The organism is Comamonas sp. 26 (assembly GCF_002754475.1).
GTDB lineage: Bacteria > Pseudomonadota > Gammaproteobacteria > Burkholderiales > Burkholderiaceae_C > Comamonas.
The window spans coordinates 1,370,500-1,597,545 of the sequence record NZ_PEFL01000001.1 but is presented as its reverse complement, the minus strand read 5'-3'; the positions used below and the strand labels follow the sequence as shown (position 1 = coordinate 1,597,545).

The following is a 227,046-nucleotide window of genomic DNA, read 5'->3' as shown; positions in this document are numbered from 1 at the left end:
CAATTGGTTGATGAACTTGACGACATAGCCCACCTTGTAGCCACCGAAATAGGCCAGGACGAGCAAGCCGAGATAAGCGGAAATCAGCATCAGCCGACCCTCCCCTGCCGATAGCCAAGCACGAATGCAAAGAAGGTCGTGCCAGCAACAAATAGCTCTATCAAGTTTTGGGAATCCATCACCAGAAACTCCCTCTCACTGCCTGAACCCACTCAGGCTCAGGCGCCAAAGATGCACAGCCGGTAACGGCTGCAGAAAGCAAAAGCCACAGGAGCAAATCACGCATGAGCTACCCCCGGCTTGTCCGATAGCCAGCTAAAGGGGCCACCGGTGTTTTCAATGCTTCTGGGGGTGGTGCGCACGCGCACAAATCGCGTAAAACCGCCGCCTGTTGGCACGAACTCAGACCGTAGGAGTTCCCCGGTCTTAGCATTGAGATAGCCGCCTCCCGGCGCAGGTCTGAATCTGTCCTTGATGGAAGCATTGCCCTGCACATACGCAGGCCACAGAACCCAGCGACGGCAACCACGGCCAATTTCATCAAGCCCACCAACACCACTGATTCGAGCGCCATGCGGAAATTTCCCTTCTGATGTGCCTTTGCTGGCGTACTTCATGAGGTAGGCAACGGGATGCGTTGCGCGTACCCGGTTTGACATGCCATGCGTCCACATGGGGGCCTGAAATGCGCCCTTCTTTTTCCATGCGCTATCGGGCTTTGGCGGGGTCAGGCCATGGTTGAGCCACACGCACACGTGGTAGTGGATGACGCCGCGTTTTTGCAGCTCAGCAACCCACACGTAGCGGACTTTTTTGATGCCTGTGCGGCTGTAGTGCCACTTGCGCAGGCCATCCAAATAACGGCTGATGTGCTCAGGACGCCAGTTGCGGTTTGTGCCAGCATAGGTCAGCGTGAGCATCCAAACGCGTTGGTTTTTTTCGCCCAGGTGGTGCAAGGCTTTGGCAGAGATACCAACGCTTTTTTGCATGCGGGTAATGCGGGCCTTTTGGTGGTCAATTTCGATGGTGTTTTCAGCCATGAAATCAACTACCGAAAGACCAGAACCATCAGCCTTGCAAGTTGTTGATAGTGAGACAAGCCCGCGCGCTTCGCGCGCTGCCTGAGCCTCGCCCACAAGCGACACCATGCGAGCATGAGACACGCGCGCATTGGCCTCAGAACGGGCCACGTAGCGGGCACGAGCGGCCTTCATACGCGGGGTTACATGCTGGTTTGCGATCGTTGCCCAAGGCTTGTGCTTTTCTGGGTCAAAACGGAACTCAGGCTGTGGCGCAGCCGCAATCTTTGCCAGCCGATCCAAGAAGCCTTGACCGAAAACGGGTTTCATGCGCGAACCCCCACTTCGATCAAATACTCAGCGTGCTGACGCAAAGAACACTGCGCCACATAGCATTGACGGTCGTAGTCGGGGGGGAGCTTTTTCCAAGCTGGAGGAGCGTCAAGCTCTTCAGCGCGGGCAAGCAGGAAATCAAGGTACAGCGCCCCATTGCTGGGGGCGTACTTGAGCCTGTCAGGCACGGGGGCAATGCGGCCGACTTCAGACATAGCTCAGCCACAAAAGAACGAGCGACAAGCCAAGCAACAAGCCCAGCGTAGTGCTCTGAATCAAGCAGCAAAGCGCATCACCCACACGAGTGAGCCAGTTAGCGCGGAAGTCTTCAGCATCAGCCTGCATTGCTGCTTTGAAGCTGGCGGTTCTTTCCTGAGGAGTCATTTAGAAGCCCTCCCCACCAATCGCGTGATCACCGGCCCAGTACGTCACTTCGCTGTACGTCACGCCGTCGTCAATGTGCAGAGTGACCGTCACGCGGTCAGCTTTGATGCCCGGAGGCTGGTGTTCATTCCATGCAAAAAGGAGCGCCAAAAGCGCCCCTTGAGCCATGGCCTCGCGTGCTGCGGTTTCCATGGCAGCCACTCAGACCTGAGCAGGTTTAGGAGTGACTTGAGGCTTGACCAAGCGCGGGCGGACTGTGATGTCGCCGTTGCGGGAAACCTCGATAGAGCTGGGAGCAAGGATGTAATCACCAGCCGGATAGACCAGAGGGTTACCTTGCTCATCCTTGTCCAGGATGATTTCAGTCTTTTCTGGGTAAGGATTCAGCTTTCCATTGCGGTCAAACGTATGCACGTATGCCGTCTGGAAATACAGGTCGTATGGCTTGCCAGAAGTTTTTCCATTGCCGCGCATGTTGCGCGTATCGGTCGACGTCACCGAAACTTTGATCATGATTGCTCCTAAGACCCATTTGGAGGAACGCCCCGACATGGGGCAAACTATCCAAAATGTGAACGTTATCAATTTCTGATAACGGTCGGAGCATATCAACGTGTTTACAAATTTGCAACACTATGAGCGCAAAAATCCTAATAGACCTAGCAGCCGAAAAGGCTGGAAGCCTGAGAAAACTTGGTGAACTACTGGAAGTCCCAGCAGGAAACCTTACCCAAATGAAGCAGGGAAAACGGCCATGCAAAGCACCCATGCGAGCACGAATTGCAGAGATAGCGGGTATCGACCCGACATGGGCAGTAATTGAAGGCCTGAAAGACGAGCTGGACGACTCAGATGAAGTACAGAAGGGAGCGCAAGCGATGCTTCAAGCTATGCTTGACGCGTTTCCCAACCGTTCGTAATTCATTCGGAGACCTTGTATGTCCATGTTGAAAGGCAAAACCGCTCTCGTGACAGGATCGACCAGCGGAATCGGCCTCGGTATCGCAGTCGCACTGGCTCGTCAGGGCGCCCATATTGTTCTCAATGGCTTTGGCGATGTCGAAGCCCCTCGCGCACAGGTGCTGGAGGCCGGCAAGGCCGCAGGCATCAAGGTCGGCTATCACGGTGCCGACATGAGCAAGGCCGCAGAGATTGAAGCCATGATGAAATACGCCGCAGCCGAGTTCGGCCGCGTCGACATTCTGGTCAACAACGCTGGGATCCAGCATGTGGCCAAGATTCAAGACTTCCCAGCCGAAAAATGGGATGCCATCATGGCCATCAACCTCAGCAGCGCCTTCCACACCACCCGACTTGCACTGCCTGCCATGCAGCAGGCCAACTGGGGCCGCATCATCAACGTGGGATCGGTGCATGGGCTGGTGGGTTCGGCGGAAAAATCAGCCTACGTCGCCGCCAAGCACGGCGTCGTGGGCCTGACCAAGGTGACAGCGCTGGAAAACGCCACCACCGGCGTGACCTGCAACGCCATCTGCCCCGGCTGGGTGCTGACACCGCTGGTGCAAAAACAGGTGGATGCCAAGGCCGCCACCCAAGGCATCAGCAACGAAGCGGCCACCAAACAGCTGCTGGGCGAGAAGGAGCCTTCGCAGCAATTCACCACCCCCGAAGAGCTGGGTGAACTGGCTGTCTTCTTCTGCTCTGCCGCAGCCGGCAATGTGCGCGGCGTGGCCTGGAACATGGATGGCGGCTGGGCAGCGCAATAAAACGGTAAGCAGCAACACCGTCGAAGATTATCAAATCAATAGCAGCTACCGCTTGATTTGATTGATATTTAATGTAGTTCGCTGATGAAAATCAAAAAGGAGCAGCGCAAGCTGCTCCTTTTTTCATATCAATGATCAAAACCGATCACTGCATCTGAATCGAACCGCCGACGCTGACAGTCACCTCGGCACGATCGGCCTCCACCGGCACGGGCGCCGCATCGGCATAGCTGGCCTTGGCCATGCTCATCATGCGCGGGCTGGGCATGGGTCGCACGCCGCCGCCATTGCTGTTCACACTCACCTCGCGCAGACTATAGCCCGCAAAGCCAAAGCTCTTGGAGATAGCCGCAGCACGCTGACGGAAGTTCTCAATCGCCTTGGCCTGGGCTTCGCCCTCCACTTTTTCACGGGCTTCACGCGACAAGCCAAAGCCCATGCTGGCCAGCGTCATGTCCTGCACCTTGGCTGCGGCTTGCGTAATGCGCACAAAGTCCCGGCCCTGCAGCACGATTTCTGCCTGCCCCTGCCAGCCTTCGACCTTGCTGTTGTTTCCATAACGCGGAGAGATTGAGAAGCTGCCCGTGCTCAGTTCCATTTCGCCATTTTTAGCCTCGTGGCGCAGCTTGGTCATTGCAGCCTCCACCAGCTTTTGCAGCTGAGCCTGCACCGTGGCCGCGTCCCGCCCATCCTTGGTGGCAGACAAAGTGGCCGTCATCCAGTCCTGGCGCACTTCAACCGTGCCCTGTGCCGACAGCTGGGCCACATTCACAGGTTTTTCAGCTGTCGCAGCGCTCTGTGCCCAGACATTGCCTCCGGCGCAAGCTGCTGCCAGCAGCACAGCGGCTGCGGTGAATCGGGACGAAGACAATGGTTTGGAAATCTGATTCATACGGTTCACCCTTGGAAATAAATCAAGCCACGAAGATACACATGAAATTTGCGGCATCCCTGAATTGCGACTTTTACCGCCTGTCAGCAATTGGTGCGACTTCTTGTACGAGCATTACCAACTAACATCACCAACAGAACGATGATTGATACATAGTTCGAAATTTCATTGAAAAGTTCAATAAGAAACATTTATTGTGCTAATTACAAACGCAACATTCGTAACAACCGGCAAGAGTCAGCCTCTTTTCACTGGATTTTTTGCGGCAAGCGATAACAATGCCACTGTTACAAATAAATCTCTAAGGAAGATCATGGCAACGACAAACAACCGCACTGACAAGATCCTCGTGGTGGATGACGATGCCCGTATCCGCGACCTGCTGCGCCGCTACCTGACACAGGAAGGTTTCGAGATCATGATTGCCGAGGACGGCAAGGCGCTCAACCGCATCCTGCTGCGAGAAACTGTCGATCTGATCGTGCTTGATCTGATGATGCCCGGCGAAGACGGCCTGTCCATCTGCCGCCGCCTGCGCGCCGCAAACGACCGCACGCCCATCATCATGCTGACCGCCAAGGGCGAAGACGTTGACCGCATCGTGGGTCTTGAAGTGGGTGCCGATGACTATCTGGGCAAGCCCTTCAACCCCCGCGAATTGCTGGCCCGCATTCACGCCGTGCTGCGCCGCCGCCCTCCTCAAGAAGCGCCCGGTGCGCCTTCTGGAGATAACGAAGTAGCAACTTTTGGCCCCTTCACCTTTGATCTGGGCACCCGCGTGCTGCAAAAGAATGGCGAAGAGCTGCCACTGACCACGGGCGAATTCGCCATGCTCAAGGCGCTGGTACGCCACCCACGCCAGCCGCTGTCGCGTGAAAAGCTGGCCCTGCTGGCCCGCGGCCGCGAATTTGAGCCCTTTGACCGCAGCTTGGATGTGCAAGTCTCCCGCCTGCGCAAGCTGATTGAGGAAGACGCTGCTGCGCCGCGCTATATCCAGACCGTCTGGGGTGTTGGCTATGTGTTCGTACCCGATGGCATGAACTAATCGACGCTGCCCGGCGCAAATTGACCATGCGCAACAAGCCGCCAAGATAGGCGGCTTGTTGCATTGAGAACCGCCAAAGAGCTCGTTTCGTTAAATATCTGAAACAAGAACCGCTCTTTTTGGACAACCCGTAACCCTTGCTCTGCCGTTTGCGCGTACGCTTGGGTTCAGTTTATTTTCAGCTTTGCTGCCCATGAGTGCTTTCAACGACACGCCATCCGATGCCACCAGCCCCGTACCTCTGGAGTACGAGCGACGCACCACGGCGCGTTCCCCACTGGGCCTGAATCTCTTCTGGCGCACCTTCTGCCTGCTGGCCCTGCTGCTGGTCGGCAGCATTCTGGCCTGGCTGCAAACGCTGAGAGCGCTGGACTTTGAGCCCCGCACCCTGCAAACAGCAAAGCAAGTCGCCTCTATGGTCAACCTCAGCCGCGCGGCGCTGGAGCATTCGGACGCCATCAACCGCGTCTCGCTCATCAAAACCATGGCTGATCAGGAAGGCGTGCGTATCTTGCCGCGCGAGCCCGGTGACACCTTTGAACTGCTGGAGCAAAACTCGCTGGGCCAGAAGCTGACCGAAGAACTCACCACCCGCCTGGGCTACGGCACGGTGGTGGCACGCAGCGTGAATGGAGAGCAAGGCCTGTGGGTGGGCTTCACCATCAACGGGGACCGCAACTGGATGCTGATGGACCAGTCGCGCTTCACCCCCGCCAGCGGGCAGACATGGCTGATCTGGCTGATAACAGCGGCACTGCTCTCGCTCACGGGGGCGGCCGCCATTGCGCGGCTGATCAACCGACCGCTCAAACAACTGTCCTATGCCGCCAATCGTGTGCGCGAAGGTGACTTCGACGCCAGCCATCTCGACGAAGAAGCCGTGACCAGCGAAATCCGCGAAGTCAATATTGGCTTCAACCGCATGGCCAAAAAACTGGCCAAGCTGGAGCAAGACCGCGCCGTAATGCTGGCTGGCATCTCTCACGACCTGCGCACGCCGCTGGCACGCCTGCGCCTTGAAACGGAAATGAGCGTGTACGACGACGTGGCACGCGAACACATGGTGGCCGACATCGTGCAGCTGGATGCCACCATCGACAAATTTCTGGACTACGCCCGCCCCGACCATCGCGTCATGCTCAGCCCAGTGGATTTGAATGCAGTGGTCGCATCCTGCGTCTATGCCGTGCAGGATCACCGCGAGCTGCAGATCACCATGAACGTGCCCGATGACCTCTACGTTCTGGCCGACGAAGTGGAGCTGGCCCGCGTGATCTCCAACCTGTTTGAGAATGCCCGCCGCTACGGCAAAACGCCATCGACCGACATCACCGAGGTGGATGTGATTGCCAAAGAAAGCGAAAAATGGGTGGTCATACGCATACGCGACCACGGCAAGGGCGTGCCGCCCGAGCAAATTTCCAACCTGACGCAGCCCTTCTTCCGGGGCGACACTGCCCGCACAGCTGCCGCTGGCGCGGGTCTAGGCCTGTCTATCGTCGATAAAACGGTGCAGCGCATGGGCGGCATGTTTGCGCTTTCCAACTCATCCACCGGCGGGCTGGTTGCCCACCTACAGTTACAGCGCGCCATGGGGGTAACGCCCAGCGCAGCCCCCGAGCAGCGCCTGCAGCGCCCTCAGGTCAAACGCAATCTGCCGCGTGACAAAAAGGATGAAGACGGCCTTTACGAGGCTTGAGCCTGCAAGGCCGCCACGGGCTCAAGCCTTGTAAAGCAAGACCACCGCCCGCGCTTCCATGGCCTGCTGTAGGCCTACCGGACCCATCTTCTCAGCCGTCTTGGCCTTCACATTGACCTGCTCTACATCCAGCGCCAGCACCTGCGCAATGCGCTCACGCATCTTTTCGATATGCGGTGCCAGCTTGGGAGCCTGCGCCACGATGGTGCTGTCGACATTGCCAATCTCAAAACCCTTGGCACGCACGCGGCGCACGGCCTCGGCCAGCAGCACGGCGGAATCTGCACCCTTGAACTGAGCATCGGTATCCGAAAAATGACGGCCAATATCGCCCAGCGCCGCAGCGCCGAACAAGGCGTCGGTAATCGCGTGCAGCAGCACGTCGGCATCGGAATGGCCCAACAGGCCCAGGGTGTGCGGCACTTCCACGCCACCCAGAATCAGCTTGCGCCCCGGCACCAGCGCATGCACATCCCAGCCTTCACCAATACGAAAATTCATACAAAATCCTTTTCTAGCGCTTATCAATAAAGCGCTATCAGCTATCAATTTGATATTAATTAGTGCTTAGCACCGCTTTTAGCGAGCCACCCGGCGCTGCATCAGCACAGCCTCAGCCAGCGCAAAATCATCGGGATAGGTGACCTTGAAGTTCTGCGCGCCGCCGGGCACCAGCAGCGGTGCGTGGCCTGCGAGCTCCATAGCGCTGGCCTCGTCCGTCACAGCATCACCCGCCGCCAGCAAGGCTGCCAGCAGCGCGCCGATGCGAAACATCTGCGGCGTCTGCGCCAGCCATTTGTCACTTCGGTCTATGGTCTGCGCCACGCGGGCTGCACCTTGGCCTGTCGAATGCTGTTTCAGGGTATCGGGCAATTTCAGCGCCAGCAGGCCGCCCACCGCATCGGGCAAGCAAGCATCCATCAGCGTGTTGACCTGTGCACCCGTCACCAGACAGCGCGCCGCATCATGCACCAGCACCCAGTCAGCAGCGCTTGCGCCCATGCGCAGCAGCTCTTGCAGGCCGTTGGTCACCGTTTCGGCACGGGTTGCGCCGCCGCAAGAAGCCACGGCAAGTCGGCTTTCAAGGCTGCGCGCCTGCCAGAAGCTGTCGGCTGCCGAAACAACCACCAGCACCTGGTGCATGCGCGCCACCTGCAGCATGGCCGCCAGCGTGTGCATGACCATGGGCTGGCCCGCCACGCTCTGGTATTGCTTTGGCAGCTCAGGCGCTGGAGCATCGGCCGCAATGGCACGTGAGCCCACGCCAGCGCAGGGAATCAGCGCCCAGCAGCGCGGCGCGGCAGCCTGTTCAGCCAGAGATGAAGACGCTGCAGCAGCGTTTGCCTTGGCGTCCGGCATGGACTCAGGCGAAAAAAACCGATCTGTCATGCGCTCTATTTTAAAATTACTGTTTCGCCCGAAAGCGGGTTCGCCAAATCTTTGGCACTGCTTTCGGCTTGCATCACCGAGAGGTGCCCCCATTTTGAGTGAATGTGTCGCCAATCGTCAGCCCGGTGCTGACTGGCCTGTGAGCCAAGCCCTTAAGGGGCAAACTCGCCCTCACTCAATCTGTCCCCGTTTTAACGCATGCAGCCAGCGCCTGTGCCCGGCTGCATCTGCTCGTCTGTGAAAACCATGCAACTGCCCAAGCTCACTCCTGGTAAACGCTTTCACCTGCCCCGCCCCACCGGCAGCGCCGATGCACTGCTGCTGGCCAAGCTGGGCGAACGCGAGAAGGGCGATGGCCGCGTGACCGCCATCGTCACGGCCGATGCATCCGATGCACGCCGACTGATGGAAGAGATGGCATTCTTCGCACCAGATCTGCGCTGCGCCCTGTTCCCCGACTGGGAGACTCTGCCTTACGACGGTTTCTCGCCGCACCAGGACTTGATCAGCGAGCGACTGGCCGCCCTGTGGCGCATCAACCAGCGCGATAAGGAGCATGGGGCCGATGTGGTCATCGTGCCCGCTACCACGGCGCTGTACCGACTGGCGCCCCCGTCTTTTCTGGCGGGCTACACCTTTGAATTCAAAAGCGGGCAAAAGCTCGATGAAGCCAAGCTCAAGGCCCAACTGACGCTGGCGGGCTATCAACATGTGTCGCAAGTGGTCAGCCACGGTGAATATGCGGTGCGGGGTGGCCTGATCGACCTGTTCCCCATGGGCTCGCAAGTGCCGTATCGCGTTGATCTGTTTGATAACGAGATTGACTCCATCCGCACTTTTGACCCCGACAGCCAGCGCAGCCTCTACCCCGTACCCGAAGTGCGCCTGCTGCCCGGCCGCGAATTCCCCATGGACGAGGACGCGCGCGCCAAGTTCCGCAGCCGCTGGCGCGAGATGCTGGAAGGCGACCCCACGCGCAGCCGCGTCTACAAAGACATGGGCCTGGGCATTGCCACGGCCGGCATCGAGTACTACCTGCCGCTGTTCTTTGACGAAACCGCGACGGTGTTTGACTATCTGGGCGACGAAGCTACGGTGGTGCTGCATGGCGATCTGGAGCCCGCCTTTCAGCGCTTTTGGCAAGACACCAAGGACCGCTACCGTCTGGTGCAGGGCGACCCCGATCACCCGGCCCTGCCACCTGAGACGCTGTTCCTGACCTCAGAGCAGTTCTATACCCGCAGCAAAGAGCACGCCCAACTGGCCCTGCGCCCTGGCACCGAAGACGTGGCCGACAGCGCCATTTTTCAGAAACTCACGGACTTGTCCGTGGTTCGCGGCGCCGAAGATCCGCTGGCCAAGCTGCAAAAACATATAGCAGCTTCTGCAAGCCGGGTGCTGCTTCTGGCCGAATCGGATGGCAGACGCGAAAGCCTGCTGGACTTCTTCCGTGCCTCGGGCGTCAACCCGCCGGTGTTCGACTCGCTGGCCGAGTTCCAGGCCGATACGACGGAAAAAATCGGCATTGCCACCTCAAGCTTGATGAATGGCTTTGCCTGGGTGGAAGAAGGTCTGGACTTCGTCACCGAAACCGAACTATTCGCCACCAGTCCCACGGGCCGCCGCCGCCGCAGGCAGGAGCAAGTCAGCGATGTAGAAGCGCTGATCAAGGACTTGTCTGAACTGAAAGTGGGCGACCCCATCGTTCACTCCGACCATGGCATTGGCCGCTACCGTGGCCTCATCAATATGGACATGGGCCAGAAAAACCCCGACGGCACCCCCGCGCTACAGGAGTTTCTGCACCTGGAGTACGCCGCCAGCGCCGTGCTCTATGTGCCTGTCAGCCAGTTGCACTACATCAGCCGCTACACCGGCGTATCGCCTGACGATGCGCCGCTGCACAAGCTGGGCGGCTCGCAATGGGAAAAAGCCAAACGCAAGGCCGCCGAGCAGGTGCGCGACTCGGCTGCCGAGCTGCTCAACATCTACGCCCGCCGCGCGGCGCGTCAAGGCCATGCCTTCCGTTTCCCAACAGCGGACTACGAGCAGTTTGTGGCCGACTTCGGCTTTGAAGAAACCGCCGACCAGAACGCCGCCATTCATGCCGTGATTCAGGACATGATTTCGCCCCAGCCCATGGACCGCTTGGTCTGCGGCGATGTGGGCTTTGGCAAGACAGAAGTCGCCCTGCGCGCGGCCTTTGTGGCGGCCATGGGCGGCAAGCAAGTGGCGTTTCTGGCACCCACCACCCTGCTGGCAGAGCAGCATTACCAGACGCTGGTCGATCGCTTTTCCAAGTGGCCCATCAAGGTGGCCGAGGTTTCGCGCTTTCGCTCTGGCAAAGAGATTACCGCTGCCATCAAGGGCATTGCCGATGGCACGGTGGACATCGTGGTCGGCACGCACAAGCTGCTGTCGGAATCGACCCAGTTCAAAAATCTGGGTCTGCTCATCATCGACGAGGAACACCGCTTTGGCGTACGCCACAAGGAAGCCATGAAGGCCATGCGTGCCGAGGTGGACATCTTGACGCTGACGGCAACACCCATCCCCCGCACCATGGGCATGGCGCTGGAAGGTTTGCGCGATCTGTCGGTGATTGCTACCGCCCCGCAGCGCCGTCTTGCCATCAAGACCTTTGTGCGCAACGAAGGCACTGGCGTCATCCGTGAAGCCGTGCTGCGTGAACTCAAGCGCGGCGGACAGGTTTACTTTCTGCACAACGAAGTCGACACCATCGAGAACCGCAAGCAAAAGCTGGAAGAAATCCTGCCCGAGGCCCGCATTGCCGTAGCCCACGGCCAGATGCCCGAGCGTGAGCTGGAGCGCGTGATGCGCGACTTTGTGGCCCAGCGCTACAACATTCTGCTGTGCTCGACCATCATCGAAACCGGTATCGACGTTCCTAGCGCCAATACCATCCTCATCAGCCGCGCTGACAAATTTGGTCTGGCCCAGCTGCATCAGCTGCGCGGCCGTGTGGGCCGCAGCCACCACCAAGCTTATGCATATCTCATGGTGCCGGACTTGGACAGCCTGACCAAGCAGGCCCAACAGCGACTGGAAGCCATTCAGCAGATGGAAGAACTGGGCAGCGGCTTTTACCTGGCCATGCACGACCTGGAAATTCGCGGTGCGGGCGAGGTACTGGGCGAAAACCAGAGCGGCAATATGCTGGAAGTGGGCTTTCAGCTCTACAACGAAATGCTGTCTGAAGCCGTGCGCAGCCTGAAGGCTGGCAAAGAGCCCGACCTGCTGTCGCCGCTGTCAGCATCGACCGATATCAATCTGCACGCGCCTGCGCTGTTGCCCAACGATTACTGCGGCGATGTGCATCTGCGCCTGTCGTTCTACAAGAAGCTGGCCACGGCCAAGACTGCAGATCAGATCGACACTCTGCTCGAAGAAATCGTGGATCGCTTTGGCAAGCTGCCGCCCCAAGCTCAGACGCTGATCGACGTGCACCGCCTGCGCGTGCTGTCCCAGCCCTATGGCGTGGTCAAGGTGGATGCAGCGCCCGGCGTCATCAACATCACCTTCAAGCCCCAGCCGCCGATTGACCCGATGAACATCATTCATCTGATCCAGAAGAACAAGCACATCAAGCTGGCGGGCAACGAGAAGCTGCGCATCGAAAAAGAGCTAGAAAACCCCAAGGACCGCGCGCAAATGGTGCGTGATGTGCTGCGCAGCCTGGGCCAGCCGCTCAAGACCGAAGCCGAGGTGCTCGCTTAAACCTTGCAGTGCTCAGCGCAGATCAGCCACTTTTCAGGCGTTTGCGCAAACAGCATCTTTCCCATCAGGCTAAACGCCAAAGCAATTGGCACAGCATTTGCTCATCATCCAGATGTCGCACCGGCACATTCACCAGACTGGTGCATATCTTGATGATGAGAGGGATCGCATGCTGTTCAACCCCATCCGTGCCGCTGCGCACACCACGCTGGCCTGCGCACTGGCTGCAGGATTTGCCATCACGGCGCAGGCGCAGAATGCTTACCCCGAGCGCTCTGTCAAAGTCATCGTCGCCCTGCCCGCTGGCGGCAGCGCAGACATGATTGCCCGTGTCGTGGGGCAGAAACTGGCAGCAGAGCTCAAGCAACCCTTTGTGGTGGACAACCGCGCAGGCGCATCAGGCCAGATCGGCACGCCCGCTGTGGCGCGCTCTGCCGCTGATGGCTACACGCTCATGGTCTCGCCCGCCTCGTTTCTGACCACCAACAAGAGCATTTTCAAATCTCTGCCCTATGACCCCGAGGCCGACTTCGCCCCCATCAGCAAGCTGGTGAACCAGCCCATGGTGCTGGTGGTCAAAGACAAGCAGAAATTCCCCAGCGTGGCAGCGGTTGTGAGCGCCGCCAAGACAGCGCCCGGCAAGCTGACCTTTGCCTCTTCCGGCGACGGCAGCCCCCAGCACCTTGCCGCGCTGATGTTTGAAACCCGCACCCACGCAGAAATGCTGCATGTGCCCTACAAGGGCGGAGCACCGGCCGTGAATGACACGCTGGCCGGCAATGTAGACATGCTGTTTGCCGTACTGCCCGAGGTGCTGCCACATATTCAGGCAGGTAAGCTACACGCACTGGGCCTGCTAGCTCCCAAGCGCACAGCCACGCTACCCAATACACCCACCATGGTTGAAAGCGGCTTTGCCGATCTGAACCTGTCTGCATGGGTGGGCCTGTTTGCCCCGGCCAAAACACCCCAGCCCATCATCGACAAGCTCAATCGCGCCGTGCGCTATGCTCTGGACAGCGATATCAAGACCAAGCTGAGCGAAAACGGCATGGAGGTTGCACCGTCAACGCCCGAGCAGCTCAAGCAGACCGTGTCGCAAGACATCAAGCTGCATGCAGAACTGGTGAAAGCAGCAGGCATTCAGCCGCAATAACGCAGCATCATGCGGATGAGCCCCGCAAGGCCCGCCCGCATCAGCGGATAATGGCAGCCATATCCGGCCGAGACGGCAACACGCTGCCCCGGCCACTGTTTTTGCCCTTTCTGCATTCGCACCTACACGCAATGACTGACGCCACAGAATTCGCTCCCGGCCTGATGATTCGCGGCATTACCGCGCCGCAAAAGCTCAGCGACTACAAGCTCATCGCTTTTGACATGGACTCGACACTAATCACCATCGAGTGCATTGACGAGATTGCCGACGCCACGGGCAAGAAGGAAGAAGTCGCAGCGATCACCGAAGCCACCATGCGCGGCGAAATCACCGACTTCAAGGACAGTCTGCGCCAACGCGTAGGCAAGCTGGTGGGTGTGACCGAAGCCGACATGGCCCGCGTGCAGGCCGAACGCCTCAAGCTCACCCCAGGCGCCGAAACGCTGGTGAAGGCGGCCAAGGCCGCCGGCCTGAAGGTTCTGCTGGTCTCCGGCGGCTTTACCTACTTTGCCGAGCATGTGCGCGCCCTGCTGGACATCGACTTTGTGCGCGCCAATGTGCTGGAATCCAAGAACGGCGTGCTGACTGGCGGTCTGATCGAGCAGGCCTGGGGCGATATCTGCGACGGCGCCGAAAAACGCCGTACCTTGCTGGAAGTCGCTTCGTTGATCGGCATCGACGCCAGCCAGTGCATCGCCGTGGGCGATGGCAGTAACGACATTCCCATGATGCAGGCGGCCGGCCTGTCCGTGGCCTACCACGCCAAGCCCCGCGTGCGCAATGAAGCCAAGGTTTCCATCAACGAAGGGGGTCTGGACCGCCTGCTGGAAGTGCTGAAGTAAGCAGCAAGCTCACCGATCAAGCCGCCGCAGCATTTGTGGCGGCTTTTTTGTTTCTGCATCAACGGCGCGCTCTGACGCGGAGCAAGCAGCCGGCTTTGCTACAGTGGTTTGCATCTCTCCCAACCCGTAATCCGAAAGGTCAGTGAATGAGCCAACTCAAAATCGCCGTAATCGTGGGCAGCCTCAGCAAGCAATCCATCAACCGCAAGTTAGGCGAAGGTCTGGCCAGACTCATGCAAGATCAGGCTGATTTCGAATTCATCGACATCAGCCGCCTGCCGGTCTACAACCGCGACTTTGACAACACGCCAGACTTCAAGCCCTTCGAAGACCTCAAGCCACAGATTCGCAGCTGCAATGGCGTGCTGTTCATCACTCCCGAGTACAACCGCTCCATCCCCGCTTCGCTCAAAAACGTGCTGGATGGCTTGAGCCGCCCCCATGGCCAGACCGTCTGGGCCGGTATCCCCGCAGCCATCATCGGCAGCTCCCCGGGCGCTGCTGCCTCTGCCATGGCCCAGCAGCACCTGCGCAATGTGCTGGTCTCGCTGGACATGCCCACCATGGCCCAGCCCGAAGGATTTGTGCGCTGGTCCGACACGCTGCTTGATGCAGACGGCAATATCGGCGCAGCCAGCCACGACTTTCTGACCAAGTACATGAGCAAGTTTCTGGCCTGGGTACAACTGCACCCAAAGAAATAATCCCGCTATTTCTTGATTTGATAGCAAGCCCCGCAAGTGCTTCAAGCGCTACGGGGCTTTTTTATACGTATTTTGTTTTCACTATTTCTCACTTTTGATGACAGCAGGAACTTTTCTTTGCTCAGACTATTCCTACAATGGTAACGCAGCCCTATACACATCACAACAGTCGGCTGCCAAGGTATGAGCGCTGTCCTTTTTACGGACAGTTTCAGCCCAGCACCTTGATATCTCTCCCCTGACCACCAAATACCATAGCAAGCAAGCCATATGAGACATTCGTCTCACGGCATGCAGGCTGGCTATCGCCTTGAGCGAAGACAGCCATCTATGACAACCATGATTGGAATTAATCTGTGAAGACTTCGTACCGTGCTGCCGCCTCCGTGATCGCTATCGCTATTGCATCGCTGTCTGTGCCATCGCTGGCTCAGGCCAAGCGCATGGGCAGCAGCAAGTCCGTGCGTCCTGCCAGCATCGGCAACAAGGCTCCTGCTCAGCCCGCAGCCGTGGCCCCTAAGGCTGCAGCACCTGCTGCAGCGGCCCCGGCAGCCGCCGCTGCTCCTGCAGCAGCTCCCGCTGCAGCAGCAACGCCTGCCCGTGGCTCGGGCATGATGGGCACCATGGCTGGTGCAGCCGTCGGCGCTGTGGCCGGCACCATGGCAGGCAGCGCTCTGGCTGGTGCCATGGGCGGCGACAAGGAAGCCGAAACCAAGAAGGCCAAGGAAGAAGAAGCCAAAAAGGCTGAAGCCGAAGCCGCTGATCTGCAAAAGAAGCTCAACGAAGCCAAGGCCAAGGCTGAAGCCGCTCGCGCTGCCGCCAAGTAATCTGCACTGCAGATGCCAAAAGGGCCGCTTTTGCGGCCCTTTTCCATTCTGCTTGATTCAGGTAATTATTCCTGCGCTCTGGGCCTGAGCCCTGCCGCCTTGCGAATCGGCTCCAGCAGCTCGCTCAGCCCGTTGTGGTCCAGCTCATGCATTAACGCAATCAAGCGACCCAGGTCGCCCTTGGGAAAGCCCTCGCGGGCAAACCAGTTGAGATAGTTGCCGGGCAGATCCGCAATCAGACGACCCTTGTATTTGCCATAAGGCATTTGCACACGCACCAGGCGCTCCAGCGTTTCGGGGTTCATGACAGGTGGACTCAGTTCAGAAATGCAAAACTTTGAATAAAAAACGACGTTCTTATAACCAAATAAGAAAAATGTACTTCCGGCCTCGGCGCGCCGCACTAGACTATGCACCTTACTTCACCGCGGCCTGCAAAAGGCCAAGGGATTTGTTGCAACTTGCTGAAGAAGGTCTGAACCCATGTTGAAGAAAGCTCTCTCTGCTATCGCTATTGCCACTCTGGCACTGTCGGCTCAGGCCGCTGATGTGCTCAAGATCGGTGCCACGGCAGTGCCTCACGCAGAAATCCTGAACCACATCAAGCCCGCACTGAAGGCTCAGGGCATTGATCTGGAAATCAAGGAGTTCAGCGACTACGTGCAGCCCAACGCCGCCGTGGAAGACAAGCAGCTGGACGCCAACTTCTTCCAGCACCAGCCCTATCTGGATACCTACAACAAAGACCGCAAGACCTCGCTGGTGGCCGTACCCAATGGCAAGGTACATGTGGAGCCCTTTGGCGCCTACTCCAGCAAGATCAAGAACATCAAGGATCTGAAGAATGGCGCAACAGTCGCCATCCCCAACGACCCCTCCAACGGCGGCCGCGCTCTGATTTTGCTGGCCAAGCATGGCCTGATCGAGCTCAAGGACCCAAAGAGCCTGACGCCTACCCCGCTGGAAATCGTCAAGAACCCCAAGAAGCTGAAGTTCAAGGAACTGGAAGCCCCTCTGCTGCCCCGCTCACTGGCTGACGTCGACCTGGCTCTGATCAACACCAACTATGCCATCGAAGCCAAGCTGAACCCCACCAAGGATGCGCTGTTCATCGAAGGTGCTGATTCGCCCTACACCAACATCGTGGTAGCCCGTAAGGATCGCGCAGGCGGTGCTGACATCGCCAAGCTGATGAGCGTTCTGCACTCTGCTGACACCAAGAAGTTCATTCAGGAAAAGTACAAGGGTGCGGTCGTTCCTGCCTTCTGATTGATGCCTCTTGTGCGCTACTAATGCGCATGCCCCATCAAAAAGCGCTGCAGATGCAGCGCTTTTTGCTTTCTGGCGAATAGCTCTTTATTTGATAGCTTCTATCGATTTATACATAAGCGCCACAAGCACTTTTCGCTTGAAATTTCAGGCCGACGGACCGGGCACCGAGTGCAGCAACACGGCCGTCTCGCCATCACCGTTGACGCTTTCCAGCTGCACGCCAAAGCCCCACAGGCGGGCCACGTGTTTCAGCACTTCCTGCGTATCGTCCGCAAGCGGCCGCCCTTGGTACTGGGTGTGGCGCAGCGTCAGGCAGCGGTCGCCGCGCAGGTTTACGTTCCAGACCTGAATATTGGGCTCGCGCGTACCCAGATCGTATTGCTGTGACAGCAGCTGGCGCAGTTGCCGGTAGCCGTCTTCATCATGGATGGCACTGACCAGCACTTCACGCTCATCAGGGTCGTCGTGCAGGGAAAACATGCGCATCTCGCGCATCAGATGCGGGCTCAGAAACTGGCCGACAAAGCTTTCATCCTTGTAATTGCGCATGGCGTGGTGCAGCGCAGGCAGCCAGGGCGTCCCCGCCAGATCGGGGAACCAGCGGCGGTCTTCCTCCGTCGGGTTTTCGCAGATGCGCCGAATGTCGCGGTACATCGCAAAGCCCAGCGCATAGGGGTTGATGCCGCTAAAGGCTCTGTGCCCGGCTGGCGGCTGATAGATCACATTGGTGTGCGATGACAGCCATTCAATCATCACACCATCGGTCAGCCAGCCCTCGTCATACAGGGTGTTGAGCAAGGTGTAGTGCCAGAAAGTGGCCCAGCCCTCATTCATCACCTGGGTCTGGCGCTGCGGGTAAAAGTACTGTGCAATCTTGCGCACGATGCGCAAAATCTCGCGCTGCCAGGGTTCGAGCAATGGAGCATTCTTCTCGATGAAGTAGAGAATATTTTCCTCGGGCTCCTTGGGGAAGCGCTCATTGTTCTGGGCCGCACTGTCCTTGTCTTTGCGCGTCGGCAGGGTCCGCCACAGCACGTTGACTTGCTGCTGCACATAGGCCTCGCGCTCCTCGCGCTCGGCGCGTTCGCGGGCGAGACTTTTGTTAGAGGGGCGGCAATAGCGGTCCACCCCGAAGTTGGACAGGGCGTGGCAAGAGTCGAGCAACTGCTCGACGGTATCCAGCCCGTAACGTTCCTCGCACTGGCTTACGTAGTCGCGTGCATAGACCAGGTAATCGATGATGCTGCCCGCGTCAGACCACATGCGAAACAGGTAGTTGTTCTTGAAAAAGCTGTTGTGTCCGTAGGCTGCATGCGCAATCACCAGCGCCTGCATGGCCGTACTGTTTTCCTCCATCAAATAGCTGATGCAGGGGTTGGCGTTGATGACGATCTCGTATGCTAGGCCCATATTGCCGCGGCGATAGCGGCGCTCTGTTGCCAGAAACTCCTTGCCATAGCTCCAGTGCCGGTAGTTGACGGGCATACCCACGCTGGCATAGGCATCCATCATCTGCTCGGCCGTGATGATCTCCAGCTGGTTGGGATACGTGTCCAGCCCATAACGCTGGGCTGCCGCTGCAATGGCTGCGTGGTATTGCTCAATCAGCTCAAACGTCCAGTCGCTTGGGTCAGGCAGCGGACTGGCCGGGCGCTTCGCCGCCATCAACGGAGCCTGCGGCACATCGCGCGGCCGCTCACCCTGAGTGGCCTGATTCCAGGCTTTTCTGCTGGCACTGGGGTCCAGTGCCGGGTAGAGAGTGAGGTTCATACCGATACCCCATCCTTCTTGAAAAGATCACGAAACACTGGGTAGATCTCACTGGCTTCAGAAACCTTGCGCATGGCGAAATGCGGGAACAGCGGCAGCAGGCGGCTGTATTCTTCCCACAAACTTTGCTCGTCCCGCACCACTTGCAGGTACGCAAAGTAGCGCACTTGCGGCAAGATTTTGTCGGCCAGAATGGTGCGGCAGTTGCCGCCGTCATCGCTGAAGTTGTCACCATCGCTGGCTTGCGCCACGTAGATGTTCCAGTCGTTAACCGGGTAGCGAGCCTTGATGATCTGGTCAAGCAACACCAGCGCGCTGCTGACCACCGTGCCGCCGCTTTCGGTGGAGTGAAAAAACTCTTCTTCACTCACCTCGGCCGCCTTAGTGTGGTGACGGATAAAGACGATTTCAATTTTCTCGTAATGCCGCGTGAGAAACAGGTACAGCAGAATGAAGAAGCGTTTTGACAGTTCTTTGCGCTCCTGATCCATGGATCCAGACACATCCATCACGCAAAACATCACGGCCTGGCTATTAGGCACCGGCACCTTGGTGCGGTTGCGAAAGCGCAGATCAAGCTGCTCCAGAAACGGCACCTTGCTCACCCGCTCACGCAGGGCATCAATACGCTGCTGCAACTCGGCCACGGCCTCGCTGGTGCCATCGTCCTGATCAAGCAGGGCTTCCAGCTCTGCCTCCAGCGCCTTGATTTCACGATGCGGGGCCTTGGTCAAGGCAATGCGCCGCCCCAGGGCACCGCGCATGGTGCGCACCAAAGCCAGATTGCTGGGCGTTCCGTCATGGCTGTAGCCAGCGCGGCGCGACTTGTATTGAAGGGTGTTGCCGATGTGGTTGCGCAACAGGCGCGGCAGGGCCAAGTCTTCAAAAAAGAGTTCCATGAACTCTTCCTTGGTCAGGGTGAAAGTGAAATCGTCCTGGCCCTCACCGCTATCGCTGGCCTGCGAGCCAGAGCCGCCCTCGCCACTGGGCGGCCGCGCAATACGGTCGCCGCGCACATGCTCGCGGTTACCAGGCAGCACTACATCCCGGACACCACCCTGACCGTGGTGGAAAACAGGCTCCTTGATATCTTTTTTAGGGATGGTGATGTTTTCCGCCTGATCGATATGACGGATGTCACGTGAGGACACGGCTTTACGCACCGCCTCCGCGATCTGCTCCTTGAAACGCCGCACAAAACGCTCGCGGTTGCCCACCGATTTGTTCTTGCCTGCGAGCCTGCGGTCGATGATATGCAGTGCCATCTATGCTCCCATCTTCAGGGGCTGAACTCAACCCTTTTGCCGGCGGCCGTGGGGCAACAAGCGTCCACGGGCCACCGGCACCTATGTCAGCTGCTCTTGCGTACGCGCAGATACCACTCGCACAGCAGGCGCACCTGCTTGGGCGTGTAGCCCTTGGCTTCCATGCGAGTGACAAAGTCTTCATGCTTGCGCGCATCTTCAGCGCTGGCCTTGGCGTTGAAGCTGATGACGGGCAGCAGCTCCTCGGTGTTGGAGAACATTTTTTTCTCGATCACCACACGCAGCTTTTCGTAGCTGGTCCAGCTCGGGTTCTTGCCTTGATTGTTGGCACGCGCCCGCAGCACGAAGTTGACGATCTCGTTGCGGAAGTCCTTGGGGTTGGCGATGCCAGCGGGCTTTTCCACCTTCTCCAGTTCCGCATTGAGCGCGCTGCGGTCAAACACCTCACCGGTATCCGTGTCGCGGTATTCGCTGTCCTGAATCCAGTAATCAGCGTAGGTGACGTAGCGGTCAAAAATATTCTGGCCGTACTCGCTGTAGCTCTCCAGATACGCGGTCTGGATTTCTTTGCCAATAAATTCGGCATAGCGCTGAGACAGAAACTCCTTGATGAAGCCTATGTATTTGGTCTCCAGCTCGGCAGAGAACTGCTCGCGCTCAATCTGCCGCTCCAGCACATACATCAGGTGTACGGGGTTGGCCGCGACTTCTGTGCTGTCGTAGTTGAAGACCTTGGCCAGAATCTTGAAGGCAAAGCGCGTGGAGATGCCTTCCATGCCCTCATCCACCCCGGCGTAATCGCGGTATTCCTGATAGCTCTTGGCGCGCGGGTCGGTGTCCTTCAAGCTGTCGCCGTCATAAACCTGCATCTTGCTGAAAATGCTGGAATTCTCAGGCTCCTTCAGCCGCGTGAGCACGGAGAACTGCGCCATCATCTTGAGCGTGCCGGGCGCGCAGATCGCATTGGCCAGCGACGACTCACGAATCAGCTTTTCGTAGATCCTGACCTCTTCGCTCACGCGCAGGCAATAAGGCACCTTGACTATGTAGATACGGTCAAGAAACGCTTCGTTGTTCTTGTTGTTGCGAAAGGCCTTCCACTCGCTTTCATTGCTGTGCGCCAGAACCACGCCATCAAACGGAATCGCGCCAAAACCTTCTGTGCCTTTGTAATTGCCTTCCTGCGTGGCCGTCAGCAAAGGGTGCAGCACCTTGATGGGGGCTTTGAACATTTCCACAAACTCCAGCAAGCCTTGGTTAGCCAGGCACAGGCCGCCCGAGTAGCTGTAGGCGTCGGTATCGTCCTGCGAGAAATTTTCAAGCTTGCGAATATCGACCTTGCCCACAAGACTTGAGATGTCCTGATTGTTCTCATCGCCCGGCTCGGTTTTGGCAATGCCGATCTGCTTGAGGATGCTGGGGTAGCGCTTGACGACGCGGAACTGGCGAATATCGCCGCCAAACTCTTCGAGTCGCTTGACCGCCCAGGGAGAGAGCACATGCTGCAGGCTGCGCCGGGGGATGCCGAATTCTTCTTCCAGCACCGGCCCGTCTTCCACCATGTCAAACAGGCCCAGTGGCGACTCGTTCACAGGCGAGCCCTTGAGCGCGAAAAACGGCCCTTTTTGCATCAGGTATTTGAGGCGCTCTGCAATCGAGCTTTTACCGCCGCCGACCGGGCCCAGCAGATAGAGAATTTGCTTGCGCTCTTCCAGACCTTGCGCGGCGTGACGGAAGAAGCTGACCACCTGCTCGATGGCGTCTTCCATGCCGTAGAACTCTGAGAACGCGGGGTAGCGGCGGATGACCTTGTTGGCAAACAGGCGGGACAGTAGTGGATCGTTGCGAGTGTCTACCATCTCGGGCTCGCCGATGACCATCAACATGCGTTGCGCAGCGCTTGCATAAGCCATCGGATCGCGCTGGCAAAGAGCCAGATACTCATCCAGAGACATTTCTTCTTCACGCATGCGGACATAGCGTGCTGCGGAATTGCTGATGACATCCATATGACCTCCCGTGGCGACACCAGGGCTCGAATTAGTGCCGCTGAGTTGCAAGGCATTCGTTACCGTGTGATCTCGTTGTAGCACCTCGCTACGGTTTTGAACAGACCAAGAATCCTACAAATACGCAGTCCCCACGACAGCAAATACCGCAAAGCGGATAGCGCAAAAATCGCTCAAGAAATGCGTCTGAATTGCGTGCAAAAAACGTCTGCCGGCTACTGCCTTTTTGCACCCTATCTGCGCGTCAGACTTCACAAATTTGATGCGTCAAAGGACATCTAAAAGCAAGCTTCTCAAGTCGCTTTTGACGCCCAGGAAAAACGCTGCCAAGGAAGCCTTTTGAATCATTGCAGCTACTGAAAAATGAGCTTTCAGCGCAAGTAATGAGGGTTTTTCACTATGAAAATTTATGCAAAGCCTTGGTTAGCAAGCGCTTGCAGCATCTCTTTTCATAGCGCGCTCACTCGGCTTTCATTCAATTTGAAGTGATAGCAACGACGTCAGGCTCAGGCGTTTTGCTGGCCGGGCGCGTCATCGCGCTACCCATGGCAGCGGCCATGATGCAACCGATGGCAGACCACTGCGTGAGTGTCAAATTTTCGCTAAGTAGCAGCATGCCCATGAATGCGGCAATGGCGGGCTCAGTCGCAAGTGCAATGCCAAAAGTTGCTGGAGGCAAGCGGCGCAAGGCCAGCATCTCCAGCGTGTAAGGCAAGGCGCTTGAGATGGCAGCCACCATCAACCCAAAAAGCAAGATGGATGGTGTGAGCAGCTTGGTACCGGCCTCCGCCACACCAAACGGCACCACGACCAATGCTGCGCACAGCAGGCCCAGCGATACGGCCTGCCCACTGGGGATGCTGCCCAGACGACGGCCCAGCACAATGTAAAGCGCCCAGCACACCGCAGCCCCCAAAGCGCAGGCGATACCCACGGGAGACAGGTTCAGGCCAGCGGTCTTGCCACCCAGGGGCAGAATCAATGCCAGGCCCACAATCGCCAGCGCCAGCCAGACAAAATCAACCGCTCGGCGCGAGTAGTAAATGGCGACGGCCAGCGGGCCGGAGAACTCTATGGCCACCGCTATGCCAAACGGAATATCGCGCAGCGCCATGTAGAACAGAAGATTCATGCAGCCCAGCGCCACGCCAAAAGCCAGCAGAGACTTGGCTTGCTGGCGGTTCAGCGGCCAGCGCCATGGCCGCCAGATGCACACCAGCATCAGCGCCGCAAAACCTACGCGCAGCGCCGAGGTGCCCTGCGCGCCAATGACAGGAAACAGCTGCTTTGCCAGCGACGTACCCAAGCCTAGCGCGGTGACCGAGCCCAACACGGCCAGCACAGGCCACCAATGATTCCAGCTGTTTTTTGACATAGGTGCGTACGATATTGCATAGCCCTCGCGAAATTCGCTCGTTTTGCCACTGCAATTTGCAAGTTTCACTCTCATCTCGACCAACGCCATGCCCGCTGCCGACCTCGACTCTTTTGACCGCGCCATTCTGGCCCTGCTGCAGCAAGATAACCTCATGCCCCAGCGCATGATTGCCGAGCACATCAGCCTGTCGGCACCCGCCGTGCAGCGGCGCATCAAGCGCCTGCAAGAGACGGGCGTAATTGCCGCCAACGTTGCCGTGCTGGAACCCATCAAGACTGGCCGCACGCTGACTGCCATCATCACCGTGCAACTGGTCAACGACAGACCCGATCTGTCGCGCGACTTCAGGGCGCGTATTGCCCACGAAGCGGCTGTGCAGCAATGCTTTTATGTGACAGGCGAGACCGACTACATCCTCGTTGTGACGGCAACCGATATGGATGACTATCAAGCCATCTGCAAGCGGCTGTTTGAGGGCGACGAAAACATTCGTCGCTTCAGCACCTCCATTGCGCTGGAGCGCATCAAAACAGGATTGCAGCTACCCATATGAGCACCCGGCGATTGAGCAGGTTTGATGCAAAACACTGCTACGCAACAGCCTCCGCATGAGCACTGGCAGTTTATGAAACAAAATGCAACAATCATCAGCAACAGACTCGCTGCCTGCGAGCTGTCCCTGAAAGCCCATGCCCAAGGAGAAACGATGAATACCTCTACCGCGACATCGCCTGAAATGGCGACTCTGGTTGCAGACCGCACGCTGGACAAATACGCCAAGGATTACTTTCCCCGGCGCGAGCAGGTGACGATTTCGTTTCGCGGAGATATTGCTGAAAAGCACAGCTACGACAAGATTCGCCCCCTATCTGAAGCCCAGCGCCACGACAAGCACATTGTGGTGATTGAAGGACTGAGCCAGAAAAAAGGCACGACTGCGCTGTACCGCATCGAGTGCAACAGCTGGAACCTGATTGAAGCCGTGGGTCTGTGGGAACAGCCGGCCTGAAATTTGAGCTGTAGAGCCTTTAAACGGCGCTATCAGACTTGCATCGCCAGAGCGCTGCCTGCCACCCACCACGCCAGGCTCAGCATCATCAAAGCCGTCACCCCATCCATGATGCGCCAGGCCTTGGGGTTCGCAAACAAATGCTTCATGCGGCGGCCCGCAAAGGCCAGCATCACAAACCAGCTCAAGCTGGCGCAGGCCGCACCCAGCACGTAGGACCATCGGTCCACCCCTTCCTGGCGTGCGCCGATGGAGCCTGCGAGCAGCACCGTATCAAGGTAGACATGCGGGTTGAGCAAGGTCAACGCGACCAGCACGGCCAGCACATTTCTCAGGCTACGCGACTCTGCCTTGCCTGACGGGCTTTGCAAATTCACATCTGGCGCGGCATACATGCGCCACAGCGCAAACAGGCCATACAGCAGCAAAAATGCTGCCCCGCCCAGCGTGAGGTAACGCGACAGCTCAGGGTAGCTTTGCAGCATTTGCGACATGCCAGCCACACCCAGCACAACCAGCAGAACATCGCTGGTCACACACCATGCCACGCAGGCGCGTACATGCTCGCCCTGCACTGCCTGGCGCAGCACATAGAGATTCTGGGCCCCGATGGAGATGATGAGCGAGGCCAGAACGGTGAACCCGGCCAGCCATGATGATGAGAAATTGGCAGCAAACATGGCGCGAATTATCGATAGCACCATCAATTAAGTAAAATTACATTTCTTCAGCCATATTAAGAATATCTAATGCTTGATTACGCCGGATTGGAAGCCTTGTCAGCCGTGGTGCGCGAAGGCAGCTTTGAGCGGGCTGCGCACAAGCTGCACATCTCGCCATCGGCTGTTTCTCAGCGCATCAAGCTGCTGGAAGAGCGCGTGGGTCAGGCACTGGTACTGCGCGGCCAGCCCTGCACAGGCACCGAGGCGGGACGACGCCTGTGCCTGCATGTGGAGCAGGTGGCTTTGCTTGAAAACGATTTGCGCCGCAAAAACCCGGCACTGATTCCCGAAGGGCAGGCATCTCTGCCCTCCATCAAGCTGGCGGTGAATGCCGATTCGCTCTCCACCTGGTTCATGGATGCCATGGCTGCCTTCACGCAGAACGGCAACGAGCTGCTGGACATCAGCATTGATGATCAGGACCACACGGCCAAGCGTCTCAAGGAAGGCGAAGTCATGGCCGCCGTGACCGCGACGGCTGCCCCTATCACCGGCTGCAACACCTGGCCGCTGGGCAGCATGCGCTATATCGCGGTAGCCAGCCCAGGCTTTGTGCGCGAGCACCTGCAAGGCAGCATCACACCCCAAGAGATAGCCCGCACACCTATCATGTGCTACGACCGCAAAGACAGCCTGCAAGACCAGTGGTTGCATAGTGTGGGCGTTGATGGGCGGCGCAACAGTGCCCGCCACTTTCTACCCTCCAACCAGGGCTATACGCGCGCCTGCCAGCTGGGCATGGGCTGGGGCATACACCCCGCTGCACTTATTGAAGCACAGCTGGCCGATGGCAGTCTGGTCGAGCTGCTGCCCGGCAACGACCTCTATATTCCCATGTACTGGTGCCATACCCGCAGCGCCCAGAACAGTCTTCAGCGGCTGACGGACTGCGTGATTCAGGCAGCTGCGACTTACCTGGAGCCGGTGAAGAATTCTCTAAAACAATAGCAGCCTGCGCTTGCCTGATGAGCGCTAGAGGCCTTTTCTACGCAAATCAGGACTTCTGATCGCCGGTCACCTTACGGGCCGCAGCCTTGGCCTGACTGAGCACGTGAAAGTCCAGAATACGGGTGGCCATGATGGTTTCCCACAGGAAACAGCACAGCGCCAGCACAAACGCCAGCACGCCCAGCAAAAAGCTGAGCACGGCATAGCTTTGGCCGCTGAAGCCATAAGCCTGACCCACAAACAGCAACACAATGGTCAGCCCAATGCACATGCCGCACATAGTCAGCAGCGCAATAGACACATTGGCCAGTCGGCCGCGCTCGCGCAGGTAATGCAGCTCGGTCAGGCTGCGGGCAATCAGCTCATGATCGGTAGCAGTGCGCAAGCTCTCTTCGAGCTTGCGCGCGCGGTCAATGATGCGGGCCAGCCGCCCTGCAACAGAGCCGATCATGCCGGCCACGGCGGTCAAAAAGAATACCGGCGCCACAGCAAGCTGAATGCTGTGGGTAACGGTCTGGGCGTCGATGGACCAGATGCTCATGGCGTCCTCAAAATCAGGGCATGAAAAAAGCTTGATGACGCTATTTTCCACGCTAAAAGTCAGCATTGCTTTGACTTTCGCCGCAATAAATTACACGATCCGGCGATCACATCCAAGCGCCTGAAGCGCCCTCTTTGACCTGGCGCAGCCCGCTGGTGCCGCCACTTTGACCCAGCACAAAGCCGCCAGCACGCATAGCCGCCATAGTCCCTACAACGTTTAACGCATCCATTCAGGAGGGCCGCATGAAGCTGATGATCGACCTATTTTCCACCGACTATGGGCTGATGAGCCTTGCCGTGATTGTGCTGATCCTCGTCATGGCGGTTTTCTTCATCCGGCTCTTTATGGGGAAGATGAAAACCATTGCTGCTGAAGCGCTTGAATAATCAAATTTCATAGCTTTTCACGCAATACCTGCCTGCGGTTATCGGCGATAAGGCATAAAAAAGGCCAGATCATTGATCTGGCCTTTTTGCTTGAAGCTCTCGCTACTCCTCTCGCGACTCAATAGTGCGGGGGCAACTCATCGCGCAGGTTGTGCGAGGGGCCTGCGCCGCCTTCTGGTGCCTGACGCTTGAGCTCGCGCACCTCGTTGATCAGCGCATCAATTTGCTGCTGCTGACGATAGATCGTCATATTGAGCTGCTCCAGCAAATCTTCGGAATAGCTGGCCTTGATCTCCAGCTCCATGATTCGCTCTTGCATCGCTGCTTGCATGGCTTCGTTGACGTCGCTCATGCCTTCAGCGCCTTGGCCAGGCGGGCAACGCCCTCAAGAATTTTGTCTTCATCTGCTGTGGCAAACGAGAGGCGGAAGGTGGCGTTATCGGCATTCTGCGCAAAGAATGGTGCGCCCGGCACAAAGGCCACGCCTTCGGCAATCGCCTTCTTGGCCAGCACGCCGGCATCGGCCAGTTGACCGCGCGCGCCTGTCAGTCGCACCCACATGAACAAACCGCCCTCGGGCTGAACAAACGAGACGGCATCACCCAGTTGCTCGCACAACGCATCGCCCATGGCCTTGGCCCGCTTGGCATAAACCTCGCGCACATGGGCCAGGGTCTTGGGCATGACACCACTCTTGAGGTATTGGGCGGCTGTGGCCTGCGCAAAGGTGCTGGTGTGGGCATCACTGAACTGCTTGCACATGACGGCGCGGGCCAGCAGCTCTGGATGGGCAATCAGCCAGCCAATGCGCAGACCGGGGCTGAGCACCTTGGAAAGTGAGCCGCAATGGGCTAGCAATTCACGGCTTCCGGGCACTTCGCGGCTCAGCGATATCAGGCTAGCGGGAGGCGCTTTGTCAAAGTACAGATCGCCATAGGGGTCGTCTTCCACCACCAGAGTCTGGTACTTGACGGCCAGCTCCAGCACCTTTTTGCGGCGCTCAAGGCTCAGCATGGCACCGCTGGGGTTGCCAAAGGTAGGGATCAAATAGACCAGCTTGGGCTTGTGCTCGGCAATCAGCGCTTCCAGCTCATCGGTCTTGACGCCATGCTCGTCCACAGGGGCAGAGATCACTTCTGCGCCATAGAGGCGAAAACACTGAATAGTGGCCAGAAAGGTCGGGCCTTCAACGATGACCTTGTCACCCTCATCCAGCATGGTCTTGCCCAGCAAGTCCAGCGCCTGCTGGCTGCCGGTGGTGACGATGAGCTGCTCAGGGGCCACATCCGCCACGCCCTTGCTGGTCATGAATGCAGACAACTGCTCACGCAGCGGCTGGTAGCCCTCAGTCGCACCGTACTGCAACGCAGCGCCCGCTTCTTCCTGCAGCGCCTTGGCCGAAGCGGCGCTGATGCCCGCCACATCAAACATGGCGCTATCCGGAAAACCGCCCGCAAAACTGATGATGCCGGGCTTGCCCAGCAGCTTGAACAGTTCACGGATCGCAGAGGTTTCTACGTTATCGAGTCGTTTGGCAAATTGCATACGGTTTTTTGGTTAAAGCGCTGAAGAAATAACGTCGCTGCTTGAGCGGCAGGCACCCATTGTGGCGCGGCAAACGCTTCAGAGGGGAGAAGTGGCTTTTTGTAGGAGGTATTCCTAGTGCTTAGTAATCAACATCCTACCAATAATTGAATATTGATAGTAAATGTTAATTATGCATAACTTGGTGTCTCAAACTTTGAATTGGACAGTGCCCGAGCACTGCAAAGAACATACGCCTACCGGCCAACGAGTTGCAGAGTCAACGGACTTTTTAATTTTTTCGAGATGGAGGATTTATGCGTACCACTACCTTTACCAGTAAGGCCTTGTATGCCTCGATCACTGGCAAGACCCCAACAGCCCTGCGCAGCCTGTGCGCAGTGGCATTGGTTGCCAGCCTGGCGGCCTGCAGCTCCAGTGGCTCGCTGCGCAGCGACCTTAGCCCTGATGGCACCGGTGGCGGCGACGTCGTCGCCGGTGGAGGCACAGGTGGTGGTACCGGCGGAGGCACAGGTGGCGGGACTGGTGGCGGGACTGGTGGAGGCACAGGTGGCGGTACCGGCGGAGGCACAGGCACAGGTGGTGGAAACAACGGCGGCGGTGGAACAGTCAATCCTCCCGTCGCTGGCGGCCCTCTCGCCCCGGTTCGTGACACAGTGGCTGATGTGACTGGCGCTGTCTCCGGCACCACGGGAGTCATCAGTGACGTCAACACCATCGTGACTTCTGCCCTGGGCACCGCCACCAACGGCACACCGCTGAGCGGCATTGCACAGCCTGCCAGCGGCATCCTTGGCAACGTCAACAACGCGCTCAACAGCGTGAACGGCGGCGTGAGCGCAGGTCTTGGTCAGATCGGCAAAACGACCAACCCCATCGGAGACACCTTGAAAGGCGTGGCTCCAGCAGTGGGCTTTCTCGGCGCCGCCGTCGGCTCAGCAGGCAAGACCGTCAGCGCACTGGACAAGCCTCAACTCGGTTTGGTCGGTGATGTCGCAGGTCTGGCAGGCGGCGCCGTACAGGTTCTGGGTGTAACCGTCTCCGGCGTCGAGGGTACGGTGGCCAACCTGACCAACAGCCAACTGGTCTCGGGTCTGACCTCTCAAGTCAGCCAGGTCGCGACACCCGTGCTGAGCACTCTTATTGGAACCACGCAGAATCTGGTTCAGACCACCGGCCTTGCCCAGCCTGTGAACAGCTTGCTTGGCACCGTGGGGGGCGTAGTCAACCATGTAGGGGCTAGCGTCGCCAGTACAGGCGTTCCCGTGGTGATGCCTCTGGGCGGTGTTGTTTCAGGTGTCGGCCAGACAGTGGCAAGTCTGGGAGGCGTCGTGTCAGGCACGCCAAACGGCTCCACAGCCAACGGCGGCCTGCTGGGCGGTGTGCTTGGCAACGTCACAGGAGGCACCGGCGGATCAGGCAACCCTGTCGGAGGACTGCTTGGTACAGTCACTGGCGTGGTCGGCGGAGTCACCGGTGGAGTGGGCGGTGGCACGCATGGCGGGGCCGGAGGCCCTATCGCCGGCGCTGGCAACCTGGTAGGCGGGGTACTGGGCACAGTCACCGGGGTGGTGGGCGGTGTCGCGGGAGGAGTCACTGGTGGTGCCAACGGTAGCCCTGGTGGGCCCGTCGCGGGTGCAGGCAACTTGGTCGGCGGCGTAGTGAGTGGCGTCACAGGTCTGGTCGGTGGCGTCCTTGGCGGCGTCACGAATGCGGCTGGCGGTACCAGCGCCGGTGTAGCAGGCGGAGCCGCTGCGGCAGGATCGGGCGGCCTGCTGGGTGGTCTGCTCGGCGGCAATCTGGCCCTAGGCCTGGGCGGTGGCGCTGTCGCCAGCAACAAGTAAAAAACCGATGGTGGTGTCAGCGCTTCACCACTTCGCTTTCTGAATCAAGCCCGCCTTTCGGCGGGTTTTTTAACGACAACCCTCATACCCAATTTCAGGTATGCAGGGAACAATAAACACCATTAAAACTACCAGCACGCCCGTGCAAACCAGAGGTTTGCACTTGATACGAGACTTGATACGAGGTGCGAAGCCGCAGCAGTACAACAGTACGACCAAGCCAAGCAGCAACGCATCAAAGGCAGCGTTGGCAGATCCAGAAAAAGAACAGGAGGGACTTTTGCACTCAAGAACAATGAAGCCGCGCCATCTCGGCCACTTAATTCCGGCTTTCGCCTTTGTCGCGTGGGCACCTCTGGCCTCGGCACAGCTGAGCGGCAACCCACTCAACAGCCTGCCCCAGACCCCAGAATCCGCAAAGCATCTGCAGGCTGCACCCAAGCCGGTACAAGTACAGCTTGAAAAGCCTCAGCCCAGTCCGCAAGACATCACCAGCGTTCAGGTCGCTGTACGCGGAGTGAATGTTCAGGGCAGCACCGCCATCCCGTTTGAAGAGGTCAGCGCGCTTTTCACGCCCTTCATCAACGGCACACATACGGTGGGCGAGCTGAACACGGCTACCCAGAAAGTCAGTGAGCTCTATCAGCGCCACGGCTATGCGCTGTCCTTCGCCTACCTGCCACCGCAAGACTTCGCCAACGGCGCAGTGCAGGTGATGGTGGTGGAAGGCTTTGTGCAAAGCCTGAATCTGGAAGGCAACTTTGGCCGCTCCGAAGAGTTGATTCGTGAACTCGCCCAGCCCCTGCTCAATGAGCGGCCACTGACGACCAAGACCTTTCAGCACCAGACCCAGTTGATGGCGCGCCTGCCAGGCGTGCAGATCACCGCCTCGGCAAGCCTACCCTCCACCACGGATGGAGCCGTGCCTCTGATCATCAAGTCCAAGCACAAACCCATAGCCGTCACCATCGGCGGCGAGGCGCGCAAACCTACCCCACGCCTTATCGCATCGGTCACTCTCAATGACCCTTTGTGGGCTGGCAGCCAGCTTCAGGCTTCGGCCATGCTGCAAAACCCCGACAAGGAGCGGTTCGGCTCCATTGGCTTTACCCAGCAATTGACGCCCCAAGGGACTCAGGCACGCGTCAGCTATTCCGACTATCGCAGCTTCAATCCGCCGGCCACACGAATTCCGGGCATTGATGATCTGACACAGCAGCGCAAGCTCGACTTCAATATCAGCCACCCCTGGATATTGAGCAACACCACTCAGCTGAGCACCACCGCAGGTCTGTATGCCATCAACTACAGCCGCGAGCTAGCCGACAGCCAGGCATCGCTGCTGCGAGAGGAAAAGGTTCGCACGCTCTATGCACAAATGGCCTGGGCATCTTTTGGGAAGAGCATGACACGCTCGGCATCCATATTGCTGGCCCACGGGCTGGACAGCATGGGAGCCTATAAAAATACCGACCTGCTCGTCGGCAGCCAGATTTACCAAGTCACCAACCCCGCCAAGCTGGACTTCACCCGCGTGAGCGCTGACTACGCCCAGCGCCACCGCTTTGCCAACAAGATGGGAGCAGCCTTTGCAGTCGGCGGCCAATACAGCGCTGATGTACTTCCAATCCCTGAAAAAATCTCCTTCGGCTCCACCCGCTTTGGCCGTGGCTATCAGGCCGGTGAGTTCTCGGGTGATTCGGGCCTGGGTGCCAGTGCCGAGCTGAACTACCAGCTCCCCATCAACCAGCCCTGGATCAAATCTGCCGAGCCATACCTGCTTTATGAATGGGCTCGCACGCACCAGCAAACCAGTGGCATCAGCGGCAACACGCTGCGCTCGGTCAGCCTGGGGCTGCGGGTGTCCGACAACCGTTATTACGCCCTGGATGTCGCCATGAGCAAGCCGCAGGGCGACAGCTCCATTAACAACCCCAGCCGCAAGCTGCGCTACAGCCTGGTGCTGAGCTACAACCTCGACCCGTAAGCCGCTCTGCAAGATGCATTCAAGCCAGGCCGCTGCCCGCCGCAGCGGCTTTTCTTTTTCAAGCTCCGCCCACGGCAAGCCACAATAGCGCCATGAAAAAAAGCGATATCGAGCCGTTTTTTGCCGTGCTCAAGGCCGCCAACCCCACGCCGCAAACCGAGCTGGAATACACCACGGTGTTTGAACTGCTGACTGCCGTGCTGCTCTCCGCACAGGCCACCGATGTGGGCGTGAATAAAGCCACGCGCAAGCTCTTTCCCGTTGCCAACACACCGCAGGCTATTTTGGATCTAGGGCTGGAAGGGCTTGAGAGCTATATCAAGACCATCGGCCTGTACCGCAGCAAGGCCAAGCACTTGATGGAAACCTGCCGCATGCTGGTCGAGTTGCATGACAGCAAGGTTCCGGACAACCGCGAAGCGCTGGAAGCTCTGCCCGGCGTGGGCCGCAAGACGGCCAATGTGGTGCTCAACGTGGCCTTTGGCCAGCCCACCATGGCGGTGGACACGCATATCTTTCGCGTGAGCAACCGCACAGGGCTGGCACCCGGCAAGAACCCGCTGGAAGTAGAAAAGCAGTTGCTCAAGCGCGTGCCCGACGACTACGCCGTCGACTCGCACCACTGGCTGATTTTGCTAGGCCGCTACGTCTGCCAGGCCCGCAAGCCGCGCTGCTGGGAATGTGTGGCATCGCCCTACTGCGACTTCTCACCCAAGACGCCTGCACCCACGGCAGGAAAAAATAGCTAAAAATGCCGATAGCGCTTACAGATAAAGCGCTAGCAGCTATTCTTTTTAAAGTACCAGTCAGCTCTTGGTACTGACGCCAGCCGACTCAAAGCTGGCCATTTCATTAAGCATGGTGCAGGCCGACATCAGCAGCGGCCAAGCCAGCGCCGCGCCTGAACCCTCACCCAAGCGCAGTTGCCAGTCCAGCATGGGCTGGGCCTGCAAATGGGCCAGCATGCGGGTGTGGCCCGGCTCGCCCGAGCGATGGGCATACACACAGCGCTGCAGCACATGGGGTTGCAGACGACTGGCCACCAGCACGGCGGCGGTGGTGATAAAGCCATCCACCACAATCACGCGGCGCTCAGCGGCGGCCTGCAGCACGGCGCCAGTCATGGTGGCAATTTCCAGCCCACCCATGGCCGCCAGCACAGCCAAAGGCTCCTGCACACCCGCATGAAAGTCCAGTACCTGCTTGAGCACGGCAATCTTGCGCAGCAATCCCTCGCTGGAGAGGCCCGTGCCCACGCCCGTCACCGTCTCAATCGATTCGCCGCACAAGCGCGCTAACAAAAGCGATGCGCTGGAGGTATTGGCAATGCCCATCTCACCCAGCAGCAATGCATTGCCGGGCAGTTTTTTGACCAGCTCAGTGCCATTGCGCAAAGCCATGGCGCATTGCAGCTCTGTCATGGCCGGGCCTTGGCTGCAGTCAGCCGTGCCATAGGCCACTTTGCGCCGCCACAGGCGCGGCTCATCGGCCTTGGGCAATTTGTGCTCCGGGTCTTGCTCGCGCACTTCAAAGTCGCGGGCCACACCGCAGTCCACCACATTGAGCGCCACTCCGTTCTGGCGCGAAAGCACGCTCACGGCTGCGCCGCCTGACAGAAAGTTCTCCACCATCTGCCAGGTCACATCGACGGGATAGGCCGACACGCCCTGCGCCGCCAGACCATGATCGGCGGCGAACACCACCATCTGCGGGGCCAACAGCTGTGGCGACTCATTGCCCACAATGCTGGCGATGCGCAGCGCCTGCTGCTCCAGCATGCCCAGCGATCCTTGCGGCTTGGTCTTGAAGTCGAGCTTGTGCTGAACACGCTCGGCCAGCGCTGCGTCGTGAATATCGGCAACCTGCGGGCAGGACCAGAGGGTAGACAGGGAGGAATCAGAGAATTGAGCGGAACTCATGCATAGCAGTCATCCCCGGTGCATCAAAGCCCTGTGCCATCCGCCACCGGGATGCAGACAGCACGTTATTCAAGCCCGCAAGTATCGCGCTTTCGCGGCTCCTTCAAGAGCAAGCACGGGCATCCCACACTTTTCCCAAGAAAAAAGGCCCCGAAGGGCCTTTGTTGCATATGCAATCACCAGCATTCATTGACTGGCTATCAGCGAATCACTTCCTCGACCGTCACTTCACGCAAGATGCCGCCGTCCTTGACGGAGCCACTGACCGCACCCGCTTTCACGCGCTCTACGCAGGCCAGACGATCCACATCGGTCTTGAACACCTGACAGCGCGCCACAGCATTGCGCTCATACTGATTAACACCCTGGCCATCGCCGAGCTGACCTTTTTTCATCTCTGCATTGGCAGCAGCAGCTTCACGCGAAGAGTTGTCACCATATTTGTGATGATGCTTGTGGTGGCCTTTATGGTGATTGTGCTTTTTCATAGCAGGCTTTGGAGCCTGCATTGCTGCTGCAGCCGAATCTGTAGCCGGTTTGGCTTGGTCCATCTGAGCGCTGGCCAGACCCGCCAGCGACAAAACGGCAGCGCCCAAGGCCACTTGAAGGGTACGAACCTTGAAAAAAGTCATAGGTAACTCCATTCCTGAACAGTGAATAGCTTTATCAGCTTGCACGCACTCAGGGTTACGGATAATCGGTTTAGCGCACATAGGCTTGCAGGATAAATCCCACAAACCCATGCACATTGCGCCTATTCGCTACAGAGATCCGGCCTCAAACCATTGGCCTACGCCCTGCGCCAGCCGCGCAAAAACTTGCTCCAGACTGGGTGCATCGTGACCAAACAAGGCGTGAATCACCTCGGCGTTTTCAAACAGCCCATGCAGATAGGTGCCAACCACCGCCGGGTTGCTGCCTTGCCACAACATGCCAGGCAATAGCTCTTGCGCGGGCTGCTCAGCGCCAGCCTGCATATCCGCACGCAGCTCGGTCTGACCGTGGTGGATTTCATAGCCCCGCGCCTGCACGCTGCTCAGTCCATTCCACGGCGCTTGCAGCACGGGCAAGGTCAGTGTGGTGGGTTGCACCGTCTTTTCTTGCGCAAACAGCGTTGCCAGCGGCAGCAAGCCCAGACCTGCGGCGTTGCCATCCACGCCATGCAGATCAATCAGCGCCTCGCCCAGCATTTGCAGGCCGCCACAAATGCCCAGCACGCGCCGGCCTTCGCTGGCATGGGCCACGATTGCCGCATCCAGCCCTTGCGTGCGCATCCACGCCAAGTCAGCCGCTGTGGCCTTGCTGCCGGGCAGGATGACCCAGTCGGCATCGGCAATCTGCGCGGGTGAGCGCGCCCAGACCACGCGCACGCCGGGCACCTGCATCAGCGGCTGAAATTCGTCCAGATTGCTGATGCGCGGGTAGGCAATGATGGCGATGGTGGTGTGAATGGCCTGCCCTGCACCCGTGCTGCCACGGTCGTCGAACACGCCATCTTCTTCCGGCAGGCCGTGGGCGAACTGCATGGGGATGCACGCCACGGTGGGGATGCCGGTTTTCTCTTCAAGCATCTGCGGCGCAGGCGCCAGCAGCGATGCATCGCCACGAAACTTGTTGAGCACAAAGCCTTTGATCAGCTTTTGCTCGTCTTCAGGCAGCAGCGCCCAGGTGCCATACAGGTGGGCAAAAGCGCCGCCCCGGTCAATATCAGACACCAGCAGGCAGTGCGCGTTGCAATGCTTGGCCACGCGCATGTTCACCACATCGCTGGCGTGCAGATTGATCTCGGCGGGCGAACCTGCGCCTTCGATCACCACCACATCGTTCTCGGCACACAGCTCGTCCAGCGCCTGAGCAATCTGCGGCCACACTTTCAGGCTGCGGCCACGCCATGGCATGGCACTCAGCTCGTCGTTGACCTGACCAAAAAGCACGACCTGGCTGCGCGTATCCGCCTCAGGCTTGAGCAGCAAGGGGTTCATACGCACATCGGGCACCGCGCCTGCGGCCAGGGCCTGCAGGTACTGGGCTGTGCCGATCTCGCCCCATTGACCGTCGGACGTGGAGACGACACGGGCGTTATTGCTCATGTTCTGCGCCTTGAACGGCGCGACCTTCAGGCCCTGGCTGCGGTAGTAGGCGCACAGCGCCGTGGCCACCCAGCTTTTGCCTGCGCCACTGCTGGTGCCCAGCACCATGATGCAACGTGCTGTCATGTCTTTAAGTTTCAGATTGGATGGGCAGCACCATGCGTTGCATGATGCGGGCCAGTGCCTCGCCGGGCTGCATGCACAGCCCCATGTGCGAGGGCGATGTCTGGATGATGCTGCTGCGCTTGGCCGTCAGCCAGTGGTAGCGCGCACGCATGGGCAACTGGGCGATGGGGCCGCCATGGGCAGCACCTTCGCAGATGGCCACAATCGCTCCCAGGTGGCGGTGCACGGCTTCCATGTCCACATTCGGATCCAGCGCCAGCAGGCGTGCCTCATCCAGGGCAATGGCAGCCTGCAGATGACCGGTGCGCTGGCAGGAGATGATCACGCCCGCATTCACAAATTCTTCACGCTCCACGCGCGGCATTACCCGCACGACTGCGTAGTCGTACACCTCATGCGCGGGCATCGATCACTCCTTGCAACCAACGGCCACGCTCCGCAAGGCGGGCCACAAAATAATTCACATAGGCTGCGCGGTGGGCCTGCACACCGCTCAAGACATCGCCGTCTTTGTCTGCGACGGCCTGCTCCAGAAAGCAGTCAGGCACCTCCGCCAAAATGGCGGTCAGCACCTCGGGCGTCAGCCGCGCAGCCAGTTCAGCATCCACCTCAGCGATATGGCTGGCCAGCGGCAGCAGCACATGCTCAGAGCTGGGGCCGAAAGGCTTGGCCGGGTCGGCCACTGTGCCATTCCACGCATGGTGAAACGTCAGGCTTGCGCCATGGTCAATCAGCCAAGGCTGCTTTTTGCACATCAGCATATTGGTGTTGCGCGCCGTGCGGTCCACATTGCTGACCAGGGTGTCAAACCACACCAGACGCGAGGCAAAGTCGCTGTCCACCACATCGACAGCCGGGTCAAAGTTGATGGCGCCGGGCAGATAGTCCAAGCCCACGTTCAGCCCGTCGCTGGCGCGAATCAGGTCTTGAATTTCAGGATCGGACTCTGTACGAGACAAATCACCGTTCAGCTGCGTCAGCACGATTTCTGGCACGGGCAGGCCCAGCGCACGTGCCATGCCGCCAGAAATGATTTCGGCCATCAGTGCCCGCACGCCCTGCCCGGCCCCGCGGAACTTGAGCACATAGGTGCCCAGGTCGTCGGCCTCGACAATCGCGGGCATGGAGCCGCCTTCACGCAGCGGCGTGACGTAGCGCTCCACCAGCACAGAGCGCAGCTTGAGGGTTTCAGTGTCCATGGGAAATGGTAGCGTCTCAGGCATGCGGGGTCGGCGTTGCAAGGTCATTGGGTGCGTTCTTCAAGGAGCCCTGAATACTCAGCCACGCCCGCTCCAGTGCGGCCTGCGACACTGGGGGCAGCACGCCCAGCCGTGCATGGCCGGGCAGGCCAAAACTGGCACAGTCCCGCAGCTTGACGCCCTGGGCACGCATTGCAGCCAGTGGCGCAGCAATATCGTCCAGAGGCAAGCGCACCACAAAGTAGTTGGCCTGATGGCCTGCCACCACCTGCCAGCCCAGCTTGGCACACAGCGCCAGTTGCTGCGCCTTCCAGCGACGCAAGGTCACCAGGCTTTGGGCCAGCCATTGCTGCACCTCATCGCTGACCCAGGCCTGCAGCATGGCCACACCATGCGAGCCCACCACCCACGATGCAGCCAGGTCACGCAAGGCTTTGAGTTCAGCGGCAGCCGCATGCACAGGCGCAATCGCATAGGCAGCTCGTATGCCTGTCATGCCCAGCGCTTTATTCGGCGTCCACAGCTGCCAGACGCCATCAAGCGATCGCTGTGGTGCCTCACCCTCCAGCCACAGCGGGCGATAGGCGCAGTCCAGCCCGCGCCACTCCTGCGGCGACGGTGCCTTGCTCCACGCTGGCCAGATATCCTCTTGCACGCCCAGCGGACTGGATGGCTCACAGGCCCAGCTCAGCGCAGGCAGCGTGCTCACTTCAGCGCGGCGACACAGCGCCAGCCGCCAGACGCGGGCAGCCTGCAGGTAGTCGCCATAGTGGTGCGGCGGAAAAAAGACGTTCTTGGCACCACTGCGAACGGCATGCAGGGTGATGCGGTGAATCAGCTCGCTGCTGCTGCCACCAATGACGATGCGCTCTACCGCTACGCCATGAAAGGCGGCCAGTTGTGCCAGCAACTGCGTGTAATGGGGATCAGGGTACTGCGCCACATGGGCAGCCTGCAGCGCCTTGACCGCCATCGGGCAGGGCCCGCAGGCATTGCGATTGGTCGAAAAATCATGCGCAGGCACGCCCAGCGCATCGGTGCCGCCATGCATGGCAGCCACATTCATATCAAACATTCCCAACCAACTTCCACATCCAGAGCGCAATAAAAATCATAGCTATCAGCGCAAGCAGTACCTGCGCTGCAATCACTTTAGACGCTAATTTTACGGACTTATGCAAGTCCTCAGACTCCGGTCCCCGACCCTGCGGGTTGAGCTGATACACACCGGGCTTGGAAAGATGCACACCCAGCGCCAGCGCCATGGCACTCATGGGCCAGCCGCCGTTGGGCGATGGCGTCACGCGCGCATCGCGCCGCAAGCCGCTCCACGACACGCCGCCCGCCACCAGCGCCAACCAGAATGCGGTGATACGCGCCGGAATCCAGTTAAGCACATCGTCCGCCCGCGCCGCCCATTTGCCAGCCCATTGCCAGTGGCGGCGTTTGTCCCCCTGGCCGCGCCAGCTGGGGTAGCCCCACATGGCGTCTGCGGTATTGGCCAGCCGATAGACGGCTGCACCGGGCAAACCAGCCACGGCAAACCAGAACAGCGGGGCGATCACCGAATCACTCAAATTCTCGGCCAGCGTCTCAATCGCGCTTTCGCGCACGGTGGCAGCATCGAGCTGCGCGGTGTCGCGGCTCACCAGCCAGGACAAGCGCTCACGCCCAGCGGGCAGCGATTGCTGCAAGGCCGCTTCTACTGCCAGCACTTCATCTTTGAGCATGCGCCAGGACAGCAGGGGCTTGAGCAGCACGCCCACCGCCAGCCCCCACACCCACCAAGGCGCAAAACCCAGCAGGAACTGGGCCAGCCAATAAACTATAAAAAACAGAGCAGCCAGCGCGCACCACGCAAGCGCTGCAAGGCAAAAACGTCCAAAGTCATTGTTCACCTCGTGGCGTGGCGCAATGGCCTGCCCGGCCCAGCCCAGCAGCTTGCCCATCAGAACCACGGGGTGCAGCCAGACCGGCGGCTCGCCCCAAAGTCTGTCCATCAGCAAGGCGACCAGCACCGCCAGCAAAGCGGCCTGCACATTCCCCGCCCAATGCCACGCGGCCTGATCGCTGGAAGTGAAGGTTTGGTACAACCACACCACGGGGCTGAGGGGAAGACCGATCAGCTCAGCCCAGGTCATTGCCGTCATGTGCCCGTTTTACCCTTGGTCGCAGTCGCCGCAGCGTTATTCGGAACGACGCGCGTGGTATCCCATACATCGTCCATCAGCATGTCTTCGAGTGGCGCACGACAGGCCCATTTTTCTTGCTGCAGCATGGGCGCGGCGTAATACGCATCGACAGGGCCCAGACACAGCACACCCAGCGGGTGGGCTCCATCGGGCATTTGCAGCAGCTTTGCCAGTTGCAGCGGGTCAAAAATCGACACCCAGCCCATGCCCAGCCCTTCGGCACGCGCAGCCAGCCACAGGTTTTGAATGGCGCAGGCGGTGCTGGCAATGTCCATTTCGGGCAACGTGCGGCGGCCAAAGATATGCGCCTCGCGCCCCGGTGGCATGGCGACGACCAGCACCTCGGCCGCATCCAGCACGCCCTGCACCTTGAGCTTCATGAAGTCTTCTTCACGCTCGCCCATGGCGTGGGCGGTGCGCACGCGCTCTTCTTCGACCAGTGCGTGGATTTGCTTGCGCAGGTCCAGACTCTTGACGCGGATGAAGCGCCAGGGCTGCATGAAGCCCACGCTAGGTGCGTGGTGCGCCGCACGCAGCAAGCGCAGCAAAACGTCATCCGCGACCTGCCCGCCCGCAAAGTGGCGCATGTCGCGGCGCTCATAAATGGCGCGGTAGACGGCAGCACGCTCAGCCTCGGTAAAAGGCGTGGCAGGGATGGTGGGTAATGGGTGTGCTTCAGACATGGCGCAATTGTGTCCCTTTGGCACAGGCGCGGATACCTCGTATCTGCCTGCAAGCAGCGAAAAACGGCAAAACGGGCGCGATCCAGGTCAGGGCAGCCAGGCAAGGGCCGCCCCGCCGCGAGGGCGGTTCCCCTCCCTCAGCGCCACAGGGACTGATTAGTCTTCAATCCCTCGCTGAGCGGGAATTCCCGCCTGAAACGCGTGTTTGATCATCGTCATTTCGGTGACGGTGTCGGCCATGTCGATGATCTCCTGCGGGCAGCGGCGACCTGTCAGGCAGACATGCACATCCTTGGGGCGTGCCTTGAGCATGTCCAGCACGTCTTGCAGTGGCAGCCAGCCGTAGATCAGCGGGTAAGTGATTTCGTCCAGCACGACGAGGAAAAACTCACCCGACAAAATATCAGCCTTGGCTTTTTCCCAGCCATCGCGCGCCAGCTGAGCGGAGTGGTCCAGGTCCTTGCTCTTCCAGCTAAAGCCGTCGCCCAGCCCTTCAATGGGCAGACCCACCTGCTCGGCCAGACGGTGCTCGCCAAAGCGGGCTGTCGGCACTTTCATGAACTGATAGACCTTGACGGCCTTACCCCGGCCCGTGGCGCGAAAGGCCAGACCAAAAGCTGCCGTGCTTTTGCCCTTGCCGTTGCCGGTGTTGACGATGATCAGGCCGCGGCGCTCGCCCTCGGGTTTTTCATAGGGCTTTTCGGTGGGAGGCGTTTCAATATGCATAGCTGCTCTCGCTTATCTATCAAGGGCTAAAGGGTAAAAAGACTTAAAAATTTTCAGCGCAGGCGTGGCAGGGCCAGCCACAGGCCATCCAGCTCTCGCACCTGTATGCGGTGCTCGAACACTGCCTCCAGCGCGGCATGGCTGGCCGGGTCGCTGCATGCGCCCTGACGGGTAATCCGCCCGGCCTGCATAACGATGATTTCATCCGCCAGCAACGCAAACGACAGCTCGTGCAGCACGCTGACCACGGTCATGCCCTGCTGCACCAGGCTGCGCGCGGTCAGCATCCAGTCGGTCTGGTGCGGTGGGTCGAGATTGGCCAGCGGCTCATCCATCAGCAAGGTCTGGGCCTGCACGGCCAGTGCGCGGGCCAGCAGCACGCGCTGGCGCTCTCCGCCCGAGAGTTGACCAATGCTGCGCTGGCGCCAGTCCCACGCATGGGTGCGCTTCAGCGCCTGCTCTACCGCCTGCTGGTCAGCACTAGACGCTGGAGCCAGCCAGCCCTGATGCGGCAAGCGGCCCAGCATGACCACGTCATACACCGCCATATCGGCGGACACCTGCTGGTTTTGCCCCAGCCATGCCAGCGCCTTGGCGCGCTCGCGGCCATTCCAGTCGGCCAGCTTGCGGCCTTGCAAAAATACATCGCCGCTTTGCTGCTGGTTGCTGGCACGCATGCCCGCCATGGCGCGCAGCAAGGTGGATTTGCCCGCGCCATTGGGGCCGACGATGGCCGTCCAGCGACCCTTGGGGATTTGCACACTGAGCTGGCGCAGCACTTCGCGCTCGCCCAATTGCACATTCAAGGCTTGCACCGTCAATGCGTTCGTAGCCAGCGCGGCTTGAGTGGCCTGATTGCTCATGCGCCCTCTCCTGCCGACAGCGTGCCGCGCCTGTGCATCAGCCACAGCAAATAGCTACCGCCCAGCACGGCGGTGAGCACGCCCACAGGCAGCTCCTGAGGCGCAATCAGCCAGCGCGCCAGCAAATCAGCGGCCAGCAGCAGCACCGCGCCCATCAGGCTGCTAAGCACCAGCAACCAGCGGTGCAGCGCCCGTACCATGGATCGCACCAGGTGCGGAGCCGCCAGCCCCACAAAAGCAATCAGCCCGGTCTGCGCTACGGCGGTGCCGGTGGCCAGCGCCAGCAGCACAATCAGCAGCAGGCGCAGCGGGCCCAGCGGCAGGCCAAGGCTATGGGCGGTCGATTCACCCAGCGCCAGCCCATCCAGCACGCGGCTCAGGCACCAGGACAGGGCCAGCGTGGGCAGCAGCACCCACAGCATCAGCGCGCAGGCATTCCAGCCCGCAAACGCGGTGCTGCCCAGCATGAAGGATTGCATGGCCTGCATGATGTCGGGGTTCATCAAGAGCACCAGCGATGCGGCTGCGCCCAGCACCACCCCCACCACCACGCCAGCCAGCAACAAGCGCATGGTGTTTTGCACGCCCTTGGCCAGCACCAGCGTCAGCACCACGGCAACCACAGCTCCGGCAAAGGCCGCGCCCGTCACGCCCCAGCGGGCCAGCCCGGCCAACGCAAAGGGCGACACGCCCAGCGCCGCCATGGCCAGCGCCACGCCCAGCGATGCGCCCGATGCACTGCCCAGCAAATACGGGTCCGCCAGCGGATTGCGAAACACGCCCTGCGCAATCGCACCCGCCAGCCCCAGCAAGCCACCGGCCAGCAAGGCCGCGGCCGTGCGCGGCAGGCGAATGTCCAGCACGATTTGCCAGGCCAGCGGGTCATGGCGGGCGTTCAGCACGCTCTCAAAGCCCGTGCTGCCAATGCCTGCACCCAGCAGCGCCAGCAAGCTGCCAGCCAGCGCCAGCCACAGCAATAGCCAGGGGGCGGCCAGCCCGGTCTGCAGTGATTGATTGCGCTTGATTAAGCTCATTGGCTCTTGCCCTGAGCACCGGTGACCGAAACCGCCAGTCGCTGCAGGCAGCGAGCGATGATCTGCGCGCCTTCTGCCATGCGCGGGCCGGGGCGCACCAGTATGTCGGATTGCTCAGGCGTAAAAGCACATATCGCCCCCTGCTTGACGGCACGCATCTGCAACCAGCCCGGATATTCGGGCACGCCAGTTTTCCAGGCACGCTCGCCCGCCATCAAGATGTCGGGGTCAAGCTTGACCACGTATTCGGGGTTGATGCGCGGAAATGGCCCGAGCTTTGCTTCAATCACATTGCGCAGGTGCAGCTGCGTCAAGGTCTCGCCAATAAAAGAGTTTTCACCGGCCGCAAAGGGGCCGCGGCTAGCTTCAAAGTACACGCGCTGGCCGCGTATTTTCTCGGGCACGCTGGCAGCAGCTTTGGCCATATCGGCTTCAATGCCGGACCAGACGCGGTCCGCGCCTTGCGCGGGTGGCAGATTCAGCAGCACACCCAGTTTTTGCAGCACCACACGCGCTTCGGCATGGGTACGCGGCTCAAGCGCCACGACTTTAAGGCCCAGTGCTTCCATGCGCCCTATGGAGCGCGAAGCCATGGATGCCAGCACCAGATCAGGCTTGAGCGCCACAATGCTTTCGATATTCGGATCCAGCCCCCCGCCCACGATGGGCAGGGTCTTGGTGTGCGCCGGCCAGTTGGAGTAGCGGTCCACCCCCACCAGTCGCTCACAGCCGCCCAGTGCGCAAAGGCTTTCAGTGAGCGACGGCAGTAAGCTGACAATGCGCTGCGGCGATTTGGCCAGCTGCACCTTGCTGCCACGCGCATCGGTGATCTGCACGGATTGAGCGGCCACCGGCAACGCAGCGCCCAGCAACCAACCCGCCAGTGCGCCGCCAGCCATGAATTTCGCCATCGCCTTCATGCTTGCGGCCCTTTCAGCGCCAGCGGCAGGCCCGCACACATCAGCGTGGCACTTTCGCAATGCGCTGCGACTTGCTGGTTAAGCACACCCAGCGCATCGACAAAGGCACGCACCTCGCGGCCCATGGGAATCACGCCCAGCCCAATCTCGTTGCCCACCAAAATGATGGGACCAGCCGCGTCATCCAATGCTTTCAAAAACATAGCTAGCTGTGCTTGCCAAGCTTGCGCTGAAGGCATTTTCTCTTCAGAATTTTCAGCCTCTACCGGCATCAGCCAGTTGGTCAGCCACAGCGTCAGGCAGTCAATCACCAGCAGGCGCTCGGGGTGGCTGTGCTGTGCAATCACCTGGGCCAGTTCACGCGGCTCCTCCAGCGTCTGCATGCCGGGCACACGCTCGGCGCGGTCACGCTGGTGGCGCACAATGCGCTCAGTCATCTCGGCATCCCAGGCCTGGCCGGTTGCCACCAGTACCGCTTGATGCTGCACCCCGCTTTGCAGCCACTGGCGTGCCAGCAGCTCCGCACGGCGGGACTTACCGCTTTTTTGACCGCCCAGAATGAACTGCGTACGCGGCATGACGATGGAGAGAGTGCTTGCAACGCTCATGATGAAAACAAAAAAAATCAGGCCTGAATTGTTGCGCCAAAAAGCCCGGCCACGGCGGCGGGGTTGGAAGGAAACCACGCATGAAAGTAGCTGGCCCGTACGCTGCCATGCGCATACAGCGCCTCGCCCCGGTCGGGCTGCACCGCTGCGCCCGGGCGGCTGCTGCGCGTGTGCACCTGCATCGTGGTTTCAAGCCTTGTGTAGTGGAACGTGTGGCCGCGCAGCAAGCCCGTATCCAGCACCAGTTGCTGCATGCCCAGCCCGCCCAGCCGGTTCTGCATGATGACCTGCCCGGGCAGCAGCCCCCACATGGCTTGAATGTGGCCATCCAGACCCGTCACGCCATCGCACAGTGCCAACATGCCGCCGCACTCCGCCCAGACGGGCTTGCCTAGGGCCACATGCTCGCCAATGCCCGCGCGCAGCACCTGATTGGCGTGCAGAGCCTGCGCATGCAGCTCTGGGTAGCCACCGGGCAACCACAGCGCATCGCAAGGCGGCAGCGCATCGCCCGCCAGCGGCGAGAAAAAGCACAGCTCGGCCCCCATGGAGCGCAGACAGTCCAGATTGGCGGGGTAGATAAACGAGAAAGCCGCATCCCGTGCAATGGCGATGCGACGACCAGCCAGCCAGGACTGAGCCTTGGACTGATCGATTGGAGAATCCGTTGAGATGTCTGGCGGCGAAAAGTCCACGCACCAGTCTTGCCAGCTGGGCGCATCTTCTGCGGCAGTCCACAAGCGCTGGCCGAGCGGCGTCTGTGCCAGCGCATCCGCAGCGGCATCAAGTCGCTGCATGGCATCGCTCAGTTCATGGGCCGCAATCAGGCCCAGGTGCCGTTCAGGCAGCAGTGCGGCCGTGCGCGCCTTGGGTGCGTTATCACCCAGTTGCACGCCGGGCATGGCACCCAGCCACAGCGCCGGGTCACGTAAACCTTGCTTGAGCAAGTCAGCATGATGGGCCGTGGCCACGCGATTGGCCAGCATGCCCGCCCAGCGCAGGCCGCTTTGGTAATGCTGCAGGCCATAGGCCAGTGCACCAAACGTACCCGCCATGGCCGATGCATCGACCACTGCCAGCACTGGCAGACCCAGCAGTTGCGCCAGATCAGCCGCGCTGAAGTTGCCGTCAAACAGGCCCATAACGCCCTCGACCAGCATGAGATCGGCCTCCTGGGCTGCCTCATGCAGGCGCTGGCGCACATCCGCCTCGCCGGTCATCCACAAATCCACCGAATGCACGGGCTCCCCACTGGCCAGCTCATGCCAGTACGGGTCCAGAAAATCAGGACCGCACTTGAACACGCGCACCTTGCGGCCCTGCCGCGCATGTAGCCGCGCCAGCGCCGCCGTCACAGTCGTCTTGCCCTGGCCGGAGGCCGGAGCACTGATCAGGATGGCGGGGCAGCGAGTGGTTTTTTCCGGCATTGCGATGGATGTCATGGCTGGCCTGCTTAGTTAGCTTCCCACTTCACGCCGATATAGCCGCTGCGGCCTTCGGTGGCGTAAGTGCGAGCCAGTTCATAACGCTTGTCAGCCAGATTGTTGACGCGGGCCACCAGGCTCCAGTCGCGGCTCAGCTGCTTTTGCGCGCTCAGGTTCCAGAGCGTGTAGCCGCCCAGCACGTTTTTGTTGGCGGCATCATCAAAGCGTTTGCCTGCGGTCTGCATCTCGGCACCCAGCTTCCAGCCTGCGACCTTGGTGTCCGCAGACAGGCTGGCATAGCGCTTGGAGCGGCGGGCCAGTTGCAAGTCCTTGTCCGTATCACGCGGATTCTGGAAGTCCACCGAGCCTTGCAGGTTCACCATTCCCACGCGGGTGCTGGCAGCAAAGGTAATGCCTTCGTAACGGGCATTGGCCACGTTGGCATAGCAGCCGCCGAAAGTTCCGATATTGCCAGGGCAGGTACCTGTCTTGCCCACATAGTTGATGAGGTTCGAAAGGTTGTTGCGATAAACCGTGGCCGAGAAGCTATCGCTGCCCTTGCCCCACTTCAGGCCCAGCTCCACATTGCGGCCTTCTTCAGGCACCAGCGATGAATCGCCATACTGGCTGAAGCGCTGGTACAGCGTGGGTGCACGGAAGGATGTGCCAGCCGATGCCGTGGCACGCCAGTTAGGAATGAACTCGTAGCCATAGGCAGCACTGCCTGTAGTGTGGCCACCAAACTCACTATCGCGGTCATGGCGGGCATTGAGCTGCAACGTGTGCTTGCCCAGATTCAGGCCGTAACCTAGCGCCAGCGCATTCTGCGAGCGCTCGCGACTGCCGATATCCAGGCCGCTGTTGACCAGCTTGTCTTCACGGCGTTCCAGTGCGGCGGTCACGGTCTGCGCGCCCAGCTTCCATTCGTTCTGGAACAGATAGCTGTGCAAGCGTGTATCGGTTTCATAAACGCTGGGCTTGGTCTGATAGAAGTCACGCGACTGCGTGTACTGCAGGCGTGTGCTGTAAATATCACTCCATTTGGCCTGCCAGTTCAAACCCACGGCGCTCATCTTGTAGATGCTGCGGTCATCGTCCTTGCTGACGTCGTAGCCAGAGTTCATGTAGCTGGTCAGCGCAGTGGCTTCTACGCGCTGATTCGCCGACAGCTGATAGCCAATACGGCCGTTGAAGGCATTGCTGCGATAGCCGTCGGCATCAGGATTGGCACCCGCAGACGTTCTTGAATTAAAGCCGTTGCTGCTGGCGTGCGAGACACCCAGGTTGTAGTCCCAGCCAGCCACACCACCGCTGACACCCGCTTGTGCCTTTACCGTGCCACGGCTGCCCCAGCCCAGACCCACGTAAGGCTTGGCCTTGCCTTCGCCCTTCTTGGTAAAGATCTGAACCACACCACCAATTGCGTCCGAGCCATAGACGGCGGCAGCCGGGCCACGCAGCACTTCAATGCGGTCAATGGACTCAAGCGGAATGTCTTGCCAGGAAGCACCGCCGGTAGATTGGGAGTCGAGACGCACGCCGTCGACATAGACAGCCGTAAAGCGCGTATCAGCGCCGCGCAGATAAACGCTGGTTGAAGCACCAGCACCACCATTGCGCACCATCTGAATGCCGGGCAAGCGAGAAAGCACATCGGCCACACCGGCGGCGCCAGCAGCTTCAATGGTTTCACGGTCCACAATGGACATATCGGCCACCAGGTCCGACAAAGGTTGTTCGATGCGGTTAGCCGTGACCACCATCTCCTTCATGCTCACGGTATCAGCCAGCGCAACCTGCTGGGCCTGTGCAGCAGATGCCATGACCAGCAGCGAAGCCAGCAAAGTGGGACGAAGAACAAATGTGGCGCGTACGCGCGATGCCGCCTGTGCAGTGCACAGGGTCGAATATTGCGAACTCATGGAAAGCAGACAAGAAAGACGCTCACGCCAGCCTACCCGCCGACAATGAGCAATACATGCCTGCACACAATGCAGACACACCGTCGTTGGCCGGTATCCGGGCTAGGCGAATCGTCCTTTAGCCAGCCTTCCCAGCGCGCAAGCGCCAGTGGCTTTGATGGAAAAGGTGGAATGCAAAGGCATTCCATTCGCCGACCGTTGCGGGGGCAGCGCAGGCCCGGTGTGCCAGTATTTCTGACCAGCACCTCCCTGCTTCCCGTTGAACTGAGGCCACAGAAAAGCCGCCTCGAGCACCAACAGCTGCGTATTGTAATGAGCGCTGCACTGCGCAAATCCCTCATCTGAACGAGTTGTGTGACGATTGTTTACGTTAAAAATGTCTTTGAGGCACACAGATCCTGCGAAGCGCGCTACTATTTTTGAGAGAAATTTGCAGGTTCCTGACTAGTGCGCTCAAGCAGATGCCTGCCATGGAGCAAACGACTCAATTTGCCCGCACATTAATGCCCATCTAAAGACTGCAAGACCTACAATGGCAGTGTCTATGACCACCCAGCCTTCTCTTGATCTCATTGCCGAGCGTGTAGAGCGTCTGCTGGTGCGCCACGAGGAACTGCAGCGCACCAACACTCTGCTCACCGATCAGGTCTCCGCTCTTACGCAAGAGCGCGATTTGCTGCGTCTGCGCCTGCAGGCAGCACGCGCACGCGTCGATGCCCTGATCGAACGCCTGCCCGCCAACCAGGGAGAGTGACCTTCCGTCACCCCCATCACCAGACCCGCCACTGACGCCCATGAAGCAGATCGATGTGCAAATCATGCAGCAAAGCTACGTGCTGACCTGCCCCGATGGTCAAGAAGAACGCGTACAAGAGGCCGCTCGTCGAGTCGACGATGCCATGACCCGCATTCGCGACAGCGGCAAGGTTCGCTCCCGCGATCGCGTGGCGGTCTTAGCCGCTCTGAACATGGCTTTTGACGTACTGGACCGCGATGCCCAACAGGCTCACATGGTAAATGTGCATGCTGAAATGCAGTCTCTGGCGCAAGAGCAAGCCCCCCCGCCTGAAGTCAGCGAAGCCGCTCAGGCCGAGTTGGAGCGCCAGCAGACGCTTGCAGAGCAACTGGTGCTGAAGCTTGATCAGGCACTTGAGAGCGACACCAGACTACTTTGAACTTTTCAGTCGTCTTGCAAACTCTGAAACAAAGCTGTCATGACTTATGCATGGCACCTAATTCCCGTTAAAATAGAATCGTCTGCAAATCTGCCGGTTTTTATATTTCCTTGAACCAATGCTCAACGAGCACGGGCTTGGTACATCACCTATTGAGCGTGATCGTCTCGCGTCAGATGAACCCAACGATAGGTTGCCCTTGCCCACCTGAACCCCCGGTTCAGGATGACGAACCGGTGGCGTTTGCAGACACCTGATACTTCAAGCAGCTGTTGATCAAAACAGTTGCAAGCTCCACAAGACAGGCCCGCACCATGCGGGCCTTTTCTTTTTTAGCGCCTCAATGATTGCCCAGCCAGGCCACGCTATTGAGAAAGAGTCGAACCAGCTCGGTCTGCCTGCGCACGCCCGTTTTGGAAAAAATAGAGCGCAGATGGGCACGCGCCGTGTTGGGCTTGATGCCAAGCGCTTCTGCAGCCTCTTCCAGCGACATGCCATTACTCAGATGCGTGGCGACGGCGGTTTCTGCGGGGGTCAGATGAAAGAGCTGCTGCGTCAGTTTGGCGGGTGGCTCAGCCTTGCCAGTTGTATCGCGCAAAAAGACCGCCACGCTGGGGCGCTGCTTTCCTTCAGTCCACTCATCCGGTGAAACGCTTTGCACCACCACACCCCAGTTCAGCTGACCCGACTGACGGGTGATAGACATGCCTTCGGTCATGGAAACTCTCGACAACTTCGGGGAAAGCAAAGCATCCCGAATCAAACGCTGGAGCTTGCGATTGTCATTGGCATACACGGCCTCTAGCGAACCGTTATTGACGCGAATGCCATCACCCACATTCAGAATGGAAGTTGCTGCAGGATTGGCTTCAATCATTCGCCCAGTCTGATCAAGGATGACAACCCCCATCATCAACTGAGCCGTGGCACGTCCATAAAGCGAGATGACTTGGCGATCTCTATGCAAGTTCAACTGCATATTCAGCACGCGTTTGAAGTGCGGCACCAGCATGCGCACCAAGTCCAGCTCACCAGCCTCAAAAACCCCGGCCTTCTTTGATCGCGTAATGCGCAGACCATAGGCACAGCCATTGTCAGTCACCACATCAACCGCAAGAATGTGCTCAATATCAATGTCTTTGCACCAGTCGGTGTAGTAACGGCAAGCTTTCCACTCAGACTCCGTCATGACATCTTGCAAGGTGAGCACTTTGTCTTTAGCCACCCCTAGAAATGGGCTCCAGTGTGCGTACGGGTCGTGAGAAATCACATCCACGCGCCCGCCTGAAGCGGAGATCACCCAGCCCACATTGTCACCATGAGGATCGCGAACGATAAGCGAGGCATAGTTGCCGCACGCACTGGAGCGCAACAGCTCAAGAAAGGCTTTCCAGCTCTCTGGCGCTGACGCCGCCTCGTACAGCGCGGCAATCAGATTGCTGATTAATTCAGTCTCAATACCAAGGGCTATACCCCGCGAAGGAGCTACAGCCACGCCAGAACCACCCGGCACGGCAAAGCCTGTGAGCGCCCCTTGGCCAGAAGAAACGCAGTTATAGAAATCGAATGTGACGTAATCGCTCTTGGGCATTTGATATCTCGAAAAATTCGGCCCATCAAGCAAAGCGCAGCTGCTCAACTCTGTGCGCGGTTTTTATTGATTCATAGTGACTCAACCCCGTACGCCAAGAAGTCGGCCCATGGAAATAGAGGAATTGTGCTCACGCCAAGCAAGGCATGCATCGTCAAATCAGACGATAGATAAGTTATCAAAAAAGCGAGTTGATTTGACTACTGCAGGCCTGGCGTCTGAAGACTACACCCATCGTTATCTGGAAGGAAAGAAACGGCGTCAGGACTTTCTTCAGCCACACCTAGGGTCAGTCGCAGCCTGAACTGCTCAGCAGGCACGGCTGGCGAGCACAGATAACCTTGAAAGTAGTCGCCCTGCAATTGCGCAATCGCTTCGCACTGCGCCTGTGTTTCCACGCCCTCTGCCACCAGCTCAACACCCAGCGCCCGGCCCATGCTGATGATGGCGCCGACGATGGCCTTATCCCCCGCATCGTGCGGCAGGCCACGTACAAAGCTCTGGTCAATCTTGATCTTGGAAATGGGCAGTTTCTTCAGATAAGCCAGGCTGGAATAACCTGTACCGAAATCGTCGATAACCAGCCCTACACCCAGTTGCGCAATCTGGTGCACGCGCAATGCCATTTCATGCGCATCTTGCAGCAAGATGCTTTCGGTCAGTTCCAGCTCCAGCCACTGCGCTGGCAAAGCGCTGCTCTCAAGCACTTGGGTCAAGCGATCAACAAAATCTGGCTGTCTGAACTCCAGCGCCGAGACATTGACAGAAACTCTGACTGGCGAGCCCATAGCCAGCCAGTGCGCAGCCTCGCGCACCGATTGCTCTAGCACCCAGGCATCCAATGCCACCACATAGCCGGACTCTTCGGCCAGAGGAATAAAGGCCCCCGGAGAAATCACTCCCAGCTCTGGATCTGTCCAGCGCAGCAATGCCTCAGCGGCAACAATGCGCCCCGAGCGAATATGCACCTGCGGCTGAAAATGCACCGCCATATGGCCCTTGTCCAGGGCTTGACGCATGGCATGCTCCAGCCTCATGCGCGACAACAAGCCAGCACTCATCTGCGGCTGATAAAAACTGAAGTTGCCGCGACCACGTTCTTTGACGCGATACATGGCAATGTCAGCCTGGCGAATCAGCTCATCCAGCGTCAATCCATCTGCAGGAAACTGCGCCGCGCCGATACTGCACTGCACCGTAAAGCCAAGGCCGTCGAGCATGAAGGGCTGGCGCATTTCTTCCAGAATGCGCCCGGCCACTGCCGATGCGCCCTCACCCGTACAGTCGTGCAAATAAAGCACAAACTCATCGCCGCCCTGGCGGCACAGCACATCTGCGGGGCGTAGCAGTCCACTGAGTTTCTGGGCAACTTGCTGAAGAACCCGGTCGCCAAAATCATGACCAAGAGAGTCATTGATGATCTTAAAACGATCCAGATCAAGAAACAGAATGCTGAAAGGCTGCTGGGTAAAGCGCGCTGCCGTAATGGCCGTCTGCACATGGCGGCTCAGACTCAAGCGATTGGGCAAACCCGTCAGCGCATCGTTATAGGCCAGTTGCTCAATCTGCTGTTGAGCACTGCGCTGCATGGTCATGTCGCGCATAAAGCCAATGCTTTGGACCAAACGGCCATAGCCATCACGCAGCGCGACCCATGACAACCAGACCGCACAGCGCTGGCCGTCGCTTTGCTTGAGCCACAGATTACCTTCCCAGAAACTGCCCACATCCCAGCGTGCTGTCGCCAGCTCAAGCAGGTCAGCAACCGGACCACTGTCGGCCTCAAACAAGGTCCAGGCAGCAAGACCTAGAACCGGCTTGTTATGCAGCAAATCCACCCCTGCAGGGTTGACCTGAACAATGGCGCCATGAGAGTCGGCAATAAAAATGCCATCCATACTGGACTCAAACACCCGCGCAGCCAGCCGCAACTCTGTGGCGGAACAAGACTCCACCGTAATATCTCGATAGGAGTAGATGCGGCCGATGGCGACACCGCGGCTGAGCTGAGGCACAGAGCGGCGCTCAAGCACCCGCCCGCCGTAAAGCATGAGCACCTCAGAGGTCTCAGGCGCTGACAAGTCTGAGGTCTCTTGCAGCAAGGTGAACTGACTCTCGCTGCTCACTGTCTGGGCCTGCATATGCTCGAAGATGGCAGTGTCATCTCTTTGCACAAGCAGCGATTCAGGCAATTGCCACAAATCCGCAAAGCGGTGATTGAAGGCGCGAATTCCGCCCCGCAAATCACACACCAGCATGCCATCGGCCGCAGACTCCAGCGTCGCTCGCAGCTCTGCCAGCAGCATGTCGAGCTTACTTTCGTGCTGCAGCTGCTCGCTTCGATCCAGCATCGTGAGCATCAGCAAATGCGATGTCTGATCAACGCTGCGCACGCCCATTTCCACGGCAATCAAAGAGCCATCAGCACGGCAAATTTCGGAGAGAAATTTCGCACCACCCGCCCAGTTCGTCGAATCTTGCCAGAACGCTTTTTGCACCAGCGATGCACACAGCACATCGACATACTGATCCTGTGCCTGCTGAGGCGTATAGCCAGTGAGCGGAACGCTTGCGGCGTTGGCATGCACAACCTTGAGTGTTTGTGCATCCAGCAACCAGACGGACTCCTGCAGACCATCCAGCATGGATGTAAGCAGAGGACCGAAATGCATGCTCTGCTGCGAAATCACGAAGAATCTTTCTCGGCAGGTTTGACTGCTGAACTATCGAAAAAGTAGCACAAGCGCCTTTGCGGCTGCAGGACTTCCAAGGTTTTACGGGGAACTTGATTACGTGTCAGGCCACGACGAATGCCCAGCCCGACATGCACTAGCAGATCAACATGCTGCATTTTTTGCGGGGCAAGCGCGTCATACGTCAACACCTGGGGTTTGAGCGACTGACTGGTGTTCACCGAGGCGACAACACCCAATCGTCCATCGCTAAGTTCCACCAACGAGCCCGGCGGATACACGCCCAGCGTCTGCACAAAAGCCTTGAGCACATTAGGCGCATAGCGCTGGCGGTACTGCCCATAAAGCGCTGCGATGGCTTCATGCGGAGTCATTTCATTGCCCAACTCAGGCAGATTGCACAGACGTTCAAAATTATTGGTCAGTGCCAGTATCTGCCCTGCTATATCCATATCGGCTTCAAGCAAGCCCAAGGGAAAACCTGAGCCATCGGCCCATTCATGGTGCTGCGCAATCGCCGTAGTGACCGATGGCGTATAGCCCATAGTCATCGCCAAAGCGACCGACTCACCCACATGTCGTGCGTATGTGGTGTCTCGCAGGGGGGCGGCAACTGAGCCCTGATTGAGTGCACAGGCTGAGGCCGAAATATTCAACGATGGCTTGCCAATGTCGTGCAGCAGCGCCGCAGTCCCCAAGTCCTGCAAGACCTCATTGCACAAACCCAGAGTCTTGCCCAGCAACAGACTGAGCACGGCGACATTAACGCCATGAATGCCAAAAGTGGCACCGCCCGCGTCGGCCAGCAAATGCAGACTGATGTCGCGCTCCTGCGCCAGCTTGACGACTTGCTGCACCACCAGCGCATCTGCAAGAACTCTCGCAGACTGAGGGCTTGCGGGCAGTTGCGCCTGTACTTCATCAAAAACAGAGACCGCGCCCAGGAACTGGGACTGTACGGCCAAGACTCTGTCGCGCCAGACTTCTGTATCGCTGCGAGACGACTCTGCAGGTACCGGGGAGTTGGCGGGAGAGCCATCGCTTTGTGCAGATTCAGCATCCTGCACATCGCTTTTGGAGAGATCGACCTGCACGGCCTTGAGCTTGAGTCCAGCGAGTGCAGCCAATTGCTCTGCAGTCGTAATCTTGAAACTATTAACGGGAAATGGATGACGCAACCAACCGGTTTCCAATTGAACATACATGCCTATACGCAGTTGTCCTATATCAATAGCGACGAAACGATTCACTTTAAATGCTGAACACAAGATGACACATTATTCCGCAGTTCTGTGACTACAGAAACATCACTAGGGTCTGTTGGGATGCAAATACCGCCCAACAGAGCTGCTTACGTTACTTATCGGCACCAAAGGCTGGGTTTGTAGACCAAATCCATCCACAAGGCCCAACTGGCTACGCCAATCAACATTAAGCCCGCAATTCTGGTGCCCCACTGGGCTCGCAATGCATTGACATGCGAATGCCCAAGTCGCCACAGCCAAGGGCCAGCCAAAAGCCACACTGCCCCGCCAACAGCAAACGCGCTCATAGACATAGCACCCTGCCAGGCACCGCCGCTCAAAGCTGCGACCAGAACGGCCGAATAAAGCAGACCGCAAGGCATTAGCGCCCAAGCAAAGCCTGCAGCAAGACTTCCGCCAGGTCCAGTCACCAGCGGCTGGACTCTGGCCCACACAGAACGTCCCGCCCGCTCTAGCCATACGGGCTGGCGCGCCTGCACCAGCATGGCAAGGCCCCAGGCCATGACGGCCACATGCATCAGCGCCCACAACTGCTGCAGCGCTGTCGCCTGATTCGTCAGCCAAGCCAGGCTTTCCATGGCGACAGCGGCAATGCTGCCCAGCAAGGCGTAGCCCGCAATGCGTCCCAGATGGAACATGCCGGTGCGCAGCCATTGCCACTTTTGCAAACCGTGCACCGAAATGACTTGCTCGGCATTTGCGGCACCAGAAGGGCGAGCACCCGTCACCACGCTGCAAGGTGCAGCACACATAACAAGACAATGGGGCCCACCTACGAGCCCCATGATCAAAGCAGTCCAGACCAGCGAAAACAGCATGCGCTAGATGATGCGTGAAAACCGTGCACGGGTCCTGTCAGCTTGCAAATAGCGGTCAAACAGCATGGCTACTCCGCGCACAAAAAACCAACCCAGCCCCGTGACCTTGAAACCTTCGTCAGACAACTCAATCAGCCCATTGACCTGCATCTCCTTGAGCTCAGCCAGCTCGCTTCCAAAATACTCGCGAAAGTTGATCAACCAGGCCTGCTCCATGGGCTCAAACAGTACCGCCCCCTGGCACATGATGGACATGATGACGGCGCGGCGCACCAGGTCGTCACGCGACAGCGCCAGCCCACGCTGCACAGGCAGCACACCAGCATCAATCGCGTCGTAATACTCTTCCAGCGTCTTGACGTTCTGGCTATAAGTCGCGCCTACCTTGCCGATAGCCGAGACACCCAGTGCAATCAGATCGCAGTCTGGCTGCGTGCTATAGCCCTGAAAGTTGCGATGCAAGCGGCCCTGACGTTTTGCAATAGCCAGTGAATCGGTGGGCAGCGCAAAGTGATCCATGCCCACATAAACATAGCCGCCGCCCATAAAAGCATCAATCGCGCCCGAGAGCATGTTCAGCTTATCCTGCCCCATGGGCAGGTCCGCCGATTCGATGCGGCGCTGCGGCTTGAAGCGCTCTGGCAGGTGGGCGTAGGCATATAGCGCAATGCGATCAGGCCTCAGCTCATTGACCTGAGCCAGCGTGCGCGCAAACGACTCCGGCGTCTGTTTAGGCAGGCCGTAGATCAGGTCTACATTGATGGAGACAAAGCCCAGCCGACGTGCTTCGGCCACCAAGGCAAAGACCTGCTCGGCAGGCTGCTCTCGGTGCACGGCTTTTTGTACGGCAGAGTCAAAGTCCTGCACGCCAAAGCTCATGCGGTTAAAGCCCATATCCTTGAGCACTTTCAGGCGCTCATTGCTGACGGTTCGTGGGTCGACCTCAATCGAGTACTCGCCCACCGCATCGAGCTTGAAATGCTCACGCATCAGCGCCATCAGTTGCTGCAACTCGGCATCGCTGAAGAACGTGGGCGTGCCGCCGCCCAGATGCAGCTGACTCACAACCTGACCCTTGCCGCAATGCGCCGTGTGCATGGTCAGTTCACGCGCCAGGTAGTCCAAGTATTCGGCGGCCTTTTCGTGGTGCTTGGTGACGATTTTGTTGCAGGCGCAGTAATAGCAAAGCGACTCACAAAATGGCACATGCACATAGACAGACAAAGGCAAGGCGCGCGCACCTGTGTGCGCTTTGCGTTGCTCCAGCGCCAGGATGTAGTCTTCTGCGCCGAAAGCCTCAACAAATCGGTCGGCTGTTGGGAACGATGTGTAGCGAGGCCCAGGAATATCAAAGCGGCTCAGCAACTCGGGCGTGACAGCGGTCATAACTACTCGTCAGTGTGCGCCCGCACCTCTCAAAAGTATTTATTAACAAAGGCATCTAGCCCTGAAAACATCACTATAAAGAAGCAGAGGCGCATATTTTTGAATGAATATGAGCAATGTGCCTCAAGCCATTCACCCTGTCCTTGATGAAAATCAAGAGACAGCAAGGCAAGTGCTGCGACAATTTGATCCATCTCATTACCAAACACGAGGTCAATGACCGGCACGACTCTCTTATTGAAGTCTGTCTGTGCCGTTGCTAAAAGCCCATGAATCTTCAGACCATCAAAGCATCCTGCTCCAACTGCAATCTGCGTGAACTGTGCATGCCCATGGGCCTGGACGATGAACAAATGGAGCGCATTGACGAAATTGTGGCCACACGCCGCAAGATCAAGCGTGGCGGGCTGCTGTTTCGCAACGGTGAAGACTTCACCTCGCTGTACGCGATTCGCACAGGCTTCTTCAAGACCAGCGTCGCCACCGAAGACGGTCGCGATCAGGTTACGGGCTTTCAGATGGCGGGCGAAATCATTGGACTGGATGGCATCGTCAACGACCACCACACCTGCGATGCTGTGGCGCTGGAAGATGCCGAAGTCTGCGTCATGCCGTTTGACAAGCTTGAGCAGCTCTCGCGCGAAGTCACGGCCCTGCAAAACCACGTGCATAAGGTCATGAGCCGTGAAATCGTGCGCGAGCATGGCGTGATGCTGCTACTGGGCAGCATGCGCGCTGAAGAGCGTCTGGCCGCTTTTGTGCTGAACCTGGTGCAGCGCCTGGCGGCCCGTGGTTTTTCCAAGTCAGAGCTGGTGCTGCGTATGACGCGCGAAGAAATTGGCAGCTACCTGGGCCTCAAGCTTGAGACCGTGAGCCGCACTTTCTCCAAGTTTGCCGAAGAAGGCATTGTGGAAGTCAAGCAGCGCCACCTGCGCATTCTGGATACCGAGGCGCTCAAGCGCATCGTCAATAGCCAGCAATGCAGAGCTGATTGAGCATTAACTCCAGAAACAAGGCCCGCATCAGCGGGCTTTTTGTTTTTGCAGCGCGCCTTAATCAGGCTGCGGAGAAGAGACAATACCGCCGTTCAAATCACTGGCTGAGCGCCCCAGCGCGACCGTCATCAGGGCGCCGATGATAGAAACCGCCCAGAAGGCAAAAAAGGCCACGGTATAGATGGCGCTGCGCGACCATTCCATTGGTGAGCCTAGCCAGTGCACATCCAGCGGGTCCACAAAGGCAAATACCACCAGCTCCATGATTGCTGCCGCCAGAAAGGCAGGCCAGACAATCCATATCCAGCGTCGAGCTTCCATCGCGAATCTCCTTGGATCGTGGGTTTGATCGTATTTTGCACAAGTGTTGTGACTTCAAACACCACCTCACGGGCATGCACCAAGGCGGAAAACCCTGAATCACTATGATTTCAAGAGCATCTAGCGCCTTCTGCTAATTGATATCAAGATCTTTCATATCTATAAGCCAAGTAGATCAAGCGCTAAACGCTCCTATTTTCAAGGCAGCAACAACAAAGGCCGCAAAGCGGCCTTGAGATGGAAGTCTTGCGACGACTTCAGCGGTCGGTCGGGTGATCCTTGGCAGGCGTTGCCGCATGGTTGCGACCGGTGACGGCCGGGGCCAGACTTTTCTCGTTCTCGGACAGGCGCTGGTTGATCTCCAGACCATGGCGGTAGTAGTCAGGGTCGATCACGGGATCAGGCCTGCTCATTGCAATATAAGCCGTCACCACACCCGCAATCACCACCACTAAGGGGCCGGAAATCACGAGCCAGACATGGGCAAATTTCCACCAGGGTTTGCCATCCTCGGGGTGAATAATCTTGACCGCTTTCGTGGCCTTGGCTTGTGCTGCCGACATGATGAAACCTCTTATTCAGTGATTCTGCAGTGCACGCCAGATCATGGCTGGCACGCACTGCAAATTGTTGCCGATTGGCGATGTCCTTGCGTGATCTCAGAGATGCATTTCTGAGATCACGCACGCTTTAGCGTGGCACCAGGAAGACGGTCTTTTCAGAGACCTTTCCAGACCCAGCCTTCACCGCATCCAGATTGAAGTAAACCGGGTGCGAGCCAGGCGCTGCCGAGCCATACGGAATCTGCAGACGCACCGCAATACCGCGTGTTTCGGCCGGGCCGACAACGACTTCCTGCTCAGACGCCACTTCCAGATGATCCAGCCCGGTTGCGCTGATGCGGTAGCGCTGCTCGGACTCGGTGGCGTTCATGATCTGCAGGCGATAGACGTTCTCCAGCTTGCCGCCGGCCACAATGCGCGACAGCGCCGCACGGTCACGAATCACGTCGACCTTCAGCGGCTCTCGCATGACCAGACTGGCAATCATGGCCGTGCTGAGCACTACCAGCACCGCTGTGTAAATAAGTACACGCGGGCGGAAGATGCGGCGAATCACCTGGGCATGTTTCCACGCACGGGTAATGGCGTTTTGCGTGGTCAGGCGAATCAGCCCGCGCGGGTACTCCATCTTGTCCATGACGGAGTTACAGGCATCAATGCACAAACCGCAGCCAATGCACTCGTACTGCAAGCCTTTGCGGATGTCGATCCCCACAGGGCAGACCTGCACGCACATATTGCAGTCAATGCAGTCGCCCAGACCCAGGGCCTTGGCGTCGTCTTTCTTGGTGCGCGGGGCTCGCGGTTCTCCGCGCTCACCGTCGTAGCTGACAACCATGGTGTCGTTGTCAAACATGGCGCTCTGAAAGCGTGCATAGGGGCACATGTATTTGCAGACCTGCTCGCGCATATAGCCTGCGTTGCCATAGGTCGCAAACGCGTAGAACAGCACCCAGAACATCTGCCAGTTGCCTTGCAGGGCCAGCAGTTGCACGGCCAGCTCGCGGATCGGTACAAAGTAGCCGACAAAGGTGAAACCGGTCCACAGCGCCACCGCAATCCAGAGGAATTGCTTGAGCGACTTCTTCCAGATTTTTTCAAACGTCCAGCCGTTCTTGTCCAGGCGTATGCGCGCGCTGCGCTCGCCTTCGACCTTGCTCTCAATCCAGACAAAGATCTCGGTATAGACCGTCTGCGGGCAGGAGAAGCCGCACCACAGGCGCCCTGCGACTGCCGTAAACAAAAACAGAGCCAGTGCCGAGATGATCAGCAGGCCCGTCAAATAGATAAAGTCCTGCGGATACAGAACCAGTCCAAAGATGTAAAAACGCCGTGCTTCCAGATCGAACAGCAGCATCTGACGCTCGCCCCATTGCAGCCAGGGCATGCCATAGAAGAACAGCTGCGTCAGAATCACCATCGCCCAGCGCCAGCGGGCAAACAAGCCGGAGATGGAGCGCGAGTACACCTTCTTCTCCGACACAAACATCGGCACCTTATCGGTGCCACTTTCAGGCTCTGCGGGTGCAATGGGAATGATCTTGCGATGCTTCCCTTTATCGGATTGCATGGAGCTTCCTTAATACTTCTGAAACTTCTGAAAATTCAAACGGCAAAAAGCGGCGCTCGAAGCGCCGCTTTCAATGGCCATTACTTTTGTACGGCGCCGTCTTTGTGAGACAGACCCCAGACATAAGAAGCCAGCACAGCAATTTGTGCTTCCGTCAATTTTTCCTTCTGGGCAGGCATTTCATTGTGCTTGCCGTTGTTGACGATATTGACGATAGCTGCTTCGCCCCAGCCATGCAGCCAGATGTCATCGCTCAGGTTCGGCGCGCCCAGAGCGGGGTTGCCCTTGCCATCCATGCCGTGGCAAGCCGCGCAGGCCACAAACTTGGATTTACCCAGCGACGCCTTGACAGCATCGTGAGGGCTGCCCGACAGGCTCAGCACATAGTTGGCAACATTGCGCACATCATCGGCCGTACCCACGGCAGCTGCCATGGGAGGCATCATGCCGATGCGGCCGTTGCTGATGGTCTCCTTGATTTTTTCAGGAGAGCCGCCGTGCAGCCAGTCGCCATCCGCCAGATTGGGGAAGCTCTTGCTGCCGCGGGCATCAGAGCCGTGACATTGCGCGCAGTTGTTCATGAACAGACGCTCGCCGATGGCCATGGCTTGGGGGTCCTTGGCCATTTCCTCGGTGGGCATGCTGGTGAACTTGGCGTACATGGGCTCCAGATCTGCTTTGGCCTTGGCCATTTCACGCTCATAGGCGCCGTTCTGGCTCCAGTCCAGCTTGCCATTGAAGGCACCCAGACCGGGGTAGGCAACCAGGTAGCCCAGACCAAAGATCACGGTGATCACAAACAGACCCATCCACCACTTGGGCATGGGGTTGTTGAGTTCGCGCAGGTCTTCGTCCCAGACATGGCCTGTGGTGTTGTCTCCAGCGGAGTCAACCTTCTTGCGCGCCACCAGAATCAGCAGCAGCAAGCAGCCAAAGATGCCGATCAGCGTAATCGCCGCGACATACACCGACCAGAAATTGTTTACGAAATCGCTCATGGAATGTTCTCGTTATGGTGGACCGGCTCAGTCTTCCTGCAGGAAGGGCAACTGAGCTGCTTCGTCAAAACGGGCCTGGTTGCGGTGGGCATATGCCCACCACCAGATGCCGATGAAGCAAGCCATCGATGCCAGCGTGGCAAGGATGCGCATGGTGGTGATATCCATTTCCAGCCCTTCCTCTGTTACTTGACGGCGCGGCCCAGGACCTGCAGATAGGAGATCACAGCCTCCATCTCGGTCTTGTCCTTGACTTCAGCCTGTGCACCTGCGATTTCCGCGTCGGTGTAAGGCACGCCCACCTTGCGCAGAGCGCTCATGCGCTGAGCGACTACGGTGTCGTCAACCTTGCTGGTCTCAAGCCAGGGGTAAGCCGGCATGTTCGACTCAGGCACCACGTCACGGGGGTTGTTCAGGTGAATGCGATGCCATTCGTCGCTGTACTTGCCGCCCACGCGGTGCAGGTCGGGACCGGTACGCTTGGAACCCCACTGGAAGGGGTGGTCGTAGACGAACTCACCCGCCACCGAGTAGTGGCCGTAGCGCATGGTCTCGGCGCGGAAGGGGCGAATCATCTGCGAGTGGCAGTTGTAGCAACCTTCGCGCAGATAGACGTCGCGGCCCATCAGCTGCATGGGGGTGTAGGGCTTGAGGCCCGCCACGGCTTCCGTGGTGGACTTCTGGAAGAACAGAGGAACAATTTCCACCAGACCACCAATGGCCAGCACGAACAGAGTCAGCGCGATCAGCAAAAAGTTGCTGGTCTCGATCTTCTCGTGGGAAAAGCTCTTGGGAGCTGCGTTATTTTGATCAGACATTGCTATTGCTCCTCAATGCTCAGGCGTGGGCCACCAAGGCAGGCACCGCCACCTTCACGGGACGGCCAGCCATGGCGGTCTTAAAGGTGTTCCAGGCCATCACCAGCATGCCGCCCAGATACAGCAGACCACCGGTGACGCGAATCACGTAGAAGGGATAGGTCGCCTTCACGCTTTCCACGAAGGTGTAAGTCAGCGTGCCATCGGGGTTGACTGCGCGCCACATCAGGCCCTGCATCACACCGGCAATCCACATGGCAGCGATGTACAGCACGATGCCGATGGTGGCCATCCAGAAGTGCAGCTCAATCGCGGGCACGGAGTGCATTTTTTCGCGGCCGAACAGACGGGGAATCAGGTAGTAGAGCGAACCCATGGTGATCAGACCCACCCAGCCCAGAGCGCCGGAGTGAACGTGACCCACGGTCCAGTCGGTGTAGTGCGACAGCGCGTTGACGGTCTTGATGGCCATCATTGGGCCTTCGAAAGTGGACATGCCGTAGAACGACAGGGACACGATCAGGAAGCGCAGGATAGGATCGTCGCGCAGTTTGTGCCATGCACCCGACAGCGTCATGATGCCGTTGATCATGCCGCCCCAGCTGGGAGCCAGCAGAATCAGCGAGAACACCATGCCCACGGACTGTGTCCAGTCAGGCAGCGCGGTGTAGTGCAGGTGGTGAGGACCCGCCCACATGTACGTGAAGATCAGCGCCCAGAAGTGCACGATCGACAGGCGATACGAGTACACGGGACGACCGGCCTGCTTGGGGATGAAGTAATACATCATGCCCAGGAAGCCAGCGGTCAGGAAGAAGCCCACGGCGTTGTGCCCGTACCACCACTGAACCATCGCGTCCTGCACACCGGCGTAAGCCGAGTAGCTCTTCATCCAGCCCGCAGGCACGGAGATGTTGTTGACGATGTGCAGCAGGGCCACGGCCAGAATGAAGGCACCGAAGAACCAGTTAGCCACGTAGATGTGCTTGACCTTGCGGATACCGATGGTGCCGAAGAACACGATGGCGTAGGACACCCAGGTCACTGCGATCAGCAGGTCCAGAGGCCATTCCAGCTCAGCATATTCCTTGCCCTGTGTGTAGCCCATGGGCAGGCTGATAGCCGCACCCACGATGACCAGTTGCCAGGCCCAGAACGTGACGCTGGCCAGCTTGGGCATGAACAGCTTGGTCTGGCAGGTGCGTTGCACCACGTAGTAGCTGGTCGCAAACAGCGCCGAGCCACCAAAGGCAAAGATGACGGCATTGGTATGCAGCGGACGCAGACGCCCGTAGCTCAGCCAGGGAATGCCGAAGTTGAGTTCCGGCCAGGCCAGCTGGGACGCGATAAACACGCCCACAGCCATACCAACCACCCCCCACACCACGGCCATGATAGAGAACTGCCTTACGACGGTATCGTCGTAATAGACAGCTTTGTTATTTGTTGCTTCCATCGGGCACCTCTTAGATTTCTTGCAAAGTGTTCATTGGTTTCTCATCTGGCTCGTTGAGCCACATCAATCGTCGCGAAGAATGCGCTCACCTTCTTGTTCCACACTCTCGAACTGACCCCGGTAAACCGCCCACCACAGAGCGGCCACGATGGCTAGCACCAGCACGACCGAAAGCGGTATCAATACATAGAGAATGTCCATCAGCGGCCTCCTTGGGTCAGTGGCATGACGGTGCCCGGCGCAAGATGCGCGGGGTCAGACGCGTGGCTATTTGCAACCTGCAGCGGCAACGCACGTGCAAGACGGGCTGCGTTCGCGACGACCAGCAAAGAGCTCAGCGCCATGCCAAGCCCTGCCAGCCAGGCAGGCATCCAGCCCATCAGGGCCAGAGGAATAGAGATCGCGTTATAGGCTGCTGCCCAACCCAGGTTCTGGCGCACCACGGACAAGGTCCGTCGGGCCAGCAACAGGCTTTGCAGCACTAACTCCAGGCTGTCTCCCAGTACCACGAAGTCTGATCGTGATTGTGCCAGCGGCACTGCTCTACCAAAAGCAAAAGAGACATGCGCTCCAGCTAAAACTGGGCCGTCATTCAGACCATCGCCCACCATCGCAACCTTGTGGCCTGCGGCCTGTTCCGCCTGCATGGCGGCCAGCTTGTCCTGTGGCTTGCAGTCGCCCTTGGCCTGCTCGATACCAAGCTTGGCGGCCACTGCTTTTACAGCTGCAGATCGATCCCCGGAGAGCAGGTGCACACTGACACCCTGCTGCTTGAGCTCTGCAATCACCTGCGCCGCTTCGGGGCGTACATCCTCGCTGAGGTGAAACTCGGCCAGCGCAACCCAGCGCCCTTGCAATTCTTCGGCCAGCATCACGCTCTGGCCCGGCTCTTGAGGTGCCAGCTCCGCTACCTGCACATGCGCAGCAGAGCCCAGGCGCAGATGACGGCGGCGACCTGCAGTGCCCAACACTTCATCACGGGCCTGAACCCAGGCGTCCAGTCCGCTGCCGGCTACTTCCTGCACAGAATCCAGCAACCAGTCGCTGGCAGGCAGCTCAGCCACCACCGCAGCCTGCGCCAGCGCTTTCGATGCCGGGTGCATGGACTGGCGGGCCAGCAAGGCAGCCAGCGTCAGCGCATCATCTGTACTCTGGCCTGCGGCTGGCGTAAAAGCCCGCAGTATCATGCCATCCCGGGTCAGCGTGCCTGTTTTGTCGAACACCAGCGTGTCCACCGCAGCCAGCGCTTCAAGGCCTTGCAGATTACGCACTAGCACGCCGCTGCGCGCCAAGGTGCCAGCAGCTGTCAGCATGGCCACGGGTGTGGCCAGAGACAGCGCGCAAGGGCAAGTCACGATGAGCACGGCCACTGCCACCATCAGTGCCTTGCCGGGGTCGGTAGGCCACCACCAGACGGCAGCAGCCAGCGCAGCCAACAGCACCACAATGAGGAAGGGGCGCGCCACTTTGTCGGCCAGCTGGGCCAGCGTGGGTTTTTGCAGCGAGGCGCTTTCCATCAAATTGACGATTTGCGCAAAGCGGGTGCCCTCTCCCACGCTATCCACGCGCACATCCACCACGCTATCCAAGTTATAGCTACCAGCGGTGATTGCATCGCCCTCAGTGCGCAAAACGGGGGTGGATTCACCGGTCAGCAGCGCTTCATCTGCATGGGTGGTGCCGCGCACAATATGGCCGTCCGCCGGGAAGGCTTCGCCGGTCAGCACACGCACCACATCGCCCACGCGCAGGCGGCGTGTGGCCACGCGCTCAAACTCGTCCGAATCGGCCTGCTGGCGCAGCACCGAATCGGGCAGGCGGTTCATTACCGCTTCCAATGCGCCAGCCGTGCGGTCGCGCAGGCGCAGCTCCAGCCAGCGACCAGTGAGCAGGAAGAAGACGAACATGGTCAGCGAGTCAAAAAAGACTTCCTGACCAAAAGGCCCCGTCGGGTCAAACGTGCCCAGGGTGCTGATGATGAAGGTGATCAGCATGCCAATGGCCACGGGCAAATCCATGCTCACGCGGCGCTGGGTAATGTCTTTGAGCGCGCTCTTGAAAAACGGGCCGCAGCAAAACAGCACCACGGGCAAAGAAATCACCCACGATGCCCAGCGCAGCAGCGTCTCCATTTCCAGCGACAAATCGCCAGGGATGGCCGTGTACGCAGGCCATGCATACATCATCACCTGCATCATGCACAGGCCGGCCACCAGCCAGCGCCACAGCGCGCGGCGTGTTTCGGCTTGGCGCAGCTCACGCGCGAAGGCGTCACGTGCAGGCAGGGCGCGGTAACCGGCGCGCGCAACGGCCTCCATCCACTGGGATGGAAGCACATCGGCGGGACGCCACTCGACACGGGCTCGGCGCGTTGCAGCACTGACTTCGGCAGCCTGAACCCCGGGAACGGCGCGAAGCGCCTCCTCGATGGTTAGCGCGCACGCAGCACAGTGCATGCCCTCCAAAACTACAAAAGAGTCCCACACCGGAGACTCGGTTGTATTTTCGGAGATTGGAGCCTTGGAGCTTTGGCCGGCGGGGCGGCCAAATGAGCTCCATTCTTGCGGGTCGTCCAGCAGATGCGTAAGCGTCTGTGGCGAGTTCAGAAAACCAGTGTCAGCAACAGCTTGCTCCGCCGTGGTGGGCTGGATATTCGGGTGTTGGGACATGTTTCAAGCGTAACGACGTCAGATGATAACGACCTTGACATTAATCAACCGTTAACTGCCCAATCTACTTATGCTTGTATTCAACAAGGCTATCAACCAACAAGGAGAGCACTATGTACAACCGAATCCTGATTGCAACCGACGGCACTGAACTCTCGGACAAGGCCGTGCATGCTGGCCTTGATCTGGCCGCTTTGTGTGGCGCCAGCGTGCTTGCGCTGAAGGTCGTCTCGCACTATCCGCGCAGCTACCTGGAAGGCACCGACCTGCTGGACATCAAGGAAGCCAAGCGCATCGAAGAGCAGTGGACGCAGCAAGCTCAGACACTGCTGGACGGCATCAAAGCCTTTGGCCACGAGCGAAAAGTCACTGTCACCACCCAAATCGCTCACTCCGATCTGGTGGCCGAATCGATTGTGGAAGCTGCCAAAAAGCACGACTGCGATCTGATCGTCATGGCATCGCACGGCCGCAAGGGCCTGCAGCGCCTGCTGCTGGGCAGCGAAACTCAGCATGTGCTGACGCACTCGCATGTGCCCGTTCTGGTGCTGCGTTAAGTACCCCGGGGTTAATGAGGTAACGCTCATAAAACAAAAGCAGCTTGCGTACAAGCTGCTTTATTTTTTGAGCGATTGCTCACTGATTTTGATTAAATACAGGCGCCAGCAGCTCACTTTTCAGGAGTCAAGTCAAAAGACAAGCACCTGCAAAGGATTCAATCCTGAGGCGTAAAGCCAACATTTGACACGCACCCGGGGCAGTGAATCGCCTTTCCCTGCCTGCGCTCACGCCCAAGTCGATCAGGAAAACTCTTTCTGATACTGATCGCGCAGCAGCTTTTTTTGCACCTTGCCCATGGTGTTGCGCGGCAGGCTTTCCACCACATAGCAGCGCTTTGGCACCTTGAAATTGGCGAGCCGGGTTTTGAGAGACTCCAGAATTTTCTGCCCATCCACCTGCGCGCCCTTGCGCGGCACGATGACGGCTACGCCCACCTCGCCAAAGTCCGGGTGCGGCACACCCACCAGCGCGCTTTCATCTACCCCAGCCAGGTCATTGATAAAGGCTTCCACCTCAGCCGGGTAAACGTTGTAGCCGCCCGAGATGATCAAGTCCTTGCTGCGCCCGACGATGCTGAAGTAGCCCCGAGCATCCTGCATGCCCACGTCGCCGGTCTTGAACCAGCCGTCACGAGTGAACTCTTCGGCCGTTTTCTCTGGCATACGCCAGTAGCCTGCAAAGACGTTCGGACCCTGCACTTCAATATTGCCAATCTCGCCCGCCGCCAGCGGCTTGCCGTCATCCCCATGAACCCGCACGCCCACACCGGGAAGCGGAAATCCCACGGTGCCGCCACGGCGCTCGGACTCGTTGCCATAGCGGGCATCGGGCTGGCAGGGGTTGGAGGTCAGCATGATCGTCTCGCTCATACCATAGCGCTCCAGAATGGTGTGACCGGTGCGCGTCTTCCAGGCACGGAAGGTCTCGATCAGCATTGGGGCCGAGCCCGAGATAAACAGACGCATGTGGGCAGCCATGTCGCGGTCCAGCCTTGCATCGGCCAGCATGCGCACATACAGCGTGGGCACCCCCATGAAAACGGTCGCATCCTTGAAGCGAGCCATCACCGCCTCAGGCTCGAACTTAGCAAACCAGATCATGGGGCTGCCATTGAGCAGCGCCCCGTGAATGGCCACAAACAGGCCGTGCACGTGAAAGATGGGCAAGGCATGAATCAGCACATCATCGGCCTGCCAATCCCAGTACACCTTGAGCATCGCCGCATTGCTGAGCAGATTGCCGTGGCTGAGCATGGCACCCTTGCTACGCCCGGTGGTGCCACTGGTGTAGAGAATGGCCGCCAGATCATCCACCTTGCGGGCTACCACCTGATGCTCATCACTGTGGTGCGCAGCGCGGTCCAGCAGCGTGCCCGTACGGTCTGTGCCCAGCGTGTAGACATGGCCCACGCCGCTAGTGAACGCAATCTTGGACACCCAGCCAAAGCAACCAGGCGCGCACACCACCACCGCTGGCTCGGCATTGGTGATGAAGTACTCCATCTCGGCACTTTGATAAGCGGTGTTCAGCGGCAAAAACACATGACCGCTGCGCAGCGTGGCGAGGTAAAGCATCATGGCTTCAACCGATTTTTCCACCTGCACCGCAATGCGGCTGCCTTCTGGCAGATTGAGCGATGCCAGCAAATTGGCCATGCGCGCGCTGCCATGCTCCAGATCGGCCCAGCTGTAATACAGACTCTGGCCGTCTGGCTCAATGGCCTCTACCGCCGTTTTTTGAAGATCCGCAGGAAACGCAGCGCGCAGCGCGCTGTAAAGATTGGCTTGGTGCATGTCGGTCAACGTGATTCAGTCAGACTCAAAAACAGTAAAAGCAAAAACAGTGCAAGTCCATCATAGGACCTGGATTGAGGCACTCCGCCCGGAAGCGAGGGAGTCATCCCCTTCCACCAGGCGAGAAGGGGGACGCCGGGAGTTAAGAATCTATCTTCACCCCCGCCGCCTTGACCACATGTGCCCAACGCTGTATCTCGCTTTGCACCATGCTGGCAAATTGCGACTGGCTCAGCTGCCCATAGTCAGCGCCGTTCTTGGCCCAGGCCGACTTGATATCGTCGGCCGCGCCAATCTTGCGCACCTCTTCCAGCATCTGCTGCTGTACGGCCGCTGGCGTGGCCTTGGGCGCCCACAGGCCGTACCAAGTGGTCACGGTGAAATCAGGCAAACCGCACTCGGTCGCACAAGGCACATCGGGGAAGGCCGGGTTGCGCTGCGCACCCGCCACCATCAGCGCCTTGATACGCCCGCCCTTGATATGCTGGGCCGATGAGCCCAGGCCGTCAAACAGCATATCCACATTACCGGCTATCAAATCTTGTAGCGCCGGCCCTGCGCCCTTGTAAGGAATGTGGGTGATCTGGGTCTTGGTCTGCAGCTTGAACAGCTCACCCGCCAAGTGGTGGGATGAGCCCGGCCCTGCGGACGCATAGTTGTATTTGCCGGGGTTGGCACGCAAATCATTCACCAGCGCCTGCAAAGTGGTGTGCTGCACCTTCTTGGGGTTGACCACCACCACCTGCGGCACGCTGGCCAGTAGTGCCAGCGGAATGAAATCGCGCTCCAGATCGTATTCGAGCTTGGGGTAGACCGAGGGCGCAATCACATGATGGGTGCCGCCCATGAAGAAGTTGTAGCCATCCGCCGCAGCTTTGGCCGCAATGCTGGCACCCAGCGTGCCACCCGCACCACCGCGGTTATCAATCACCAGCGTCTTGCCAGAGATCTTGGCAAATTGGGCCGAAAACGGACGGGCAAAAGTGTCAGTTCCGCCGCCAGCCGGAAACGGCACGATCAGGTTTACCGGTCTGGCGGGCCAGTCAGCGGCGCGAGCAAGCCCTGCCCAGCCCGCAGCACTGGCTGCCGACAGCGCCCCAGCCGTTTGAAGCAGCGAACGGCGCTGCAAACCCAAGCTCTTTGTCGAAAAGTCCTGCATGCTCTGTCTCCTTGGCGTGCCCGGTCGGCAGCAAAGCTGCAGCCGGGCTTGTGGTTAGGCGACGCAGGGCGGCAAAGGCAGGCACAACAAAACGCTATGCACTCATCCCTTGCACAGCGATTCAATCTCCGAGGAAACGGGAATCTTGCCCTGCGCCAGCAGGCTGCGGTGCTTGTCCAGGCGCTTCAGGTCATAGAGATAGTTGACCATCAGTCCCATGGATTGCTTGAGGCCTTTGGTCGACAGATCTGCCGCCCAGTTCAGACGCTCCACGCGTGCACCGTTGCCCAAATGGAAGCGTGCCACGGCATCGAGCGGGCGCCCCTTGGCAGTTTCCCGCCCCAGATAGCGGGCTACGCAAAACATGACGGCCCCACGCACCACCGACTTCTCAGGCAGCGACCCCGGATCATCCAGCGCGCCCAGCAATTGCGCAGCGCTCACTCCGCCAGCGACCTTTTCCAGCGCTGCCTTCTGCTTGTCGTCCAGCTCAGCCAGCACGGCATCGCCATTCTTGGCCAACCAGCTGCGCAGACCCGGAATGGGCGACAGCGTGGCGAATTGCTTGAGCTTTGGAAATTCCTGCGTCAGCGTCTCCACCACATGCTTGATGAGCGAATCGCCAAAGCTCACGCCCTTGAGACCCGTCTGCGTGTTGCTGATGGAATAGAAAATGGCGGTGTTGGCTTTGGAGAGATCAGCGGCAGCCGCCGACTCATCCAGCAGCGGTGCCATGCTGCCCGCCATCTTGTCCAGCAGCGCGACTTCCACAAAGATCAGCGGCACGTTGGGCATGCGCGGGTGGAAAAAGCCGTAGCAGCGACGGTCGCTGTCGAGCCGGTTCTTCAGATCGGCCCAGCTCCGAATATCGTGCACAGCTTCGTACTGAATCAGCTTTTCCAGCAGCGATGCGGGCGAGTCCCAGTTGATACTTTTGAGCTCCAGCAGCGCCACATCGAACCAGCTGGAGAACAAATGCTCCAGCTCCGCATCCAGCGCCACATAACGCTGCTCGGCCTTGGGCAAGGCCAGCAGATCGGCACGCATATTGACGAGAAAGCCCATCCCCCCTTGCGGCTGAGCAAAGCGCTGCAGCAGCCGCGTGCGCGACGAGATCAGCGCGCGGCGCAAAGCCATTTCGGCTTCGCTGCGCTCGACATCGCTGCTGGCCTTGTCATAACGGTCGCGGGCAGCCTGCAAGGCTTTGGCATCAGGGCCGAATTTTTCAATGGCCAGCAGCCAAAAGTCCTTGCGCGCTGGCAGCTCGGCCTTGGCATACCAGTCCATCAGCACCTGGGCGTAACGGCCACCTTCTACATCGCTGAGCGAGGCATCAGCCACCTGCTGCATGTCTTGCAGCAAACGGCGAAGCTCACGCGGAGACAGCGATTCCTGCCCGCGCCGCAAGGTGGCCTCCAGCCGCAGCGCCAGCGGGCGGTGCAGGGCATCTCCCTTATCGCCTTCGGCACCGCGCGCCCACAGTTTGGTTTGCTCAATCCAGTCTGCTGCCCAACCCATATTGCTCTCCTTGTCCTTGCGCTTTGTTGCTCTCATTGACGAAGCAAGTACCGCTGATGCAGTAACGCTTTTCAGCATTATGAGCAGAGTTTTTGAAGGAATCAGCGCCGAAATAAAAAACGCAGACCGAAGTCTGCGTTGGGTGAAAAATGCGCAAGAGCCTGTTCAGGCAACAGTTCGCTGCACATCGTATGCAGGGCGCTTGCCGCACACAGCCCACATGAAAATACCGGCCGCAATCATGGGGATGCACAGCCACTGGCCCATGCTCATGCCCAGCGACAGAATGCCCAGAAAATCATCAGGCTGGCGGAAGTACTCGGCAATAAAGCGGAAGGCGCCATAGCCCACGAGGAAGACGGCGGCTACCTGACCGGGCTTGTGCTCTTTGCGGGCATACAACCAGAGAATGATGAACAGCAGCAGACCTTCCATCAAGAACTGATAAATCTGCGAAGGATGGCGCGGCAGCGTGGAGCCGCTTTGCGGGAACACCATGGCCCAAGGCAAGTCTGCGCTGGCAAAACGGCCCCAGAGTTCACCATTGATGAAATTGCCAATGCGGCCTGCAGCCAGCCCGGTAGGCACGCAGGGTGCTACAAAATCTGCAACTTCAAGCCAGTTGCGCTTGCGCGAGCGCGCAAACCAGATCATGGAGACGATTACACCCAGAAGCCCGCCGTGAAATGCCATGCCGCCTTGCCAGACCGCAAAAATCTCCAGGGGGTGCGAGAGGTAGTAGCCAGGCTTGTAGAACAGGCAGTAGCCAATACGTCCCCCTACCACCACGCCCACCACGCCAAGAAAGAGGATGTCCTCTACATCTCTGCGCGACCAGGCTCTATCACCCGTCATGTATTTGAACGGCGGATGGAGCAGGCGTCTTGTTCCGAGAAACAGGAACAGGCCAAACGCCATCAGATAAGTCAGGCCATACCAGTGCACGGCCAGTGGGCCAACTTGCAAGGCAACGGGATCGATTTGCGGATACATCAGCATGACAGGCATTGTGCCGCAGGCCGGTGACTTTTCGGCGAAACCGCTCAGGCAGATAGCGCGTCAGAAGCAGTTTGAAGCAAAATCAGCCCCTAGGCCTTATTCATTAAGCGCAAGCAGCTATCTTTTTGCGAGTTCAACCCTCTCAAGGGCTGATCATTCAACGCGCCGCAGCAGGCTGCAAGCCCTGCTCTCGAACCGTCTGACGCACGGTAAGACTGGTCTCGTCGATCAGGCTACTGAGTCGCTGCGGCGCACCACCCAAGGCCTGTACACCCATGCTCTGCAGCCGCTCCTGCACCGCAGCATCCTGCAAGGCGGCGTTAGCGGCGCTGTTGAGTTTGTTCACCACGACAGGCGGCGTGCCCGCTGGCGCGACGATGCCAAACCAGGTAATCGCCAGATCATTGAGCGCGGGATAGCCCAGTTCCTTGAAAGTAGGCACCTGCGGCAAGGCCGGCAAGCGTTCTTGGGCGGCCACCGCAAATGGCGTCAGTCGACCCGCAGCCACATGCGGGGCCGATGAGGGGTATTGATCGCTGAGCACATGGGTCTCGCCCGAGAGCGCACTGCTGACGACCGGGCCTTGACCTTTGTAAGGGATGTGGTGCAGCTTGATCTTGAGGTCGGCATTGATGCGTTCGGCAATCAAATGACCAATGGAGCCCACACCGGCCGAGCCAATATTGAGCTGCCCCGGCTTGCTGCGTGCCAGCGCGATGACCTGCCCATAGTGGTGCACACCCAGATTGGGATGCACAGAAAACACCGAGGGGATGGACGCCAGCGCCACCACGGGGACAAGGGCTTTGGCCTGATCAAGCCTTGCAGACTGCGGCAGCATGACCGGATTCACAACCAGCGTGCTGATGGTGCCAAGGCCAATGGTGTAGCCATCCGGCGCGGCATTGGCCACGGCTTCTGCGCCGATCAGGCCACTGGCACCCGAGCGGTTGTCGACCACCACGGGCTGACCGAGACTGGCGTGCATGGTATCTGCAATGACGCGCGCCACGAGATCGGTGGAGCCCCCGGCCGTGAAAGGCACCACCAGCCTGACGGGCCGCTGCGGGTAGCGCGCATCAGCAGCCTGCACCGCGCCAGCACTCATCAGCGCCAGCAAGCCCCAACCGCAGACTTTGCACCCCAGACCAGCGGTCTTCATGATGAAGGAACGACGGGATGGAGCAGGCATGGAGATCACTTTCTGGCGAGACAATAAAAACAGCCGCGCGATTTGCATCGAGCGGCTGTGTGATTGTCCGTCAGCACGGATGCCCGTACTGCGGTCGATGACGAAACACTCGTAACCGAGCGTCGTTTAGTCGAGCAAAGTCAGGTCACGCACGGCACCGGTATCGGCACTTGTCACCAGCATGGCATAGGCCTTGAGTGCTGCGGAGATCTTGCGAGGACGAGCCTCCACAGGCTTCCAGCCCTTGGCATCCTGCACTTCGCGGCGCTTTGCCAGCTCTTCGTCGCTAACCAGCATGTTGATGGTGCGATTGGGAATGTCGATGCGAATGATGTCGCCGTTCTGCACCAGACCAATCGCGCCGCCAGCGGCCGCTTCGGGCGAGCAGTGGCCGATGGACAGGCCCGAGGTGCCGCCCGAGAAGCGACCATCAGTCAGCAACGCGCAGGCCTTGCCCAGACCCTTGGATTTGATGTAGCTGGTGGGGTAGAGCATTTCCTGCATGCCGGGGCCGCCCTTGGGGCCTTCGTAGCGCACGATGACCACATCACCTGCCTTGACCTTGTCGGCCAGAATATTGGCCACGGCTTCGTCCTGCGACTCGACCACGTGGGCCGGGCCTTCAAACACCAAAATGGATTCGTCCACACCGGCGGACTTCACCACGCAACCGTCCAGCGCAATATTGCCGCGCAGCACAGCCAGGCCGCCTTCTTTGCTGAAGGCGTGCTCATAGCTGCGGATGCAGCCTTCGGCACGGTCCAGGTCCAGGCTGGGCCAGCGAGTGTTCTGGCTGAATGCCACCTGCGTGGGAATGCCAGCGGGGCCTGCCATGTAGAAGTGGCGCACGGCTTCGTCTTGGGTGACGGTGATGTCCCACTGGGCCAACGCGTCGGCCATGGTCTTGGCATGCACGGTGGGCACATCGGTGTGCAGCTTACCGGCGCGTGCCAGCTCACCCAGGATGGCCATGATGCCGCCTGCGCGGTGCACATCTTCGATGTGGTACTTGGGCGTATTGGGCGCGACCTTGCACAGCTGGGGCACGACGCGCGAGAGGCGGTCGATATCGGCCATGGTGAAGTCGATTTCGGCTTCCTTGGCAATGGCCAGCAGGTGCAGGATGGTGTTGGTGGAGCCGCCCATGGCGATGTCCAGCGTGATGCAGTTCTCAAACGCCTTGAAACCCACGGAGCGTGGCAACACGCTGTAGTCGTCCTGCTCGTAGTGCTGGCGAGCCAGCTCGACGATGCGGCGACCGGCGCGCAGGAACAGCTCTTCGCGATCAGCGTGCGTGGCCACCACAGTGCCATTACCCGGCAAGGACAGACCCAGCGCCTCGGTCAGGCAGTTCATGGAGTTGGCGGTGAACATGCCCGAGCAGGAACCACAAGTGGGGCAGGCAGAACGCTCGACTTGCGCCACTTCCTCGTCGGAATAGCGGTCATCCGCCGCAATCACCATGGCATCGACCAGGTCGAGCTTCTTGAACTCGATGACTTTGGTGTCGGGGTTGGCCAGCTTGGTCTTGCCCGCTTCCATGGGGCCGCCGGAGACAAAAATCACCGGAATGTTCAGGCGCATGGCGGCCATCAGCATGCCGGGGGTGATCTTGTCGCAATTCGAAATGCACACCAGCGCATCAGCGCAATGGGCGTTCACCATGTACTCGACCGAGTCAGCGATCAAATCACGGCTGGGCAGCGAATACAGCATGCCGTCGTGACCCATGGCGATACCATCGTCCACGGCGATGGTGTTGAATTCCTTGGCCACGCCGCCAGCCTTTTCAATCTCGCGGGCCACCAGCTGACCCAGGTCCTTCAGGTGCACGTGGCCGGGCACGAACTGGGTGAAGGAGTTGGCAATGGCGATGATGGGCTTTTCAAAGTCGCCGTCCTTCATGCCGGTGGCACGCCACAGGGCGCGCGCACCGGCCATGTTGCGGCCGCCAGTGGAGGTTTTGGAACGGTATGCGGGCATGGGGATTCGCTATAAGACGTTATCGAGGAATGAGCCTCAGATTATGGCCCAGCACCGCGGCAAGACCTAAGGCTGCCCATGACGGGCTATTGGGCAAAACACCCGCAAGACATCGTCAATCACGACACCTAAGCATTCACTCAGCGACGGCGCTGACCGGGTGCCATCGCCTGCTTCTGACGTTCAAGGCGATCTTTCTTGCGTTGATCCATTTTTTCCATGGCTTTGCGCTTGGTATAGCCAGAAGCATCTGCCCACGCCCACCAGGCAATGGCAGCCCCGTAAACGCCCAAGATGATCCACCAGCTCCAGCTCGCCACAGGGCCGATCTCAGCCACTTTCAGCAAAGACAAAATAATTGCCAAACCTAACAAATACATACGTCTTCCCCTCTCAAATTGTCAAAATAGCGTGCATACCAAAGAGTACACAATGCAAGCTCTACAATGCGCTAAAACTTGAACTTTAAATCCCCCCGGAAACTCATGATGAAGCAAACACTGATCGCTATCGCTCTGTCCGCAGCGGCTATCGCTCCTGCAATGGCTGACCAGGCTTTGGCCCAGTCCAAGAACTGCATGGCCTGCCACGCCGTCGACAAGAAGCTGGTTGGCCCCGCATTCAAGGATGTTGCAGCCAAGTATGCAGGTCAAAAGGATGCTGCTGACAAGCTGGCAGCCAAGATCATCAAGGGTGGCTCCGGCGTGTGGGGTCCTATCCCCATGCCTGCTAATGCTCAGGTCAACGATGCCGAAGCCAAAAAGCTGGCCGCATGGGTGCTGGCACAGAAGTAATCTGCTGCTACCCAAGGGCCTGACAAGCGCCCCATCAAAAAAACCGCATCGGCTTACCATGCGGTTTTTTGTTTTATTGAATGCATCCTGAGCGCGCCCTACTTCAAGCTGCCAGAAAGGAACTTGGCCAGCCGCTCACTTTGCGGGTTGCGCAGCACCTCACGCGGATCACCCTGCTCTTCCACCAGTCCTTGGTGCAAAAAGATCACGTGATTGGAGACTTCACGGGCAAAGGCAATTTCATGGGTCACGACCACCATGGTTCGCCCCTCCTCTGCCAGCAATCGCATGACGCGAAGCACTTCACCGACCAGCTCCGGGTCCAGCGCGCTGGTGGGCTCATCAAACAACATCACTTCAGGCTCTACTGCCAGCGCCCGCGCAATGGCAACGCGCTGTTGCTGGCCACCGCTCATATGGTTGGGCCAGGTATCTTCGCGCCCCTCCAGCCCCACCAGCTTGAGATATTTGCGCGCCCGCTCAACGGCCTCATCCTTGCCAAGGCCCAGAACATGCACAGGCGCCTCAATGATGTTCTGCAGCACTGTCTTGTGCGCCCACAGGTTGAAATGCTGAAACACCATGGCAAGCTTGGTGCGCATTTGCTGCAGTTGTCTGGGGTCCACCGGCTCCAGCTCTCCACTGCGCCCTGCTTTGAGCTTCAGCTCTTCGCCCGCCACCAGAATTCGCCCTTGTTGAGGCTTTTCCAGCAAGTTGATGCAACGCAGCAACGTGGATTTACCAGACCCCGAGCTACCGATCAGGCTGACCACATCACCCGCTTTGGCGGTCAGCGTGACGCCTTTGAGCACATGGTTGCTGCCATAGCTCTTGTGAATGCCTTCTGCTTGCAGTTTGTATGCGGTGGATGTCATAGATTTGAAACCGGTACTCAGTTATTGCGCGCGCGGTGCCAGATAGGCCAGAAAACGCTTTTCCAGCAGACGAAAGGTACCAATCAGCGCAAACGTCACGCAGAGATAAATCACTGCAGCGGCAAGGTAGGCCTCAAACGGCAGATAAAAATCAGAGTAGATGCGGCTGGCAACGGCCGTCACATCGGTGAGGGTTGGTACCACGCTGGCGAGACTGGTGGAGTGAAGCATCTGCACCACCTCGTTGCTATAGGGAGGCAACGTGCGCCGCATGGCACTGGGCAGCACGATGCGGTGCATGATCTGAAAGCGGCTCATGCCCATGGCCCGCGCCGCCTCTACTTCGCCAGGAGATGTCTCGCGAATGGCGCCAGCCAGCATCTCGGCGGTATAGCCTGCATTGTTGAGCGCAAACGCCAGCAAGGCACAAAAGAACGGTTGCTTGAAATAGGTCCAGGGCCAGACCTCATCCCAGCGCGCCTGAATCCACTCCAGCTGCCCCAGCCCGTAATAAATCAGATAGACCTGAATGAGCAGCGGCGTTCCGCGAACAAAATAGGTAAAGGAGCCTGCCAGCTTAACCAACAGCCAGCTGCGACTGGTGAGTGCCAGAGCCGTGAGTATGGCCAGCACAAAACCAATCAGGAGGCAGGACAGCAGCAGCCACAGGGTTGTGATCAGCCCCTGCCCGTACATGGCCAGATGCTCTGACTGAAAGATGATCTCCCAGCTCATAACTGCACCTTTTCAGTGCCCAGGCTGTAGCGTGCGTTCAGGCGCTTGAGCACCCATAAGGACATGCTGGTGAACACCAGATACAGAGCCGCTGCAAACAGTAAAAAAACAAAGGGTTGGCGCGTCGCTGCACTGGCCTGCTTGGCAAGATAGGTCATATCGTGCAAGCCGATCAGGCTGACCAAAGCCGTTGCCTTGATGAGCACCAACCAGTTGTTGGTATAGCCCGGCAAGGCATAACGCACCATTTGCGGTAGCGTAATGCGCAAAAATGTCTGCAGCGGGCCCATGCCAAACGCCCACGCCGCTTCCATCTGCCCACGCGGAATGGCGAGAATGGCGGCGCGAAATGTCTCGGTCATATACGCGCCATAAATAAAGCCCAATGTGGCAACGCCGGCGACAAAGGGGTTCAGGTCCAGCACAAAGTCGGAGCCCATGGCCTCGAACAGGCTGTTGAGCCCAATCGCAGCCCCATAAAAAACCAGCAGCATAAGCACCAGCTCGGGAATGCCGCGAATCACCGTCGTATAAAGCGTCGCCACCCAGACCAGAGGCCGCTTATTCGAGAGCTTGGCTGTCGCTCCCAGCAAACCCAGCACCGTAGAAACGCACAAGGAGGCGATAGATACCGCCACCGTCAACAAGGCTCCGTGCAGGATGGATAAATAGTAGTCACTCATGCGCGCAAAAGCTTGATGAAACAGAGCCCGCAGTCGTTAAAACGCACTGCGGGCAGCCAGGCTTCAGGGCTTAGTTGCCGTACGGATCAAAGTCAAAGTACTTCTTGGCAATCTGGTTGTAGGTGCCGTTGCTGCGAATCGTCTTGATGGCCTTGTTAATCTGATCTTTCAGGTCTTTTTGCCCCTTGCGCATGCCAATGCCAATGCCATCGCCGTAGTACTTGGTCTCGTACTGATCAGGACCCACATAGCCGTAGTCCTTGCCTTCAGGCTTGCGCAAAAAGCCACCATGCACTTCGACCTTATCGGCCACCGTGCCATCCAGACGTCCCGCCTTGATATCCAGATAGACCTGATCTTGCGCCTCATACGGCACGACCGTCACGCCTGCAGGCTTGAGTTCACCCATGGCCCATTTCTCTTGTGTACTACCCTTCAACACGCCAATGCGTTTGCCCTTGAGCGATGCTGGGTTGGCATATGCCGTACCCTTTTTCACGACAATCGCGCTTGGGGTCTTGTAATAGCGATCCGAAAAGTCAATCACGCGCTTGCGCTCTTCAGTGATCGACAAGGAGCTGACGACCACATCGTATTTTCGCGCCTGCAGACCGGGAATCATGCTGTCCCAGACCTGCTCCACAAACACGCAATTGCGCTTCATTTCCGCACAGATGGCATTGGCAATGTCTACATCAAACCCCGTGGGCTTACCGTCGGCCGTCTTATAGGTAAAGGGTTCGTAGGTGGGGTCGATGGCCACCTTCAAATCCGCGGCTTGGGCAGTCAACGCCAGTGCGCTGCCAACAGCAATCAGGGCCATGTTCAACATTTTTGGTGTCATACCGCTCCTAGAGTTAATGCAAACCTGCTGAAACGCAGGATGCGTGCCACTTTGTGACGATGATTCTAGAAACCACCCCCCACAGAACAAGGCCGATTACCCTTGGTCTGCCAGTCATGTGGCACATCAGACAATATGACCCACGGCTGCAACAGGCAATAAAAAAGGCCCCGAAGGGCCTTTTTTATTGCACTGAGCAAATCAATCACGCGAAGCACGCTTGCGGTCATGCTCCTTCAGGTGACGCTTGCGCACGCGCAGGCTCACAGGAGTGATTTCCAGCAGTTCGTCGTCTTCGATGAATTCCACACCGTATTCCAGCGACAACTCGATAGGAGGTGTGATCTTGATCGCGTCTTCCTTACCGCTGACGCGGAAGTTGGTCAGCTGCTTGGTACGCGTAGCGTTCACAACCAAGTCGTTGTCACGGCTGTGGATACCCACAATCATGCCTTCGTACACAGGGTCGTTAGGCTTGACGAACATACGGCCACGGTCATCCAGCTTACCCAGGGCGTAGGTGAAGATTTCACCATCGTCCATGGAGATCAGCACGCCGTTCTTGCGGCCACCGATGTCACCCTTATGGGGTTCGTAGCTGTCAAAGATGTTGGCGATCAGACCGGAACCACGTGTCAGGTTCAGGAATTCATTGGTGAAACCGATCAGGCCACGGGCAGGAATACGGTATTCCAGACGGACGCGACCGCGGCCATCGGGTTCCATGTTGACCAGCTCACCCTTGCGCTCGCCCAGGGCTTGCATCACGCCGCCTTGATGGGCTTCTTCGATGTCGGCAGTCACCAGTTCGATAGGCTCGTGCTTCACACCGTCGATCATCTGCATCACCACGCGGGGCTTGGACACAGCCAGCTCGTAGCCTTCGCGGCGCATTTCTTCCAGCAGAATGGTCAGGTGCAGTTCACCACGGCCAGCCACTTCAAAGATACCGTCTTCGTCGGTTTCCTTGACGCGCAGAGCCACGTTGGAGCGCAGTTCCTTTTGCAGACGGTCCCAGATTTGACGGCTGGTCACGAACTTGCCTTCACGACCTGCCAGAGGCGAAGTGTTCACGCAGAAGTTCATGGTCAGTGTAGGCTCATCAATCTTCAGCATCGGCAGAGGCTGGGGATTGGCCACGTCAGTGACGGTTTCACCGATACCAATATTTTCGATACCGCTGACCAGCACGATTTCCGAAGGACCGGCTTCGGTGGCTTGCACGCGATCGATACCCTGGAAGGTGTGAACCTGGTTGATCTTGCCTGTGTAAGGCTTGCCGTCAGGGCCAGCCATCACGGCGACTTGCTGACCGGGCTTCAACGTACCTTGCGTGATACGGCCCACGGCAATACGACCCACGAACGTGGAGTAGTCCAGTGCGGAGACTTGCATCTGCAAAGGAGCAGTCGCGTCGCCTTCAACGGCTGGCACATGTTCCAGAATGGTATTGAACAGGGCCGACATGTCAGGACCCCATTGCGCACCGGCCTCGCCCTCTTCCTTGGAAGACCAGCCGTTGATACCCGAGGCATACACCACAGGGAAATCCAGCTGCTCGTCAGTAGCGCCCAGCTTGTCGAACAGGTCGAAAGCAGCGTTGATGACCTTGTCGGGGTTGGCACCAGGCTTGTCCACCTTGTTCACAACCACGATAGGACGCAGGCCCAGAGCCAGTGCCTTCTTGGTCACGAAACGCGTTTGAGGCATGGGGCCTTCTTGCGCATCGATCAGCAGCACCACGCCGTCAACCATGGACAGCGCACGTTCCACTTCACCACCGAAGTCCGCGTGACCAGGTGTGTCGAGAATGTTGATGTGAGTGTCATTCCAAGACACAGCACAGTTCTTGGCCAGAATGGTAATGCCACGTTCACGTTCGATGGCATGGTTGTCCATCACGGTGTCCACGACTTTTTCGTGTTCTGCGAAAGTACCCGACTGGCGCAGCAGCTGGTCAACCATGGTGGTCTTGCCATGGTCAACGTGCGCGATGATCGCAATGTTGCGGATTTGTTTGCTCATAAAGTTTCCAAACTGCCGCTTACTTGTGGACGCGGCTTTCCTTCCAAAATTTGTTGAATTTCTAGCGGACTGAGCAGACGCTCGGGAATCAACTCCCCGCTCATCACACGGCCAACCCCCAAAAGGGCATGCGGGCGCTCACCATACACCGCGACAGCCGGGGCATCAGCCCATGACCCTCGACGGCGCAAGCCTGATAAATAGCGTCCTGCATCCTCTTCACCCAAGGTGATGACGGCATGACGATGCAGTAAGGCATCCACAGGCTCAACCTGCGCAACGCGCTCTTCATCATTCATGGCCTCAAGCGCCTCCAGCGTCACGCAGCGCGAGACATCAAGACCACCCGTTTCCACCCGGCGCAGAAAACGCAAATGGGCGCCACAGCCAAAGGCCTCGCCCACGTCTTCACCCAATGTACGGATATAAGTGCCCTTGCTGCAGGTCACTCTCATCTTGATAGCTGGATACCCTTGCTCGTCCTGCGTTAGAGACAAATTCAATGCATGAATTGTGACATCGCGTGCTGGACGTTCCACTTCAATGCCCGCACGGGCATATTCATAGAGAGCCTTACCGTCTTTTTTCAAAGCACTGTGCATGGGCGGCACTTGCTTGATCTCGCCTGTGAATTGAGCCTGCACCTCGGCCAGTCTCTCTGGCGTGATAGAGGCCAGATCCACTGCACGCTCCAGCACCACATCACCTTCGGCGTCCGCCGTGGTTGTGGTCTGTCCCAGACGGGCGATGGCTTCATAGGTCTTTTCAGCTTCCAGTTGAAGCTGACTGAATTTGGTTGCAGCACCAAAGCACAGCGGCAAGACGCCACTGGCCAGCGGATCAAGCGTGCCTGTATGCCCGGCCTTTTCGGCGCGCAGCAGCCACTTGACCTTCTGCAAGATATCGTTGCTGGACCATCCCAGCGGTTTGTCGAGCAGCAACACCCCATGCACGGGGCGCCGCTGCACCCGTGTGCGAGGGGCGTTCATTGCTTACTCTTCTTCAGGACCGCGCGAAGCCACCGCCTTGGCGATCAAGGCGTTCATGTCGGATGCGCGCTCGGTTGTGCGGTCATAGACGAAATGCAGCGTAGGCACGGTATGAATGTGCAAACGCTTGAACAGGCCGTTACGCAGAAAACCTGCGGCCTGATTGAGTGCAGTCAACGTCACTTCCGGATCGCCTACCAGCACGCTGAAGAACACCTTCGCATGGGCATAGTCTGGAGTCACCTCCACGCCTTGCAGCGTGACCATACCAATGCGCGGATCCTTCAACTCGCGGGCGATCAGCTCCGACAGATCACGCTGGATCTGGTCAGAGACTTTGAAGCTGCGGTTTGGCGCAGCAGTTTTCTTACGAGTTGCCATTGAAAATTACAGCGCTCACAGAGTGCGGGCGATTTCCTTGATCTCGAAGACTTCCAGCATGTCGCCTTCTTTGATGTCGTTGTAGTTGCGCAGCTTGATACCGCACTCGAAGCCTTCCTTGACTTCCTTAACGTCATCCTTCATGCGACGCAGGGACTCGATTTCACCCGTGTAGATAACCACGTTGTCGCGCAGCAGACGGAAGTGTGCGTTGCGAGTGACGTTACCCTGAGTGATGTACGAACCAGCAATCGTACCGATCTTCGTTGCCACGAACACGGTACGGATTTCAGCCATACCAATGATCTCCTCACGCTTCTCGGGAGCCAGCATGCCGGACATCGCAGCCTTCACTTCATCTACGGCGTCGTAAATGATGTTGTAGTAGCGAAGATCCACGCCATTGCCTTCGGCTGTCTTACGAGCCTGGGCGTCTGCACGCACGTTGAAGCCGATGATGATGGCCTTGGAAGCCAGCGCCAGGTTGACGTCGGATTCGGAGATACCACCCACGCCGGAGTACACCAGCTGGACCTTGATTTCGTCGGTCGAAAGCTTAAGCAGCGATGCTGCCAGAGCTTCCTGCGAGCCTTGCATGTCGGCCTTGATGATGATGGGCAGAGTCTGCACATCGCCAGCGGACATTTCGGCGAACATGTTTTCCAGCTTGGCGGCTTGTTGCTTGGCCAGCTTGGTATGACGGAACTTGCCTGCGCGGTAAGTAGCGATTTCACGGGCACGACGTTCGTCGCTCAACACCATGAAGTCGTCACCAGCCATAGGCACTTCGTTCAGACCCTGTATTTCCACAGGAATGGAAGGACCAGCCGTCTTGGTTTGCTTGCCGTCTTCGTCCAGCATGGCACGAACGCGGCCGTAGGTCTGGCCAGCCAGAACCACATCACCCACCTTCAGCGTACCGGACTGCACCAGCACCGTAGCCACGGTACCGCGACCCTTGTCCAGCTGAGCTTCGATCACGATACCCTTGGCAGCTGCATCCACAGGCGCCTTGAGTTCCAGCACTTCGGCCTGCAGCAGCACTTGTTCCAGCAGCTCGTCGATGCCTTGACCAGTCTTGGAAGACACTGCCACGAAGGGCGAATCACCGCCGTACTCTTCAGGCAACACCTCTTCCACCACCAGCTCTTGCTTGACGCGATCTGGGTTGGCATCGGGCTTGTCAGCCTTGGTGATAGCCACAACGATAGGAACACCAGCAGCCTTGGCGTGCTTGATAGCTTCCTTGGTCTGAGGCATCACGCCGTCGTCGGCAGCAGCCACCAGAATCACGATATCGGTCGACTTGGCACCGCGAGCACGCATGGCCGTGAAGGCCTCGTGACCGGGGGTATCCAGGAAGGTAACGATGCCGCGAGGCGTCTTCACATGGTAGGCACCAATGTGCTGAGTAATACCACCGGCTTCACCCGACGCAACCTTGGTGCGACGGATGTAGTCCAGCAGCGAAGTCTTACCGTGGTCAACGTGACCCATCACGGTCACCACAGGTGCACGCGACAGCAGCTCGGCTTCAGCACTGGAGACTTCTTCGTCCGTAAAGGCTTCGAGGTCGTCGAGTGCCGCCACCTTGGCGGTGTGGCCCATTTCTTCCACCACGATCATGGCGGTGTCTTGGTCCAGCGGCTGGTTGATGGTGACCATCTGGCCCATCTTCATCAGAACCTTGATCAGCTCAGATGCCTTGATGGCCATCTTGTGTGCCAGTTCGGCCACGGTGATGGTCTCGGGTACCGAGATCTCAAGCTGACGGAACTCAGGAGCCTGTTGCTGCTGGTGCTGTTCGTTACGATCACTACCGCGACGACCACCACGAGGACCACCGCGCCAGTTGGAACGGCCCACGCCACCCGAGCTGTCGCCACGGGTTTTGATTTCCTTCTTCTTGCCTGCGTCGTTAGACCAGCTTGAAGACAGCTTCGCAGACTTGACTTCCTTGCCTGGACGGGCAGCGGCGTTAGCGCCAGCACCGGCAGTACCTGCGGGCTTGGCACCATCTTTGGCAGCAGGCTTCTTGGCATCCGTAGCGGCAGGAGCAACCTTCTTAGGCTCTTCCGGCTTCTTGGCGACCAGCACCTTCTTGGGCGCAGCCATCATGGCGCGAATAGCTTCAGCTTCTGCCAGAGCCTTGCGACGGCGTTCGTCCAGATCCTTGGCACGAGAGGCTTCCTCGTCAGCCTTGGCCTTTGATTCAGCTTCTGCCTTGACTCGGGCTTCGACTTGCGCAGCTGCACGAGCAGCAGCACCGGCCACATGCCCACGCTTTTCTTCTTCCTTTGCCGCCTTGGCTTCAGCTACCTTGGCAGCTTCGGCTGCTGCATAAGCAACAGCGCGTTCCTCGGCTTCACGCTCACGGCGCTCGCGCTCTTCGCGCTCTAGACGTTCCTTGGCCAATTCTTCTTCCTGGTGACTCAACTGCTCAACCTCGCGGCGAGCGTCTTCTTCACGGCGCACCAACTCTTGAGTAGCAGCACGCACCTGCACGGCCTTGGCCATGCTTTCCGCATTGGCCTGAACCTCTGCGGGTGTATCTTCACGCTTCACAAAAGTGCGCTTTTTGCGCACTTCTACTTGAATCGTACGAGCGCGGCCCGAGGAGTCCGCCTGCTTGATTTCGCTGGTGGATTTCTTCGTTAGCGTAATTTTCTTGGCTCCGCTGCCATGGCTAACCTGGAGGTGACTCAGCAAACGCTGCTTGTCACCCTCGGTCAACACATCAGCCGCGTTCACCTTATCAACCCCGGCTGCCTTGAGCTGCTGCAGCAAGGAATCAGGGGTCGTGTTGCGCTCTTCCGCAAATTCTGCAACCGTATTACTCGACATAAATGCTCTGAACCTCCCTGACCTTACTCTTGCCCATCGGTAAACCAGTGCTCACGCGCCTTCATGATCAAAGCCTTGGCTTCTTCAGCGGTCTGACCGGTAATTTCGGTCAGCTCGTCGATTGCCAGATCGGCCAGTTCATCACGGGTGTGCACATCAGCTTGCGCCAGCTTGTCCAGCAGCTCGGACGTAATACCGTCCAGGGACAGCAGATCCTCAGATGCCTTGCTCACATTTTCTTCGCGAGCGATTTCTTGACTAAGAAGTGCATCTTTAGCGCGGCTACGCAGCTCGTTTACCGTCTCTTCGTCGAAGGATTCAATTTCGAGCATTTCCTGCAGAGGCACATAGGCCACTTCTTCCAGAGTCTCGAAACCTTCTTCGATCAGGATGTTGGCGATTTCCTCGTCGACATCCAGCTTTTCCATGAACAGCTTGCGCGAGCCAGCTGACTCGTCAGCCTGCTTTTGAGCAGACTCGACAGCGTCCATGATGTTGATTTTCCAGCCAGTCAGCTCGGAGGCCAGACGTACGTTCTGACCGCCACGACCAATGGCGATGGCGAGATTTTCTTCATCCACCACCACGTCCATGGCATGCTTTTCCTCATCCACCACGATGGAAGAGACATTGGCAGGAGCCAGAGCGCCGATCACGAACTGGGCGGGGTCTTCAGACCAAAGCACGATATCCACGCGCTCGCCAGCCAGTTCATTGGTCACGGCATTCACACGCGTACCACGAACACCTACGCAAGTGCCGATAGGATCCACGCGCTTGTCATGACTCAACACGGCAATTTTCGCACGGCTGCCAGGATCACGAGCGCAGCTCTTGATTTCCAGCAAACCTTGCTCGATTTCGGGGACTTCATTGCGGAACAGTTCCACCATGAACTCAGGGGCCGAACGCGACAGAATGATGGGAGCGCCGCGCAGAGTGGCATCCACTTCCATGATCATGGCTCGCACACGGTCACCGTTGCGCAGATTTTCCTTAGGGATCATCTCACCGCGCTTAAGGCGGCCTTCCACGCGACCGGATTCGACAATGATGTCGCCCTTGTCCATGCGCTTGACAGTACCTGTGAAAATCTTGTCGCCACGAGCCAAGAACTCGTTGAGCAGCATTTCACGCTCGGCGTCACGGATTTTCTGCAGAATGACCTGCTTGGCAGCCATGGCGCCAATACGGCCAATCGGCACAGACTCAATCTGCTCTTCGATGAACTCACCGACTTCAATACCGGGGACGCGGTCTTCCGCATCCATCAGCATTTCTTCGGCTTCAGGGTTTTGCAGACCGGCATCGTCAGCCACCACCACCCAGCGGCGGAAGGTGTCGTAGTCGCCGCTTTCGCGATCGATGGACACGCGGATGTCTACTTCACCTGGGTACAGCTTCTTGGTGGCTTGTGCCAGTGCGGATTCCACTGCACCAAAAACCAGATCGCGCTCAACGTTCTTCTCGCGCGAAATGGCTTCAACCAACATCAACAGTTCGCGATTCATGCGACGACTCTCCTATTTCAATCACACAAAGAGGAAATTGCTTGCAGCCTCTTTGCCCCAAAAAATTCAACGCTCCAGCCGTCTTATTAGGACTTGGCGGCGCGCCCTTTGAAATTCACAATCGGTGCCAGACGCACGTCACGCAGCTCATCCAGTGTGAAGCCCATCACATTCATCGGCGCAGGCTCACGCTTTTTGCTAACGCGCACGCCCGGCTTGGGAGGAGGCTCATCACTCCAGACGAGCTGCCAGCCACCTTCTTCAGAACGCTCCAGCGTGCCACGAAATTTCTTGCGGTTTGCATTGATCTTTTCACCGCCAGCCGCCCCAATGGGAGCCTTGAGCGTCAAGTCCACTTCAGAGCCTTCAAAACGAATGAAGTCCTGCTCATGGCGCAATAAACGATCAATCCCTGGAGACGAGACCTCCAGACGGGCGTAATCCGCGCCATCGACTTCCAGAGCGAACTGGAGCTGACGCGTGACCTTTTCGCAGTCTTCCACTGTCACGAACTGATCGGGCAGCTCAGGCGCACCTTCCTCCGGCGCCTGCCAAGGCAAATCAATCGTGATGCGCAGCAAGCCACCTGCTGTGCGTTCAATTTCGACCAAGTCATAACCTAGACCTGTCACGGTTTGTTCAACGATTTGCTGTAGTGCCACGTGTATTCAGTTCAATCCCGAAAAAATTCGTCAAATCATGGACTTAGCTCTGTTTTAAACAGGTCCAGCCATGAATTGCCCAAAAAAAACGGGCGGTATGTACCCGCCCGTTTGGTCGTGAAGCCGCAATTGTAGCCGCAAACCATTGTTTTCGCACAAACTAGCTCGCATAAAACAGCTGTCAGCGCAAGACTTCCTGCAAGTCATCAGCGCGTAACAAGCGCTGCAGCAAATCTTGCGCCTCCTGTACATCGGCAGGCCTAGCTGCTGCATCCTGCGGCAGCGACTGCAACATGCGAGCCAGCACGCCCGCCTGAGGTAGCACAGGCCCCATAAACTTGGCCTGACTTCCCTGCCCCACCAGAATGGATGGGAAAGTCTCTATATCCAAATCACCGGCCACATCTTCGCGGTCTTCCACATCGAGCCAGACAAAGCGCATTTCCGGAAACTGCGCGGCCAGCGCCTCAAAGGACTGCTGGTATTGCTTGCAGGTGCCGCACCAGGCGGCGCAGAGGCAGACCACCAACCATTCGTCGGCTTTTATATTTTTTTGTGTCATTTCAACAAACTCTGGGCCAGCGTTGGCTCACCCCTTTAATCAGTCACCGTAATGTTAGCGGCTTATCAATCACTTGATAGCTGCATCAGGCATCGCTGCAGCCTTGCAAACAGGCTTACTCTTGAATCCATTGCGCTCAGCCCCTATGATTTTTAACAACTGATAAATGGCGCACCGCCCAAGTCGTGGCTTTGCGCCCATTCGATCTTTATTTAGAGGATTGGTGACTCCATGGATTACAAGGACTATTACAAGATACTTGGCGTGGACAAAAAAGCCTCCGCCGACGAAATCAAAAAGGCCTACCGAAAGCTCGCACGCAAATACCACCCCGACATCAGCAAAGAAAAAGATGCAGCTGCACGCATGGCAGAAGTAAACGAAGCCAATACCGTGCTCTCTGACCCCGAGAAACGCGCCGCCTATGACGCCATGGGGGACGAGATGCAGTTTGCTCAAAGCTCAAGAGCTCAAGGCGGCGGCGGTTTTCGCCCACCACCCAACTGGGATCAGCAGGACTTTCATTTCAGCAGCCAGTCAGATTCAGGCAGCGACGCCGATTTCAGCGACTTTTTCTCGCAAATGTTCGGCCAGGCTGCACGCACCCGGCGTCATCAAAGCCAGCAAGGCACCCGCAGCACGCCCGATCTGCGCGGGCAGGATCAGCACGCCAGCATCGAACTGGATTTACAGGACAGCTACAGCGGAGCCGTTCGCTCCCTGCATCTGAGGACTACCGTGCTTGACGAGCAAGGCATACCCACCATCAAGGACAAGGAGCTTCAGGTCAGCATTCCCAAGGGGGTTCGTGAAGGTCAGATGATTCGGCTGGCCCGCCAAGGCAACCCAGGCCTAGGCAAGGGTGAGCCCGGAGACTTGCTGCTGGAAGTGCATTTTCGCAACGACCCGCGCTGGTGGTCGGAAGGCAAGGATGTTTATCAGCGCGTGCCACTGGCACCTTGGGAAGCCGAGCTGGGCGGCCCCATCCCCTTCAAGACATTAGCCGGAGAGCTGGAGGTCACCGTACCGGCCGGATATCGATCCGGGCGCAAGCTGCGCATCAAAGGCAAGGGGCTGCCAGCCGCCACGCCCGGTGATCTGTATCTGGTGCTGGAGGTGGTGTTCCCACCCGCCGCAACCCCTGCGCAAAAACAGGCTTATGCGGACTTCGCCAAAGCCTTCCCGCAGTTTGACGCGCGCAGCCTGAATTGAAAGGTTTCTCATGAACACCTCACTTACACCTTTCTCTGAGCCTGCAGAGCTGCTGGACCAGACCATGCTGAGCCTGCATGAACTAGCCCGCCACTGCAGCACCAGCCCCCAATGGGTGATTGAGCATGTGCAGACCGGCATCATCGGCTACGACAACGACGGCAGCACAGCAGCCGCAATCAGCCATGAGCAGTGGCGCTTCAGCAGCCAGTCGCTGGCACGGGCACGCCGTATTGCCCAGCTGGAGCACAGCTTTGATGCCGACCCGCAGCTCGCGGCGCTGACCGCCGACCTGATCGAAGAAGTGCAGTTGTTGCGCCGCAAGCTACTCAATCTTCAGCGCTGAACTGGCGCGCCATAAAACAAAAAGCCCTCGCACGTAAGTGACGAGGGCTTTTTTGCAGGGCCACGCAAGCGCAGCCTGCTGCAGCAATTAACCGTGGCGCTTGCCAGCTTGCTTCTTGCTGCGAGTGTGCGAACCACGCTCCAGGCTCACGCGCTGACCACGGCCTTGAGTAGGCAGTGTCACGCCGTTAGGCGCTTGGGGACGGGGAGTGGCCTTGCGGTCTGCTTCGGTAACGATCTTATTGCCCATGTCGAATTCTCAATTGGTCGGTTGAAAAACGTTAATTAGGCCACAGCCAGAGAATTCGCGCCAAATAAATACAAATTTTCGAGTAAGGATTCAATGTTTTTCAACGCTGACCCCGTATTTGAAACGAAAAATCTTCCTGTATTTCAATCATTTAGCGTCAAAATCATTGCCAGATAAGCGCTATACGCTATCAATTCCAGATGGCTATTACAGGCTGCACTTCGCCCGCAGCCTCTACCAATTTACGGGTATAGCCCTCTTGCGGCGCCAGCAGCACTTGCTGCACCGCGCCCTGCTCCACGATCTGACCGTCCTTCATCACCAGCACCTCATGGGCCATGGCGCGAATCACATCCACATCATGGGTGATGAGCAGATAGGCCAGCCCGCGCTCTTTTTGCAGCCGCTGCAGCAGCGCCAGCACCTGCTGCTGAATGGTCACATCGAGGGCACTGGTGGGTTCATCCAGCACCAGCACCTCGGGCTCCATGATGAGCGCCCGCGAAATGGCCAGCCGCTGCCGTTGCCCGCCCGAGAACTCATGCGGATAGCGCTGCAGCAAGCCGGGGAACTGTGCCTCGGTCATCCCCACCTCAGCCAGCATCTGCACCACACGCTCGCGACGCTGGTCGGTGCTTAGCTCTGGGGCGTGGATTTGCAGGCCTTCGCCCACGATTTCCTCTACCGTCATGCGTGGCGACAGCGAGGAAAACGGGTCTTGAAACACCACCTGAATTTTGCGGCGCAGCGCCAGATTGGCGGCGCTATTGCGAATGGCAGGTTGCTGCCATTGCTGACCCGCCACCTGCAACTCGCCGCCATAGGGAAGCAGCCCCAGCACGGCCTGGGCCAGCGTGGATTTGCCGGAACCCGACTCGCCAATCACTCCCAGCGTTCTGGCGGGCTTGAGCGCCATATCCGCGCCCTTGACAGCAACAAACGCCCCTTTTTTGAACCAGCCACGAATACCCGGCAGCGGCGTGGCGTAGCTCACCTGCAGCGCCTTGGCCTGCACCACAGTCAGCGTATCGACCGGCACAGGCCCATCATTCACATCGCGCACGGGCTTGCTGGCCAGCAGCTTGCGGGTGTAGGCGTGCTGCGGGTTTTGCATGACAGCGGCCACAGCGCCCTGCTCGACCAGCACGCCTTTTTCCATCACCGCCACCCGATCGGCAAAGCGGCGCACCAGATTCAGGTCATGCGTAATCATCAGCACGGCCATGCCGGTCTGGCGCTGCAGATCAGCCAGCAGATCCAGAATCTGGCCGCGCAGCGTCACGTCCAGCGCCGTGGTGGGCTCATCGGCCAATAACAAGCGTGGGCGGCTAGCCAGCGCCATGGCAATCATGGCGCGCTGGCGTTGGCCGCCGCTGAGCTGGTGCGGAAAGCTTTGCGCACGGCGCTGTGGCTCGGGAATGCCGGTCGTCGCCAGCAACTCCACTGCCTGCTTAAGCGCCTGTGCCTTGCTCAGCGCCTGTTTGAGCTGCAACACCTCGGCCACTTGCGCGCCCACCGTCATCAGCGGGTTGAGCGCCGTCATAGGCTCCTGAAAGATCATGGCGATATCACCGCCGCGCACGGCATGTATCTCGCGCTCTGAAAGACGTAGCAGGTCGCGTCCGTCCAGCAAGGCCTGACCGCTTAATTGACCATCCCCCACCAGTCGCAGCAAAGACAGGGCTGTGACGGACTTCCCCGAGCCCGATTCACCCACCAGCGCCAGCTTTTCACCAGCCGCCATGTCAAAACTCACGCCCTGAACCACGGGCTTGCCCGCAAAAGACACGCTCAGGTCGCGCACCGAAAGCAGCGTGCCTGCCTTTTTCACCTCAAATTTTTCCCGGCTCATGGCTTGCCTCCCGCACTTTTGGCCGCAGCGCTGCGCGCCTGCTTGCGAGGGTCCAGTGCATCGCGCAGGGCATCGCCCATAAAGGTCAGCAGCAGCAAACTGATGACAAGCACGGCAAAGGTGGACAGAGAAATCCACCACGCATCAATATTGTTTTTGCCCTGACTCAACAGCTCACCCAGGCTGGGTGTGCCGGGCGGGACGCCCAGCCCCAAAAAGTCCAGCGACGTCAGCGCCAGAATGGCCCCGCTCATGCGAAAGGGCAGAAAGGTGATCACCGGCGTCATGCTGTTGGGCAGAATGTGGCGAAAGATGATAGAGCGATTGCTGGCACCCAGCGCCTGGGCAGATTTGACATAGTCAAGCTGGCGATTGCGGAAGAATTCGGCCCGCACATAGTCTGCCAGACCCATCCAGCCAAACAGGCTGAGCAAGACCAGCAGCAACGACACGCTGGGCGCAAACAGCGCACTGAAGATGATGAGCAGGTATAGCTCGGGCATGGAGCCCCAGATTTCTGTAAAGCGCTGAAAGGCCAGGTCAGTCTTGCCGCCAAAAAAGCCCTGCACGGCCCCGGCCAGCACGCCCAGCAGCACGCCCACCACCGTCAGCGCCAACCCGAACAGCACGCTGACGCGAAAGCCGTAGATGAGCTGCGCCAGCAGATCGCGCCCCCGGTCGTCCGTGCCCAGCCAGTTATCGGCCGATGGGGCAGAGGGGTTAGGCTGCTTGGCAAAGTAGTTGATGGTGGCTTTGCCGTAGCGGTTGATGGGAAAAATGGCCCAGTTGCCTCCCTCGCTCAGCTTTTGCTGAATAAAGGGATCGAGGTAGTCCGTGGGCGTATGAAAGTCACCGCCAAAAGTGGTCTCGGGGTAGTCATTGAGCAGCGGCAGATAGGTCTGCCCCTCATAGCGTACGAGGAGAGGCTTGTCGTTGGAGAGCACTTCTGCAAACAGGCTGAGCACGACCAGCACCGCAAAAACTATCAGACTGACAAAGCCCAGCCGGTTGGATTTAAAGCGTCGCCAGGCCCTGCGCCCCGGCGATTCCGACTGGACAGCAGTAGGTGCTGGCGGCACGACTTTCACTCCTGCATTCATAGCTGGCTGCGTTTTAAGAGTCTGGGCTTGAGGCTGTTTTTGCATGAAATCAGTCGAACTTGACCCGGGGATCAACCCAGACATAGCAAAGATCGCTGATGAGCTTGGTCACCAGCCCGATCAGCGTGAACAGATACAGCGTGCCCAGCACCACGGGGAAATCGCGGCGAATCACGCTTTCGTAGCTGAGCAGACCCAGGCCGTCGAGCGAAAACAGCGTCTCGATCAGCAGCGCCCCTGCGAAGAAGGCGCCAATAAAGGCGGACGGGAAGCCGGTGACGATGGGAATCAGCGCATTGCGAAACACATGCTTGTAGAGCACCTGCCGCTCCGAGAGGCCCTTGGCCCTTGCCGTCAACACGTATTGCTTGCGGATTTCTTCCAAAAAGGAGTTCTTGGTCAACATGGCCGTGACCGCAAAACTACCCGCCACCATGGCCGTCACGGGCAGCGCGATATGCCAGAGGTAATCCACCACCTGGCCTAGGGTGCTGAGTTCATCAAAGTTCGATGAGGTCAGCCCCCGCAGCGGGAACCATTGCAGCTGACCGCCAAAAACCACCAGCAGGGCCACGCCCAGCACAAAGCCGGGGATGGCATAGCCCACCAGAATCAACACCGTGGTGGCCAGATCAAAGCGCGAGCCGGCCCGCACGGCCTTGGCAATGCCCAGCGGCACGGCGACCAGATAGCTGATGAAAAACGTCCACAAACCCAGACTGATGGAAACAGGCAGTTTTTCCTTGACCAAGGCCCACACGCTTTTGTTCTGAAAGAAGCTGGTGCCCAGATCAAAGCGTGCAAACTGACCCAGCATCTGCATAAAGCGCTCGACAGGCGGCTTGTCAAAGCCATACAGGGCCTTGATTTCTTCAAGCCGCTTGGGGTCCACTCCCTGCCCGCCGCGATAGCTCATGGATGCGCCTTCAACCCCGCGACCCGCGCCGGCTTTGGCTTCTGCCAGATATTGCTCTACGGGGCCACCGGGCACAAACTGAATGACGACGAAGGTCAGCAGCAGCACACCCAGCAGCGTGGGGATCATCAGCAAGATGCGTTTGAGAATATAGGCAAACATGGCATCGTCAGGTCAGGGTTTGGTGGGGGCGGAAGGCGCGGTCTGCGGTGGCTGCTTGGCCCAGGCGGCATAGACCACCCACAGTTCACCCGGCGAATAAGGCGGAATCTTCCCCGGCAGGGCCAGCCTCCAGTCGTCATACACCATGCGGTGCTTTCCAGAGAAGTACTGCGGAATCAGGTAGTGGCCGTGCACGATGATGCGCTCCAACGCGTGGCAGGCAGGCAGCATCTGCTGCTCGGATTTGGCCGACGCCATCTTGGCGATGATGGCGTCAACCGCCTTGCTTTTCAGGCCGACATAATTCGATCCACCTTCAACATCGGCGGCGGCGCTGCCGAACAGCTCTGCATATTCCTGCCCCGGGTTGTGCGTGCCGGGCACGTTCAGCGTCACGATGTCGAAGTCGTATTTGTCCATGCGCTGTTGATAGAGGGCGTAGTCCACATTGCGCACCTTGAGCGTGATACCCAGCTTTTCCAGATTGCGCATCCAGCTGCTCACAATCTTGACGCTGCTTTCGCCGCTATCCAGGTACTCGATCTCCATGTGCTCGCCAGCAGCGTTGCGCAGTGCTCCATCCTTGACGTTCCAGCCGGCATCGGCCAGCAGCTTCTGCGCGCGGCGCAGGTTTCCGCGCAGGCCGTCGCCAGTATCGGTGCGCGGCGGCTGGGCCATGGGACCCAATGTGTCGGGCGGCAAACTGGCCTTGTAGGGCTGCAGCAGCGCCAGCTCTTGCTCGGTGGGCTCACCCGTGGTTTCGCAGGCCGTGTTGCCAAACAGGCCATGCACGCGCTGGTAGGCGCCGTAGAACATCTGGCGGTTCATCCACTCGTAGTCGTAGGCCAGGCCCAGCGCCTCGCGCACACGCACATCTTTGAGCTGATCGCGCCGTGTGTTCAAGAAAAAGCTCTGAAAGCCAGAGGGCAGCTTGTTCTCAAACTCACCCTTGACCAGCTCGCCCGAACTAAAGCGCTTGCCCGTCAACCGCCGCGCCCAGTCGCCTGCGCTGTTGATGCGCATCAGATCAAACTCGCCCGCCTTCAGCGCCTCCAGCCGCGCCGTCCCGTCTTTGTAGATCTTGATGGTGATGCGGTCAAAATTGCCCTGCCCTACGCGCACCGGCAGCGCAGCACCCCAGTAAGCGGGGTCGCGCACATAGGTAATGTCCTTGCCAAACTTGACCGGGCCAATTTTGTAGGGGCCACTGCCAATGGGTATATCCGTCACCACTTGGTCAAAAGGCTTGGGCTTGCCATTCGCATCCAGCCCCCAGTCGCGGCTGAACACCGGCAGGGCTGCACCAACGGTCAGCGGCAAATCTCGGTTGGGCTTTTTAAAGCGAAAGCGCACCGTGCGTTCATCCAGCACATCGCAGCCATCCACCTCGGCAAACAGGGTCTTGTAGCCGGGCGATGCGTATTTGCTCAGCAGCATCTCGTAGCTGTGCTTGACATCCTGCGCCAGCACGGGCTTGCCGTTGTGAAAGCGCGCCTGCTTGCGCAACCTGAAGGTGGCAGATAGGCCGTCGGCAGCCACCTCCACATCTTCAGCCAACAGGCCATAGCCCGTGGCGGTTTCATCCAAGCTGGGCGCCAGCAGCGTCTCCAGCAGCATGTCCCCCACATAGGCGGGCGGCGAGCCTTTGATGGTGAAGGGGTTGTACTTGTCAAAGGTGGAGTAACGCAGATTACTCACCATGCGCAACTCGCCGCCCTTAGGGGCAGCCGGATTCACATAATCAAAGTGCTTGAAGTCAGCCGCATACCGCGGCTCGCCCCATAGTGCATAGGCATGTGCCGCCAGAGCTGGCGTGGCAACTTGGCTGCAGGCAATCAGGGCTGAACAAATCATCCAATGGCGCATGCGACAATTCTGCACTACCCCGACTGATTCGCACCCAGTTCGAGCGGATACGTTTTCAAAGATTGCGCCCCCACCACAGGTGGCGCAATCCTCTCTTTTCATTTTCTCTGGAGATCAACCATGGGTTTTCTCGCCGGTAAAAAGCTGCTGATCACGGGCGTTCTGTCCAACCGTTCCATCGCCTACGGCATCGCCAAGGCCTGCCACGCACAAGGCGCCGAGCTGGCTTTCAGCTATGTAGGCGAACGCTTCAAGGACCGCATCACCGAGTTCGCAGCCGACTTTGACTCCAAGCTGATTTTTGATTGCGACGTGGGCAGCGATGAGCAAATCGAGAAGATGTTTGCCGATCTTGGCGCAGCCTGGGGCAAGTTCGACGGTTTTGTGCACTCCATCGGTTTTGCACCCCGCGAAGCCATTGCAGGCAACTTCCTCGATGGTCTGTCGCGCGAAAACTTCCGCATTGCGCACGACATCAGCGCTTACAGCTTCCCCGCCATGGCCAAGGCTGCCATGCCGCTGCTGAACGACAAGTCCTCGCTGCTGACCTTGTCCTACCTGGGCGCTCTGCGCTCCATCCCCAACTACAACACCATGGGTCTGGCCAAGGCATCGCTGGAAGCCTCCGTGCGCTACCTGGCTGAAGCCGTGGGCCGCACCGAAGACGGCCGCGCCATCCGCGCCAACGGCATCTCCGCCGGCCCCATCAAGACTCTGGCGGCCTCGGGCATCAAGGACTTCGGCAAGCTGCTGGGCCGCGTGGCCGATGCATCGCCCCTGCGCCGCAACGTGACGATTGAAGACGTGGGCAATGTCGCCGCCTTCCTGCTGTCCGATCTGGCATCGGGCGTGACTGCCGAAATCACCTATGTGGACGGCGGCTTCAGCCAGACGGCCGGCCTATCTGCCGATCAGGTCTAAACCCTCAAAGCTGACGCTTTCAAAGCCCCGCAGGTTGAAAAGCCTGCGGGGCTTTTTATTTGGCGCTTGTGCTTTTCGCTTTGTGTTTTATGCCACGCCAAAGACATCTTCGCCCTCGCCCTACAAGCAAAGCCGAGCACTGCCGCTATGGTTTCAAGGTGTTTCAACCACCACCTCAAGAGGATTGCCATGCCCTACCGCTTTCTGCTTCTCGCCCTCTCCACCGCTGCACTGGCTGCATGCAGCACCCCCGCGCCTCAGCCCGCGCAGGCCATTGCCAAGCTGCAAGCCACCTCGGGCAGCAAAGTCAGCGGTGATGTGAAGTTCACCCAGAAAGACGGCCAGCAGCTCATGATCAGTGCGGTGATTTATGGCCTCAAGCCCAATTCAGAGCACGGTTTCCACATCCATGACAAGGGCGATTGCGGCGACAACGGTAATGCCGCAGCGGGTCATTTCAACCCCATGGGCAACCCGCATGGCAAATATGACACCACCCAGCACCATATGGGCGACCTACCCAGCCTGAAGGCCGACTCCAACGGCGTCGCCACCGTCAATGTGCAGTCGCGTGACCTCACCTTGCTGGCCGGCCCGGGCAATGTGATTGACCGCGCCGTCATCGTTCACGCCCAGCCCGATGACTACAGCACCCAGCCCACAGGCAACGCCGGTGCCCGCATTGCCTGCGCCGTGATTACGCGCGACTAAGTCCACTCACGCACTGCAAAGCCGCTGCCTACAGGTAGCGGCTTTTTATGATTTATCGGCTTCAATCCCTTTCATGGTAAGCGGTAGTAGCTACTCTTTTGATACCAAAGTAGACACCGCATCGACAACTGGCACCCGCCGCCCTGGCATGGGTCGCCTGCCCACCGGGAGATCGCCATGCCTGCGCTGCCGCCTATTTCGCTGCCCAAGTCTCTGAACGGGTTTCTTCGCTGCCTGCTCTGTGCCTGCCTTTGTCTGAGTTTTCCGATACAGGCTCAACCCGCAGCACAACCGCCATCACTAATGCTGGCCCATATCTGGCGCCAAGGATTGCCACTGCAGGACTACTGGGTCAGCGAAAAGCTGGACGGCGTGCGCGGCTACTGGAACGGCCGCCAGCTCATTAGCCGCGGCGGGCAGGCAATTGCAGCGCCAGCTTGGTTCACCCAAGGCTGGCCCAGCACACCCATGGATGGCGAGCTCTGGGCCGGGCGCGGCCAATTTCCCCATGCCCAGTCCACCACAGCGCAGACCCAGCCCGGCGATGCAGCCTGGCGGCGCATGCAGTTCATGGTGTTTGATCTGCCAGCAGCTGCTGGCAGTTTTGACGAACGCCTGCCGCTGCTCAAACAGACCGTGGCCAAAATCAACCAGCCTTGGGTGCAGATGGTGGCCCAGCAAAAACTGAGCAGTGACGCACAACTGCAGGCCTTGCTGAATCATGTCGTCAAAGATGGCGCTGAAGGCCTGATGCTGCACAAAGGCAGCGCGCCCTATCGCAGCGGGCGCAGCGATGACCTACTCAAGCTCAAACCGTTTGACGACGCCGAAGCACGCGTTATTGGCTACAAACCCGGACGCGGCCAGTGGCAGGGCATGACAGGCGCGCTCATCGTGCAAAGCCCGCAGGGCTTGCAGTTTGCGCTGGGCTCGGGCCTGAATGCCGAGCAGCGCAAAAATCCACCGTCACTGGGCAGCTGGGTCACCTACCGTTATCAAGGCCTGCATGAGAAAAGCGGCCTGCCGCGCTTCGCACGCTTTGTGCGGGTACGGGACGAACTGGGGTTTCAGCCAGAAGTTGGCGCACGATAAATCGCGGTAAATTCAAAATTCATAGCTGCTTGTGATTGATGGAAAAGCGATACAGCCACTGTTCATTCAAAACCTCAAACCAGCTGTGCACCCAGCTCTCGCGCCGCCTGCAACACGTTTTTCACATAACGCTCGTCATAGCGGTGCGCAGGCATCGTCAGCGTCAAAGCTGCGGCCAACTCCCCACTCTGGCGGAACACAGGGGCTGAGATACCGGCAATTTCGCTGTGCCTGTCACCCACCAAGGCCTCGTAGCCATCGGCTCGCACCCGCGCATAGTGGTTGCGGTTTTTCTGCTGCCAGTCACCCAACTCCGGGTCAAAAGCCACCAATACGCGCCCGCCCGCGCCCTTGTCCAGTGGCAGCAAATCACCCGCGCGCGCATGGTCACGCACGGGGTGCGGTGAATCCACGCGGTACAGGCACAGCCTCTCCTTGCCCTGGCGCACATGGTAGGCAGCGCTCTCGCCCGTGGCCTGCACCAGAGATTTGAGTACCGGCATGACCACGCTGTCCAGCGAAAAGTTCTGCGCATACACCCTGTGCAAGCGCTCCACGGCCGGCCCTACCGCATAGCGACCATCGTCCAGCCTGCTAATCCAGCCGCCGTGCTCCAGGGATGCCAGCAGGCGCAGCACCGTGCTTTTGTACAAGCGAGTGCGTTCGGCCAACTGGGCCAGGCTCAAGCCGTCATCACCATCACCAAATGCCGCCAGCAGACTCAAGGCCCGGTCAACCGCAGCCACGCCACCGGGTGCCGCGTTTTCATCGGCAAGGGATTCAGTTTGAGATTTACGCGGCATGAAAACTCCAACCCTGCAGCTTGACAGGACATCAGGACGCAAGGCAATATTTCAACAGAGAGAACTTTGTTCTATTAGATAGAACTCATTACAACACTGCCTTTGCTGTAAAGCAAGCATTGAATTCAGGTCAGGCACCCCATGTCATCTCCATCTCGTTTCGACGTCTTGATCAGCGAAGTCGGTCCCCGCGACGGTCTGCAATCGATCTCCACCTCCATGAGCACCGCCCACAAATGCGCATGGATCGACGGTCTGGTTGCCTCGGGTCTGCAGGAGATAGAAGTCGGCTCCTTTGTCTCGCCCAAGCTCTTGCCGCAGATGGCCGATGCCGCCCAAATCGTCGCCCATGCCATCCAGCACAGCGGCGTCACCGTCATGGCTCTGGTGCCCAATATCAAAGGCGCAGAAGCGGCCATGCGCGCTGGCGTGCACAAGATCACCTTGCCTGTGTCGGCCAGCCCAGCCCATTCCATGGCCAATGTGCGCAAGACGCCCCAGCAGATGGTAGAGGAAGTGCGCGCCATTGCCCAGTTCCGCGACGACCTTGCGCCACAGGTGTATATCGAGGCGGGCATCTCCACCGCTTTTGGCTGCACGCTGCAAGGCTTGGTGCCCGAAGACGATGTGATTGCGCTGGCCGTGGCCTGCGTACAGGCAGGAGCAGATGAATCAGGCCTGTCTGATACTACGGGCATGGCTAACCCGGCACAGGTCAAGCGCCTGTTCACGCGGCTGCGCAGCGAACTGGGTGATCACGCAGGTGCCGCCCACATGCACAACACGCGTGGCCTGGGTCTGGCTAATTGCCTTGCCGCCTATGAAGCCGGTGTGCGCACCTTCGATTCTTCCCAGGCCGGGCTGGGCGGCTGCCCCTACGCACCCGGGGCCTCGGGCAATGTGGTGACAGAAGACCTGGTCTTTATGTTCGAAGCCATGGGCATACGTACCGGCATTGATATTGAGCGACTGCTTGCTGCGCGAAATGCGCTGGCCGCTGGCCTGCCGGGCGAGGCGCTTTACGGCATGCTGCCACCTGCGGGCCTGCCCAAAGGCTTTGTGCCTCATCCGTATTCCACGCACTGATCCCAAACAACAAACGAGATTCACATGCACTCCTCCAGCAATTCCCCAAGCCCCGCCAGCGCCCTGCCCTACGCCGGTATTCGCGTGGTCGAATTCACCCACATGGTCATGGGCCCTAGCTGCGGACTCATGCTGGCCGACCTGGGTGCCGAAGTCATCAAGGTCGAGCCCGTGGGCCATGGCCGCAATGGTGACGCCACGCGCAAGCTGCTGGGCTCAGGCTCCGGTTTCTTCCCGCTGTTCAACCGCAACAAGAAAAGCCTGACCCTGGATTTGCAGACCCCCGAAGGCAAGGAAGCCGCTCTCAAACTGATTGCCACCGCCGATGTGGTGACCGAGAACTTCAAGCCCGGCACTATGCAAAAGCTGGGGCTGGACTATGAAAGCCTCAAAGAGCAGTTCCCCCGCCTGATTTATGTGAGCCACAAGGGCTTTCTGCCCGGCCCCTACGAGCACCGCACGGCCCTCGATGAAGTGGTGCAGATGATGGGCGGCCTAGCCTATATGACGGGCCGCCCCGGCGATCCGCTGCGCGCCGGCACCAGCGTCAACGACATCATGGGCGGCATGTTCGGTGCCATGGGAGCCATGGCGGCTCTTGCACAGCGCGAAAAAACCGGCCAGGGGCAAGAAGTACAAAGTGCACTGTTTGAAAACAATGTCTTTCTGATTGCCCAGCACATGATGCAGTACGCCGTCACCGGCCAACCCGCCGCCCCCATGCCCGCACGCATCTCTGCCTGGGCCATTTACGACGTGTTCGAAGTCAAGGACGGCGAGCAGATTTTTCTGGCCGTGGTCAGCGACGGCGCCTGGCGCGAGTTCTGCAACGCTTTCGACCTTACCGAGCTGCACAGCGACCCGCGCCTGGGCAGCAACAACGACCGCGTACAGGCCCGCAGCTGGCTGATGCCGCTGCTGCGCGAAAAAATGGCGGCTTACAGCGCCGCACAGATCGCCCAGGTATTTGAGAAAAAAGGCCTGCCGTTTGCACCCATTGTTCGCCCCCACGATCTGCTGGACGACCCGCACCTGAACGCCACTGGCGCACTGGCACCCATCCAGCTACCCGATGGCCGCGAGAGCAAAACCGTGCTGCTGCCGCTGACCCTGGACGGCAAGCACCTGGAGGTGCGCCTGTCCCCACCCAAGCTAGGTGAGCACAGCCTGGAGATTCTGACTGCTCTTGGCTATAGCCCAGAACAAGCCCGTGCTTTAGCACAAGGCCAGGCCGCCTGAGCCAACACCGGCCATGAAAAGCCGATGCTGCAACCACCGCTGACGCCCCCGCGTTACTGAACACCGCGCGAACCCATCGCGCTACCCCAACCCAACCCTGGAACAGGACGCTTGCCGTGCCTGCAGGGATGGCTATTACCCAAAATTTCTACATCTCAGGAGACAAGACCATGAAACACCATTCCTTATTCAACCCCACAAAACCTGGCATCAGCCGCCGTCAGGCGCTTGCTGCTGCAGCCTTGATGGCGATGACTGCTGGCTCTGCACTGGCCCAGCCCACACCATGGCCTGCCAAAGCACTTCGCATGGTCGTACCCTTTACCCCGGGTGGCGGCACCGATGCGGTGGCCCGCCTGATCAGCGAGCGCGTGAGCACGGCCAACCACTGGACGATGGTGGTGGAAAACAAGCCCGGCGCGGGCGGCAATATCGGCCTGGACACCGTGGCCAAGGCAGCGTCCGACGGCTATACCTTCGGCCTGGGCCAGACGGCCAACCTGGCCATCAACCCCGCCCTGCTGCCCAGCATGCCCTTCAACCCCAAGACGGATCTACTGCCTGTAGCCCTGGTAGCGGCCCAGCCCGTGGTGTTGGTCGTTCCCGCCGATTCGCCATGGAAGTCGATTCAGGATTTGATCAAGGCTGCCAAAGCCGAGCCCGGCAATATCAAGCAAGGTCTGGCCTCCACCGGCACCGTAGGCCATCTGGCGGGCGAAATGCTGTCCTTCAAGGCCGGTATCAAGGTGCTCAATATTCCCTACAAAGGCGCAGCACCCGCCATCACGGACTTGCTGGGCAAGCAAACGCATTACATGTTCGGAACGCCGCAGGCGGTCTACCCCATGCTCAAGGGCAAACGCCTGCGTGCTCTGGCCGTCAGCTCGACCAAACGCCTGACCATACTGCCCGACGTGCCCACCGTGGCCGAATCCGGCTTTCCCGGCTTTGAAGCCGTGGACTGGAAGCTGATCGTCGCCCCCAAGAACACAAATACCGAGATTGCCAAAAAGCTCAATGCTGCGGTCAGCAAGGCCTTGCAGGATCCTGCCGTGCTCAAGCAGCTGCAGGACGAAGGCAGCACGCCCATGGGCGGCAGCATGCAGGACGCGGCGAACTATCTGCAAAAAGAACAAAACAGCTGGGCAACGCTGATTCGAGACGCCAAAATTCAGCTGGAATAGGTGCTTTTCACTCATAAATCAATAGCTTCTTGCGACTTATCCCATTGGGTTTCAACGTTGATTAATGCTTAAACCCATTGATCACAATCACTAGCAGCTATCTTTTTTAGCTATCACCACCGAAACCGCGCACCGACCAGACAAGAAAAAAGCCCGAAGCTTGAAACTTCGGGCTTGATCTGCTGTGCCGACCGCAAACGGCCAGCCTGCTTACTTGCTTGGCTTTTTGGCTACAGCTTTAACGGCTGGCTTGGCCACCGATTTGGCAGCAGGCTTGGCTGCAGCTTTCACCGCGGTTTTAGCAGGCGTCTTGACCGGTGCTTTAGCCAGCTCTTTAGCAGCAGCCTTTACAGCAGCCACCTTGGCTGCAGGCTTTTTCGCCGCCACAGCCTTCTTCGCAGGCTCGGCGTTGACGCTGGACTCCGCCACGCAGTCAGCGTAGTAACGCACTTCGCCGTCTTCACCTTCCAGCTCGACCAGACCGTGAATATCGGTCTCAAAGCCAGGAGCCATCTTGGCGAATTCGCGGGCGAACAGCAGATAGTCCACGATCTTCTTATTGAAGACTTCGCCAGGAATCAGCAAAGGAATGCCCGGTGGGTAAGGCGTGACCAGACCCACGGTGGTGCGACCCACTAGATTGTCGATTTCCACACGCTCGGTCTTGCGCTGGGCAATGTGGGCGTAGGCGTCCGAGGGCTTCATCGTGGGCTTGAGGTCCGAGAGATACATCTCGGTCGTCAGGCGCGCAATGTCGTACTTGGCGTACAGCTCGTGCACGTGCTGGCACAGGTCCTTCAGGCCCATGCGCTCGTAGCGGCGGTGCTGCTGAATGAACTCGGGCAGGATGCGCGCCAGCGGCTGGTTGCGGTCGTAGTCGTCCTTGAACTGCTGCAGCGCAGTCAGCATGGTGTTCCAGCGGCCCTTGGTGATGCCGATGGTGAACATGATGAAGAACGAGTACAGGCCGGTCTTTTCAACCACCACGCCGTGCTCGGCCAGGTACTTGGTGACGATGGACGCGGGAATGCCGGTGTCGTCAAAGTCGCCGTCCAGATCCAGACCGGGCGTGACGATGGTGGACTTGATGGGGTCCAGCATGTTGAAGCCGTCGGCCAGGTCGCCAAAGCCGTGCCAGTTGTCAAACTCTTTACCGCTCTTCTTGGCCTTGGTCTTGGTCGATGCATGCTTGCCGCGAATGATCCAGTCCTGGGCCAGGCCCACGCCTTCTTCAGCCAGAGCCTCGGGGCCCCAGACCTCAAACCACCAGTCATCGTCGCCAAACTCGTCTTCCACCTTGCGCATGGCGCGGCGGAAGTTCAGCGCCTCCAGAATCGACTCTTCCACCAGCGCAGTGCCGCCGGGCGGCTCCATCATGGCGGCAGCCACGTCGCAACTGGCAATGATGCTGTACTGCGGGCTGGTCGAGGTGTGCATCAGGTACGCCTCGTTGAACAGCGGGTGATCCAGCTTTTCGGTCTGCGAATCCTGCACCAGCACATGCGATGCCTGGCTGATACCGGCCAGCAGCTTGTGGATGGACTGGGTGGCATAGACCACAGAGTGCACGGGGCGCTTACGCTTCTTGCCCATGGCGTGGTAGCTGCCATAGAAGGGGTGGAACGCCGCGTGGGGCAACCATGCCTCATCGAAGTGCAGATTGGCCACATAGCCGTCCAGCATGCCCTTGATGGTTTCCGTGTTGTAGAGCACGCCATCGTAAGTGGACTGCGTCAGCGTCAGCACGCGAGGTTTGACGGTCTTTGCATCCACGCCCTTGAGCAGCGGGTTGGCCGCGATCTTGGCCTGGATGGACTCGATCGAGAACTCGCTTTGCGGGATGGGGCCGATGATGCCGAAGTGGTTGCGTGTGGGCTTCAGAAACACCGGAATCGCACCCGTCATGATGATGGAGTGCAAGATGGACTTGTGGCAGTTGCGGTCCACCACCACCACGTCGCCCGGGGCCACGGTGTGGTGCCAGACGATCTTGTTGGAAGTCGATGTGCCGTTGGTCACAAAGTAGCAGTGATCGGCATTGAAGATGCGCGCGGCGTTGCGCTCGGACTCGCCGATCGCACCGTTGTGATCCAGCAGCTGGCCCAGCTCTTCCACGGCATTGCAGACGTCGGCGCGCAGCATGTTTTCACCATAGAACTGGTGATACATCTGGCCCACAGGGCTCTTCAAAAACGCCACGCCGCCCGAGTGACCGGGGCAGTGCCAGCTGTAGGAGCCATCTTCGGCATAGTCCAGCAGCGCCTTGAAGAACGGCGGCTGCACGCCTTCCAGATAGCCCTTGGCTTCGCGGATGATGTGCTTGGCCACAAATTCGGGGGTGTCCTCAAACATGTGAATGAAGCCATGCAGCTCACGCAGAATGTCGTTGGGCAGGTGGCGGCTGGTCTTGGTCTCACCGTAGATGTAGATGGGCACATCTTCATTCTTGCGACGCACTTCACCGATGAAGCTGCGCAGGCTGTGAATGATGGGATCTTTGTCGCCGCCGAGCTGGAATTCCTCGTCGTCAATCGACAAAATAAAGGCACTGGCGCGGCTTTGCTGCTGAGCGAACTGCGAGAGATCGCCGTAGCTGGTCACACCCAGAACCTCAAAGCCCTCTTCCTCAATAGCTTGAGCAAGGGCGCGAATGCCCAGTCCCGAGGTGTTCTCGGAACGGTAGTCTTCGTCGATGATGACAATGGGAAAGCGAAACTTCATGGACAGCCTCCGTACCAATCAGGCCTAAAAAACGAAACAGCCGCGAAGTGTAAGGAATATCCTTATTGCGGCTTTGAAACAGGCTGTTTTTAACCCAGAATGTGGTGCACTAAATACAAGCCACAAACAGGAGCTCAGGTATGGATCATTCCACCGCGTGGTGGTTGCTTGCAGGTTTACTGGTCATTGCAGAGCTTTTGACCGGTACTTTTTACCTCCTCATGCTGGCCCTGGGTGCCATTGTCGGCGCGCTATGTGCCCACTTTGGTCAGAGCACCAGCACCCAGATTGTGGCTGCAGCCCTGCTGGGCGCTGGCGCAGTCTTCGCCTGCTATCTGCTGCGCAAGCGCAGCCCGCGCAGACAACCCGCCTCCAGCAATCGCGATGTCAACATGGATGTGGGCGAAACCGTGGTCGTAGAGCAGTGGAATTCCGACGGCACGGCACAGGTTCGCTACCGCGGTGCCACCTGGACCGTGATCTGCCGTACCGGCGCACTGACCATGCCCGGCCCACACCGCGTGGCCGAAGTGGTGGGCAACCGCCTTCTTGTTGACAAAGTCTGAGCCCCAATCAGCACATTTCTCAGCCCCGGCATGGCTATGCTGAGGGCTGAAAAATGTCACACTCTTCTTCACATCAACGCCCCACAAGGGCTGGAGACAATATGGATTACGCAGTTCCTCTCGCCATCGCCATCATTGCCGTCATCTTTATCGTGCGTTCGATCAAGGTCGTGCCCCAGCAACATGCATGGGTCAAAGAGCGTCTGGGCAAGTACGCAGGCACCCTCACCCCCGGTCTGAATTTTCTGATTCCCTTTGTTGATCGCGTCGCCTACAAGCACAGCCTGAAAGAAATTCCGCTGGATGTGCCCAGCCAAGTCTGTATTACGCGCGACAACACGCAGCTGACGGTGGATGGCATTCTGTACTTTCAGGTCACAGACCCCATGCGCGCCAGCTACGGCTCGTCCAACTACATCATGGCCGTGACTCAGCTGGCGCAGACCTCGCTGCGCAGCGTGATCGGTAAGCTGGAACTGGACAAAACCTTTGAAGAGCGCGACATGATCAACGCTCAGGTCGTCAACGCCATTGACGAAGCTGCATTGAACTGGGGCGTCAAGGTGCTGCGTTATGAAATCAAGGACCTGACACCGCCCGCTGAAATTCTGCGCGCCATGCAAGCCCAGATCACGGCCGAGCGTGAAAAGCGCGCGCTGATCGCCGCTTCCGAAGGCCGCCGCCAGGAACAAATCAATATCGCCACCGGCGAGCGCGAAGCCTTCATCGCTCGCTCTGAAGGTGAAAAGCAGGCCGCCATCAACAAAGCCCAAGGTGAAGCCTCTGCCATCACCACCGTGGCCGAAGCGACCGGTCAGGCTCTGGAGCGCGTTGCCACGGCCATTCGCCAGCCCGGCGGCGAACAGGCTGTTCAACTCAAGGTCGCAGAAAGCGCCGTGGAAGCCTATAGCAAGGTGGCCGCTGACTCCAACACCACGCTGGTCATCCCTGCCAACATGACCGAAGTTTCAGGCCTGATCACTTCCGCCATGAAGATGATGCAAGTGGGTAAGAGCGTCTGATCTCGTTCGCGTGATGAAGCGTGCAGAAAATAACTTGCTGCACTTTCATTTTGATGCCGAAATTTCTGGTTAGAATAGCGGCTTCAAACACGGAGCGGTGGATGAGTGGTTTAAGTCGCACGCCTGGAAAGCGTGTGTGGGTTAATAGCCCACCGCGGGTTCGAATCCCGCCTGCTCCGCCAAGTTTTAAAATCAAGTTGATCACACTTGGTTTTTTACTTCAGAAATGAAGTAGTCCGGTATCGCGTGGAGCGGTGGATGAGTGGTTTAAGTCGCACGCCTGGAAAGCGTGTGTGGGTTAATAGCCCACCGCGGGTTCGAATCCCGCCTGCTCCGCCAAAAACAAAAAGGCCTTGAAGAAATTCAAGGCCTTTTTTGTTTTTCACTCACACCCCGCATTAGCGAGACATCAGAATTACAGGCCCATGCCCAGAATCGAGTTATCGGCATGCAGCTCGCTGCCGCTCATGACACTGGATTCATCGCTGGCCAGAAACAGCACGAGCTGCGCAATGCGCTCAGGCATATAGGCGCGGCCACCGCGGTTGCGCTTGGCGTCATGCAGCACCATCTCCTTTGACACACCCTTGGGCAGAGAGGCCTGCATCATTGGCGTATAAATTCCGTCAGGGTGAATGGAGTTCACACGAATTGCATAGCCCTGCTTGCGGCAGTTCAGCGCAGCAGCGCGCGTCAGAGCAGAAACAGCGGCCTTGCTGGCGCTGTAGCCTGCATATTGCTCAACCGGCAACCAGCTCGACACTGACGCCATATTGATGATGGAGCCGCCAGCCTCCTTCATCGCAGCAATCCCTTGCTGGCAGCCGAGGAAGACCGATTCGGTGTTGATCTTGAGCAAGCGACTAAAGTCCTCGACTCGCCCAGTTTCCATATCACCAGGCAGCAAGATACCTGCGTTGTTGACCAGTACATTGAGCGTGCCCATGCGTTGCTGCACGGCAGCCATGACGTTCTTCCAGTCCACTTCATTGCTCACATCGTGGCGCACAAACATGGAGCGCTCACCCAGCTCAGCTGCCAGTTGCTGACCCACGGCTTCATTGATGTCGCTGAATGCCACTTTGGCACCTTCACCCAGCAGCAGCTTCACGACTTCCAGACCCACACCACTGGCGCCACCGGTGACCAATGCCACCTTACCCTGCAAACGATTTGCCATTGCCTGCCTCCTCTTGCTTTTTCTCAGCCCTCAACGAGCCATTTTTCAGACCATAAAAAAGGAGGCGCAAGCGCCTCCTACCTTGAAAGGCAAAAAGCTCGTAGCCACGTCACGGCAGGCCAAAAACTTTTTACCATCTTAATGCTTGATCAGTTGCCCGCGTTACGAGCCGCCTGAGGTGTGAACATGGATGCATCGAGGTTCCCCTTGTTCAAGATCGGACCCAGCGGACGCTCCTGGAACAGGTTGTAGGCCACATAGGCACCCGAATTCAGGTCGTGATAGAAGCTGGTGCCGGCATGCCAGACATTCGCATCAAACGCGTAGTAATAGTTCACCAGACCGGACTGCCACAGCTGCCCACGCGCATCGTAGAAATCGCTCATGATTGCCTGGCCCGTATCCTCATCAAGGAACAAAACGCGCTTGCCGTACATATGGCGATAGCCGGATTTCAGAGTAGCTTCCAGCACCCAGACGCGGCGCAGTTCATAGCGCATGAAATCTGGGTTGGCATGGCCGGGCTTGAGCAAATCAGCGTACTTCACGGTATTGGCGTGGACCTTGTACGCATTGGCAGGAACGTAGATCTCCTTCTTGCCCAGCGACTTCCAGTTGTAGCGCTCGGGTGAGCCGTTGAACAAGCGGTCAGAGTCAATCGTCAGCTTGCCGCCGGTGCCAGACAGAGGCTGGTCAAAACCGTATTCTGGCAACTGGCGCACGCGGCGGGTTCCGGGGTCGTAGCTCCAGCCAAGTCGCTTGTCCTTGCCAAAATCCAGAGGTTCGGCAATCACGCTCACGCCGCCTTTTTCGCGCTCAGGCAGCTTGGTGATATTGATGGTCTGCGACATCGCACCCACCAGCGGCTGGCCCGCTACATCTGCCGCCTGAACAGGGCTGAGGGCCTTGTTATCGGCACGCCCGTAAACAATGCTTTTATCGGCAAAAACAATGCCGTTATCGCGCAAAGTTTCTTCGGTATAGGCACGCGAAGGCAGCAGATTATTGAATGCCAGCTCTAGACCATTCTTAGGAATGGGGAACGGCAGCGCGCCCTTAACAGCACCAGTCACCCCCAAGCCATCGGCGTTGACCACAGCATCCTGAGCATTCTTCTTGGCAGAAGCGCAGGTCGCATCTGTAAAGCGGAAGTCCCGGTGACCGGTGTACACAGGGATACGGAAGGTCTGAGGATACCTGGCAAACATCGCCCTCTGACCTTCAGTCAGGCGCTCTGCATACTGGCTCAAGTTTTCAGCCGTAATGGTGAACAAAGGCTTTTCATTCGCATACGGATCTACCGGGTGCTGCCCGGCATGCGGTGTGTACTTCACACCCGCTGGCACGCCCAACCATTTACCAGTGAACTCCGGCACGCCACTGGCCGTCCCTGCTTTTTCGCCACCCGTGCAATTGAGCGACTTACCCAGCTTTGCAACCTCATCCGTCGTTGCTTTGGCCCAGACTGACCCAGTGACCAATACTCCCACTGTCAAGGCCGCCAACAAACGGGGCGCCATACCAACCTTCATGCCTAGTCTCCTTGAATGCATTGCTTGCATTTGTTGTTGCTCAAACTCTCATCGCACACACTCACCTGCGTACTCCGGAAGCACCGAAATCATTGTTCGATTGACAGCACACACAAGCATCGTCAATTGGGACTAGCGCATGCAGACCTCTTGCCTCCCACCAAGGCGAAAACAGAACGGGAACAAAAAAGCGGGCCATCTGGCCCGCCTCTTAAAAACTTCAATTCAGCGCTCAGCGCTTGATACCAAACACACCCAGCATCTGCTCAGTCTGCTTTTGCATCTGCTCCTGCATTTGAGTGAGCACCGTCTGAGACTGCTCCATGTAGTTGCCCATCATGGATTGCATGGCTGGCGGCTGCATGCTCATGAACTGCTTCCAGGCCTCAGGTGCCGCACCTTGCGACTGGCCAGACAGCTGGGTCTGCAAGTCCGTGAACATCTGCACGTTTTTTTCAATGTACGTGCCCATAAAGCCCTGCATGGCGTGGCCGTAAAAGCGAATAATGTTGGCCAGCATTGCTTCGGAAAACATGGGAGCACCGCCCGCTTCTTCTTCCAGAATGATCTGCAGCAAGATAGAACGCGTCAGTTCTTCATTGGTCTTGGCATCCCGGATCACCACATCTTCGCTGTCCATTACCAGTTGTTTGACCTCAGCCAGCGTGATGTAGGAAGAGGTTTTCGTGTCATACAGACGACGATTGGGATATTTCTTGATGAGCCGCTGCTTTGCCGCATGGGCTTCGCCCTCTGTGTTCTCTTGCATCGCAAGTCCTTTTTAATTGGGGATCGACCCCGTTATCCATTGAGCTATTGCAGTGCAACAGATTTTAGGCAGTGCATGAAGCTGCAACGGCAAGCAGTAACCCTGACGGTCCTGCGCTGTATCAACAGCAACAAAGATGTACCGCTTTCACCCACACCAACCCATCTTTGCCGTTTATTCACAAAAAACAGGCTCTGGTCTTGCAAAGAAACCCTTGCAGAAGGTTTACAGTGCCTGCGTTGTTTGACGAAAGGTTAACGAATGAATTTCACTAAAACACGTCACGCTCTTTGCCTGAGCACCATGCTGGCTGCTGCTGGCTTCATGACTGGCGCACAGGCACAGACCGACGCACCCGCAGCCGACAACGCCAAGGCTGCCGCCCCCGCTGCAGCATCAGCAGTCCCTGCCAACGTCGATGCACAAGCCGCAGATGCGGCGCTGCGCAAGCGTCTGCAAGCTGTAATGACAGCCATTGAAGGCAAGTCCAAGATGGCCGCCAGCAACTTCAATGAAGAGTTTCTGAAGCAGTCGCCCATCGACAATGTGCAAAAAGCACTGGACTCGATTCGCACCGGTGTAGGCAGTTGCCAGCCTGCAGGCCGCATGGAAAGCCCTACCCCTCTGGCCACCAGCGTTCTGCTGAACTGCACCAAGGGCTTTGTACCTATGGAGCTGGCTGTGGAGCCCAAGGCCCCCTACCGTATTTCCGGCATTTTACTGCGCCCAGCCTTCTGGAAATAAGCGTTAACAGCTATTAAAAAAGGAGCCAATGGCTCCTTTTTTCTTGTGCGCAATGGCTTAAATCACCACCGGCTCAGACTCTAGCCGAATGCCAAAACGCTCATAAACACTGGTCTGAATGGCTCCTGCCAGCATCATCACCTCACCGCCGCTCACACTGCCCTCGGCGCTATGGCGGTCACCGCGGTTGACCAGCACCAGCGCCTGCTTGTCATAGACTCCCGCCCGCCCCATGGTCTTGCCTTTCCAGCCGCAGGCATCAATCAGCCAGCCAGCGGCTAGCTTGATCGAGCCGTCATCCATGGGGTAGTGCACGATTTTTGGCTCACGCGCGATGATGTCTGCGCACTGCTCGACCGTCACAGTGGGGTTTTTGAAGAAGCTGCCCGCATTGCCAATGACCTCGGGGTCAGGCAGCTTGGCGCTGCGAATTTCGCAAACCCATTCAAAAATCTGCTGGGCCGTGGGTTGCTCAATGCCTTTTTCAGCCTGCTTGCGCTGCAAGTCCAGATAACCCAGATCAGGCTGCCACACCTTGGGCAGGGCCAGTCGCACATGCGTAATCACCGCCCGCCCTTTGAGGCCCAGACCACGCGGCACGGCAGCAGAGCCCGTTACCGGCCAGTACTTGGGCTGTGCAGGTGCATGCTTGAACACCGAATCACGATAGCCAAAAGCACACTGGGCAGCATTCAAACTGAACTGCTCGCCGGTCACCAAGTCAACTGCGTCCAGCGAATCAAAGCGATCCTGCAACTCCATCCCATAGGCGCCAATATTCTGCACAGGTGATGCACCTACAGTCCCGGGGATCAGAGCCATGTTCTCCAGCCCGCTATAACCTTGGGCCAGCGTCCAGGCCACCATGTCGTGCCAGCGCTCGCCCGCGCCGATCTCGACAACCCAGTGCTTGTCGGTCTCATGCAGCAGCCGCATGCCCATGATTTCCATCTTGAGCACGACGGGTGCCACATCACCCGTCAATACGACGTTGCTACCACCACCCAGGACAAACACCGGCTGCCGCCCCCAGAGGGGATGGGCCAGAAACTGGCGAATATCATCCTGGCTACGAATACGCACCAAGGTTTCGGCGCGCGCGGCAATGCCAAAGGTGTTGCAATGCTGCAGGGGAACATTTTTCTCGACTAACATCCATCCAATTGTCGCACTGCGCCCACCTCGCTGCTGGAAACCAGCACATCACAGGCTGGCGCTCTGTGGCTGTTTACTGCTCTGATACTGATAGGAATAAAACCATGCCTTCTTTTGATACTGTTTGCGAAGCCGACTTCGTCGAAGTAAAGAACGCTGTCGACAACGCCACCAAGGAAATTGGCACCCGCTTTGACTTCAAGGGCACATCGGCCGCCGTCGAACTCAAGGACAAGGAAATCACCATGTATGGCGATGCCGAGTTCCAGCTCCAGCAAGTCGAAGACCTGCTGCGCAACAAGCTGACCAAGCGCAATGTAGACGTGCGCTTTCTGGACATTCAGAAGGCCCAGAAAATCGGCGGCGACAAGGTCAAGCAAGTCATCAAGGTAAAAAACGGCATTGAGTCCGATCTGGCCAAGCAACTGCAGAAGCTGATGAAGGAAAGCAAGCTCAAGGTGCAGGCCGCCATTCAGGAAGACAAGGTCCGCATCACCGGCGCCAAGCGCGATGACCTGCAGGCTGCCATGGCAGTAATCCGCAAGGACCTGGCTGACCATCCTCTGTCGTTCAACAACTTCCGCGACTAAGCAATGACCCACCCCCTGCGCAGCTTTGCTGCTTCCCCTCTCTCGCTTCGCGGGAAGGGAACGACATCTGCGCTACGGGGCGGCCCTTGCAAGGTGCCTCTCATCTGCGGCGCGCAGGGCTCCTGCTTGCAGCCACGCTAGCAGCCAGCAGTGCCTGGGGGCAATCCGTAGCTTTGACCGGCATATTGGGCAGCAAGGCCCTGTTGGTTGTGGATGGCAGCGCACCCAAGGCCATTGCGGTCAATGAAAGCCACAAAGGCGTTCGCCTGCTTCAAATCAATGGTGACGCCGCCATAGTGGACGTCAAAGGCCAGCGCCAGAATCTGCGGCTGGGCGAGGCACCTGTCAGCGTGGGCAGCCGGGGCGGCCGCGACGGTGGCTCGCGCTCGGGCAAGCTGGTGTTGATTGCCGACTCACGGGGGCACTTCATTGACCGGGGAATGATCAACGGCAAAACCATGCAATACATGGTGGACACTGGCGCCAGCACGATTGCCATTGGCAGAGCCGATGCAGAGCGTCTGGAACTGCCCTACCTCAAAGGCATGCCGATGCTGATGCGCACAGCCAACGGCTCCGCGCAAGGCTGGCGAATAAAACTCGACAGCGTCAAACTGGGCGATATAGAACTGCGCGACGTCGATGCCATCGTCGCTCCTGAATCCATGCCTTATGTGTTGCTTGGCAACAATCTGCTGGCCCAGTTTCATATGACCCGCAAGGGCAGCGAAATGGTGCTGGAAAAAAACTAAGATTCCGCCCAAACCCTCTCCATGCACGCACGCTACGACGAACCCTATGAGGACCTGCTGGGTCTATGGTCAGATTTGGAGGCCGCCCTCGCGGTTCTGCTGACCGATCCGCTGCGCATTCCGGGGTTCGCCATCAAGCTGCATCAGATTGATCTGTGGCTGCAGGACCTCATCACACAAGACACCGACGCCGCGCTCTACCTGATGTTTCAGCGCGCCAGCTCAACCACCGTGGGTTACAGCTCCTCGCACGCCGTGGTCTGCGCAGGCCTGTGCCACATTCTGGCCAAGGAACTGAAACTGCCTCAGTCAGAGCGCAACACGCTGATTCATGCCTCGCTGACCATGAACATCGGCATGACGGTGCTACAAAACCAGCTGGCCGAGCAACGCGCCCCGCTGAGCAGTCCGCAAGCCGAAGCCGTCAAACAGCACCCCCAAGAAGGCCGTCAGGTTCTTGAGCGCCTGATGGTGCGCGACACCCTTTGGCTGGAGACCGTTCAAAACCACCATGTCGTGCTGCCGCCTGCCCCGCTAGCACAATTGCAGCCGCTGGCGCGTCTGGTTCGCATTCTGGGCACGGTTGATCGCTATGCCGCGCTAATCAGCCCGCGTAAAACCCGTAGCGGCCGCTCGGCCGTCGAATCGCTGCAAATCCTGCAGCAAGGCCAGCAATATGCCGATGAGGTCAAGCAGGCGCTGATCGATGTCGTCGGCCTTTATCCGCCAGGCACCTATGTGCAGCTCGATAACGGCGAAGTGGCCGTGGTTCTGCGCCGTGGCAAAACCGCAGACGAGCCCCAGATTGCCAGCGTGATTGATCGCGACGGCTCAAGTCTGTACCCGCCCATCTGGCACCTTGAAGGGCGCAGACCCACCATTCAGTCCGCCTTGTCGCGCTCGTCGCTGACGCTGGATCTGGACCTGCGCTCCATGGCGCAGCTAGGCGGTCACAGCTCTCGCGGCAATGCGGCGCTCAATCGCGTCATCAAGCTGCCCGGCAGCCAGCGCAGGTAACTCAGCTAGCGCCCTCAAAAGCGCTTTTAACCTTGCGCTGCCAGCAGCCCCGCGTGATGACCGCGCGTAAACGCTTCTTCCAGCACCGAATAGCCAGCCCAGTCAGAATGCGCAAAGCTCAGCCGCGCTGTACCGGGCGTGGGCAGGCTCTGCACTTGCTCTCCATTCAATAGCTGCTTGCGCTTATTCGTATTGGCTTTGAGCGCCATTTCACTCAAAATTCTTTGATCACCAGGGCGCGGAATCGCCATGGCATGACCATAGCGGGTGATCTCCATGCGCGTTGCGCGTTGCAGCAAATCGGCATGCGGCTCGCTCAGGGTGTTCGCAATCCGGTCCCGCCAGAAGACGAAGGGCTGCTCCATCAACTGCTTGCGTCCATCTGCCCAATCGCCCAGCGCCTGGTAATAGCTCAGCACAGTGGGCTGGCGGCTGACGCGGTCCAGCCGCTGATTACCCGCATCCACATAGCCCAAGCCACCCTGATTACCGTCCTGGTACAGAACGTTATCCCAAGCGGGCTCCGCGCCGGGGTAGTCGGCCAGCGGACTGTCGATATGAATATTGGCCACCAGCCAGGGCGCCCAATTCAGCCGGCCCGCAACCGTTCGCAAAAAATCAGGCGAGTTGCGCAACACTCGGGCCGCGATAAACGTGGGCAACGCCACCACGCAATGCCTCGTTAGCCAGCGCTCGTGCTGCTGGCGGCCATGGTGATAGGTGTCGATCTGCACGCCGCTGGCATCTTCAGTCATCGCCAGCACGCTGCAATCCGTCTGCTGCTGCGTGCTTTTCAGCCCCGCTACCAGTTGCTGGGCCAGCCAGCCATTGCCCTGCGGCCAGGTCAACACCTGCTCGCCCAGTTCTTCGGCTTCATGTTCAGACTCTTGGCGCGGTGCATGAAAACCGTGACGGCTGGCAAAGTAATGAATACCTGCCCAGGCCGAGACCTGGGCCAGCCCCGCCCCAAAATCATCACGGCAGCAGTAGCCCAGATACCAGAGCAAGCGCTCGTCATCCAGCCCCTGCTCTGCCAGCCATTGATCAAAACTCTGCGCATCCAGCCTGGCATGCGCCGCTGGCAACTGCCCTGCACGTTGCCAGACACGAATGGATGGCATGGCAAAGGCGGTGAGCTTCATCGCCTCGCTCACCCGCTTTTCAAACAGCGCATATTGGTCCAGCGTGCGCTGGCTCACCCCGTGCACGGGTAGCAAACCCTCATGCCATGCACCTTGCCAAAACAGGCGTTCCTGCGGGCTGTGGCATAGATAGCGCTCGTCATAACGCCAGCGGCCAGAGATGCGCTGGCGCACGCCCAGTTGCTCCAGCCAGTCCTGCACCTCATGGGCATCATAACCGGGCACCGGCAGATAGTGGGCACCCAGCGGACAGGCAATGCCTTTGATCTGCCCACCCTGACTATTGCCGCCCATGGCAGCCTGTGTATCCAGCAAGGCTGCACCCTGCACACCGGCCAACTCCAGCGCCCGTGCTGCCGCCAGCCCGGCCATGCCGCCGCCCGCAATCACCACCGGTGCGCGGTGCACCATGGCAGGCGCAGGCAAATCCAGCCCCTGCGCCAAGCGCTGCCAGAAGGGGCGCAGGCTGTGGCCACGCTCAAGCGCCGTGCCGGTAAAGCCGCCGGGCAGATCATCGAGCTTGGGTGGCGCAGGCTTGCAGCCTGACAGGCCCAGCACCGCAGCACCCGCCCACTGCAAAGACTGGCGGCGATTGATGGCAAACCCCGCCATCAATGCTCTACCTTGCCCCACTCGCGCTCATAGGTGTTGACCAGCACTTGATTGGACAGGCGGTTCACCTCGGCAGGCACGCGTGCCATATCGAGCGGAAAATCAAACATCAGGCGCATGGTGGGCATGCTCAGGTAACGCATGCCTTCCGGCAGGCCGGGCGGCTCGCGCCAGGGGCGGTGGCTGGCCAGTACAAAGCCCCACTCGCCAAAACTGGGCACATGGGCGTGATAGGGCTTGGCCGTCAGTCCCACGGATTCAATGGTCTGCACCACCGTCCAGAAACTGTGCCGTGCAATCAGCGGCGATGTGGTCTGCACCACGGCATAGCCGCTGGCCGCCAGGCGCTTGTCCAGCAGCGAATAAAAGCTGTTGGTAAACAGCTTGCCAATCGCAAAATTGGTGGGATCGGGAAAGTCCACCACAATCACATCAAAGCTGTCCTTGCTCTCCTGCAGCCAGTGAAAAGCATCGGTGTTGACAATGCTGACCCGTGGATCGTTGAGCGCATTGCCGTTGAGCGCCGTCATCATGGCGTTGGTGCGAAACAGGTCCGTCATGGCAGGGTCCAATTCCACCAGCGTTACGGCTTCTACGCTGGGGTACTTGAGCACCTCGCGCACGGCCATACCGTCGCCGCCGCCCAGCACTGCTACTTTCTTGGGAGCACCATGCGCAGCCATGGCGGGGTGTACCAGCGCTTCGTGATAGCGGTATTCATCAGTCTGGGCAAACTGCAGATTGCCATTCAGGTACAGGCGCGCGCCCTGGCGGCCCTGCGTCACCACAATGCGTTGATAGGGCGAGCTACTGCTCAGCACAATGCGGTCCTGGTAGAAATGGTCATCGGCCAGCTTGGTCAGCTGGTCGGCTCCGGCAATGCCGCCGCCCAGCGTCAGCAGCACCAGTGCGCAGGCCCAGACATGGGCACGCAGATTGCGCAGCTCGTGCTTGAACAGCAACAGCGCCCACACGGCAATTGCCGCATTCATAAAGCCAAACAGCAAGCCCGTGCGCACCAGCCCCAACTTGGGCACCAGCACAATCGGGAAGGCCAGCGACACCGCCAGCGCACCCAGATAATCAAAGGTCAGCACCTTGGACACCAGATCTTTGAGCGAGGCATTGCGCTTCAAAATGCGCATGACCAGCGGAATCTCCAGCCCCACCAGCGTGCCCACCACCAGCACCATGCCGTAGAGCAGAAAGCGGAAGGCACCCGGCGCATAGGCATTGGCCAGAAACAGCACCGCAGGCAGCGCGCCACCTACCAGCGCCACCATCAGCTCCACCCGCAGAAAGTGCGCAGGCAGCTGATCTTCAAAATAACGCGACAGCCATGAGCCAATGCCCATGGCAAACAGATAGGTGCCGATGATGGTGGAGAACTGCAGCACCGAATCGCCAAGCAGATAGGACGCCAGTGCGCCCGCAGCCAGCTCATAGAGCAGACCACAGGCCGCAATCACAAACACACTGGCCAGCAGCGCCACATCAATAGGCCGCGGCCCCAGCTCCTGCGGAGTGCCGCCCTGCTCTGCCTGCGTCGAAGTCATCAAACGTACTTTCTATCTAAATCCATCACCCAAAACAGGGCGTGCTCCCGAGCCAAAGATGCCGAGGAAGCGCCGCCGCGCACCGAAGGCATCGTCCCCTTCCGCGAAGCAGAGAGGGGGAAGCGGCAAAGCCGCTCAGGGGGAGCCTCAATGTATTGCTGCAGCCACAATGATGCTGATCCCCAGACACATGGCGGCCACTACCATGGCCAGCGCCTTGTTATGCTTTTCGACAATCTCGGCCCACATATCGACGGGCGTGATCTTGTCAATGATGATGAAACACAGCCAGAACACCACCACGCCCACCAGAGCGTAGAGGATGGAGCCGAAGAAGTTCTGGGCGCTGAACCAGTCAAAATTCATGATGTCTCTCCTGAAATAAGGTTTTGGGGCTGCCGCGCTTATTTATGGCTGCCGCCCGAGGTGTAACCGCCGTAGGAGCCGCTGCTGGAGCGGCTATAGCTGCAATTGGGATCCGTGCGCGGGTCGCAGTTGGGGCTGGACATGCAGGCCCGCAAAAACGGCAAGGTGAACAACAGAATGAACAGCCAGAACAAGATCGTGCCCCAGCTGAAGCCGCTGCCCGAAACGGGACTGACCTGAGAGCGGTCCTTGAGCTTGCCTATGCCAAACGCCTGCGCGATGGACTCTGCCGACACCCGCTGACCATGGGTCCAGGTCGTTTCCTGATTCGCTGTTTCCAGCGCCAGCGTGTTTTGCTTGCCGCCATGGGCATAGTCCACATTGCTGGATTTGGCACCCTTGAAAACCGGCCAGTAAAACTCGCCCTCGGCGTATTCGGTCACAGACAGATAAGCGTAGTCGCGCTGGTATTTACGCTGCAGATACGTGGCGGTGGCACCGTTCTTACTGAGCTTGGGCGCGCCGTTGATGACGCGGGCCGTGCTCCAGCCATCTTCTGAATCGACGATAAACGAAAAACCTGCCTTCTGGTTGTAGAGCAGGTACTCGTCCCACATAAAGCTATCGTCTTCATCTTCACCCATGCCCCGGCCGCTGCGGCGTTGAAAACCTACGACCTGCCACTTCAGGCCGTCCAGCGTGCCTTGGCTGCCCAGCGGTATCAGCGGACGTATTTTCTTGCGCTGCTCAGCAAAGCTCAGCTCTCCGCCCATGCCCTTAGACATGTCAATCAAGCTGCCGCAGCTGGGGCAGCTCATGGCCTTGGTGGTGTCAAAGCGCACAGGCACCACCGCACCGCACTTGGGACAGTTGAAGTGGCGGCCTTCTTCCTTCTTGTTGGCGCTGCTGCGCAGGCCCTGCATCTGTAAACTATCCAGCGCAATCGCAGAGCCCAGGCTGAAGTCAGGGGCCTTGCCGCTGAAGTCGATGGAGAGAATCTGGTCTTTTTCGTTGCGCAGCTCCACCAGCTTGAAGCTTTTTCCCAGCTCCGGCAGTTGGGCCAGTTCGCCCTGCGCGGCCAGCAACTGGGCATCTTGAATGCTGGTGACGGTAAAGGCATCAGCCCCCGCCTTCACCTCCCGCCCCATGCGCCATTCGCGCGTTTCGAAGGCCGTCACCGTCCAGCCCGGTGGCTGCCAGGGCACAGAGAAGACAAAACTTCCGTTGTCTTCGCTCAGCCAGGCCAGGTCCCCGTTGCTGAGCCTGGCCACCCATTCAGACCAGTTGCCCGCACTGCTTTTGTACTGGGTGCGCCCCACCAGCGTGAACGGCTCGGGCTTGCCGTTGCGCTTGACCATGCCCGAGGCGCCCAGTTTCAGCGGGCTGTAGTCCTCAAACACCTCGGCCATGGAGCCAATGCGCTTGAGCGTCTCGCCATCGCGCACCACAGTGCTGCGGCAAAACTCGCAGACGGCAAAACTCGATTGCGCACTGGTGAAGTGAACCGGTGCGCCACAACCAGGACAGGGCGCGCTGTAGTTACGCTGCGATGGGCTGGATGCCATGTGGGAGTGCTTTGCTTGGTGCTATTGAATAGGGAGCTGCTTGCTCCCTGTCTGCCTTGGATTTCTTGATAAAACCCTTGATTCTTCAAGAACCAGCGCCTTAGCGGCGCTTGGCCTTGCCTGACTTTTTACCAGCCGTCTCGGCAGGCTTGGATTCCTCGGCCTTTTTCTTGCCCAGCCTGGATTCTTTGCCAGCGATCAGGCGCTGAATGTTTTCACGATGGCGCCAGACCAGCAAAATCGCCATCACCACAATCGCAGTCGTGATGGGGGGCTCAGCGTTCCAGACAATGCCGCTGCACAGCACGTAGTACACGGGCGCAAAAATCGATGCGATCAGCGCTGCCAGCGACGAGTAGCGGAAGAACACCGCCACGATCACCCAGGTCAGCACCGTCGCCAGACCCAGCCAGCCGCTGATGCCCAGCAGCACGCCCAGTGCAGTCGCCACGCCCTTGCCGCCCTTGAAGCCAAAGAACACGGGGTAGAGGTGACCCAGAAACGCGGCCAGACCGACCAGAGCCACGGTGTTATCACCCAGACCGAACTGCTCGCCAAACAGCTTGACCAGCAGCACGGGCACAAAGCCCTTGAGCGCATCCAGCAGCAGCGTCATGACCGCTGCCGGTTTGCTGCCAGAGCGCAGCACATTGGTCGCTCCGGGGTTGCCGCTGCCGTAGGTGCGCGGATCATGCAGCCCCATGACGCGGCTGACGATGACGGCAAAGGACAGGGAGCCGATCAGATAAGCCGCAACAACGGCAATCACAGGATAGAGGGCGTTCAACGAAATTCCTCGGCCAGAGTCTGGCACTGAGAGCCGCAGCTTCAAAATTGATGCGACTCGTGTTGTTGTTTGAGTTTTTACCTACCGGGCCAATTGCCCGCCAAGCCAGCCCCTATTCTGCCAGCGCGCAGTGCACCGGCTGGGCATTGAGCAGACGGGTACAAACCTCAGGAGCCAGTTGCACCAGATAACCGCGTCGCCCGCCATTGATGGCAATGCGGGGCAGCTCCAGAATGGTGTCCTCGATATAGACCGGCATATCGCGTTTGGTGCCAAAGGGCGATGTGCCGCCCACCAGATAGCCACTGTGGCGGTTGGCCACTTCGGGCTTGCAGGGCTCCACGCTCTTGGCGCCAATCTGGCGGGCCAGATTCTTGGTAGACACCTTGCAGTCCCCATGCATGAGAACGATCAGCGGCTTGGCGTCCTGGTCTTGCATCACCAGCGTTTTGACTACCATGTGCTCGGTCAAACCCAGCTGCTTTGCAGACTCTTCGGTGCCGCCATGCTCGACGTATTCATAGGGATGCTCAGAAAACTCCACCTTGTGGGCCTTGAGCATTTGCGTGGCGGGGGTTTCGCTCACATGGGCGTTTTTGTCTTTTTTGGCCATGATTCAAATTTGATAGCTGCTCGTGCATACTGGATTTGCGCTAGCAGGCATTTTTACTCAAAACTGCACAGTCTCAAACCGCCGGGTCACGCATCTCCCAGCGGATGGCATCAATCTCGGCCAGCAGCTCTGGCGAGAGCTGGGTGCCCCATGCGTTCAAGTCCTCATCAAGCTGCGCTACCGAAGTCACGCCAATGATGGTGCTGGTCACTTGCCACTTGGTATAGCAAAACGCCAGCGCCATCTGCACCGCCGTCATGCCATGTTTTCGGGCCAGCGCGTTGTAGCGGCGGGCAGCGGCCAGTGCATCGGGGCGGCCCCAGCGCTGCTTTTGTACCGACTCATATTTGCCAATGCGTGAATCCTTGGGTGCGCCCGCGTCTGTTGGAGCGAACTCATCAAACTTGCCGGTCAGCAGACCAAAGGCCAGTGGCGAATAAGCCAGCAAGGACACATTCAGACGGTGGCAGGTCTCGTCCAGCCCATTTTCATAGCTGCGGTTGACCAGGCAATACGGGTTCTGAGTGGTCGCCACACGCGGCAGGCCATGCTGCTCGGCCAGTCGCACAAATTCATGCACGCCATAAGGGCTCTCGTTGGAGAGGCCGATATGGCGAATCTTGCCCTGCTTGACCAGACCAGCCAGAGCATCCAGCTGCTCATGGATGGGGGTGGCCGAGCTTTCCTTCTTCGGGTCGTAGTACATGGCACCGAAGGCAGGCACATGGCGCTCGGGCCAGTGAATCTGGTAGAGGTCAATTACCTCAGTCTGCAGGCGCTGCAGGCTGGCGTCGCAAGAGCGAACAATGTCTGCTGCCGTCATGCCCACACCTTCGCGAATCCAGGGCATGCCGCGCGTCGGGCCGGCCACCTTGGTGGCCAGGGTGAGCTGCTCGCGCATTCCCGGGCGGGCCTTGAGCCAGCGGCCGATGATGGTCTCCGTCGCGCCAAAGGTGGCGGCGCGGGCGGGCACGGAATACATCTCGGCCGTGTCGAAAAAGTCGACGCCGCGCTCCACAGCGCGATCCATGATGCGGTGCGCTTGCGCCTCATCGACCTGCTCTCCAAACGTCATGGTGCCTAGGCAGATGGGGCTGACGCGCAAGTCGCTCTGCCCCAGAGCGACGGGATTCATGGAAAGGCGAAGGTTTTGAGCTGCAGAAGTCATAAGCAGCAGTTTATGGCCTGAGCCTGCATAACCACGGCAGCCCCCGTGTTTTTGCTGACGCCCCTCTGTCCCATCTGTGTCCCATCTGTGTCCCATGCACGACGGTGCTGGCCGCCACAACCGCAATAATCAAAACAACGGAGACACAATGACAACGCACACCCCCATCGATCAGAGCCCCGCCACCGCGCAAACGCCCTACCAGCCCCGCCGCCAGTGGCAGTCGCACATGCTGCCGGTGCGCGATATGCACTACCACCTGCGCAGCTGGGAGCCCGCGCAGATCAACCCCGACCTGCCCGTGCTGGTGCTGGCCCATGGCTGGATGGATGTGGCCGCCTCGTACCAGTTTGTGGTGGACGCCTTCAGCGAAGCCTTTGCACAGGGCCGCTGCATCGTCGCCCACGACTGGCGCGGTTTTGGACTCAGCCGCACGGCACAGCCCTGCGACAGTTACTACTTCACCGACTATCTGGCCGATCTGGACATGCTGCTGGAGCAAGTCTCGCCAGACCACCCTGTGGACCTGGTTGGCCACAGCATGGGCGGCAATATCTCCTGCATGTACGCTGGCTCGCGGGCCGAGCGGATTCACCGCTTTGTCAATCTCGAAGGTTTTGGCATGCCCGAAACCGCTGCTAACCAGGCACCAAAGCGGCTGGCGCAATGGATGGACGAGCTGCGCGAGCAACGCGCGGGCGGCATGGCCCTGGCCCCTTATGAGAGCGTGGAGGCCGTGGCCAGCCGTCTGCAAAAAACCAACCGCCGCCTGCCGCGCGACAAGGCGCTGTGGCTGGCCCACCACTGGGCTGCGCCTGATGAGCAGGGCCGCTGGCGCATTCTGGGCGACGCATCGCACAAGATCACCAACCCCTATCTGTACCGGGTGGATGAGGCCCTGGCCTGTCTGGCCGCCATCACCGCGCCCACTTTATCGGTAGAGGCGTCTGACGACAGTCTGGGCCAGTGGCACAAGGGCCGCTATTCGCTGGCCCAGTATCACGAGCGCCTGACGCATATTCCGCAGTGCGAAATAGCCGTTGTGCAAGATGCAGGCCACATGCTGCACCACGACCAGCCAGAGGCCGTGGCCAAGCTGATTGAAGACTTTTTGCGCTGAAGTTTTGCTATATCTACATGAGCTTGTAGCGCCTAAATTGACTGAGTTTCAGGCAATTTATGACCTGAAACCCATGAATTATTGGCGCTAACAGCTCATACTTTCATAGCAACACTATTCAGCGCTTTGCGGCCTTTTGCGGCTGCAGCTCCAGCACATGGCGCCAGCGCACTGGCTGCATCTGCAGCTTGCGATAGCGGCCATCGGCCCATTCCTGGCTCATATCGCCATAGCGCCCCGACAGCGCCAGCCCGCTCTGCCCCGTCTGATAAATGAACCGCGACGATTCCAGATCGCCCAGGTCATAAATGGCGCGCAGCGACGGCGCATGGCGGCTGACAAAGCGCCCGCCCAGAAGCTTCTTGGCACTCGCAGCTTTCACATCCGCAGGCACAGGGTTGGCGTTGTACTGACCGACGTTGACCGTATAGCTGTCCCCGCCCGATGGCACGCTGACATTGAAAATGCCAGCCAGTGCCGCCACCGACCCGAACGGCTTGTGCGCGCTCAGCGCCGGGTGGGCATCACCCCAGCGCCACTGGCGCATATCGCGGCCGTATGCAGCCTGCAGCTTGCTCAACGTGCGGGTCAGCGCCTCGCCCGCCTGTTGCTCGCAGCTGAGCGGTGCGCACCACCACGCATCGTTGCGCGCCAGAATGCCTTCCAGCCCGCCACGAAAGTCGCGCTTGCCATAGGTCATGGCAAAGCGCTGCTCGCCAATCCGGGGGATGACGATGCCGCGCGTCAGCTCATCCATCCAGACCGAGAAAATCAGCGGTTCGGGGCGGGCCTTGTCCATCTGCCCCTCAAACCCCGCCAGCAACTGCTGGGCCTGCTCAGCCAGCGCATGGTTTGAATGCAAGCTGCGCAGCACAGGCAGCAGCGCTTGCGTGGCTAGCGACTGCACATCGCCCTGCAGCGCGGCCATGCTGGCTGCGTCATGCTGGTTGCTGGCTGCCAGCCCCTGCTCTATGCGCTGGTAACGATAGGGCAGGCTCCAGTCCTGCGTCAAAAAATGCGCATAGCCGGGCTCGGTCACGCGCTGGTTGGCCGTGGCCACAAAGCCGCGCGCGCTGCCGTCATCCTGCGGAGTCTGGTCGTAACTCAGCCAGCCCTGCCAGTCGTAGCGCGCATCCCAGCCGGGGGCCGGGGCCACGCCGCGCAGATCATTCGCGCTTGATCGCACCGGCACCTTGCCTGCGGCCTTGAAGCCGATAGCACCATGCACATCGGCGGCCACAATACTTTGCATGGGCGAGTGGTAGCCCGAAAACGCCTCCAGCAGTTGCGCCACCGTCTGCGCGCCATTGGCCTTAAGACCCGCCTCTACCGTGCGGTTGTCCGTGTCCAGCGCCGCCCAGCGCAGGGCCAGCGCGTATTTATCGGTGTTGATGACCTTGCCGTATTGCTGCTGCGCATCACTGACCACCGGCCCATGACGCGTGCTGCGCAGCGTCACTTTCACATCGCTCTGGCCTTTGACCTTGAAGACCTCCTCACGCACACCAAATTTTTCCCAGCCCGTGGGTGTGCGGTACTGGCTGGCATCTGCGGGGTTGATCTGCTCAAGATACAAATCTTGTACATCGGGATTGGTGTTGGTAAAGCCCCAAGCCACCTGAGCCGTTCGACCCAGCACCACAAAAGGCATGCCGGGCAAGGTTGCGCCCGTCACATCCAGCGCGCTCAGCGTGCTGCCGTCAGCCGCCCTGGCGCCCGGCGACTGCAGGCGGGCAAAGTACCAGATGGCCGGCGCGCTCAAACCCAGATGCGGGTCGTTGGCCAGCAGCGGTTTACCGCTTTTCGTTTTGCTGCCTGCTACCACCCAGTTATTGCTGCCCAGCCCATCATTGGTGCCCATGTCACGCACCGCTGCGCCAGTCCATTGCTGCAGGGCCGATTGAATCTGCTGCGCTGGGGCGGAGATTTTTTGTGGGGCATCATCGTTGCGGTACACGCCCAGCTGCCGATAAAACTGGGCCAGATCAACCGCCGTAGCTGGCTGCTCCCCAGGATAGGCGGGCATCAGTTGCCACAGCTGCTCGGTACTCAAGACCTGCAGCAAATTGAGCCGCGCAAATTCATTGCCCCAATTGCCGCCCAAATCCAATGCCATCATCAACGCCCAGCCGACGGTGTCTTCAGGGTCCCAGGCCGATGCCCCACCCTCCCCTGCCTTGGTGCCCAGCAGCAAAAATTCAGGTGCCATGCCCTGCGAAGGCTTCGCGTAGAACGCAGCAATGCCGTGGCTGTAGACCTGCAGCGACTCCTGCACCGATGGCGGCAGGGCTTGGTACTGACGGCGGGCAGCGCCGCGAATATCCAGAGAGCGCATGAGCTGATCCAGCTCCAGCGTGGCCGGACCCAAAATTTCAGACAAGCGCCCCTGCATCAGCCGCCGGTTGAATTCGAGCTGCCAGCCGCGCTCTTGCGCGTGCACAAAGCCCAGCGCGCGCCACACATCCTGCGGAGATTGCGCGCTGATATGCGTGACATCCGCCTCATCTCGGCGCACCCACACCTTGCTTGCCAGCCCGGCTACGGCCAGTTTTCCATCCATGCGCGGCTGGGCCCGCACGCCATAGATGGCCCCAACAGCGCCCGCCAGCAAGGCCAGCCCAGTCAACACGGCCCCGGCGTGAAGTACGCGCCGAGTCCATGGGGCAGATAAAGCCTTGCCCTTTGAGTTTTTGTCTGCCGCCATGTCTCCCATATGCACCTCTTTTTGCTGGTCTTCTTGCTGATCTGTGCGCAACAACCACATGGCTGTGGCCGCAAAGCATGGGTGACAATACCTGTTTGGGCACAGGCCCGGTGTTAGGAATTCAACGCATGTGGCCATTCAGCCTGCTCAAAAAACTCAGCCAGGACCCTCCCGCAGGCCAGCCCCGTGGCGACTATATTGGCTGCTATCTGCTGGGCACACACACCACGGGCCGCGACGATAACGTCAGCTATATCTCGCTAGCTACTACCCGTGAGCAGCTAGGAATAGATGCACGCCAGTATCTGCAGGAGTTTTTGCAGCAGCACCCACAGCTCAAAGATTCTGAGCGCGTGGCCCTGCAAGACCTACTGGAGCATTGGGAAGAGCGCGCTGACGCGCATCTGGCCGCTGCCACCGGCAAGCCCCTGGCCGTGCAAGGCGGCAGCGATCTGTTTTTGCGCACCGGCATGCGGGCACGCAAAAAAGAAAAAGGCATTTATCTGGAGTAAGAGCGCAGAAGTCCGCCAGACCAGCGGATTAGCTATTTAGCGGCTCTTACTGGTTGAAGTTCAAGTCGAATCCAGCATCCGTAAGCTGAACTGCACCATCAGCTCCCATCTGCAGCCAGCCCTTGCTGAGCGCCAGGGCCAGCCCCGCGCGTTGGTCATCATCGCTGATCCCATGCCTTTGCAAATCCGCAGCCAGCGCCTTGGCGCTCATGCTCTCTTGCGCGCGCAAGCTCTGCTCCACCACCAGGATGTAGAGAATTTTGTGGGCCGCTGCTTCAATCATTTGCTCTGCCATGCTCAAGACTCCTGCTATGGGCTCATTGCCCAGTGATTCAAAAATGAGCCACTGATAAAACTCAGCGCCCATCAGCAGCGTAGTGGCGAGTCACTTTCTGATGCACATCGCATACCCACTCTGGCAGTGAGCATGTCCATGCCGCTCTAATATTTCCCGCACTGTCAGTCAGGTTGCTGGTGCTGCAATTGTGGTGCCGGTGTTCGAGTTGCAGATCTATGTATCAGGGAGGTCATCATGGCTCGCCACACCCCTATAGAGCGCTATCGCAATATCGGCATTTCCGCGCACATCGATGCCGGCAAGACCACGACAACCGAGCGCATCCTGTTCTATACCGGGGTGAACCACAAGCTGGGCGAAGTGCATGACGGTGCAGCCACCATGGACTGGATGGAGCAGGAGCAGGAACGCGGCATCACCATCACCTCGGCAGCAACCACGGCCTTCTGGTCGGGCATGGAACACAACTTCCAGCCCCATCGCATCAACATCATCGACACCCCCGGCCACGTTGACTTCACCATCGAGGTCGAGCGCTCCATGCGCGTGCTAGATGGTGCCGTCATGGTCTATGACTCCGTGGGCGGCGTGCAGCCGCAGTCTGAAACCGTCTGGCGTCAGGCCAACAAGTACAAGGTTCCGCGCCTGGCCTTTGTCAACAAAATGGACCGCGTGGGTGCCGACTTCTTTCGCGTGCGCCAGATGATGATTGACCGGCTCAAGGCCCATCCCGTGCCCGTCGTCATCCCTATTGGGGCTGAAGCCGATTTTCATGGCGTGGTCGATCTCATCAAGATGAAAGCCATTCTCTGGGACGATGAATCGCAGGGGGTGAAGTTCGAATATCAGGACATCCCTGAAGCCTTGAAGTCCAGCGCCAACGAATGGCGGCAGAAGATGGTGGAAGCCGCTGCCGAGGCCACGGAAGCCTTGACCGAAAAGTACCTGAACACCGGCGACCTGAACGCCGAGGACATCATCACGGGCCTGCGTCTGCGCACGATAGCGACCGAGATTCAGCCCATGCTCTGCGGCTCGGCCTTCAAGAACCGGGGCGTACAACGGCTGCTGGATGCGATTGTCGAACTCATGCCCTCGCCGCTGGATGTTCCGCCCGTAGAGGGGCACAGCGAAGACGACGATGCCAGCGCCATACTGGTGCGCCATGCCAGCGACGATGAAAAATTCGCCGCCCTGGCTTTCAAGCTCATGACCGACCCGTTTGTCGGGCAGCTGACCTTTGTGCGCGTGTACTCGGGCGTGCTATCTAAAGGTGATCTGGTCTACAACCCGATTCGCGGCAAGAAGGAGCGCATTGGCCGCATCGTGCAAATGCATGCCAACGCCCGCCAGGAAATCGAAGAAATCCGCGCAGGCGACATTGCTGCCTGCGTGGGACTCAAGGACGTGAGCACGGGCGAAACCCTTTGCGACCCTCATGCCCCGATTGTTCTGGAAAAAATTGCCTTCCCCGAGCCCGTGATTGCCCAGGCAGTCGAGCCAAAAACTAAGGCCGATCAGGAAAAAATGGGGCTTGCACTGGCCCGTCTGGCGGCTGAAGACCCGTCCTTCCGAGTCAGTACCGATGAAGAATCGGGCCAGACCATCATCGCCGGCATGGGCGAGTTGCACCTTGAAATCATCGTGGACCGCATGAAACGCGAGTTCAATGTAGCGGCCAATGTGGGCAAGCCACAGGTGGCCTACCGCGAAACGATTCGCAAGGCCGTGGCCGATGTGGATGGCAAGTTTGTGCGCCAGTCGGGCGGCAAAGGCCAGTACGGCCATGTTGTGCTGACAGTAGAGCCGCTTGAATCAGGCAAAGGCTTTGAGTTTGTGGACGAGATCAAGGGCGGCGTCATTCCACGCGAGTTCATTCCTGCCGTGGAAAAAGGCCTGCGCGAAGCCATGACTTCGGGCGTCCTCTCAGGCTACCCCGTGGTTGATGTGCGCGTGCGCCTGACCTTCGGCTCTTACCACGATGTGGACTCGTCGGAGCAGGCCTTCAAGATGGCAGCCATTCTGGGCTTCAAGGACGCCTGCAAAAAAGCCAGCCCGGTGATTCTGGAGCCCATCATGGCTGTGGAAGTAGAGACCCCCGAGGACTACGCAGGCACCGTCATGGGAAATCTGTCTTCACGCCGCGGTGCTGTTCAGGGCATGGACGATATAGCGGGTGGCGGCAAGACCATCAAGGCCGAAGTACCGCTGTCGGAGATGTTTGGCTACGCCACGCATCTGCGCTCCATGACCCAGGGCCGAGCCACCTATAGCATGGAATTCAAGCGCTATGCACAAGCGCCATCGCAGGCTGTAAGCAGTACCGCGACAGCGCAAGCCAGCCGAAAACAAGGTTAGGCAGCACCGCCATCTCTACCGTATTTTTGCGGCAGAGATGGCGCACAGTCCAGACAAGGCTCAAGCCGAATGCAGCCACTGCATGGCCTTGGCATCTTCGGTAAACGGGAAATGCCGCACCTCGGCCCCCGAGAAATGCTTGCCCATGAACTCGGCCATTCCTGCCAGATGGCTGTCTGTGACCAGAGCGACCTGCTCCACCTGCTTGCGGTGGTCACGCACGAAGTTCATATGAGCACTGAACCCGGCCCAGTTTTCCCAGCCGGGAAAGTCCTTGGCCTGAACCATCACGCCGTGCAGCTTGGGGTGATCTTCCAGAAATGCGTCTAAATCCTGGCTTACGCCGTCGAAATCCTGCTCGGTCAAAGGACCATGGGGCTCAAGCAACAAGATTCCTTCAGGTTTCATAAGGGAGTAATTGAGCATGTTCAACTCCTGCAATGAATCATCACTGTACGACTTTGCAGGCACGCTCGCAGCCCTAGACAGTACAGGCATCGCAGGTTTTGAGTCCCGCTTATGGGCAGCCAATGGCTTGGCTCACCGCTTGAAGCTGCTCTTTCAGCGCCGTGCGCAAATCCTCGCGCATGGCGTCCCGGGTCAGCAGCTCCTCGGCGTATAGAGCAGCCCAGTCAATGCCCACGCCCAGCAAGGCACCGGCCACGGCTCCGGCAACCGCACCGGCAGCCGTACCAATGCCTGGCACAACCGAGCCCACCGCCGCACCGGCCACCGCTGCGCCTGCCTTGCCCAGCCCCTGCTTGGCGGCGGCCTTGGCCAGCACCTTGCTGGCGGCTTTCATGGAGGTTTTGGCCATGGCCTTGCCCGTGACCACCGCCGCAAAAGCGCCAGCCCCCGTGCCTGCCGCTGAGCTGACCGTCAGACGCTGGCGCGCATTGCCCAGCAAATCCAGTGCAGGCAGTTGAGGCACATCGGCCTGCACCAGACATTGGCTGGCATCCAGCGCCAGATGATGGCGCGCCAGCGTTTCCTGAACCTGTTGCTGACCTTGTGAAAGGACTGCACCACTTGTCTGCGCCTGCTTTTGCAGGCTCTGCATCCAGCCCTCAAGCCCGGGCGTTGCGCCTAATGTCTCGGTCAGCTTGCGCTGCAAAAACTGGCTGACATCGCCGGTAAGCAGGCTGAAGATACGCCCCCACTCTGCGCCCAGGCTGAAGTACCAGTCCAGATAACGCTCCACTGCCGCATCCAGTTGCTGATTGATGGCCGGAATGCTCTGGCACAGCGCCTTGCTCGCCTGTGTCTTTCCCAGAATTTGCAAGGCCTGCTTGCGTGTCGCCTCCAGCGTCCCAAGGGTGTAGAGCTGCTGACCGATGCGCTCGCATTCGATCAGAGCTTTGAGCGCCAGCGGGCTCTCGTGCTGGCGTGCCAGCCCATCCACACTGGCGGTGGTTTGAACCAGAATGCCCAGAACCAGCACAGCCACCAGTGCCAGCAAAAGCGCGCTATTCACTGCAGAGCCAGCAGCCTGCGGCGGCCTGGCCTGCCGAAAAATAGTCGCAGAGCTTGATGCGCCCTGCATAGCGCTGCCCAGACACAGCAGCACACCCACCGGCCCAAACAGCGCCAGCAGTAACCAGCGCAAAGCAGGTGTTTGCGGTAAATCGGCCAGCGCGCCACCTGCGATCTGCACGGCCAGCAAAGCATCCAGCCCCCAGCGCACCAGTCCCGAAGGCGCTGCGTGAATCTGGCTCAAAGCGACATTCAATGCCGCAGGCTCCATGCCGCTAGAAAGCGCACGGCCAAAGTCCTGATGGCGAGCCATGCCATACAACCAGGCACTGCCCAAAATCACCAGCAGCAGCCACTTGGCCATGCGCTGGCTCCACGCCCATGCAAAGGCTGAAGAAGAAAATTCAAGCGCCAGCTTGCGCTGCGCCCACCAAGCCCAGCCCGCATACAGCAAGGGCGCGCAGGCCAGCAGCCCCCATTCCCAAGGCGCCAGAAACCATGATTGCCAGAGCGTTGTCGTGCACAGCAGCAACGCCAGCGCCAATGCCTTGCAAGCTGGCCACCAGCCGCCTGAAAGCCAGCGCGCTATGCACCCCTGTGGTGAAAATTGAAAATGCCACAGCTTTTTGCGCAGCATAAAGGCCAACCACAGGCCCCATGCAGGCAGCAGCGCTAGCAGCAGAACGGCAAGCAGCCAGAGCCATGGCGGCAGCCGTGTCAGAAGGTGAGAAAAACCGGCCAGCGCTGCCAGCCAGAGCCAACCCAGAAGCACCGTACGCACTACCCGCAAAGGCATGGCGCGCATCAATTCAGCACCCGGCTGGTGGCCTGCACTCATGACTGACTGCTGAGGTCTTCCGCTGACTGGCTTGTGCCGCCTCTGCCCGCTGCCGCAATGCCTCGCGCCATGCGTGCGTTGTAGACGCTCAGGCGGCTCAGGCCCAGCTGCAGGGCCACTTTGGCATCCGATGCGGTACCGAGCAAGGCGACCGCCGCATCGCTCCAGACAAAAGCGCTGATGCCCGCACCGGTTACAGAAGCAATACCCAGCTCACCGCGCTTGGCAACTACGCTGGCTTTGCTGATGCCCAGTTGCTTGGCCAGCTCCGCATCTGAGTCGCTGCCCAGCAACGCAATGGCCTCAGGCGTCCACTGAAAATGGCCAAAGGCCGCAATCCCCAGCGCATTGCGTTTGAGGTTAACGGTCTTGGCCGACGTGCCCCAGCGCTCAGCCAGCACAGCATCTTTTTCGCGGCCCAGCTGGGCAAGCATCTCATCGGTCCATTGCAGTGCAGCTTTGCCCATGCGAGCCCATTCCTTTTTCTATATTTCATTAAAAACAGGCTGTAGCGCTTATTAATCAAGCGCCAGCAGCTATCAATTAATGAGTATGACCCCAGTAAATCAGGGCTTCACGGCCTTCCACGGACAAAGACACTTGGGCACCCACAGGCAGAAGCACCTTGGTTGGCACATGACCAAACGGCAGGCCTTGCAACACAGGGCGCTTGATCTGCATGCGCAACCAGTCGATGACGGTCTGCAGCTTGAAGCCCTTGTCGTGCGTGGTGAGCTTGAACTCGGTGAACTGACCAAACACGATGGCCTTCTGCTTTTGCAGCACTCCGGCCAGCATCAGCTGAGTCAGCATGCGCTCAATCTTGTAGGGGTGCTCGCCCACGTCTTCAATAAACAAAATGCCGCCATCAATCTGCGGAAAGTACGGCGTACCCAGCAGTGACACCAGCACCGCCAGATTTCCGCCCCACAGCGTGGCAGCGCCGGGCACATAGAAATCCTTGAGCTGAGGCTTGCCGTTGGGCAGCTCGCCAATCTTGGGCATCTGCCAGCCTGCGCCCTCGCCCTGACCGCTGAGCAAATCCTCAAAACAGTCGAGCATGATGTCGTCCACGGGCTCGCCCGTTTTCTTGGCGTCCACCCCAAAGTCGGCATTCAGCGCAGGGCCTGCCCAGGTGGTCGCGCCGGTCTGGGCCAGCATGGCCAGCTGGAAGGCTGTGAAGTCGCTCAGGCCCACAAACTTGGTGCCGTTGGCGATCGCCTTGGCCACGGTCTTGTACTTGATGCCAGGCAGGATGCGCGTGAGGCCGTAGCCGCCGCGCGATATCAGTGCCACATCGGCACCGCTGGCTGCAGCGCGGTGAATGGCGGCCAGACGCGTGGCGTCATCGCCCGCAAAGCGCTGGCTGCTGGTCAGTGCGTCAGCATCGACCTCAACCTCATGGCCCAGAGCCTCCAATTGCTTGATACCGCGCTTGAAGGCTGCCTTGTCGCGCACCGCGCCCGAAGGCGAGTAGATATAGATATGCCTGGAGCCATGGCTGTGGTCATGGCCGCAGCAGCTGCCGTCGGCGCTGTGCACATGATCGTGATGGTCATCATGCTCGTGATGCGCGTGGTGTTCATGGCCGCAATGCTCGTCATGCACATGCTCTTCATGGCCGTTTTTGTGCGAATGCTGGTGTGCGTGATCGTGGCTGGATGCCGGGGATTTGCGCGAGGTTGCCAAAGCCTTTTCATGCAACCGCTGGCTGCATGCTCCGTGAAAGGGTGATGAATCCGCAGATTCAAGAGTTCAGATCAATGATCTGCAGCATGGGCTGCAGACTACGGCGCAAAGTATTCCACAGCCGCTGCGGCGCTGCCCTGCTTTGCCGCAGGAACCGGAGAGCCATACTGGGTTTGCAGCCAGACTTCAGACAAATGCGGCATCTGCGCCAGTTGCGGCGCAGCTTGCTGCCATGCAGCCTGCCACTGCACAAGCGACACCAGTTGCTCGGACGCTGGCGGCTGCAGCCACAGCTTGCGGGCCTGTGCCCATTGCAGCAAAAGAGGCTCAGGCACGGCGGGCAATTCAGCCTGCACACGCGGCCAGGCCTTGAGCGCTGCGCGGTGGCCGCTTTGCGCAAAAGGGGCGCTCCATGCACGGGTTTCTCCAGCTTTTTCGACCTCATACCTCGTTGCACCGCCCTCCATCTGCGCCATCGCCTTGGCAACATCCCATGAAGGCTTGCGCGCCGCCTGCTCCATCCATTGCTGGCGGCGCTCGGGCTGCTCGGCCTGCGGCCAGACATCTATCAGCCATACGCCTGCAAAACGCTCAGGCATGGCTTGTGCAGCAGCTAGCCCCAGCCGCCCACCATCGCCACGGCCCAGCAAAATCACCTGCTGCAGATCCAGCGACTGAACCAGCTCAGCAATGATTTGCTGATGCCATTGCGCCGTGTGCTGCCTGTCTTTCTTGGGTTGATCGCTGCGGCCAAAGCCGGGCAGATCGGGCACAACCACCCTGTGCCCAGCCGCCAGCAGTCCCGCCAGCAGATGCCTGAATTCATAGCCCCAGCCGGGGCTGCCATGCAGGCACAACCAGGTCAGCGGTGCGCTGGCTGGGCCTTCATCCACCACGGCCAGACGCAGGCCGTTGAGTGCCGGTAGATCGCTGCGCCACTGCGGCTGCCATGGCCAGTGGGGTAAATCAGCAAAGGCTTCTGCAGGGTTGCGCAGCGCCCAGTCTTTGAGCGGGTGCGGCTCAAGCGCTTTTTTTTCCTTGCGGCGCTGCTGAAAGAACTCGGCCATCAAGGCAGCGCATTCCTCGGCCAGCACGCCGCGCAGCACCCGAGTTTGGTGGTTGATTTCAGAATAGCCAAACACATTGAGCACCGAGCCCGCCGCGCCAGTCTTGGGCTCGGCCGCGCCATAGACCACCGTATCCACGCGCGCATGCAGCATGGCGCCGCTGCACATGGTGCAGGGCTCCAGCGTCACGTAAAGGGTGCAGCCTTCCAGCCGGTAATTGCCCAGCGCCTGCGCCGCTTCGCGCAACGCCAGTACTTCAGCGTGGGCCGTAGGATCGAGAGCAGACAGCGGACTGTTACGGCCACGGCCAATGATCTGACCGTTCCTGACCACCACCGCACCGACAGGCACTTCGCCGCAAGCTGCAGCCGCACGGGCCTGCTCCAACGCCTGGCGCATGAAGTGCGGGTGCACGGAATCATCAAAATCCATAGCTGTATGCGCTTTATGTGAAAGGGATAGCGGGTCATTTCTTCAAAAACCAGCCCATCAACATTCAACGAGCCGGCACTACCAGCTCTTTGCGTTCACCCGAGGCATAGCCGTAAAGCGTGACGCGCGGGTTCTCCAGCTCGCCTTGAGAATCAAAGGCAATCGTGCCGGTCACACCTTCGTAATGCGTCTGGCGCAGGCGGGGCAGATAGGCTTCGGGGTGAACAGAGTCCGCGCTGATGATGGCCTGTGCCAGCACCATGGTGGCGTCATACGCGTAAGGGCTGTAAACCTGATATTGACCGGGGAAGCGCTGGTCGTACTTCTGCTTCCACGAAGGGCCGCCGGGCATGCTGGCGAGTGAGTTGCCGCTCATCACGCAGACCACATTCTGGAGTGCGGGGGCCTTGTCTGCCATTACCGGCAAGCGCTCGGAACATTGGGCGTCGCCGCCCAGAAACTTGACCTGATTCATGGCCAGCTGCGACATCTGGCGCAGGATGGGGCCCGCCTGTGCATCGAGACCCGCAAAGAAAATCGCATCGGGCTTATGGCGCTTGATGGCAGTGAGGACGGACGAGAACTGCGTCGCCTTGTCGCTGGTGTACTGCTTATCCACGATCTGCACATCGCGCTCGGCAGCAGCCGCTTCAAACAGCTTGACGATGCCTTGGCCATAGGCAGTGCGGTCATCAATGATGGCCACGCGCTTGACGCCCTGATGTTTGACGGCGTAGTCCAGCAAGGCATCGACCATGGCTTTGTCGCTGGCGATGACGCGGAAGGTGTCGTCATAGCCCACGTCAGTAATGGCTGGGTTGGTGGCTGCGGGCGTGATGTTAGGGATGCCGCATTCGTTGTAAATCTTGGCTGCAGGCAGCGTGGTGCCGGACTGCAGGTGGCCAACCACTGCGGCCACCTTCTTGTCGCAGAACATGCGCGCCAGAGACGTGGCCTGACCGGGGTCACCGGCATCGTCACCGGCTTCCAGCTTCCACTGCACATTTCGGCCGCCCAGCTGCAGCTTGCGGGCGTTGAGGTCTTCAATCGCCATGCGCACACCGTTTTCCTCATCCTTGCCCAGCGCGGCGATGGGGCCAGAGACCGGGCCGCCATGAGCAATGCGCACCACCAGAGGCTTGTTCACGTCAGCCGCGCCTGCTGCATACGCCATAGGCATCAGTGGCAGGCTTGTTGCAGCCAGTGCCAGAACGGATGGGATATGGATACAACGGCTCAGGGCCGCACGAACAGTCATGGACATGCTTTCTCCTAGGATGAAACAAGAGGCTGGCACACCGGCCTGAGCGCTGCAGGCTTGGCGGTGAGATCAGGGTGCCTGATCAGGCATGGGCCGCGGCGCATTGAGCGCGGACTCAAGCTGCTGGCGATATTGCTGCTGGACCTGCTGGCTGTGCTCACGCACATTGGCGGCCTCAGAGCCTTGATTGTGCCCTGCGGGCAAGGACGGGGTCTGGCGGGCCAGACTTTCCTGGCTGCTTTGCCAGCTTTTCTTGGCCATCACCCCCACCACCGCCAGCACGATAACAAGGCTGAGCACCCCAAAGACAGCTCTCATGATGGAATCCGGCAGTTGCGACCTGGGGATTTGAACATGTCTTGAGCACCGCGTGTTGACAGGCGATGCCCCACTGCAGCGCTGAAACTGGGCCTTCCTGAGATAATCCCGCCCCTATGTCTCTCCTGCCCCACCAGCTCGAACTCCTGTCCCCGGCCCGCGATGCCGATATCGGCATTGAAGCCATCAACCACGGAGCGGACGCCGTCTATATCGGCGGCCCGGCCTTTGGTGCGCGTGCCACGGCGGGCAATGACATCCGCGATATGGAGCGGCTCATCAAGCACGCCCACCGCTTTGGCAGCCGTATCTTCATCACGCTCAACACCATCTTGCGCGACGATGAGCTGGAAGGCGCGCGCCAGATGGCCTGGGATATGTACAACCTGGGCGCAGATGCACTGATCATTCAGGACATGGGCCTGCTAGAGCTTGATCTGCCGCCCATTCAGCTGCACGCCTCCACCCAGACCGACATCCGCACGCCCGAAAAAGCGCGTTTTCTGCAAGATGCAGGCCTGTCGCAAATCGTGCTGGCGCGCGAGCTGGACCTCAGGCAGATCGCCGCCGTGCGCGCCGCTACCGACCCGGCACGCACCTCCATCGAATTCTTCATCCATGGTGCGCTGTGTGTGGCCTACAGCGGCCAGTGCTACATCACCCACGCTCACACGGGCCGCAGCGCCAACCGCGGCGACTGCAACCAGGCCTGCCGCCTGCCTTATGAGGTGATGGACGACAAGGGCCGCATCATTGCCCATGAAAAGCATGTGCTGTCGATGAAGGACAACAACCAGAGCGACAACCTGCGCGCCCTAATTGATGCTGGCGTGCGCAGCTTCAAGATCGAGGGACGCTACAAGGACATGGGCTATGTGAAGAACATCACCGCCCACTACCGCAAGCTGCTTGACGAAATCATTGAAGAGCGCGAGTTCTCCGAGCAGCCGCTGGCGCGTTCATCGTCGGGCACGACCACCTTCAACTTTGAACCCGACCCCGATCAGAACTTCAACCGCGAGTTCACCGACTACTTTGTCAACGGCCGCAAGGATGACATCGGTGCCTTCGACACGCCCAAGACCCCTGGCCGCGCGATTGGCTGGGTCACTCAAGTGGGTGATAAGTGGTTAGAGATCGAAACCAGCGACAAGGCCAGTGAACTTCACAACGGCGACGGCCTGTGCTACTACGACCTGCAAAAAGAACTGGTGGGCGTGCACATCAATCGCGCGGAATGCATGCATGCCAAGAAAGGCATCTGGCGCCTGTTCCCCCGCAGCGAGATGACCGAGTTCAAGGACTTGCGCAGGGGCATGGAGATCAACCGCAACCGCGACATGGACTGGGTGCGTTCGCTGGAGAAAAAATCCAGCGAACGCCGCATTGGCCTGTGGGCCGAGTTCAAGGAAGCGGCCAACGGTTTTACCCTGACACTGACCGATGAAGATGGCTTTGCAGCCACTGCATCCATCGAACAAGAGCACCAAGCCGCAACCGATACGGCCAAGGCCGAAGCCACGCTGCGCGAGCAACTGGGCCGCTTTGGCACCAGCATCTTCTCGGTCAACGACATCAGCCTGACGCTGTCTCAGCCCTGGTTTGTGCCCGCCTCCGCGCTGAACCAGCTGCGCCGTGATGCGCTGGCTGCACTGGAGACCGCCCGTGCCGATGGTCTGGTGCGCCTGCCCCGCGCCCAGCCTGTGGAGCCACCAGCGCCCTTCCCTGAAGACACGCTGACTTATCTGGCCAACGTCTACAACCAGAAGGCGCATGACTTCTATATTAAGCACGGCGTGAAGGTGATTGACGCCGCCTACGAGAGCAAGGAAGAAGAAGGCGAAGTGAGCCTGATGATTACCAAGCACTGCGTGCGCTTCTCTATGAGTCTGTGCCCCAAGCAGGCCAAGGGCGTGATCGGCGTCAAGGGCACCATCAAGGCCGAGCCGCTGCAGCTCATCAACGGCAAGGAAAAGCTGACCCTGCGCTTTGACTGCAAGCCCTGCGAAATGCATGTGGTGGGCAAGATGAAGAAGTCGGTGATGAACCAGCACGCCAAGGAAATGCAGGAGCACCCTATGCAATTCTTCCGCACACGCCCCACACCTCAAAAACCTGCATAAGCACGTTTTAACGGCATCAAAAAAGCCCGCAACCGGTAACGGTTGGCGGGCTTTTTTGATGCCTGACACCTACTAGAGAAAACCCTTAATTTACCTCTTTCACACGAATCGTCTATTTTTTAAGCAATCCGTGCAAAGCACCAGCTGGCGCGGGTTTCAGCGTATAAAAGCGGAGTTTTCCACAAAAGCGTCCACATGATGCGGGGATAAAATCTGCAGCGTCCTACAAACACAACTGTACACATTCACAGTTGCCAAAAATGGACTCAGCCCACAGTCCTGCCGCTGTGATTTTGCAGCTTGCTGCAGGCCTCTTCCAGCAAGCGGGCCACTGCTGGCACCAAGGTACTGAAATTGGCAAAGCCATGCAGCATTCCCTCTGCGCGCATGGTTGAAACCGGCACGCCCGCCTGCTGCAAACGCTGGGCAAAGCCTTCGCCTTCATCGCGCAGAATGTCCAGCTCGGCCGTCACCAGCACGGCAGGAGGAAGACCCGCGACATCGGGGTACTGCATGATGGATGCGAGTGGATGCGCTGGCACGCCGGGGTGATAGTGACGCCACATGGCGGCCATGGCCTCACGCGTGAGAATGGGCATTTGCGCATACAGCGCATGCGATGGAGCATCCATGCGCGAATCACAGACCGGGTAGAACAACAGCTGCTGCGCGATACCATTCCAGCCATCCTCCCTGGCGCGCAGGCAGGTCGCTATCGCCAGATTGCCACCGGCACTGTCACCCGCTACCATCAGCTGACTGGCATCACAGTTCAGCTCAGCCGCATGGTCGGCCACCCAGCGCGTGGCGGCATAGGCATCATCCAGCGCAGCAGGGAACACATGCTCGGGCGCCAGCCGGTAATCGACCGATACCACATTCATGCCTGTAATGCGCGCCAGATGGCGGCACAGGTTGTCATGCGTATCCAGCGTACCAATGCACCAGCCACCGCCATGAAAATAAACCATGACGGGGGCTGACTGCGCAGTGCTGGGGCGGTACAGGCGCAGCTTCATGGCCTGCCCATCGCCACCGGGAATGCTCAGCTCACGCACCTCATGCATGGGCAGGTTGCCGGGTGGAAACGCCATGTGATCCATGAGCTTGCGGATTTCTGGCACGGGCGTATTCACAAAATCCATAGGCGGAGCATCTTTGAATTGCTCAAGCACAGCGGCCATTTCGGGGTGTATCTGCATCGTCACTCCTTGTCTTTAGAGGGGGCTGTCCGCAGCTCTCCGGCTGCGGACCATTCAAGCGAAAACTCAGGCTACGGCCTCTTCGGTCTGGTGATGGGTGAAGTCCTGCCACACGGGAGCGAGCATTTCTTGCCTGAAGCGCGACTGCGACCAGGGCCAGGTGTTGGGGACACCGTTCTTGTCCAGATACCAGCTATTGCAACCCGAGCCAAAGACCGAGCCCTTGGCCGCCTGCTTGCGATCATGGTCGTACTGCGCCAGCGCCTCGGGCTTGGCAGACAGACCTGCCACGCCCGCCTGCTCACCACGCTCAATCAGTTGGGAGATATAGCCCCACTGCATCTCGGATGTGTCGATCAAAGAGAAGTTGCCCACGGGCGATGTGGGCCCGTTCATGAAATAGAAGTTGGGGAAGTCCGGCACCGAGATCGATTTGTAGGCCGTGGGCACATCACTCCATGCCTGCTCAAGCGTCTTGCCCTGCAGACCCGTCACATTCATTGGGCGCACATAGCGATCGGTCTTGAAGCCGGTGGCCAAGACAATGATGTCCACTTCATGCAGCACACCATCGCTGGTGCGCACGCCACTTTTCTCGATCTGGCTAATACCATCGGTAATCAGCTCAGAGCCGGGCTGCTGAATCGCCTTGTAATAGTCGGGCGAGTAAATCAGGCGCTTGCAGCCCGCGCGGTAATTGGGCTGTAGCTTCTGGCGAAGTACCGGGTCCTGGATGGAGCCATCCAGGTTGTCCTGGCAAAGTTTCTGAATTTCCTGGATTTGTTCGGAGTTTGGATCCAGTACCGCCTCGGTAAACCGCTCCACATTAGCCAGATAAGTCGGCTCGCGTTGCAAATAGGTCAACAAATCACGGTTGCTGCGGAACTCGGCACGCTGCTCTTCGGTAAAAGCGGGATTTTCGACCGGAAATATCCACTGCGCCGTGCGCTGAAAATGGCGTACTTTGCTGCGGGCAGCCAGTGCCGAAACAATTTGAACGCCCGTCGATCCCGTTCCGATAATGGCAATTTTCTGATCGTCCAGTGCCACCGAATGGTCCCATCGTGCGCTGTGAATCACATGGCCACCGAAGTCCTCCAAGCCCTTGATCTGTGGATAGTTGGGGTGGTGCAGCACACCCGTCGCCGCCACCACCACACTGCCTAGGTAGCTCTGGCCATGCTGATCCTTCAACTCCCAGGCGTCGCCCTTCCACGCGGCGCTGGCGATTTCGGAATGGAAGCAAACATACTCGGCGATGCCGTATTTATCAAATACCGCCTGAAAATACTGTTGAATCTCTCCGCCGGGTGGCAGAACACGCGACCATTCCGGATTGGGTTCAAAAGAATAGGTGTATGCGTGAGATGGAACATCGCAGGTCAAGCCTGGATATGTATTATCCCGCCATGTCCCACCCAGAGTTTCTGCCTTTTCCAGAATAATGAATTTTTTGCCGCTATTCTTGAGATGAATGCCAGCCAGAATCCCAGACATTCCACAACCAATCACAATTACATCATATTTCATGGCGCTCACTCCTTAATACATTTCAATCACTTTGGCTGCTGAAAATCCGCCATCCACCGGGATATTGGTGCCAGTTATAAAAGACGCCATATCCGAGAGAAGAAATGCGACGGCATTGCCCACTTCATGGGCTTGACCCGCCCGGTGCAGCAAATGCTGTTTGACAAACCCGTTATAGGCAGGGCTTTGATCCAGGCCGGCGGTCATGGGCGTATGAATCAGGCCAGGGCTGATGGCATTGATACGTACGCCATGTGGGCCCAGATCCGCCGCTAGGCTGCGCACCATCTGAATGACTGCGCCCTTGGAAGTGCAATACGCAAGATTGCTGGGGTTGCCGAGAATGCCGTTGATACTGGCAACAGCCACTATCGATCCCTGCTTGCGCTGCTTCATATACGCTGCCACAGCTCTGGCACTGAGCATGGTTCCCGTCAAATTCACCTGCAGTACCTGCTCCCACTCCTGCAACGTCATTTCCTGCAAGTTGCCCACTCGCGAAATACCTGCGGAAGTGACCAGCCCATCAATTGCGCCATGCTGAGCCAGAACCTTCTCAACCAGTGCCTGCGTCATTCCCCAATCTGTCACATCGAGCGCTTGAAACTCGCAGCCCGAAGGCAAGGCCTGGCTCTGCGCTACATCCGCGCAGATCACGTGGGCACCACTGGCAGCAGCCACTTCAGCGGCTGCAAGTCCGATTCCCGAGGCGCCCCCCGTAATCAGAATGACTTTACCCTTCAACCCACTCAATAATTCGTTCATTCAAACCTCAACGCATATTCAATGAATCGCAAATCAGCGACATGGGTATTTTTCTCATTTAAAGAAATAAATCACTGTGAATTCTCCTCTTTACAAAAGCAGAATGTGATCGCAGCCTCTCGGGTAAACCATTAATCCATTTGAACGAGTGTCGGCCCTTCTTTTTTTATGTCAATAGGCTATTTATTATTAATTTCCAGCACTGCGAACACACTCAAACTCTGTCAAGCGGGAATGCATCAAATATTTTCTTTATTACTCAATGCTTTAATAAAGCTGTATTGATTGAAATGGGGAAATCATGAAAGTAGCTGTCATCACTGGCGCTGCCAGTGGCATTGGAGCCGGCCTTGCCAAACAGGCCGTCGCATTGGGAATGAAGGTCGTACTGGCAGACCGAGACCAGGCAGGCCTGGAAAAAATCGCCCAGGAACTCGGTGACCAAGCGCTGGCCGTGGTGACCGATGTCACCAGTCAGGCCTCGCTAGACGCACTGGCCGACAAGGCCTATGCCGCTTTTGGTCAGGTAGACATGCTGTTCAACAACGCGGGCGTACTCACCACCGGAAACTGCTGGGAAATCAGCGATGCCAAGTGGCAGCAGGCCTGGCAGGTCAACGTCAATGGCATCGTCAACGGCCTGCGCACCTTCGTGCCACGCCTGCTCAAGGCAGACCGTCCAGCACGCATCATCAACACCGCATCCGTCGGCGGCTTTTTGCCCAGTCCTCTGATGAGTCCCTACTCGGCGACCAAATTTGCCGTGGTGGCGCTGACCGAGAGTCTGGTCAATGAACTGGCCACGTTGAATCCACAGATCAAGGTCTCTCTTCTGGCACCGGGCCCTGTCAAATCCGCTATCTTTAGAGAAGCGCCATCCGAAGCATCTGCGCAGTTCCACAGCCTGATGACCCATATGCTTGATGAAAATGGGCTGGATGCAGATGAATTTGCCCGCCTGGTTTTTGAAGCCATTGATCGCGGTGAATACTGGATCGTTCCGCAGCCGCAAATGCTGGATCCTTTGCTGGAAGCCCGCAACAAGATCATTGCCGAGCGAACCAACCCCGTCTTTGCCTGGTCACCCGAAGCCGTGAATTGATCGTCAAAAAGCCAGCGGCAAGCTGGCTTTTTGACGATGCGCCGACGATCTCAACCGCCCCAGAGCTCCTTGGCGATCTGTTCGAACTGGCGGCGCATCACATTCTTTTTCACCTTTCCCGTCGCCGTTGCCGGAAACGTATCCACAAAGTGCACCAGCTTGGGGACTTCAAATCCTCCCAGGTGATTGCGGCAATGCGCCAGCACGGACTCCACATCCACCGTCGTGCCAGGCTTTCGCACCACAAAAGCACAAACCGCCTCACTCCAGTGCGGATGCGGCAGGCCAAAAACAGCAGCTGCTGCTACATCCGGGTGAGCGAGCACCACGGCCTCAACCTTGACGCTGGCCACGTTCTCACCGCCGGTCTTGATCATGTCTTTTTTGCGATCAATGAACTCCAAACGGCCCTGCGCATCCCAGCGCCCCAGATCACCCGTGTGGTGCCAGCCAAATTTTTGCGCCTCTGCTGTGGCCTTGGGATCCTTGAAGTAGCCCAGCATGACATTGGGGCCGCGATGCACGATTTCACCCAGTTGATTGGCTCCGAGTAAATTGCCACTGTCATCCATCACAGCCGTCTCGCAGGTCGTCAGCGACCGGCCCCAGAAGTTGGCATCGCACTCCGGGTTGCTCAGCGGATAAAAGGTCATGGTTGCCGGGTAGATCTCGGTCTGCCCCGTGGCCAGCGAAATATTGCGGCACATGCGCTGGGCGATCTGCGCAATCAGCGGCTTGGGAATGGGCGCCATGGCATAGATGCACTGCCGAATCGAGGTGGGCGCGAAACTGGGGTCCGCCAGCACGGCTGCATACATCAAAGGCAAACCCACAAAAATCGTGACATTCTCACGAAGTACCAGCTGGCTCACCTCGGCCGGTACAAACTGCCGCGTAAACACCGTGCAGGCACCTGTCGCCAGCGCTGTCTGAACCAGAGCGTGCTGTGCGCAGTGAAACAATGGCAACCAGCCACTGAGCACATCCGCCTCGGTATATTTCATTTCATCAATATTGCCCTTGACCGCGGTGTAGACCGACAAATGCGAGTGCACCACGCCCTTGGGATTGCCGGTCGTGCCGCTGGTGTACATCAGCAAGGCGGCCTGGTTGTCGTCGATATCGACCTCAGGCAAAGCATCCGGCTGCCCCGCCTCTGCCTGCTGCAAAGACACGCCCGAGAGGCCCTGGAGGCTTGAGCCGCCTTGCACCTGCGACCGCGTAATGATGAGCGGCAACTGCAGGCTCTGCAAAAGCTCTGGCAAGCCGGGCAAGCCCAGCAGCTCCTGATCAACCACCACTGCCGAGACATCAGCGTGCCGCAAGATGTAGTCAATGGCAGACACCTCCAGCTTGATGTTCACAGGCACCCACACCTGAGAGGCTTTGTGAATGCCATTGCAAGCCACCACCATATCAATGGAGTTGGCGCACAGCATGCCAATCTGTTTACCTGCGCCGAACTTTGACAGCAGATAGTGCGCAAAGCGTGAACTGCGCGCATCCAGCTCGGCGTAGCGCAGGCGCTGATCGCCATCAACCAGCGCAGTGCGCTCGCCAAATTTCAGCGCCGTTCGATGCAGCAGGTCGCCCAGTGCAATGCGCCGTATACGGCGCGCCTCTTTCGTCAGACTCATCTCGATCATGGTTGTCCCCTTGATTGTGTGTGACTCCAAACCCCAGTGCTCACGCTTTTTATTGTTGTATCTCTACGCTTTCTCTCGCATACCGGCGGCCGCAGCAGTGATCATGGGAGACAGCTGCCCCTGCGCGCCCCCATCGCAGGCGATCACAGTGCCCGAGATATAGCTGGCCGCATCGCTACCCAAAAACATGGCCAGCCGGGCAATGTCATCCGTTGTGCCCATACGCCCCAGCGGCACCATGCTGCGCACCATCGCGTCCCCTTCTTCGCCCTGCGGTGCCAGTCGGCGCATGCCTTCCGTGCCTTCAATCGGACCGGGAGAAATCGCATTCACCCGCACGCCTTTGGCACCCCACTCCAGAGCCAGAACTCGCGACAACTGGTCCACACCGGCCTTGGCCGCGCAGACATGGGCCTGATACATCATCGGCACGGTGGACTGTGGTGCGGTGATGAAAATCAGACTCGCACCCGGCTGGCGCAAATGCACCAGCGCCTGCCTTGCTACGTGAAAGCTGCCCAGCAAATCAATTTCCAGAACCACCTTGAAGGCGTTGGAAGACATCTGCTCCGCAGGCGCCAGAAAATTCCCTGCCGCGCCAGACACCAGTACATCCAGCGGCCCATGACGCTCCACGGCCTGCGCAAGCGCAGCCGCAACCGCCGGCTCATCGCGCACATCGGCCACCACGCCTAGCGCGTCTGCACCCAGCGTGGCAACCGCCGCATCCACATTGGCCTGCTTGCGGCTGACGACCGACACCTTGGCTCCGGCTTTGGCATAGGCCTGCGCAATCCCCAGATTGATGCCCGTGGTACCGCCAAACACCATCACATGGCGGCCTGTGAAATCGAATTGCACATTCATGATGTTTCAGCCCTCTGCGCGCAACAGCGCTTTTTGAATCTTGCCCGCCGGAGTCAGCGGCAGCTCGGCCCGCAGCACCAGCTGGCGCGGTACTTTGTAATCTGCCAAGTGCTGGCTGCAATGCGCCAGCAACTCGGCCTCTTTCAAAACCACACCCGGCCTGCCCACCACGTAGTAACGCCCCACCTCGCCCAGCACCGGGTCTGCCACGCCAATGCCCGCGACCATCATCACGCCTGGGTAGCTGGCGATGACAGCCTCCACCTCGCTGGGGTAGACGTTGAAGCCGCCCTGAATGAACATGTCTTTCTGCCGCCCCTTCAGGTAGATCAGGCCTTGCTCATCCACAAAGCCCAAATCCCCTGAATGCAGCCAGCCTTCGGCAAAAGCATTCGCGTCTTGCTGCTGCCCCACATAGCGCTCAATCACCGCTGCGCCGCGAAACCACAGCTCGCCCACTTCACCGGGGGGCAATGCTGCGCCATCTAGCCCTGCCACACGCATTTCTGCGCCCGCCAGCGGCTTGCCAATACTCTGGAGCAACGCCTCCTGACTGGCCTGCCAAGGCGTCATCACCATCGCCCCCGAAGTCTCAGACAGGCCATAAAGATTCATGATGGCTACGCCCGGAAACAGCTGCTGAATGCGGCTGAGCAATGCGGGGTCCACATTCGAGCCACCCACCACAATCAGACGCAGCCGGCTCAAATCTGTCTCTGGCAGCAGTGGATGCATGAGCAGCAAAGTCAGCATCGTGGGCACACCGACCAGCCAAGTCGGGGGGTGGCGATGCGCCATCTGCAGCACCGTTTCTGGGCTGAACATGGGAACCAGCTCACAGGTTCCGCCCGCCAGCAGCATGGTCAACACACCGCAGGTAATGCCGCCCACATGATTGAGCGGCATGGCCAGTTGCACCAAATCATCCCCACTGGCGCGCACATGGCTGCACTGCGCCAGCGCAGAGCCCAGCTGAGAGCGATGTGTGAGACCTGCCGCCTTGGGCCTGCCTGTTGTGCCCGAGGTGTAAATAATCATCAGCAGGTCATCGGGCTGCGCACCCTCCCCATAACCTGAGGGCTCGTGAGCTGCCTGCAACTGCTGCTCAAACCCGGCATCCACCCACAGCAAATGCTGTAATGACTCAAAACGCTGTCTGGCTTGATCCAGATAAACCACATAGTCAAAGCCCGCCATCTCGTGCGGCGCAAGCACGGCCTTGATGGCGCTGTCTTGCAGCATGAAATCCAGCTCGGTGCTGCGATAGCGAACACTGAGCCCGACCACGATCGCGCCCATTTTTGCGGCAGCCAGATACGTCAAAATCCACGGCAAACCATTGGGCAAGATGATGCCAATGCGGTCACCGCGTCGCAGACCTTGGGCAAACAAAGAATGCGCCCACGCCTCAGCCATGGCATCGACCTGCTGCCAGTTGTAGCTTCGGTCTTGATCGATATAAGCCGTTTTATCGGGATATGCGGCTGCCGTCTGGGCCAAAGCCTGTGCAACGGTTTCAGGAGTAGTCTGCTGAATCGGTAGAGCGTTCATATGCAGCTCTTCAAACTCAGGCCGCCAGATGCAGCATTATTCGCGCTTCCTTCGGCGTGGCCACTTCGCGCCCCACATCTCTGGCATAGCGCGCCAGTTGCTCAATCAGCGGCGCATTCGAGGTGACCTTGCGACCGTCTGGCAGATAGAAAGTGTCTTCCAGACCACTGCGCAGATGGCCTCCTAGCTCCGCAGTACGCAAATGCGCAGGCCAGATTTCACTGCGGCCAATCAAGGTGGTCTGCCAGGGCGCATCCTTGATCTTGAGCTTGAGCAAAATGGGCAGCAAATCTGGGTCGGCAGGCATGCCGGATTCCACGCCCATCACAAAGTTGTACTCGGGCAAGCCTTTGTACATGCCAGTTTCCACATACATGCCGACACAGCGAACAATGCCCACGTCAAAGCATTCAAACTCGGGCAGCGTATTCGTTTCAGCCATCACATCCAGAAAATCCTGCACCTTGGCGGGCTGGTTGTCGAACAGCATGGGCGGCCAGGCCCAGCTGCCGTTGCTGCGCGTTTTCAGGTAATTGAGCGAGCCCGCATTGCAAGCCGCCATCTCGGGGCGCGTGGCACGCAGACAGTCCAGCGGACCTTGATAATCAGGCCCGACCACGCCCGTGGTCTGGTTGATGATGATGTCCGGGCAAGCATCGCGCATGGCATCAACGCAGGCCTTGGCGACTACGGGGTCCCAGCTTGGCAGGTGGCCCTTGCCTTCTTCCTGCTTGCGAAAGTGCACATGCACCACCGATGCACCGGCGTCGTAAGCCCGGCGTGCTTCTTGCGCCAGTTGCTCTGGCGTCACAGGCACATGGTGCTGCTCAGGATCGGTAAGAACACCCGTGATGGAACAGGTGATGATGGCTTTATCGGACATTGTTGCTCCTTAAATAGAAGCTGATAGCGCTTGATAGATAAGCGCTTCAGGCTAAATTCTCTTTAAATTCGCCACTGACTTGCTGCCAGTTCCTTCATGATTTCCTCAGTGCCACCGCCTATGGTCAGCACCTTGACCTCGCGATAAATACGCTCGCTGACCGTGCCGCGCATAAATCCCATGCCGCCCAGAATCTGCACTGCGGTATCGGCGCAGAACTGCATGGTCTGCGTGGCGTGGTTCTTCAGCACGCAGACCTCACCCACCCAGTCAGCGCCGGTGTCTCCGTCATCGGCCCGCACGGCTACGGTGTTGAGCCAGGCCTCGGTGCTGCGTATGCGCTGCTGCATATCCACCAGCTTGTGGCGTATGACCTGATGCTGGTTCAGCGTGACGCCAAAGGTCTTGCGCTGCTGCGCCCAGCCCAGTGCTTCGTCGTAGCAAGCCTGCGCAAAGCCCAGTGCACCGCAGGCAATGCCCAGCCGCTCGCCATTGAAGTTCTGCATGATGGCGCGAAAGCCCTGGCCTTCTGCGCCCAGCAAATGACTGGCAGGCACGCGAACCCCGTCAAAGAACAAATGCGCCGTGTCTGAGCATTGCCAGCCCATCTTTTGCAGCGGGCTGCGCGACAGGCCCGCGCTGTCGCCTGGCACCAGCAGCAGTGAAATGCCAGAGGCGCCTTTTTCCTCGCCCGTGCGCACCGCCACCGTCAGCCAGTCTGCCCGCACACCAGAGGTGATGAAGGTCTTCTCGCCATCAATCACAAAGTCATCGCCATCGCGACGCGCCCTGGTGCGCAGTGCCGCCACATCCGATCCGCCACCGGGCTCGGTAATGGCCAGCGCCGCAATCTTGCGACCTGCCAGGACATCAGGCACCACCTGCTGCTTCAAGGCTTGGCTGCCCAGCAGCACCACAGGTGGCAGGCCGATGTTGTGAGACAGCAAACTGGCCAGCACCCCACCGCTGCCGCCATAACGGCATAGCGCTATCCAAAGTGCAGCACGCAGGCTATGCGTGGCAGGCGTACCGCCCAGCTCCTGCGGGTAGCCAATACCCAGCAGGCCTAGCTCGGCCGCTTGCCGGTACAGCTGGCGCGGAAACTCGCCCGCTTCATCCCACGCCGTGACATGGGGCGCAATTTGCTCAGTCGCAAAGCGGCGCACCATGTCGTAGAGCATGCCCCGTTCAGACATATCAGAGGCATCAAACGCATTAGTCATGCTTGACCTCCGGCATGGGAGCCAGTCGCAGCAGAACCTGCCCCGGCGATACCTGCTGGCCACTGCTGACCAGTACGGCTTCAACCACGCAAGCGGCCTTTACGCTCAGGCTGTGCTCCAGCTTCATGGATTCAATGACGATGGCTACCGCACCATCCGCCAGCGCCTGCCCCACCTCAGCATTCAGCAGCACCACGCGTCCGTTAAACGGGGCTCTCAGCTCTGCGGCCAGAGCAGCTCCGCCAGCGTTCTCGGGCGGCTGGTAGCTCACATCCTGCGCCCACCAGTCCACCACACCGGCCTGCAAATGCCAGTGGGAGCTGCCGTCTTCTGCATCCATCGCCACCGCGTTCACGGTTTGAGTCAAACCACCCCGCCGTGCTTGCCAGCCATGCGCTTGCAGCTCATCAATCTGTAGCAAAACGGGTTCTTCATCTTTCGCTTGCAGCGACCAGCTTTGCGCATTTTTGGGCTGCAGTTGTAGCTCTTGCGTCTCGCCACGATGACGCAGTTTGCGCAGCTGCGGGTAGCTGCAGGCCAGCGGCCCGGGCATCTGGCCCACCGCGCATAGCGCGCTCCATTGCTGGTGCGCCTGCGCTTCACGCTGGCGCAGCTGCTGCTGCAAACGCGGCGCATCACCGGCCAGATAGGAGATCAGCGCCTGCCCTTGCCTGAACACCGAGTCGTTCAGACATTCCATTAAAAAGGCTCGATTGGTGGGCAGGCCCAGAACCTTAAGCTGACCCAGCGCATGAATCAGCTGGTTGATGGCCTGCTCACGCGTTTCGGCATGAACAATCAATTTGCCCAGCATGGCGTCGTAGTAAGGCGTGACCTCGCTGCCATTGCGCACGGCGTGGTCAAAACGCAGCGGCGAGCGGGTGAAGGAGCTTGCTTGCGGCGCAGAGAAATAGCGCACAACGCCGGTATGGGGCTGAAAGCTTTCGTCCTCCGCGCACAGCCTCACTTCAATGGCATGACCGCTCAACCGGACCTGCTCTTGCGTCAGCGGCAAAGCCTCGCCGCGCGCTACACGGATCTGCCACTCCACCAGGTCAAGCCCGGTCAGCGCCTCAGTTACAGGGTGCTCGACCTGCAGGCGGGTGTTCATCTCCATCAGATAGAACTGCTGGCCTTCGACCAGAAACTCCACCGTACCGGCCCCCACATAACCGGCAGCAGCAGCCAGCGCCGTGGCGCATTGGCCCATGCGCGCACGCAGTTCTGCGTTGACTGCGGGGCTGGGTGCTTCTTCAATGATTTTTTGATGACGGCGCTGCACCGAGCAGTCCCGCTCACCCAGATGAATCACATGGCCATGCGCATCAGCAAACACCTGCAGCTCAACATGACGCGGGTTCATCACCGCCCGCTCAACCAGCAAGGCACCATTACCAAAGCCCGCCAGCGCTTCTGATCTGGCACTGGCCAGAGCGGTCACCAGCTGATCGGCCTTTTCAACCAGTCGCATACCGCGCCCGCCACCACCGGCCACGGCCTTGACCATGACGGGGTAGCCAACCCTCTCGGACTCTGCGGCAAATCGGGCATCAGACTGGTCATCCCCCTCATAGCCGGGCAAGCAGGGCACGCCATGCGACTTGGCCAGTTGCTTGGCCGCAGCCTTGCTGCCCAGCTGGCGAATCGCCCCGGGGGGCGGGCCAATCCAGATCAGGCCCGCGTCTTGTACGGCCTGCGCAAAGCCTGCGTCCTCACTCAAAAAACCATAACCGGGGTGCAGGGCATCGGCCCCTGTGGCCTGTGCTGCGGCCAGCAGCTTTTGAATATCCAGATAGCTTTGCGCTGATGTCAGACCGCCCAGCGCATAAGCCTGCGTGGCCTGCTGCACATGGGCGCTGCCGGCATCCGCATCGGAATAAACCGCGACCGTTTCTATGCCCATGCGATGGGCCGTGGCCATGACACGCAGCGCAATCTCGCCGCGATTGGCAATCAGAATGCGCTTCATGGAATGCTCTCCTGATTCGGTGAAACGGCCCAGGGCGCAGGCTGCTTGTGAGAAAAAGCCTTAAGCCCTGCGCCCGCTTCTGCTCCCCGCAGCGCACTGGCAAAGGCCTGCGCCCCTTGATTCAGCGATGCATCCAGACTCTGCGCGGGAATGGCTGCCAGCAGTTTTTTGGTGGCTGCCACGGCAGCCGGCGCGGCCTGCGCACAGAGATCAATCTGGCGCTGCAACTGGCCTTGCCAATCTGCCTCATCGCTGGCATTGACCAGGATTTGCACCAACCCTGCCTCATGTGCCTTAGCTGCAGACCAGCGCTGACCGCACAGCAGCCACTGCCGCGCGCGTGCCTCACCCAATCTGCGCAGCACAAAAGGAGCAATCTGAGCGGGAATGATGCCCAGCGTGACCTCTGGCGTGCCGAACACGGCTGCCTCGTCTGCCACCACCACATCCGCCGCGCAGACCAGCCCCACACCGCCGCCCATGGCAGCGCCCTGTACAGCAGCGATCAGCAGCTGCGGCAAGCCCGCCAATTGCTGCAGCAAACAGCCATATTCGCGATTAACGTTGACCAGTGGGTCAAATGCATCCGCGTCTTCCAGCGGTTTACCAATGCTGCTGGCAAAACCACCCAGACTGCCCCCGGCACAAAAATGTCCGCCATTGCCGCTCAGCACTACCACGCGCAACTGTGCATCTTGAGCCGCGCGTCGGCAGTTTTGCAGCAAGGTCTGCACCACCTCATCCGTCAGCGCATTACGGGTCTGCGGTGAGTTCAGTCGCCACCACTCCACAAAGCCATTGCCCAGCGGCTGGCGTTCTACTTCAAGCACTTGAGTCATGCCCGGCTCCCTCACTGCGCAGGGCGCTTGATCATTCCCATGGTCTTACCGATGATGCCCAGCATCACCTCATCAGCACCGCCGCCGATGGAGCCCAGACGCCCATCGCGATACAGGCGCGAGACGCGGTTCTCCCAGGTAAAGCCCATGCCGCCCCAGAACTGCAGACAGGTGTCCGCCACCTCACGCGTCAGCCGCCCCGTCTTGAGCTTGGCCATGCTGGCCAGTTGCAGCGCATCCTGCCCGCCCATGTACAGATCAGCGGCCCGGTAGGTCAGTGCTCGCAGCGCTTCCACCTCGGTCTGCAACTCGGCCAGTTTGAACTGCACCCACTGCTGATCGATCAGCGTGCTGCCAAACATGCGCCGCTGCTGCGCCCATTCGATGGTCTCTTGAATGCACTCATCCATGGCCACCAGTCCGCTGGCCGCGCACCACAGCCGCTCCTCCTGGAACTGCTGCATCTGGTAGATAAAGCCTTGCCCTTCCTGCCCAATCAGATAGCTCTGCGGCACGCGCACTTCATCAAAATAAATCAGGCCCGTGTCAGAACTGTTCATGCCGATCTTGCGCAGCTTCTTGGCCACCTCGATGCCCTTGGTCAGCTTGCCATTCGGCCCGTCACGCATGGGCACCATGATGAGGCTCTTGTTCTTGTGCACCGGCCCATCGCTGGTGTTGACCAGCATGCACATCCAGTCCGCCTGAATGCTGTTGGTGATCCACATTTTCTGGCCAGTGATGACGTAGTCGTCACCATCTTTGCGCGCATGGCTTTTGATTCCCGATACATCACTGCCCGCACCCGGCTCGCTCACACCAATACAGCCCACCATATCGCCGGCAATGGCCGGTGCCAGAAACTGCTCACGCAGTGCATCGCTGCCAAAGCGCGCCAGCGCGGGCGTGCACATATCGGTCTGCACCCCAATGGCCATGGGCACGCCGCCACAGCGAATACTGCCCAGCGTCTCCGCCATCAGCAGGTTGTACGAATAGTCCAGACCCGCGCCGCCATACGCCTCGGGCTTGGTCAGCCCCAGCAGCCCCAGATCACCCAGCCCCTTGAACACCTTGTGGGCGGGAAAGATTTCCGCCTCCTCCCACTCATCGACATGAGGATTAATCTGCTCGTCGATATAGCGCTTCAGGGTCTTGCGCACTTCCAGATGCTCATGGGTCCACTGCATGACTTGTCTCCGTTGATATCTCTGAAGGGGAAAGGTGAAAGGCGAGCGCTCCGCTACATGCGAGCCACCCCAAACTGCATGGGGCGCAGCGTGCGCTGCTGCCCTTCTTGCAAGGTAGCCAGGCAAAACGACAGCACCTGTCGCGTGTCGCGCGGGTCGATCACGCCGTCATCCAGCAGCAAACCGCTGGTGTAGAAGGCATCGGCCTGTGCTTCAAACATGGCGACGATCTGGTCGTACTGCTTTTGCATCTGCTCTTCATCCACCGGCAGGCCTTTGCGGGCCATGGCCGCCTCAGTCACCTGGCGCATGGTGCTGGCGGCCTGCTCGCCGCCCATCACAGCCGTTTTGGCGCCAGGCCAGCTGAACAGAAAATGCGGCGCATAGCCACGGCCACACATGCCGTAGTTGCCCGCGCCAAAGCTGGCACCGCACTGGATGGTGATCTGCGGCACGGTGGCATTGGTCACCGCCTGAATCATCTTGCTGCCGTGCTTGATCATTCCGGCCTGCTCGCTGTCCTTGCCCACCATATAGCCCGTGGTGTTTTGCAGATAGATGATGGGGTGACCCAGCTGGCACATCCACTGAATGAAGTGCGCCGCCTTGCTGGCACCGGCTACATCAATGGGGCCGTTATTCGATATCAGGCCCACGGCATGGCCGTCGATATGCGCCTGCACACAAAGCGTGGCCGCGCCATAGCTGGACTTGAACTGCAGCAATCCAGACCCGTCCACCAGTCGCGCCATGACTTCACGCATATCCACCGGCTCACGATGGTGGGGTGGCATCAGGCCTAGTAACTCTTGTGAGTCATAACGCGGCTCAGATACTCCCAGTTTGATAGCTGCTTGCGCTTGCCCATATTGCGCTACCGGCTTTTTCCATTGTGAAAGCTGTGCAACGACATCACGCGCCAGACCCAGGGCATGGCGGTCATCCTCGGCCAGATATTCACCCAGACCGGAGATAGCGGTGTGCATCTCGGCGCCACCCAATTCTTCTTCAGTCGCGATTTCACCCGTTGCAGCCTTGAGCAAGGGCGGGCCCGCCAGAAAAGCCCTGGATCGGCCGCGCACCATGATGACCACACCCGATAGCCCGGGCATATACGCACCGCCTGCCGTGCCCGATCCATGCTGCACCGTAATGACGGGAAGACCTGCCGCAGACAGCCGCGCCAGGTTGCGAAACAGCGCGCCGCCCATCACAAAGCCTTCAACGCGGTAACGCATCAGGTTCGCGCCAGCGCTTTCCACCAAATGGATAAAGGGCAGCTTGTTCTGCAGCGCGACCTCTTGCACGCGCAGCATCTTGTCCAGCCCTTTTTCCTGAATCGCTCCGGCTTCAATGCCTGAGTCACTGGCCACCACCATGCAGCGCACGCCGCTGACAAAACCGATGCCTGCCAGCATGCCGCCGCCCGGCACCGACTTGGCCGGGTCATCGCGGTCTTGCATAAAACCCGCCAGTGTGCACAGCGGCAACCAAGGCGATCCGCTATCGAGCAGCAGCGCCACGCGCTCACGCGGCAGCAACTGGCCGCGCTTTTCAAACTGGGGCTTGGCGCGCTGCGATGCCTGTGCCGCACGCTGCTCCAACTCACGCAGCGCCTCAATGCGTTTCAGCGTAGCGGCGCTGCGCTGCCCGGCCTGCTCGCTACCGGCATTCCATTGCGATTCATAGACATTCATGACTGAAACACCTTCGGTGTCTGGTAGAGCCCAAAGCCATCAAAGGCACGCACGGCGGAGCGTTGCTGCACTTCAGCACTGGCCGCTACCGGCCCCATGCCCATGCGCACCTGCGGGCGCGCACCATCGACCCGCAGCACCGTGCCGCTGATGAAGCTGGCAGCAGGGCTGAGCAAAAATACAATGCTGGCTGAGACTTCTGCTTCATTACCAAAGCGACCGGCAGGTACGGTGGCAGGCATCTTGCGCAACATGCCTTCCGCCTCTGGCGGGTATTGATCCATACCACTTGAAGCGATATAGCCAGGTGCAATGGCATTGACGCGAACACCGTGCGGTGCCCATTCCACCGCCGCCGTTTCGGTAAAGCTGACCATGCCTGCACGCGCTGCGCCGCTGTGGCCCATGCCGGGCATGGAACCCCACATATCGGCTACCATGTTGACGATGGAGCCACCATGCTTGGCCATGTGCTGCACAAAGCATTCACGCGCCATCAAAAAGCCGCCGGTGAGATTGGTGTCCAGCACCGCCTGCCATCCCTTGGCACTAATCGTGGCCAGCGGGGCAATGTATTGACCACCCGCGTTATTGACCAGTGCATCAATTCGACCATGCTGCCCAAGAATCTGGGCTACCAAAGCCTTGACGCCTGCCTCATCCCGAATATCACCGCTGTGGCAACTGACGCGTACGGCATCCACGCCCTCCTGCGCCAGCTCTTGCTGCACAGCACTCAGCTTGTCGGGGTTGCGGCCTACCAGCGCCACCGTGGCGCCCAGCCCTGCCAGTTCATGGGCCACGCAGCGACCTATGCCTGAACCACCACCGGTCACCACCACCACCTGTCCCGCCATCAATGCGGGACGGAAAACGGATTGGTACATCAACGCTCCCCAATGAATAAAGCCAGAGATTGATCGGTCAACTCATCAAGACTGAGGCTGCCGCTGTCCGAATACCATTGCGCCGTCCAGTTCAGCGCGCCAAAGATCAAAAGGCGCGCAATCTCGGGTCTGGCCTTGAGCTTTCCAGTGCGGTACAAGGCCTGCAGCACAGGCATCCACTGCGCCTCATAGGCGTCTTTTTGCTCCGCAACATCAAGGCGCTGCTCATGACTGAGAAGCCGCCATTCGTAAAGCATCACGGGGATGAAATCGCTTTCAGGCCCCACCATGATTTGCAGGTGATTGCGTATCAACGCCTCAAGCCGCGTCACACCGCTGGCACGCGAACCAAGCGCCTCCAGCGCAGCCGCCTGAGCCACTACAGCCTGAGCCATTCCATCGCGCATCACCGCGTGCAGCATGGCTTCTTTGCTCTCAAAAAAATAGAACAATGAGCCAGCCTGAATGCCTGCTGCCGCTGCAATATCGCGGGTACTGGTGCCATGAAAACCGCGCTGCCGAAACTGCTTTGCAGCCACACACACCAGCTCCATGCGGCGCGCACTTTCATTGCGCTCATCTACCGACTTGGCTGGTCTGCCGCGCTTGCGTTTGGGTACCGAAACTTCATCCACGTTTTCTTGCATGAATGGCAGCATATCGGCATTTTTTATTTTTACCAATCACTTGTTTGGTAAAAATATCTAGGGCTTTTACTCAAGGGTTTTCGGCAGCTTCAGTCCACGACAGGACGGGCGCGGTACAGACCCGGAGAGCTGCCGGTCCATGTCTTGAAGGCCCGCTGAAAAGCCGCAGCATCGGCAAAGCCCAGGTCTGCCGCCAGCGCTGAAAAACTGACCTTGCTGGTCCCCAGCCTAGACACCGCAATATCGCGTCGCAGCTCATCCTTGATGGCTTGAAACGTGGTGCCGACGGCGGCCAGTTTGCGCTGCAGCGTAGGCGCCGACATATGCAGCGCCAGCGCCGTAGATTCCAGCCCTGCCCAGCCCGGGCGGGACTGCAGCAGATGCGTGTGCACTCGGGCATCCATGCCCTCCCCCATGCGCGAAGGCATGATGGCCGCTGCAGGCCAGCTGGCTACAAAATTTTTCAGTGCCTGTTCATCACGACTACAGGGGCGTGGCAGCTTGCGGGCATCAAACCAGAAAGCCGATGCAGGCAGGCCAAACTGCAGTGGTGCAGGAAAGGTGTCGCCGTAATCGTTCACGTAATCGGGCTGCGCAAACGCAAAGTCAAAGCGCTGCACCTTGAGCGATCCCCCATCAACCATGACGTAACGCGCCACAGCACACGCAGAGAAAATTCGTGCAGAAAATTGGGCTGCGGCTGATTAGGCAGCGGCGTGATCACAATGCCTGCCAGAGAGCCATCTCGTACCAGCGATATTGCTACGTCATCCTGCAGCAAAGAATGCGCCTGGCACATGCGCCTAAGTGAGCATTCAAGCGTTTCACCGGCTAGCGCATGGCGTGCAATCAGCTCTAGGCTCCCCCTTCTTAACGGGCGCGAGAACTGGCACATGGCCTCATCACCCAAGGTCTCCACCACCCGCCACATCAGTGCCACATATTGGTCGGCAGTGACCCGTGCGCCCTCCTGCTCCAGCAGTTCAGGCGCAATGCCTGCGCGTTGCAGCAACCGGTCGTACTCAAACCCGCGCCGGCGCACACCCGCAGCAATACCTCGCACCAGTGCCATGGGCACCGTAAAGGGAATAACAGAAGAACGGGTCATGCGCACATCACTTTGAGGTCTTTTGACATACGAAAGATGCGCTCCGCAATGGGTTTGCGCATCAGTAATTTCTACGATGCGTTGTGTTGCCCCACTGTTTTCAAGGAGCTGTTCATGAGTCGTGATGTGTTTGTTGCCGGCGTTGGCATGATTCCCTTCGCAAAGCCCGGAAAAAACGATCCCTACTACCAGATGGCGGCGACCGCCACGGGTCTGGCGCTGACCGATGCAGGCGTCGCTTATGACGCAGTGCAGCAAGCCTATGTGGGCTATGTCTATGGCGACTCGACCTCGGGCCAGCGTGCGCTGTATGAGGTCGGCATGACGGGCATTCCCATCGTCAACGTCAACAACAACTGCTCCACCGGCTCTACCGCGCTGTATCTTGCACGCCAGGCCGTGGCCAGCGGCGCGGCAGACTGCGTGCTGGCTTTGGGCTTTGAGCAGATGACTCCCGGAGCACTGGGCTCCGTCTTTAACGACAGACCCAGCCCATTCGATCTTTTTGAAGCCGAGACCGATGCACTGGTGGGCGACAACGGCGTGCCGCTAGCTCTGCGCTACTTTGGCGGTGCAGGCAAGGCGCACATGGATCAGTACGGCACCAAGCTCTCCACATTTGCCAAAATTCGCGCCAAAGCCAGCCGCCATGCAACGCGCAACCCCCTTGCACTGTTCCGCACCGAAGTGACAGAAGAAGAAGTCATGGCATCGCCCGTGATGTGGCCTGGTGTCATGACGCGCCTCATGGCCTGCCCTCCCACCTGCGGCGCGGCTGCTGCGTTGCTCGTGTCAGAGAGCTATGCGCGCAAGCATGGCCTGGACCACAGCGTGCGCATTCGCGCCCAGTCCATGACCACGGACAGCCGCAAGACTTTTGACTCCCACGATATGCGCGAAGTGGTCGGCTTCAGCATGGCCCAAGCTGCCGCCAATCAAGTTTATGAGCAGGCCGGCATCAGCCCCAAAGATCTGAATGTGGTGGAGCTGCACGATTGCTTTGCACATAACGAGCTACTGACCTATGAAGCGCTGGGCCTGTGCCCCGTGGGCGGCGCTGAAAAATTTGTCTGCGATGGCAACAACACCTATGGCGGCCAGTTTGTGACCAACCCTTCGGGCGGCTTGTTATCCAAAGGCCACCCTCTGGGCGCAACCGGGCTGGCGCAATGCACAGAACTGGTTCAGCAACTGCGCGGCCGGGCAGGGCAACGCCAGGTGGAAAACGCCCGCCTTGCACTGCAGCACAACCTGGGGCTGGGCGGCGCGTGCGTGGTGACTCTGTACGAACGCGTCTGAAAGGCTGGCCATGATCGACAAAAAATGGATAGGTTTCAAACTCCCCACATCCGAGCTGAATATTGACCGCAGCCGCCTGCGCTTTTTTGCCAAGGCCATTGGCGAAACCAGCAGCGTCTATACCGATGTGCAAGCCGCTCGAGCCGCTGGCTACGCCGATCTGCCTGCGCCGCCCACTTTTCTATTCGCCGCCGAACTGGACAGCGGTGCCAGCGACCAGCTGCTACAAAAGCTGGAGGTACCGATTGCCAAAATTTTGCACGGCGAGCAAAGCTTTTGCTACCACCAGAGCGCCTGCGCGGGCGACACCATCACCGTGCGCTCCCAGGTGGATGACATCTATGACAAGAAAAACGGAGCGCTGGAATTCATCCTCAAGTCCTCACGTGCCACCAATCAACACGAGCAGCTCGTGGCGGAGATGCGCACCGTCATTGTGGTTCGCAACTAAGGAGAGCAGACAACATGAGCACTCCACGTTTTGATGAAATTCAGGTGGGCGATACCCTGCCCGCGCTGAACCTCCCGCCCATCAGCCGCACGACTCTGGCCTTGTTTGCCGGCGCATCTGGCGACCACAACCCCATTCATATCGATACCGACTTTGCCCGTAAGGCTGGCATGCCCGATGTCTTTGCACAAGGAATGCTGAGCATGGCGTGGCTGGGCCGCCTCATCACCCAATGGGCACCCCAGTCGCAACTGCGCCGCTTTGACGTGCGCTTTCTGGGCATTACCCATCTGGCCAATGCCATTCACTGCAGCGGCCGCGTGGCCGAAAAGCGTGATGCCGACCGCTGCGTACGCATTGAGGTGCAAAGCACTAACCAGCATGGCCAGACCAAGATCGCAGGGGATGCCTGGGTCGCCCTTCCCTGAATCCCCCTGAAAAAATCAACGGAGATAAAGATGGCAAGAAAACTCGAAGGCAAAGTGGCGCTGGTCTCAGGTTCGGGGCGCGGCATTGGCCGCAGCATCGCGCTCAAGCTGGCCAGTGAGGGCGCAAGACTGGTCATCAACGATCTGGATACTGAACCCGCCGAAGAAACCATGGCCTTGATCCGCGAGATGGGCGGCGAGGCCGTGGCCTGCGTGGGCAATGTCACCCATACCGACTTTGCCGAGCGCTTTGTGGGCACCGCCGTGCAGCAATTCAAGGGTCTGGACATCATCATCAACAACGCAGGCTACACCTGGGACAACGTGATCCAGAAGATGACGGACGAGCAGTGGTACGCCATGCTGGACTGCCATCTGACGGCCCCATTTCGCATACTGCGGGCGGCCCAGCCCGTCATCAAGGCGCTGTCAAAATCCGAAATGGATGCAGGCCAGCGTGTCATGCGCAAGGTGGTCAACATCTCCTCTGTGGCCGGTCTGTTTGGCAATCCGGGGCAGGCTAATTACTCCACCGCCAAGGCGGGTATCACGGGCCTGACGATGACACTGGCCAAGGAATGGGGACGCCTGAACGTTAACGTGAACTGCGTGGCTTTTGGCCTCATCAAGACGCGCCTGACCCACTCCGCGGCTGCAGGCGAGACCGCCAATATTGAAGGGCGAGAGATCAAAGTGGGTGTGAACCCCGGACTGATGGCGGCCATGGAGCAGGCCATCCCGCTAGGCCGTGGCGGCAGCCCTGAAGAAGCAGCTGGTGCCGTTTATCTGTTTTGCCAACCCGAGTCGGACTACATCAGCGGCCAGACCCTGATGTGTACTGGCGGCCTGACAGGAGTGTGAACATGCGCATCTTGCCCAGGGTATTTCAGCATGCCTGGATGGATGCCGATATTGCGTCCTTCTGTGAGCAGGTCCGTCGCTATGTGGAGCGCGAACTCACACCCCATGTCCCCGCTTGGCGCGCACAAGGCTATATACCGCGCGAGACTTGGCGCGGGTTTGGCGAGCATGGCTTTTTACTGCCAGAGATGGATGAGCAATGGGGCGGTGGCGGCGGCAATCTGGCCTATCAGCTGGTGGTACAAGAAGAGCTGACCAAGGCCGAAGTCCACGGCTCCACCAGCGTTCATACCATTGCATCGCACTACATCAAGACCTACGGAACCGATGCGCAAAAGCAGCGCTGGCTGCCCAAACTATGCAGCGGTGAAATGCTGGCTGGCATTGCCATGACGGAGCCAGCTGTGGGCTCTGACCTCAAAGCCATGGCCAGCCGCGCCCAGCGCGATGGCGATCATTACGTCATCAACGGCTCCAAGACCTTTATCACCAATGGCTACACGGCCAACTTGCTGTTGGTGGCGCTGCGCACTGGCGATGCGGGCAGCTCAGGTGTCTCGCTGATGGTGCTGGAGACTGAAAACCTGCCGGGCTTTCGCGTGGGCCGCAGGCTCCACAAGATTGGTCAGCATATTTCAGACACGGCAGAGTTGTTCTTTGAAGATCTGCGCATTCCTGCAGCCCAGTTACTGGGCGGCACAGAAGGTCAGGGCTTCAAACAATTGATGAGCCAGCTACCTTATGAGCGCACGCTGCTGGCCGTCTCAGCCGCCACCGCGATTGAAATGGCGGTGGAGCTGACGGTGGACTACACCCAGCAGCGCAAGGCCTTTGGCCAGACGATTGCTGATTTTCAGAACACGCGCTTCAAGCTGGCCGAGTGTGCAACCACCGCCCATGTGGTGCGCAGCTTTGTGAATGACTGCATACAGCGCCTGCTCGATGGCACGCTGGAAAACGAAGCCGCCTATATGGCCAAGTGGTGGTGCAGCGAGCAGCAATGCAAGGTCATGGATGAATGCCTGCAGCTGTTTGGCGGCTATGGCTTCATGGAGGAGTACCCGATTGCACGCATGTACACCGACGCCCGCATTCAGAAAATCTACGGCGGCACCAATGAAATCATGAAGGACCTGATTGCCAGGCGCCTGTTCGCCAGCTGACCGGAATTCACTCCACGACTCTCTAACCCCTGTGCCCCGAAAGGCTTGCCATGTACCTCACTCAAAGTCTGCGCCGTGCCATTCAACAGTCCCCCAATGCCACCGCCAGCATTTACAACGGGCGCCAACGCAGCTTTACGCAACTGGGCGACCGCGTGGCCCGCTTTGCCGGTGCTATGCGAACACTGGGTGTGCAGCCCGGCGACCGGGTCGGCATTCTGAGCCTGAACTCTGACTGGTATCTGGAGTACTACATGGCCAGCTACTGGGCGGGTGCGGCGGTCAACCCCATTAATATCCGATGGAGCGCGGCCGAGATCGCCTACTCTCTGGACGATTGCGAGACCCGTATCCTGCTGGTGGACGATACGTTTGTGCCCCTCATCCCAGAGATCAAAAAGCTCTCCAGCGCTTTAAAGACGCTGATTCATCTGGGCGACGGCGCAGCGCCGCAAGGCATGCTGTCATATGAAGCGCTGGTTGCCGAAGCTGCGCCTGTCGAAGATGCCATGCGCAGCGGCAATGATCTGGCTGGGGTGTTCTATACCGGCGGCACCACAGGCTCGCCCAAGGGCGTGATGCTCAGTCACGGCAACCTCTACACCAACTCGATTCTGGGCGTGGCCGAAGGCACAGTGCGACGCGGCAGCATTGGCCTGCATGCCGCCCCCATGTTCCACCTGGCCGATGGCGCTTTCATGAATGGCCTGTTTGCCGCAGGCTGCTGCCACGTCACGCTCCCGCGTTTTGACCCGGTTGGTGTATTGCAGGCCATCGCCGCCCACGGCGTGACAGACATGCTGCTGGTCCCAACCATGATTCAGATGCTGGTGGATCACCCAGATATCCATCAATACGACCTGAGCTCACTGCAGCAGATGTTGTACGGGGCCTCGCCCATCTCAGAAGGGCTGCTGGACCGCGCCATGAAGGCCATCCCTCATGCAGGCTTTATTCAGGCCTACGGCATGACAGAGCTGTCCCCCGTGGCCACCATCCTCAAACCCGAAATGCACCGCGAGAAAGGCCGCGCCAAGGGTTGGCACCGCAGCGCAGGCCGCGCTACGGTCTGCACCGAAGTACGCATTGTCGACCCCGAAGGCAATGAGCTGCCGCACGGCGAAGTGGGTGAAGTCGTCGTACGTGGCCCAGGTGTCATGCTCGGTTACTGGAACAAGCCGGCAGAGACTGCGGCTGCCATCCGCAACGGCTGGATGCACACCGGTGACGGTGGACGCATGGATGAAGACGGCTATGTTTTCGTCGTCGACCGTATCAAGGACATGATCGTCACCGGCGGCGAAAACGTCTACAGCATTGAAGTGGAAAGCGTGATTGCCACCCACCCTGCCGTAGCAGCCTGCGCCGTCATCGGCACGCCCCATGAGCACTGGGGCGAGCAAGTGCATGTCTTCATCGTGCGCAAACCAGGGCAGGCGCTGGAGGCTGAAGAGCTGATTGATTTCTGCAAGGTTCGCATCGCCAGCTACAAGTGCCCGCGTGAAGTGTCTTTTGTCGAGGCCATGCCGCTGTCTGGCGCAGGCAAAATTCTCAAAACCACGCTACGCGCCCCGTTCTGGGCGCATCAAGAAAGAAAGGTCGCCTGATGTCTGATCTAGTCCTCTGGAAAGAACGCAACGGCGTGGGCCATATCGTGCTGAATCAGCCCGAGCTGGGTAATGTCATCAGCACGCCCATGGCACATGCACTGGCAAGCGTGGTGCAGCAGGCCCGCGTGGCTGACCTAGGTTCAATTCTGATTTCAGCTACGGGCAAGCAGTTTTGTGTGGGCGGTGATATCCGCGAATTTGTGCAGAACCGGGATCGCCTGCCGCAAACCATCCATGAGATTCTGGCTGTGCTCAACCCCACCATGCACACGCTGGCCACACTGCCCATACCCGTCATCAGCGCCATTCAGGGTGCGCTGGGCGGCGGCGGTATTGGCATAGGTCTGTGCGCCGATATCGTGCAGGCCTCAACCAAGGTGTTCCTGCGCGGCGGCTACTCCGCCATTGGACTCAGCCCAGACTTGGGATCGTCCTACTACCTCACACGCCGCGCTGGTGCTTCTCGCGCCAAATATCTGCTGATGAGCAACCGCCCTGCATCGGCTCAAGAGTGTCTGCGCATGGGCATCTTTGATGAGCTGCACGAGCCAGATGCACTGGCTGCACAGGCGCTGCAACTCGCCGAGGAACTGGCGGCAGGCTCTACCAATTCGCTGGCCCATATCAAAAAGCTCTGCGACGAGGCTCACAGCCATGCTTTGCAAGCCCATCTTGAAGCGGAGCGCTACGCGATCAGCGACTGTGCGGGCGCAGCCAACAGCCTTGAAGGCGTCAATGCCTTTCTGGAAAAGCGGCCTCCCGCATTTGTACGCCGCTGATACCGCCTATTTTTAAGGCACTCCTTTCAAAGCGTTACCAGCAAAGGCTTTGAAAGGTTTTGCCTCTATTTACCCACAGGCCAGCCCACATGTACTGGGGATAAGAAAAGCTGGTGTGTAATCACCGTCATGCACAGACTCATTGCCCCTAACAAGGACGAAAGCGCCCTGCTTCCCCAGTTTTTGGAACTGCCAGAACAGGCAATCCATATCCCCCAGACAGAGGCTGAATTTGAGGCCGCGTTTCGCGCCATCAACGCCGAGCCTGTTCTGGGCTTTGATACGGAAAGCAAGCCACTTTTCAATGTGGGCCAGCATGACAGCGGCCCTCATCTGGTGCAGCTCGCGACAACGCAACAAGCCTGGCTGCTGCAACTGCATCTGCCCATGGCCCTTGAGCTGTCACGCAAGGTGCTGGCCGCTGAACATATCTGTAAAGTGGGCTTTGGACTGGACAATGACAAGCACACCCTGCCCCGCAGACTGGGCGTGCCGCTAGTGAATATTCAAGACTTGGACAGCCGCTTCAAGCAACTGGGATATGGCGCATCAGTGGGGGTGCGGGCGGCTGCAGCGCTGGTGCTCCAACAGAGCTTTCGCAAGTCCAAGCGCACCACCACGTCCAACTGGGCGGCGGTAGACCTGACTCCTGCCCAGCGCCGCTATGCAGCCAATGATGCCCATGCACCGGCCGTGATTTACGCGCATATGACGGCCTGGGAAAGCACCGTTCCCGTCCAACCCCAACGCAGGCGGCATAACCCTCAAGCTTGATTTCCGAGTCAAAAAGGCCTCTAGCCTATGCAGACAAAGCGGTATTAGCTACTGTTTCAATAGCTGCATACTCATCATCAACGGGCCTAGCCACTGTCATCGCAGCCTGCACGCAGTCACGGCCTGCTCTCTTGGCGGCATAGAGCAAAACATCTGCCTGGCACAGTGCCTCGGCCAGTTCTTCAGCAGAGCGCACTGCCACGATGCCAAAGCTGGCCGTCATGCGAATACGCTCCGGCAGATGCTCAAACTCATGGGCACTCATCTGCGCCCGCATTCGATCAACAATGGCATGAGCTTCGCTCATCTGCACGCGGTTGAGCAGCAGGATGAATTCTTCGCCTCCAAAACGGGCAACCAGATCTTTATCTCGCACCTGCTGCGGCAGCAACTGGCCCAGTTGCACCAGAACCTGATCACCTGCCGCATGGCCCCAGTTGTCATTAATGCGTTTGAAGTGGTCAATGTCCACCGCCACCAGTGCCCAAGGAGCCAGTCTGCGGTCAGCTAGCAAAGACTCACTCGCTTCCATAAAAGCGCGGCGGTTGAGCAGGCGGGTGAGCGGGTCGCGATTGCGCTCATCACGCAGATTGGTCACCATGTCTCTCACCGAGCAGGCAAGCAGCCCCACCGTGAACAGCATGGCAAACACCAGGGCAACGACTTGCGAAAAAGCCCAGTAACCCGAACGCGTCAACTCCTGCAGCTCATTCACAGGCAACAGGCTCACGGCTAGCGGCCTGAACAAGGCATAACCAACGCTGAATCCGTAGGTCCAGCGAACCAGGCTCTCTACCCAGTCCTGCGCAGGCTTTAACTGGAGAAATGCAGGCAAGGCCAGTGCCTGCATCAAGGCCATGGCGAACGCCAGACTTTGAATGCGAAGCAGCAAATCATTCTCAAATTGCGAGTAATAGAACAGCACGGCCAGAGTGACCGAGGCAATCAGCAAGCCACTGCTCACACTGACGCCCTTGCCTCGCAGGCGAAGTGACATGCCTTGCGCCAGTGACCAGCAGCCCATCAGATACAGGCAAGCGGTTGCCAGTGCAAACTGCCCCAGCTGGGCATTACTCATCAAGCTTTGCAGGGCCAGTGCCGTTGCCAATGACACAAAACTGCCGCTGAGCCACAGCAGAAATACCGCCTGCGGCTGACGGCGCTGCACATACCAGCAGGTCAGCAAGGCAAGCCCAAATAGCGCCACACAAGTGGGTGCTATCAAAGCAAAGTACGTGATGGCTGGCGGGTTCAAGAGGGCGGTCTTGGTGTAAGAAATTGTGAATTATTTTGTCAGCAATTCTCCATTACACAAAGCACTGAATATTTCAATTTCAAAGGTCATGGTTTGCGCTGGCATAAGCACATAGCAATTAGGTCGTTCTTTTGACGCAGCTGGCTACCCATAATCTACGCAGCCTTGGTATTTACTCAGGGCTTCAAGTAACCAACCGAAAGAGACACATGCGCATAGAGACACTCGCCGTACATGCAGGCTACTCGCCCGACCCCACCACCAAGGCCGTGGCTGTGCCCATCTACCAGACGGTGGCCTATGCGTTTGACAGTGCCCAGCATGGCGCGGATTTGTTTGATTTGAAGGTGCCGGGCAATATCTACACCCGCATCATGAACCCCACCACCGATGTGCTGGAAAAGCGCGTAGCAGCACTGGAAGGCGGTATCGCCGGACTGGCCGTGGCATCGGGCATGGCCGCCATCACGGCCGCCATTCAGACCCTTGCGGAAGCTGGCGACAACATCATCAGCGCCAGCACGCTGTACGGCGGCACCTACAACCTGTTCGCCCACACCTTTCCGCAGCAAGGCATTGAGGTGCGCTTTGCCGACCCGCGCGACCCCGCCAGCTTTGGCGCACTGATCGACGCCAAAACCAAGGCCGTGTTTATCGAATCCATCGGGAATCCTCTGGGCAATGTGACCGACATCCGCGCTCTGGCCGATGTGGCCCATGCCCACGGTGTGCCGCTGATCGTGGACAACACCGTGCCATCACCCTATCTGCTGCGACCTATCGAGTTTGGTGCCGACATCGTGGTGCACTCGCTCACCAAATACCTGGGCGGCCACGGCACCAGCGTCGGCGGCGCGATTGTGGACAGCGGCAAGTTCCCCTGGGCCGAACACAAAGCCCGCTTCAAGCGCCTGAACGAGCCCGATGTGAGCTACCACGGCGTGGTCTATACCGAAGCACTGGGCCCCGCCGCCTTTATTGGCCGCGCCCGCGTGGTGCCGCTGCGCAATATGGGCGCGGCCATCTCGCCGCAAAACGCCTTCCAGATTCTGCAAGGCATTGAAACGCTGGCTCTGCGCATGGACCGCATCTGCGAGAACACGCAAAAGATTGCCGAAGTGCTGCAAAAGCACTCGAAGGTGGAATGGGTGCGCTACGCGGGGCTGAAGGATCATCCCGACCACGCCATTGTGCAAAAGCAATCGGGCGGCCGCGCCTCAGGCATTTTGTCGTTCAGCCTCAAGGGCGACGAAGGCCGCGCTGCAGGTGCGCGCTTTCTGGATGCGCTGCAGCTATTCACCCGCCTGGTGAACATTGGCGACGCCAAGTCGCTGGCCACCCACCCCGCCTCAACCACCCACCGCCAGCTGGATGCCGCCGAGCTGGCCAAGGCGGGGGTGACCGAAGGCATGGTGCGTCTGTCGGTGGGCATTGAGCACATTGACGACCTGCTGGCCGATTTAAATCAGGCGCTCGAACAGGTCTAAGCAAACTCTGCGACGCCAGGCTGTTGAAGCGCTGGCGCGAGACGCTCATGCGTCCCGTGCCAGACGCAGCCCCGTCATCTGCCAACGTGCTGTAGCCGCAAAGAAGTTGCGGTAGCTCAGCCGTGCATGACCGGCGGGAGTCAGGCAAGAGCCGCCACGTAGAACATACTGGTTGACCATGAATTTGCCGTTGTATTCGCCCACGGCTCCATCGGCCACGCGAAAGCCAGGATAGGCGGCATACGACGATTGAGTCCACTCCCAGACCTGACCTATGACCGGTGCAGGGTCGCCTGTCATAGGTTCTGGATGAAGACTTTGGTTGGCATCCAGCAAAACCTCAGGCCAAGCATGCTCGCCCATCGCGACCTCCCACTCCATCTCCGTGGGCAGGCGCACACCGGCCCAGCGCGCATAGGCATCGGCTTCGAAGTAGGAGAGATGGCAAACCGGCCGCAGCACATGCAGCGCAGTCGCGCCATGCAAGCTGAACTCCTGCCAGCACTCTGCTCCTGCAGCATTTTCAAGGGCTCGCCAATACCAGGGGTGGCTCAGTTGCTGAGCCTGGCACCAGTCCCAGCCTTCAGACAGCCACCATTGCGGCTGGCTATAGCCCCCCTCCTGCACAAAACGCAAATACTCTCCATTACTCACCGGCCTCAGTGCAATCTGCGCCGCTTGCACATACACGCTATGTCTTGGCATTTCATTGTCAAATGCAAAGCCACTGCCGCCATGGCCAATGGCATAGACCCCCGCGTCAATCGATTGCCATACGAGGTCGGCGGCGGACCATTCAGCGCTCGCATTCACCAAACCGTCTGAAGCATAGGCAGGCCAGAGAGGGTGACAGGACAGCAAATGCTTGATGTCGGTCAGCAGCAACTCCTGATGCTGCTGCTCGTGCTGCAAGCCCAGGGTAATGATCTGGGCAGCGGCCCGCTGCTCTACCCCACTCCTTGCATTCATCTTGGCCATCAGCGCCAGCATCTGCGCATCGACTGCCGCACGGTAAGCCATCACATGAGCCAGAGGCGGCCTTGTCAGCAAGCCGCGCTGGGCTCTGGGGTGGCGTGCCCCTACCTGCTGATAGTAGGAGTTGAAGAGCATGCGAAAGCTGGCGTCAAAAAGGCTATGCCCTGGCTGGTGTACAGAAAGAACAAAGGTCTCAAAAAACCAGCTGCTATGCGCCAGATGCCATTTGGCCGGGCTGGCATCGGGCATGGATTGCACACAGGCATCTTCAGCAGACAGCGGTGCGGCCAGCCCTTGCGTATGAGCACGCACCCTCTCATATTGAAGAACCAGTGCAGCCCAGTCGGGCAGACCGGCATGCGCGGGCCTCATGGACTGCAGTCCTTTATCCACAGCTTCAAGCATGGGCATGAATGACGGCAAACCACTGCCGCTCATCGGTCCAGACATGGGTTGTGCCAAAACCCGCAGCCCTCAGCATGGAGAGAAAATCAGACAAGGGGTACTTGTAGCTGTTTTCCGTATGAATGGTCTCGCCCTGCGCAAAGTAGCGCACGCCCTGTGGCCAGCTCACCATGACGGCCTGGCGCGCACGCAAATGCATTTCTATGCGTGAATGCACAGGATCAAAACAGGCTTCATGCTCCCAGTCCTGGGGCTTGAAGTCGCTGCCCAGCAAACGATTCACATGGCTGAGCACATTGAGATTGAATTCGGCTGTAACGCCCTGCTCGTCATCGTAAGCAGCTATCAAAACAGGTAGCGACTTGGGCAGATCAATACCGATCAGCAGCCCTCCATCGCCATTCAGCAGCGAATGCATATGTTTGAGCATATGCAATGCCTGCTGCGTATCGAAATTGCCAATGGAAGAGCCCGGATAAAACAGTTCGCGCCGGGCCTGCGGCACGTCTGGCGGCAAATGCCAGTCGGCGGTGAAGTCTGCGGCAACGGCCCGCGCCGCCATTTGCGGAAAATCCTGGCCCAACCGTGCAACGGCCTGCTGCAGAAACTCCACCGCAATATCCACACCCACAAATTGCTGAGGTGCCACGCTGCGGCACAGACGTCGCACCTTCTCGCAATTGCCAGCACCCAACTCGATCAGCACCTGGCAACCGCTCATGGCCTCGGCCATGCCGACTTCGTGCTGCGCCATGATCGCCGCCTCGGTGCGCGTGGGGTAATACTCGCGCAGCTGCGTAATCTGTTCAAACAAAGCGCAGCCGCGCGCATCATACAGAAACTTGGGAGAGATCTGTGCCTGCTGCTGCATCAGGCCTTGCGCAAGCTCATGTCGCAACGCCGCTTGAGCGTCCTGCGGATGCTGCGTGACTGCCAGACCTCCTTGACGCTGCGGCGGAGCCTGAAAAGACGCCAGGGGCAAGGGAATGCGCCCGGCACGAGAGAGAAACTCGATAGATGCTGCCTGTCTGTCTGGTACCGCGCGCATGCTGATCCTCCTGAAATGCTGATCGCACGAGACCGCTCCCGCACCATCACTGCCAAGTCTGGTCGCCAGCCCGGCAGAGCGCGGTCAGAGTCGCGCGGGAGCCGGGTAGTCATCAGCCTAGCGCCGCCAGCAAGCGACCAAAGTAGGACTGAAGCCAGCACTCTTTGTACCGCATCACCATGCAACGGTGCTGACAGAAGCAATACTTGTCAACCAATGCATCAAAGTCAAAAAAATCGGTACCCCGCCTGCGCGGAATACCGATCTAAACATACACCCTAGCCTATGAAGCCAGCCGGTCATGCAGACCTGCCAGCTTCAGTGCACCACAGAGCTTGCGGTGCGTGAGCCTTATCTCTAGCAGAAGGTCCAGAGACAAGATCACTCTTTACTGTGGCGCTATCAGAAGCGATAGCCCACACCCACGCCGACCAGCCATGGGTCAACCTTGAACTTGGCATTTTCCAGGCCTGCGCCTGTGACCTTGGTGCCCAGATACACCTTCTTGATGTCGAAGTTCAGCGACCAGTTCTTGTCCAGCGCATAGTCAAAACCGACCTGCAGCGCGCCGCCAAAGCTGTTCTTCTTCACGGTCACTGCGCCATCGGCAATGTTCACACTCGAGAAGCGTGTGTAGTTCACACCGGCACCCACATAAGGCTTGAATGCGCCAAAGTTGGTGAAGTGGTACTGCGCCAGCAAGGTCGGGGGCAGATGCTTGAGCGAGCCGATCTTGCCGCCGTTCAGGCGCACATCATGCTTTTGCGGATAGGTCAGCACCAACTCGGCCGCGATATTAGGTGTGAAGTAGTAGGACACGTCCACTTCAGGCATCCACTTGTTATTGATGCTCACACCCGCATCACCAGCGGTGCCGCCGTTATCGCTATTCAGATGCACAGCGCGCACGCGCACTTGCCAGGGGCTGCTGCCATCAAAGGATTGAGCAAAAGCGGTACCAGCAGTCAGTGCGCTGGCAGCGGCGGCAATCGCGATCAGAGTCTTTTTCATGGGCTTTTTCCTTGAGTAAATCGGTGGGAGTACTTGTTTGCATCCCTTGGCATTGATTGAAACAAAGCCGCCTTCTTCCGGGTTTGTCCCATGTCAACCTGCACACCGACTCCGCCAAAGAAAAAGCGGGCGTTGCCCAATGGCCACGCCCGCTTTGATGTCTGATTCAGCGCAAACCATTGCTGCATCAGCGGTGCTAGCTATTAAATTAATGAGCCGCCTTTGCAGGTCGCAGCTTATGCCACAGCTCAACGCACAGCACTACCGCACCGCCGATGACAGCTCCCACCAGCACATGCACCAGCACCGGCCCCAGCGCCGCAGCCATACCGCCCAAGGGAATCACAACCGCCTGGACCCAATGCTCAATCGGCGCAATGCCGTGCACCAGCAAGCTGCCGCCCACCATAAACATGGCGGCCGTGCCCACAATCGACAGCCAGCGCATCAGCCATGGCGTGAAGGCAATCATGCCGCGGCCCAGTGCCTTGGCGGCGCTGCTGCTCTTGGCCATCAGCCAGCCGCCCACGTCATCCATACGCACAATGCCGGCCACCAGGCCATAGACAAACACCGTAATGGCCAGAGCCACAACCACCAGCACAGCGCCCTGCTCCCAGATGGGTTTGGTGGAGACCGTGCCCAGCGCAATCGCCATGATTTCGGCCGACAAAATAAAGTCGGTACGCACCGCGCCGCTGACCTTTTGCTTTTCGTACTCCATCGGATCCATATGCTGCTCACGCGCCGCACGTACCGATGACGGAGCCACACCTTTCAGAGCAGCTTCTTGCGCATCGACCACCACTTCTTTCTCGCTGTGCGTCTGCTTTTTGTGGAAAAGGTGCAGAATTTTTTCCACGCCCTCAAAGCACAGAAAAGCCCCGCCCACCATCAAAAGCGGGGTAATCAGCCAAGGCGCAAACGCACTGATCAGCAAGGCTGCTGGTACCAGAATGGCCTTGTTCCATAACGAGCCCTTGGCCACGGCCCAGACCACCGGCAGCTCTCGACTGGCCTTGACGCCCGTGACCTGCTCGGCATTCAGCGCCAGATCGTCACCCAGCACGCCGGCGGTTTTCTGCATGGCCACCTTGGTCTGCATGGCCACATCATCAAGAATCGCCGTACTTTTGCCCGCAGCGGTCTTGGTCATCAACGCTACGTCATCAAGCAAGGCTGCAATATCGTCAAGCAGCATCAAAAGGCCGGCACCCGCCATCGCACTCCCCTGTTGGTTTCAATGGCTGCCATCATGCCTTTAAACCGCGTCGGAACTGCGACAGGAATTTGCCATTCACATCGGCTAAAAATGTTCTTGGCGCTTTTTGCAACGACAATGGGCGCTCTTATTGAACGGACATCCTGTGAACCAACCTATTGCACACGCCGAGCTGATCGCCAGCTACCGAAAAGTCGCGGCTGAAGCCGCCAAGAAGGCGGAGCTGATCAAGGCCTCTGCTGGCAAAGGCCCGCGCACCATCGCCACCGTGACCGAGACGGCCAACAAAGCCGCTCGCCGACGCGATGTGCTGGCCAGCAAGCTGGCCAAGCTTGGCGTGGTTCTGGCGGACTAAGCCACCCCATCAAAACAGCCTGCAACTGCAGGCTGTTTTTTTATTTGCTGGTCTTGAAGCCCTGCGTCGCCGCCCAGGCCGCCACATCGTCACGGCGGATGGCGGCGGCCATCAGTTGCGGGAAAGCATCTGGCGTGCAGGCAAACGATGGCACGCCCAAGGCTGCCAGTTTGGCCGCCAGATCGGCGTCATAAGCCGGCGCACCCTCGTCGCTCAGCGCCAGCAGCGTGATGAACTGCACACCAGATTCGACCAGCTCATTGGCCCGGCGCAGCAGGCCTGACTCCACGCCGCCTTCATACAAGTCAGAGATCAGCACCAGAATGCTGTTGCGCGGCTCGCTGATGATGCTCTGGCAATAGCCGACCGCGCCGTTGATGTCTGTGCCGCCGCCAAGTTGCACACCAAACAGCACGTCCACCGGGTCATCCAGTTTTTCCGTCAGATCAACCACCGCCGTATCAAACACCACCAGCTTGGTCGCCACGGCTGGCAGGCTGGCCATCACAGCGCCAAAGATGCTGGAGTAGACCACCGAGTTGGCCATGGATCCGCTTTGGTCTATGCACAAAATCACCTCGCGCTGCGGGCGACGCGCCTTGCGGCCGTAGCCTATCAGCGTCTCAGGGACGATAGTCTGGTAATCGGGTTGCCAGTGGCGCAGATTGGCGCGAATGGTGCGGTTCCAGTCAATCTCGGCATGGCGTGGACGGCGGTTGCGCTGGCTACGGTCCAGCGCGCCGCTGACGGCGCTGCGCATGGGTTCTTCCAGCTTTTTCATCAGCTCATCGACCACCTTGCGCACCACCAGCCGGGCCGTGGCCTTGGTGTTCTGCGGAATCACCGAGCCCAGCGAGATCAGGTCAGCCACCAGATGCACATCGGGCTGCACGTTCTCCAGCATCTCAGGCTGCAACAGCAACTCGCGCAGATTCAGCCGCTCCATGGCATCGCGCTGCATGACCTGCACCACCTGGCTGGGAAAGTACTTGCGGATATCGCCCAGCCAACGCGAGACGGATGGCGATGAATTGCCGCGCCCGCCCTTGCGGGACGAGAGCTTGCTGTCTTCTTCATACAGCGCAGCCAGCGTCTGATCCATTTCCTGCAAGCGCCCCGTCACACCGCCGCAGCTGGCATCAGCCGGGCTGCCCAGCACCATGCGCCAGCGCTGCATACGAGTGGTGGGCTGAAGTTCTTCTGTGACCTCTTGCAGCTCGTCGGTGTCGGTGTCGGTGTCGGTGTCGGTATTGGCTATCTGGTTCATCGTCACACCTTGGCAGAAGACGCTTCAAAATTAGTAGCCTTCAGCGCTTGATGTATCAGCGCTTGCGGCAGATTAAGACCCAGAAGTGCGTTCAGCACGGGCAGCGCCAGTGCTGCGCGTTGCTCATCCCAAGGGGCATAGTCTCCGTCGCTGGCGACGGATGCAGTCGCAGCAGCCCCAGAGACAGGCACCCGCTTGGCTTTCTCGCCCAGGCTTTGCCGCTCATGCTTGCTGAAGTTGGCAAAGCTGCGGCGCACCAGTGGCAGAATTTGCGCAAACTGCACTTCGCCCAGCCCGCTGAGCCACGCATCAATCGCGCCCCAGATGGATTCGTCGTGCAGCAGCACCAGCGCCTGCTGGTTCAAAAATCCATCCAGCCAGGCCGCAACATCCATGGGCGCAGCGCCCAGCGACAGGTTGCGATTGAACTGCTGCACCACCTCGGCGCTTTCCAGCAGATGCTCATCGAGCAGCAATCGGCAGGCCATGCCGCGCAGCAAGGCCGCAGCCGCATCGCCCATGGCCAGACTGCGCAGCGCGGCGCGCCAGGCGTCTACGGCTTCTTGCGCTTTGCCATCCGTTCCGCGCAAACGCAAGGCGTCATGCGCGGCCAGCACCTTGATCTTCATGGCTGCAGCGGCATCGTCATCCATGGCCATACAGGCCACGGGCAGACCGATAGAGGCACGCACGATGAGTGAATCAATCACCGTGGCCAGCAGCGCCGTATCGGTCTGCCGCACGCTGCCGTAGCGGTACACGTTGGCCAACGGCGGCAGCGCCTGCAGCAGCTGGGCCACATCGCCCGTGGTGGCGGCGCGCTCGGCCAAGGTTTCAATCAGCGCTTCAACCAGCTGAGACAAATTGGCCAGCAACGCATCGTCAATAGCCTGCGCAATCTCAGGCAGAGCCGTATCGGACTTGAGGCTGGCACGCAGCTTGGCCGTAGCGGCCTGCGCCACGGTGGCACCATGCACGCTGGCTTCGATGATGCGCACGGCCAGCTCAGGCTCCCACTGCAGCTGCCAACTTTCGCGGAAGGTGCCGCGGTTGCGCTGCGCATCAGCTGCGCGTGCGCCCCAGTCAATGCCCAGCAGCCGCAAGCGGTGCAAGAAGTGGCTGCGCGCCAGATCGATATCTTTGCGCAGGTCCAGCGCCAGCAGCTTGCTTGCGGCTTCTGGCTTCATACGCAGCGACTTTTGCTGCTGCTCCATATCGCGCTGCAGCGGCACCTGCGGCACATCGGCAGGCACGCCGCCCAGCACATGGCCCACAGTCAGCTCATCATCAATCAGCTGCAGCGGCGCTCTCTCGCCCATGCAGATGACGGTGACGATGGATTCGTTAATTTCCTCCAGCCCCGGCGTGGGCTGACCCCGCAGCGCGGCCAGACTTTCGGCCAGCCGCGTGGCTTCGATGATGTGGGCACTGGAGCAGTCCAGATCTTTTTCACGCAGCAAATGGGCCACACGCGTCAGCCAGCCGGCGGTGCGCATGATGGCGGGAGTGACTCCGCCATTTGCTCCGTATTTGATAGCTGGCAGGTATTTTCCATCCTGCGCTACAGCCCTGTTTGATTCAATATCTGCCTGATAGCAGCGCCACAGATGCTCGTACCAGCCCGGCGAGGTCACGCCCGCGCCATAGCCGCTGCGGCTAGCCAGATTGCGGTAAGTCCACGGTGCCCAGGTGGCCTGCACCTTGGCCTTAGGCAAGCCCTTGAGCAGGGCCGCATCGGCCTTGGCTGTGACGCTTTGCTGCAGCGCGGGTACATGCCATGCACCGCAGACCACGGCAATGCGCTGGTAACCGGCCTTGGTGGCATCGCGAATGCACTGGCGCATATGGGCTTCACGCAATGCCTCGCGCTGCACATAGGCTTCGCCGCGCCAATGCTCACCATCCTTGGCCAGCTCGCTGCGCACGGCAGTCATGGCTTCGTTGATAGATTCAAACAGCGATTCGCTGTCGCCGCGCTCTTCCACCAGCCGGTTCCACCAGGTTTCGCCGTCTTCAAAACCAGCGGCCTGGGCCAGCCAGTCCAGCGGGTCGCGGTGAATTTCGACGGGCAGTTCAACGGTAACTTCCGCATCGGTCGGTTCTGCTTCTGCATCTGCTTCTGATGCGTCCTCGGCACTGGCACCTTCAAGCGCTGTATCTTCAAGTGCCTCATCCACTGCCAGCTCGCCCTCTTGCGCAGCATCGTCCTCTGCTTCCGCCGCCAGCTTCAAGGCTTCGCGCCGCGCCAGCTCAATGGCCATGGCATGGGTCTGGGGCAGATCGATAAAGCGCGTGACAACGCTGTTGCGACTGGCCCATTGCAGCGCCTGCCATTCGGGCGAGAACTCCGCAAACGGATAAAACGCCGCCTGGCTGGGTGTGTCCTGCATATAGACCAGCATGGCCACGGGCGGGCGCAGCTCGGCACTTTGCAGCATGGGCAGAAGCGACTCGCCCTCAGGCGGGCCCTCCACCAGCAGGCAGTCGGGCTGCAAAGCTTCAAGCGCCTGCAGCAGGCTGCGCGCACAGCCGGGGCCGTGGTGGCGTATGCCAAAAAAATGAATCAAATCAGCGGAAGTGGCCATGGGCTTGTCTAGAAAATGAAGTCAGCTTCAAGCGGCTAAGACAGCTCAGCCCATCGCAGATGGGCGTTTGAGACGAGGCGTCATCACCGAAGACAGTAGCAGCGCTACGGCGAGGTGATGCAACGAAGTATCAAGAGCTGTATTAGTTGCCCATACCTCACAGTTGTTCGCGGCAGGCTCGGTACAAATCCTTCCACTCGCTGCGTTCCTTGACCACGGTTTCCAGATATTCCTTCCACACCACGGTGTCCTGCACCGGGTCTTTGATGACCGCACCCAGCAGGCCCGAGGCCACATCGCCTGCGCGTAGCACGCCGTCGCCAAAGTGGCCCGCCAGTGCCATGCCGCTATTGATGACCGAGATTGCCTCAGCCGTAGACAGCGTTGAGCTGGGCGACTTCACGCGCACAGTCTTGCCGTCTTCGGTCTGGCCGTTGCGCAGCTCGCGGAAGATTTGCACCACACGTCGCACTTCCTGCAGCGCAGGTGGCTCGGCAGGCAGTTGCAGGGCGCGGCTTTGCTCGGCCACGCGTTTGGTGACGATCTGCACTTCCTCATCTTGCGACGCAGGCACGGGCAGCACCACGGTGTTGAAGCGGCGCTTGAGAGCGCTGGAGAGTTCGTTCACGCCCTTGTCACGGTTGTTAGCCGTGGCGATGACCGAGAAGCCCTGCACGGCCTGCACTTCGCTGCTGAGCTCAGGAATGGGCAGGGTCTTTTCAGACAACACGGTGATCAAGGTGTCCTGCACATCGGCGGGGATGCGGGTCAGCTCTTCGATGCGGGCAATCTTGCCCAGTTTCATGGCGTGAACCAGAGGGCTGGGGATCAGCGCCTTGTCGGACGGGCCGTGGGCCAGCAGCTGGGCATAGTTCCAGCCATAGCGCAGCTGCTCTTCGCTGGTACCTGCCGTGCCCTGGATAAGCATGGTCGAATCACCGCTGACGGCAGCCGACAGATGCTCGGACACCCAGGACTTGGCCGTTCCGGGCACGCCGTACAGCAGCAGGGCGCGGTCGGTGGCCAGGGTGGAGACCGCAATCTCCATCAGACGCGGGCTACCAATGTATTTGGGGCTGACCTCAAAACCGTTGCTCAGCTTGCCGCCCATGAGGTACTGCAGCACGGCCCAGGGCGAAAGTTTCCAGTTCTGCGGACGCGCGCGGTCGTCCACTTTTTGCAGGGCATCGAGTTCTTCGGCAAATTGCGTCTCGGCGTGCTGACGTAGTACTTGGCTCATGATGTGCTTCCGGTGTGAATTCAGAAAATGGGGATCAGCTGCGCAGCTCGGCATGCAAGGCCATGCGCAGGTCGACAATGCGGTTCAGTTGTGCCAGCACCTGCTCGTCATCCCAGGGACGCAGGCGGGCACGGTCCAGTCTGGCTTGCTGCTCTGGCGTGAGCGTGCTGGCCACGACAGCGGCTGTAGCCTCTTCCACCACAGCGTCGGTCTTGGAGACCAGCTTGCGCCACAGCTGAGTCAGCCGGGGCATCACAGCGGTTTCGGCGGCCGTGGCCACTTCGGAATCTTCCGCCACTTCAGGCTCGGGCTCAGCAGCTGGCACGGACTGGCGCCAGAGCTTTGCAAAGCGCGGCAGCATGGCCGCATGCAACCGGCGGGCGCAGACCAGAATGGCTTGATCGGCCTGCCAGCTATGCCAGCTGCCAGTGACCTGCTTGCCGCCCAGAGCCTTGTCCAGCTCGTCCATCACGCGCTCGGACATAAGCAGTGAAAACTCGCCCACCACCGGCATGCCGCCTTCCAGCGTGTTGATACGGTCGATCAGCGTGCCCTTGGCCTGCTGCAACTGGCGCAGCCAATGCTCCTCGCGCTGCTCGGGGCTGAGCTGGTTGAGCAAGGCGGGCAGCAAGGACTCTGCCCGTGCGTCGCGGTCCATGGTCTGCAGCAGACCGATCCAGCGCACATCAGGCTGATCGCGCAAGGCTGCCAGCCAACCCTGGCGCAGCGCCGTCTTCCAGTCACTGCGGCGGCTCCACTCCCACAGCTGCTCAGGCGTCATGCCCAGATGCTGCATCCAGAAGTCCAGCGGTGCCAGCTCCACCATCTGCTGCAGCCACCAGGCTTTCACGCCCTTGATGTATGCAGGCGGCTGCAGCGCAATGCCATCGCGCTCCCAATCCTTATTACCTTCTTCGGGCGGCTCGATCTGCCATTCGCCTTTGCCTCCCTGGCTCAGCATGGCTTGCAGCCAAGCGGTAATGCGCTGACTATGGGCGCTTCGCGCCAAGCGCGACAGCAGGCGTGCGGCGTTTTCGCGCACCTCCTTGCTGCGGTCGGTCAGCAGCTTTTCCAGCAGCGGCTCGTCGTCCATGGAAAGGCTGATTTCCAGCGCCATCACCATGGGCGCTCGCTCTTTGGCGCTGAGCTCTTTGAGACTGCCTTCCAGCCGGGTACGTGCCTGGCTTGCATCGCGCTCGCGCTCATCGCGCAGCAAGGCCACGCGCTGATCGATAGAGCCTTCCTGCCAGATCTGCTCGGCGTTGGCCGTCTCCTGCACACCGCTGGCATAGGCCCACTGCGGGTTCAGCGCTGCCAGCCAGCGGCCGCGCTCACCCAGCACCGGCGTCAGCCATGTGCGCAGCTCCACAGACTGGCGGCCTTCATTCAAAGCCGGCACCAGCAGCTCATGAGACAGGCGCATGCCGGTCTCATTCAGCCGCTGAAACATGGGGGCCAGCAAGTCTCGCGGGCCATGTTCCAGCACATCCTTCATCATGGTCAGCAGCAGCACGCTTTGCGGTGCATGGCGCGACTCTGCGGCGGGCAACGCTGGCAACGCCAAGCTTTGGCTCAGCCTGATCTGCGCGCCGGGTGTCCAGCCCGCACGCTCCAGCACTGCGGCCACGGCACTGGCACGCAGCACTTGCGCAGCGGTCGATGTCGCGGGCTGCTGCAGGGCACTTTCCAATGTTTGCCTTGTCGGTGCCTGGGATGCATCGGCACCCGCAACCAGTGCCGCAGGCACGGGCAAGCGATCGACACCGACCAGGCTGGACTGCTGCAAGGCCGCCCATAAATGGGTGCTGCTCATAAGACTTCTCCCTGGTTCTGCCACAGCTTGCGCAAGACCTGACCTGATTCATCGGCCTGCCAGGCGCTGAGCAGACGCCATCGCCCCAGCTGCGGACCCGGCTCCCATTCGCCAAACAAGGCCATGGGCGCGCCGCCCGTCAGCGCCAGCAGATGCCAAGCTTGCTCATCCGCAATTACGGCCGGGACCGGCGCAGGCGACTCCTGGCCTTGCGGCCAGGCCACCAGCCATTGCCCATCGGCAAACAGCAAATGCGCCTGCGTGCACCACAGCGGCTGGACGGACTGCAAAGGATTGGCGGCAATGCGCTGGCTCAGCTGCTGCAAGGGCTGAGCTAGGACGGCTGGCGTCAGTGACGCAGCGTCCGCAGGCCCCAGTGCCTGCGCGCCGCTGGCGGCAATCGCCCGCAGCGGAGCATTGCCGGGGTAAAAACTCAAGCCGCTGCGGTAGGTGGAGCCCGGCACCAATGCGGTTTCAAAACCACGGCCCCCTTGCGAATAGTCCAGCACCAGCGCCATGCGGCCGGTCTGTAGGCCTTGCAACCAGACGCGGCGTTCGACCAGGCGGCCTTCACGCTCCAGCATGCGCAGACCGACCACCAGCCAGTCGTCGCTGATGGTTTCGCCCAGCGCCTGCACCTCGACTTTGTCCATGGGCCAGCCCAGCGCTGCCATGACATCGGCTTTGACCTCGGGACTCAGCGATTCACGGCGCTCGACCGCATCGACCAGCAGCTGCCAATGCCCCAGCTGCACCAGCAAGTCACGCGCCCAGTTGGGGTGGCTGTCCACCACTTCCCATGCCTCTTTAATCCGGGCTGACATGCCAGTCGCCTGCGCATCGACCATGCGTGCCGCCATGGTGTGCCAGTGCTGACGGGCTTGCGCATCGCTGGACTGATTGGCCAGGCCCGTGCGCACCATGTCCTGCATCCACAGCGACAGCTCCTGCATACCGGCAGATACCTTGTCCCAGCGCTTGTCATCGCGCTTGGCCTGCTGTTTGGCAAGGACTTCAGGATCGGCAGCGGGCGCAGCAGCAATGGCTGCGGCCTTGGCCTCTTTTTTCTCGGCCTTGTCTTGTCTGCCACCCAACCAGGCATTGACCCACTCTGGTGATTCACCACCCTCTGGCACCTGACCTGCCGCACGCAGCAGCATCAACGCCAGGCCATGCTTGCAGGGAAATTTGCGGCTGGGGCAGCTGCACTTAAAAGCCGGGCCGCTGAGGTCAACCTGGGTTTGATAGGGCTTGCTGCCACTACCCTGGCATTCGCCCCAGACCGCGACATCGTTGCTGCCCGTAGTCGGCCATTTGCTGATGGATTGCAGCCCTTTGGCGGCTTTGGACGAAGCAGCATCCGGCGACAAGGCCAGAACTTCTGCTTCCGTTGCTAATACACGCGACACCCAAGCCTCCCATTCGAAACTGCTGCATTCATTTTGATAGCTGCATGCGCTTATATATCGAGGGCTTGAGACTGATTTTCTTCAAAAATCCACGATAGCGCTTGTGCTTCCAGCTCGCGTGCAGCGCCTCTCTGGCACCGGCCATGAGCGTCTGCTTTACGACATTCACCAGCCTATCATCTGGCTGCAGCGCAAAAACGAAAAAAGCCCAAAATTCCAGACATGAAAAAAACCGGCTGACTTGCGTCAACCGGCTTCTGCTTTTTACGAAGAGCGTTTAACTCTCAGCGGCGCTGAAACATCAGCCCAGCCACTTGCGGGCGTTGCGCCACACATTCATCCAGGGGCTGAATTCGGACTTGTCGCCCGAAGTCCAGCTCATCTGCACGTTGCGGAACACACGCTCGGGGTGGGGCATCATGGCGGTGAAGCGGCCGTCATCCGTGGTCACAGCCGTCAAGCCACCGGCCGAGCCGTTGGGGTTGAACGGGTACTGCTCGGTAGGCAGGCCGTGGTTGTCCACGTAGCGCATGGATTTGACGACCTGATCCGCGTTGCCACGGAACTGGAAGTTGGCAAAGCCTTCACCATGTGCCACGGCGATAGGCAGGCGCGAGCCAGCCATGCCTTGCAGGAACAGGCTAGGCGATTCCAGCACTTCCACCATGCTCAGACGCGCTTCAAAGCGGTTGCTCTGGTTTTGCGTAAAACGCGGCCAGTCTTGTGCGCCGGGGATGATGTCGGCCAGTTCGGCAAACATCTGGCAGCCGTTGCACACGCCCAGACCGAAGGTGTCGGTACGGCCAAAGAACGCCTGGAACTGCTCCGACAAACGGTCGTTGAACGTGATGGAGCGTGCCCAACCAATACCGGCACCCAATGTGTCGCCGTAGCTGAAGCCACCGCAGGCGACCACGCCGGCAAAGTCTTTCAGCTGTGCGCGGCCAGCCTGCAGGTCGCTCATGTGCACGTCCACCGCTTCAAAACCGGCTTCGGTGAAAGCGTAGGCCATTTCCACATGGGAGTTCACGCCCTGCTCGCGCAGCACGGCCACGCGGGGCTTGGCAGCCACGTTGATGAAAGGCGCTGCCACGTTGACCTGAGGGTCGAACGTCAGCTGCACATGCATGCCGGGATCGCTTGCTTGGCCAGCGGCTGCGTGCTCGCTGTCGGCGCACACGGGGTTGTCGCGCTGCTGGGTAATCTTCCAGCTCACGGCGTCCCACACCTGGTGCAGGTCGGAAAGCGTTGCGCCAAACACCTTGTTCGCATCGCGCCACACTTGCAGCTCGCCCTTGCCAGCATCCACGGGGGATGACACGGGGCGGGTCTTGCCAATGGTGTGGCTGCACTGGATCAAGCCGTGCTCGCGCAGCACTTGCAGCACTTCGGTGCGGTCCGCGGTCTTGATCTGCAGCACGGCGCCCAGCTCTTCGTTGAACAGTGCGCGCAGGGTCAGGTCTTCGCGGCGGCCGGAGACTTGCTTGCCCCAGTTCTTGCCTTCGCCGCTGTCCATGCGGCTGTCGGAGATGCCGTCGCCTTCGGTGATCAGCATGTCCACATTCAGCGCCACGCCCACATGGCCCGCAAAAGCCATTTCTGCCACGGTCGCCAGCAGGCCGCCGTCACCCTTGTCGTGGTAGGCCAGGATCAGGCCCTTGGCGCGCAGTGCATTCACTGCGTCCACCATGGCGATCAGATCCTTGGCGTCGTCCAGATCAGGCACTTCGTTGCCGGATTGGTTGAGGACCTGGCCCAGAATCGAGCCACCCATGCGCATCTTGCCGCGGCCCAGATCGATCAGCACCAATGTGCTGTCGTCTTCCTCGGCGTTGAGCTGGGGCGTCAGCGTGGTGCGCACATCGTCAATCGATGCAAAGCCGGTGATGATCAGGCTCACGGGCGAGGTGACCTTCTTGGTCACACCGTTTTCGCTCCACTGCGTGCGCATTGACAAGCTGTCCTTGCCCACGGGGATCGAGATATTCAGCGCCGGGCACAGCTCCATGCCCACGGCCTTCACCGTGGCGTACAAGGCAGCGTCTTCACCGGCTTCGCCGCAAGCGGCCATCCAGTTGGCCGACATCTTGATCTTGCTCAGCTCAATGGGCGCAGCCAGCATATTGGTGATGGCTTCTGCCACGGCCATACGGCCCGATGCTGGCGCGTTGATGGCCGCCAGCGGCGTGCGCTCGCCCATGGCCATGGCTTCGCCCTTGAAGCCCTTGTAATCCGCCAGCGTCACGGCCACGTCGGCCACAGGCACTTGCCATGGGCCAACCATCTGGTCGCGGTGCGTCAGACCACCCACGGCGCGGTCGCCGATGGTGATGAGGAAGCGCTTGGAGGCCACGGTGGGGTGGGCCAGCACGTCGATCACGGCCTGCTCCAGCGCCACGCCGGTCAGGTTGATGGCGGGCAGCTCGCGCTCTACGGTGGTCACATCTTTGTGCACCTTGGGCGGCTTGCCCAGCAGCACTTCCATGGGCATGTCGACCGGGAACTTCTGGTCGCCCGATTCCACAGCCGTGTCTTCCAGCACCAGCTGACGCTCCTCAGTGGCCGTACCGATGACGGCAAACGGGCAGCGCTCGCGCTCGCAGAAAGCGGCGAACTGCGCCAGCGACTCAGGGGCAATGGCCATCACGTAACGCTCTTGCGATTCGTTGGACCAGATTTCCTTGGGGACATGCCCGACTCTTCGAGCTTGACGGCGCGCAGGTCAAAGCGTGCGCCACGACCCGCGTCATTAGTCAGCTCAGGGAAGGCGTTGGAGATACCACCGGCACCCACGTCGTGGATGGCCAAGATGGGGTTCTTCTCGCCCTGCTGCCAGCAGTGGTTGATGACTTCTTGCGCACGGCGCTCAATCTCGGGATTGCCGCGCTGCACCGAATCAAAGTCCAGCTCAGCCGCGTTGGTGCCGCTGGCCATGGAGCTGGCTGCACCGCCGCCCATGCCAATGCGCATGCCGGGGCCGCCCAGCTGAATCAGCAAGGTGCCAGCGGGGAACAGAATTTTCTTGGTCTGCTCGGCGTCGATCACGCCCAGGCCGCCAGCGATCATGATGGGCTTGTGGTAGCCACGGGTGATGTCGCCGACTTGCTGCTCGTACTCGCGGAAGTAACCGGTCAGGTTGGGGCGGCCAAACTCGTTGTTGAACGCCGCGCCACCCAGGGGGCCTTCGATCATGATTTGCAGCGGGCTGGCAATGTGCTCCGGCTTACCCACTTCACTGCCCCAAAGCTTGGAGACGGTGAAACCGGTCAGACCCGCCTTGGGCTTGGAGCCACGGCCGGTGGCGCCTTCGTCACGAATTTCGCCGCCATTGCCGGTGGATGCACCTGCGAACGGAGAGATGGCCGTGGGATGGTTGTGCGTCTCAACTTTCATCAACACATGGTTGATGGCAGTCTGTTTTTGATAGCTAGGAGCGCTTACGCTGTCTGCGCCAACATTGAATTTGGCGGTAAAACGCTCGACTTCATGGCCTTGCACGATGGAGGCATTATCCGAGTACGCCACCACCGTGTGCTGGGGCGACACGGCTTCGGTGTTGCGGATCATGCCGAACAGCGACTTCTCTTGCGCCACACCGTCGATAGTGAAGTTGGCGTTGAAGATCTTGTGGCGGCAGTGCTCGGAGTTCGCCTGCGCGAACATCATCAGCTCCACATCGGTGGGGTTGCGCTTGAGGCCCTTGAAGGCGTTTTCGAGGTACTCGATTTCGTCTTCGGCCAGGGCCAGGCCCCACTGCTTGTTCGCTTTTTCCAAAGCAGCAGCGCCGCCACCCAGCACATCCACAAACTCCATGGGCTCTGCGGCCAGGGTTGTGAACAGCTGCTCGGCCTCTGCACGGGTGGCAAAGACCGATTCGGTCATGCGGTCGTGCAGCAGAGCGGCGATTTGCGCGGTTTGCTCTTGCGACAGCTCGGGCTTGCCGCCGAGGATGCCGGACTTGAGTTCCACACGGAACTCGGTCATGCGCTCGACGCGGAAGACGTTCAGACCGCAGTTGCGGGCAATGTCGGTCGCCTTTGAGGCCCAGGGCGAGATCGTTCCCAGACGGGGCGTGACAATGAATGCCACACCTTCGGCTGTGCCGATGTAGGGATCGCCATAGGTCAAGAGTGCCGACAGGCGCTCTTGCAATGCGGGAACCGGAGCACCCTCCGTAGCCACCAGATGCACAAAGCGTGCTGACACGCTGGTGATCTTGGGGTGGATAGCGACCAGATCGGTCAAAAGCTGTTGAGCGCGGAACGAGCTAAGAGCGTTTCCACCCTCAAACTGTGTCAAATGCAAGGTCACGTGGCGGCCTGTTTATGTGAAGGCTGGTGAATGCGCCCCCGCCTTGACCCGTTAAAGGTCAAAGCCAAGGCACTGTATCGGTGAGCCTCACATTTTACCGTCCCTCGGGCTTACCCCAGGACCTCGCGTCCCTTGCCCCTGCAAGTTCAAGCCCGCGATGGGATAATTCCCCCCATGAGCATCACACTGAAAACCCCCGAAGACATCGAGCGCATGCGCATTGCCGGCCGCTTTGCTTCGGATGTGCTGGACTACATCACCCCCCACATCAAGCCGGGCATCACCACCCAGCAAATCGACGACCTGTGCGCCGCGCGCATGGCCGAGCAAGGCACCAAGACCGCCTGCCTGGGCTATCAGCCGCCGGGCATGACGCCCTACCCGGCCTATGTCTGCACCTCGGTCAACCACGTGGTCTGCCACGGAATTCCCAATGACAAGCCTTTGAAGAAAGGCGATATCGTCAATGTGGACGTGACCGTGATTACCGATGACGGCTGGTTTGGCGACAACAGCCGCATGTTCCTGATCGGTGACGGCACGATTGCTGGCAAGCGCCTGAGCAAGCTGACGTTTGAAGCCATGTGGAAGGGTATCGAGCAGGTCAAGCCCGGTGCCACGCTGGGCGATATTGGCCATGCCATCCAGACTTATGCCGAAGGCCATAACCTGACCGTGGTGCGTGAGTACTGCGGCCACGGCATTGGCAAAGTCTTCCACGACGAGCCGCAGGTGTTGCACTACGGCCGCCCCGGCGACGGTGTGGTGCTGGAAGAAGGCATGGTCTTCACCATCGAGCCCATGCTGAATCTGGGCAAACGCGATATCAAGGCCATGCCCGATGGCTGGACTGTGATTACCAAAGACCGCAGCCTGACCGCCCAATGGGAGCTGATGCTGGCCGTTACCAAAACAGGCTATGACGTGCTGACCTGGTCGGATGGCTCGCCTACGCCCCCAGACTTCATCAAAGCCATCCGCACCTGATCATTTTTCAGCTGCCCCGAGCACCATGCCGCACCCAGTCAGACTGGTTGCGGCATATTTTTTGCTTGCAGCCCTTGTGTCGCAAGCGCTTTGCGCTCACCTTTTTGCAGACACCGGCTTCAAGCCCAAGTCAGTTGAGTTAAGGTGGTAGTTAAGCAATTGCTCTGTTGAAACCCTTTTTTCTGCTGCGCATGACCTCTTCTGCCCTCTCTCCTGCCGCCGCGCCTGATGCGCCCGATCAACTCTCGCTGCAAACTCTGCGCGAGGAATTCCGCACGGCCAAGGCCAAGCAGATAGCGCTGTTGCAAAACCCGGCTCTGGGCCGGCGCAGCGTTCGGGGTGTGCTGCACCATTTCAGTGAACTGGCCGATGGCCTGCTGCGCACACTCTGGCAGCGGGCGCAAATGCCAGAGACCGCAACCCTGCTGGCCGTGGGCGGCTATGGGCGCGCCCAGCTCTTTCCTTATTCAGACATTGATGTGCTGGTGCTTCTGCCCCAAAGTGGGGCACAGCCTGCGCCTGAAATCGCAGCACGCATCGAGCAATTCATCAGCAGTTGCTGGGATGCAGGGCTTGAAATTGGCTCCAGTGTGCGCAGCATTGCCGAATGCCTGCAAGAAGCCGCGCAAGACCTGACGGTGCAGACCGCCATGCTGGAGTCACGCCGCATCACCGGCAACCAGCCCCTGTTTGCCGATTTCGAAAGCCAGTTCCGTGCGCAGATGGAGCCCAAGGCGTTTGTCGAAGGCAAGATTCTGGAGATGCGCCAGCGTCATGCCAAATATGACTTCACGCCGTACTCGCTGGAACCCAATTGCAAGGAATCGCCCGGCGGCCTGCGCGATTTGCACACCATGCTCTGGCTCACCAAGGCCGCAGGCCTGGGCAGCAGCTGGCATGAGCTGGCCGAGCAAGGTCTGATTACTCCGTTTGAGGTGCAGCAGCTCGAATCCAATGAATCTCTGCTCAGCCTGATCCGCGCCCGCCTGCACGCAGCAGCGGGGCGGCATGAAGACCGCCTGGTGTTTGACTTGCAAACCGCCGTGGCTGAGGCCTTTGGCTACCGCTCCACCACGCCCGAAGGCCGCAAGCTGGCCATGCGCGCAGGTGAGACGCTGATGCGCCACTACTACTGGGCGGCCAAAGCCGTCACGCAGCTGTGCCAGATTGTGCGCATGAGCATTGAGGAGCGCCTGAACCCCAGCTCGCATGAGTTGATTCGCCTGAACGAGCGCTTTTGCGAGAAGGCTGGCGCCATTGAGGTCGTCAGCGACGACCTGTACGAGCGCGACCCGCACGCGATTCTTGAGACTTTTCTCATGTATGAGCAGCATGAGGGGCTGACCGGCCTTTCCACTCGCACCCTGCGCGCGCTGTATGCCAGCCGCGATGTGATGGACAGCGCCTTTCGCCATGACCCGGTGAACCGCGCCACCTTCATGAAAATTCTGCAGCAGCCGCGCGGCATCACCCATGCCATCAGGCTAATGAACCAGACCTCGGTGCTGGGTCGCTACCTTTGGCCGTTTCGCCGCATCGTGGGGCAGATGCAGCATGACCTGTTCCACGTCTACACGGTCGATCAGCATATCTTGATGGTCCTGCGCAATGTGCGGCGCTTCTTCATGGCCGAGCATGCCCACGAATATCCGTTCTGCTCCCAGCTGGCCGCAGGCTGGGACAAGCCGTGGATTCTGTATCTGGCAGCCCTTTTTCACGATATCGGCAAGGGCCGCGGCGGCGATCACTCCATCACCGGCTCGGTAGAAATCAAGCGCTTTTGCCGCGCCCACCAGGTTGACAAAGCCGATGCCAAACTGGCCGAGTTTCTGGTGCGCGAGCACTTGACCATGAGCCAGGTCGCACAGAAACAGGACTTGTCCGACCCTGACGTGATTCGCGCCTTTGCCGATCGCGTGGGCAATGAGCGGTATTTGACCGCCCTGTACCTGCTGACCGTGGCCGACATTCGCGGCACCAGCCCCAAGGTCTGGAGCGCATGGAAGGGCAAGCTGCTGGAAGACACCTACCGCCTGACACTGCGCGTGCTGGGCGGCCGCGCCCCCGATGCCGCTGCCGAAGTGGAAGGCCGCAAGCGCGAGGCCTTGATCCAGCTGGCCTTGACGGCCCAGCCTTTTGAGTCACACAAAAAACTCTGGGAATCGCTGGATGTGAGCTACTTCATGCGCCATGAAGCGGCTGATATTGCATGGCACACCCGCCATCTCTCGCGCCATGTAGGCTCTGGCAAACCCGTAGTGCGTGTCCGTCGATCACTGGCGGGCGAAGGCCTGCAGGTGCTGGTGTATGCACCAGACCAGGCCGATCTGTTTGCCCGCATCTGCGGCTATTTCGATCGCGCCAGTTTTTCGATTCTCGACGCCCGCGTGCACACGGCCAACAACGGCTATGCGCTGGATACCTTCCAGGTCATTGCCCCCACTATGCAAGAGCAGTACCGTGAGCTGATGCACATGGTGGAAAACGACCTGACACACGCTCTGCTGAAGGGCGGCCCGCTGCCCACACCCTCGCAAAGACGGTTGTCCCGCCGGGTCAAAAGCTTTCCGTTTGCACCACGTGTCGCACTGCGGCCTGATGAGAAGGCGCAGCACTGGCTGCTATCCATCTCCGCATCTGACCGCGCCGGCCTGCTCTACATCATTGCCCGCATCCTGGCTCAGCACCATATCAGCGTGCATCTGGCCAAGATCAGCACGCTGGGTGAGCGGGTGGAAGACACGTTCCTGATCGAAGGCCCGGAGCTGCAAGACAACAACAGCCAATTGCGCATAGAGACCGAGCTACTCAAAGCACTGGCCCAGCCCGGCGGAAATTGAGGCTTCAGTTGCGAGAAAAGCTGCCGATAAGCATTCACCACTACTACGGAAAGCCTATGCAGCTCGCCTCCAATGAAGTTGCGGCACCGCCGCCCAGCACTACCCGCAGTGGCCTGTTTCATATGCCGCTGTTTCGCCCCGGTACCGAGGTGACCCAAAATGGCCGACGAGAAGTCGTCAGCCACGTCATTCTGCGCAGACGAGAGCTGATGGTTTATCTGCAAGGCCATGACGACCCCGTCAAACCAGACCGCCTGCATCTGGCACCTTCGCTGTTCACCACCGAGCGCAGCCCCCAGCCGCTGACCTGGTTTCTGTAAATAGTCAGGCATCAAAAAAGCCGCTGACGCTTATTGCGTCAGCGGCTTTTGCTATGGAACTTGAATTCAGTTCAACGGGGTCTGTGCATTGGCCATCACCTGACCCAGTTGCACCGGCGCTGCAGGCTGCCACTGCGCATTGAATTGCAGCCCCGCACTTTTCGGGAACAGCATGACCACGGTGGAGCCCAGCTGAAAGCGGCCCATTTCGGCGCCCTTAGCCAGCTCTATGGCTTCAGCGCCTTCATAGTTCCAGGTCTTGATGTGACCAGGGCGCGGCGGATTGATCAGGCCATGCCATACCGTCGCCATACTGCCCACAATCGTGGCGCCCACCAGCACCATCACAAACGGGCCATGCACGGTATCAAACACACAGACCACGCGTTCATTGCGCGCGAACAGGCCGGGCACCCCACGCGCAGTCACCGGGTTGACTGAAAACAGATCGCCGGGCACATAAGTCATACTGCTCAGCTTGCCTGCACAGGGCATATGAATGCGGTGATAGTCACGCGGGCTCAGATAGATGGTGGCAAAGCTACCGTCATCAAACTGCCGCGCCAGTGCGGCATCGCCTCCCACCAGTGCGGTGGCGCTGTACTGGTGACCCTTGGCCTGAAAGATCTGCTCGCCTTCAATCTTGCCAAACTGGCTGATGGCACCATCGACAGGGCATACCCAGTCCGCCGGAGCCAGAGGACGAGCACCATCCTTGAGCGCCCGCGTAAAAAAGGCATTGAATGTCTTATAAGCCGCTGGATCAGGGTTGGCCGCCTCGGCCATATTGACCTTGTAACGCTGGATAAAGCGACGAATGACTGCCGTCGTCAAGCTGCCGGCCTGGGCCTCGGCCAGTTTCCCCATCAAGACGGTCAGAGCCTGCTTGGGCAAGAAATATTGAGAAAGTACGGCAAGTCGATCAGACACAGTGTTTTTTTGCTATCAAAGTTATAGAACAGTGGACAGGATTCTAGCCAAGACAACGGCGACCGCCACGGTCTTTCAAAACACCGGCCTGCGTCTGCATCTACTGCACCGGCAAAGCCGCCCTAGACATCCGTGAAACCTCTATGAAAAAGTGCACAAAACCCGTCTTATCGATGCGACGTCCTACCCTTTTTCCAGAACCTAAGCAAGGCCAAGACGCTACAATTCTGGTGTTTAGCTGAATGCTTTTTGCCGCATTGCTAATGGGATATCGGCCTTTTGTTTGGTCTGCGCAGTCTGCGCTGCGCGCCCGCCACGTAAAAGGCCTGAGTCATAGAACACTCAGGCCTTTTACGTGGCGATGACGAACAAGCGCCGCAACTGACCTTTTTGAGAGATTGAACAAATGGCCAAGGAAGAACTGATTGAAATGCAAGGCTCCGTGACGGAAGTCCTGCCTGACTCGCGTTTTCGCGTCACGCTGGAAAACGGTCACCAACTGATTGCCTACACCGGCGGCAAGATGCGCAAGCATCACATCCGCATTCTGGCGGGCGATAACGTATCGCTGGAAATGTCGCCCTACGACCTGACTAAGGGACGCATCACTTTCCGCCACCTGGCCAACCGCGGGCCAGGCCCTGCCCCGCGTCGCGCGAAGTAATTTGCCTCTTCACTCAAAAGTAGCTCCTCTTCCAAAACGAGCTGATTTTTGCGCCTATAATAGAGGCTTCGGAGCGTAGCGCAGCCTGGTAGCGCATCTGCTTTGGGAGCAGAGGGTCGCGAGTTCGAATCCCGCCGCTCCGACCAATGATTCAAGGACTTAGCTGAGAGATCGGCTAAGTCCTTTTGTCTTTTATGGCCTGCAGAGTAAACAAAGAATTGCGCTTTCGCCCTCTTTGTTGTCTTTTCCTGCACTGCTGGTGCACTGCAGTGATGCTTAGACTAGACGCCCGCTTAAAGCGACGTGTTGAACTAGCAAACACCGCATAGCGGTATCCCACAAGCAAATACGCAAGCGGGTTGCCCGACAACTCTTCTGATACTGCAACAGAATCGCAACTATTTTTCCGCTTGCTGCTGCGACTTCCTGCACCAAGTACCAGGAAGTCAAGCGCCAATCAGTTACCGCGGTAGCTAGAGAAGCCGTAAGGGCTTAGCAGCAAAGGGATATGGTAGTGAGGGACCGAGCCGTCAGCCTTGAAGATCACGGGAATTTCAGGGAAGAACGTAGAGGTCTTGCGCTTGTTGAACCACTCCTCAGTCTGGAAGGTCACGCGGTAGCTGCCTTTTTCCATGATGGATTCGGAGGGGTAAAGCGCTGGAATACGACCTTGCTCATTGGTGACGCCCTCGTTGATTTTCACCCACTTGCTATCGACCTTTTTTTCCAGGCTCACATTCACACCCGCCGACGGCAGACCGTCTTGCAAGTTCAGCACATGAACGCTCAGAGGATTGGATGCGGCCAGAGCAGAGGTGGCAAAAGCAGCATTCAACAGCAGGCCGGCGATAAGCAGTTTGGTTTTTTGCATGGAAGTTCCTGGGGGTGTAGATCAATGGATGAAGAAAAGAAACGAATAAAAGCAGTTATTTGGCGGTGCCCAGCACCTTGTCGATGGCTTGCAAGGCGCAGCCTTCGTCAATGGCCGAACCACCGGCTCCGCCAACACCGATAGCGCCAATGACTTCGGTACCCACTTTCACGGGCACTCCGCCGCCGATGAGCAAAAGGCTGTCAATCGTGTTCAGATTGTTGGACTCGGGGTTCTTGCGGGCGTTTTCCGCAAAAATGCGCGAAGGCGTCTTGCTTGAAAGCGCAGTGAATGCCTTCTTCACAGCGGCATCTGTGTTGTGTGGTCCGACACTGTCGTCGCGCTGTAAAGAAAGCAGATGACCACCACGGTCAATCACTGCTGCAACTGCAGAGCGGCCTTGTGCATGGCATGCCGACATGGTTGCCTCCAACAAAGCATTCGCCAGATTGAGCGACATATTGCTTTGTTGCAATGGAGCAGGTTGGGCAGCAAAAGCATGTGCCGAGGCCATGAGAAGAAAACCGCCAACCGGCTTGATGGAAAACAATCGCATTTTGATCATCCTGTATTCGAGTTGTTTAGCGAATAAAGGGAATTTTGCGCATTGCTCTTAACGCCAAGATTGCACGTTCATTACATTTTTTTAATGTTGATCAGGCCATTTATCGTTATCATTTTTTTATTTAAAAACAACAAGCAATTAATTATGCGTATATTAATCATAGAAGATGAGATAAAGGCAGCCGATTACCTGAAGAAAGGTCTTACGAATTCAGGCTATCAAGTCGAGGTCTCCAATGATGGCATTGATGGCCTTTTCATCGCACAATCCAGCGACTTTGATTTGCTGATCCTCGATGTCATGCTGCCCGGCATTGACGGCTGGAGTTTTATTCGCCGTTTTCGTGAAAGCAATCAGGCTCCCGTGCTCTTTTTGACGGCAAGAGACTCCGTGGAGGACCGCGTAAAAGGCCTGGAGCTAGGCGCCGATGACTATCTGATCAAACCCTTTTCATATGCAGAGCTTTTGGCACGAGTGCGCACCCTGCTGCGCAGAACGCCGATACGCCAGCAAGACACTTTCGAGCTGGCCGATCTGGAAGTAGACATGCTCAAACGCCGGGCCATTCGTGCTGGCCAGCGCATTGATTTGACGAACAAAGAGTTCGCATTGCTGCAACTACTGCTAATGCACAAAGGGGAGGTCATGTCGCGCAGCCAGATTGCATCCCAAGTGTGGGATATGAATTTCGACAGCGACACCAATGTGGTGGATGTAGCCATCCGTCGCCTGCGGGCCAAAATTGATGATGGGTTTTCAGTCAAGCTCATCCAAACCGTGCGCGGGATGGGTTACCGCATAGAGGACACGCTGCCGTGATGCATCAAAAACATGCCAGTCTTCGGTTAAGGCTCGCTTTGCTGTTTGCCTTGGCCAGTGCGGTTTTGTTTGCTCTTATGGGGTTTTATGTTTTTAACGCGCTGGAAAGGGAAGTCGCATACCGCGATGATATGGCCTTGCTGGGACGCATTGATCGCATTGAAAACATCATAAAAGATGATAGCAATATAGATTTTTTAAAAAAACAGCCAAAGCTTTACTCCAATATGCTTGGCAATAAAGATAATGCATTATGGATTATCAACGAAGCAGGAAAAGTATTAATTGATGTCAATCCAGAAAACTTACCAACACCTATTATTTCCGAATTAAAGCCATTATCCTTGTTCACCACCACTAGCGCGGAACCTGCTCGAATAGCCTGGGAAAAGGTGAATAGCGGAGATGGAAACCTCTTTATCATCGCGAGCAAATTACTGACTGAGCGCGAGCAGATGATGGCCGCTTATCGCTGGAATCTGGGTGTGGCGTGGTTAGCTGGTGTGCTTCTGGCGTTCATCGTCGGGTGGGAAGTAGTGCGCCGCGGACTTTTACCCCTTCACCGACTAAGCCAGCAAGCGGCAGGCGTTAGCCCCCAACACCTGGGCCTGCGTCTGGATGAACAAAAACAGCCCCAAGAGCTGCAAGCTTTGACGGCGGCCTTGAACCTGATGCTGGCACGACTGGAGGAAGGGTATGCAAAACTTTCCCGCTTTTCGGAAGATTTAGCCCATGAGATGCGAACCCCCCTCAACAATCTCATGGTTCAGAACCAGTTGTCGCTGAGCCAGCCCCGAACGTTTGAAGACTATGAGCATTTACTCGACTCCCAGCAAGAGGAGTACGAGCGCTTAGCGCGAATGATTGACAACATGCTGTTTCTGGCCAGGGCAGAAAAGCAGGACTCAGCGTTGCAACTGGAATCCGTTGATTTGGAAAAATTATCGCAACAGCTTTCGAGTTACTTCGAGGGAATGGCCCAGGAGCGCGGAATGCGGATTGAAGCAAGCGCCCACGGCCATCTGACCGCAGACAATGGCTTGGTACGCCGCGCCTTGGCCAATCTTGTGGCAAATGCGATTCGCTATGGACAGAGCAATACCGTCGTCACGCTGCGCTGCAATACTCGGGCACCGAAGTGGCTAGATATTGAGGTACTTAATCAAGGGCCACCGATTGGAGACGAACATCTTCCCCGAATATTTGATCGCTTCTACCGCTGTGATGCATCTCGCTCCCACCCCGATGATTCAGGCGGCCTAGGCCTCGCGATTGTCCATTCAATCATGCTCATGCACGGCGGAGAAGTGCTCGTCAGCAGCTCGTGCAAAGGCACCCAATTCACACTTCGTTTTCCCAGATAGGTTTAACACTAGAGATGACCCCGCCGCCTGAACAACTCAACCAGTTGCTGGGCGAGATCGTCGGGGTCATGCCTCACAAGCCATTTGTCCGAAAATTGTGCTTAGTCACTTGCATGAAAAACCGCTGCAGCCTCCAGCAGGCTGCGCACCACTGTCTCTATTACTACCCAAAAATTACCTTATTTGTTGCTAATGATGCAACAATAGAAAAAGGACTCCTAACTTTATAGCTAGGAGTCCTTATCTATTATGGTCGGAATGGCGGGATTCGAACTCGCGACCCCTTGCACCCCATGCAAGTGCGCTACCAGGCTGCGCTACATTCCGTGAGCTATTGATTCTAGCCGAAAATTTCCACCTTCCGACCAAGAAATGCGATTTCAGATGGTCTATACCTCAAACAGGATCATGCTTTAGTGCTGCTCGTTTCATAGCAGCTGCTTAATCCGAGGTAAATTTGAACGCTGTAATTGAGAAAAAGGTCTGACTTTCAGCAGGTCCTTTTTCAAATTACTCGGGATAGCGGGATTCGAACATCTGGCGATGCATACGCTCGCGTTTAAGCAACTGAAAGAAGCTCTCGACACAGCGTTACTGTGACAGTTGCCTCGACGGCTCATGCTGAGACTAGGTCATGGTCGTGCAGAAATCCCTGCCAGTCATGACCAGTGAACTGGGTAGATTCAACCGGTCGTCGCAATACCGGGTTAAACGCAGAATTTAAGATGGACAACCAGTGCTTCAACAGGCTTCCTCCAACCTAATGTTTTGCGTGACCTGTTGTTCAAGGTTATGGCTACAGCCTGCAGTTTTTTCACCCTATCGGCAGAGGTCAATGCCTTGTAGAAGTATTGGAGTTCGTGCTCTAGCAGGTGCCACTCTGCCATGGACTGCGCGGATCTGCAAAGTAGACCTTCACGCCACTTGCCGTCCCTCAGGCACCCAGCCAAGCACCGCCTGATGAGACTACTTTGCAGCATTGCCACTTGCAAGAATGCTGGCGGCATGACCCAGCGATCTCACCCAGCAACTGGGTTAAGCTATTCAAATGACCGAACTACTTCTACTGATGGCAAGATGCCAACTGTGCTGACCGACGCCAGCAATTTAACCAATTAGCCTCCACCAAACCCAGCGTAATTCACGCTACGGTATACAGTGAAGAGTTCCGACGTGTGTTTAGTTACTTGCACAAACAGCCGGGGCCGCCTGCAGCAGTCCTACACCACTTTTCTCGCCCCCACAAGCCACTATATTTTTGGGAAATACGCCGCAATAGAAAAAGGGTTCCTAACTTTATAGCTAGGAACCCTTATCTAATTTGGTCGGAATGGCGGGATTCGAACTCGCGACCCCTTGCACCCCATGCAAGTGCGCTACCAGGCTGCGCTACATTCCGAAGAATTTGATTATACACAGATTCAGCCCATCAAAGGGAAAGCAACGCCCTGATCTGCAAAAGCTCCTGCTTAACTTCTTCAATCCCCAACGCACTAGCTGGCTCAGAAGTGCGCAGCTCCAGCATTTCTGCCAACAAATGACTTTGGGCAAGTGCCTCGGCAGACATTGTGTTGGCCGGCTGCGCTAGCTCTTGTGCGCGCAATGAATCTGTTGACTGCGCTCTGCCATGTCCCACCACCAAATCACGCAGGCGATTGCGTGCACCGCTGATGGTGAAGCCTTGCTCATAAAGCAGTTCTCGAATACGGCGCACCATCAGCACTTCATGGTGCTGATAGTAGCGGCGGTTACCCCGGCGCTTCATGGGTTTGAGTTGTACAAACTCCTGCTCCCAGTAACGCAGAACATGGGGCTTGACGTCGCACAGATCGGCTACTTCACCAATGGTGAAATAGCGCTTGGCGGGAATCGCTGGCAAATGGGTACCCATGGCTGGTTGCAAGCAGTCTGTGGAGGTTGGGTGCAGGAAGGTATGCAATATAACGCGAAGAGCTGACAGGACCTTGCGCCGTTGGTGGCACAAGACTTGTCAGCTCTTCAATTGTGCGATGCCTTGGCGTGCAAGGCATCAGGTATCACGCCAATGGTTTAAAACTCTGAGCTTTCGCCCTGAATCAGCTCTTTGAGTTTGCTGCTGGCATGAAAAGTCACCACACGGCGCGCCGCAATGGGGATCAGTTCTCCTGTGCGGGGATTGCGACCGGGGCGCGGCGCCTTGGTGCGGATCTGGAAGTTGCCAAAGCCCGAGAGCTTGACATCTTCACCTTCCACCAGCTTTTGCGAGATCAGGTCAAAAAACGCATCCACCATATCCTTGGCTTCGCGCTTGTTCAGCCCGATTTCGTCAAACAGCAGATCGGCCAGCTGCGCCTTGGTCAGCGCAGGGCTGTCGATGCTTTCTACGGCTAGCTCCATAGGTCGATCTCCTTGGGGATTGAACATATCAACGCAGACGCGCTGCAACGCGCTCCACCAAAGCGGCAATGGCGCCTTGCATGGCGGCGTCGATCTCGGCATCGGTCAATGAAGCGGTATCGCTGCCCAGCGTCAGACGCACGGCCAGGCTCTTTTCGTCCTGAGCCAGGCTGCCTGCAGCGGCTTCTTCACCGGTCTTGAGCTTCTTGGGGCGGAACACGTCAAACAGCACGGCTGAGCGCAACACAGCCCCCTTCACACCTTGCTGCACGGCGTCCATCACCTGGGTGTGGGTCACAGCTTCCTTCACCACTACGGCAATGTCGCGCTCCACAGCCTGATGCTTGGCCACAGGCTTGAACACAGGCACGTTACGCGCCAGCACAGCGTCGAGCTCCAGCTCGAACATCACAGGCGCCTGGGCCAGATCCCATTCTTGGCGCCACTTGGGGTGCAGTTCGCCGACAAAGCCGATTTCCTTGCCATCCAGCAGCACACGGGCACAGCGGCCGGGGTGCATCGCAGGATGCTCAGCAGGCTCGAAAACGGGCTTGGCCGGTGCCAGCAAGGCTTCCACATCGCCCTTGACGTCGTAAAAGTCCACCTTGGCTTCTGCCTTGCCCCATTGCAACTGTTCGGCTGCGCCGTAGGCGAGACCTGCCACGCGCATGGGCTGGTAAAAGCCCTTGACGGTGGTGTCGGACTCCACCACGGTGTCGTCCTTGAAGAACACGCGGCCCAGTTCAAACACGCGTACGCGCTGGGCCTTGCGGTCCACATTGAACTTCAAAACTTGCAGCAAGGAACCCAGCAGCGACGAGCGCATCACGCTCAAATGGCTGGCAATGGGGTTGAGCAGCTTGATGGCGTTGTTGTTGCCCGCCAGCTCTTGCTCCCACTTTTCTTCCACAAAGCTGAAGTTGATGGTTTCTTGATAGCCCAGACCCGCCAGTTCATGGCGCACGCCAAACGGGCTGCGCTGGTTTTCAGCGCGCAGCTTGGGCGAGATGGGCGCCAGCGGCTTGGTGGTCGGCAGGTTTTCGTAGCCGATCATGCGAGCCACTTCTTCAATCAAATCTTCTTCCAGATTGATGTCGAAGCGGAAGGTGGGCGCAGTCACGCTGACCACACCTTCACTGACCACAGTCGCGGGCAGGCCAAGACCGTTCAACGCATCCAGCACTTGCTGCTGGGTCACGGCCATGCCGATGACCTTGGCAGCGCGGGCCACGCGCAGTTGCACGGGCTTTGGCTGGGGCATGTTGGGCTTTTGATCGTCCATGGCCGCAACTTGCGTGTCGGGCGTGCCGCAGATTTCCAGCACCAGCGCGGTGATGCGCTCAATGTGCTCGGTGGTGAACTCGGGGTCCACGCCGCGCTCGAAGCGGTGACCCGCGTCGGTCGAGAAGTTGAAATGGCGCGAACGGCCAGCCATGGCCTTGGGGAACCAGAAGGCGGCTTCGATGTAGATGTTCTTGGTGTCGTCGGACACGGCAGTCGCATCGCCACCCATGATGCCGGCCAGCGATTCGACTTCCTTGTCGTCGGCAATCACGCCCACTTTGATGAAGTCGTCAATCTTGATGGTGTTGCCGTTGAGCAGCTTGAGCGTTTCGCCCTGCTGGCCCCAACGCACAGTCAGACCACCGCTGATCTTGTCCAGATCAAAAATGTGGCTGGGGCGACCCAGCTCGAACATCACATAGTTGGAAATGTCCACCAGCGGGCTCACCGAGCGCTGGCCGCAGCGAGCCAGACGATCGACCATCCACTGGGGCGTCTTCACTTGCGTGTTGACATTGCGCACGATGCGGCCCGAGAAGCGGCCGCACAGATCGGTCGCTTCAATCTTGACGGGCAGCTTGTCTTGCAAGGCCACAGCAGCAGCGGGGAAAGACAAAGCCTTCAGCGGCGTGCCAGTCAATGCCGACAGCTCGCGCGCTACGCCGTACACCGACAGGCAATGCGCCAAGTTAGGCGTCAACTTCAGCGTGAACAGCGTGTCGTCCAGATTCAGGTACTCACGCACGTTCTGGCCCAGAGGCGCATCGGCAGGGAACTCCAGCAGGCCGCTGGCGTCGTCGTCAATGCCCAGCTCCTTGGCCGAGCACAGCATGCCAAAGCTTTGCACACCGCGCAGCTTGCCCACCTTGATCATGAAGGGCTTGCCGTCCGCGCCTGGCGGCAGCGCGGCGCCCACGGTGGCACAGGGAATGCGAATGCCCACGCGTGCATTGGGTGCGCCGCAGACGATGTTCAGCAGCTCGGGGCCGCCTACATCCACCTGGCAGATGCGCAAACGGTCGGCGTCGGGATGCTGCACGGCTTCCTTGATTTCACCGACGACGATGCCGGTGAAGGGAGGTGCCACGGGATCCAGCTCTTCCACTTCCAGACCGGCCATGGTCAGGGTGTCGGCCAGTTGCTGGGTGGTCAGGTTGGGGTTGCAGTATTCACGCAACCAGGATTCAGGAAATTGCATAGTCAGACTTTTGGGCGTTCATGCCAGCTGCACCGCGTCGGTCTGCAACTGGCTGGGCATGCGTACTTTTAAAAGATGAGCGGCAGGCGCTTGATCTACATGCACTTCAGTATCAAAACCATCTGAAGTGATTGATTAACGAGCGCTAGCAGCTCACTTTTTCAATTACTGAAACTGCGACAGGAAACGGATGTCGCCGTCGAAGAACAGGCGCAGGTCGTTCACGCCATAACGCAGCATGGTCAGGCGGTCGGGGCCCATGCCAAAGGCAAAGCCGATGTACTTTTCGGGGTCAAGACCCATGTTGCGCACCACGTTGGGGTGCACCTGGCCGGAGCCCGCCACTTCCAGCCACTTGCCGGCCAGCGGGCCGCTCTGGAACTGGATGTCGATTTCAGCCGAGGGCTCGGTGAACGGGAAGAAGCTGGGGCGGAAACGCAGCACCAGATCATCCGATTCAAAGAAAGTCTTGCAGAAGTCGGTGAAGACCACTTTCAAGTCCTTGAAGCTGACGTTCTCGCCAATCCACAGGCCTTCGCACTGGTGGAACATGGGCGAGTGGGTGGCATCCGAGTCCACACGGTAAGTGCGACCGGGGGCAATGACGCGGATTTCGGGCATGGACTGGCCGGCATCAAGCGCATTGCGGTATTTTTTGACGTGCTGAACAGCGTGGCGCACCTGCATGGGGCTGGTGTGCGTACGCAGCAAGTTAGGGGCGTGTGCCGTGCCACCTTCCACATAGAAGGTATCGTGCATGGAACGCGCGGGGTGGTCTTCGGGCGTGTTCAGCGCCGTGAAGTTGAACCAGTCGGATTCGATCTCGGGGCCCTGGGCTACATCAAACCCCATGGAGCCAAAAATGCCCTCGATACGCTCCAGCGTGATGGACACGGGGTGCAGACCACCGGCACCGCGGCGGCGGCCGGGCAATGTCACATCCAGCACTTCAGCCTTCAGGTGGGCTTGCAGCTCGGCATCGGCCAATGCCAGGCGGCGGGCGGTCAGGGCCGCTTCAATTGCCTGCTTGGCTACGTTGATGGCAGCGCCGCGCGATTTTTTCTCTTCGACGGAAAGCTGCGCCATGCCCTTCATGAGCTCAGTCATCTTGCCCGACTTGCCCAGAAACTGCGCCTTGGCATTTTCCAGATCAGCGGGGGTATGGGCCTGCGCAAACAGCTGTTGCGCGCTCTCGACCAGAGAATCCAACTCGTTCATATCGACTCTTTATCGAATCTTAAAAATAAACAAGGGCTAGTGCCTTTTCAAGCCCTAGCCCTTGCTGTTTGTGCGCCAGCAGCTACTCAATTAAAAGCAACTACCGATCGTGACCTCAGGCAGCCAGCTTGGCTTTGACTTGGTCGACGATAGCTGCGAAAGCAGCCTTGTCGTGCACAGCGATATCGGACAGCATCTTGCGGTCGATTTCGATGGCAGCCTTCTTCAGACCGTTGGCGAATTGGCTGTATGTCAGACCCAGTTCACGTGCAGCAGCATTGATACGGGCGATCCACAGCTGGCGGAACACACGCTTCTTGTTGCGACGGTCACGGTAGGCATACTGACCAGCCTTCATTACGGCTTGCTTGGCAACGCGATAGACGTTGCCACGGCGGCCGCGGAAACCCTTAGCAAGGGCTAGAACTTTTTTGTGACGGGCACGGGCCGTTACACCACGTTTGACGCGAGGCATTAGTTTTCTCCTAGTTCGTCAGTGAATTACAAGCCTGCGGAAGGCAACATCTTTGCGATGGAGCCCATATCGCCGGAATGCACGTTAACAATGCCACGCAGGTGACGCTTGTTTTTCGTGGTCTTCTTGGTCAAGATGTGACGCTTGAAGGCTTGACCGCGCTTGACGGTACCACCGGGACGAACGCGAAAACGCTTCTTCGCGCTGCTTTTGGTCTTCATTTTGGGCATGTGAATGCTCCTATTGAATTTGTGCTCGCAAGGCGGCGTACAACCTGCACGCACTTCGCTAGCCTCCGAGGCACTTGTTCATCAGTCAGGCCGAAACCTCACTCATGTCTTGCAGGCAAGCCTGCAAATTCTTTTTGTCTACCTTACAAAACAAAAGTGGGCTGAGCCCACTCTTGCTGCAAAGCAAAACGGCAATTATGCCTTATCTGCAGCCTCTGGTGCTGCAGCAGCGCCATCACCCGAGACTTTTGCGCCAGGGGCAGGTTTTTTACCTGCGCGAGCTGGAGCAATCATCATGATCATCTGACGACCTTCCAGCTTGGGGAATTGTTCCACCTGGATGGAGTCAGCCAGATCATCACGCAGACGATTGAGCAAATTCAGACCGAGCTGCTGGTGCGTGATTTCACGACCACGGAAACGCAGCGTGATCTTGCACTTGTCACCATCCGCCAGGAATCGGCGGATATTGCGCAGCTTGATGTTGTAGTCGCCATCATCGGTACCAGGACGGAATTTCACTTCCTTGATTTCGATGACAGTCTGCTTGGCCTTAGCTTCAGCAGCCTTCTTCTGTTCCTGATACTTGAACTTGCCGTAGTCCATCAAACGGCAAACGGGAGGAACCGCTGTTGCAGCGATTTCCACCAGATCAACGTCCAGCTCACCGGCCATACGCAGCGCTTCTTGCAGCGATACGATGCCCAGAGGCTCGTTTTCAGGACCAGACAGACGCACTTCAGGCGCCATGATTTCTCGGTTCAGTCGATGCTTGCGCTCTTCACGGTGGCGGCGATCGCGAAATTCAGTAGCTATGGTTTTCACCTTGGATTGAAATGGCTACAACAGCGTAGCCGGCTAGCGTGCATTGCACGCAGACCGACCCGCCACAAAAATTAATTTGCCTCAGGCTTTGGCCGTGATGTCTTGGGCGATCAATTCAATAAATGCATCGACCGACATCACACCGAGGTCTTTGTTCCCCCGGGCGCGCACTGCAACCGCACCAGCTGCCTTCTCTTTATCGCCTGCGACAAGGATGTAGGGCAGCTTCTGCATGGAATGCTCACGTATTTTATACGTAATCTTTTCATTGCGCAGATCAGTCACTACTCTAAGGCTTTGATTCGGCAATGCTTTTTGCAGCTTTTGCGCCACTTCCTTGGCATAGTCCGCCTGAGCGTCCGTAATATTCAGTACGGAAACCTGCACAGGAGCCAGCCAAGCGGGCAGCGCGCCAGAGTGGTGTTCGATCAAAATGCCAATGAAACGCTCGAGCGATCCCAGAATAGCGCGGTGCAGCATGATGGGGCGGTGGCGGTCACCGTCTTCACCCACAAATTCCGCATCAAGGCGCTCGGGCAAGTTCGGGTCGACCTGAATCGTGCCGCATTGCCACTCACGGCCCAGCGCATCCTTCAAGGTGTATTCGATCTTGGGGCCATAGAAGGCACCCTCGCCCGGCAGATATTCAAACTCGCAGCCCGAAGCACGCAGGCCTTCGGCCAGAGCGTTTTCAGCCTTGTCCCAGTCTTCGTCTTTGCCGATGCGCTTTTCAGGGCGGGTCGACAGGCGATACAGAATATTGGTGAAACCAAAGTCTGCGTACACCTTTTGCAGCAGTGCCGTGAAAGCGGTCACTTCAGCCTGAATCTGATCTTCAGTACAGAAGATATGGCCGTCATCTTGCGTGAATGCACGCACGCGCATGATGCCGTGCAGCGAACCGGTGGGCTCGTTACGGTGGCAGTTGCCAAACTCACCAAAACGCAGTGGCAGATCGCGGTAGCTCTTGATGCCTTGCTTGAAGATGATGATGTGACCGGGGCAATTCATCGGCTTGAGCGCATATTCACGCTTTTCCGAATCGGTCGTGAACATGTTTTCGCGGTATTTATCCCAGTGACCGGTCTTCTCCCACAGAGTCTTGTCCAGAATCTGGGGGGCTTTCACTTCCTGATAGCCGTTGTCTTGATAGACCTTGCGCATGTACTGCTCAACCTGCTGCCAGACCGACCAGCCCTTGGGGTGCCAGAACACGGTACCTGGCGAATGCTCGTCGATGTGGAACAGATCCAGCTCGCGACCCAGCTTGCGGTGGTCGCGCTTTTCGGCTTCTTCCAAGCGGAACAGATAATCCTTCAGCTCATCCTTGGTCGCCCAAGCAGTGCCATAGATGCGCTGCAGCATTTCATTGCGGTGGTCGCCGCGCCAGTAAGCGCCAGCCACCTTCATCAGCTTGAAGTGCTTGAGCTTGCCGGTGCTGGGCACATGAGGGCCGCGGCACAGATCTTCAAAAGCGCCTTCGCGGTACAGGCTCACATCTTCATTGCTGGGGATGCTGGCAATGATCTCGGCCTTGTAGTTCTCGCCCTGGCTCTTGAAATGCGCCACCGCCTCATCGCGTGGCAGCACGCGGCGCTGCACAGGTTCATCCTTGTTAGCCAGCTCGGTCATCTTCTTTTCGATGGCGACCAAGTCTTCAGGCGTAAAGGGACGCTTGTACGAGAAGTCGTAGTAGAAGCCGTTTTCAATCACAGGGCCGATGGTGACCTGGGCATCTGGGAACAGTTCCTTGACCGCATAAGCCAGCAAGTGGGCGGTGGAGTGACGGATCACATCCAGGCCATCCGCATCCTTGGCGGTAATGATGGACAGAGGGGAGTCGTTCTCAATGACAAAGCTGGTATCCACTACCTTGCCATTGATCTTGCCAGCCAGAGCCGCCTTTGCCAGGCCCGAGCCAATCGAAGCAGCAACCTCGGCCACCGAGACCGGGCCGGGATACTCGCGCTTGGAACCGTCGGGGAGCGTGATGTTGATCATGAAATTCCTTGTCAAACCAAATTTTTGTGGGTGAAAGCCAGCGCCAAAGCTTTGGAGTTGCCTGAAAGCAAAAAGCGCGGAACCAGTCCGCGCTTTGATGAAGGTGTCGAGAAATCTCGGGCAGGCGCGAACCGCCAGCTGCCATCAGCAGCTGAAATACATCTCCGATGTAGTTCGCGGTGTCATAACCGTTGATGCCTTTCTCGCCCTTGTGAATTGAAGTCGCAGCATTTTAACCCGGCAATGAAAAAAGCGTCCGGGACTTTCGCCCCGAACGCATAACCCTTTTTAAATTTTCACGACCTGGGCAGGTTCACTGCCCAAAGCAGCAGCAGATCAGTGGAACTGCTCTTCTTCAGTGGAGCCGGTCAGCGCCTTGACGCTGGAGCTACCGCCCTGAATCACAGTAGTCACATCGTCGAAGTAACCTGCGCCCACTTCCTGTTGGTGCGATACAAAGGTATAGCCTTTTTCGCGAGCTGCGAACTCGGGCTCTTGCACCATATTCACATAGTGCTTCATGCCTTCGCCATTGGCGTATGCGTGGGCAAACTGGAAGCTGTTGTACCAATTGATGTGGATACCGGCCAGCGTGATGAACTGGAACTTGTAGCCCAGCGCAGACAGGTCTTCCTGGAAGGAGGCAATCTGGCTGTCGTTCAGGTTCTTCTTCCAGTTGAACGAAGGCGAGCAGTTGTAGCTCAGCAGCTTGCCGGGACTGGCAGCATGCACGGCTTGCGCGAACTCACGGGCAAAGCCAATGTCTGGCACGCCGGTTTCGCACCACACCAGATCGGCGTAAGGGGCGTAAGCCACACCTCGGCTGATGGATTGCTCCAGACCGTTCTTGACGCGGTAGAAGCCCTCTTGTGTGCGCTCGCCGGTCAGGAAGGCTTGATCGTTGGCATCGTGGTTGCTGGTGATCAGGTTGGCAGCTTCTGCATCGGTGCGGGCCAGAATAATAGTTGGCACACCCATCACATCAGCGGCAAAGCGAGCAGAAATCAGCTTTTCGCAGGCTTCACGGGTGGGCACCAGCACTTTGCCGCCCATGTGACCGCACTTCTTCACAGCAGCCAGCTGGTCTTCAAAGTGCACGCCAGCTGCGCCAGCCTGAATCATGTTCTTCATCAGCTCGAAGGCGTTCAGCACGCCGCCGAAACCGGCTTCTGCATCGGCCACGATGGGCAGGAAATAGTCGATGAATTCCTTATCACCGGGGTTCACGCCCTTACCCCACTGAATTTCGTCAGCGCGCTTGAAGGTGTTGTTGATGCGACGCACCATGGTGGGCACCGAGTCGTAGGCATACAGCGACTGGTCGGGGTACATAGTCTCAGACGTATTGCCGTCCGCAGCCACTTGCCAGCCCGAAAGATACACGGCCTCCAGACCGGCCTTGGCCTGCTGCATGGCCTGACCTGCGGAGATAGCGCCAAAGGCGTTCACGTAGCCCTTCTTGGAGTCGCCATTGATCTTGTTCCACAGCACCTCAGCACCGCGCTGGGCCAGTGTGTGCTCTGGCTGCAGGCTGCCGCGAAGGCGAACCACGTCAGCTGCGGAGTAACCGCGCTTCACACCCTTCCAGCGGGGGTTTTGCGCCCAGTCTTTTTCGAGGGCGGCGATTTGCTGTTCACGGCTGAGCTGTTGGTTCAGAGATTGGGGCATGGTCAGGTCACTCCTTAGCGGTTAAACGAGAGGGTTAGGTGTTCGTCCTTGGAATCAACTTTACGTCTTCAATGCTTTTTCAACGACTCTTATGTCTTATAAAAGACTATAAATTTACACAAATAAAAACAACAACTTATTTATTAATTTCACAATGAGAAAAGTAATTTCTCATATTGAGAAAATTTGCGGCACTGCAACATCATGAAATTTCATAATAAGAAATTCAACTCTTGCTTCGTGAAAAACCGAGAGATGAATTCTTCAAAACACTCGCATCCTTCAAATGCAGTATGGAGAAAGTCACATCGCATACGCTGCTGTGCTCATTTTTTGCACACAAATACCGAGGTAAAAGCAGTTAAACAGCAGCGAGTGGCGCGGCAAAGAGACACTGGGTTTGCGCACAACCCCAAAGCAGTGCCTTGTCCTAGCCGCCCCCAACTCAGCATTGATAAACACACGGCAAATGGCACCAGCACCAGCACCAGCACCAGCACCAGCACCAGCACCAGCACCAGCACCAGCACCAGCACCAGCACCAGCACCAGCACCAGCACCAGCACCAGCACCAGCCGAATTGCATTACTGAGCCTGGGTCAGGGTTGCGATTTTTTAAAGGGAAATATGCCTCAAACCCTTTTGGATAAATCGCTACCCGCTATCAAATTAAAGGGAGATCCAGCAAATTGCGGCGGCTGACCACAATGCCATCTGCGTCTGCATACAGCCAGTCGCCCGGACGCACCCACAAGCCAGCGATCTGCACATAGACATCGCGCAGGCCCTGCCCCTGCTTCACCGTAGGCATGGGGTTCAGCGCCAGCGCATACAGCCCCACTGCCGTGGCATTGAGCTCGGCCACATCTCGCACGCAGCCGTAGACCAGCACGCCCGCCCAGCCGTTCTTGGCCGCTGACGCCGCCACATTGCCACCTACCAGCGCGCGGCGCAGGGAGCCGCCGCCATCTACTACCAGAACACGACCCCGGCCCGGCTCGGCCAGAGCGCTACGCACCAGGCTGTTGTCATCCAGACACTGAACAGTACTGACTTCACCCGCAAAACTGGCGTGCGCACCAAAGCTGTGGAAAACGGGCGGCAGCACACGGAAGTCTCCGCTGTCATCGCTGATATGGGCATCGCACAGGTCACAGGTGCTGAAGGACGGGCGTGAGGAGGAATCGCTCATGAAAGTCTCCGGGAGGTGATCAAACTACGCTCTTATCTTGCCTCGGACAGCGATGGAGCGTTAGCACAGACTCAGGCTGCCGGACAAAGGGAGCAACTTTTTCACAACACTCCCGGGGGAAAACCCACGGAAACAGGCTCTAAAGGGCCTCGTAGCAACAAATCAAAGTAAAAAAACGTCTTTCTAGCTTGGAAGAGAGATTTTTTGCCATTAGCATCAGACTCAACCAGTGGATTGCAGCTGTTTTTCGCTGGTGATAAGTCCACTACCCAATTAGGAAATAAGCAACATGGCAACTGCAAAGAAGGCAACCGCTGCAGCATCCGCACCCGCAGCAGCTCCCGCCGCTAAGAAGCGCACTCCCAACGCTGCCTTCATGAAACCCCTGACTCCCAGCGCTGCTCTGGCTGCCGTGGTTGGTAAGGATCCCCTGCCCCGCACTGAAATCATCAGCAAGCTGTGGGTTTACATCAAGGCCAACAACCTGCAAGACGCTGCTAACAAGCGCATGATCAACGCCGACGCCAAGCTCAAGGAAGTGTTCGGCAAGCCACAAGTCTCCATGTTCGAGATGGCTGGCCTGATCGGTAAGCACGTCAAGTAAGCCAAGGCTTGCTCTGACCACAAAAAAGCTGGCATTAGCCAGCTTTTTGCGTTTCTGAGGAAGGGCTTCAATGCCCTTCGCGCTCAATACACATCGCGGCGGTAACGGCCTGACCCCAGCAGCTCATCCACTTTGGCTTCGCCCAGAATCGCCTGCAGCGTAAGGTGCACACCCTGGCCCATGCCATTCAAGCTGCCGCAGATATAGATGGCCGCGCCCTGCTCCACCCATTTGCGTACCTCTTCGGCATGGCTGCGCAGCAAATCCTGCACATAGCGTGAGTCTTTACCGTTGCGCGACCAGGCCTGATCCAGCCGCGCCAACTGGCCACCTTGAACCCATGCAGCCAGCTGCTCGGCACACAGAGCATCGTGCTGCGGGCTGCGCTCGCCAAACAGCAGCCATTGATCGCTGCGGCCTTGCTCTACACGGGCTTTGATGTGGCTGAGCAGGCCTGCCAGGCCCGAGCCATTGCCGATCAGCATGAGAGGCCGCTCTGCGTTATCACCCAGTCTGAAGCCGCTGTGCGCGCGCACCGTCAGTGCCAGCGCATCGCCCACCGCCATGCTACGGCAGAGCCAGTCTGAGGCCAGGCCCGGCGAGCCATCCGCACGCATGCTCTGGCGCACCAGCAGTTGCAGGCTGCCATCCGCCATAACCGAGGCGATGGAATAGTCGCGCGCCCGCTCTGGGTCGGCAGGCACGCATAGCGAGACCAGATCACCAGACTCCCACAGCGGCAGCTCGCCCGCCTGTGGGACCCAGTCAAGCTGATACAAGGCCCCACCCTGACTTCCAGGGTTGAGCAAGCGGCGCTGACTGAGCACAAAAGGCAGGCTGACTGGCGTTTGCAGCCAGTCTGCGGGCGCTGGCTCCTGCGCGGCGGATTCGCCCAGCAGGCTCTGGCGAATCTGCCCCACCTGCGCCTGCCAGGTCTGCAGGCTTTCGGCATTCATGTTATCTACGCAGATCAGCTCGCTGCTTGCGCCACTGGCCTGCAACCATTCATGCACTTCCACGCCAAAAGCGCAGAACTCCTGGTATTCACGATCGCCCAGGGCCAGCACCAGCGCTTGGTGCTGCGGCAGTTGCGGGTGGGCCGACAGTAGCGTCTGCACAAAGCCCAGCGCATGGTCGGGCGCATCGCCCTCGCCGGTCGTGGAGAGCATCCACAGGCTGTGGGCGTGCTGCAGCAGCAAATCTTCGGTCAGCTTTTCCACGGGCAGCAGGCGCACCTGCAAGCCGCCATCGACCAGCATTTGAGCCGTTGCGCGGGCCAGTGCTTCAGCCTGCCCGGTCTGGCTGCCGTAGACCACCAGCACGGCAGGCGCGGCGGCATTGCCCTGGGAGGTGCTGCTTTCCGCATCTTCCGCCTTGCGTTGTTTACGCACTTTTACGGCAATACTCCAGCACAGGCAAGCGTAAGAAGCTACTAAAGCCATAGCACCAGAGAGGCGCTCAGGCGTCAAAATCCATTCCACAGTCATGCCCCAAATTGATTGATCCAGGCCGGAGTCTTAAGCACCCGCCTGTCTGCCCCGGCCTCATCTGAATGAGAGCTCAGCACCGCCGCAATAGCGTGCTGGCGGGCAAAGTCCATACCTTTATCCGGCCCCAGCACCGTGAGCACGGTCGCCAACGCATCGGCGTGCATGCATTCGGCATGAAACACGGTTACGCTGGCCAGATCATGTGCCACAGGCCAGCCCGTTCGCGGGTCCAGCGTGTGCGAATAGCGACGGCCATCCACGCTGAACTGGTGCCAGAAGTCGCCCGAGGTGGCAAAAGCGCCATCCTTGATGGCTACGACCAAAGGCTCACTCTCGGTAGCACCCGTGCCCAGTTGCACCTGCCAGGGCCGCTCGTCGGGGCGCTGGCCCCAGCTGCGCAGCTCACCGCCAATCTCCAGCAAGCCCGCAGCCCAGCCAGCAGCTTGCAGCTTTTGCACTGCCCAGTCCACGGCAAAGCCTTTGGCAATGCCGCAAAAATCCAGCTCCAGCCCACCCGGTTGCCGCAGTTGCAGGGTCTGCGCATTCCATTGCAAATGCTGGTAGCCACTGGTCTGCAGCAGCCGCTCAATATCCTGTGCCGCAGGGGTCTGGCCTTGATGCGGCTGCAGCGGGTTCTGGCGCGGGCCAAAGCCCCATAGCGAGACCAGAGCGCCCATGCTCGGGTCCATGGCGGCGCCCGAAAGCTCGGCCCAGTGCAACGCCGCTTCCAGAACATGAGCACATTCCGCAGGCAGTGCAATCACTTGACCCGGTTTTGACTGGTTAAAACGGCTGATGACGGAGTCGGCCTCCCAGTTACTCATCTGGGCAATGACTTCATCAAACACCTGCTGCAGCAGCGCCTGCACGGGCGCCATGGGCAGGTAATCAGGGTTGGCCAGCCGCAGTGACCAGTGCGTACCCATGGTCTGGCCGGAAAGGCGATGAATGCGCCCATCTTGCTGATGCTGCAGGCTGGCAGGCTTCCAGCGCTGCACGCCAAAGTTCACCGCCTGTGCGGGGTGTAGCGCATTTGGAACCACCTGCGAAGGCAACTTCCAGAGGCTGGCATCAAAGCGCACACGCGGTGTTGTGGTCATGAACAGCGATTCAAAAGATCAGCAAAAGCGAAAACAACGACGCGCCCTGGTCGGGCGCGTATTCAATGCATCAAGCGCAAAGCTTATGGCAGCACTTCCAGGGTCGCGATATAGCTCAGGCGGCGCTCGGTCGCCTTGGCAACACTGGTCTTGTTGTCCGTCGCATCGGTATTGAGCCAGAACAGACCGGCGCGGGGGAACTTGATCTTGACCTGACCCTTGGCATCGGTCTTGAGCTTCATGGCGTCCACACCGTCGCGATAACGAATGCCGTCGGCCACCAGTTCGATTTCCAGATTCGCGGCGGGCTTGCCGTCGATGTGGAACTCAAACGTGGCTTCTTCGCTGGCCACCAGATCGTTAGGGTGAGTCACGGGCTTGAGCTCCAGGCCCTTGCCAGTCAGGGCGATGGTCGAGGGCTTGCCCAGCGAGACAAAGGTTTCCATGCGGCGCAGGTTTTCCGTCACTCGCACTTCCTTGGCGTCGGCAGGAATCTGCTTGAGCACTTCTTCCACCGAGCCACGCAGGCGCTTGGGCTGGCCGTTGGCGTCCTTGTAGCCGCCCATCACGCCGGTCATCAGCATGGTCACGCGGTAAGTGCCAGTCTTCTCGGGCTTGAAGTCAAACATGCTGCGCAGCTCGCCCTTGGCGACGTTCTTCATCTCCACTGCAGAGCCATCGGGTGCGCTGACCTTGACGGCATCCAGACCCAGAGGGCGGTGGTTGAAGAAGAACACATCGTTGGACACCGCTGCATCCACCGTGACCCAGTCAGACTTGGACAGCACGGTGCTGGAAGGCTTGAACCACAGGTCATGCGCCTGTGCGCCCAGTACGGTCAGCGCCAGAGCGGCAGCAGCGAGAGCACGTGTTTTGAACTTCATATCAGGTCCTTGAGAGTAGAAAGGGTGACAAATCAGGGATACAAGGCGCGGCCTCGAAAACCGGCACGGCCTATAAAAGAGACGCCGAGCAAGAGCCGCCTTGCGGCGAGGCGTCGTCCCCCTCCGCAGCAGAGAGGGGGAAGCGGCAAAGCCGCTCAGGGGGTGATATTCAATTTAATAGCGCCCAGCTCGGCATTGCCGGTAGCGCTCAGGCTGGTCGCCTGCTTGACGGGCCATTCAAACGGAATGGACACCAGCTCACGTCCACCCACTTCGCGTGCGGCTTCCACCATCAGCTTGTACTGACCGGGAGCCAGCTTGGGCAGAGGGTTCTTGCCTTCGGTAAACGACAGGGCATGGGCACCTGCAGGCTTGGTAGGCTGGGTCACGCCATCAATGGGAAAGCTCAGCTCGCGGCCGGTGCGGCGCCACCACTGGCGCATGTCCTTGAGCCACTTGGTGCCTTCGCCATCTTTCATCTTGGCGTCGTACCAAACGGACAGATTCGCTGCCACGCCGCCTTCTGCCTTTTCCAGCCACACGGCCACATAAGGCTTGTGGTACTCGGCCACTTGCAACTGGGGCACGGTAACAGACACATTCAGGCCACCTGCGATTGCGGGCAGGCCCATCAAGGCGCTCAATGCCACCGAGGTCTTGAAAATCCTCTTCGCCATTCTTTTTTCCTTCACAAAATTCAGCTCAATGCACCAGCAGCAAAACCAGCAGCACCGGCAAAACAAAGCCCAGACCCACCATGGGCCAAGTCATGGGGCGGCGCTGCGCGTGCATCTTCAAAATCAGCAAGCCCGTAATACAGAACACCAGGCAGCCGATGGCAAACATGTCAATGAACAAGCTCCAGGCCGCACCAGCGTGGCGGCCCTTGTGCAAATCGTTGAGGTAAGAGATCCAGCCCCGGTCCGTCGTTTCGTACTCGACCGCGCCATCCTTCATATCAACACGCAGCCAAGCATCGCCACCGGGGCGCGGCAGGGGCACATAGGCCTCCTCTTCGCTCCACTCCACGGCAAAGCCTTTGGCGCTGACCTTGATCTGCTGTGCCAGCCAGCCTTCAATATCGGCCGGTAATGTCACTACATCTTTGCTAGCAGCTTGCGCGCTCTGTTTCTGGGCTAGCTGCAGTTTTTCCAGTAAATCAGCAGGCAGTTGCGCCTCACGCGTCTCGACCTTGGGCTTGGCTTCAATCTGCCCGGCATGGTTGAGGGTGAAGCCCGTTACGGCGAACAGCAGCATGCCGATCAGACAGATCGCGGAGCTGATCCAGTGCCATTCGTGCAATTTTTTAAGCCAGTACGCCCGCTGCGGAGCGTTGGAGGAAGCCGCTGTCATTCAGAACTTTCAGGGATTGCAAAGCCGCCAGACCGAGCCCGTATGCCTGACAGATTGCCGGCGGCTCAGTAGTGCTTGCACAACATATGCGGCATTTTAGTAGTTGAAAATTCTAAATGCATATCACTTCTATTTACTTTACTTCACGTAAACAAACCACAGCTCCAATGCGGGTGCACACCCGTCGACAAGACCCGACAGACCTGGCTCCACAGATCTGTACAAAAACGGACAGGCAGCGGCATTGCCTGTTGCCACTTTGCAACAAATCACGTTTTTTGTAGGGCTCTGTTGAGAATCTAATCGAGAACTATTATCAATATCACCTAGAATCCGATCGCTTTTTCAATAAAACCGACGACTCCTTCAAAAGCATGTTCAACAACTATCTGACTCCAACCGACTCCAATGGCTTGCGCTGCGAGCTCAAGCAAATCGTGATTGCCGCAGGCCTGTGCCTGATCGGCGCCAGCGCGATGGCTCAGCAGGAAACCACGCTCTCCACTGTGAATGTCGAAGCAGCCGCTGACAGCGGCTTCAAGGCCGAAACCAGCACCCAAGGCAAGTTCACCGCCCCTCTGCTGGACACTCCCAAGACCGTTCAGGTCATCAACGAAGAACTCATCAAGCAGACGGGTGCCACCAGCCTGCAGGACGCTCTGCGCTCCACCCCCGGCATCACCTTCGGTAACGGCGAAGGCGGCAACCCCTCTGGCGACCAGCCCTTCATCCGCGGCATGGACGCCCAGTCCAGCACTTTTGTGGATGGCATGCGTGACATCTCCGCAGGCACCCGCGAAGTGTTCAACGTCGAAGCCGTGGAAGTCATCAAGGGCGCAGACTCGGCTTATGCTGGTCGCGGCGGCGCTGGCGGCTCGATCAACATCGCCACCAAAAAAGCCAAGAACGAGAACTTCATCGCTGGCGATGTGGGTCTGGGCACCGACAACTATCTGCGCGGCACGCTGGACATCAACCGCAAGATCAATGACACCACCGGCTTCCGCTTGAACGCCATGGGTCACAGCGCCGATGTCCCCGGCCGCAATGGTCCCGACAACAAGCGCTGGGGCATTGCGCCTACCGTCACCTTTGGCATGGGCACTCCCACGGAAGTGACTCTGTCGTGGCAGCACCTGCAGACAGACAACACGCCTGATGGTGGCGTGCCTTATCTGTACACCAATGCAGCCATGGCCAAGTTGCCCGGCGGCTCCACTGTTCGCCCCACTTACGGCAACGATCGCGCCAACTGGTACGGCCTGAACAATCGCGACTTCGAAAAAGAAAAGAGCGACATGTTCACCGCCTCGGTCGAACACAAGTTCACCGACACCAACAAGATCCGCAACAGCCTGCGCTACAGCAAGACCAAGCAGGACTATGTCTGGACCCAGCCTGACGACAGCAAGGGCAATGCCATCAATGGCTTTGTCTGGCGCCGTGGTAATGCTCGCATGTCCGAGACAACGACTCTGCAAAACGTGACCGAGTTCACCGGCAAGGAACAGACCGGCTCCGTGGGTCATACCTATGCCTTTGGTCTGGAACTGTCCAAGGAAAAGTCCGACGTCCGCTCCAGCGCCATCCAAAGCGGCGGCACCTGCACTTCGGTGTCTGATCCATGGTGCACCACACTGAGCAACCCCAGCGGTGCCAACGCCCCCTGGAACTTTGCATGGTCTCTGCCCGCCCAAGCCACCGTCAACAAGGTGGACACCGTTGCTTTGTACGGCTTTGACACTCTGAAGCTCAACGAACAATGGCTGGTGAATGGTGGTCTGCGCGTAGACCACTACAAGCTCAGCACATCCGGCCCTGCCGGTGGCCGCGCACCTAGCAACTACCCTGCGTATGACCTGAGCCGCAGCGACACCCTGTTCAACTACCAGTTGGGCGTGGTCTACAAGCCTGCAGCCAATGGCAGCATCTACGCTAACCTCGGCACAGCTTCTCGTCCCGGTGGCTCCACTCTGGGCAACGGTAACGAAGATCTGACCACGACGACAGATGCACTGCTCAGCCTGAAGCCAGAGAAGACCAAGTCCATCGAACTGGGTACCAAGTGGGACCTGCTGGACAAGAAGCTGAACCTGACTGCCGCTATCTTCCGCAATGAAGTGACCAATGTCCGCATCACTGATGCAACCGGCACTTACATGGGTGGCAACAAGACCGTGAATGGTCTGGAGCTGGGCTTCACCGGCCAGATCCTGTCCAACCTGAGCGTGTTCGGCGGCTATACCTTCATGGATAGCGAGCAGAAGAACATGGGCGTAGGCAACATCGCCAACGGCCAGCGTTTCACCAACACTCCTAAGCACAGCTTCAGCATGTGGACCAGCTACAAGCCCATGGCCAAGCTGACTCTGGGTCTGGGCATTTACGCACAAAGCAGTGTCAACGCAGCTTATGCCGTGTCCACCGTGGATGGCGGCATTGTGACCAAGGGTGCCAATGGCTATGCCCGTTACGACGCGATGATGGCCTACCAGATCGACAAGAACCTGGCATTCCAGCTGAACGTCTACAACCTGGGCAACAAGACCTACTACAGCGGCGTGCGCTCGCCTCACTACGCCACCATGGCTGCTGGCCGCTCGGCAGTGGCTTCGCTCAAGTTCACGTACTAATTTGAACCTCGCCAGCGCTTGATCTGGCGCAGGTCTGCTTCAAACCATGACACACAGCCCCGCTGGCCGTTACTGCCAGCGGGGCTTTTTACATGCACACTTGGCTCTTGAAGATGCTCCGCAAGCTTTGCAAAGCCTCTTTACCCGATTCAAAAACAATAGCTGCTTGCGCCTTATCCATAAGCACTTCAATGCCCAATTGCCTTGAATCGCCTATGCATCAGGCAGTAGGCGCTACGGTTTTATTCCAAGACTGACGCCCCATAAAGTCTCACCATGCTGCTTCGCATCCCTGCTCTGTTGACCCCCGATGAAGTGCGCCACTGCCGTCAGGCGCTGGAGAGCGCCGCCTGGCAAGATGGCCGCACCACTGCAGGCCATGTGGCCGCGCAGGTCAAAAGCAATCTGCAACTGCCGCTGAACAGCACCACCGGCCAGCAGATTGGCGACCTGATTCTGGACAGGCTGGGCCGCAACCCGCTGTTCATGTCTGCCGCGCTGCCGCTCAAGGTGCTGCCTCCGCGCTTTAACCGCTATGAAGGCGGTGGAACCTACGGCAACCACATCGACAACGCCTTTTTCACCATTTCTGGCACCGCCATCAAGGTGAGAACCGATGTCTCCACCACCGTTTTCTTCAGCGACCCCGAGGAATACAAGGGCGGCGAGCTGATCGTGGAAGACACTTTCGGCGAGCAAAGCGTGAAACTGGCTGCAGGCGACGCCATCGTCTACCCCGGCACCAGCCTGCACCGCGTCAACCCCGTGACCCGCGGCACGCGCTATGCCTCGTTTTTCTGGACACACAGCTTGATCAAATCCGCCGAACAGCGCCGCCTGCTGTTTGATCTGGACCAGACGATCCAGCAGCTGACGCAGGAGCAACCCGGACACGCGCGCGTCGCATCGCTTTCGGGCACTTATCACAACCTACTTCGCATGTGGTCTGAAGCATGACAATGGAACGCTTGAATGCCGCTGGCCAGCCCGTTAAATCTGCGCTGACGCAGATTCCAGCCCATATGGGCAATCTGGCCGACTACGCCACACTGGCACGCGAGCATATGGAGGCGCATGCCTGGGCACATCTGGAAAGCGGTGCCGACCAGGGCCTGACGCTGGCGCATAACCGCAAGGCTTTTGACCAGATCCGGCTGCGCCCTGAGCCGCTCGCCGATCTGTCCCAAGCACATACCCGGCAAAACCTGTTGGGGCAGTCATTGGAATGGCCGCTGCTGCTGGCCCCCGTCGCCTACCAGCGACTGGCGCATGCCGATGGCGAGCTTGCCACGGCCCGCGCAGCCATGGCCATGCGCACCGGCATGGTGGTCAGTACCCTCTCCAGTTACACGCTGGAAGAAATTTCGCAGGCCGCACACACGGCGGCGCAAGAGCTGGGGCGCAGCGGCCCGCTGTGGTTTCAGCTCTACCAGCAGGCATCGCGCGAGCACACGCTGAGCCTGGTGCGCCGTGCTGAAGCCGCCGGTTATCAGGCCCTGGTCTGGACAATTGATGCGCATATCAAACGCTCTAGCTACCCGCTGCCGCCGGGCGTGGAAGCCGCCAATCTGCGCGGCATGCCCGAACAGCGCCAGACCAGCGATCTGATGAGCGAGCACATTCTGTTTGGCACTAATCTGGCCCAAAGCGCGCCCACCTGGGACGATATGGTCTGGCTGCGCGCACAGACACAGTTGCCGCTGATCGTCAAAGGCGTGCTTTCCGCCAGCGCCGCAGCCAAGGCGGTGGCGCTGGGGGCCGATGCCATCGTCGTCTCCAACCACGGCGGCCGCGTGCTGGATGGTGCAGTGTCGCCGCTGGAGGTTCTGCCTGCCATTCGTGCGGCTGTACCAGCTCATATACCGCTGCTGATGGATAGCGGCGTGCGCCACGGCACCGATGCGCTCAAGGCGATTGCGCTGGGTGCCAGTGCCGTGATGGTGGGCCGCCCGCAGATGCATGCGCTGGCCGTGGCCGGCATGCTGGGCGTGGCTCACATGCTGTATTTGCTGCGCGCTGAGTTTGAACTGACCATGGCCCAGACCGGCTGCCAAAGCCTTGAAAACATTGAAAAAAATCTTTTAACCACTTATCAAATGTGAGTAATTCAATGGCATGCATTGTAAATGCGACGAATTCTCATTTATACTCCAGCTATCACTTCAATAGCCAGCAACAACTGCCTGTAGCCATGATCGTCTGTGTATGCCGCCGGGTTTCTGACCGAGAAATAGCACGCCACGCTCACGCGGGGATGAGCTTTGACGAAATCCAGTTTGAACTGGGAGTCGCCATGCAATGTGGGCGCTGCGAAGGCTGCGCACGCGATGTGGTCGCCCAGTGCAGTGCAACCCACCCGATCGCGGCCATTCACAACGAGGCGCACGCCTGTGCGCCCGTACAGACGGTTCAGCTTGCCACCAAAATTCTGGAAAGCAAAGCATGGCCCACTTCACTGTCCTCTCAGCCGTCTTCGGCAGTCTGATTCTTGTGATGGCCTGCACCTGGTGGATTCTGCGTGAGTGATGCAGTCCCTCCAGCGTCTTCTGCGACTGCTTCTGCCTTCCCTGCTACCTATTACCCGTAACCAGCGCTTTTCTTTACTGGCTCCAGCCTGCGCTGGTTGCTCTTTCCGCTCTTATGTCCCAGTCTGATCAATTTGCACCTGCCAGTGGCATCAGCCGCAATGTGGCAGTTGCTAGTGCGGTGGTTGTTGTGCACGCTGCCGCCCTGTGGGCCATGCAGCATGGCCTGGCACAGCAAAAACCGGCAGAGATAGTGGTTCCCGCCAGCGTGATTGCCGAGTTTGTGGCGCCTCCTGCGCCAACGCCCACGCCGCCTTCTCCTCCGCCGCCAAAGCCAGCACCCAAGCCCCAGCCCAAGCCGGAGATCAAGAAGGCGCCGCCGCTGCCCAAGGCGATCAAGGACACGACGCCTGCGCCCGCAGCCCCCAAAGGCTCGCTGGATGACAACGATAGCAAGGCGGACAAGACACCGCCTGCACCACCCGCCCCTCCAACACCCCCTGCTCCACCGGCGCCGCCTGCACCACCCGCGCCTCCGGCCCCGCCCAAGTTTGAGCAGCCTTCAAGCAATGCGGCTTATCTGAACAATCCATCGCCCGCCTACCCATCGGTAAGCAAGCGCATGGGCGAGCAAGGCAAGGTGCTGCTGCGCGTTTACATCAACGAGCAGGGCCAGCCCGAGAAGATCGAAATCAAGCAGACCAGCGGCTTTGACCGTCTGGATGAAGCTGCCATCAACACTGTGCAACGCTGGAAATTTGTTCCCGGCAAGCGCAATGGTGTGCCCGAGCCTATGTGGCACATCGTCCCCATCAACTTTGTTCTCAAATAACTCAGAAGTTCTCAGGAGTACCCATGGAATCCCAATTCGGCATTGCCCACGTCTGGACACAGGGCGACTTCGTGACCAAAGCTGTGGCCATCATCTTGCTGGCCATGTCAGTGGCCTCTTGGCTGGTCATCGTTCTCAAGGCCATAGACATCGTGAAGTTCAAGAAGTACGCCAATACAGCGCAAGACTTCTGGCATAGCACCGACCTGGCTACGGGCCTGGAAAAGCTGGGCAGCGACAAGCAGAACCCTTTCCGCTTCATGGTGCTTGAAGGCCGCGAAGCCTCTGCCCACCACCGCAAGACCAGCGCCCACCTGCATGACACGCTGGACATCAGCGACTGGGTGACCCGCTGCCTGCGCAATGGCATCAATGAGTTCACGGCACGCCTGCAGTCCGGTCTGGCCATTCTGGCGTCCGTTGGCTCTACCGCCCCCTTCATCGGCCTGTTCGGCACGGTCTGGGGCATCTACCACGCACTGGTGGCTATCGGCACCTCGGGCCAGTCCTCCATCGACAAGGTGGCCGGCCCCATCGGCGAAGCGTTGATCATGACCGCTCTGGGTCTGGCCGTGGCCATCCCTGCCGTGCTGGGCTACAACGCTCTGGTACGCGGCAACAAGGGCATCCTGAACGCACTGAACAGCTTTGCCCACGATGTGCACGCCTATTTCGTGACCGGCGCCCGCGTGACCGTGGACGGCCCGGTCTCCGGCAACGTGCTGCCGCTGAAGAAAGGCGCGTAAGCCATGTCATTCGGAACCATGGACGACGAGGGCAGTGATGAGGTGATGAACGAGATCAATATGACGCCTCTGGTGGACGTCATGTTGGTGCTGCTCATCATCTTCATCATCACCGTGCCCGTGATGAAACACTCGGTCAATGTGGACCTGCCCCGCGCCACCAATCAGCCTGAAGACACCAAGCCTGCCACCGTGCAGCTGGGCATCACCGCTGATGGCAAATACTCTTGGAACGCACAGGAAGTCAGCGACGAGCAGCTGGAAGCCAACCTGCTGGCCGAGGCCGCCAAGGAGCCTCAGGCTGACCTGCACATTCGCGGCGACAAGGAAGTGCGCTACGAACGCGTGGCCCAAGCCATGGCCGCCGCGCAGCGCGCAGGTGTCAAGAAAATTGGCTTTGTGACCGACCCCGCCAAGTAAAACCTTGCGCTATTAATCAAAACGGCCCTTTCGAGGGCCGTTTTTTTATTCGTCAAATTAGAAGAAAACAGGCTTCAGTTATTTACCAGAGTGCGCTTATAGCTCTCAATTTAGAAGCACCAGACTTCACCTCAAAACTGGCTTGCCTGCCCCAGCTTCGCGACATATCAATAGCCACATTAAAATTTTTTAAAGAAATAACTTAAATGCGAGTAGTTATCACTTGCAATTTAACTGAGAATTGTTATCATTCACTCAGTTTAGAAATTAAGGAATCACGGCATGTCTGCACCGCTTGTTGCGACCTCACAGCCCACCACACAGATGGCCGCCGCAACCATGGCATCTTCCACTGCCGCCGCAAGCAGCAGCCCAGGCGTAGATAGCGCCCTGCTGCTCAATGGCCAGAAGGCCGTCACCATCGTGCACAACGGCACGCCTTACCGCCTGCAGGCCACCAAGCTGGGCAAACTGATTTTGACCAAGTAGCGCGCTTCAAACCGTTTCATCGTGGGGCGACACCGAAAGTGTCGTATTCGCCAGCCACAGTTGCTGTAGAGCGCAAGCCCTCTCTTTCGCTCACACCTCAATAGCCACGCGCTTTTTTTCACCCACAACCGCCCAAAACAAAACCCCTGCCGCTTGCGCGTGCAGGGGTTTTGTTTTGGACTCTGCCTTAGCGACAGAGCAGCAGCATTACAGGCCCAGAGCAGCAATACCAGCCTTGGCAACCTGTGCGTCTTCATTGGCCTTGACGCCAGAAACGCCCACGGCACCCAGCACCTGGCCGTCCTTGACGATAACCACGCCGCCTTCAAGCAGACCATCCACAAAAGGCGCGCTCAGGAAAGCGGTGCGGCCGTTGTTGATCATGTCTTCAAACGCCTTGGTGTCCTTGCGGCCGATGGCAGCCGAGCGGGCCTTGGCGGGAGCAATGTGCGCAGAGATAGCCGCAGCACCATCCATGCGCTGCAACAGCAGCAGGTGACCACCGTCGTCCACGATGGAAATCGTCACAGGCCAGTTGTTCTTCAGCGCTTCAGCTTCAGCGGCAGCGGCGATCGCCTTAACGTCGACCAGTTCGAGTTCGTGCTTCGTTTTCATACAGGTATAGGTATCCGTCGGATTTTCAGTGCGACAAGCATATTCGGTACTGAGACTTTGACAATAGATGTCATGTGAAAAACATTTCATCCTAAAACTGCCGCAGTGTCGGGGGGTATTGCAATCTCCTGTCAAGAGCCCCACCTAGAATGAGAATGTTTCTACACACAATTCCTGAAGGAGGAATGGCCACATGAACGAACAAGTCACCACACTGGGCACTGCGGGCTACGGTGTCTCGCAGCAAGAGCGCAACCGTGTTTTGCGCAACACTTACTGGCTGCTGGCACTGAGCCTCTTACCTACCGTGCTGGGTGCTTGGCTGGGCGTTGCCACAGGCATCACCCGCTCGCTGACAGGCTTTACGGGCCTGCTCGTGTTCATGGGCGGCGCTTTCGGCTTCATGTACGCCATTGAAAAGACCAAGCACTCGGCCGCTGGCGTGCCTGTGCTTCTGGGCTTTACCTTTTTCATGGGCCTGATGCTCTCGCGCATGATCGGCATGATTCTGGGCTTTTCCAACGGCACGCAGCTGATCATGACGGCCTTTGCTGGCACGGCTGGTATCTTCTTCGTCATGGCCATGCTGGCCACGGTGATCAAGCGTGACCTGTCGGGCATGGGCAAGTTCCTGTTCGTCGGCGCTTTGGTGCTGATGGTGGGCGGCATCATCAACGTGTTTGTGGGCTCTAGCGCAGGCATGATGGTCATATCCATGCTGGCTATCGGCATTTTCTCGGCCTACATGCTGTATGACCTCAAGCAGATCATCGACGGCGGCGAAACCAACTACATCAGCGCCACCCTGGCCCTGTATCTGGACCTGTTCAACGTGTTCCAGAGCCTGTTGGCCCTGCTTGGCATCATGGGCGGCGAACGCGACTAAGCGTTTTCGGTCGGCTATGACTCAAAAGGAGTGCCTCGGCACTCCTTTTTGTTTGCTTTGTCTTGAATCTTGCTCGATATTTCAGATTCAGCCTCAATTTCTGCCAGCCATTGCCGATACCCAGACAAGATGAAGCCAAACCACCTCCCCCGCGCGCTTGCCATTGCCCTGCTGCCCCTGGTGCTGGCAGGCTGCAAGATCGAAGATATTCCCGGCCTGGGCCCGGACCCACGCGCCGTGGCCAAGGACTCTGAGGCCAAGGCGATTGGCGGTGCCTGCCGCCACGCCATGCGTGGGCTGGAGGATTGCTACGTCCTCAACCCTAAAGCGCCCAAGGCGCTGGTTTTCGCCGGCTGGAAGGACATGGACGAATACATGCGATCCAACAAAATTGAAGGCGTTCCATCCGTACTGGGCCAAAACGTCCCAGAAAAGCGCAGCGCCCCTGAACCAGACAACAGCGCCAGCCGCAACAACCGCAGCTAATCCCCGCCTGCTGAACCCACAAGCCGTAGCCGCAGTGCTACGGCTTTTTTATTGCCCGGCCAATATCCACCCTTACAAATATCTGGTTTATTCTTTATTGATAACGATTCTCATTTATTATGCGGACAACGTCTTACAAACCATGCAGAGAGGATTGCCATGCCAGATGATGAATTCCAGCAACTGCGCCTTGAGCATGGGGCACTCATGCAGATTTATCAGGAGGTGCAAATTCGTTGCACTGAACAAATTCAATCGCTGACGCACGAGGCTGAAAAGCTCAAGCGGCAGCTCATCCGCCTCAGGGCCCAGCTCATCGCCCGCGACAGCGCCCTCTTCTGGGAGCGCGAGCAGCGGCATGCAATGGCTATAGAGCTGGCAGCCAGCTTGCTCACCCAATCTAGCCCCAGAAAAACACAACTCTCGCCAGCGTTATTACCCGCTACACCTGAGCAGCAATTGCTGGAAAGCAGCTTGCACGCCGCTGATCTGGTGATCTGCCAGACCGGTTGCATCAGCGATGGTGACTACTGGCGGGTCGAGGATCATTGCAAACGCAATGGCAAGCCTTGCGTGCTGGTCGACGAGCCCAATGCTTTACGCGTGGTGCGCCTGCACACATCGTCAGCAGATGGAAAAGTAGTGGCCGCGCAAGCCAGCCTTGAAAGCACAAGGCAAAAATGTGAGTCCGACTGAGACCGCTTCGATGAAGAAAAGCGCCCGCTCCTTCAAAACCCTGCTGGGTCTGCTCATCAGCATGGCAGGCTTGCTGGTCATTGCTTCATGGCTCTGGGAATAAGACTTACCAGCCACCTTTGCTCAAAACGGCTCCATCGCGCAGGGAGCCGTGGCAAACAATGCCAAGTGCTTGAACGGTGCTTGATTCGCGCTTGAATGATCTGCGCCAGCCCTGCACAGATCATTCAAAGACTAAAGGCGATCAAAGGGCGATCAGATGCGCTCAAAAACAGCCATGCTTTCCACGTGCGCTGTATGCGGGAACATATTGACCACGCCCGCCATCACACAGCGATAGCCGGCCTGATGCACCAACAAGCCCGCATCGCGCGCCAAGGTGGCAGGGTTGCAGCTCACGTAGACGATGCGCTTGGGGAACTCCCAGCTTTCCTGACCTTCAGGCAGAGCGGGTAGCAGGTCTGGCTGCTCTTCTGTAGCCACGCCCACTTGCTTGGCACCCGTGCGAATCTGGTGAATATCCGCCAGAGCTTGCGACAGGGCAAAAGCGCCTTCACGGGGAGGGTCGACCAGCCACTTGTCTGCATTGCCATCGGCAATCAGCATGGCCGGCGTCATATTGAACAGATTGCGCGCCACAAAGGTCGTAGGTGCCAGCTTTTCGCCTTCAGCGCGCACGGCGTTGTTGGCGGCGTAGTTCTCGTGCGAGCGCTGCACCAGCGTGTCCGAGCCCTCGATGCCCAGCACTTCGCCAGCCATGGTCGCAATCGGCAAGGTGAAGTTACCCAGACCGCAGAACCAGTCGATCACGCGCTCGTGCTTTTGGGCATCCAGCAGGCGCAGCGAGCGGCCCACCAGCACGCGGTTGATTTGCGGGTTCACCTGTGTGAAGTCCGTGGGCTTGAACGGCATGGTGATGCCAAACTCCGGCAGGCTGTAAGACAGCTGGGTGCCGCCCTCTTCCATGCGGTGCACGGTGTCCGGGCCCTTGGGCTGCAACCACCACTGCACATTGTGCTCAGCGCCAAAGGCGCGCAGACGCTCCAGATCGGCCACGCTCAGCGGCTCCAGGTGGCGCAGCAGCATGGCGGTCACATGCTCGCCGCAAGCCACTTCAATCTGGGGCAGGGTTTCACGCGCATCCATGCTGCCAACCAGGGCACGCAGAGGCATCAGCATGGCATCCACATGGGGAGGCAAAATCTTGCAAGTTTCCATGTCAGCCACATAGCGGCTCTTGCGCTCATGGAAGCCGACCAGCACCTTGCTCTTCTTGATGACGTAGCGCACCGACAGGCGCGAGCGGTCACGATAGCCCCAGGCCGGGCCTTCAATGGGGCGCAGCATAGTCTCGGGCTTGACCTTGGACAGATGCCAGAGGTTGTCTTCCAGTACGCGCTGCTTGATGGCGACCTGGGCACCCACATGCAGATGCTGCATCTTGCAGCCACCGCAGGCACCTTCGTGCAGGCCGAAGTTGGGGCAGCCGGGCGTCACGCGCTGCGAGGATTCACGGTGAATCTCGGTCAGCGAGGCAGCTTCCCAGTTGTTTTTCTTGCGATGGGTATTGGCGCTGACGATTTCGCCCGTCAAAGCACCGTCAATAAAGACCACCTTGCCATCGGGCTTGCGCGCTACGCCCTTGGCGTCCATATCCATGGACAACACCTGCAGCCAGCCCTCAGGCAAAGTGGGCGCATCGGTGTCTAGTTCTGGCAGGTTCTCGGGGATTTTGTTGTCGCTGGATTTACTCATGGTGGGCGATTGTCTCAGGCCTGCTTGTGGACAGCAGAAAACTGCCAGAGAAACCCGCAGCAGTCTTGCCGCTCACAAGCCAGCCGCTGCCCCCAAGTCCAGAAAAACCACAACGCAAGCCAGTTACAGGTCCATTTTGTTTAACGCTCAAGACCCTTTTGGGCATGGCGCTCAGGCAAGCCACGGGTCTGCTGCAATCGGCTCTGCAACAGCAGCCCGAGGATAAAGCCCTTGAGGCTGATCCAGCACGAAAAGTTCAAGATAAAAGCTGCTCTCGCGCTTATCAATCAAGCGCAAGCCGCTACAAATTCAGAAGCGTTGGTCTTCTCGGCGGCGGAGCTCGCGGCTGGTACGCGCTCCAGCAATCTGTGCGCGCTCGGCAATCAGGTTGACTTCCGTCGCGCAGTTGTACTCGTCCAGCGAGAAAAACATCCTCGCACCAGGACTGAGCTGGGGCACCGTCATATGCAGCGGCAAGGAGAGATCCACCGGTGCCAGATTGGAACGATAAATCAGCTCGTTATTGGGTGCGTAAACAAAGTAGCAAGCGGCAGATGCGGCTTGAGCCACGGCGCAGGCCGACAGAAGCACGCAGGCACGCAATACGGATACAGCGGTCATGAACTCTCTCCCTTCCCTGTCAGAGGCTCCATGCCTCTTGGATGCTCGCCATTCTATGTGGCAGTCGCCAAAGACAGAAATTTCTGATCCTCTCGCACTGGCTCTGCGTTCCTTGCAGCAACCAATAAATAACAGACTGCATAGCGCTTGAGTTGACTGATATTTCTGTATTGACAGAAATATCAATCAACAACACACTCCATCTCATGCAACTCAGTCCTATCGCCGAACGCTTTGTGCACCACTGGGGAGACATGGGAAACGCCTGGGGCGTGAACCGCACAGTGGCACAAATCCATGCCCTGCTTTTCTTTCATGGCCGCCCGCTCAACGCGGATGATATCTGCGAAACACTAGGTGCTGCGCGCTCCAACGTCAGCAACAGCATCAAGGAACTGCTGAGCTGGAACCTTATCCGCAGCAGCCGAAAAACAGGCGACCGCCGTGAATACTTTGAGACATCGGCTGATGTCTGGGAGCTGCTGCGCACCATTGTGCGAGAGCGCAAGCAGCGGGAGTTTGACCCCACCAGCGCCTTGCTGCGCGAGCTGATTGCCCAGCCCGAATTTGAGCAGGAAACACCCGACGCCCAGGACCGCGTGCACGAGACACTGCGCCTGATGGAATCGCTGGGCATCTGGACCGACGAAATGCTGCGCCTGTCACCCTCCACGCTGGATAAGATTTTGCGCCTGGGCGCCAGCGTGCAACGCTTTGTACGCGGCAGCGGCAAGGATCACCAAGAGGACAAGGGCAACGACTGAAGTCCGGCCCCTAATTTCTGCAGCAGCAGAAAATTGCAAAGGAGTCACGTATGCGAGTTCTGATCTGCGGCGGCACAGGCTTTCTGGGCCGGCATATCGTCAATGC

Annotated in this window: 210 protein-coding genes, 5 tRNA genes, 3 pseudogenes and 1 riboswitch (1 of these 219 only partly in view); of the genes and pseudogenes, 74 read left to right on the top strand and 144 right to left on the bottom strand. The window is 58.8% G+C overall.

Annotation, left to right across the window (positions count from 1 at the left end; genetic code table 11):
- Positions 1-278: 278 nt before the first annotated feature.
- From CLU84_RS07340 to CLU84_RS07325, 4 genes are all read right to left on the bottom strand, one after another.
- On the bottom strand, positions 279-1,349 hold the full coding sequence (locus CLU84_RS07340) for a hypothetical protein (RefSeq protein WP_233209950.1): 1,071 nt from the start codon (positions 1,347-1,349) through the stop codon (positions 279-281).
- The gene (locus CLU84_RS07335; RefSeq protein ID WP_099736629.1) at positions 1,346-1,567 is read right to left on the bottom strand and encodes a hypothetical protein; all 222 of its coding nucleotides are present in this window, start codon (positions 1,565-1,567) and stop codon (positions 1,346-1,348) included. Before CLU84_RS07335 ends, CLU84_RS07340 begins: the two co-directional genes overlap by 4 nt.
- A gap of 169 nt (positions 1,568-1,736) precedes the next feature.
- A complete protein-coding gene (locus tag CLU84_RS07330) occupies positions 1,737-1,928 on the bottom strand; it encodes a hypothetical protein (protein WP_144445415.1) in 192 nt (63 codons plus the stop codon).
- A gap of 9 nt (positions 1,929-1,937) precedes the next feature.
- Positions 1,938-2,249, bottom strand: a complete 312-nt coding sequence (locus tag CLU84_RS07325; protein WP_099736627.1) for a single-stranded DNA-binding protein — start codon at positions 2,247-2,249, stop codon at positions 1,938-1,940.
- A gap of 122 nt (positions 2,250-2,371) precedes the next feature.
- On the opposite strand from CLU84_RS07325, the gene CLU84_RS07320 reads away from it, so the two are divergent.
- Together CLU84_RS07320 and CLU84_RS07315 are read left to right on the top strand one after the other, a co-directional pair.
- Positions 2,372-2,656, top strand: coding sequence for a hypothetical protein (locus tag CLU84_RS07320; RefSeq protein ID WP_099736626.1), 285 nt, complete (start codon positions 2,372-2,374; stop codon positions 2,654-2,656).
- Positions 2,657-2,680: 24 nt separating this feature from the next.
- Complete coding sequence (locus tag CLU84_RS07315; RefSeq protein ID WP_099737918.1) at positions 2,681-3,463, top strand: 3-hydroxybutyrate dehydrogenase; 783 nt, start codon at positions 2,681-2,683, stop codon at positions 3,461-3,463.
- A 145-nt stretch (positions 3,464-3,608) separates the two neighbouring features.
- On the opposite strand, the gene CLU84_RS07310 is transcribed toward CLU84_RS07315, so the two are convergent.
- Positions 3,609-4,355 (bottom strand): SIMPL domain-containing protein, encoded by a 747-nt coding sequence (locus tag CLU84_RS07310; protein ID WP_099736625.1) that lies wholly within the window; start codon positions 4,353-4,355, stop codon positions 3,609-3,611.
- 313 nt (positions 4,356-4,668) lie between these two features.
- On the opposite strand from CLU84_RS07310, the gene ompR reads away from it, so the two are divergent.
- Together ompR and CLU84_RS07300 are read left to right on the top strand one after the other, a co-directional pair.
- Complete coding sequence (ompR, locus tag CLU84_RS07305) at positions 4,669-5,400, top strand: two-component system response regulator OmpR (RefSeq protein ID WP_099736624.1); 732 nt, start codon at positions 4,669-4,671, stop codon at positions 5,398-5,400.
- 193 nt (positions 5,401-5,593) lie between these two features.
- Entirely contained in the window at positions 5,594-7,099 is a 1,506-nt protein-coding gene (locus CLU84_RS07300; RefSeq protein ID WP_099736623.1) for a sensor histidine kinase, read from the top strand.
- A 21-nt stretch (positions 7,100-7,120) separates the two neighbouring features.
- On the opposite strand, the gene ispF is transcribed toward CLU84_RS07300, so the two are convergent.
- Both ispF and ispD read right to left on the bottom strand, forming a co-directional pair.
- The gene (gene ispF / locus CLU84_RS07295) at positions 7,121-7,600 is read right to left on the bottom strand and encodes a 2-C-methyl-D-erythritol 2,4-cyclodiphosphate synthase (protein WP_099736622.1); all 480 of its coding nucleotides are present in this window, start codon (positions 7,598-7,600) and stop codon (positions 7,121-7,123) included.
- A 78-nt stretch (positions 7,601-7,678) separates the two neighbouring features.
- Positions 7,679-8,458 carry a 2-C-methyl-D-erythritol 4-phosphate cytidylyltransferase gene (ispD, locus tag CLU84_RS07290; protein ID WP_099737917.1) on the bottom strand — a complete coding sequence of 260 codons (780 nt, stop codon included), beginning with the start codon at positions 8,456-8,458 and terminating at the stop codon, positions 7,679-7,681.
- Between the two features lie 276 nt (positions 8,459-8,734).
- Between ispD and mfd the strand changes: the two genes are divergently transcribed.
- From mfd to CLU84_RS07265, 5 genes are all read left to right on the top strand, one after another.
- Positions 8,735-12,226, top strand: coding sequence for a transcription-repair coupling factor (gene mfd / locus CLU84_RS07285; protein ID WP_099737916.1), 3,492 nt, complete (start codon positions 8,735-8,737; stop codon positions 12,224-12,226).
- A 169-nt stretch (positions 12,227-12,395) separates the two neighbouring features.
- On the top strand, positions 12,396-13,382 hold the full coding sequence (locus tag CLU84_RS07280; protein ID WP_099736621.1) for a tripartite tricarboxylate transporter substrate binding protein: 987 nt from the start codon (positions 12,396-12,398) through the stop codon (positions 13,380-13,382).
- Between the two features lie 131 nt (positions 13,383-13,513).
- Positions 13,514-14,227, top strand: a complete 714-nt coding sequence (gene serB, locus CLU84_RS07275) for a phosphoserine phosphatase SerB (protein ID WP_099737915.1) — start codon at positions 13,514-13,516, stop codon at positions 14,225-14,227.
- 146 nt (positions 14,228-14,373) lie between these two features.
- Positions 14,374-14,931, top strand: a complete 558-nt coding sequence (locus tag CLU84_RS07270) for an NADPH-dependent FMN reductase (RefSeq protein WP_099736620.1) — start codon at positions 14,374-14,376, stop codon at positions 14,929-14,931.
- 356 nt (positions 14,932-15,287) lie between these two features.
- Positions 15,288-15,758 carry an ABC transporter substrate-binding protein gene (locus CLU84_RS07265; RefSeq protein WP_099736619.1) on the top strand — a complete coding sequence of 157 codons (471 nt, stop codon included), beginning with the start codon at positions 15,288-15,290 and terminating at the stop codon, positions 15,756-15,758.
- 65 nt (positions 15,759-15,823) lie between these two features.
- Here the strand turns inward: CLU84_RS07265 and CLU84_RS07260 are convergent, their stop codons facing one another.
- Complete coding sequence (locus CLU84_RS07260; RefSeq protein WP_099736618.1) at positions 15,824-16,063, bottom strand: DUF3820 family protein; 240 nt, start codon at positions 16,061-16,063, stop codon at positions 15,824-15,826.
- Between the two features lie 178 nt (positions 16,064-16,241).
- Between CLU84_RS07260 and CLU84_RS07255 the strand changes: the two genes are divergently transcribed.
- Positions 16,242-17,027, top strand: coding sequence for a MetQ/NlpA family ABC transporter substrate-binding protein (locus CLU84_RS07255; RefSeq protein WP_099736617.1), 786 nt, complete (start codon positions 16,242-16,244; stop codon positions 17,025-17,027).
- A 147-nt stretch (positions 17,028-17,174) separates the two neighbouring features.
- Here CLU84_RS07255 and CLU84_RS07250 read toward each other — a convergent pair whose 3' ends face one another.
- The 4 genes from CLU84_RS07250 to CLU84_RS07235 form a co-directional block, all read right to left on the bottom strand.
- The gene (locus tag CLU84_RS07250) at positions 17,175-18,800 is read right to left on the bottom strand and encodes a SpoVR family protein (protein WP_099736616.1); all 1,626 of its coding nucleotides are present in this window, start codon (positions 18,798-18,800) and stop codon (positions 17,175-17,177) included.
- Entirely contained in the window at positions 18,797-20,065 is a 1,269-nt protein-coding gene (locus CLU84_RS07245) for a YeaH/YhbH family protein (RefSeq protein WP_099736615.1), read from the bottom strand. The genes CLU84_RS07250 and CLU84_RS07245 overlap by 4 nt, the downstream gene beginning before the upstream one ends.
- Positions 20,066-20,151: 86 nt before the next feature.
- A complete protein-coding gene (locus CLU84_RS07240) occupies positions 20,152-22,074 on the bottom strand; it encodes a PrkA family serine protein kinase (protein WP_099736614.1) in 1,923 nt (640 codons plus the stop codon).
- A 475-nt stretch (positions 22,075-22,549) separates the two neighbouring features.
- Positions 22,550-23,449 carry an EamA family transporter gene (locus tag CLU84_RS07235; RefSeq protein WP_099736613.1) on the bottom strand — a complete coding sequence of 300 codons (900 nt, stop codon included), beginning with the start codon at positions 23,447-23,449 and terminating at the stop codon, positions 22,550-22,552.
- A gap of 88 nt (positions 23,450-23,537) precedes the next feature.
- On the opposite strand from CLU84_RS07235, the gene CLU84_RS07230 reads away from it, so the two are divergent.
- Both CLU84_RS07230 and CLU84_RS07225 read left to right on the top strand, forming a co-directional pair.
- Positions 23,538-24,005 carry an Lrp/AsnC family transcriptional regulator gene (locus CLU84_RS07230; RefSeq protein WP_099737914.1) on the top strand — a complete coding sequence of 156 codons (468 nt, stop codon included), beginning with the start codon at positions 23,538-23,540 and terminating at the stop codon, positions 24,003-24,005.
- Positions 24,006-24,158: 153 nt separating this feature from the next.
- A complete protein-coding gene (locus CLU84_RS07225; protein ID WP_099737913.1) occupies positions 24,159-24,461 on the top strand; it encodes a hypothetical protein in 303 nt (100 codons plus the stop codon).
- A gap of 32 nt (positions 24,462-24,493) precedes the next feature.
- Here CLU84_RS07225 and CLU84_RS07220 read toward each other — a convergent pair whose 3' ends face one another.
- Positions 24,494-25,141, bottom strand: a complete 648-nt coding sequence (locus CLU84_RS07220; protein ID WP_099736612.1) for a LysE/ArgO family amino acid transporter — start codon at positions 25,139-25,141, stop codon at positions 24,494-24,496.
- A 69-nt stretch (positions 25,142-25,210) separates the two neighbouring features.
- Here CLU84_RS07220 and CLU84_RS07215 point away from each other — a divergent pair, with 69 nt between their 5' ends.
- A complete protein-coding gene (locus CLU84_RS07215; protein ID WP_099736611.1) occupies positions 25,211-26,131 on the top strand; it encodes an HTH-type transcriptional regulator ArgP in 921 nt (306 codons plus the stop codon).
- 46 nt (positions 26,132-26,177) lie between these two features.
- Here CLU84_RS07215 and CLU84_RS07210 read toward each other — a convergent pair whose 3' ends face one another.
- The gene (locus tag CLU84_RS07210) at positions 26,178-26,672 is read right to left on the bottom strand and encodes a DUF2721 domain-containing protein (protein WP_099737912.1); all 495 of its coding nucleotides are present in this window, start codon (positions 26,670-26,672) and stop codon (positions 26,178-26,180) included.
- A gap of 245 nt (positions 26,673-26,917) precedes the next feature.
- On the opposite strand from CLU84_RS07210, the gene CLU84_RS07205 reads away from it, so the two are divergent.
- Positions 26,918-27,061, top strand: coding sequence for a DUF3149 domain-containing protein (locus CLU84_RS07205; RefSeq protein ID WP_199173703.1), 144 nt, complete (start codon positions 26,918-26,920; stop codon positions 27,059-27,061).
- 118 nt (positions 27,062-27,179) lie between these two features.
- On the opposite strand, the gene CLU84_RS07200 is transcribed toward CLU84_RS07205, so the two are convergent.
- Complete coding sequence (locus tag CLU84_RS07200; RefSeq protein ID WP_099736610.1) at positions 27,180-27,413, bottom strand: SlyX family protein; 234 nt, start codon at positions 27,411-27,413, stop codon at positions 27,180-27,182.
- Positions 27,410-28,606, bottom strand: a complete 1,197-nt coding sequence (locus tag CLU84_RS07195; protein WP_099736609.1) for a PLP-dependent aminotransferase family protein — start codon at positions 28,604-28,606, stop codon at positions 27,410-27,412. Before CLU84_RS07195 ends, CLU84_RS07200 begins: the two co-directional genes overlap by 4 nt.
- A 296-nt stretch (positions 28,607-28,902) precedes the next feature.
- Between CLU84_RS07195 and CLU84_RS07190 the strand changes: the two genes are divergently transcribed.
- The 3 genes from CLU84_RS07190 to nth all read left to right on the top strand — a co-directional run bounded on the left by CLU84_RS07190 (position 28,903) and on the right by nth (position 33,186).
- Positions 28,903-30,450 carry a collagen-like triple helix repeat-containing protein gene (locus CLU84_RS07190; protein WP_099736608.1) on the top strand — a complete coding sequence of 516 codons (1,548 nt, stop codon included), beginning with the start codon at positions 28,903-28,905 and terminating at the stop codon, positions 30,448-30,450.
- A 295-nt stretch (positions 30,451-30,745) separates the two neighbouring features.
- Positions 30,746-32,437, top strand: a complete 1,692-nt coding sequence (locus CLU84_RS07185) for a ShlB/FhaC/HecB family hemolysin secretion/activation protein (protein WP_099736607.1) — start codon at positions 30,746-30,748, stop codon at positions 32,435-32,437.
- Positions 32,438-32,529: 92 nt separating this feature from the next.
- Positions 32,530-33,186 (top strand): endonuclease III, encoded by a 657-nt coding sequence (gene nth, locus CLU84_RS07180; protein WP_099736606.1) that lies wholly within the window; start codon positions 32,530-32,532, stop codon positions 33,184-33,186.
- Positions 33,187-33,243: 57 nt separating this feature from the next.
- Here nth and cobT read toward each other — a convergent pair whose 3' ends face one another.
- The 15 genes from cobT to CLU84_RS07105 all read right to left on the bottom strand — a co-directional run bounded on the left by cobT (position 33,244) and on the right by CLU84_RS07105 (position 48,143).
- The gene (gene cobT / locus CLU84_RS07175; RefSeq protein ID WP_099736605.1) at positions 33,244-34,356 is read right to left on the bottom strand and encodes a nicotinate-nucleotide--dimethylbenzimidazole phosphoribosyltransferase; all 1,113 of its coding nucleotides are present in this window, start codon (positions 34,354-34,356) and stop codon (positions 33,244-33,246) included.
- 200 nt (positions 34,357-34,556) lie between these two features.
- Positions 34,557-35,099 carry a hypothetical protein gene (locus CLU84_RS07170; protein ID WP_233209949.1) on the bottom strand — a complete coding sequence of 181 codons (543 nt, stop codon included), beginning with the start codon at positions 35,097-35,099 and terminating at the stop codon, positions 34,557-34,559.
- A gap of 18 nt (positions 35,100-35,117) precedes the next feature.
- Entirely contained in the window at positions 35,118-36,572 is a 1,455-nt protein-coding gene (locus tag CLU84_RS07165) for a cobyric acid synthase (RefSeq protein ID WP_099736603.1), read from the bottom strand.
- 4 nt (positions 36,573-36,576) lie between these two features.
- The gene (locus tag CLU84_RS07160) at positions 36,577-36,978 is read right to left on the bottom strand and encodes a DUF3037 domain-containing protein (RefSeq protein WP_099736602.1); all 402 of its coding nucleotides are present in this window, start codon (positions 36,976-36,978) and stop codon (positions 36,577-36,579) included.
- A complete protein-coding gene (locus CLU84_RS07155; RefSeq protein WP_099737910.1) occupies positions 36,965-37,750 on the bottom strand; it encodes a HipA family kinase in 786 nt (261 codons plus the stop codon). The genes CLU84_RS07160 and CLU84_RS07155 overlap by 14 nt, the downstream gene beginning before the upstream one ends.
- Positions 37,751-37,787: 37 nt before the next feature.
- Entirely contained in the window at positions 37,788-38,846 is a 1,059-nt protein-coding gene (locus tag CLU84_RS07150; RefSeq protein ID WP_099736601.1) for an aminotransferase class I/II-fold pyridoxal phosphate-dependent enzyme, read from the bottom strand.
- Complete coding sequence (gene cbiB / locus CLU84_RS07145; RefSeq protein WP_099736600.1) at positions 38,839-39,921, bottom strand: adenosylcobinamide-phosphate synthase CbiB; 1,083 nt, start codon at positions 39,919-39,921, stop codon at positions 38,839-38,841. The genes CLU84_RS07150 and cbiB overlap by 8 nt, the downstream gene beginning before the upstream one ends.
- Entirely contained in the window at positions 39,918-40,646 is a 729-nt protein-coding gene (gene bluB / locus CLU84_RS07140; protein ID WP_099736599.1) for a 5,6-dimethylbenzimidazole synthase, read from the bottom strand. Before bluB ends, cbiB begins: the two co-directional genes overlap by 4 nt.
- A 156-nt stretch (positions 40,647-40,802) precedes the next feature.
- A complete protein-coding gene (gene cobO / locus CLU84_RS07135) occupies positions 40,803-41,372 on the bottom strand; it encodes a cob(I)yrinic acid a,c-diamide adenosyltransferase (RefSeq protein ID WP_099736598.1) in 570 nt (189 codons plus the stop codon).
- Positions 41,373-41,425: 53 nt separating this feature from the next.
- Positions 41,426-42,235 carry an ABC transporter ATP-binding protein gene (locus CLU84_RS07130; RefSeq protein WP_099736597.1) on the bottom strand — a complete coding sequence of 270 codons (810 nt, stop codon included), beginning with the start codon at positions 42,233-42,235 and terminating at the stop codon, positions 41,426-41,428.
- Positions 42,232-43,269 (bottom strand): iron ABC transporter permease, encoded by a 1,038-nt coding sequence (locus CLU84_RS07125; protein ID WP_233209948.1) that lies wholly within the window; start codon positions 43,267-43,269, stop codon positions 42,232-42,234. The genes CLU84_RS07130 and CLU84_RS07125 overlap by 4 nt, the downstream gene beginning before the upstream one ends.
- Positions 43,266-44,189 (bottom strand): ABC transporter substrate-binding protein, encoded by a 924-nt coding sequence (locus tag CLU84_RS07120; protein WP_099736596.1) that lies wholly within the window; start codon positions 44,187-44,189, stop codon positions 43,266-43,268. The genes CLU84_RS07125 and CLU84_RS07120 overlap by 4 nt, the downstream gene beginning before the upstream one ends.
- On the bottom strand, positions 44,186-44,767 hold the full coding sequence (locus tag CLU84_RS07115) for a bifunctional adenosylcobinamide kinase/adenosylcobinamide-phosphate guanylyltransferase (protein WP_099737908.1): 582 nt from the start codon (positions 44,765-44,767) through the stop codon (positions 44,186-44,188). The genes CLU84_RS07120 and CLU84_RS07115 overlap by 4 nt, the downstream gene beginning before the upstream one ends.
- Positions 44,768-44,814: 47 nt before the next feature.
- Positions 44,815-46,239 carry a cobyrinate a,c-diamide synthase gene (locus tag CLU84_RS07110; RefSeq protein ID WP_099736595.1) on the bottom strand — a complete coding sequence of 475 codons (1,425 nt, stop codon included), beginning with the start codon at positions 46,237-46,239 and terminating at the stop codon, positions 44,815-44,817.
- Between the two features lie 11 nt (positions 46,240-46,250).
- Positions 46,251-48,143 (bottom strand): TonB-dependent receptor domain-containing protein, encoded by a 1,893-nt coding sequence (locus CLU84_RS07105; RefSeq protein ID WP_099736594.1) that lies wholly within the window; start codon positions 48,141-48,143, stop codon positions 46,251-46,253.
- Between the two features lie 70 nt (positions 48,144-48,213).
- Positions 48,214-48,456: riboswitch (cobalamin riboswitch) on the bottom strand.
- A 231-nt stretch (positions 48,457-48,687) separates the two neighbouring features.
- Here CLU84_RS07105 and CLU84_RS07100 point away from each other — a divergent pair.
- Positions 48,688-48,897, top strand: coding sequence for a DUF904 domain-containing protein (locus tag CLU84_RS07100; protein ID WP_099737907.1), 210 nt, complete (start codon positions 48,688-48,690; stop codon positions 48,895-48,897).
- Positions 48,898-48,937: 40 nt separating this feature from the next.
- Complete coding sequence (locus CLU84_RS07095) at positions 48,938-49,318, top strand: cell division protein ZapA (RefSeq protein WP_099736593.1); 381 nt, start codon at positions 48,938-48,940, stop codon at positions 49,316-49,318.
- A 340-nt stretch (positions 49,319-49,658) separates the two neighbouring features.
- Here the strand turns inward: CLU84_RS07095 and CLU84_RS07090 are convergent, their stop codons facing one another.
- The 6 genes from CLU84_RS07090 to CLU84_RS21800 all read right to left on the bottom strand — a co-directional run bounded on the left by CLU84_RS07090 (position 49,659) and on the right by CLU84_RS21800 (position 57,298).
- Complete coding sequence (locus tag CLU84_RS07090; RefSeq protein WP_099736592.1) at positions 49,659-50,909, bottom strand: helix-turn-helix transcriptional regulator; 1,251 nt, start codon at positions 50,907-50,909, stop codon at positions 49,659-49,661.
- Between the two features lie 200 nt (positions 50,910-51,109).
- Entirely contained in the window at positions 51,110-53,581 is a 2,472-nt protein-coding gene (locus CLU84_RS07085) for an EAL domain-containing protein (protein ID WP_099737906.1), read from the bottom strand.
- A 14-nt stretch (positions 53,582-53,595) separates the two neighbouring features.
- Entirely contained in the window at positions 53,596-54,852 is a 1,257-nt protein-coding gene (locus CLU84_RS07080; protein ID WP_255409105.1) for an HD-GYP domain-containing protein, read from the bottom strand.
- Between the two features lie 110 nt (positions 54,853-54,962).
- Positions 54,963-55,685: a sulfite exporter TauE/SafE family protein gene (locus CLU84_RS07075; RefSeq protein WP_099736590.1), complete on the bottom strand. Its 723-nt coding sequence runs from the start codon at positions 55,683-55,685 to the stop codon at positions 54,963-54,965.
- A gap of 3 nt (positions 55,686-55,688) precedes the next feature.
- Positions 55,689-57,071 carry an oxygen-independent coproporphyrinogen III oxidase gene (gene hemN / locus CLU84_RS07070; RefSeq protein ID WP_099736589.1) on the bottom strand — a complete coding sequence of 461 codons (1,383 nt, stop codon included), beginning with the start codon at positions 57,069-57,071 and terminating at the stop codon, positions 55,689-55,691.
- Between the two features lie 29 nt (positions 57,072-57,100).
- The gene (locus tag CLU84_RS21800; protein ID WP_144445414.1) at positions 57,101-57,298 is read right to left on the bottom strand and encodes a hypothetical protein; all 198 of its coding nucleotides are present in this window, start codon (positions 57,296-57,298) and stop codon (positions 57,101-57,103) included.
- Positions 57,299-57,340: 42 nt separating this feature from the next.
- Here CLU84_RS21800 and fnr point away from each other — a divergent pair, with 42 nt between their 5' ends.
- On the top strand, positions 57,341-58,066 hold the full coding sequence (gene fnr / locus CLU84_RS07065; protein ID WP_099736588.1) for a fumarate/nitrate reduction transcriptional regulator Fnr: 726 nt from the start codon (positions 57,341-57,343) through the stop codon (positions 58,064-58,066).
- Positions 58,067-58,123: 57 nt separating this feature from the next.
- Here the strand turns inward: fnr and CLU84_RS07060 are convergent, their stop codons facing one another.
- From CLU84_RS07060 to CLU84_RS07020, 9 genes are all read right to left on the bottom strand, one after another.
- Positions 58,124-58,387, bottom strand: a complete 264-nt coding sequence (locus CLU84_RS07060) for a hypothetical protein (protein ID WP_099736587.1) — start codon at positions 58,385-58,387, stop codon at positions 58,124-58,126.
- 257 nt (positions 58,388-58,644) lie between these two features.
- The gene (locus CLU84_RS07055) at positions 58,645-58,950 is read right to left on the bottom strand and encodes a FixH family protein (RefSeq protein WP_099736586.1); all 306 of its coding nucleotides are present in this window, start codon (positions 58,948-58,950) and stop codon (positions 58,645-58,647) included.
- A 127-nt stretch (positions 58,951-59,077) separates the two neighbouring features.
- Complete coding sequence (ccoG, locus tag CLU84_RS07050; RefSeq protein ID WP_099736585.1) at positions 59,078-60,520, bottom strand: cytochrome c oxidase accessory protein CcoG; 1,443 nt, start codon at positions 60,518-60,520, stop codon at positions 59,078-59,080.
- Between the two features lie 80 nt (positions 60,521-60,600).
- Positions 60,601-61,518: a cytochrome-c oxidase, cbb3-type subunit III gene (ccoP, locus tag CLU84_RS07045; RefSeq protein WP_099736584.1), complete on the bottom strand. Its 918-nt coding sequence runs from the start codon at positions 61,516-61,518 to the stop codon at positions 60,601-60,603.
- 27 nt (positions 61,519-61,545) lie between these two features.
- Positions 61,546-61,686, bottom strand: coding sequence for a cbb3-type cytochrome c oxidase subunit 3 (locus tag CLU84_RS07040; protein WP_099736583.1), 141 nt, complete (start codon positions 61,684-61,686; stop codon positions 61,546-61,548).
- Between the two features lie 17 nt (positions 61,687-61,703).
- Positions 61,704-62,336 carry a cytochrome-c oxidase, cbb3-type subunit II gene (gene ccoO / locus CLU84_RS07035; RefSeq protein ID WP_099736582.1) on the bottom strand — a complete coding sequence of 211 codons (633 nt, stop codon included), beginning with the start codon at positions 62,334-62,336 and terminating at the stop codon, positions 61,704-61,706.
- A gap of 19 nt (positions 62,337-62,355) precedes the next feature.
- On the bottom strand, positions 62,356-63,792 hold the full coding sequence (gene ccoN / locus CLU84_RS07030; RefSeq protein WP_099736581.1) for a cytochrome-c oxidase, cbb3-type subunit I: 1,437 nt from the start codon (positions 63,790-63,792) through the stop codon (positions 62,356-62,358).
- Between the two features lie 63 nt (positions 63,793-63,855).
- Positions 63,856-63,993 (bottom strand): cbb3-type cytochrome oxidase assembly protein CcoS, encoded by a 138-nt coding sequence (gene ccoS / locus CLU84_RS07025; RefSeq protein WP_099736580.1) that lies wholly within the window; start codon positions 63,991-63,993, stop codon positions 63,856-63,858.
- Positions 63,993-66,461 carry a cation-translocating P-type ATPase gene (locus CLU84_RS07020; RefSeq protein WP_233209947.1) on the bottom strand — a complete coding sequence of 823 codons (2,469 nt, stop codon included), beginning with the start codon at positions 66,459-66,461 and terminating at the stop codon, positions 63,993-63,995. The genes ccoS and CLU84_RS07020 overlap by 1 nt, the downstream gene beginning before the upstream one ends.
- A 113-nt stretch (positions 66,462-66,574) precedes the next feature.
- Here CLU84_RS07020 and CLU84_RS07015 point away from each other — a divergent pair, with 113 nt between their 5' ends.
- A complete protein-coding gene (locus tag CLU84_RS07015) occupies positions 66,575-67,018 on the top strand; it encodes a universal stress protein (protein WP_099736579.1) in 444 nt (147 codons plus the stop codon).
- Between the two features lie 243 nt (positions 67,019-67,261).
- On the opposite strand, the gene CLU84_RS07010 is transcribed toward CLU84_RS07015, so the two are convergent.
- From CLU84_RS07010 to CLU84_RS06980, 7 genes are all read right to left on the bottom strand, one after another.
- Positions 67,262-68,815 carry a malonyl-CoA synthase gene (locus CLU84_RS07010; protein ID WP_099736578.1) on the bottom strand — a complete coding sequence of 518 codons (1,554 nt, stop codon included), beginning with the start codon at positions 68,813-68,815 and terminating at the stop codon, positions 67,262-67,264.
- A gap of 142 nt (positions 68,816-68,957) precedes the next feature.
- Entirely contained in the window at positions 68,958-69,974 is a 1,017-nt protein-coding gene (locus CLU84_RS07005) for a tripartite tricarboxylate transporter substrate binding protein (RefSeq protein ID WP_099736577.1), read from the bottom strand.
- A gap of 102 nt (positions 69,975-70,076) precedes the next feature.
- Positions 70,077-71,492 (bottom strand): malonyl-CoA decarboxylase, encoded by a 1,416-nt coding sequence (locus CLU84_RS07000; RefSeq protein WP_099736576.1) that lies wholly within the window; start codon positions 71,490-71,492, stop codon positions 70,077-70,079.
- A gap of 165 nt (positions 71,493-71,657) precedes the next feature.
- Positions 71,658-72,491, bottom strand: coding sequence for a prolipoprotein diacylglyceryl transferase (gene lgt, locus CLU84_RS06995; protein WP_199173701.1), 834 nt, complete (start codon positions 72,489-72,491; stop codon positions 71,658-71,660).
- Between the two features lie 157 nt (positions 72,492-72,648).
- On the bottom strand, positions 72,649-73,683 hold the full coding sequence (locus CLU84_RS06990) for a tripartite tricarboxylate transporter substrate binding protein (RefSeq protein ID WP_233209946.1): 1,035 nt from the start codon (positions 73,681-73,683) through the stop codon (positions 72,649-72,651).
- 126 nt (positions 73,684-73,809) lie between these two features.
- Positions 73,810-75,666 (bottom strand): dihydroxy-acid dehydratase, encoded by a 1,857-nt coding sequence (gene ilvD, locus CLU84_RS06985; protein ID WP_099736573.1) that lies wholly within the window; start codon positions 75,664-75,666, stop codon positions 73,810-73,812.
- 140 nt (positions 75,667-75,806) lie between these two features.
- Positions 75,807-76,046 (bottom strand): TIGR04438 family Trp-rich protein, encoded by a 240-nt coding sequence (locus tag CLU84_RS06980; protein WP_099736572.1) that lies wholly within the window; start codon positions 76,044-76,046, stop codon positions 75,807-75,809.
- Positions 76,047-76,154: 108 nt separating this feature from the next.
- Between CLU84_RS06980 and CLU84_RS06975 the strand changes: the two genes are divergently transcribed.
- Positions 76,155-76,460, top strand: coding sequence for a c-type cytochrome (locus CLU84_RS06975; protein WP_099737904.1), 306 nt, complete (start codon positions 76,155-76,157; stop codon positions 76,458-76,460).
- Between the two features lie 98 nt (positions 76,461-76,558).
- Here the strand turns inward: CLU84_RS06975 and CLU84_RS06970 are convergent, their stop codons facing one another.
- The 11 genes from CLU84_RS06970 to CLU84_RS06920 all read right to left on the bottom strand — a co-directional run bounded on the left by CLU84_RS06970 (position 76,559) and on the right by CLU84_RS06920 (position 88,571).
- The gene (locus CLU84_RS06970; protein ID WP_099736571.1) at positions 76,559-77,335 is read right to left on the bottom strand and encodes an ABC transporter ATP-binding protein; all 777 of its coding nucleotides are present in this window, start codon (positions 77,333-77,335) and stop codon (positions 76,559-76,561) included.
- A gap of 21 nt (positions 77,336-77,356) precedes the next feature.
- Entirely contained in the window at positions 77,357-78,070 is a 714-nt protein-coding gene (locus CLU84_RS06965; protein ID WP_099736570.1) for an ABC transporter permease, read from the bottom strand.
- A complete protein-coding gene (locus tag CLU84_RS06960; RefSeq protein WP_099736569.1) occupies positions 78,067-78,753 on the bottom strand; it encodes an ABC transporter permease in 687 nt (228 codons plus the stop codon). The genes CLU84_RS06965 and CLU84_RS06960 overlap by 4 nt, the downstream gene beginning before the upstream one ends.
- Before the next feature lie 70 nt (positions 78,754-78,823).
- Positions 78,824-79,597: an ABC transporter substrate-binding protein gene (locus tag CLU84_RS06955; RefSeq protein WP_099736568.1), complete on the bottom strand. Its 774-nt coding sequence runs from the start codon at positions 79,595-79,597 to the stop codon at positions 78,824-78,826.
- Positions 79,598-79,798: 201 nt separating this feature from the next.
- Entirely contained in the window at positions 79,799-81,622 is a 1,824-nt protein-coding gene (gene typA, locus CLU84_RS06950; RefSeq protein ID WP_099736567.1) for a translational GTPase TypA, read from the bottom strand.
- Complete coding sequence (gene truB / locus CLU84_RS06945) at positions 81,619-82,611, bottom strand: tRNA pseudouridine(55) synthase TruB (protein WP_099736566.1); 993 nt, start codon at positions 82,609-82,611, stop codon at positions 81,619-81,621. The genes typA and truB overlap by 4 nt, the downstream gene beginning before the upstream one ends.
- 3 nt (positions 82,612-82,614) lie before the next feature.
- Positions 82,615-82,992: a 30S ribosome-binding factor RbfA gene (gene rbfA / locus CLU84_RS06940; protein WP_099736565.1), complete on the bottom strand. Its 378-nt coding sequence runs from the start codon at positions 82,990-82,992 to the stop codon at positions 82,615-82,617.
- A gap of 15 nt (positions 82,993-83,007) precedes the next feature.
- On the bottom strand, positions 83,008-85,836 hold the full coding sequence (infB, locus tag CLU84_RS06935; RefSeq protein ID WP_099736564.1) for a translation initiation factor IF-2: 2,829 nt from the start codon (positions 85,834-85,836) through the stop codon (positions 83,008-83,010).
- Positions 85,837-85,859: 23 nt separating this feature from the next.
- The gene (nusA, locus tag CLU84_RS06930) at positions 85,860-87,347 is read right to left on the bottom strand and encodes a transcription termination factor NusA (RefSeq protein WP_099736563.1); all 1,488 of its coding nucleotides are present in this window, start codon (positions 87,345-87,347) and stop codon (positions 85,860-85,862) included.
- Positions 87,348-87,433: 86 nt separating this feature from the next.
- Positions 87,434-88,009 (bottom strand): ribosome maturation factor RimP, encoded by a 576-nt coding sequence (gene rimP, locus CLU84_RS06925; RefSeq protein WP_099736562.1) that lies wholly within the window; start codon positions 88,007-88,009, stop codon positions 87,434-87,436.
- A 181-nt stretch (positions 88,010-88,190) separates the two neighbouring features.
- The gene (locus CLU84_RS06920) at positions 88,191-88,571 is read right to left on the bottom strand and encodes a thioredoxin family protein (RefSeq protein ID WP_099736561.1); all 381 of its coding nucleotides are present in this window, start codon (positions 88,569-88,571) and stop codon (positions 88,191-88,193) included.
- A 231-nt stretch (positions 88,572-88,802) separates the two neighbouring features.
- Here CLU84_RS06920 and CLU84_RS06915 point away from each other — a divergent pair, with 231 nt between their 5' ends.
- Both CLU84_RS06915 and CLU84_RS06910 read left to right on the top strand, forming a co-directional pair.
- Entirely contained in the window at positions 88,803-89,783 is a 981-nt protein-coding gene (locus CLU84_RS06915; RefSeq protein WP_099736560.1) for a DnaJ C-terminal domain-containing protein, read from the top strand.
- Positions 89,784-89,793: 10 nt separating this feature from the next.
- The gene (locus CLU84_RS06910) at positions 89,794-90,129 is read left to right on the top strand and encodes a chaperone modulator CbpM (protein ID WP_099736559.1); all 336 of its coding nucleotides are present in this window, start codon (positions 89,794-89,796) and stop codon (positions 90,127-90,129) included.
- 87 nt (positions 90,130-90,216) lie between these two features.
- On the opposite strand, the gene CLU84_RS22155 is transcribed toward CLU84_RS06910, so the two are convergent.
- From CLU84_RS22155 to CLU84_RS06890, 5 genes are all read right to left on the bottom strand, one after another.
- Positions 90,217-90,378 carry a hypothetical protein gene (locus CLU84_RS22155; RefSeq protein ID WP_199173700.1) on the bottom strand — a complete coding sequence of 54 codons (162 nt, stop codon included), beginning with the start codon at positions 90,376-90,378 and terminating at the stop codon, positions 90,217-90,219.
- Between the two features lie 190 nt (positions 90,379-90,568).
- A complete protein-coding gene (locus tag CLU84_RS06905) occupies positions 90,569-92,230 on the bottom strand; it encodes an ABC transporter ATP-binding protein (protein ID WP_099736558.1) in 1,662 nt (553 codons plus the stop codon).
- Positions 92,227-93,330: an ABC transporter permease gene (locus tag CLU84_RS06900; RefSeq protein ID WP_099736557.1), complete on the bottom strand. Its 1,104-nt coding sequence runs from the start codon at positions 93,328-93,330 to the stop codon at positions 92,227-92,229. Before CLU84_RS06900 ends, CLU84_RS06905 begins: the two co-directional genes overlap by 4 nt.
- Before the next feature lie 49 nt (positions 93,331-93,379).
- Positions 93,380-94,408, bottom strand: a complete 1,029-nt coding sequence (locus tag CLU84_RS06895; RefSeq protein ID WP_099736556.1) for a microcin C ABC transporter permease YejB — start codon at positions 94,406-94,408, stop codon at positions 93,380-93,382.
- A gap of 12 nt (positions 94,409-94,420) precedes the next feature.
- Positions 94,421-96,274, bottom strand: coding sequence for an extracellular solute-binding protein (locus CLU84_RS06890; RefSeq protein WP_099736555.1), 1,854 nt, complete (start codon positions 96,272-96,274; stop codon positions 94,421-94,423).
- A 120-nt stretch (positions 96,275-96,394) separates the two neighbouring features.
- Here CLU84_RS06890 and fabI point away from each other — a divergent pair, with 120 nt between their 5' ends.
- The 3 genes from fabI (at position 96,395) to CLU84_RS06870 (ending at position 98,998) form a co-directional block, all read left to right on the top strand.
- Entirely contained in the window at positions 96,395-97,195 is an 801-nt protein-coding gene (gene fabI / locus CLU84_RS06885; protein WP_099736554.1) for an enoyl-ACP reductase FabI, read from the top strand.
- Between the two features lie 189 nt (positions 97,196-97,384).
- The gene (locus CLU84_RS06875; RefSeq protein WP_099736552.1) at positions 97,385-97,906 is read left to right on the top strand and encodes a superoxide dismutase family protein; all 522 of its coding nucleotides are present in this window, start codon (positions 97,385-97,387) and stop codon (positions 97,904-97,906) included.
- Between the two features lie 177 nt (positions 97,907-98,083).
- Positions 98,084-98,998 (top strand): DNA ligase, encoded by a 915-nt coding sequence (locus tag CLU84_RS06870; RefSeq protein WP_099736551.1) that lies wholly within the window; start codon positions 98,084-98,086, stop codon positions 98,996-98,998.
- A 74-nt stretch (positions 98,999-99,072) separates the two neighbouring features.
- Here the strand turns inward: CLU84_RS06870 and CLU84_RS06865 are convergent, their stop codons facing one another.
- Positions 99,073-99,801 (bottom strand): IclR family transcriptional regulator, encoded by a 729-nt coding sequence (locus CLU84_RS06865; protein ID WP_099736550.1) that lies wholly within the window; start codon positions 99,799-99,801, stop codon positions 99,073-99,075.
- A 141-nt stretch (positions 99,802-99,942) separates the two neighbouring features.
- Between CLU84_RS06865 and CLU84_RS06860 the strand changes: the two genes are divergently transcribed.
- The 3 genes from CLU84_RS06860 (at position 99,943) to CLU84_RS06850 (ending at position 103,310) form a co-directional block, all read left to right on the top strand.
- Positions 99,943-100,887 carry a hydroxymethylglutaryl-CoA lyase gene (locus CLU84_RS06860; RefSeq protein WP_099736549.1) on the top strand — a complete coding sequence of 315 codons (945 nt, stop codon included), beginning with the start codon at positions 99,943-99,945 and terminating at the stop codon, positions 100,885-100,887.
- A gap of 24 nt (positions 100,888-100,911) precedes the next feature.
- Positions 100,912-102,126: a CaiB/BaiF CoA-transferase family protein gene (locus tag CLU84_RS06855; RefSeq protein ID WP_099736548.1), complete on the top strand. Its 1,215-nt coding sequence runs from the start codon at positions 100,912-100,914 to the stop codon at positions 102,124-102,126.
- 245 nt (positions 102,127-102,371) lie between these two features.
- Complete coding sequence (locus CLU84_RS06850) at positions 102,372-103,310, top strand: tripartite tricarboxylate transporter substrate binding protein (RefSeq protein WP_233210107.1); 939 nt, start codon at positions 102,372-102,374, stop codon at positions 103,308-103,310.
- Between the two features lie 210 nt (positions 103,311-103,520).
- Here CLU84_RS06850 and CLU84_RS06845 read toward each other — a convergent pair whose 3' ends face one another.
- Positions 103,521-106,031 (bottom strand): arginine/lysine/ornithine decarboxylase, encoded by a 2,511-nt coding sequence (locus tag CLU84_RS06845; RefSeq protein ID WP_099736546.1) that lies wholly within the window; start codon positions 106,029-106,031, stop codon positions 103,521-103,523.
- Between the two features lie 140 nt (positions 106,032-106,171).
- Here CLU84_RS06845 and CLU84_RS06840 point away from each other — a divergent pair, with 140 nt between their 5' ends.
- The 4 genes from CLU84_RS06840 (at position 106,172) to CLU84_RS06825 (ending at position 107,958) form a co-directional block, all read left to right on the top strand.
- Positions 106,172-106,597 (top strand): NfeD family protein, encoded by a 426-nt coding sequence (locus CLU84_RS06840; protein ID WP_099736545.1) that lies wholly within the window; start codon positions 106,172-106,174, stop codon positions 106,595-106,597.
- A gap of 101 nt (positions 106,598-106,698) precedes the next feature.
- Positions 106,699-107,619: an SPFH domain-containing protein gene (locus CLU84_RS06835; protein WP_099736544.1), complete on the top strand. Its 921-nt coding sequence runs from the start codon at positions 106,699-106,701 to the stop codon at positions 107,617-107,619.
- Positions 107,620-107,710: 91 nt separating this feature from the next.
- Positions 107,711-107,801 (top strand) — tRNA-Ser (locus CLU84_RS06830).
- A 66-nt stretch (positions 107,802-107,867) separates the two neighbouring features.
- Positions 107,868-107,958, top strand: a tRNA-Ser gene (locus tag CLU84_RS06825).
- 76 nt (positions 107,959-108,034) lie between these two features.
- Here CLU84_RS06825 and CLU84_RS06820 read toward each other — a convergent pair.
- From CLU84_RS06820 to phaR, 3 genes are all read right to left on the bottom strand, one after another.
- Entirely contained in the window at positions 108,035-108,799 is a 765-nt protein-coding gene (locus tag CLU84_RS06820) for an SDR family oxidoreductase (protein ID WP_099736543.1), read from the bottom strand.
- Between the two features lie 149 nt (positions 108,800-108,948).
- Positions 108,949-110,331 (bottom strand): DUF1329 domain-containing protein, encoded by a 1,383-nt coding sequence (locus tag CLU84_RS06815; protein WP_099736542.1) that lies wholly within the window; start codon positions 110,329-110,331, stop codon positions 108,949-108,951.
- 232 nt (positions 110,332-110,563) lie between these two features.
- Entirely contained in the window at positions 110,564-111,100 is a 537-nt protein-coding gene (phaR, locus tag CLU84_RS06810) for a polyhydroxyalkanoate synthesis repressor PhaR (RefSeq protein ID WP_099736541.1), read from the bottom strand.
- A gap of 261 nt (positions 111,101-111,361) precedes the next feature.
- Between phaR and CLU84_RS06805 the strand changes: the two genes are divergently transcribed.
- Positions 111,362-111,844 (top strand): hypothetical protein, encoded by a 483-nt coding sequence (locus CLU84_RS06805; RefSeq protein WP_099736540.1) that lies wholly within the window; start codon positions 111,362-111,364, stop codon positions 111,842-111,844.
- Between the two features lie 57 nt (positions 111,845-111,901).
- On the opposite strand, the gene murB is transcribed toward CLU84_RS06805, so the two are convergent.
- Positions 111,902-112,999, bottom strand: a complete 1,098-nt coding sequence (murB, locus tag CLU84_RS06800) for a UDP-N-acetylmuramate dehydrogenase (RefSeq protein WP_099736539.1) — start codon at positions 112,997-112,999, stop codon at positions 111,902-111,904.
- 104 nt (positions 113,000-113,103) lie between these two features.
- Between murB and CLU84_RS06795 the strand changes: the two genes are divergently transcribed.
- The 3 genes from CLU84_RS06795 to CLU84_RS06785 all read left to right on the top strand — a co-directional run bounded on the left by CLU84_RS06795 (position 113,104) and on the right by CLU84_RS06785 (position 115,358).
- Positions 113,104-113,589 carry a YajQ family cyclic di-GMP-binding protein gene (locus CLU84_RS06795; RefSeq protein WP_099736538.1) on the top strand — a complete coding sequence of 162 codons (486 nt, stop codon included), beginning with the start codon at positions 113,104-113,106 and terminating at the stop codon, positions 113,587-113,589.
- Positions 113,590-113,693: 104 nt separating this feature from the next.
- On the top strand, positions 113,694-114,341 hold the full coding sequence (locus CLU84_RS06790) for a TIGR02281 family clan AA aspartic protease (RefSeq protein WP_099737903.1): 648 nt from the start codon (positions 113,694-113,696) through the stop codon (positions 114,339-114,341).
- A gap of 21 nt (positions 114,342-114,362) precedes the next feature.
- Positions 114,363-115,358, top strand: coding sequence for an HD-GYP domain-containing protein (locus CLU84_RS06785; RefSeq protein ID WP_099736537.1), 996 nt, complete (start codon positions 114,363-114,365; stop codon positions 115,356-115,358).
- 26 nt (positions 115,359-115,384) lie between these two features.
- On the opposite strand, the gene CLU84_RS06780 is transcribed toward CLU84_RS06785, so the two are convergent.
- The 7 genes from CLU84_RS06780 to CLU84_RS06750 form a co-directional block, all read right to left on the bottom strand.
- Positions 115,385-117,112: an NAD(P)-binding protein gene (locus tag CLU84_RS06780; RefSeq protein ID WP_099736536.1), complete on the bottom strand. Its 1,728-nt coding sequence runs from the start codon at positions 117,110-117,112 to the stop codon at positions 115,385-115,387.
- Positions 117,112-118,668 carry a polyamine aminopropyltransferase gene (locus tag CLU84_RS06775; RefSeq protein ID WP_099736535.1) on the bottom strand — a complete coding sequence of 519 codons (1,557 nt, stop codon included), beginning with the start codon at positions 118,666-118,668 and terminating at the stop codon, positions 117,112-117,114. The genes CLU84_RS06780 and CLU84_RS06775 overlap by 1 nt, the downstream gene beginning before the upstream one ends.
- Positions 118,669-118,815: 147 nt before the next feature.
- The gene (locus CLU84_RS06770; RefSeq protein ID WP_099736534.1) at positions 118,816-119,034 is read right to left on the bottom strand and encodes a DUF350 domain-containing protein; all 219 of its coding nucleotides are present in this window, start codon (positions 119,032-119,034) and stop codon (positions 118,816-118,818) included.
- Positions 119,035-119,072: 38 nt separating this feature from the next.
- Positions 119,073-120,599 (bottom strand): DUF4178 domain-containing protein, encoded by a 1,527-nt coding sequence (locus tag CLU84_RS06765; RefSeq protein WP_099736533.1) that lies wholly within the window; start codon positions 120,597-120,599, stop codon positions 119,073-119,075.
- A 100-nt stretch (positions 120,600-120,699) separates the two neighbouring features.
- A complete protein-coding gene (plsY, locus tag CLU84_RS06760) occupies positions 120,700-121,386 on the bottom strand; it encodes a glycerol-3-phosphate 1-O-acyltransferase PlsY (RefSeq protein WP_099736532.1) in 687 nt (228 codons plus the stop codon).
- Positions 121,387-121,498: 112 nt separating this feature from the next.
- Positions 121,499-121,999 carry a Cys-tRNA(Pro) deacylase gene (ybaK, locus tag CLU84_RS06755; protein WP_099736531.1) on the bottom strand — a complete coding sequence of 167 codons (501 nt, stop codon included), beginning with the start codon at positions 121,997-121,999 and terminating at the stop codon, positions 121,499-121,501.
- Positions 122,000-122,072: 73 nt separating this feature from the next.
- A complete protein-coding gene (locus tag CLU84_RS06750; RefSeq protein WP_099736530.1) occupies positions 122,073-123,134 on the bottom strand; it encodes an aldo/keto reductase in 1,062 nt (353 codons plus the stop codon).
- A gap of 181 nt (positions 123,135-123,315) precedes the next feature.
- On the opposite strand from CLU84_RS06750, the gene CLU84_RS06745 reads away from it, so the two are divergent.
- Positions 123,316-124,287: an alpha/beta fold hydrolase gene (locus tag CLU84_RS06745; protein WP_099736529.1), complete on the top strand. Its 972-nt coding sequence runs from the start codon at positions 123,316-123,318 to the stop codon at positions 124,285-124,287.
- A gap of 118 nt (positions 124,288-124,405) precedes the next feature.
- On the opposite strand, the gene CLU84_RS06740 is transcribed toward CLU84_RS06745, so the two are convergent.
- Entirely contained in the window at positions 124,406-127,051 is a 2,646-nt protein-coding gene (locus tag CLU84_RS06740) for a penicillin acylase family protein (protein WP_233209945.1), read from the bottom strand.
- Positions 127,052-127,119: 68 nt separating this feature from the next.
- Here CLU84_RS06740 and CLU84_RS06735 point away from each other — a divergent pair, with 68 nt between their 5' ends.
- Entirely contained in the window at positions 127,120-127,503 is a 384-nt protein-coding gene (locus tag CLU84_RS06735; RefSeq protein ID WP_099736528.1) for a hypothetical protein, read from the top strand.
- Positions 127,504-127,549: 46 nt separating this feature from the next.
- Here CLU84_RS06735 and CLU84_RS06730 read toward each other — a convergent pair whose 3' ends face one another.
- Positions 127,550-127,798: a hypothetical protein gene (locus CLU84_RS06730; protein WP_099737901.1), complete on the bottom strand. Its 249-nt coding sequence runs from the start codon at positions 127,796-127,798 to the stop codon at positions 127,550-127,552.
- Positions 127,799-128,035: 237 nt separating this feature from the next.
- On the opposite strand from CLU84_RS06730, the gene fusA reads away from it, so the two are divergent.
- Entirely contained in the window at positions 128,036-130,159 is a 2,124-nt protein-coding gene (fusA, locus tag CLU84_RS06725) for an elongation factor G (protein ID WP_099736527.1), read from the top strand.
- A 60-nt stretch (positions 130,160-130,219) separates the two neighbouring features.
- Here fusA and CLU84_RS06720 read toward each other — a convergent pair whose 3' ends face one another.
- From CLU84_RS06720 to CLU84_RS06685, 7 genes are all read right to left on the bottom strand, one after another.
- The gene (locus tag CLU84_RS06720; RefSeq protein WP_099736526.1) at positions 130,220-130,585 is read right to left on the bottom strand and encodes an STAS/SEC14 domain-containing protein; all 366 of its coding nucleotides are present in this window, start codon (positions 130,583-130,585) and stop codon (positions 130,220-130,222) included.
- A 91-nt stretch (positions 130,586-130,676) separates the two neighbouring features.
- Complete coding sequence (locus tag CLU84_RS06715) at positions 130,677-132,470, bottom strand: hypothetical protein (RefSeq protein ID WP_099736525.1); 1,794 nt, start codon at positions 132,468-132,470, stop codon at positions 130,677-130,679.
- Positions 132,467-132,937: a hypothetical protein gene (locus CLU84_RS06710; RefSeq protein WP_099736524.1), complete on the bottom strand. Its 471-nt coding sequence runs from the start codon at positions 132,935-132,937 to the stop codon at positions 132,467-132,469. The genes CLU84_RS06715 and CLU84_RS06710 overlap by 4 nt, the downstream gene beginning before the upstream one ends.
- A 76-nt stretch (positions 132,938-133,013) precedes the next feature.
- On the bottom strand, positions 133,014-134,078 hold the full coding sequence (locus tag CLU84_RS06705; RefSeq protein WP_199173762.1) for an LD-carboxypeptidase: 1,065 nt from the start codon (positions 134,076-134,078) through the stop codon (positions 133,014-133,016).
- A gap of 179 nt (positions 134,079-134,257) precedes the next feature.
- A complete protein-coding gene (gene tadA, locus CLU84_RS06695; RefSeq protein ID WP_099736521.1) occupies positions 134,258-135,658 on the bottom strand; it encodes a tRNA adenosine(34) deaminase TadA in 1,401 nt (466 codons plus the stop codon).
- Between the two features lie 64 nt (positions 135,659-135,722).
- Positions 135,723-136,922 (bottom strand): branched-chain amino acid ABC transporter substrate-binding protein, encoded by a 1,200-nt coding sequence (locus CLU84_RS06690; RefSeq protein WP_099736520.1) that lies wholly within the window; start codon positions 136,920-136,922, stop codon positions 135,723-135,725.
- 66 nt (positions 136,923-136,988) lie between these two features.
- Positions 136,989-137,237 carry a hypothetical protein gene (locus CLU84_RS06685; RefSeq protein WP_099736519.1) on the bottom strand — a complete coding sequence of 83 codons (249 nt, stop codon included), beginning with the start codon at positions 137,235-137,237 and terminating at the stop codon, positions 136,989-136,991.
- 116 nt (positions 137,238-137,353) lie between these two features.
- Between CLU84_RS06685 and CLU84_RS06680 the strand changes: the two genes are divergently transcribed.
- Entirely contained in the window at positions 137,354-139,360 is a 2,007-nt protein-coding gene (locus tag CLU84_RS06680) for a U32 family peptidase (protein WP_099736518.1), read from the top strand.
- A 266-nt stretch (positions 139,361-139,626) separates the two neighbouring features.
- Here CLU84_RS06680 and CLU84_RS06675 read toward each other — a convergent pair whose 3' ends face one another.
- The 3 genes from CLU84_RS06675 to CLU84_RS06665 all read right to left on the bottom strand — a co-directional run bounded on the left by CLU84_RS06675 (position 139,627) and on the right by CLU84_RS06665 (position 142,857).
- Entirely contained in the window at positions 139,627-140,562 is a 936-nt protein-coding gene (locus CLU84_RS06675; protein WP_099736517.1) for an alpha/beta hydrolase, read from the bottom strand.
- A 66-nt stretch (positions 140,563-140,628) separates the two neighbouring features.
- On the bottom strand, positions 140,629-142,092 hold the full coding sequence (locus tag CLU84_RS06670) for an NAD(P)/FAD-dependent oxidoreductase (RefSeq protein ID WP_099736516.1): 1,464 nt from the start codon (positions 142,090-142,092) through the stop codon (positions 140,629-140,631).
- A gap of 12 nt (positions 142,093-142,104) precedes the next feature.
- Positions 142,105-142,857: an SDR family NAD(P)-dependent oxidoreductase gene (locus CLU84_RS06665; RefSeq protein WP_099736515.1), complete on the bottom strand. Its 753-nt coding sequence runs from the start codon at positions 142,855-142,857 to the stop codon at positions 142,105-142,107.
- A 301-nt stretch (positions 142,858-143,158) separates the two neighbouring features.
- Between CLU84_RS06665 and CLU84_RS06660 the strand changes: the two genes are divergently transcribed.
- The gene (locus tag CLU84_RS06660; RefSeq protein ID WP_099736514.1) at positions 143,159-143,959 is read left to right on the top strand and encodes an SDR family oxidoreductase; all 801 of its coding nucleotides are present in this window, start codon (positions 143,159-143,161) and stop codon (positions 143,957-143,959) included.
- A 50-nt stretch (positions 143,960-144,009) separates the two neighbouring features.
- Here the strand turns inward: CLU84_RS06660 and CLU84_RS06655 are convergent, their stop codons facing one another.
- From CLU84_RS06655 to CLU84_RS22335, 13 genes and pseudogenes are all read right to left on the bottom strand, one after another.
- A complete protein-coding gene (locus tag CLU84_RS06655; RefSeq protein ID WP_099736513.1) occupies positions 144,010-145,605 on the bottom strand; it encodes a class I adenylate-forming enzyme family protein in 1,596 nt (531 codons plus the stop codon).
- 63 nt (positions 145,606-145,668) lie between these two features.
- On the bottom strand, positions 145,669-146,472 hold the full coding sequence (locus CLU84_RS06650) for an SDR family oxidoreductase (protein WP_099736512.1): 804 nt from the start codon (positions 146,470-146,472) through the stop codon (positions 145,669-145,671).
- Between the two features lie 6 nt (positions 146,473-146,478).
- Positions 146,479-148,023: a class I adenylate-forming enzyme family protein gene (locus tag CLU84_RS06645; RefSeq protein WP_099736511.1), complete on the bottom strand. Its 1,545-nt coding sequence runs from the start codon at positions 148,021-148,023 to the stop codon at positions 146,479-146,481.
- A 16-nt stretch (positions 148,024-148,039) separates the two neighbouring features.
- Positions 148,040-148,906: a 3-keto-5-aminohexanoate cleavage protein gene (locus CLU84_RS06640; protein WP_099736510.1), complete on the bottom strand. Its 867-nt coding sequence runs from the start codon at positions 148,904-148,906 to the stop codon at positions 148,040-148,042.
- Between the two features lie 62 nt (positions 148,907-148,968).
- Positions 148,969-150,129: an acyl-CoA dehydrogenase family protein gene (locus CLU84_RS06635; protein ID WP_099736509.1), complete on the bottom strand. Its 1,161-nt coding sequence runs from the start codon at positions 150,127-150,129 to the stop codon at positions 148,969-148,971.
- Positions 150,122-152,098 carry a biotin carboxylase N-terminal domain-containing protein gene (locus CLU84_RS06630; RefSeq protein WP_099736508.1) on the bottom strand — a complete coding sequence of 659 codons (1,977 nt, stop codon included), beginning with the start codon at positions 152,096-152,098 and terminating at the stop codon, positions 150,122-150,124. The genes CLU84_RS06635 and CLU84_RS06630 overlap by 8 nt, the downstream gene beginning before the upstream one ends.
- A complete protein-coding gene (locus tag CLU84_RS06625; RefSeq protein WP_099736507.1) occupies positions 152,095-152,937 on the bottom strand; it encodes an enoyl-CoA hydratase/isomerase family protein in 843 nt (280 codons plus the stop codon). The genes CLU84_RS06630 and CLU84_RS06625 overlap by 4 nt, the downstream gene beginning before the upstream one ends.
- Before the next feature lie 11 nt (positions 152,938-152,948).
- Positions 152,949-154,127 (bottom strand): acyl-CoA dehydrogenase family protein, encoded by a 1,179-nt coding sequence (locus tag CLU84_RS06620; RefSeq protein WP_099736506.1) that lies wholly within the window; start codon positions 154,125-154,127, stop codon positions 152,949-152,951.
- Positions 154,128-154,180: 53 nt separating this feature from the next.
- Positions 154,181-155,824, bottom strand: coding sequence for an acyl-CoA carboxylase subunit beta (locus tag CLU84_RS06615; RefSeq protein WP_099736505.1), 1,644 nt, complete (start codon positions 155,822-155,824; stop codon positions 154,181-154,183).
- Positions 155,821-156,711: an SDR family oxidoreductase gene (locus CLU84_RS06610; protein WP_099736504.1), complete on the bottom strand. Its 891-nt coding sequence runs from the start codon at positions 156,709-156,711 to the stop codon at positions 155,821-155,823. The genes CLU84_RS06615 and CLU84_RS06610 overlap by 4 nt, the downstream gene beginning before the upstream one ends.
- Positions 156,711-157,370 carry a TetR/AcrR family transcriptional regulator gene (locus tag CLU84_RS06605; protein ID WP_099736503.1) on the bottom strand — a complete coding sequence of 220 codons (660 nt, stop codon included), beginning with the start codon at positions 157,368-157,370 and terminating at the stop codon, positions 156,711-156,713. The genes CLU84_RS06610 and CLU84_RS06605 overlap by 1 nt, the downstream gene beginning before the upstream one ends.
- A 77-nt stretch (positions 157,371-157,447) precedes the next feature.
- Positions 157,448-157,681 (bottom strand): helix-turn-helix domain-containing protein, encoded by a 234-nt coding sequence (locus CLU84_RS22640; protein WP_369826853.1) that lies wholly within the window; start codon positions 157,679-157,681, stop codon positions 157,448-157,450.
- Between the two features lie 225 nt (positions 157,682-157,906).
- Positions 157,907-158,430, bottom strand: a pseudogene (locus tag CLU84_RS22335) (AraC family transcriptional regulator ligand-binding domain-containing protein); the annotation flags it as partial.
- 150 nt (positions 158,431-158,580) lie between these two features.
- Here CLU84_RS22335 and CLU84_RS06595 point away from each other — a divergent pair.
- The 8 genes from CLU84_RS06595 (at position 158,581) to CLU84_RS06560 (ending at position 165,831) form a co-directional block, all read left to right on the top strand.
- Positions 158,581-159,765 carry a lipid-transfer protein gene (locus tag CLU84_RS06595; RefSeq protein WP_099737900.1) on the top strand — a complete coding sequence of 395 codons (1,185 nt, stop codon included), beginning with the start codon at positions 158,581-158,583 and terminating at the stop codon, positions 159,763-159,765.
- 10 nt (positions 159,766-159,775) lie between these two features.
- Positions 159,776-160,216, top strand: coding sequence for a MaoC family dehydratase N-terminal domain-containing protein (locus CLU84_RS06590; RefSeq protein WP_099736502.1), 441 nt, complete (start codon positions 159,776-159,778; stop codon positions 160,214-160,216).
- Positions 160,217-160,230: 14 nt separating this feature from the next.
- Positions 160,231-160,644: a MaoC family dehydratase gene (locus CLU84_RS06585; RefSeq protein WP_099736501.1), complete on the top strand. Its 414-nt coding sequence runs from the start codon at positions 160,231-160,233 to the stop codon at positions 160,642-160,644.
- Between the two features lie 30 nt (positions 160,645-160,674).
- A complete protein-coding gene (locus tag CLU84_RS06580; protein ID WP_099736500.1) occupies positions 160,675-161,505 on the top strand; it encodes an SDR family NAD(P)-dependent oxidoreductase in 831 nt (276 codons plus the stop codon).
- Positions 161,506-161,507: 2 nt separating this feature from the next.
- The gene (locus CLU84_RS06575; protein ID WP_099736499.1) at positions 161,508-162,668 is read left to right on the top strand and encodes an acyl-CoA dehydrogenase family protein; all 1,161 of its coding nucleotides are present in this window, start codon (positions 161,508-161,510) and stop codon (positions 162,666-162,668) included.
- A 50-nt stretch (positions 162,669-162,718) separates the two neighbouring features.
- Positions 162,719-164,275, top strand: coding sequence for a long-chain fatty acid--CoA ligase (locus CLU84_RS06570; RefSeq protein ID WP_099736498.1), 1,557 nt, complete (start codon positions 162,719-162,721; stop codon positions 164,273-164,275).
- Entirely contained in the window at positions 164,275-165,057 is a 783-nt protein-coding gene (locus CLU84_RS06565; RefSeq protein ID WP_099736497.1) for an enoyl-CoA hydratase/isomerase family protein, read from the top strand. Before CLU84_RS06570 ends, CLU84_RS06565 begins: the two co-directional genes overlap by 1 nt.
- A gap of 129 nt (positions 165,058-165,186) precedes the next feature.
- A complete protein-coding gene (locus CLU84_RS06560) occupies positions 165,187-165,831 on the top strand; it encodes a 3'-5' exonuclease (RefSeq protein ID WP_099736496.1) in 645 nt (214 codons plus the stop codon).
- Positions 165,832-165,856: 25 nt separating this feature from the next.
- Here CLU84_RS06560 and CLU84_RS06555 read toward each other — a convergent pair whose 3' ends face one another.
- Positions 165,857-167,086 carry a diguanylate cyclase gene (locus tag CLU84_RS06555; RefSeq protein WP_099736495.1) on the bottom strand — a complete coding sequence of 410 codons (1,230 nt, stop codon included), beginning with the start codon at positions 167,084-167,086 and terminating at the stop codon, positions 165,857-165,859.
- Positions 167,087-167,295: 209 nt separating this feature from the next.
- Between CLU84_RS06555 and CLU84_RS06550 the strand changes: the two genes are divergently transcribed.
- Positions 167,296-168,573: an O-acetylhomoserine aminocarboxypropyltransferase/cysteine synthase family protein gene (locus CLU84_RS06550; protein WP_099736494.1), complete on the top strand. Its 1,278-nt coding sequence runs from the start codon at positions 167,296-167,298 to the stop codon at positions 168,571-168,573.
- A gap of 45 nt (positions 168,574-168,618) precedes the next feature.
- Here CLU84_RS06550 and egtB read toward each other — a convergent pair whose 3' ends face one another.
- From egtB to CLU84_RS06525, 4 genes are all read right to left on the bottom strand, one after another.
- Positions 168,619-169,920 (bottom strand): ergothioneine biosynthesis protein EgtB, encoded by a 1,302-nt coding sequence (egtB, locus tag CLU84_RS06545; protein WP_233209942.1) that lies wholly within the window; start codon positions 169,918-169,920, stop codon positions 168,619-168,621.
- A 25-nt stretch (positions 169,921-169,945) separates the two neighbouring features.
- Complete coding sequence (gene egtD, locus CLU84_RS06540) at positions 169,946-171,001, bottom strand: L-histidine N(alpha)-methyltransferase (protein ID WP_099736492.1); 1,056 nt, start codon at positions 170,999-171,001, stop codon at positions 169,946-169,948.
- 402 nt (positions 171,002-171,403) lie between these two features.
- Complete coding sequence (locus tag CLU84_RS06535; RefSeq protein ID WP_099736491.1) at positions 171,404-172,012, bottom strand: OmpW family protein; 609 nt, start codon at positions 172,010-172,012, stop codon at positions 171,404-171,406.
- 208 nt (positions 172,013-172,220) lie between these two features.
- A complete protein-coding gene (locus CLU84_RS06525) occupies positions 172,221-173,234 on the bottom strand; it encodes a DUF808 domain-containing protein (RefSeq protein ID WP_099736489.1) in 1,014 nt (337 codons plus the stop codon).
- A gap of 145 nt (positions 173,235-173,379) precedes the next feature.
- Here CLU84_RS06525 and CLU84_RS06520 point away from each other — a divergent pair, with 145 nt between their 5' ends.
- Complete coding sequence (locus tag CLU84_RS06520; RefSeq protein ID WP_099736488.1) at positions 173,380-173,589, top strand: hypothetical protein; 210 nt, start codon at positions 173,380-173,382, stop codon at positions 173,587-173,589.
- 40 nt (positions 173,590-173,629) lie between these two features.
- Here CLU84_RS06520 and CLU84_RS06515 read toward each other — a convergent pair whose 3' ends face one another.
- The 7 genes and pseudogenes from CLU84_RS06515 to purL form a co-directional block, all read right to left on the bottom strand.
- Positions 173,630-174,856: a VWA domain-containing protein gene (locus tag CLU84_RS06515; protein WP_099736487.1), complete on the bottom strand. Its 1,227-nt coding sequence runs from the start codon at positions 174,854-174,856 to the stop codon at positions 173,630-173,632.
- A 2-nt stretch (positions 174,857-174,858) separates the two neighbouring features.
- Positions 174,859-177,441 (bottom strand): DUF5682 family protein, encoded by a 2,583-nt coding sequence (locus CLU84_RS06510; RefSeq protein ID WP_099736486.1) that lies wholly within the window; start codon positions 177,439-177,441, stop codon positions 174,859-174,861.
- A gap of 157 nt (positions 177,442-177,598) precedes the next feature.
- Positions 177,599-178,681: an AAA family ATPase gene (locus CLU84_RS06505; protein ID WP_099736485.1), complete on the bottom strand. Its 1,083-nt coding sequence runs from the start codon at positions 178,679-178,681 to the stop codon at positions 177,599-177,601.
- A gap of 34 nt (positions 178,682-178,715) precedes the next feature.
- Positions 178,716-180,494 (bottom strand): DUF5691 domain-containing protein, encoded by a 1,779-nt coding sequence (locus CLU84_RS06500; protein WP_099736484.1) that lies wholly within the window; start codon positions 180,492-180,494, stop codon positions 178,716-178,718.
- A complete protein-coding gene (locus tag CLU84_RS06495; RefSeq protein WP_233209941.1) occupies positions 180,491-181,903 on the bottom strand; it encodes an SWIM zinc finger family protein in 1,413 nt (470 codons plus the stop codon). Before CLU84_RS06495 ends, CLU84_RS06500 begins: the two co-directional genes overlap by 4 nt.
- Positions 181,904-181,931: 28 nt before the next feature.
- Entirely contained in the window at positions 181,932-182,153 is a 222-nt protein-coding gene (locus CLU84_RS22010) for a hypothetical protein (protein ID WP_158235172.1), read from the bottom strand.
- Positions 182,154-182,204: 51 nt separating this feature from the next.
- Positions 182,205-186,214: pseudogene (purL, locus tag CLU84_RS06490) on the bottom strand (phosphoribosylformylglycinamidine synthase).
- Between the two features lie 174 nt (positions 186,215-186,388).
- Between purL and map the strand changes: the two are divergent.
- The 3 genes from map (at position 186,389) to CLU84_RS06475 (ending at position 190,361) form a co-directional block, all read left to right on the top strand.
- The gene (map, locus tag CLU84_RS06485; RefSeq protein ID WP_099736483.1) at positions 186,389-187,201 is read left to right on the top strand and encodes a type I methionyl aminopeptidase; all 813 of its coding nucleotides are present in this window, start codon (positions 186,389-186,391) and stop codon (positions 187,199-187,201) included.
- 191 nt (positions 187,202-187,392) lie between these two features.
- Positions 187,393-190,041, top strand: a complete 2,649-nt coding sequence (locus CLU84_RS06480; protein ID WP_233209940.1) for a [protein-PII] uridylyltransferase — start codon at positions 187,393-187,395, stop codon at positions 190,039-190,041.
- A gap of 56 nt (positions 190,042-190,097) precedes the next feature.
- Positions 190,098-190,361 (top strand): hypothetical protein, encoded by a 264-nt coding sequence (locus tag CLU84_RS06475; protein WP_099736481.1) that lies wholly within the window; start codon positions 190,098-190,100, stop codon positions 190,359-190,361.
- Positions 190,362-190,427: 66 nt separating this feature from the next.
- On the opposite strand, the gene asd is transcribed toward CLU84_RS06475, so the two are convergent.
- Positions 190,428-191,291 (bottom strand): archaetidylserine decarboxylase, encoded by an 864-nt coding sequence (gene asd, locus CLU84_RS06470; RefSeq protein ID WP_099736480.1) that lies wholly within the window; start codon positions 191,289-191,291, stop codon positions 190,428-190,430.
- 406 nt (positions 191,292-191,697) lie between these two features.
- On the opposite strand from asd, the gene infA reads away from it, so the two are divergent.
- Together infA and CLU84_RS06460 are read left to right on the top strand one after the other, a co-directional pair.
- Positions 191,698-191,955: a translation initiation factor IF-1 gene (gene infA, locus CLU84_RS06465; RefSeq protein WP_099736479.1), complete on the top strand. Its 258-nt coding sequence runs from the start codon at positions 191,698-191,700 to the stop codon at positions 191,953-191,955.
- A 69-nt stretch (positions 191,956-192,024) separates the two neighbouring features.
- Positions 192,025-192,101, top strand: a tRNA-Pro gene (locus CLU84_RS06460).
- A gap of 311 nt (positions 192,102-192,412) precedes the next feature.
- Here the strand turns inward: CLU84_RS06460 and uraH are convergent.
- A complete protein-coding gene (gene uraH, locus CLU84_RS06455) occupies positions 192,413-192,826 on the bottom strand; it encodes a hydroxyisourate hydrolase (RefSeq protein ID WP_099736478.1) in 414 nt (137 codons plus the stop codon).
- A gap of 55 nt (positions 192,827-192,881) precedes the next feature.
- Positions 192,882-193,382, bottom strand: coding sequence for a heme-binding protein (locus CLU84_RS06450; RefSeq protein WP_099737898.1), 501 nt, complete (start codon positions 193,380-193,382; stop codon positions 192,882-192,884).
- Positions 193,383-193,535: 153 nt separating this feature from the next.
- Here CLU84_RS06450 and CLU84_RS06445 point away from each other — a divergent pair, with 153 nt between their 5' ends.
- Positions 193,536-194,210 carry a heavy metal response regulator transcription factor gene (locus CLU84_RS06445; protein WP_099736477.1) on the top strand — a complete coding sequence of 225 codons (675 nt, stop codon included), beginning with the start codon at positions 193,536-193,538 and terminating at the stop codon, positions 194,208-194,210.
- Positions 194,210-195,574 (top strand): heavy metal sensor histidine kinase, encoded by a 1,365-nt coding sequence (locus tag CLU84_RS06440; protein ID WP_099736476.1) that lies wholly within the window; start codon positions 194,210-194,212, stop codon positions 195,572-195,574. The genes CLU84_RS06445 and CLU84_RS06440 overlap by 1 nt, the downstream gene beginning before the upstream one ends.
- A gap of 250 nt (positions 195,575-195,824) precedes the next feature.
- Here CLU84_RS06440 and CLU84_RS06435 read toward each other — a convergent pair.
- The 14 genes and pseudogenes from CLU84_RS06435 to rraA all read right to left on the bottom strand — a co-directional run bounded on the left by CLU84_RS06435 (position 195,825) and on the right by rraA (position 208,041).
- Positions 195,825-195,901, bottom strand: a tRNA-Pro gene (locus tag CLU84_RS06435).
- 195 nt (positions 195,902-196,096) lie between these two features.
- Positions 196,097-196,280, bottom strand: a pseudogene (locus CLU84_RS22635) (IS3 family transposase); the annotation flags it as partial.
- Positions 196,281-196,896: 616 nt separating this feature from the next.
- Positions 196,897-196,973 (bottom strand) — tRNA-Pro (locus CLU84_RS06425).
- A 30-nt stretch (positions 196,974-197,003) separates the two neighbouring features.
- Positions 197,004-197,465: a MerR family transcriptional regulator gene (locus CLU84_RS06420; protein WP_099736474.1), complete on the bottom strand. Its 462-nt coding sequence runs from the start codon at positions 197,463-197,465 to the stop codon at positions 197,004-197,006.
- A 158-nt stretch (positions 197,466-197,623) separates the two neighbouring features.
- Entirely contained in the window at positions 197,624-197,950 is a 327-nt protein-coding gene (locus tag CLU84_RS06415; RefSeq protein ID WP_099736473.1) for an integration host factor subunit alpha, read from the bottom strand.
- A gap of 28 nt (positions 197,951-197,978) precedes the next feature.
- On the bottom strand, positions 197,979-200,432 hold the full coding sequence (gene pheT, locus CLU84_RS06410) for a phenylalanine--tRNA ligase subunit beta (protein ID WP_099736472.1): 2,454 nt from the start codon (positions 200,430-200,432) through the stop codon (positions 197,979-197,981).
- Between the two features lie 165 nt (positions 200,433-200,597).
- A complete protein-coding gene (gene pheS, locus CLU84_RS06405) occupies positions 200,598-201,650 on the bottom strand; it encodes a phenylalanine--tRNA ligase subunit alpha (protein WP_099736471.1) in 1,053 nt (350 codons plus the stop codon).
- Positions 201,651-201,765: 115 nt separating this feature from the next.
- On the bottom strand, positions 201,766-202,125 hold the full coding sequence (gene rplT, locus CLU84_RS06400; RefSeq protein WP_099736470.1) for a 50S ribosomal protein L20: 360 nt from the start codon (positions 202,123-202,125) through the stop codon (positions 201,766-201,768).
- Positions 202,126-202,151: 26 nt separating this feature from the next.
- The gene (gene rpmI / locus CLU84_RS06395) at positions 202,152-202,355 is read right to left on the bottom strand and encodes a 50S ribosomal protein L35 (RefSeq protein ID WP_003053571.1); all 204 of its coding nucleotides are present in this window, start codon (positions 202,353-202,355) and stop codon (positions 202,152-202,154) included.
- Positions 202,356-202,550: 195 nt separating this feature from the next.
- On the bottom strand, positions 202,551-203,180 hold the full coding sequence (infC, locus tag CLU84_RS06390; protein WP_099736469.1) for a translation initiation factor IF-3: 630 nt from the start codon (positions 203,178-203,180) through the stop codon (positions 202,551-202,553).
- A gap of 81 nt (positions 203,181-203,261) precedes the next feature.
- Positions 203,262-205,181: a threonine--tRNA ligase gene (thrS, locus tag CLU84_RS06385; protein WP_099736468.1), complete on the bottom strand. Its 1,920-nt coding sequence runs from the start codon at positions 205,179-205,181 to the stop codon at positions 203,262-203,264.
- Positions 205,182-205,517: 336 nt separating this feature from the next.
- The gene (gene aceA, locus CLU84_RS06380; RefSeq protein ID WP_099736467.1) at positions 205,518-206,849 is read right to left on the bottom strand and encodes an isocitrate lyase; all 1,332 of its coding nucleotides are present in this window, start codon (positions 206,847-206,849) and stop codon (positions 205,518-205,520) included.
- A 326-nt stretch (positions 206,850-207,175) separates the two neighbouring features.
- Positions 207,176-207,421: a hypothetical protein gene (locus CLU84_RS22150; RefSeq protein ID WP_199173696.1), complete on the bottom strand. Its 246-nt coding sequence runs from the start codon at positions 207,419-207,421 to the stop codon at positions 207,176-207,178.
- 92 nt (positions 207,422-207,513) lie between these two features.
- Complete coding sequence (gene rraA / locus CLU84_RS06375; protein ID WP_099736466.1) at positions 207,514-208,041, bottom strand: ribonuclease E activity regulator RraA; 528 nt, start codon at positions 208,039-208,041, stop codon at positions 207,514-207,516.
- Positions 208,042-208,330: 289 nt separating this feature from the next.
- Between rraA and CLU84_RS06370 the strand changes: the two genes are divergently transcribed.
- Positions 208,331-208,645 carry an SWIB/MDM2 domain-containing protein gene (locus CLU84_RS06370; RefSeq protein WP_099736465.1) on the top strand — a complete coding sequence of 105 codons (315 nt, stop codon included), beginning with the start codon at positions 208,331-208,333 and terminating at the stop codon, positions 208,643-208,645.
- Positions 208,646-208,728: 83 nt separating this feature from the next.
- On the opposite strand, the gene CLU84_RS06365 is transcribed toward CLU84_RS06370, so the two are convergent.
- The 5 genes from CLU84_RS06365 to CLU84_RS06345 all read right to left on the bottom strand — a co-directional run bounded on the left by CLU84_RS06365 (position 208,729) and on the right by CLU84_RS06345 (position 213,472).
- Positions 208,729-210,132 (bottom strand): sulfite reductase subunit alpha, encoded by a 1,404-nt coding sequence (locus tag CLU84_RS06365; RefSeq protein ID WP_099736464.1) that lies wholly within the window; start codon positions 210,130-210,132, stop codon positions 208,729-208,731.
- Positions 210,129-211,235 carry an FAD:protein FMN transferase gene (locus CLU84_RS06360; RefSeq protein WP_199173695.1) on the bottom strand — a complete coding sequence of 369 codons (1,107 nt, stop codon included), beginning with the start codon at positions 211,233-211,235 and terminating at the stop codon, positions 210,129-210,131. The genes CLU84_RS06365 and CLU84_RS06360 overlap by 4 nt, the downstream gene beginning before the upstream one ends.
- 83 nt (positions 211,236-211,318) lie before the next feature.
- Complete coding sequence (locus tag CLU84_RS06355) at positions 211,319-212,119, bottom strand: DUF4198 domain-containing protein (RefSeq protein ID WP_099736462.1); 801 nt, start codon at positions 212,117-212,119, stop codon at positions 211,319-211,321.
- A 155-nt stretch (positions 212,120-212,274) separates the two neighbouring features.
- On the bottom strand, positions 212,275-212,796 hold the full coding sequence (locus tag CLU84_RS06350; RefSeq protein ID WP_099736461.1) for a DUF2271 domain-containing protein: 522 nt from the start codon (positions 212,794-212,796) through the stop codon (positions 212,275-212,277).
- Positions 212,797-212,821: 25 nt separating this feature from the next.
- Positions 212,822-213,472, bottom strand: a complete 651-nt coding sequence (locus CLU84_RS06345) for a PepSY-associated TM helix domain-containing protein (RefSeq protein WP_099736460.1) — start codon at positions 213,470-213,472, stop codon at positions 212,822-212,824.
- 374 nt (positions 213,473-213,846) lie between these two features.
- Between CLU84_RS06345 and CLU84_RS06340 the strand changes: the two genes are divergently transcribed.
- The 8 genes from CLU84_RS06340 (at position 213,847) to CLU84_RS06305 (ending at position 221,117) form a co-directional block, all read left to right on the top strand.
- Positions 213,847-216,105: a TonB-dependent siderophore receptor gene (locus CLU84_RS06340; RefSeq protein WP_099736459.1), complete on the top strand. Its 2,259-nt coding sequence runs from the start codon at positions 213,847-213,849 to the stop codon at positions 216,103-216,105.
- Between the two features lie 276 nt (positions 216,106-216,381).
- Complete coding sequence (locus tag CLU84_RS06335; RefSeq protein ID WP_099736458.1) at positions 216,382-217,062, top strand: Fe2+-dependent dioxygenase; 681 nt, start codon at positions 216,382-216,384, stop codon at positions 217,060-217,062.
- Between the two features lie 11 nt (positions 217,063-217,073).
- A complete protein-coding gene (locus tag CLU84_RS06330; RefSeq protein WP_099737897.1) occupies positions 217,074-218,207 on the top strand; it encodes an alpha-hydroxy acid oxidase in 1,134 nt (377 codons plus the stop codon).
- 89 nt (positions 218,208-218,296) lie between these two features.
- Positions 218,297-218,590, top strand: a complete 294-nt coding sequence (locus tag CLU84_RS06325) for a bacterioferritin-associated ferredoxin (RefSeq protein ID WP_099737896.1) — start codon at positions 218,297-218,299, stop codon at positions 218,588-218,590.
- Between the two features lie 155 nt (positions 218,591-218,745).
- A complete protein-coding gene (locus CLU84_RS06320) occupies positions 218,746-219,462 on the top strand; it encodes an energy transducer TonB (protein WP_099736457.1) in 717 nt (238 codons plus the stop codon).
- Positions 219,463-219,485: 23 nt separating this feature from the next.
- Positions 219,486-220,208, top strand: coding sequence for a MotA/TolQ/ExbB proton channel family protein (locus tag CLU84_RS06315; RefSeq protein ID WP_099736456.1), 723 nt, complete (start codon positions 219,486-219,488; stop codon positions 220,206-220,208).
- A 3-nt stretch (positions 220,209-220,211) separates the two neighbouring features.
- Complete coding sequence (locus CLU84_RS06310; protein WP_099736455.1) at positions 220,212-220,628, top strand: biopolymer transporter ExbD; 417 nt, start codon at positions 220,212-220,214, stop codon at positions 220,626-220,628.
- 282 nt (positions 220,629-220,910) lie between these two features.
- Positions 220,911-221,117, top strand: a complete 207-nt coding sequence (locus CLU84_RS06305) for a hemin uptake protein HemP (protein ID WP_099736454.1) — start codon at positions 220,911-220,913, stop codon at positions 221,115-221,117.
- A 207-nt stretch (positions 221,118-221,324) separates the two neighbouring features.
- On the opposite strand, the gene CLU84_RS06300 is transcribed toward CLU84_RS06305, so the two are convergent.
- Positions 221,325-221,732, bottom strand: coding sequence for a heme-binding protein (locus tag CLU84_RS06300; protein ID WP_099736453.1), 408 nt, complete (start codon positions 221,730-221,732; stop codon positions 221,325-221,327).
- Positions 221,733-221,925: 193 nt separating this feature from the next.
- Here CLU84_RS06300 and CLU84_RS06295 point away from each other — a divergent pair, with 193 nt between their 5' ends.
- From CLU84_RS06295 to CLU84_RS06285, 3 genes are all read left to right on the top strand, one after another.
- Positions 221,926-222,618, top strand: coding sequence for a Bax inhibitor-1/YccA family protein (locus tag CLU84_RS06295; protein ID WP_099736452.1), 693 nt, complete (start codon positions 221,926-221,928; stop codon positions 222,616-222,618).
- 129 nt (positions 222,619-222,747) lie between these two features.
- Positions 222,748-223,104 (top strand): hypothetical protein, encoded by a 357-nt coding sequence (locus CLU84_RS06290; protein ID WP_099736451.1) that lies wholly within the window; start codon positions 222,748-222,750, stop codon positions 223,102-223,104.
- 207 nt (positions 223,105-223,311) lie between these two features.
- Complete coding sequence (locus CLU84_RS06285; protein ID WP_099737895.1) at positions 223,312-223,800, top strand: DUF2325 domain-containing protein; 489 nt, start codon at positions 223,312-223,314, stop codon at positions 223,798-223,800.
- Positions 223,801-224,055: 255 nt separating this feature from the next.
- On the opposite strand, the gene rlmD is transcribed toward CLU84_RS06285, so the two are convergent.
- Together rlmD and CLU84_RS06275 are read right to left on the bottom strand one after the other, a co-directional pair.
- Positions 224,056-225,555 carry a 23S rRNA (uracil(1939)-C(5))-methyltransferase RlmD gene (rlmD, locus tag CLU84_RS06280; RefSeq protein ID WP_099736450.1) on the bottom strand — a complete coding sequence of 500 codons (1,500 nt, stop codon included), beginning with the start codon at positions 225,553-225,555 and terminating at the stop codon, positions 224,056-224,058.
- 309 nt (positions 225,556-225,864) lie between these two features.
- Positions 225,865-226,176 carry a hypothetical protein gene (locus tag CLU84_RS06275; protein WP_099736449.1) on the bottom strand — a complete coding sequence of 104 codons (312 nt, stop codon included), beginning with the start codon at positions 226,174-226,176 and terminating at the stop codon, positions 225,865-225,867.
- 206 nt (positions 226,177-226,382) lie between these two features.
- Here CLU84_RS06275 and CLU84_RS06270 point away from each other — a divergent pair, with 206 nt between their 5' ends.
- On the top strand, positions 226,383-226,940 hold the full coding sequence (locus CLU84_RS06270) for a GbsR/MarR family transcriptional regulator (RefSeq protein WP_099736448.1): 558 nt from the start codon (positions 226,383-226,385) through the stop codon (positions 226,938-226,940).
- Between the two features lie 50 nt (positions 226,941-226,990).
- Positions 226,991-227,046, top strand: the 5' portion of a protein-coding gene (locus tag CLU84_RS06265) for an NAD-dependent epimerase/dehydratase family protein (protein ID WP_099736447.1). The gene runs 826 nt beyond the window's last position; only the first 56 of its 882 coding nucleotides appear in the window; the start codon lies at positions 226,991-226,993; the stop codon falls past the right edge of the window.

Bases quoted from the DNA above. Each gene is read 5' to 3' on its own strand.
- CLU84_RS07340 (WP_233209950.1), bottom strand. From the start codon at position 1,349: ATGAAACCCGTTTTCGGTCAAGGCTTCTTGGATCGGCTGGCAAAGATT.
- CLU84_RS07335 (WP_099736629.1), bottom strand. From the start codon at position 1,567: ATGTCTGAAGTCGGCCGCATTGCCCCCGTGCCTGACAGGCTCAAGTAC.
- CLU84_RS07330 (WP_144445415.1), bottom strand. From the start codon at position 1,928: ATGGAAACCGCAGCACGCGAGGCCATGGCTCAAGGGGCGCTTTTGGCG.
- CLU84_RS07325 (WP_099736627.1), bottom strand. From the start codon at position 2,249: ATGATCAAAGTTTCGGTGACGTCGACCGATACGCGCAACATGCGCGGC.
- CLU84_RS07320 (WP_099736626.1), top strand. From the start codon at position 2,372: ATGAGCGCAAAAATCCTAATAGACCTAGCAGCCGAAAAGGCTGGAAGC.
- CLU84_RS07315 (WP_099737918.1), top strand. From the start codon at position 2,681: ATGTTGAAAGGCAAAACCGCTCTCGTGACAGGATCGACCAGCGGAATC.
- CLU84_RS07310 (WP_099736625.1), bottom strand. From the start codon at position 4,355: ATGAATCAGATTTCCAAACCATTGTCTTCGTCCCGATTCACCGCAGCC.
- ompR (WP_099736624.1), top strand. From the start codon at position 4,669: ATGGCAACGACAAACAACCGCACTGACAAGATCCTCGTGGTGGATGAC.
- CLU84_RS07300 (WP_099736623.1), top strand. From the start codon at position 5,594: ATGAGTGCTTTCAACGACACGCCATCCGATGCCACCAGCCCCGTACCT.
- ispF (WP_099736622.1), bottom strand. From the start codon at position 7,600: ATGAATTTTCGTATTGGTGAAGGCTGGGATGTGCATGCGCTGGTGCCG.
- ispD (WP_099737917.1), bottom strand. From the start codon at position 8,458: ATGCCGGACGCCAAGGCAAACGCTGCTGCAGCGTCTTCATCTCTGGCT.
- mfd (WP_099737916.1), top strand. From the start codon at position 8,735: ATGCAACTGCCCAAGCTCACTCCTGGTAAACGCTTTCACCTGCCCCGC.
- CLU84_RS07280 (WP_099736621.1), top strand. From the start codon at position 12,396: ATGCTGTTCAACCCCATCCGTGCCGCTGCGCACACCACGCTGGCCTGC.
- serB (WP_099737915.1), top strand. From the start codon at position 13,514: ATGACTGACGCCACAGAATTCGCTCCCGGCCTGATGATTCGCGGCATT.
- CLU84_RS07270 (WP_099736620.1), top strand. From the start codon at position 14,374: ATGAGCCAACTCAAAATCGCCGTAATCGTGGGCAGCCTCAGCAAGCAA.
- CLU84_RS07260 (WP_099736618.1), bottom strand. From the start codon at position 16,063: ATGAACCCCGAAACGCTGGAGCGCCTGGTGCGTGTGCAAATGCCTTAT.
- CLU84_RS07255 (WP_099736617.1), top strand. From the start codon at position 16,242: ATGTTGAAGAAAGCTCTCTCTGCTATCGCTATTGCCACTCTGGCACTG.
- CLU84_RS07250 (WP_099736616.1), bottom strand. From the start codon at position 18,800: ATGAACCTCACTCTCTACCCGGCACTGGACCCCAGTGCCAGCAGAAAA.
- CLU84_RS07245 (WP_099736615.1), bottom strand. From the start codon at position 20,065: ATGGCACTGCATATCATCGACCGCAGGCTCGCAGGCAAGAACAAATCG.
- CLU84_RS07240 (WP_099736614.1), bottom strand. From the start codon at position 22,074: ATGGATGTCATCAGCAATTCCGCAGCACGCTATGTCCGCATGCGTGAA.
- CLU84_RS07235 (WP_099736613.1), bottom strand. From the start codon at position 23,449: ATGTCAAAAAACAGCTGGAATCATTGGTGGCCTGTGCTGGCCGTGTTG.
- CLU84_RS07230 (WP_099737914.1), top strand. From the start codon at position 23,538: ATGCCCGCTGCCGACCTCGACTCTTTTGACCGCGCCATTCTGGCCCTG.
- CLU84_RS07225 (WP_099737913.1), top strand. From the start codon at position 24,159: ATGAATACCTCTACCGCGACATCGCCTGAAATGGCGACTCTGGTTGCA.
- CLU84_RS07220 (WP_099736612.1), bottom strand. From the start codon at position 25,141: ATGTTTGCTGCCAATTTCTCATCATCATGGCTGGCCGGGTTCACCGTT.
- CLU84_RS07215 (WP_099736611.1), top strand. From the start codon at position 25,211: ATGCTTGATTACGCCGGATTGGAAGCCTTGTCAGCCGTGGTGCGCGAA.
- CLU84_RS07210 (WP_099737912.1), bottom strand. From the start codon at position 26,672: ATGAGCATCTGGTCCATCGACGCCCAGACCGTTACCCACAGCATTCAG.
- CLU84_RS07205 (WP_199173703.1), top strand. From the start codon at position 26,918: ATGAAGCTGATGATCGACCTATTTTCCACCGACTATGGGCTGATGAGC.
- CLU84_RS07200 (WP_099736610.1), bottom strand. From the start codon at position 27,413: ATGAGCGACGTCAACGAAGCCATGCAAGCAGCGATGCAAGAGCGAATC.
- CLU84_RS07195 (WP_099736609.1), bottom strand. From the start codon at position 28,606: ATGCAATTTGCCAAACGACTCGATAACGTAGAAACCTCTGCGATCCGT.
- CLU84_RS07190 (WP_099736608.1), top strand. From the start codon at position 28,903: ATGCGTACCACTACCTTTACCAGTAAGGCCTTGTATGCCTCGATCACT.
- CLU84_RS07185 (WP_099736607.1), top strand. From the start codon at position 30,746: ATGAAGCCGCGCCATCTCGGCCACTTAATTCCGGCTTTCGCCTTTGTC.
- nth (WP_099736606.1), top strand. From the start codon at position 32,530: ATGAAAAAAAGCGATATCGAGCCGTTTTTTGCCGTGCTCAAGGCCGCC.
- cobT (WP_099736605.1), bottom strand. From the start codon at position 34,356: ATGAGTTCCGCTCAATTCTCTGATTCCTCCCTGTCTACCCTCTGGTCC.
- CLU84_RS07170 (WP_233209949.1), bottom strand. From the start codon at position 35,099: ATGGGTTTGTGGGATTTATCCTGCAAGCCTATGTGCGCTAAACCGATT.
- CLU84_RS07165 (WP_099736603.1), bottom strand. From the start codon at position 36,572: ATGACAGCACGTTGCATCATGGTGCTGGGCACCAGCAGTGGCGCAGGC.
- CLU84_RS07160 (WP_099736602.1), bottom strand. From the start codon at position 36,978: ATGCCCGCGCATGAGGTGTACGACTACGCAGTCGTGCGGGTAATGCCG.
- CLU84_RS07150 (WP_099736601.1), bottom strand. From the start codon at position 38,846: ATGTTTGATATGAATGTGGCTGCCATGCATGGCGGCACCGATGCGCTG.
- cbiB (WP_099736600.1), bottom strand. From the start codon at position 39,921: ATGACGGCAATGACCTGGGCTGAGCTGATCGGTCTTCCCCTCAGCCCC.
- bluB (WP_099736599.1), bottom strand. From the start codon at position 40,646: ATGTCTGAAGCACACCCATTACCCACCATCCCTGCCACGCCTTTTACC.
- cobO (WP_099736598.1), bottom strand. From the start codon at position 41,372: ATGCATATTGAAACGCCTCCCACCGAAAAGCCCTATGAAAAACCCGAG.
- CLU84_RS07130 (WP_099736597.1), bottom strand. From the start codon at position 42,235: ATGAGCAATCAGGCCACTCAAGCCGCGCTGGCTACGAACGCATTGACG.
- CLU84_RS07125 (WP_233209948.1), bottom strand. From the start codon at position 43,269: ATGAGCTTAATCAAGCGCAATCAATCACTGCAGACCGGGCTGGCCGCC.
- CLU84_RS07120 (WP_099736596.1), bottom strand. From the start codon at position 44,189: ATGAAGGCGATGGCGAAATTCATGGCTGGCGGCGCACTGGCGGGTTGG.
- CLU84_RS07115 (WP_099737908.1), bottom strand. From the start codon at position 44,767: ATGCCGCGTACGCAGTTCATTCTGGGCGGTCAAAAAAGCGGTAAGTCC.
- CLU84_RS07110 (WP_099736595.1), bottom strand. From the start codon at position 46,239: ATGACATCCATCGCAATGCCGGAAAAAACCACTCGCTGCCCCGCCATC.
- CLU84_RS07105 (WP_099736594.1), bottom strand. From the start codon at position 48,143: ATGAGTTCGCAATATTCGACCCTGTGCACTGCACAGGCGGCATCGCGC.
- CLU84_RS07100 (WP_099737907.1), top strand. From the start codon at position 48,688: ATGACCACCCAGCCTTCTCTTGATCTCATTGCCGAGCGTGTAGAGCGT.
- CLU84_RS07095 (WP_099736593.1), top strand. From the start codon at position 48,938: ATGAAGCAGATCGATGTGCAAATCATGCAGCAAAGCTACGTGCTGACC.
- CLU84_RS07090 (WP_099736592.1), bottom strand. From the start codon at position 50,909: ATGCCCAAGAGCGATTACGTCACATTCGATTTCTATAACTGCGTTTCT.
- CLU84_RS07085 (WP_099737906.1), bottom strand. From the start codon at position 53,581: ATGCATTTCGGTCCTCTGCTTACATCCATGCTGGATGGTCTGCAGGAG.
- CLU84_RS07075 (WP_099736590.1), bottom strand. From the start codon at position 55,685: ATGCTGTTTTCGCTGGTCTGGACTGCTTTGATCATGGGGCTCGTAGGT.
- hemN (WP_099736589.1), bottom strand. From the start codon at position 57,071: ATGACCGCTGTCACGCCCGAGTTGCTGAGCCGCTTTGATATTCCTGGG.
- fnr (WP_099736588.1), top strand. From the start codon at position 57,341: ATGAATCTTCAGACCATCAAAGCATCCTGCTCCAACTGCAATCTGCGT.
- CLU84_RS07060 (WP_099736587.1), bottom strand. From the start codon at position 58,387: ATGGAAGCTCGACGCTGGATATGGATTGTCTGGCCTGCCTTTCTGGCG.
- CLU84_RS07055 (WP_099736586.1), bottom strand. From the start codon at position 58,950: ATGTCGGCAGCACAAGCCAAGGCCACGAAAGCGGTCAAGATTATTCAC.
- ccoG (WP_099736585.1), bottom strand. From the start codon at position 60,520: ATGCAATCCGATAAAGGGAAGCATCGCAAGATCATTCCCATTGCACCC.
- ccoP (WP_099736584.1), bottom strand. From the start codon at position 61,518: ATGAGCGATTTCGTAAACAATTTCTGGTCGGTGTATGTCGCGGCGATT.
- CLU84_RS07040 (WP_099736583.1), bottom strand. From the start codon at position 61,686: ATGGATATCACCACCATGCGCATCCTTGCCACGCTGGCATCGATGGCT.
- ccoO (WP_099736582.1), bottom strand. From the start codon at position 62,336: ATGTCTGATCAAAATAACGCAGCTCCCAAGAGCTTTTCCCACGAGAAG.
- ccoN (WP_099736581.1), bottom strand. From the start codon at position 63,792: ATGGAAGCAACAAATAACAAAGCTGTCTATTACGACGATACCGTCGTA.
- ccoS (WP_099736580.1), bottom strand. From the start codon at position 63,993: ATGGACATTCTCTATGTATTGATACCGCTTTCGGTCGTGCTGGTGCTA.
- CLU84_RS07020 (WP_233209947.1), bottom strand. From the start codon at position 66,461: ATGTCCCAACACCCGAATATCCAGCCCACCACGGCGGAGCAAGCTGTT.
- CLU84_RS07015 (WP_099736579.1), top strand. From the start codon at position 66,575: ATGTACAACCGAATCCTGATTGCAACCGACGGCACTGAACTCTCGGAC.
- CLU84_RS07010 (WP_099736578.1), bottom strand. From the start codon at position 68,815: ATGCACCAAGCCAATCTTTACAGCGCGCTGCGCGCTGCGTTTCCTGCG.
- CLU84_RS07005 (WP_099736577.1), bottom strand. From the start codon at position 69,974: ATGCAGGACTTTTCGACAAAGAGCTTGGGTTTGCAGCGCCGTTCGCTG.
- CLU84_RS07000 (WP_099736576.1), bottom strand. From the start codon at position 71,492: ATGGGTTGGGCAGCAGACTGGATTGAGCAAACCAAACTGTGGGCGCGC.
- lgt (WP_199173701.1), bottom strand. From the start codon at position 72,491: ATGCTGATGTATCCGCAAATCGATCCCGTTGCCTTGCAAGTTGGCCCA.
- CLU84_RS06990 (WP_233209946.1), bottom strand. From the start codon at position 73,683: ATGCCTGCTCCATCCCGTCGTTCCTTCATCATGAAGACCGCTGGTCTG.
- ilvD (WP_099736573.1), bottom strand. From the start codon at position 75,666: ATGCCCGCATACCGTTCCAAAACCTCCACTGGCGGCCGCAACATGGCC.
- CLU84_RS06980 (WP_099736572.1), bottom strand. From the start codon at position 76,046: ATGTATTTGTTAGGTTTGGCAATTATTTTGTCTTTGCTGAAAGTGGCT.
- CLU84_RS06975 (WP_099737904.1), top strand. From the start codon at position 76,155: ATGAAGCAAACACTGATCGCTATCGCTCTGTCCGCAGCGGCTATCGCT.
- CLU84_RS06970 (WP_099736571.1), bottom strand. From the start codon at position 77,335: ATGACATCCACCGCATACAAACTGCAAGCAGAAGGCATTCACAAGAGC.
- CLU84_RS06965 (WP_099736570.1), bottom strand. From the start codon at position 78,070: ATGAGCTGGGAGATCATCTTTCAGTCAGAGCATCTGGCCATGTACGGG.
- CLU84_RS06960 (WP_099736569.1), bottom strand. From the start codon at position 78,753: ATGAGTGACTACTATTTATCCATCCTGCACGGAGCCTTGTTGACGGTG.
- CLU84_RS06955 (WP_099736568.1), bottom strand. From the start codon at position 79,597: ATGACACCAAAAATGTTGAACATGGCCCTGATTGCTGTTGGCAGCGCA.
- typA (WP_099736567.1), bottom strand. From the start codon at position 81,622: ATGAGCAAACAAATCCGCAACATTGCGATCATCGCGCACGTTGACCAT.
- truB (WP_099736566.1), bottom strand. From the start codon at position 82,611: ATGAACGCCCCTCGCACACGGGTGCAGCGGCGCCCCGTGCATGGGGTG.
- rbfA (WP_099736565.1), bottom strand. From the start codon at position 82,992: ATGGCAACTCGTAAGAAAACTGCTGCGCCAAACCGCAGCTTCAAAGTC.
- infB (WP_099736564.1), bottom strand. From the start codon at position 85,836: ATGTCGAGTAATACGGTTGCAGAATTTGCGGAAGAGCGCAACACGACC.
- nusA (WP_099736563.1), bottom strand. From the start codon at position 87,347: ATGAATCGCGAACTGTTGATGTTGGTTGAAGCCATTTCGCGCGAGAAG.
- CLU84_RS06920 (WP_099736561.1), bottom strand. From the start codon at position 88,571: ATGACACAAAAAAATATAAAAGCCGACGAATGGTTGGTGGTCTGCCTC.
- CLU84_RS06915 (WP_099736560.1), top strand. From the start codon at position 88,803: ATGGATTACAAGGACTATTACAAGATACTTGGCGTGGACAAAAAAGCC.
- CLU84_RS06910 (WP_099736559.1), top strand. From the start codon at position 89,794: ATGAACACCTCACTTACACCTTTCTCTGAGCCTGCAGAGCTGCTGGAC.
- CLU84_RS22155 (WP_199173700.1), bottom strand. From the start codon at position 90,378: ATGGGCAATAAGATCGTTACCGAAGCAGACCGCAAGGCCACTCCCCGT.
- CLU84_RS06905 (WP_099736558.1), bottom strand. From the start codon at position 92,230: ATGAGCCGGGAAAAATTTGAGGTGAAAAAGGCAGGCACGCTGCTTTCG.
- CLU84_RS06900 (WP_099736557.1), bottom strand. From the start codon at position 93,330: ATGAATGCAGGAGTGAAAGTCGTGCCGCCAGCACCTACTGCTGTCCAG.
- CLU84_RS06895 (WP_099736556.1), bottom strand. From the start codon at position 94,408: ATGTTTGCCTATATTCTCAAACGCATCTTGCTGATGATCCCCACGCTG.
- CLU84_RS06890 (WP_099736555.1), bottom strand. From the start codon at position 96,274: ATGCGCCATTGGATGATTTGTTCAGCCCTGATTGCCTGCAGCCAAGTT.
- fabI (WP_099736554.1), top strand. From the start codon at position 96,395: ATGGGTTTTCTCGCCGGTAAAAAGCTGCTGATCACGGGCGTTCTGTCC.
- CLU84_RS06875 (WP_099736552.1), top strand. From the start codon at position 97,385: ATGCCCTACCGCTTTCTGCTTCTCGCCCTCTCCACCGCTGCACTGGCT.
- CLU84_RS06870 (WP_099736551.1), top strand. From the start codon at position 98,084: ATGCCTGCGCTGCCGCCTATTTCGCTGCCCAAGTCTCTGAACGGGTTT.
- CLU84_RS06865 (WP_099736550.1), bottom strand. From the start codon at position 99,801: ATGCCGCGTAAATCTCAAACTGAATCCCTTGCCGATGAAAACGCGGCA.
- CLU84_RS06860 (WP_099736549.1), top strand. From the start codon at position 99,943: ATGTCATCTCCATCTCGTTTCGACGTCTTGATCAGCGAAGTCGGTCCC.
- CLU84_RS06855 (WP_099736548.1), top strand. From the start codon at position 100,912: ATGCACTCCTCCAGCAATTCCCCAAGCCCCGCCAGCGCCCTGCCCTAC.
- CLU84_RS06850 (WP_233210107.1), top strand. From the start codon at position 102,372: ATGGCGATGACTGCTGGCTCTGCACTGGCCCAGCCCACACCATGGCCT.
- CLU84_RS06845 (WP_099736546.1), bottom strand. From the start codon at position 106,031: ATGAAGTTTCGCTTTCCCATTGTCATCATCGACGAAGACTACCGTTCC.
- CLU84_RS06840 (WP_099736545.1), top strand. From the start codon at position 106,172: ATGGATCATTCCACCGCGTGGTGGTTGCTTGCAGGTTTACTGGTCATT.
- CLU84_RS06835 (WP_099736544.1), top strand. From the start codon at position 106,699: ATGGATTACGCAGTTCCTCTCGCCATCGCCATCATTGCCGTCATCTTT.
- CLU84_RS06820 (WP_099736543.1), bottom strand. From the start codon at position 108,799: ATGGCAAATCGTTTGCAGGGTAAGGTGGCATTGGTCACCGGTGGCGCC.
- CLU84_RS06815 (WP_099736542.1), bottom strand. From the start codon at position 110,331: ATGAAGGTTGGTATGGCGCCCCGTTTGTTGGCGGCCTTGACAGTGGGA.
- phaR (WP_099736541.1), bottom strand. From the start codon at position 111,100: ATGCAAGAGAACACAGAGGGCGAAGCCCATGCGGCAAAGCAGCGGCTC.
- CLU84_RS06805 (WP_099736540.1), top strand. From the start codon at position 111,362: ATGAATTTCACTAAAACACGTCACGCTCTTTGCCTGAGCACCATGCTG.
- murB (WP_099736539.1), bottom strand. From the start codon at position 112,999: ATGTTAGTCGAGAAAAATGTTCCCCTGCAGCATTGCAACACCTTTGGC.
- CLU84_RS06795 (WP_099736538.1), top strand. From the start codon at position 113,104: ATGCCTTCTTTTGATACTGTTTGCGAAGCCGACTTCGTCGAAGTAAAG.
- CLU84_RS06785 (WP_099736537.1), top strand. From the start codon at position 114,363: ATGCACGCACGCTACGACGAACCCTATGAGGACCTGCTGGGTCTATGG.
- CLU84_RS06780 (WP_099736536.1), bottom strand. From the start codon at position 117,112: ATGGCGGGGTTTGCCATCAATCGCCGCCAGTCTTTGCAGTGGGCGGGT.
- CLU84_RS06775 (WP_099736535.1), bottom strand. From the start codon at position 118,668: ATGACTTCGACGCAGGCAGAGCAGGGCGGCACTCCGCAGGAGCTGGGG.
- CLU84_RS06770 (WP_099736534.1), bottom strand. From the start codon at position 119,034: ATGAATTTTGACTGGTTCAGCGCCCAGAACTTCTTCGGCTCCATCCTC.
- CLU84_RS06765 (WP_099736533.1), bottom strand. From the start codon at position 120,599: ATGGCATCCAGCCCATCGCAGCGTAACTACAGCGCGCCCTGTCCTGGT.
- ybaK (WP_099736531.1), bottom strand. From the start codon at position 121,999: ATGGCCAAAAAAGACAAAAACGCCCATGTGAGCGAAACCCCCGCCACG.
- CLU84_RS06750 (WP_099736530.1), bottom strand. From the start codon at position 123,134: ATGAATCCCGTCGCTCTGGGGCAGAGCGACTTGCGCGTCAGCCCCATC.
- CLU84_RS06745 (WP_099736529.1), top strand. From the start codon at position 123,316: ATGACAACGCACACCCCCATCGATCAGAGCCCCGCCACCGCGCAAACG.
- CLU84_RS06740 (WP_233209945.1), bottom strand. From the start codon at position 127,051: ATGTGGTTGTTGCGCACAGATCAGCAAGAAGACCAGCAAAAAGAGGTG.
- CLU84_RS06735 (WP_099736528.1), top strand. From the start codon at position 127,120: ATGTGGCCATTCAGCCTGCTCAAAAAACTCAGCCAGGACCCTCCCGCA.
- CLU84_RS06730 (WP_099737901.1), bottom strand. From the start codon at position 127,798: ATGGCAGAGCAAATGATTGAAGCAGCGGCCCACAAAATTCTCTACATC.
- fusA (WP_099736527.1), top strand. From the start codon at position 128,036: ATGGCTCGCCACACCCCTATAGAGCGCTATCGCAATATCGGCATTTCC.
- CLU84_RS06720 (WP_099736526.1), bottom strand. From the start codon at position 130,585: ATGCTCAATTACTCCCTTATGAAACCTGAAGGAATCTTGTTGCTTGAG.
- CLU84_RS06715 (WP_099736525.1), bottom strand. From the start codon at position 132,470: ATGAGTGCAGGCCACCAGCCGGGTGCTGAATTGATGCGCGCCATGCCT.
- CLU84_RS06710 (WP_099736524.1), bottom strand. From the start codon at position 132,937: ATGGGCAAAGCTGCACTGCAATGGACCGATGAGATGCTTGCCCAGCTG.
- tadA (WP_099736521.1), bottom strand. From the start codon at position 135,658: ATGGATTTTGATGATTCCGTGCACCCGCACTTCATGCGCCAGGCGTTG.
- CLU84_RS06690 (WP_099736520.1), bottom strand. From the start codon at position 136,922: ATGTCCATGACTGTTCGTGCGGCCCTGAGCCGTTGTATCCATATCCCA.
- CLU84_RS06685 (WP_099736519.1), bottom strand. From the start codon at position 137,237: ATGAGAGCTGTCTTTGGGGTGCTCAGCCTTGTTATCGTGCTGGCGGTG.
- CLU84_RS06680 (WP_099736518.1), top strand. From the start codon at position 137,354: ATGTCTCTCCTGCCCCACCAGCTCGAACTCCTGTCCCCGGCCCGCGAT.
- CLU84_RS06675 (WP_099736517.1), bottom strand. From the start codon at position 140,562: ATGCAGATACACCCCGAAATGGCCGCTGTGCTTGAGCAATTCAAAGAT.
- CLU84_RS06670 (WP_099736516.1), bottom strand. From the start codon at position 142,092: ATGAAATATGATGTAATTGTGATTGGTTGTGGAATGTCTGGGATTCTG.
- CLU84_RS06665 (WP_099736515.1), bottom strand. From the start codon at position 142,857: ATGAACGAATTATTGAGTGGGTTGAAGGGTAAAGTCATTCTGATTACG.
- CLU84_RS06660 (WP_099736514.1), top strand. From the start codon at position 143,159: ATGAAAGTAGCTGTCATCACTGGCGCTGCCAGTGGCATTGGAGCCGGC.
- CLU84_RS06655 (WP_099736513.1), bottom strand. From the start codon at position 145,605: ATGATCGAGATGAGTCTGACGAAAGAGGCGCGCCGTATACGGCGCATT.
- CLU84_RS06650 (WP_099736512.1), bottom strand. From the start codon at position 146,472: ATGAATGTGCAATTCGATTTCACAGGCCGCCATGTGATGGTGTTTGGC.
- CLU84_RS06645 (WP_099736511.1), bottom strand. From the start codon at position 148,023: ATGAACGCTCTACCGATTCAGCAGACTACTCCTGAAACCGTTGCACAG.
- CLU84_RS06640 (WP_099736510.1), bottom strand. From the start codon at position 148,906: ATGTCCGATAAAGCCATCATCACCTGTTCCATCACGGGTGTTCTTACC.
- CLU84_RS06635 (WP_099736509.1), bottom strand. From the start codon at position 150,129: ATGACTAATGCGTTTGATGCCTCTGATATGTCTGAACGGGGCATGCTC.
- CLU84_RS06630 (WP_099736508.1), bottom strand. From the start codon at position 152,098: ATGAAGCGCATTCTGATTGCCAATCGCGGCGAGATTGCGCTGCGTGTC.
- CLU84_RS06625 (WP_099736507.1), bottom strand. From the start codon at position 152,937: ATGACTCAAGTGCTTGAAGTAGAACGCCAGCCGCTGGGCAATGGCTTT.
- CLU84_RS06620 (WP_099736506.1), bottom strand. From the start codon at position 154,127: ATGCAGTGGACCCATGAGCATCTGGAAGTGCGCAAGACCCTGAAGCGC.
- CLU84_RS06615 (WP_099736505.1), bottom strand. From the start codon at position 155,824: ATGAATGTCTATGAATCGCAATGGAATGCCGGTAGCGAGCAGGCCGGG.
- CLU84_RS06610 (WP_099736504.1), bottom strand. From the start codon at position 156,711: ATGTACCAATCCGTTTTCCGTCCCGCATTGATGGCGGGACAGGTGGTG.
- CLU84_RS06605 (WP_099736503.1), bottom strand. From the start codon at position 157,370: ATGCTGCCATTCATGCAAGAAAACGTGGATGAAGTTTCGGTACCCAAA.
- CLU84_RS22640 (WP_369826853.1), bottom strand. From the start codon at position 157,681: ATGTCGGCGCCTACGCTGCAGCGCAAACTGGCCGCCGTCGGCACCACG.
- CLU84_RS06595 (WP_099737900.1), top strand. From the start codon at position 158,581: ATGAGTCGTGATGTGTTTGTTGCCGGCGTTGGCATGATTCCCTTCGCA.
- CLU84_RS06590 (WP_099736502.1), top strand. From the start codon at position 159,776: ATGATCGACAAAAAATGGATAGGTTTCAAACTCCCCACATCCGAGCTG.
- CLU84_RS06585 (WP_099736501.1), top strand. From the start codon at position 160,231: ATGAGCACTCCACGTTTTGATGAAATTCAGGTGGGCGATACCCTGCCC.
- CLU84_RS06580 (WP_099736500.1), top strand. From the start codon at position 160,675: ATGGCAAGAAAACTCGAAGGCAAAGTGGCGCTGGTCTCAGGTTCGGGG.
- CLU84_RS06575 (WP_099736499.1), top strand. From the start codon at position 161,508: ATGCGCATCTTGCCCAGGGTATTTCAGCATGCCTGGATGGATGCCGAT.
- CLU84_RS06570 (WP_099736498.1), top strand. From the start codon at position 162,719: ATGTACCTCACTCAAAGTCTGCGCCGTGCCATTCAACAGTCCCCCAAT.
- CLU84_RS06565 (WP_099736497.1), top strand. From the start codon at position 164,275: ATGTCTGATCTAGTCCTCTGGAAAGAACGCAACGGCGTGGGCCATATC.
- CLU84_RS06560 (WP_099736496.1), top strand. From the start codon at position 165,187: ATGCACAGACTCATTGCCCCTAACAAGGACGAAAGCGCCCTGCTTCCC.
- CLU84_RS06550 (WP_099736494.1), top strand. From the start codon at position 167,296: ATGCGCATAGAGACACTCGCCGTACATGCAGGCTACTCGCCCGACCCC.
- egtB (WP_233209942.1), bottom strand. From the start codon at position 169,920: ATGAGGCCCGCGCATGCCGGTCTGCCCGACTGGGCTGCACTGGTTCTT.
- egtD (WP_099736492.1), bottom strand. From the start codon at position 171,001: ATGCGCGCGGTACCAGACAGACAGGCAGCATCTATCGAGTTTCTCTCT.
- CLU84_RS06535 (WP_099736491.1), bottom strand. From the start codon at position 172,012: ATGAAAAAGACTCTGATCGCGATTGCCGCCGCTGCCAGCGCACTGACT.
- CLU84_RS06525 (WP_099736489.1), bottom strand. From the start codon at position 173,234: ATGGCGGGTGCCGGCCTTTTGATGCTGCTTGACGATATTGCAGCCTTG.
- CLU84_RS06515 (WP_099736487.1), bottom strand. From the start codon at position 174,856: ATGAACCAGATAGCCAATACCGACACCGACACCGACACCGACACCGAC.
- CLU84_RS06510 (WP_099736486.1), bottom strand. From the start codon at position 177,441: ATGGCCACTTCCGCTGATTTGATTCATTTTTTTGGCATACGCCACCAC.
- CLU84_RS06505 (WP_099736485.1), bottom strand. From the start codon at position 178,681: ATGAGCCAAGTACTACGTCAGCACGCCGAGACGCAATTTGCCGAAGAA.
- CLU84_RS06500 (WP_099736484.1), bottom strand. From the start codon at position 180,494: ATGAGCAGCACCCATTTATGGGCGGCCTTGCAGCAGTCCAGCCTGGTC.
- map (WP_099736483.1), top strand. From the start codon at position 186,389: ATGAGCATCACACTGAAAACCCCCGAAGACATCGAGCGCATGCGCATT.
- CLU84_RS06480 (WP_233209940.1), top strand. From the start codon at position 187,393: ATGACCTCTTCTGCCCTCTCTCCTGCCGCCGCGCCTGATGCGCCCGAT.
- CLU84_RS06475 (WP_099736481.1), top strand. From the start codon at position 190,098: ATGCAGCTCGCCTCCAATGAAGTTGCGGCACCGCCGCCCAGCACTACC.
- infA (WP_099736479.1), top strand. From the start codon at position 191,698: ATGGCCAAGGAAGAACTGATTGAAATGCAAGGCTCCGTGACGGAAGTC.
- uraH (WP_099736478.1), bottom strand. From the start codon at position 192,826: ATGCAAAAAACCAAACTGCTTATCGCCGGCCTGCTGTTGAATGCTGCT.
- CLU84_RS06450 (WP_099737898.1), bottom strand. From the start codon at position 193,382: ATGCGATTGTTTTCCATCAAGCCGGTTGGCGGTTTTCTTCTCATGGCC.
- CLU84_RS06445 (WP_099736477.1), top strand. From the start codon at position 193,536: ATGCGTATATTAATCATAGAAGATGAGATAAAGGCAGCCGATTACCTG.
- CLU84_RS06440 (WP_099736476.1), top strand. From the start codon at position 194,210: ATGCATCAAAAACATGCCAGTCTTCGGTTAAGGCTCGCTTTGCTGTTT.
- CLU84_RS06420 (WP_099736474.1), bottom strand. From the start codon at position 197,465: ATGGGTACCCATTTGCCAGCGATTCCCGCCAAGCGCTATTTCACCATT.
- CLU84_RS06415 (WP_099736473.1), bottom strand. From the start codon at position 197,950: ATGGAGCTAGCCGTAGAAAGCATCGACAGCCCTGCGCTGACCAAGGCG.
- pheT (WP_099736472.1), bottom strand. From the start codon at position 200,432: ATGCAATTTCCTGAATCCTGGTTGCGTGAATACTGCAACCCCAACCTG.
- pheS (WP_099736471.1), bottom strand. From the start codon at position 201,650: ATGAACGAGTTGGATTCTCTGGTCGAGAGCGCGCAACAGCTGTTTGCG.
- rplT (WP_099736470.1), bottom strand. From the start codon at position 202,125: ATGCCTCGCGTCAAACGTGGTGTAACGGCCCGTGCCCGTCACAAAAAA.
- rpmI (WP_003053571.1), bottom strand. From the start codon at position 202,355: ATGCCCAAAATGAAGACCAAAAGCAGCGCGAAGAAGCGTTTTCGCGTT.
- thrS (WP_099736468.1), bottom strand. From the start codon at position 205,181: ATGATCAACATCACGCTCCCCGACGGTTCCAAGCGCGAGTATCCCGGC.
- aceA (WP_099736467.1), bottom strand. From the start codon at position 206,849: ATGCCCCAATCTCTGAACCAACAGCTCAGCCGTGAACAGCAAATCGCC.
- rraA (WP_099736466.1), bottom strand. From the start codon at position 208,041: ATGAGCGATTCCTCCTCACGCCCGTCCTTCAGCACCTGTGACCTGTGC.
- CLU84_RS06370 (WP_099736465.1), top strand. From the start codon at position 208,331: ATGGCAACTGCAAAGAAGGCAACCGCTGCAGCATCCGCACCCGCAGCA.
- CLU84_RS06365 (WP_099736464.1), bottom strand. From the start codon at position 210,132: ATGACTGTGGAATGGATTTTGACGCCTGAGCGCCTCTCTGGTGCTATG.
- CLU84_RS06360 (WP_199173695.1), bottom strand. From the start codon at position 211,235: ATGACCACAACACCGCGTGTGCGCTTTGATGCCAGCCTCTGGAAGTTG.
- CLU84_RS06355 (WP_099736462.1), bottom strand. From the start codon at position 212,119: ATGAAGTTCAAAACACGTGCTCTCGCTGCTGCCGCTCTGGCGCTGACC.
- CLU84_RS06350 (WP_099736461.1), bottom strand. From the start codon at position 212,796: ATGGCGAAGAGGATTTTCAAGACCTCGGTGGCATTGAGCGCCTTGATG.
- CLU84_RS06345 (WP_099736460.1), bottom strand. From the start codon at position 213,472: ATGACAGCGGCTTCCTCCAACGCTCCGCAGCGGGCGTACTGGCTTAAA.
- CLU84_RS06340 (WP_099736459.1), top strand. From the start codon at position 213,847: ATGTTCAACAACTATCTGACTCCAACCGACTCCAATGGCTTGCGCTGC.
- CLU84_RS06335 (WP_099736458.1), top strand. From the start codon at position 216,382: ATGCTGCTTCGCATCCCTGCTCTGTTGACCCCCGATGAAGTGCGCCAC.
- CLU84_RS06325 (WP_099737896.1), top strand. From the start codon at position 218,297: ATGATCGTCTGTGTATGCCGCCGGGTTTCTGACCGAGAAATAGCACGC.
- CLU84_RS06320 (WP_099736457.1), top strand. From the start codon at position 218,746: ATGTCCCAGTCTGATCAATTTGCACCTGCCAGTGGCATCAGCCGCAAT.
- CLU84_RS06315 (WP_099736456.1), top strand. From the start codon at position 219,486: ATGGAATCCCAATTCGGCATTGCCCACGTCTGGACACAGGGCGACTTC.
- CLU84_RS06310 (WP_099736455.1), top strand. From the start codon at position 220,212: ATGTCATTCGGAACCATGGACGACGAGGGCAGTGATGAGGTGATGAAC.
- CLU84_RS06305 (WP_099736454.1), top strand. From the start codon at position 220,911: ATGTCTGCACCGCTTGTTGCGACCTCACAGCCCACCACACAGATGGCC.
- CLU84_RS06300 (WP_099736453.1), bottom strand. From the start codon at position 221,732: ATGAAAACGAAGCACGAACTCGAACTGGTCGACGTTAAGGCGATCGCC.
- CLU84_RS06295 (WP_099736452.1), top strand. From the start codon at position 221,926: ATGAACGAACAAGTCACCACACTGGGCACTGCGGGCTACGGTGTCTCG.
- CLU84_RS06290 (WP_099736451.1), top strand. From the start codon at position 222,748: ATGAAGCCAAACCACCTCCCCCGCGCGCTTGCCATTGCCCTGCTGCCC.
- CLU84_RS06285 (WP_099737895.1), top strand. From the start codon at position 223,312: ATGCAGATTTATCAGGAGGTGCAAATTCGTTGCACTGAACAAATTCAA.
- rlmD (WP_099736450.1), bottom strand. From the start codon at position 225,555: ATGAGTAAATCCAGCGACAACAAAATCCCCGAGAACCTGCCAGAACTA.
- CLU84_RS06275 (WP_099736449.1), bottom strand. From the start codon at position 226,176: ATGACCGCTGTATCCGTATTGCGTGCCTGCGTGCTTCTGTCGGCCTGC.
- CLU84_RS06270 (WP_099736448.1), top strand. From the start codon at position 226,383: ATGCAACTCAGTCCTATCGCCGAACGCTTTGTGCACCACTGGGGAGAC.